This is a genomic window from Pseudomonas sp. Z2-11, assembly GCF_054161305.1.
Genome location: NZ_CP096395.1, coordinates 3,417,428 through 3,648,113 on the forward strand (window position 1 = coordinate 3,417,428; position 230,686 = coordinate 3,648,113).

At 58.4% G+C, this 230,686-nt stretch carries 199 protein-coding genes and 11 pseudogenes (2 of these 210 cut by a window edge); 141 read left to right on the forward strand and 69 right to left on the reverse strand.

The window, feature by feature from the left end:
• From M1E16_RS15040 to ydiJ, 4 genes are all read left to right on the forward strand, one after another.
• Nucleotides 1–639: the 3' end of an MFS transporter gene (locus tag M1E16_RS15040; RefSeq protein WP_458127715.1), read on the forward strand. 711 nt of this gene lie to the left of the window's left edge; 639 of the gene's 1,350 nt are visible here — the last part of the coding sequence; the start codon falls outside the window, past its left edge; the stop codon is at nucleotides 637–639.
• Nucleotides 640–649: 10 nt separating this feature from the next.
• The gene (locus M1E16_RS15045; RefSeq protein WP_458127716.1) at nucleotides 650–1,627 is read left to right on the forward strand and encodes a hydroxyacid dehydrogenase; all 978 of its coding nucleotides are present in this window, start codon (nucleotides 650–652) and stop codon (nucleotides 1,625–1,627) included.
• Nucleotides 1,628–1,657: 30 nt separating this feature from the next.
• Nucleotides 1,658–2,296: an RraA family protein gene (locus M1E16_RS15050; RefSeq protein ID WP_217856269.1), complete on the forward strand. Its 639-nt coding sequence runs from the start codon at nucleotides 1,658–1,660 to the stop codon at nucleotides 2,294–2,296.
• A 344-nt stretch (nucleotides 2,297–2,640) separates the two neighbouring features.
• Nucleotides 2,641–5,694 carry a D-2-hydroxyglutarate dehydrogenase YdiJ gene (gene ydiJ / locus M1E16_RS15055; protein WP_458127717.1) on the forward strand — a complete coding sequence of 1,018 codons (3,054 nt, stop codon included), beginning with the start codon at nucleotides 2,641–2,643 and terminating at the stop codon, nucleotides 5,692–5,694.
• 84 nt (nucleotides 5,695–5,778) lie between these two features.
• On the opposite strand, the gene M1E16_RS15060 is transcribed toward ydiJ, so the two are convergent.
• On the reverse strand, nucleotides 5,779–6,735 hold the full coding sequence (locus M1E16_RS15060) for a GlxA family transcriptional regulator (RefSeq protein ID WP_458127718.1): 957 nt from the start codon (nucleotides 6,733–6,735) through the stop codon (nucleotides 5,779–5,781).
• A 191-nt stretch (nucleotides 6,736–6,926) separates the two neighbouring features.
• Between M1E16_RS15060 and M1E16_RS15065 the strand changes: the two genes are divergently transcribed.
• On the forward strand, nucleotides 6,927–7,817 hold the full coding sequence (locus tag M1E16_RS15065; protein WP_458127719.1) for an MBL fold metallo-hydrolase: 891 nt from the start codon (nucleotides 6,927–6,929) through the stop codon (nucleotides 7,815–7,817).
• An 89-nt stretch (nucleotides 7,818–7,906) separates the two neighbouring features.
• Nucleotides 7,907–8,449, forward strand: coding sequence for a cysteine hydrolase family protein (locus M1E16_RS15070; protein WP_065878042.1), 543 nt, complete (start codon nucleotides 7,907–7,909; stop codon nucleotides 8,447–8,449).
• A gap of 197 nt (nucleotides 8,450–8,646) precedes the next feature.
• Here M1E16_RS15070 and M1E16_RS15075 read toward each other — a convergent pair whose 3' ends face one another.
• The 4 genes and pseudogenes from M1E16_RS15075 to M1E16_RS15090 all read right to left on the reverse strand — a co-directional run bounded on the left by M1E16_RS15075 (nucleotide 8,647) and on the right by M1E16_RS15090 (nucleotide 13,691).
• Nucleotides 8,647–9,525: a methyl-accepting chemotaxis protein gene (locus M1E16_RS15075; RefSeq protein WP_458130335.1), complete on the reverse strand. Its 879-nt coding sequence runs from the start codon at nucleotides 9,523–9,525 to the stop codon at nucleotides 8,647–8,649.
• A 27-nt stretch (nucleotides 9,526–9,552) separates the two neighbouring features.
• Nucleotides 9,553–10,788: pseudogene (locus tag M1E16_RS15080) on the reverse strand (cache domain-containing protein); the annotation flags it as partial.
• Between the two features lie 247 nt (nucleotides 10,789–11,035).
• Nucleotides 11,036–12,220: a 4-hydroxybenzoate 3-monooxygenase gene (gene pobA / locus M1E16_RS15085; RefSeq protein WP_458127720.1), complete on the reverse strand. Its 1,185-nt coding sequence runs from the start codon at nucleotides 12,218–12,220 to the stop codon at nucleotides 11,036–11,038.
• 130 nt (nucleotides 12,221–12,350) lie between these two features.
• The gene (locus tag M1E16_RS15090; protein WP_458127721.1) at nucleotides 12,351–13,691 is read right to left on the reverse strand and encodes a hypothetical protein; all 1,341 of its coding nucleotides are present in this window, start codon (nucleotides 13,689–13,691) and stop codon (nucleotides 12,351–12,353) included.
• A 386-nt stretch (nucleotides 13,692–14,077) separates the two neighbouring features.
• On the opposite strand from M1E16_RS15090, the gene M1E16_RS15095 reads away from it, so the two are divergent.
• A complete protein-coding gene (locus M1E16_RS15095; protein ID WP_458127722.1) occupies nucleotides 14,078–15,487 on the forward strand; it encodes an APC family permease in 1,410 nt (469 codons plus the stop codon).
• 124 nt (nucleotides 15,488–15,611) lie between these two features.
• Nucleotides 15,612–17,084 (forward strand): aldehyde dehydrogenase family protein, encoded by a 1,473-nt coding sequence (locus tag M1E16_RS15100; protein ID WP_458127723.1) that lies wholly within the window; start codon nucleotides 15,612–15,614, stop codon nucleotides 17,082–17,084.
• Nucleotides 17,085–17,146: 62 nt separating this feature from the next.
• On the opposite strand, the gene M1E16_RS15105 is transcribed toward M1E16_RS15100, so the two are convergent.
• Nucleotides 17,147–18,070 carry a LysR family transcriptional regulator gene (locus M1E16_RS15105; protein WP_025214394.1) on the reverse strand — a complete coding sequence of 308 codons (924 nt, stop codon included), beginning with the start codon at nucleotides 18,068–18,070 and terminating at the stop codon, nucleotides 17,147–17,149.
• A gap of 713 nt (nucleotides 18,071–18,783) precedes the next feature.
• On the opposite strand from M1E16_RS15105, the gene M1E16_RS15110 reads away from it, so the two are divergent.
• Nucleotides 18,784–20,124 (forward strand): aspartate aminotransferase family protein, encoded by a 1,341-nt coding sequence (locus M1E16_RS15110; RefSeq protein ID WP_458127724.1) that lies wholly within the window; start codon nucleotides 18,784–18,786, stop codon nucleotides 20,122–20,124.
• 580 nt (nucleotides 20,125–20,704) lie between these two features.
• Here M1E16_RS15110 and M1E16_RS15115 read toward each other — a convergent pair.
• From M1E16_RS15115 to M1E16_RS15130, 4 genes and pseudogenes are all read right to left on the reverse strand, one after another.
• Nucleotides 20,705–22,006, reverse strand: coding sequence for a carbohydrate porin (locus M1E16_RS15115; protein ID WP_458127725.1), 1,302 nt, complete (start codon nucleotides 22,004–22,006; stop codon nucleotides 20,705–20,707).
• Nucleotides 22,007–22,074: 68 nt separating this feature from the next.
• Complete coding sequence (gene iaaH, locus M1E16_RS15120) at nucleotides 22,075–23,586, reverse strand: indoleacetamide hydrolase (protein WP_458127726.1); 1,512 nt, start codon at nucleotides 23,584–23,586, stop codon at nucleotides 22,075–22,077.
• A gap of 99 nt (nucleotides 23,587–23,685) precedes the next feature.
• Complete coding sequence (locus tag M1E16_RS15125) at nucleotides 23,686–24,405, reverse strand: response regulator transcription factor (RefSeq protein WP_458127727.1); 720 nt, start codon at nucleotides 24,403–24,405, stop codon at nucleotides 23,686–23,688.
• Between the two features lie 823 nt (nucleotides 24,406–25,228).
• A pseudogene (locus M1E16_RS15130) lies at nucleotides 25,229–25,699 on the reverse strand (helix-turn-helix domain-containing protein); the annotation flags it as partial.
• On the opposite strand from M1E16_RS15130, the pseudogene M1E16_RS15135 reads away from it, so the two are divergent.
• The 18 genes and pseudogenes from M1E16_RS15135 to M1E16_RS15220 form a co-directional block, all read left to right on the forward strand.
• Nucleotides 25,690–25,803, forward strand: a pseudogene (locus M1E16_RS15135) (hypothetical protein); the annotation flags it as partial. The pseudogenes M1E16_RS15130 and M1E16_RS15135 overlap by 10 nt on opposite strands.
• A gap of 50 nt (nucleotides 25,804–25,853) precedes the next feature.
• Complete coding sequence (hpaD, locus tag M1E16_RS15140; protein ID WP_458127728.1) at nucleotides 25,854–26,711, forward strand: 3,4-dihydroxyphenylacetate 2,3-dioxygenase; 858 nt, start codon at nucleotides 25,854–25,856, stop codon at nucleotides 26,709–26,711.
• A gap of 85 nt (nucleotides 26,712–26,796) precedes the next feature.
• Nucleotides 26,797–27,188, forward strand: a pseudogene (locus M1E16_RS15145) (5-carboxymethyl-2-hydroxymuconate isomerase).
• Nucleotides 27,189–27,240: 52 nt separating this feature from the next.
• Nucleotides 27,241–28,545: an MFS transporter gene (locus M1E16_RS15150; protein ID WP_458127729.1), complete on the forward strand. Its 1,305-nt coding sequence runs from the start codon at nucleotides 27,241–27,243 to the stop codon at nucleotides 28,543–28,545.
• 12 nt (nucleotides 28,546–28,557) lie between these two features.
• A pseudogene (locus M1E16_RS15155) lies at nucleotides 28,558–28,680 on the forward strand (2-oxo-hept-4-ene-1,7-dioate hydratase); the annotation flags it as partial.
• A 19-nt stretch (nucleotides 28,681–28,699) separates the two neighbouring features.
• Entirely contained in the window at nucleotides 28,700–28,921 is a 222-nt protein-coding gene (locus M1E16_RS15160) for a hypothetical protein (RefSeq protein ID WP_458127730.1), read from the forward strand.
• A 678-nt stretch (nucleotides 28,922–29,599) separates the two neighbouring features.
• Nucleotides 29,600–29,772 (forward strand): annotated as a pseudogene (locus M1E16_RS15165) (PLP-dependent transferase); the annotation flags it as partial.
• Between the two features lie 590 nt (nucleotides 29,773–30,362).
• Nucleotides 30,363–31,112, forward strand: coding sequence for a hypothetical protein (locus M1E16_RS15170; RefSeq protein WP_458127731.1), 750 nt, complete (start codon nucleotides 30,363–30,365; stop codon nucleotides 31,110–31,112).
• Between the two features lie 112 nt (nucleotides 31,113–31,224).
• Nucleotides 31,225–31,455: an AlpA family transcriptional regulator gene (locus M1E16_RS15175; protein ID WP_458127732.1), complete on the forward strand. Its 231-nt coding sequence runs from the start codon at nucleotides 31,225–31,227 to the stop codon at nucleotides 31,453–31,455.
• 4 nt (nucleotides 31,456–31,459) lie between these two features.
• Nucleotides 31,460–32,299, forward strand: a complete 840-nt coding sequence (locus M1E16_RS15180; RefSeq protein WP_458127733.1) for a ParA family protein — start codon at nucleotides 31,460–31,462, stop codon at nucleotides 32,297–32,299.
• A gap of 88 nt (nucleotides 32,300–32,387) precedes the next feature.
• Complete coding sequence (locus M1E16_RS15185; protein WP_434604119.1) at nucleotides 32,388–32,597, forward strand: hypothetical protein; 210 nt, start codon at nucleotides 32,388–32,390, stop codon at nucleotides 32,595–32,597.
• Nucleotides 32,598–32,611: 14 nt separating this feature from the next.
• Nucleotides 32,612–34,195: a ParB family protein gene (locus M1E16_RS15190; RefSeq protein ID WP_458127734.1), complete on the forward strand. Its 1,584-nt coding sequence runs from the start codon at nucleotides 32,612–32,614 to the stop codon at nucleotides 34,193–34,195.
• The gene (locus M1E16_RS15195) at nucleotides 34,192–34,740 is read left to right on the forward strand and encodes a DUF2857 domain-containing protein (protein WP_458127735.1); all 549 of its coding nucleotides are present in this window, start codon (nucleotides 34,192–34,194) and stop codon (nucleotides 34,738–34,740) included. Before M1E16_RS15190 ends, M1E16_RS15195 begins: the two co-directional genes overlap by 4 nt.
• On the forward strand, nucleotides 34,737–35,924 hold the full coding sequence (locus tag M1E16_RS15200) for an STY4528 family pathogenicity island replication protein (RefSeq protein ID WP_458127736.1): 1,188 nt from the start codon (nucleotides 34,737–34,739) through the stop codon (nucleotides 35,922–35,924). The genes M1E16_RS15195 and M1E16_RS15200 overlap by 4 nt, the downstream gene beginning before the upstream one ends.
• A 143-nt stretch (nucleotides 35,925–36,067) precedes the next feature.
• A complete protein-coding gene (locus tag M1E16_RS15205) occupies nucleotides 36,068–36,823 on the forward strand; it encodes a PFL_4669 family integrating conjugative element protein (protein ID WP_458127737.1) in 756 nt (251 codons plus the stop codon).
• On the forward strand, nucleotides 36,820–37,338 hold the full coding sequence (locus tag M1E16_RS15210) for a DUF3158 family protein (RefSeq protein ID WP_458127738.1): 519 nt from the start codon (nucleotides 36,820–36,822) through the stop codon (nucleotides 37,336–37,338). The genes M1E16_RS15205 and M1E16_RS15210 overlap by 4 nt, the downstream gene beginning before the upstream one ends.
• Nucleotides 37,335–37,805, forward strand: coding sequence for a single-stranded DNA-binding protein (locus M1E16_RS15215; RefSeq protein ID WP_458127739.1), 471 nt, complete (start codon nucleotides 37,335–37,337; stop codon nucleotides 37,803–37,805). Before M1E16_RS15210 ends, M1E16_RS15215 begins: the two co-directional genes overlap by 4 nt.
• 222 nt (nucleotides 37,806–38,027) lie before the next feature.
• Nucleotides 38,028–39,995, forward strand: a complete 1,968-nt coding sequence (locus tag M1E16_RS15220) for a DNA topoisomerase III (RefSeq protein WP_458127740.1) — start codon at nucleotides 38,028–38,030, stop codon at nucleotides 39,993–39,995.
• A gap of 43 nt (nucleotides 39,996–40,038) precedes the next feature.
• Here M1E16_RS15220 and M1E16_RS15225 read toward each other — a convergent pair whose 3' ends face one another.
• A complete protein-coding gene (locus M1E16_RS15225; RefSeq protein WP_458127741.1) occupies nucleotides 40,039–40,278 on the reverse strand; it encodes a DUF4880 domain-containing protein in 240 nt (79 codons plus the stop codon).
• 233 nt (nucleotides 40,279–40,511) lie between these two features.
• On the opposite strand from M1E16_RS15225, the gene M1E16_RS15230 reads away from it, so the two are divergent.
• The 12 genes from M1E16_RS15230 (at nucleotide 40,512) to M1E16_RS15285 (ending at nucleotide 50,044) form a co-directional block, all read left to right on the forward strand.
• Nucleotides 40,512–40,853 (forward strand): helix-turn-helix domain-containing protein, encoded by a 342-nt coding sequence (locus M1E16_RS15230; protein ID WP_458127742.1) that lies wholly within the window; start codon nucleotides 40,512–40,514, stop codon nucleotides 40,851–40,853.
• An 866-nt stretch (nucleotides 40,854–41,719) separates the two neighbouring features.
• Nucleotides 41,720–42,301, forward strand: coding sequence for an STY4534 family ICE replication protein (locus M1E16_RS15235; protein ID WP_458127743.1), 582 nt, complete (start codon nucleotides 41,720–41,722; stop codon nucleotides 42,299–42,301).
• Between the two features lie 70 nt (nucleotides 42,302–42,371).
• Nucleotides 42,372–42,629 (forward strand): hypothetical protein, encoded by a 258-nt coding sequence (locus M1E16_RS15240; protein ID WP_458127744.1) that lies wholly within the window; start codon nucleotides 42,372–42,374, stop codon nucleotides 42,627–42,629.
• Nucleotides 42,630–42,728: 99 nt separating this feature from the next.
• The gene (gene radC / locus M1E16_RS15245) at nucleotides 42,729–43,223 is read left to right on the forward strand and encodes a RadC family protein (RefSeq protein WP_458127745.1); all 495 of its coding nucleotides are present in this window, start codon (nucleotides 42,729–42,731) and stop codon (nucleotides 43,221–43,223) included.
• A gap of 52 nt (nucleotides 43,224–43,275) precedes the next feature.
• Nucleotides 43,276–44,022: a DUF5983 family protein gene (locus tag M1E16_RS15250; RefSeq protein WP_458127746.1), complete on the forward strand. Its 747-nt coding sequence runs from the start codon at nucleotides 43,276–43,278 to the stop codon at nucleotides 44,020–44,022.
• A 106-nt stretch (nucleotides 44,023–44,128) separates the two neighbouring features.
• On the forward strand, nucleotides 44,129–44,671 hold the full coding sequence (pilL2, locus tag M1E16_RS15255) for a PFGI-1 class ICE element type IV pilus protein PilL2 (protein WP_458127747.1): 543 nt from the start codon (nucleotides 44,129–44,131) through the stop codon (nucleotides 44,669–44,671).
• Nucleotides 44,668–45,339 carry a chemotaxis protein gene (locus M1E16_RS15260; protein WP_458127748.1) on the forward strand — a complete coding sequence of 224 codons (672 nt, stop codon included), beginning with the start codon at nucleotides 44,668–44,670 and terminating at the stop codon, nucleotides 45,337–45,339. The genes pilL2 and M1E16_RS15260 overlap by 4 nt, the downstream gene beginning before the upstream one ends.
• 9 nt (nucleotides 45,340–45,348) lie before the next feature.
• Nucleotides 45,349–46,068 (forward strand): TIGR03759 family integrating conjugative element protein, encoded by a 720-nt coding sequence (locus M1E16_RS15265; RefSeq protein WP_458127749.1) that lies wholly within the window; start codon nucleotides 45,349–45,351, stop codon nucleotides 46,066–46,068.
• Entirely contained in the window at nucleotides 46,050–46,598 is a 549-nt protein-coding gene (locus M1E16_RS15270) for a lytic transglycosylase (protein ID WP_458127750.1), read from the forward strand. The genes M1E16_RS15265 and M1E16_RS15270 overlap by 19 nt, the downstream gene beginning before the upstream one ends.
• Nucleotides 46,595–47,110, forward strand: coding sequence for an integrating conjugative element protein (locus M1E16_RS15275; RefSeq protein WP_458127751.1), 516 nt, complete (start codon nucleotides 46,595–46,597; stop codon nucleotides 47,108–47,110). Before M1E16_RS15270 ends, M1E16_RS15275 begins: the two co-directional genes overlap by 4 nt.
• Nucleotides 47,111–47,118: 8 nt before the next feature.
• On the forward strand, nucleotides 47,119–49,230 hold the full coding sequence (traD, locus tag M1E16_RS15280; protein WP_458127752.1) for a type IV conjugative transfer system coupling protein TraD: 2,112 nt from the start codon (nucleotides 47,119–47,121) through the stop codon (nucleotides 49,228–49,230).
• Between the two features lie 82 nt (nucleotides 49,231–49,312).
• Nucleotides 49,313–50,044 (forward strand): TIGR03747 family integrating conjugative element membrane protein, encoded by a 732-nt coding sequence (locus tag M1E16_RS15285; protein WP_458127753.1) that lies wholly within the window; start codon nucleotides 49,313–49,315, stop codon nucleotides 50,042–50,044.
• 94 nt (nucleotides 50,045–50,138) lie between these two features.
• Here M1E16_RS15285 and M1E16_RS15290 read toward each other — a convergent pair whose 3' ends face one another.
• Complete coding sequence (locus M1E16_RS15290) at nucleotides 50,139–50,510, reverse strand: histone-like nucleoid-structuring protein, MvaT/MvaU family (RefSeq protein WP_027912517.1); 372 nt, start codon at nucleotides 50,508–50,510, stop codon at nucleotides 50,139–50,141.
• Between the two features lie 305 nt (nucleotides 50,511–50,815).
• On the opposite strand from M1E16_RS15290, the gene M1E16_RS15295 reads away from it, so the two are divergent.
• The 9 genes from M1E16_RS15295 to M1E16_RS15335 are packed head-to-tail and all read left to right on the forward strand — an operon-like array spanning nucleotide 50,816 to nucleotide 58,274.
• Entirely contained in the window at nucleotides 50,816–51,148 is a 333-nt protein-coding gene (locus M1E16_RS15295) for an integrative conjugative element protein, RAQPRD family (RefSeq protein ID WP_458127754.1), read from the forward strand.
• On the forward strand, nucleotides 51,145–51,384 hold the full coding sequence (locus tag M1E16_RS15300; RefSeq protein WP_458127755.1) for a TIGR03758 family integrating conjugative element protein: 240 nt from the start codon (nucleotides 51,145–51,147) through the stop codon (nucleotides 51,382–51,384). Before M1E16_RS15295 ends, M1E16_RS15300 begins: the two co-directional genes overlap by 4 nt.
• 17 nt (nucleotides 51,385–51,401) lie before the next feature.
• A complete protein-coding gene (locus M1E16_RS15305; protein ID WP_046062015.1) occupies nucleotides 51,402–51,773 on the forward strand; it encodes a TIGR03745 family integrating conjugative element membrane protein in 372 nt (123 codons plus the stop codon).
• 7 nt (nucleotides 51,774–51,780) lie between these two features.
• A complete protein-coding gene (locus M1E16_RS15310) occupies nucleotides 51,781–52,194 on the forward strand; it encodes a TIGR03750 family conjugal transfer protein (protein ID WP_458127756.1) in 414 nt (137 codons plus the stop codon).
• A complete protein-coding gene (locus M1E16_RS15315; RefSeq protein ID WP_458127757.1) occupies nucleotides 52,191–52,832 on the forward strand; it encodes a PFL_4703 family integrating conjugative element protein in 642 nt (213 codons plus the stop codon). Before M1E16_RS15310 ends, M1E16_RS15315 begins: the two co-directional genes overlap by 4 nt.
• Complete coding sequence (locus M1E16_RS15320) at nucleotides 52,829–53,641, forward strand: TIGR03749 family integrating conjugative element protein (protein WP_458127758.1); 813 nt, start codon at nucleotides 52,829–52,831, stop codon at nucleotides 53,639–53,641. The genes M1E16_RS15315 and M1E16_RS15320 overlap by 4 nt, the downstream gene beginning before the upstream one ends.
• On the forward strand, nucleotides 53,631–55,148 hold the full coding sequence (locus M1E16_RS15325; RefSeq protein ID WP_458127759.1) for a TIGR03752 family integrating conjugative element protein: 1,518 nt from the start codon (nucleotides 53,631–53,633) through the stop codon (nucleotides 55,146–55,148). Before M1E16_RS15320 ends, M1E16_RS15325 begins: the two co-directional genes overlap by 11 nt.
• The gene (locus M1E16_RS15330) at nucleotides 55,111–55,527 is read left to right on the forward strand and encodes a TIGR03751 family conjugal transfer lipoprotein (protein ID WP_458127760.1); all 417 of its coding nucleotides are present in this window, start codon (nucleotides 55,111–55,113) and stop codon (nucleotides 55,525–55,527) included. The genes M1E16_RS15325 and M1E16_RS15330 overlap by 38 nt, the downstream gene beginning before the upstream one ends.
• Nucleotides 55,527–58,274: a conjugative transfer ATPase gene (locus M1E16_RS15335; protein ID WP_458127761.1), complete on the forward strand. Its 2,748-nt coding sequence runs from the start codon at nucleotides 55,527–55,529 to the stop codon at nucleotides 58,272–58,274. Before M1E16_RS15330 ends, M1E16_RS15335 begins: the two co-directional genes overlap by 1 nt.
• Before the next feature lie 24 nt (nucleotides 58,275–58,298).
• Here the strand turns inward: M1E16_RS15335 and M1E16_RS15340 are convergent, their stop codons facing one another.
• The 3 genes from M1E16_RS15340 to M1E16_RS15350 form a co-directional block, all read right to left on the reverse strand.
• Nucleotides 58,299–59,045 (reverse strand): zeta toxin family protein, encoded by a 747-nt coding sequence (locus tag M1E16_RS15340; protein ID WP_458127762.1) that lies wholly within the window; start codon nucleotides 59,043–59,045, stop codon nucleotides 58,299–58,301.
• The gene (locus tag M1E16_RS15345; protein WP_458127763.1) at nucleotides 59,042–59,290 is read right to left on the reverse strand and encodes a hypothetical protein; all 249 of its coding nucleotides are present in this window, start codon (nucleotides 59,288–59,290) and stop codon (nucleotides 59,042–59,044) included. Before M1E16_RS15345 ends, M1E16_RS15340 begins: the two co-directional genes overlap by 4 nt.
• Before the next feature lie 185 nt (nucleotides 59,291–59,475).
• Nucleotides 59,476–59,733: a LasR-specific antiactivator QslA gene (locus M1E16_RS15350; RefSeq protein ID WP_458127764.1), complete on the reverse strand. Its 258-nt coding sequence runs from the start codon at nucleotides 59,731–59,733 to the stop codon at nucleotides 59,476–59,478.
• Between the two features lie 159 nt (nucleotides 59,734–59,892).
• Between M1E16_RS15350 and M1E16_RS15355 the strand changes: the two genes are divergently transcribed.
• The 5 genes from M1E16_RS15355 to M1E16_RS15375 all read left to right on the forward strand — a co-directional run bounded on the left by M1E16_RS15355 (nucleotide 59,893) and on the right by M1E16_RS15375 (nucleotide 64,462).
• Entirely contained in the window at nucleotides 59,893–60,147 is a 255-nt protein-coding gene (locus tag M1E16_RS15355) for a helix-turn-helix domain-containing protein (protein ID WP_027603217.1), read from the forward strand.
• 115 nt (nucleotides 60,148–60,262) lie between these two features.
• On the forward strand, nucleotides 60,263–61,219 hold the full coding sequence (locus M1E16_RS15360) for a TIGR03756 family integrating conjugative element protein (protein ID WP_458127765.1): 957 nt from the start codon (nucleotides 60,263–60,265) through the stop codon (nucleotides 61,217–61,219).
• Nucleotides 61,216–62,598 carry an integrating conjugative element protein gene (locus tag M1E16_RS15365; protein WP_192002595.1) on the forward strand — a complete coding sequence of 461 codons (1,383 nt, stop codon included), beginning with the start codon at nucleotides 61,216–61,218 and terminating at the stop codon, nucleotides 62,596–62,598. Before M1E16_RS15360 ends, M1E16_RS15365 begins: the two co-directional genes overlap by 4 nt.
• 3 nt (nucleotides 62,599–62,601) lie before the next feature.
• Entirely contained in the window at nucleotides 62,602–62,910 is a 309-nt protein-coding gene (locus M1E16_RS15370; protein WP_458127766.1) for a hypothetical protein, read from the forward strand.
• 10 nt (nucleotides 62,911–62,920) lie between these two features.
• Nucleotides 62,921–64,462 carry a conjugal transfer protein TraG N-terminal domain-containing protein gene (locus M1E16_RS15375; RefSeq protein WP_458127767.1) on the forward strand — a complete coding sequence of 514 codons (1,542 nt, stop codon included), beginning with the start codon at nucleotides 62,921–62,923 and terminating at the stop codon, nucleotides 64,460–64,462.
• Here M1E16_RS15375 and M1E16_RS15380 read toward each other — a convergent pair.
• Nucleotides 64,451–64,849: a DUF3742 family protein gene (locus tag M1E16_RS15380; RefSeq protein WP_458127768.1), complete on the reverse strand. Its 399-nt coding sequence runs from the start codon at nucleotides 64,847–64,849 to the stop codon at nucleotides 64,451–64,453. The genes M1E16_RS15375 and M1E16_RS15380 overlap by 12 nt on opposite strands.
• A gap of 453 nt (nucleotides 64,850–65,302) precedes the next feature.
• Between M1E16_RS15380 and M1E16_RS15385 the strand changes: the two genes are divergently transcribed.
• Together M1E16_RS15385 and M1E16_RS15390 are read left to right on the forward strand one after the other, a co-directional pair.
• Nucleotides 65,303–65,632, forward strand: coding sequence for a hypothetical protein (locus M1E16_RS15385; RefSeq protein WP_458127769.1), 330 nt, complete (start codon nucleotides 65,303–65,305; stop codon nucleotides 65,630–65,632).
• Nucleotides 65,633–65,762: 130 nt separating this feature from the next.
• Nucleotides 65,763–66,725, forward strand: a complete 963-nt coding sequence (locus M1E16_RS15390) for an ArdC family protein (protein ID WP_458127770.1) — start codon at nucleotides 65,763–65,765, stop codon at nucleotides 66,723–66,725.
• Between the two features lie 134 nt (nucleotides 66,726–66,859).
• On the opposite strand, the gene M1E16_RS15395 is transcribed toward M1E16_RS15390, so the two are convergent.
• A complete protein-coding gene (locus M1E16_RS15395) occupies nucleotides 66,860–67,054 on the reverse strand; it encodes a DUF7740 domain-containing protein (RefSeq protein ID WP_027912535.1) in 195 nt (64 codons plus the stop codon).
• Nucleotides 67,055–67,285: 231 nt separating this feature from the next.
• Here M1E16_RS15395 and mobH point away from each other — a divergent pair, with 231 nt between their 5' ends.
• The 4 genes from mobH (at nucleotide 67,286) to M1E16_RS15415 (ending at nucleotide 75,042) form a co-directional block, all read left to right on the forward strand.
• The gene (gene mobH, locus M1E16_RS15400) at nucleotides 67,286–69,010 is read left to right on the forward strand and encodes a MobH family relaxase (protein WP_458130336.1); all 1,725 of its coding nucleotides are present in this window, start codon (nucleotides 67,286–67,288) and stop codon (nucleotides 69,008–69,010) included.
• A gap of 722 nt (nucleotides 69,011–69,732) precedes the next feature.
• Nucleotides 69,733–69,948: a hypothetical protein gene (locus M1E16_RS15405; RefSeq protein WP_458127771.1), complete on the forward strand. Its 216-nt coding sequence runs from the start codon at nucleotides 69,733–69,735 to the stop codon at nucleotides 69,946–69,948.
• 147 nt (nucleotides 69,949–70,095) lie between these two features.
• Nucleotides 70,096–72,822, forward strand: coding sequence for an nSTAND1 domain-containing NTPase (locus M1E16_RS15410; RefSeq protein WP_458127772.1), 2,727 nt, complete (start codon nucleotides 70,096–70,098; stop codon nucleotides 72,820–72,822).
• Nucleotides 72,823–73,614: 792 nt separating this feature from the next.
• The gene (locus M1E16_RS15415; protein WP_458127773.1) at nucleotides 73,615–75,042 is read left to right on the forward strand and encodes an ApeA N-terminal domain 1-containing protein; all 1,428 of its coding nucleotides are present in this window, start codon (nucleotides 73,615–73,617) and stop codon (nucleotides 75,040–75,042) included.
• 13 nt (nucleotides 75,043–75,055) lie between these two features.
• On the opposite strand, the pseudogene M1E16_RS15420 reads toward M1E16_RS15415, so the two are convergent.
• From M1E16_RS15420 to M1E16_RS15435, 4 genes and pseudogenes are all read right to left on the reverse strand, one after another.
• Nucleotides 75,056–75,904, reverse strand: a pseudogene (locus M1E16_RS15420) (hypothetical protein); the annotation flags it as partial.
• A 632-nt stretch (nucleotides 75,905–76,536) separates the two neighbouring features.
• A pseudogene (locus M1E16_RS15425) lies at nucleotides 76,537–77,355 on the reverse strand (tyrosine-type recombinase/integrase); the annotation flags it as partial.
• A gap of 69 nt (nucleotides 77,356–77,424) precedes the next feature.
• A complete protein-coding gene (locus M1E16_RS15430; protein ID WP_458127774.1) occupies nucleotides 77,425–78,234 on the reverse strand; it encodes a hypothetical protein in 810 nt (269 codons plus the stop codon).
• A 32-nt stretch (nucleotides 78,235–78,266) separates the two neighbouring features.
• The gene (locus tag M1E16_RS15435) at nucleotides 78,267–79,595 is read right to left on the reverse strand and encodes an AAA family ATPase (RefSeq protein WP_458127775.1); all 1,329 of its coding nucleotides are present in this window, start codon (nucleotides 79,593–79,595) and stop codon (nucleotides 78,267–78,269) included.
• 224 nt (nucleotides 79,596–79,819) lie between these two features.
• Here M1E16_RS15435 and M1E16_RS15440 point away from each other — a divergent pair.
• The 6 genes and pseudogenes from M1E16_RS15440 to M1E16_RS15465 form a co-directional block, all read left to right on the forward strand.
• Nucleotides 79,820–79,954, forward strand: a pseudogene (locus tag M1E16_RS15440) (transposase); the annotation flags it as partial.
• Nucleotides 79,955–79,964: 10 nt separating this feature from the next.
• Nucleotides 79,965–80,195, forward strand: coding sequence for a DUF2026 family protein (locus tag M1E16_RS15445; protein ID WP_458127776.1), 231 nt, complete (start codon nucleotides 79,965–79,967; stop codon nucleotides 80,193–80,195).
• A 734-nt stretch (nucleotides 80,196–80,929) separates the two neighbouring features.
• Nucleotides 80,930–82,195 carry an ABC-three component system protein gene (locus tag M1E16_RS15450; protein WP_458127777.1) on the forward strand — a complete coding sequence of 422 codons (1,266 nt, stop codon included), beginning with the start codon at nucleotides 80,930–80,932 and terminating at the stop codon, nucleotides 82,193–82,195.
• Nucleotides 82,192–82,680: a three component ABC system middle component gene (locus M1E16_RS15455; protein ID WP_458127778.1), complete on the forward strand. Its 489-nt coding sequence runs from the start codon at nucleotides 82,192–82,194 to the stop codon at nucleotides 82,678–82,680. Before M1E16_RS15450 ends, M1E16_RS15455 begins: the two co-directional genes overlap by 4 nt.
• Entirely contained in the window at nucleotides 82,677–84,641 is a 1,965-nt protein-coding gene (locus M1E16_RS15460; RefSeq protein WP_458127779.1) for a DUF3732 domain-containing protein, read from the forward strand. Before M1E16_RS15455 ends, M1E16_RS15460 begins: the two co-directional genes overlap by 4 nt.
• Before the next feature lie 138 nt (nucleotides 84,642–84,779).
• Entirely contained in the window at nucleotides 84,780–85,241 is a 462-nt protein-coding gene (locus M1E16_RS15465; protein ID WP_458127780.1) for a hypothetical protein, read from the forward strand.
• A 129-nt stretch (nucleotides 85,242–85,370) separates the two neighbouring features.
• On the opposite strand, the gene M1E16_RS15470 is transcribed toward M1E16_RS15465, so the two are convergent.
• The 3 genes from M1E16_RS15470 to M1E16_RS15480 all read right to left on the reverse strand — a co-directional run bounded on the left by M1E16_RS15470 (nucleotide 85,371) and on the right by M1E16_RS15480 (nucleotide 87,796).
• Complete coding sequence (locus M1E16_RS15470) at nucleotides 85,371–85,766, reverse strand: Druantia anti-phage system protein DruA (RefSeq protein WP_458127781.1); 396 nt, start codon at nucleotides 85,764–85,766, stop codon at nucleotides 85,371–85,373.
• Between the two features lie 227 nt (nucleotides 85,767–85,993).
• Nucleotides 85,994–86,149, reverse strand: coding sequence for a hypothetical protein (locus tag M1E16_RS15475; RefSeq protein ID WP_458127782.1), 156 nt, complete (start codon nucleotides 86,147–86,149; stop codon nucleotides 85,994–85,996).
• A gap of 69 nt (nucleotides 86,150–86,218) precedes the next feature.
• Complete coding sequence (locus tag M1E16_RS15480) at nucleotides 86,219–87,796, reverse strand: hypothetical protein (protein ID WP_458127783.1); 1,578 nt, start codon at nucleotides 87,794–87,796, stop codon at nucleotides 86,219–86,221.
• A gap of 254 nt (nucleotides 87,797–88,050) precedes the next feature.
• Here M1E16_RS15480 and M1E16_RS15485 point away from each other — a divergent pair, with 254 nt between their 5' ends.
• On the forward strand, nucleotides 88,051–89,571 hold the full coding sequence (locus tag M1E16_RS15485; RefSeq protein WP_458127784.1) for a hypothetical protein: 1,521 nt from the start codon (nucleotides 88,051–88,053) through the stop codon (nucleotides 89,569–89,571).
• Nucleotides 89,572–90,849: 1,278 nt separating this feature from the next.
• Here the strand turns inward: M1E16_RS15485 and M1E16_RS15490 are convergent.
• The 4 genes from M1E16_RS15490 to M1E16_RS15505 all read right to left on the reverse strand — a co-directional run bounded on the left by M1E16_RS15490 (nucleotide 90,850) and on the right by M1E16_RS15505 (nucleotide 98,860).
• Nucleotides 90,850–93,576: a DEAD/DEAH box helicase gene (locus M1E16_RS15490; protein WP_458127785.1), complete on the reverse strand. Its 2,727-nt coding sequence runs from the start codon at nucleotides 93,574–93,576 to the stop codon at nucleotides 90,850–90,852.
• Complete coding sequence (locus M1E16_RS15495; protein ID WP_458127786.1) at nucleotides 93,569–95,470, reverse strand: hypothetical protein; 1,902 nt, start codon at nucleotides 95,468–95,470, stop codon at nucleotides 93,569–93,571. Before M1E16_RS15495 ends, M1E16_RS15490 begins: the two co-directional genes overlap by 8 nt.
• The gene (locus M1E16_RS15500; protein WP_458127787.1) at nucleotides 95,467–96,849 is read right to left on the reverse strand and encodes a hypothetical protein; all 1,383 of its coding nucleotides are present in this window, start codon (nucleotides 96,847–96,849) and stop codon (nucleotides 95,467–95,469) included. The genes M1E16_RS15495 and M1E16_RS15500 overlap by 4 nt, the downstream gene beginning before the upstream one ends.
• A 1,117-nt stretch (nucleotides 96,850–97,966) precedes the next feature.
• Nucleotides 97,967–98,860, reverse strand: a complete 894-nt coding sequence (locus M1E16_RS15505; protein WP_458127788.1) for a LysR family transcriptional regulator — start codon at nucleotides 98,858–98,860, stop codon at nucleotides 97,967–97,969.
• A 103-nt stretch (nucleotides 98,861–98,963) separates the two neighbouring features.
• On the opposite strand from M1E16_RS15505, the gene M1E16_RS15510 reads away from it, so the two are divergent.
• The 6 genes from M1E16_RS15510 (at nucleotide 98,964) to M1E16_RS15535 (ending at nucleotide 104,787) form a co-directional block, all read left to right on the forward strand.
• On the forward strand, nucleotides 98,964–99,629 hold the full coding sequence (locus M1E16_RS15510) for an RraA family protein (RefSeq protein WP_458127789.1): 666 nt from the start codon (nucleotides 98,964–98,966) through the stop codon (nucleotides 99,627–99,629).
• A gap of 26 nt (nucleotides 99,630–99,655) precedes the next feature.
• Entirely contained in the window at nucleotides 99,656–100,870 is a 1,215-nt protein-coding gene (locus M1E16_RS15515) for a pyridoxal phosphate-dependent aminotransferase (RefSeq protein ID WP_458130337.1), read from the forward strand.
• Nucleotides 100,871–100,933: 63 nt separating this feature from the next.
• Nucleotides 100,934–101,830 (forward strand): LysR family transcriptional regulator, encoded by an 897-nt coding sequence (locus M1E16_RS15520; protein ID WP_458127790.1) that lies wholly within the window; start codon nucleotides 100,934–100,936, stop codon nucleotides 101,828–101,830.
• A 123-nt stretch (nucleotides 101,831–101,953) separates the two neighbouring features.
• On the forward strand, nucleotides 101,954–102,619 hold the full coding sequence (locus M1E16_RS15525) for an RraA family protein (protein WP_458127791.1): 666 nt from the start codon (nucleotides 101,954–101,956) through the stop codon (nucleotides 102,617–102,619).
• Nucleotides 102,620–102,712: 93 nt separating this feature from the next.
• Nucleotides 102,713–104,059 carry an MFS transporter gene (locus M1E16_RS15530; protein ID WP_458130338.1) on the forward strand — a complete coding sequence of 449 codons (1,347 nt, stop codon included), beginning with the start codon at nucleotides 102,713–102,715 and terminating at the stop codon, nucleotides 104,057–104,059.
• Between the two features lie 65 nt (nucleotides 104,060–104,124).
• Nucleotides 104,125–104,787 (forward strand): RraA family protein, encoded by a 663-nt coding sequence (locus M1E16_RS15535; RefSeq protein ID WP_458127792.1) that lies wholly within the window; start codon nucleotides 104,125–104,127, stop codon nucleotides 104,785–104,787.
• A gap of 164 nt (nucleotides 104,788–104,951) precedes the next feature.
• Here the strand turns inward: M1E16_RS15535 and dctA are convergent, their stop codons facing one another.
• Genes dctA through M1E16_RS15560 form a run of 5 tightly spaced genes read right to left on the reverse strand, consistent with a single transcriptional unit; the run spans nucleotide 104,952 to nucleotide 109,781 of the window.
• Complete coding sequence (dctA, locus tag M1E16_RS15540) at nucleotides 104,952–106,250, reverse strand: C4-dicarboxylate transporter DctA (RefSeq protein WP_458127793.1); 1,299 nt, start codon at nucleotides 106,248–106,250, stop codon at nucleotides 104,952–104,954.
• A gap of 40 nt (nucleotides 106,251–106,290) precedes the next feature.
• Nucleotides 106,291–107,232 (reverse strand): D-2-hydroxyacid dehydrogenase, encoded by a 942-nt coding sequence (locus tag M1E16_RS15545; RefSeq protein ID WP_458127794.1) that lies wholly within the window; start codon nucleotides 107,230–107,232, stop codon nucleotides 106,291–106,293.
• On the reverse strand, nucleotides 107,229–107,612 hold the full coding sequence (locus M1E16_RS15550) for a VOC family protein (RefSeq protein ID WP_434630709.1): 384 nt from the start codon (nucleotides 107,610–107,612) through the stop codon (nucleotides 107,229–107,231). Before M1E16_RS15550 ends, M1E16_RS15545 begins: the two co-directional genes overlap by 4 nt.
• A complete protein-coding gene (locus M1E16_RS15555; protein WP_458127795.1) occupies nucleotides 107,609–108,574 on the reverse strand; it encodes a hydroxymethylglutaryl-CoA lyase in 966 nt (321 codons plus the stop codon). Before M1E16_RS15555 ends, M1E16_RS15550 begins: the two co-directional genes overlap by 4 nt.
• A gap of 16 nt (nucleotides 108,575–108,590) precedes the next feature.
• Nucleotides 108,591–109,781, reverse strand: coding sequence for a CaiB/BaiF CoA transferase family protein (locus tag M1E16_RS15560; protein WP_458127796.1), 1,191 nt, complete (start codon nucleotides 109,779–109,781; stop codon nucleotides 108,591–108,593).
• Between the two features lie 112 nt (nucleotides 109,782–109,893).
• Here M1E16_RS15560 and M1E16_RS15565 point away from each other — a divergent pair, with 112 nt between their 5' ends.
• The 3 genes from M1E16_RS15565 to M1E16_RS15575 all read left to right on the forward strand — a co-directional run bounded on the left by M1E16_RS15565 (nucleotide 109,894) and on the right by M1E16_RS15575 (nucleotide 111,997).
• Nucleotides 109,894–110,793, forward strand: a complete 900-nt coding sequence (locus M1E16_RS15565; RefSeq protein WP_068967762.1) for a LysR family transcriptional regulator — start codon at nucleotides 109,894–109,896, stop codon at nucleotides 110,791–110,793.
• Nucleotides 110,794–111,347: 554 nt separating this feature from the next.
• Nucleotides 111,348–111,638 carry a type II toxin-antitoxin system ParD family antitoxin gene (locus M1E16_RS15570; protein ID WP_458127797.1) on the forward strand — a complete coding sequence of 97 codons (291 nt, stop codon included), beginning with the start codon at nucleotides 111,348–111,350 and terminating at the stop codon, nucleotides 111,636–111,638.
• A gap of 2 nt (nucleotides 111,639–111,640) precedes the next feature.
• Nucleotides 111,641–111,997, forward strand: a complete 357-nt coding sequence (locus M1E16_RS15575; RefSeq protein ID WP_458127798.1) for a type II toxin-antitoxin system RelE/ParE family toxin — start codon at nucleotides 111,641–111,643, stop codon at nucleotides 111,995–111,997.
• A 62-nt stretch (nucleotides 111,998–112,059) separates the two neighbouring features.
• Here M1E16_RS15575 and M1E16_RS15580 read toward each other — a convergent pair whose 3' ends face one another.
• On the reverse strand, nucleotides 112,060–112,614 hold the full coding sequence (locus M1E16_RS15580; RefSeq protein WP_458127799.1) for a hypothetical protein: 555 nt from the start codon (nucleotides 112,612–112,614) through the stop codon (nucleotides 112,060–112,062).
• Nucleotides 112,615–112,730: 116 nt separating this feature from the next.
• Nucleotides 112,731–113,318 (reverse strand): TetR/AcrR family transcriptional regulator, encoded by a 588-nt coding sequence (locus M1E16_RS15585; RefSeq protein ID WP_458127800.1) that lies wholly within the window; start codon nucleotides 113,316–113,318, stop codon nucleotides 112,731–112,733.
• Nucleotides 113,319–113,445: 127 nt separating this feature from the next.
• Here M1E16_RS15585 and M1E16_RS15590 point away from each other — a divergent pair, with 127 nt between their 5' ends.
• Nucleotides 113,446–114,207, forward strand: coding sequence for an SDR family NAD(P)-dependent oxidoreductase (locus M1E16_RS15590; RefSeq protein WP_458127801.1), 762 nt, complete (start codon nucleotides 113,446–113,448; stop codon nucleotides 114,205–114,207).
• An 84-nt stretch (nucleotides 114,208–114,291) separates the two neighbouring features.
• Complete coding sequence (locus tag M1E16_RS15595; protein ID WP_458127802.1) at nucleotides 114,292–114,951, forward strand: NADPH-dependent F420 reductase; 660 nt, start codon at nucleotides 114,292–114,294, stop codon at nucleotides 114,949–114,951.
• A gap of 28 nt (nucleotides 114,952–114,979) precedes the next feature.
• Here the strand turns inward: M1E16_RS15595 and M1E16_RS15600 are convergent, their stop codons facing one another.
• Both M1E16_RS15600 and M1E16_RS15605 read right to left on the reverse strand, forming a co-directional pair.
• The gene (locus tag M1E16_RS15600) at nucleotides 114,980–115,180 is read right to left on the reverse strand and encodes an NAD(P)-binding domain-containing protein (RefSeq protein ID WP_458127803.1); all 201 of its coding nucleotides are present in this window, start codon (nucleotides 115,178–115,180) and stop codon (nucleotides 114,980–114,982) included.
• Nucleotides 115,181–115,250: 70 nt separating this feature from the next.
• Nucleotides 115,251–115,985 carry an SDR family NAD(P)-dependent oxidoreductase gene (locus tag M1E16_RS15605; RefSeq protein ID WP_458127804.1) on the reverse strand — a complete coding sequence of 245 codons (735 nt, stop codon included), beginning with the start codon at nucleotides 115,983–115,985 and terminating at the stop codon, nucleotides 115,251–115,253.
• A gap of 113 nt (nucleotides 115,986–116,098) precedes the next feature.
• Between M1E16_RS15605 and M1E16_RS15610 the strand changes: the two genes are divergently transcribed.
• Nucleotides 116,099–116,500 carry a winged helix-turn-helix transcriptional regulator gene (locus tag M1E16_RS15610; RefSeq protein ID WP_458127805.1) on the forward strand — a complete coding sequence of 134 codons (402 nt, stop codon included), beginning with the start codon at nucleotides 116,099–116,101 and terminating at the stop codon, nucleotides 116,498–116,500.
• A 40-nt stretch (nucleotides 116,501–116,540) separates the two neighbouring features.
• Here the strand turns inward: M1E16_RS15610 and M1E16_RS15615 are convergent, their stop codons facing one another.
• On the reverse strand, nucleotides 116,541–117,428 hold the full coding sequence (locus M1E16_RS15615) for a LysR family transcriptional regulator (protein ID WP_434657533.1): 888 nt from the start codon (nucleotides 117,426–117,428) through the stop codon (nucleotides 116,541–116,543).
• A gap of 94 nt (nucleotides 117,429–117,522) precedes the next feature.
• Here M1E16_RS15615 and M1E16_RS15620 point away from each other — a divergent pair, with 94 nt between their 5' ends.
• The 3 genes from M1E16_RS15620 to M1E16_RS15630 are packed head-to-tail and all read left to right on the forward strand — an operon-like array spanning nucleotide 117,523 to nucleotide 120,653.
• On the forward strand, nucleotides 117,523–118,569 hold the full coding sequence (locus M1E16_RS15620) for an Ldh family oxidoreductase (protein ID WP_458127806.1): 1,047 nt from the start codon (nucleotides 117,523–117,525) through the stop codon (nucleotides 118,567–118,569).
• Between the two features lies 1 nt (nucleotide 118,570).
• The gene (locus tag M1E16_RS15625; RefSeq protein WP_458127807.1) at nucleotides 118,571–119,299 is read left to right on the forward strand and encodes an ABC transporter substrate-binding protein; all 729 of its coding nucleotides are present in this window, start codon (nucleotides 118,571–118,573) and stop codon (nucleotides 119,297–119,299) included.
• 49 nt (nucleotides 119,300–119,348) lie between these two features.
• The gene (locus tag M1E16_RS15630) at nucleotides 119,349–120,653 is read left to right on the forward strand and encodes a CitMHS family transporter (RefSeq protein ID WP_434657526.1); all 1,305 of its coding nucleotides are present in this window, start codon (nucleotides 119,349–119,351) and stop codon (nucleotides 120,651–120,653) included.
• 25 nt (nucleotides 120,654–120,678) lie between these two features.
• Here M1E16_RS15630 and M1E16_RS15635 read toward each other — a convergent pair whose 3' ends face one another.
• Both M1E16_RS15635 and M1E16_RS15640 read right to left on the reverse strand, forming a co-directional pair.
• Nucleotides 120,679–121,563: an alpha/beta fold hydrolase gene (locus tag M1E16_RS15635; protein ID WP_458127808.1), complete on the reverse strand. Its 885-nt coding sequence runs from the start codon at nucleotides 121,561–121,563 to the stop codon at nucleotides 120,679–120,681.
• A gap of 150 nt (nucleotides 121,564–121,713) precedes the next feature.
• On the reverse strand, nucleotides 121,714–122,682 hold the full coding sequence (locus M1E16_RS15640) for a helix-turn-helix domain-containing protein (RefSeq protein WP_458127809.1): 969 nt from the start codon (nucleotides 122,680–122,682) through the stop codon (nucleotides 121,714–121,716).
• A 215-nt stretch (nucleotides 122,683–122,897) separates the two neighbouring features.
• On the opposite strand from M1E16_RS15640, the gene M1E16_RS15645 reads away from it, so the two are divergent.
• From M1E16_RS15645 to M1E16_RS15655, 3 genes are all read left to right on the forward strand, one after another.
• Nucleotides 122,898–124,271 (forward strand): aspartate aminotransferase family protein, encoded by a 1,374-nt coding sequence (locus M1E16_RS15645; protein ID WP_458127810.1) that lies wholly within the window; start codon nucleotides 122,898–122,900, stop codon nucleotides 124,269–124,271.
• 31 nt (nucleotides 124,272–124,302) lie between these two features.
• Nucleotides 124,303–125,757, forward strand: a complete 1,455-nt coding sequence (locus M1E16_RS15650) for an aldehyde dehydrogenase family protein (protein ID WP_458127811.1) — start codon at nucleotides 124,303–124,305, stop codon at nucleotides 125,755–125,757.
• Nucleotides 125,758–125,848: 91 nt separating this feature from the next.
• Entirely contained in the window at nucleotides 125,849–126,412 is a 564-nt protein-coding gene (locus M1E16_RS15655) for a cytochrome b (RefSeq protein ID WP_458127812.1), read from the forward strand.
• A 41-nt stretch (nucleotides 126,413–126,453) separates the two neighbouring features.
• Here M1E16_RS15655 and acuI read toward each other — a convergent pair whose 3' ends face one another.
• Nucleotides 126,454–127,440, reverse strand: coding sequence for an acrylyl-CoA reductase (NADPH) (gene acuI, locus M1E16_RS15660; RefSeq protein ID WP_434697589.1), 987 nt, complete (start codon nucleotides 127,438–127,440; stop codon nucleotides 126,454–126,456).
• Nucleotides 127,441–127,512: 72 nt separating this feature from the next.
• Nucleotides 127,513–128,325 (reverse strand): oxidoreductase, encoded by an 813-nt coding sequence (locus M1E16_RS15665; RefSeq protein WP_458127813.1) that lies wholly within the window; start codon nucleotides 128,323–128,325, stop codon nucleotides 127,513–127,515.
• 329 nt (nucleotides 128,326–128,654) lie between these two features.
• Here M1E16_RS15665 and M1E16_RS15670 point away from each other — a divergent pair, with 329 nt between their 5' ends.
• The 7 genes from M1E16_RS15670 to M1E16_RS15700 all read left to right on the forward strand — a co-directional run bounded on the left by M1E16_RS15670 (nucleotide 128,655) and on the right by M1E16_RS15700 (nucleotide 140,277).
• Nucleotides 128,655–129,419 (forward strand): substrate-binding periplasmic protein, encoded by a 765-nt coding sequence (locus M1E16_RS15670; protein WP_458127814.1) that lies wholly within the window; start codon nucleotides 128,655–128,657, stop codon nucleotides 129,417–129,419.
• 162 nt (nucleotides 129,420–129,581) lie between these two features.
• Nucleotides 129,582–130,835, forward strand: a complete 1,254-nt coding sequence (mexE, locus tag M1E16_RS15675) for a multidrug efflux RND transporter periplasmic adaptor subunit MexE (protein WP_305500743.1) — start codon at nucleotides 129,582–129,584, stop codon at nucleotides 130,833–130,835.
• 15 nt (nucleotides 130,836–130,850) lie between these two features.
• A complete protein-coding gene (locus M1E16_RS15680; protein WP_434600941.1) occupies nucleotides 130,851–134,030 on the forward strand; it encodes an efflux RND transporter permease subunit in 3,180 nt (1,059 codons plus the stop codon).
• Nucleotides 134,027–135,451: an efflux transporter outer membrane subunit gene (locus M1E16_RS15685; RefSeq protein WP_458127815.1), complete on the forward strand. Its 1,425-nt coding sequence runs from the start codon at nucleotides 134,027–134,029 to the stop codon at nucleotides 135,449–135,451. Before M1E16_RS15680 ends, M1E16_RS15685 begins: the two co-directional genes overlap by 4 nt.
• Nucleotides 135,452–135,898: 447 nt before the next feature.
• Entirely contained in the window at nucleotides 135,899–136,954 is a 1,056-nt protein-coding gene (locus M1E16_RS15690) for a tetratricopeptide repeat protein (RefSeq protein WP_458127816.1), read from the forward strand.
• A 153-nt stretch (nucleotides 136,955–137,107) separates the two neighbouring features.
• On the forward strand, nucleotides 137,108–138,610 hold the full coding sequence (locus M1E16_RS15695) for an ATPase domain-containing protein (RefSeq protein ID WP_434657483.1): 1,503 nt from the start codon (nucleotides 137,108–137,110) through the stop codon (nucleotides 138,608–138,610).
• Nucleotides 138,607–140,277, forward strand: coding sequence for a response regulator (locus tag M1E16_RS15700; RefSeq protein WP_434600945.1), 1,671 nt, complete (start codon nucleotides 138,607–138,609; stop codon nucleotides 140,275–140,277). The genes M1E16_RS15695 and M1E16_RS15700 overlap by 4 nt, the downstream gene beginning before the upstream one ends.
• Nucleotides 140,278–141,268: 991 nt before the next feature.
• Here the strand turns inward: M1E16_RS15700 and M1E16_RS15705 are convergent.
• Genes M1E16_RS15705 through M1E16_RS15725 form a run of 5 tightly spaced genes read right to left on the reverse strand, consistent with a single transcriptional unit; the run spans nucleotide 141,269 to nucleotide 147,779 of the window.
• Nucleotides 141,269–141,646, reverse strand: coding sequence for a response regulator (locus M1E16_RS15705; protein ID WP_434573902.1), 378 nt, complete (start codon nucleotides 141,644–141,646; stop codon nucleotides 141,269–141,271).
• Entirely contained in the window at nucleotides 141,639–142,904 is a 1,266-nt protein-coding gene (locus M1E16_RS15710; RefSeq protein ID WP_458127817.1) for a hybrid sensor histidine kinase/response regulator, read from the reverse strand. Before M1E16_RS15710 ends, M1E16_RS15705 begins: the two co-directional genes overlap by 8 nt.
• Nucleotides 142,905–142,909: 5 nt before the next feature.
• A complete protein-coding gene (locus tag M1E16_RS15715) occupies nucleotides 142,910–143,497 on the reverse strand; it encodes a chemotaxis protein CheB (protein WP_434697582.1) in 588 nt (195 codons plus the stop codon).
• Nucleotides 143,494–144,309 (reverse strand): CheR family methyltransferase, encoded by an 816-nt coding sequence (locus tag M1E16_RS15720; protein WP_458127818.1) that lies wholly within the window; start codon nucleotides 144,307–144,309, stop codon nucleotides 143,494–143,496. The genes M1E16_RS15715 and M1E16_RS15720 overlap by 4 nt, the downstream gene beginning before the upstream one ends.
• Complete coding sequence (locus M1E16_RS15725; protein WP_458127819.1) at nucleotides 144,309–147,779, reverse strand: response regulator; 3,471 nt, start codon at nucleotides 147,777–147,779, stop codon at nucleotides 144,309–144,311. Before M1E16_RS15725 ends, M1E16_RS15720 begins: the two co-directional genes overlap by 1 nt.
• A gap of 257 nt (nucleotides 147,780–148,036) precedes the next feature.
• Here M1E16_RS15725 and M1E16_RS15730 point away from each other — a divergent pair, with 257 nt between their 5' ends.
• From M1E16_RS15730 to M1E16_RS15775, 10 genes are all read left to right on the forward strand, one after another.
• Nucleotides 148,037–148,408, forward strand: coding sequence for a response regulator (locus M1E16_RS15730; RefSeq protein ID WP_434573892.1), 372 nt, complete (start codon nucleotides 148,037–148,039; stop codon nucleotides 148,406–148,408).
• 75 nt (nucleotides 148,409–148,483) lie between these two features.
• Complete coding sequence (locus M1E16_RS15735) at nucleotides 148,484–149,776, forward strand: glycosyltransferase family 4 protein (RefSeq protein ID WP_458127820.1); 1,293 nt, start codon at nucleotides 148,484–148,486, stop codon at nucleotides 149,774–149,776.
• A gap of 80 nt (nucleotides 149,777–149,856) precedes the next feature.
• Nucleotides 149,857–150,762: an AraC family transcriptional regulator gene (locus tag M1E16_RS15740; protein WP_458127821.1), complete on the forward strand. Its 906-nt coding sequence runs from the start codon at nucleotides 149,857–149,859 to the stop codon at nucleotides 150,760–150,762.
• Nucleotides 150,763–150,934: 172 nt separating this feature from the next.
• Nucleotides 150,935–152,245, forward strand: coding sequence for an ABC transporter substrate-binding protein (locus tag M1E16_RS15745; protein WP_434657463.1), 1,311 nt, complete (start codon nucleotides 150,935–150,937; stop codon nucleotides 152,243–152,245).
• Nucleotides 152,246–152,323: 78 nt separating this feature from the next.
• Entirely contained in the window at nucleotides 152,324–153,259 is a 936-nt protein-coding gene (locus M1E16_RS15750; RefSeq protein ID WP_434698287.1) for a carbohydrate ABC transporter permease, read from the forward strand.
• Between the two features lie 10 nt (nucleotides 153,260–153,269).
• Nucleotides 153,270–154,100: a carbohydrate ABC transporter permease gene (locus M1E16_RS15755; RefSeq protein WP_014338173.1), complete on the forward strand. Its 831-nt coding sequence runs from the start codon at nucleotides 153,270–153,272 to the stop codon at nucleotides 154,098–154,100.
• Nucleotides 154,101–154,139: 39 nt separating this feature from the next.
• Nucleotides 154,140–155,243 (forward strand): ABC transporter ATP-binding protein, encoded by a 1,104-nt coding sequence (locus M1E16_RS15760; RefSeq protein ID WP_434600949.1) that lies wholly within the window; start codon nucleotides 154,140–154,142, stop codon nucleotides 155,241–155,243.
• Nucleotides 155,244–155,258: 15 nt separating this feature from the next.
• Complete coding sequence (locus tag M1E16_RS15765) at nucleotides 155,259–156,740, forward strand: mannitol dehydrogenase family protein (protein ID WP_458127822.1); 1,482 nt, start codon at nucleotides 155,259–155,261, stop codon at nucleotides 156,738–156,740.
• A gap of 189 nt (nucleotides 156,741–156,929) precedes the next feature.
• Nucleotides 156,930–158,417: a xylulokinase gene (xylB, locus tag M1E16_RS15770; RefSeq protein WP_458127823.1), complete on the forward strand. Its 1,488-nt coding sequence runs from the start codon at nucleotides 156,930–156,932 to the stop codon at nucleotides 158,415–158,417.
• 12 nt (nucleotides 158,418–158,429) lie between these two features.
• Complete coding sequence (locus M1E16_RS15775; protein ID WP_434697576.1) at nucleotides 158,430–159,368, forward strand: carbohydrate kinase family protein; 939 nt, start codon at nucleotides 158,430–158,432, stop codon at nucleotides 159,366–159,368.
• Between the two features lie 75 nt (nucleotides 159,369–159,443).
• Here M1E16_RS15775 and M1E16_RS15780 read toward each other — a convergent pair whose 3' ends face one another.
• The 4 genes from M1E16_RS15780 to M1E16_RS15795 form a co-directional block, all read right to left on the reverse strand.
• Nucleotides 159,444–159,728, reverse strand: coding sequence for a DUF1652 domain-containing protein (locus M1E16_RS15780; protein WP_434605157.1), 285 nt, complete (start codon nucleotides 159,726–159,728; stop codon nucleotides 159,444–159,446).
• 377 nt (nucleotides 159,729–160,105) lie between these two features.
• Entirely contained in the window at nucleotides 160,106–161,113 is a 1,008-nt protein-coding gene (ilvA, locus tag M1E16_RS15785; protein WP_458127824.1) for a threonine ammonia-lyase, biosynthetic, read from the reverse strand.
• Nucleotides 161,114–161,483: 370 nt separating this feature from the next.
• Entirely contained in the window at nucleotides 161,484–162,635 is a 1,152-nt protein-coding gene (locus M1E16_RS15790; protein WP_458127825.1) for a PQQ-dependent sugar dehydrogenase, read from the reverse strand.
• Between the two features lie 40 nt (nucleotides 162,636–162,675).
• Nucleotides 162,676–163,017, reverse strand: coding sequence for a hypothetical protein (locus M1E16_RS15795; RefSeq protein ID WP_434630620.1), 342 nt, complete (start codon nucleotides 163,015–163,017; stop codon nucleotides 162,676–162,678).
• 224 nt (nucleotides 163,018–163,241) lie between these two features.
• On the opposite strand from M1E16_RS15795, the gene ku reads away from it, so the two are divergent.
• Nucleotides 163,242–164,132 (forward strand): non-homologous end joining protein Ku, encoded by an 891-nt coding sequence (gene ku, locus M1E16_RS15800; protein WP_434630617.1) that lies wholly within the window; start codon nucleotides 163,242–163,244, stop codon nucleotides 164,130–164,132.
• A gap of 33 nt (nucleotides 164,133–164,165) precedes the next feature.
• Nucleotides 164,166–166,154, forward strand: a complete 1,989-nt coding sequence (gene ligD / locus M1E16_RS15805) for a DNA ligase D (protein WP_458127826.1) — start codon at nucleotides 164,166–164,168, stop codon at nucleotides 166,152–166,154.
• A 5-nt stretch (nucleotides 166,155–166,159) separates the two neighbouring features.
• Here the strand turns inward: ligD and lpxO are convergent, their stop codons facing one another.
• Complete coding sequence (gene lpxO / locus M1E16_RS15810) at nucleotides 166,160–167,059, reverse strand: lipid A hydroxylase LpxO (protein WP_458127827.1); 900 nt, start codon at nucleotides 167,057–167,059, stop codon at nucleotides 166,160–166,162.
• A gap of 407 nt (nucleotides 167,060–167,466) precedes the next feature.
• On the opposite strand from lpxO, the gene M1E16_RS15815 reads away from it, so the two are divergent.
• Together M1E16_RS15815 and M1E16_RS15820 are read left to right on the forward strand one after the other, a co-directional pair.
• Nucleotides 167,467–169,056, forward strand: a complete 1,590-nt coding sequence (locus tag M1E16_RS15815; protein WP_215005954.1) for an ABC-F family ATPase — start codon at nucleotides 167,467–167,469, stop codon at nucleotides 169,054–169,056.
• A 265-nt stretch (nucleotides 169,057–169,321) separates the two neighbouring features.
• A complete protein-coding gene (locus M1E16_RS15820; protein ID WP_458127828.1) occupies nucleotides 169,322–170,515 on the forward strand; it encodes an MFS transporter in 1,194 nt (397 codons plus the stop codon).
• Here M1E16_RS15820 and M1E16_RS15825 read toward each other — a convergent pair.
• Together M1E16_RS15825 and M1E16_RS15830 are read right to left on the reverse strand one after the other, a co-directional pair.
• Nucleotides 170,509–171,546 (reverse strand): alpha/beta hydrolase family protein, encoded by a 1,038-nt coding sequence (locus M1E16_RS15825; RefSeq protein ID WP_434573861.1) that lies wholly within the window; start codon nucleotides 171,544–171,546, stop codon nucleotides 170,509–170,511. The two genes, M1E16_RS15820 and M1E16_RS15825, sit on opposite strands and share 7 nt — an antisense overlap.
• 183 nt (nucleotides 171,547–171,729) lie before the next feature.
• Nucleotides 171,730–172,338 carry an FMN-dependent NADH-azoreductase gene (locus M1E16_RS15830; RefSeq protein ID WP_305500692.1) on the reverse strand — a complete coding sequence of 203 codons (609 nt, stop codon included), beginning with the start codon at nucleotides 172,336–172,338 and terminating at the stop codon, nucleotides 171,730–171,732.
• 128 nt (nucleotides 172,339–172,466) lie between these two features.
• Here M1E16_RS15830 and M1E16_RS15835 point away from each other — a divergent pair, with 128 nt between their 5' ends.
• Nucleotides 172,467–173,375, forward strand: coding sequence for a LysR substrate-binding domain-containing protein (locus tag M1E16_RS15835; protein WP_458127829.1), 909 nt, complete (start codon nucleotides 172,467–172,469; stop codon nucleotides 173,373–173,375).
• Nucleotides 173,372–173,722 carry an MmcQ/YjbR family DNA-binding protein gene (locus tag M1E16_RS15840; RefSeq protein WP_458127830.1) on the forward strand — a complete coding sequence of 117 codons (351 nt, stop codon included), beginning with the start codon at nucleotides 173,372–173,374 and terminating at the stop codon, nucleotides 173,720–173,722. Before M1E16_RS15835 ends, M1E16_RS15840 begins: the two co-directional genes overlap by 4 nt.
• 138 nt (nucleotides 173,723–173,860) lie before the next feature.
• Here the strand turns inward: M1E16_RS15840 and M1E16_RS15845 are convergent, their stop codons facing one another.
• Nucleotides 173,861–174,283, reverse strand: a complete 423-nt coding sequence (locus M1E16_RS15845; protein WP_458127831.1) for a DUF1294 domain-containing protein — start codon at nucleotides 174,281–174,283, stop codon at nucleotides 173,861–173,863.
• Nucleotides 174,280–175,110 carry an undecaprenyl-diphosphate phosphatase gene (locus M1E16_RS15850; RefSeq protein WP_458127832.1) on the reverse strand — a complete coding sequence of 277 codons (831 nt, stop codon included), beginning with the start codon at nucleotides 175,108–175,110 and terminating at the stop codon, nucleotides 174,280–174,282. Before M1E16_RS15850 ends, M1E16_RS15845 begins: the two co-directional genes overlap by 4 nt.
• A 269-nt stretch (nucleotides 175,111–175,379) precedes the next feature.
• On the opposite strand from M1E16_RS15850, the gene M1E16_RS15855 reads away from it, so the two are divergent.
• The 9 genes from M1E16_RS15855 to M1E16_RS15895 all read left to right on the forward strand — a co-directional run bounded on the left by M1E16_RS15855 (nucleotide 175,380) and on the right by M1E16_RS15895 (nucleotide 183,734).
• Entirely contained in the window at nucleotides 175,380–177,014 is a 1,635-nt protein-coding gene (locus M1E16_RS15855) for a methyl-accepting chemotaxis protein (RefSeq protein ID WP_434630597.1), read from the forward strand.
• A gap of 311 nt (nucleotides 177,015–177,325) precedes the next feature.
• Complete coding sequence (gene pnuC / locus M1E16_RS15860; protein ID WP_458127833.1) at nucleotides 177,326–177,889, forward strand: nicotinamide riboside transporter PnuC; 564 nt, start codon at nucleotides 177,326–177,328, stop codon at nucleotides 177,887–177,889.
• Nucleotides 177,886–178,410: an AAA family ATPase gene (locus M1E16_RS15865; RefSeq protein ID WP_458127834.1), complete on the forward strand. Its 525-nt coding sequence runs from the start codon at nucleotides 177,886–177,888 to the stop codon at nucleotides 178,408–178,410. Before pnuC ends, M1E16_RS15865 begins: the two co-directional genes overlap by 4 nt.
• Before the next feature lie 309 nt (nucleotides 178,411–178,719).
• Entirely contained in the window at nucleotides 178,720–179,169 is a 450-nt protein-coding gene (locus tag M1E16_RS15870; RefSeq protein ID WP_434630588.1) for a hypothetical protein, read from the forward strand.
• 1 nt (nucleotide 179,170) lies between these two features.
• Nucleotides 179,171–179,749 carry an adhesin gene (locus M1E16_RS15875; protein ID WP_458127835.1) on the forward strand — a complete coding sequence of 193 codons (579 nt, stop codon included), beginning with the start codon at nucleotides 179,171–179,173 and terminating at the stop codon, nucleotides 179,747–179,749.
• Nucleotides 179,750–179,809: 60 nt separating this feature from the next.
• Nucleotides 179,810–180,781, forward strand: a complete 972-nt coding sequence (locus tag M1E16_RS15880; RefSeq protein WP_305500678.1) for a heme utilization protein — start codon at nucleotides 179,810–179,812, stop codon at nucleotides 180,779–180,781.
• A gap of 137 nt (nucleotides 180,782–180,918) precedes the next feature.
• The gene (locus tag M1E16_RS15885; RefSeq protein WP_434600967.1) at nucleotides 180,919–181,599 is read left to right on the forward strand and encodes a C39 family peptidase; all 681 of its coding nucleotides are present in this window, start codon (nucleotides 180,919–180,921) and stop codon (nucleotides 181,597–181,599) included.
• 57 nt (nucleotides 181,600–181,656) lie between these two features.
• Nucleotides 181,657–182,403: a hypothetical protein gene (locus M1E16_RS15890; protein ID WP_458127836.1), complete on the forward strand. Its 747-nt coding sequence runs from the start codon at nucleotides 181,657–181,659 to the stop codon at nucleotides 182,401–182,403.
• Nucleotides 182,404–182,450: 47 nt separating this feature from the next.
• Complete coding sequence (locus tag M1E16_RS15895; protein ID WP_434573842.1) at nucleotides 182,451–183,734, forward strand: hypothetical protein; 1,284 nt, start codon at nucleotides 182,451–182,453, stop codon at nucleotides 183,732–183,734.
• Nucleotides 183,735–183,872: 138 nt separating this feature from the next.
• Here the strand turns inward: M1E16_RS15895 and M1E16_RS15900 are convergent, their stop codons facing one another.
• Nucleotides 183,873–185,198, reverse strand: a complete 1,326-nt coding sequence (locus M1E16_RS15900) for a sigma 54-interacting transcriptional regulator (RefSeq protein ID WP_458127837.1) — start codon at nucleotides 185,196–185,198, stop codon at nucleotides 183,873–183,875.
• 341 nt (nucleotides 185,199–185,539) lie between these two features.
• On the opposite strand from M1E16_RS15900, the gene M1E16_RS15905 reads away from it, so the two are divergent.
• Nucleotides 185,540–185,806, forward strand: coding sequence for a hypothetical protein (locus M1E16_RS15905; RefSeq protein WP_030142711.1), 267 nt, complete (start codon nucleotides 185,540–185,542; stop codon nucleotides 185,804–185,806).
• 147 nt (nucleotides 185,807–185,953) lie between these two features.
• The gene (nhaB, locus tag M1E16_RS15910; RefSeq protein ID WP_434630576.1) at nucleotides 185,954–187,456 is read left to right on the forward strand and encodes a sodium/proton antiporter NhaB; all 1,503 of its coding nucleotides are present in this window, start codon (nucleotides 185,954–185,956) and stop codon (nucleotides 187,454–187,456) included.
• 70 nt (nucleotides 187,457–187,526) lie between these two features.
• Here the strand turns inward: nhaB and M1E16_RS15915 are convergent, their stop codons facing one another.
• Genes M1E16_RS15915 through gnd form a run of 3 tightly spaced genes read right to left on the reverse strand, consistent with a single transcriptional unit; the run spans nucleotide 187,527 to nucleotide 190,842 of the window.
• On the reverse strand, nucleotides 187,527–188,348 hold the full coding sequence (locus tag M1E16_RS15915; protein WP_458127838.1) for an HAD family hydrolase: 822 nt from the start codon (nucleotides 188,346–188,348) through the stop codon (nucleotides 187,527–187,529).
• Nucleotides 188,345–189,865, reverse strand: a complete 1,521-nt coding sequence (zwf, locus tag M1E16_RS15920) for a glucose-6-phosphate dehydrogenase (protein WP_458127839.1) — start codon at nucleotides 189,863–189,865, stop codon at nucleotides 188,345–188,347. Before zwf ends, M1E16_RS15915 begins: the two co-directional genes overlap by 4 nt.
• Nucleotides 189,862–190,842 carry a phosphogluconate dehydrogenase (NAD(+)-dependent, decarboxylating) gene (gnd, locus tag M1E16_RS15925; RefSeq protein WP_305500662.1) on the reverse strand — a complete coding sequence of 327 codons (981 nt, stop codon included), beginning with the start codon at nucleotides 190,840–190,842 and terminating at the stop codon, nucleotides 189,862–189,864. The genes zwf and gnd overlap by 4 nt, the downstream gene beginning before the upstream one ends.
• A gap of 273 nt (nucleotides 190,843–191,115) precedes the next feature.
• Here gnd and M1E16_RS15930 point away from each other — a divergent pair, with 273 nt between their 5' ends.
• Nucleotides 191,116–191,289: a DUF6026 family protein gene (locus tag M1E16_RS15930; protein ID WP_305500661.1), complete on the forward strand. Its 174-nt coding sequence runs from the start codon at nucleotides 191,116–191,118 to the stop codon at nucleotides 191,287–191,289.
• Nucleotides 191,290–191,611: 322 nt separating this feature from the next.
• Entirely contained in the window at nucleotides 191,612–193,351 is a 1,740-nt protein-coding gene (locus M1E16_RS15935) for a phosphoethanolamine transferase CptA (protein ID WP_434630566.1), read from the forward strand.
• A 211-nt stretch (nucleotides 193,352–193,562) separates the two neighbouring features.
• Here M1E16_RS15935 and M1E16_RS15940 read toward each other — a convergent pair whose 3' ends face one another.
• From M1E16_RS15940 to M1E16_RS15955, 4 genes are all read right to left on the reverse strand, one after another.
• The gene (locus M1E16_RS15940) at nucleotides 193,563–194,057 is read right to left on the reverse strand and encodes a GNAT family N-acetyltransferase (RefSeq protein WP_458127840.1); all 495 of its coding nucleotides are present in this window, start codon (nucleotides 194,055–194,057) and stop codon (nucleotides 193,563–193,565) included.
• Nucleotides 194,058–194,110: 53 nt separating this feature from the next.
• A complete protein-coding gene (zapE, locus tag M1E16_RS15945; RefSeq protein ID WP_434698307.1) occupies nucleotides 194,111–195,232 on the reverse strand; it encodes a cell division protein ZapE in 1,122 nt (373 codons plus the stop codon).
• 179 nt (nucleotides 195,233–195,411) lie between these two features.
• A complete protein-coding gene (locus M1E16_RS15950) occupies nucleotides 195,412–195,753 on the reverse strand; it encodes a nuclear transport factor 2 family protein (protein ID WP_434573825.1) in 342 nt (113 codons plus the stop codon).
• A gap of 52 nt (nucleotides 195,754–195,805) precedes the next feature.
• Nucleotides 195,806–196,522, reverse strand: a complete 717-nt coding sequence (locus tag M1E16_RS15955; protein ID WP_434630558.1) for a helix-turn-helix transcriptional regulator — start codon at nucleotides 196,520–196,522, stop codon at nucleotides 195,806–195,808.
• A 244-nt stretch (nucleotides 196,523–196,766) separates the two neighbouring features.
• Between M1E16_RS15955 and M1E16_RS15960 the strand changes: the two genes are divergently transcribed.
• On the forward strand, nucleotides 196,767–197,237 hold the full coding sequence (locus tag M1E16_RS15960) for an LEA type 2 family protein (protein ID WP_458127841.1): 471 nt from the start codon (nucleotides 196,767–196,769) through the stop codon (nucleotides 197,235–197,237).
• Here the strand turns inward: M1E16_RS15960 and M1E16_RS15965 are convergent, their stop codons facing one another.
• Complete coding sequence (locus M1E16_RS15965) at nucleotides 197,238–198,161, reverse strand: carbon-nitrogen hydrolase family protein (protein WP_458127842.1); 924 nt, start codon at nucleotides 198,159–198,161, stop codon at nucleotides 197,238–197,240.
• Nucleotides 198,162–198,245: 84 nt separating this feature from the next.
• On the opposite strand from M1E16_RS15965, the gene M1E16_RS15970 reads away from it, so the two are divergent.
• Nucleotides 198,246–199,154 (forward strand): LysR family transcriptional regulator, encoded by a 909-nt coding sequence (locus tag M1E16_RS15970; protein WP_458127843.1) that lies wholly within the window; start codon nucleotides 198,246–198,248, stop codon nucleotides 199,152–199,154.
• A gap of 2 nt (nucleotides 199,155–199,156) precedes the next feature.
• Here the strand turns inward: M1E16_RS15970 and M1E16_RS15975 are convergent, their stop codons facing one another.
• Nucleotides 199,157–199,411 (reverse strand): hypothetical protein, encoded by a 255-nt coding sequence (locus tag M1E16_RS15975; protein ID WP_003181187.1) that lies wholly within the window; start codon nucleotides 199,409–199,411, stop codon nucleotides 199,157–199,159.
• 161 nt (nucleotides 199,412–199,572) lie between these two features.
• Between M1E16_RS15975 and M1E16_RS15980 the strand changes: the two genes are divergently transcribed.
• Nucleotides 199,573–199,890: a DUF883 family protein gene (locus M1E16_RS15980; protein ID WP_434573816.1), complete on the forward strand. Its 318-nt coding sequence runs from the start codon at nucleotides 199,573–199,575 to the stop codon at nucleotides 199,888–199,890.
• A 17-nt stretch (nucleotides 199,891–199,907) separates the two neighbouring features.
• Here the strand turns inward: M1E16_RS15980 and M1E16_RS15985 are convergent, their stop codons facing one another.
• The gene (locus M1E16_RS15985) at nucleotides 199,908–200,939 is read right to left on the reverse strand and encodes an Ldh family oxidoreductase (RefSeq protein ID WP_458127844.1); all 1,032 of its coding nucleotides are present in this window, start codon (nucleotides 200,937–200,939) and stop codon (nucleotides 199,908–199,910) included.
• A 196-nt stretch (nucleotides 200,940–201,135) separates the two neighbouring features.
• Between M1E16_RS15985 and M1E16_RS15990 the strand changes: the two genes are divergently transcribed.
• Complete coding sequence (locus M1E16_RS15990) at nucleotides 201,136–205,962, forward strand: dermonecrotic toxin domain-containing protein (RefSeq protein WP_458127845.1); 4,827 nt, start codon at nucleotides 201,136–201,138, stop codon at nucleotides 205,960–205,962.
• Between the two features lie 193 nt (nucleotides 205,963–206,155).
• A complete protein-coding gene (locus tag M1E16_RS15995; protein WP_434698311.1) occupies nucleotides 206,156–207,157 on the forward strand; it encodes a FecR family protein in 1,002 nt (333 codons plus the stop codon).
• A gap of 49 nt (nucleotides 207,158–207,206) precedes the next feature.
• Here M1E16_RS15995 and pvdQ read toward each other — a convergent pair whose 3' ends face one another.
• On the reverse strand, nucleotides 207,207–209,555 hold the full coding sequence (pvdQ, locus tag M1E16_RS16000; protein WP_458127846.1) for a bifunctional acylase PvdQ: 2,349 nt from the start codon (nucleotides 209,553–209,555) through the stop codon (nucleotides 207,207–207,209).
• A 215-nt stretch (nucleotides 209,556–209,770) separates the two neighbouring features.
• Here pvdQ and M1E16_RS16005 point away from each other — a divergent pair, with 215 nt between their 5' ends.
• Complete coding sequence (locus M1E16_RS16005; RefSeq protein ID WP_434697551.1) at nucleotides 209,771–210,151, forward strand: fe2+ zn2+ uptake regulation protein; 381 nt, start codon at nucleotides 209,771–209,773, stop codon at nucleotides 210,149–210,151.
• A 7-nt stretch (nucleotides 210,152–210,158) separates the two neighbouring features.
• Here M1E16_RS16005 and M1E16_RS16010 read toward each other — a convergent pair whose 3' ends face one another.
• Nucleotides 210,159–210,347 (reverse strand): hypothetical protein, encoded by a 189-nt coding sequence (locus M1E16_RS16010; RefSeq protein WP_458127847.1) that lies wholly within the window; start codon nucleotides 210,345–210,347, stop codon nucleotides 210,159–210,161.
• 246 nt (nucleotides 210,348–210,593) lie between these two features.
• Between M1E16_RS16010 and M1E16_RS16015 the strand changes: the two are divergent.
• From M1E16_RS16015 to M1E16_RS16085, 15 genes and pseudogenes are all read left to right on the forward strand, one after another.
• Nucleotides 210,594–211,730, forward strand: a pseudogene (locus tag M1E16_RS16015) (cache domain-containing protein); the annotation flags it as partial.
• A gap of 330 nt (nucleotides 211,731–212,060) precedes the next feature.
• Nucleotides 212,061–212,588, forward strand: a pseudogene (locus tag M1E16_RS16020) (methyl-accepting chemotaxis protein); the annotation flags it as partial.
• A 181-nt stretch (nucleotides 212,589–212,769) separates the two neighbouring features.
• Entirely contained in the window at nucleotides 212,770–213,216 is a 447-nt protein-coding gene (locus M1E16_RS16025) for a DUF411 domain-containing protein (RefSeq protein WP_305500630.1), read from the forward strand.
• A complete protein-coding gene (locus M1E16_RS16030; protein WP_434657368.1) occupies nucleotides 213,216–213,650 on the forward strand; it encodes a YqaA family protein in 435 nt (144 codons plus the stop codon). Before M1E16_RS16025 ends, M1E16_RS16030 begins: the two co-directional genes overlap by 1 nt.
• Nucleotides 213,651–213,736: 86 nt before the next feature.
• Nucleotides 213,737–214,768, forward strand: a complete 1,032-nt coding sequence (locus M1E16_RS16035) for an alpha/beta fold hydrolase (RefSeq protein ID WP_458127848.1) — start codon at nucleotides 213,737–213,739, stop codon at nucleotides 214,766–214,768.
• Between the two features lie 12 nt (nucleotides 214,769–214,780).
• Nucleotides 214,781–215,743, forward strand: coding sequence for a D-2-hydroxyacid dehydrogenase family protein (locus tag M1E16_RS16040; RefSeq protein ID WP_458127849.1), 963 nt, complete (start codon nucleotides 214,781–214,783; stop codon nucleotides 215,741–215,743).
• Between the two features lie 620 nt (nucleotides 215,744–216,363).
• Entirely contained in the window at nucleotides 216,364–217,935 is a 1,572-nt protein-coding gene (gene glgA / locus M1E16_RS16045; protein ID WP_458127850.1) for a glycogen synthase GlgA, read from the forward strand.
• Nucleotides 217,936–217,943: 8 nt separating this feature from the next.
• Complete coding sequence (gene treZ, locus M1E16_RS16050) at nucleotides 217,944–219,746, forward strand: malto-oligosyltrehalose trehalohydrolase (RefSeq protein WP_458127851.1); 1,803 nt, start codon at nucleotides 217,944–217,946, stop codon at nucleotides 219,744–219,746.
• Nucleotides 219,743–221,821, forward strand: a complete 2,079-nt coding sequence (gene malQ / locus M1E16_RS16055; RefSeq protein ID WP_458127852.1) for a 4-alpha-glucanotransferase — start codon at nucleotides 219,743–219,745, stop codon at nucleotides 221,819–221,821. The genes treZ and malQ overlap by 4 nt, the downstream gene beginning before the upstream one ends.
• Nucleotides 221,818–224,604 (forward strand): malto-oligosyltrehalose synthase, encoded by a 2,787-nt coding sequence (locus tag M1E16_RS16060; RefSeq protein WP_458127853.1) that lies wholly within the window; start codon nucleotides 221,818–221,820, stop codon nucleotides 224,602–224,604. The genes malQ and M1E16_RS16060 overlap by 4 nt, the downstream gene beginning before the upstream one ends.
• A 19-nt stretch (nucleotides 224,605–224,623) precedes the next feature.
• On the forward strand, nucleotides 224,624–224,977 hold the full coding sequence (locus tag M1E16_RS16065; RefSeq protein WP_305500620.1) for a DUF2934 domain-containing protein: 354 nt from the start codon (nucleotides 224,624–224,626) through the stop codon (nucleotides 224,975–224,977).
• Between the two features lie 146 nt (nucleotides 224,978–225,123).
• On the forward strand, nucleotides 225,124–227,283 hold the full coding sequence (gene glgX / locus M1E16_RS16070; protein WP_434600989.1) for a glycogen debranching protein GlgX: 2,160 nt from the start codon (nucleotides 225,124–225,126) through the stop codon (nucleotides 227,281–227,283).
• 246 nt (nucleotides 227,284–227,529) lie between these two features.
• Complete coding sequence (locus M1E16_RS16075; RefSeq protein ID WP_458127854.1) at nucleotides 227,530–228,294, forward strand: PIG-L deacetylase family protein; 765 nt, start codon at nucleotides 227,530–227,532, stop codon at nucleotides 228,292–228,294.
• Between the two features lie 620 nt (nucleotides 228,295–228,914).
• Entirely contained in the window at nucleotides 228,915–229,715 is an 801-nt protein-coding gene (locus tag M1E16_RS16080) for an endonuclease/exonuclease/phosphatase family protein (RefSeq protein WP_434697542.1), read from the forward strand.
• A gap of 165 nt (nucleotides 229,716–229,880) precedes the next feature.
• Nucleotides 229,881–230,686: the 5' portion of an autotransporter family protein gene (locus M1E16_RS16085; RefSeq protein WP_458127855.1), read on the forward strand. 1,618 nt of this gene lie beyond the right edge of the window; 806 of the gene's 2,424 nt are visible here — the first part of the coding sequence; the start codon lies at nucleotides 229,881–229,883; its stop codon lies off the right edge, out of view.

Consider the following 230,686-nt stretch of genomic DNA (forward strand, 5'->3'; position numbering starts at 1 on the left):
AAGAAAGGCCAGCCTTTCGCTGAGCTGATCCGCGACTATCGCAAGCCTTTGACCAAGGTGATCATGATCTCGATGGTGCAAAACATCGGCACCTATATCGGAACTGTATTCATTGCAGCGTACTTCAGTTCAATTCTCGGATACTCCAAAAGCCAAGCGTCCACCATCGTGTTGGTTGCTGTGATCCTTGCTGCGTTTTTAATTCCCCTCGCTGGTCAGCTCGGCTCGTATCGCGGCGGAAAATCGATATTGCGCTATGCATACGTGGCCTATGCCTTGTTATCGATACCGTCCTTCATGCTGATGCAGCAAGGCTCAGTAAGCTTGGCTATGGTCGGACTTGCCCTCGGCATGATCCCTTACGCCCTCTGCCAGGCGGGCACCTACTCGGTAATGCCGGAATTCTTCCCGATGCATATCCGCCACACCGGTGTCGCATTTGGCCACAGCGTAGGCGCGGTTATCGGCGGAGGCTCAGGCCCATTCCTGGCCACATGGTTGATCGGAGCCACCGGCAACCAGTCCACGCCCGCATTCATTCTGTGCGCATCAGGTCTCTTGGGACTGATCGTTATCTCGACCGTTCGAAAAAATGCACCGGCGGCTGGCGATGACGCCAATACCCACCAATTCTCATAAGGTGATAATCATGTCTTTGATCTATGTGACAAGCCCTATCCATCCAGATGTATTGAAAGCCCTTTCTACGGTAGGTGAAGTTCGACTCGGCTATGGCCCAGATGCGGTGTCTTATGCAGATATCCAACAACGAGTAGGTGCCGTATTTTTGCGCGGTGGCCACATCTCTGCGGAGATGATCGCCGCCTCCCCTAAACTGCGGATCGTCGCTCGGCACGGAGCGGGATACGACAACGTTGACTACAAAGCAGCAGCCGAGTTGGGTGTCTGGGTAACCAACACACCAGGCGCAAACAGAAGAAGTGTTGTCGAGCATGTGTTCGCTTTACTACTGGGTATCAGCCGCAAGCTTCAGCTAGCGACTGATCAGACCCGAAATAATATTTGGGCGGCAGATCGGCTGTCTCTCACGGGCATAGAACTCGAGGGTCGCACCTTAGGTTTGATTGGATTTGGCGACATTGGTCGGCACGTTGCGCCAGTTGCTGAAGCCTTTGGTATGAAGGTTCTGGCGACTGACCCTGCTTATGATTCGAGCTTCGATAAACGCATGGTCGATCTCGATACCTTGTTAACTCAGGCAGACGTGGTGAGCCTCCATGTTCCTCTGCAAACAAACACTGAGAGTCTCATTGGTGGGGCGGAAATCGAAAAGATGAAGACCGGTGCCATCCTGATTAACACCAGCCGCGGTGGCGTGATCGATGAAGCTGCAGTTGCTGACGCCCTGCGCAGCGGCAAGCTGGGTGGCGCGGGAATTGATGTTTTGGCTGCTGAAAACATCGACATGATCACCCCGTTCAGTTGCAACCAATTCCCCATTGCCGATCTTCCAAACCTACTTGTGACGCCTCACGTCGCAGGGCAAACAAATGAGTCATTGTTGCGCGTTGGCATGAGCGCAGTTGAGGCTATTGCCGCTGTCTTGCGCGGCGAAGCTCCCCAACATCCAGTCAACAATCCTGTATTCAAGACGTTCAACTTATAGCACTCCGAACAGATTCACGCCGAGGTCACCATGTTTATCAATGTATCTGATGAAAGCATTACCGTGAGCGCAGATTGGGAACGCGCTTCCCTTAAAGAAGTTGAAGAGATATCCCATTACCCGGTTGCACTAATCGGTGACGTATTACAGCGCCTCGGAATGATGGCGTCCGCTATCCACCACGTTGCAGGTAAAGCTTCGTTCTACGGAACGGTACTGCCTATCCTCACTTGGGAAGGTGACAACCTGGCCATCCACCGGGCGTTAGACGATGCCAAACCAGGTGACGTTCTAGTGATCAACGGCAACGGTGAAACCAACCGTGCGGTCTTTGGTGATTTGCTGGGTGAAGTGTGTCTGGCTCGCAAGGTCGCAGCGGTGGTCATAGATGGCGCGGTTCGAGATGTGGAGGAGCTGACTGCTATGGGGCTTCCGACTTATGCGCGCGCCGTGAGTCCTGCTGGCCCATCAAAGTACGGCCCGGGCCAGGTCGGTGCTCCGGTTGCCTGTGGCAATGTTGTTTGCAACCCGGGCGACGCAATTTTGGGCGACAAAGACGGGATTGTCGTCATCAGCCGCCACCTCGTTCCAACGCTCGCAGACAAGCTCAAGATCCAGGATGGGATCGAAAACACCTTCAGAGAAAAGGTCCGCGCGAGCATTCGCTAAGAGCCGCCGGAGCTTACAGGGGTATTATTTAGCCACCCGTGAATAACGTTTGAGCACTGAATTCCTTTTGGAGAAATTGCTTCAGCGCTCGTGAAATTCAGAGCCGACAGGTTGAAGTAGAGAAGTCATCTCACCCGACGATAAAATCCGAATAACCCATCGGTGCCCAAGTCCTCGATCTGGCACCGGAAAATGTGATCGGCGCTTCATCCTTCGGGATAATGCGGTGAAGCTATACGATTTCGATACCTAATCTCTCAAACATCCCTAGGGGCATCGCCGTCTTTTCGGCGGCCCAAAGTTAATTAGTGCCAAAAAAGCCGCAAAGCGGTTGGAGTTCAATCATGATCGCACGGTTGCTACCGCCCAAAAATCAAAGCGTGAGCTACAACGACTTTCTGAAGCAGCTCGCTGAAACAGGCTTCCGAGGGGACATTATTCACAGCTACGGGCAGCGGATGGCGCTTGCGACGGATAACTCTATTTATCAGCAAATGCCTCAAGCAGCCGTATTCCCCGTTGACGCTCAGGACGTAGCGATCCTGGCGACTCTGGCCGCCGATCCTAAGCATAGGTCGGTAGTGCTGACACCACGAGGTGGCGGCACCGGCACCAATGGTCAGTCGTTGACTGATGGTATCGTCGTCGACCTGTCACGCCATATGAACACCGTTCTTGAAATTCACGCTGAAGAGCGGTGGGTGCGCGTTCAAAGTGGTGTGGTGAAAGATCAACTGAATGCTGCGCTTAAACCTTATGGACTTTTCTTCGCGCCGGAATTGTCCACGTCCAACCGAGCAACGATTGGCGGCATGATTAACACCGATGCCAGCGGCCAGGGCAGCTGTACCTATGGCAAAACCCGCGACCACGTTCTAGAGCTTTCCACGGTATTACTTGGAGGTGAGTTACTCCGCAGCGGGGTACTAGAGCAAGGTGCTCTGGAGCAAGAAACTGCGCGCCCGGATCGGATCGGTGAGGTTTACCGGTGTGCGGTCGACATCGCGGATAATCAGGCAGATCTGATTGAGCATACCTTTCCTAAACTCAATCGCTGCCTCACGGGCTATGACCTTGCGCACCTTCGCGAACAGGGTGATCTGTTCAATCTTAACAGTGTGCTGTGCGGCTCCGAAGGCTCCCTGGGTTTCATTATTGAGGCCAAACTCAACGTCTTGCCGATCCCTAAGTATTCCATCCTGGTTAACGTACGTTATGCCAGCTTCATGAATGCGTTGCGCGATGCGAAGGCATTAATGCTGCTCAAACCTTTGTCGATTGAGACCGTCGACTCCAAAGTCCTGATGCTGGCGATGAAGGACATCGTCTGGCATGGCGTTGCCGAATACTTTCCTGCAGACCCGGACAAACCTACCTCGGGCATCAACCTCATCGAGTTCAGCGGCGACGATGAAGCTGCTGTCCAGCAAAGCGTTCATGACTTCGTCTTGCATCTGCAGAGCGACACGTCTGTGGTGCGCTTGGGCCACACACTCGCAATAGGCGCCGATGCAGTCAAGCGTGTCTATGCGATGCGTAAACGGGCGGTTGGACTGCTGGGCAACGTCACGGGTGAAGCTAGGCCGCAGCCTTTTGTAGAAGACACCGCTGTGCCTCCAGAGAACCTCGCTGACTTCATCCAAGAGTTTCGGGCGCTGCTGGACGGCTATGAATTGCAATACGGAATGTTTGGTCATGTTGATGCCGGCGTACTGCATGTGCGCCCGATTCTGGACATGAAAGACCCGGTCCAGGCTGCATTGATCCGCCCCATTTCCGACGCCGTCGCTGCCTTGACTCAAAAGCATGGCGGCTTATTGTGGGGCGAACATGGGAAGGGATTGAGATCCCAATATGTCCCAGATTACTTCGGTGACCTTTACCCTGCGTTACAAGATTTAAAGGCGGTTTTCGATCCGTACAACCAACTTAATCCTGGAAAAATCGCAACCCCCAGAACGGTACCTGAAGCTCGGCTTACTCAGGTAGATGGCGTTGAGTTACGAGGCGACTTAGACCGCACAATCGACGAACGCGTATGGCGAAGCTACGACACCGCTGTCCACTGCAACGGGAATGGCGCCTGCTACAACTTTGATCCAGACGACGCCATGTGCCCCTCATGGAAAGGCACCCGTGACCGCATTCATTCACCCAAAGGACGTGCTTCCCTTATTCGCGAATGGTTGAGACTGCAGGGTCAGCAAGACATAGATGTGTTGGCGACAAGTGATCACATTCGGTCAATCAGCAACGTCGCCAACCTCGCAAAACGAGCAGTCAACACGGTCGCACAGAAAATGGGGCAGCAAGACTTTTCCCACGAAGTTTATGAAGCAATGGCTGGGTGCCTTGCGTGTAAATCCTGCGCTGGACAATGCCCGGTCAAAGTAAACGTGCCTGAGTTCCGCTCGCGTTTCCTAGAGCTGTATCACAGTCGTTATCTGCGCCCTTTAAAGGATTACTTGATCGGCTCGCTGGAATACACGATTCCCTACATCGCTCGCTTCCCGCGCCTGTATAACTTTGTCATGGGCTCCCGCCCGGTACGCTTCGTTCTGGAGCATATCGCCGGGATGGTCGATAGTCCATTGCTCAGCATCACGGACTTCGACGCTGTATGCCGTCGTTGGAACGTTCAGATCGCAACGCCTGAACTCCTGTCGACATTGGGTAAACAGCAGCGCGCTCGCAGCGTAATCATCGTCCAGGATGCCTTTACCCGCTACTTCGAAACCCCCGTGCTCTCGGACTGGATCGAACTGATCGCAAGGCTTGGCTATCAGATCTACCTCGCCCCGTTTGCGCCCAATGGCAAACCGCTTCAGGTGCAAGGTTTCATCAGCACTTTTGAAAAAGCTGCCCATTTCAACAGTAACGCTCTGAGTCAGCTTCAGGGCTACGAAATAGCGCTCGTAGGGCTCGATCCCGCGATGACTCTGGTGTATCGCCAGGAGTATGCGAAGACATTGGGCAGCAGCAAAGCCCCCACAGTTCTACTGCCTCAAGAGTGGCTGTCCAGAACGGTTCAACAAATTCCGAGTGCCAAAGATGCTGCGCCCTATTACTTCCTCCCACACTGCACTGAAAAAACTAATGAGCCGAGCAGTATCGGTCTTTGGCAGCAGATCTATGGGCGCATGGGACTGAGTTTACAGATTCAACCAAGCGGGTGCTGCGGCATGTCTGGTACCTATGGACATGAGGCAAAGAACGTCGGCACTTCAGAAGTGATCTACAAGCAGTCTTGGGCGCCGCTCGTGACAAAATTCAATGCTTCTGGCCGGTTATTGGCCGATGGATATTCTTGCCGTAGCCAAGTGAAACGACAGGACGGAGTAACCGTTTTACATCCACTACAAGCCTTGCTCTCTGTTGTCAGGAAAACGACAGCCTAAGCGCCGGAGCAGCATTACACCACCGCCGAAGACTGAGTCAAAGGCTCGGCTACAGGCTCCCTGCAATGCGGCTTAGCCCTAAATTCATTTCGCAGAAAACGTACGCCGATACTCAGAAGGCGATGTGCCGAGGTGAACGCTAAATTGCTGCCTAAACGATAACGGCGTTCCAAATCCTGCTTCACCCGCAATACATTCGATAGGCAGGTCAGTGGTCTCCAAAAGCTCCTGTGCTCTGGCAACCCGTTGAGCATTCAACCACTTTGAGACGGTACTGCCAGTCGTCTCTCTGAATCGCCGAGTAAATGTGCGCCTACTCATCTTCGCCATGTCGGCCAATACGTCGAGCGACAGATCGTTAGAGAGGTTCGCTCGAGCCCACGCCATTACTTCAGACAGATGAGTCTCGCTGGAGAGGTGCGGCACCGGGTGTTCAACGTACTGAGCTTGGCCTCCCTGTCTGTGCGGCGGCGTCACCAGCATCTTCGCGGTGCGATTCGCGACATCAGCACCGAGGCGCTGGCGAATCAGATGAAGGCAACAGTCAATTGCCGCCGCAGTTCCCGCAGAAGTCACGATGTTGCCATCGCTGACGTAGAGCACATCAGGCCTGAAGCGAACTTCTGGGAAACGTCGCGCAAACTCTTCTCGGGCGGCCCAGTGAGTGGTTGCTTCCTTGCCATCCAGTAATCCAGCATCTCCGAGGACGAATGAGCCTAAACATAACCCAACTATAAGCTTACCTTGAGCATTGGCCAGTTGGAGCGCTTTCACTAACTGTACAGATGCACCTACTAATTGATCGCCCCATGCCGGAATGACGATTACATCAGATTCCTCCATCAGTTCAAGACCATGAGCGACCGTTAAGTCGAGGCATTGGTCGCTAGCGACCATCCCTACCTTTTCTGCGCAATAATTGACCTCATACTGAGGTTCACCAGGTGCGGATTGAGCAGTGCCTAGCACCATTCCAGGCACAGAAAGATGGAACAGGCTGACACCTTCAAAAGCCAAAACAGCAACACGTATGGATCGCATCAATAGCCTCGCATGACAGTCGACCGCTTAAACAAGAGCGCTTTCGATGATTGAATGCTTCTCTCGTGCTGTCTCACAGTCGCGCCGATCGACTGGCCCGATTATATCGAAATATGTCCTTCAGGCCACTATTGTGATGCGACGCAGTCGGCAAGAATGCAGTTCTATACAGACTAATAGGATCAAATCCAATGATTTTCAGAAAACTGCCTCTTGCACTCAGCTTCGCTTGCGCTATTGCCAGCCCATGGGCATTCGCCAATACAGATGTATCGCCCGCACCGATCACGACCCAAAAAGTGGATTTTCAGCAAATTCGTAACGCAACAGTGAAAATTACCTACCGCGACACAACGTTCCTGATCGATCCGATGCTCGCGAAAAAGGGAACCTATCCTGGATTTGAAAATACGTACCGAAGCGATCTCCGCAACCCAATGGTCGATCTCACCGAATCACCTGCCGAAGTAATCGCCGGTGTGGATGCTGTCATCCTCACACACACGCATCTTGACCATTGGGACGATGCCGCGCAGAAAGCGCTGCCTAAGGAAATCCCTCTATTCACTCAAGATGAGGACGATGCGAAATTGGTTCGTTCCCAAGGCTTTAAAAATGTGCACGTACTGACTGGCGAAGCTGAGTTTGGCGGAGTCAAAATCACTAAGGCAGGCGGTCAGCACGGCACCGATGAGATGTATGCCGTGCCGCCCCTCGCGAAACTTCTGGGCGAGGCAATGGGCGTTGTGTTTCAAGCCCCAGGCTACAAAACTCTTTACCTTGCCGGCGACACCATCTGGCGAAAAGAAGTAGATCAGACCATTCAAAAATATCAGCCCGAAGTTATAGTACTTAATACCGGGAAGGCGAAAGTGAATGGGTTCGATGGCGCAATCATCATGGGTGAGGATGACGTCCTACACGCATCCCAAGCAGCAAAAAATGCGAAGATAGTCGCCGTGCATATGAATGCTATTAACCACACCTCGCTAACACGTGAAGCGCTGCGCATTTACGTTAAGAAGCAAGGTATCGAAAGTCGCGTCGACATTCCAGAAGACGGCGCTTCGCTGGAATTCTGATTTAAACCTACCAAGAGCGGGGTAATAGTTCTTTACTCCCGATCCCAGCTTAACCTCCAAATCATTGGATACTCAACGGGAGAACGTTCATGAAACGAGGTCTTGTAGTAGTTGACCTACAAAACGAATATCTACCCACCGGCAATTTGCCTTTGACCGGCATTGACGCTGCTGTAGAGAATGCTATCCGGGTAATCAGCCACGCGCGCGGTACCGGTTTTCCTGTTTTTCACATACGGCATGAGTCTGCTAAAGACGCTCCGATCTTTGCAAAAGGATCGACTGGTGCGGAGATTCAACCAGACGTAGCCCCGCAAGGTAACGAGCCTGTAATCGTAAAAAGACACATTAACGCCTTTAGGGAAACTGATCTGAGACAGCAACTGGAAGCCGCTGATGTGAAGGAAATCGTAGTCATAGGTGCTATGAGCCACATGTGCATTGACGCCGTAGTACGCGCTGCAGCAGACATGGGATATCCCGTGACCGTACTGCATGATGCCTGCGCCACCTTGGATCTGACATTCCACGGCGTGACTGTTCCTGCCGCCCAAGCGCATGCAACCATGATGGCCGCATTTGAATTCGGCTATGCAAACGTCATATCGGTAGACGAATATCTGGGGGCTTAAACGCTTATTTTTCGGTTGAGGAAGCGCCAATTGCCCCACTCCAGGACAGCTCCCAATTCCAGTGCGTTTGGGGACAACACAAGCAAGACGAATAGGGTATCAGGTACGCCAAGGGAGCCCGGCTTTACTAAGCCAGGCTCTCATGGACGGAAGACTCAATGCGTCTTTCCATCACAAACCAGGGAAAACAGCTACCCCTAGGTCACAAACTGGTTGGCGAGCACCTGCTGCTTGATGGCTAACGAATTAATAGATCTGCTGATTTCCTGAGACTCTTGCGCCTGCGCTGAGAGCGATTCGGTGACATCCCGAATTGTTACCACGTTTTGGCTAACCTCCCCCGCGACCCTGCTCTGCTCCTCGACCGCAGCGGCGATTTGGAAATTCATTTCGCTAATGATTCCCACAGACTCTTTGATTCGGTTAAACGCCCCTGAAGCTAGACAGACGTCCCTAACAGCGACACTGGCCTGAGCTGAACCTTTTTTCATTGCGCTAACAGTCTCAAGGGTATTTCTCTGCAGTTGCTGAATAACGTCACGAATTTCCTCAATGGAATCACTGGTGTTGCTGGCAAGATTGCGAACTTCGTCAGCCACTACTGCAAAACCCCGCCCCGCCTCCCCCGCCCTTGCAGCCTCGATTGCAGCATTGAGCGCGAGAAGATTGGTTTGCTCAGCAACTGCCTGAATCACCTCAAGGACATTGCCGATGCGCTCGCTACTGCCGGTTAGCCCTTCGATCTTGGACATCGCCAAAGAAAGATCCTTAGCCAAACTTTCGATCGTCTCGGAAGTAGACCTAATAACTCGCAAGCCATCCTGAGCGGCAATACTAGCTACTCCCGTAGCGTCAGCCGCCCTAGTTGCGCTACATGCCACTTCCTGAGCTGAGGAGCTCATCTCATTTGAGGCTATCGCCGCTTGGTCGATTTCTCGGTATTGTTGCTGCATTTCCATGTTGATCTTACTAGAGATGATTGCAGATCGATCAGCATTACTGTGCGCTTCTAAGACTAACCGCTTAAGCTCAGACATCATAGGTTGTAACTTATCGAGAAAAGCGTTAAACCACATCACCAGCACTCCCAACTCATCGTTGCGGGGATACTGCAATCGCTTCGTAAGATCACCCCCAACACCCGCGACTTCCCTAAGCATTTCAGAAATGTGGTGAATCGGAACTATTATCCTGCGAGCGATTAAACGAACCATAATCAGCCCAAATACCAAAGCCGCTAATCCAGATACTGACGACCATGCAGTATCAATAAAATTACGCTCATCCAATTTTACTTTAAGAGCATTGGCTGGCTGCATCACCACATCGCTAGGAATATCTAGAACGATGCCCCAATAAGAGGAGCCTGGAATTGGTTGTACGGCAACAGTGACCCTTTGACTGTTGTTTATGACCCCGAGAGACGTCAGACCACTTTTAATTGAACGCTCTAGCTTAAGCGCGTCACCAACACCTGCTTCAACTAATTGCAAACCTAGTTTTTTTGCATCTCCGCTATGACCCGCTAAGAGACCGCTAGGGCTGAAAATGCTGACCTGTCCTTCACCATCAAACAGTTTTTTGCTACTTCCCTCTACTAATTGTTGCACAGACTCCAAACTAACATCCATGCCGACCACTCCCAGTACCCTTCCATTTTCTATGAGAGGAAAGGATAAGGTCGTGATTAGTGTCTTCCTGCCAGATGACTCATCAAAATAAGGCGAAAGCAAACAAGGTTTACCAGTGGACTTCGGACAGGTGTACCATTTATTAAAATGGGTACCATCAAGCATAATCGTTGTATCAGCTATCAGAGCCTCAGGCGTTGGTTGCAATACAAGACGTCCATCCTGCTGCGCAGCGTAAATAGAAAAGCGACCAGCCTCATTACTACCTAGCTCTTTACGACCGATAAAATCATTATCGCGCCCATCAAGAGAATTAGGCTCAAACACGATATAGAGGCTCAGCAAATCAGAATGTAGAGCGAGATTATCTGCCACCAACTTTGTGAGCTCCCGCCTAGCTGTTACAGCCTCTAAATCACCGCCAAGTACCATTCTTCGAAATTGAACGGCACTTCCTGCTAGATCAACCCCACTCTGGTAGCCTGCTTGAAAGTATTTTTGCACTAAGCTACTTTGCAGCGCGCCTTCGGCCAGGAGCAATTTGTTAGCAGAACCTTTGAGAAGTTCCTGAGCCTCAGCACTGGCCAAATCTGTATTTTTACTGGTTCTGTATATAGATATAGAGACTAATAAAAGCACTATCAAGCCGAGACACGCACCCACCATTACAAGCATGCGAAACTTAATTGAATCCCTGAGCAAGATCATCGCATATCCTCGAAATTAGTACGGAGACCACATCAAGAGATGCAAAGTCGATCCGTGCTGATCGCTTCCATTATTTTTCAGTGAGCAATACGAAAAGACCTCATGGCCAAGAGAACAAGAGTTTGCTCCCAACGAATCATGAAGTCCTCAACGCTCTAAATCTTCCTAAACTTTATTCAGTCAAGCACATTAGCAAGCTACATGGATAGGCCCTGAGTGACTTGAAAACCCTCAAGGCCTGCGTTACCTACTCAATAGGCTCGTAAGGAAGCCCCACGTAATTTTCTGCAATCGTCCGCCGTCCAGCCTGAGAACGGACAAAGTAGTCGAGCTCGGCCTGCTTTATTCGCTGCCCAAAATCATCATTACCAGGGAAACGATGCAATATTGAAGTCATCCACCACGAGAAGCGCACCGCCTTCCAGATTCGGCGCAGACAAACTTCAGAATAGCGTTCGAGAAGATCCGTACGCCCCTCTTGGTAAACCTTAACAAGAATGCGGCTGAGTGTGCTCACATCGCTAGCCGCAAGGTTAAGGCCTTTTGCACCGGTTGGAGGCACAATATGCGCCGCATCACCCAGTAGAAAAAGGCTTCCGTACTGCATAGGCTCGACAACGAAACTCCGAAGTGGAGCAATACTCTTTTCAATGGACGGGCCAGTTATGAGCCGGTCAGCTGTTTCTGTAGGGAGCCGTTTTTTCAATTCCTGCCAAAAACGATCGTCAGACCAAGCTTCGACTTTTTCATCGGTAGATACTTGAATGTAATAGCGGGTCCGCGTAGGCGACCGCATGCTGCATAAAGCGAAACCGCGATCATGGCTGGCATAGATGAGTTCCTCACTCACAGGAGGTGTATCCGCTAACACCCCCAACCAACCGAATGGGTAGACACGCTCAAACTCCTTGAGAACCCCATCCGGGATTGTCTTGCGCGAAACCCCATGAAACCCATCACAGCCTGCGATGTAGTCACAGTCCAAGCGAACAGTCGATCCATCATGATCAAAGGTAATGTAGGGCGCCGGTGATTTTATATCTTGCGGTTGCACGCTCGTGGCGCTGTAGTAGGTAATACCTCCGCTGGAGCTTCTAGCCTCCATTAGATCGCGAGTAACCTCGGTTTGACCGTAAACCATTACCGTTTTACCGTTGGTCAAACCTTTCAAGTCTATATGCTCACAACGCCCATCGAACGCCAAGTCAAATCCGTCGTGAACAAGACCTTCGCGATCCATTCGCTCAGCAACACCCGCCTGTCGCAGCAAATCTACAGTCCCTTGCTCAAGCACGCCGGCACGGATACGCCCCAGTACATAATCAGGGCTCTGCCGTTCGATGATGACATTATCAATACCAGCTTTTAGGAGCAGTTGACCAAGCAATAGACCAGAAGGGCCAGCGCCGATAATTGCAACTTTTGTTCTCATCGTTTTCGTCCTAAAGGGTGAATGCCACCATGGCGATTCTTTGTAATTTTCAGCTAAATCGAATGCTTTATGCCGCAACCGACATAAAGCAAAACTACTAACCCATACATGCGCTTATGGGCGAAGGGATCTAGAAGGAAGTTCCTACGATGAGCTGTACGTAAGTATTGAGGTCATCACCACCTAACTGCGAACCTCCTTGGCTGGCAGGTTTCTCCGGCTTATACAAGCCCAACACCGGACTGACGAAAACATGATCAGTTACCGCTACCTCGGCATATATGTCGAACTCCCTTCCGCCGAGGTTCGCTAGGCTACGATCAACCGGATCAAAATCGAAGTAAAGCGCTCCTAACGTAAGGTTTTCACGTGGAGTGACCTTCAAACCGACGTGATGGACGCGCGTATTACTGTTGAAAGGGCCTGCATAATTAGAGGCCACTTCACCCTGAAACCATGTGCCATACCCACGGTTATTGCCATAGAACAATGGGTCGAATGATTCAGAGAAGCGACTATAACGATAAGTGGCTATGGGCGACCATGGGATAGCTGCAAAAGTCCAGCTGCCCTCAAGATACCAGGCGTTCTCTCGACCACTGTCTCGGGATTGAGTGGCATATTCGACCGCAAGATTTAAATTCTGGACTCCTAGAGAGCCTGCTCCCCGTAGACTGACGGTTTGCATACCGTCACGCTCTGATTGGAACGGGGTTGCAAAACGCTCATTGACGTCGAGACCTTTGATGTACGTGAGGCCCAAAGCTCCCTCATCGGCCACACGCTCTAAAGTAGCCACAGCTAACTTGGTTTCTGCTTGGGCTCGATTATTTGAGCCCAGCCACATGAGGTCGCCCCTCCACCCCTTTTCCCCACCCACACGAAGCACAGCTGTCTTATCAAACGCCTTACGAGCAGCTAAATAATAAGCGCCGCCCCGATCATAGTTATCACCGAGATCGACATCGCCGAGGCTAAGTGCATCACCTTTAATTAAGAATCCGTCCCCAACAATCACTTCCTGGCGACCGGTGGAAATCTCAATACCATTTTCGCCAAGGCTAGGAAAAAGGCTCCCTGAACGCCAACCAAGATAGGCATCTTCAACCGCGGTCCGCCGCTCAGTGCCTTCCGTGAAGCCTGCTGCATCGCCGTCACCCCACGTCCCTGAACTCAGAAGGCTAAAAGCGCCATACACACTTGCTTTGCCCTCAAGTTCGCTGCTTCCATTCAGCCCATACTTGACAAAGCCTTCTTGCCAGTTCGAAGAGTCAGAATCCCGCGTCCCAGTCGTGGCGTAATTTTCTTCACTGTGCATCGCGGCGAATACGGCCTCGACCTTAGCATTAAGTACCTGGCCGCCCTGATTGTAGAGTTCGTAAGCCCGGGACTCTAGCGGAAGAGCCAATACACCTACAGCTAAAGCGACCGAAGTATATCCACATTTCTTAGCTTCATATTTAAACGACATAATGAACCCATTATCTTATATTTATTATTGGATTTTACGCTAGAGAATTACTGCAACATTCACAATCAAATATTCCCACACTACGCCTCGATGCTTTTTTCGACACCGTCAGCCATAAATTCACTTTCAGGCAGGCTGATTTTTTGGGCGTAGCGGTCTTCTTGGCAATGGCGTTTTGCTGATCGAATGATCGCCAATTAAGATTAAGTCGCGCGCACGCGCAGATTACGCATACGTATCTCATGAGCTGTGCCTACTCGCAAAGATCGGTTCAATCACCGGCTATGATCGAACGATCAGCGTTTGAGGATTGCCAGCCAGAACCGCTGGGAGAAAAATCGGGGTTACCAATAACAATTCAAATCCCGTCTTCAGGGGAGGCCTGTATGCAAAGTGAGCCAACACAGCCTGGGCTCAAGCCCAAGTCTTTAGGTGTCTCCGACATCGTCTTTTTTGTAATTGCAGCTGCGGCGCCGCTCGGCGCTACGCTTGGTGCTGGCCCTGTGGTTTTCGCCATGGGAGGTACAGGCGCTCCCGGTATCTATCTGATCGCCTCGCTCGTATTGCTGCTGTTTGCAATTGGATTTGCAGCGATGAGTCGCCATGTGATCAGTGCAGGTGGCTTCGCCGAGCTAGTGACTCACGGATTAGGGCGAGCAACTGGCAACGCAGCTGGTGGAATTGCGCTGCTTGCGTATATCGCCATGTTGACTGGCATTTATGGACAATTCGCTGCCTTTGGGGCAGACCTTGCTATGTCGATTGCGGGATTGCAGGTGGACTGGCGCGTCGTAGCTCTCCTTATCATCGGACTGGTAGGAATCTTCGGCTACATGGACGTTAAGGTGTCAGCCAAGGTGTTAGGCGTGCTGATGATCTTCGAGATCCTGATCTTGCTTGTCTTTGACGTCGCGGTCATAGCCCAAACGAATGCAGAGAGCTTCACTTGGAATGGCTTCATGCCCTCTCAGATATTCACTCCTGGTTTCGGGGTGGCATTGATGTTCGCGTTTTGTTGCTTTGTAGGGTTCGAGTCCACAACCATTTACGGAGAAGAAGCTAAGAACCCAAGTCGCACCGTTCCCCTTGCTACATATGTAGCCATTGCCATTATCGGTATCTTTTACACGCTTACAACTTGGTGCCTCGGCCTGGCTTATGCAAATAGTGACGTCCAAAGTGTTGCCGGCGCTGACATGATCAATTTTGTGTTTAATGCCAACACACAGTACGTAGGCCCCCTTTCCACAGAAGTCATGAAAATTCTGGTAGTCACGAGCGTGTTTGCGGTCTTGCTCTCCTTCCACAACGCTCTCAGTCGCTACCTTTTCGCACTAGCTCGCAGCCATTTCGTACCTCGACAGCTCAGCCGAGTACATCCCAAACACGCAAGTCCGCACGTCGCTAGCGTTGTGCTTTCAATCACAACCCTTGTTGCAGTGGGATTCTTCATGGTCACCAATGCCGACCCAATCCAGCATCTCTATCTGTGGATGGTTGGGCTTGGCACCCTCGCCGTTCTCGCCCTACAAACCCTAGGTGCTGCCGCAGTCGTCGGGTTCACTCTCAAGACTCAAAAGTGCAGCAGGTGGCAAGGGATAATCGCCCCAACGCTAGGTGGATGCGGATTGGCAACTGCTGTTTTTCTCGCCGTGGCGAATTTTGACGAGCTGACTGGCGCTAAGGAAGGTATCGCAACTCTGCTGCCTTGGCTCGTTGTGATAGCGGCATTGGCAGGAGTTATTAACGGACTTAGGGCCAAAGAGAAATTTCCTGTCACACCAGTAGTTTCGTAGAACGGCAACCTTCCAACTATTTAAATTGAACAACAGTTACAGATGACTCCTTACACGCAGAGTCATCTCGTGAAGGCTGCGACGCAAAATTAATTCCACGTCGCCAATAAATTCGGAGAATAACGTGAACAATCATCAACCTTATAGCGACCTCAATCTGCAGCTGATAGGAGGAGTTTGGCGGGAAGGTCGGACAGGACGATCTATGCCTGTTAGCGATCCTTTCACCCAGCAGACTCTGCTCGAAATTCCTTTGGCCAACAAGGAAGACTTGAACGAAGCTTATGCAAGAGCTAAAACAGCCCAGCCTGCTTGGGCGGCCATGGGACCGTCCGCGCGAGCCGGAGTGCTGCTAAGAGCAGCTCAGATTTTTGATAAGCGCCACGACGAGTTGGTCGACTGGATCATTTCGGAATCAGGAAGTACGCGCATAAAAGCCGAGATTGAATGGGCGTCAGCGAAAGCTATCACTTTGGAAGCTGCTTCCTTTCCAAGCCGGGTTCATGGTCGCATCGTGGAGTCCGATGTGCCGAACAAGGAAAGCCGAGTATATCGACGCCCGCTCGGCGTAGTTGGCGTGATTAGCCCATGGAACTTTCCATTCCATCTCACCCAGCGATCGCTCGCCCCGGCATTGGCACTCGGTAACGCCGTAGTTGTGAAACCTGCCAGCGATACTCCAGTAACCGGAGGCTTGCTGCTTGCACGCATCTTTGAAGAGGCCGGGTTGCCAGAGGGTGTGCTCAGTGTAGTGGTAGGGGCAGGCTCGGAGATTGGAGACGACTTCGTGCTACATCCAATACCGAGCTTTATATCCTTCACTGGGTCCACGCCGATTGGCCAGAATATAGCCCGCCTGGCAGGCAGCGGCGACTACTTGAAACATGTCGCGTTGGAACTAGGCGGTAACAACCCCTTTGTGGTGCTCGCTGATGCGGATCTCCAGCAAGCAGTTCATGCGGCTGTTGTTGGCAAATTTCTGCATCAGGGTCAAATTTGCATGGCCATCAATAGGATTATTGTAGAGGAGCCGATTTACGACTCATTCGTTTCCCTGTTTATCCAGCGCGTGAGCCATTTGGTAATCGGTGATCCTAGAAATTCGGCAACCTCGGTTGGGCCCGTCATCAACCGGAAACAGTTTGACGGATTGGTACGCAAGATCGAACAAGCGAAGTCAGAAGGCGCAACATTGGCTTACGCTGGCGAATCTGCAGGACTGGTATTTGCGCCGCACGTTTTCACTGAGGTGACATCCGATATGGAGCTGGCCTACGAAGAAATTTTCGGGCCTATTGCAGGAATAATGCGCGCGAGGGATGCCGATCACGCATTAGAACTGGCTAACGCTACTCGTTTTGGGCTTTCCGCTGCGGTCTTCTCAGGTGACATTGACCGCGGCGTCCATTTCGCGAGGCAAATCCATTCTGGCATGGCCCATGTGAACGACATGCCTGTGGCAGATGCCCCTAACGTCCCATTTGGTGGGGAAAAGAACTCAGGCCTCGGAAGATTCAATGGCGACTGGGCAATCGATGAGTTCACCACCACTCAATGGGTGTCTGTCCAGCGGAAACCACGCCATTACCCCTTCTGAGAATCCCCTCCAGTTGATTGACTGGAGGGCCAGAACAACACACTCCTGGGGGGCGCGAGCAGCTAAGCAACTTCGAAGCGACGAGCCTCAGGAATACATGAAAGAGAGTTTTCAAGGGTTTCTGTCACACAGCGTCGCAGCGATCTAACAGCTGGCGACCTGTTACCAGCAAGTGTCGCCAAAGCCAACGAGCTCCTTGGCGCGTCAGCCAATGGCACATACCGCACGCCCGGGTGACTGAACAAGCGTGTGGCGGTAAGTGGGAAGGTATCAAACGCGCCACCATAGGCGACCGCAGCCAAACTCTCTGGAATCGATTGGACATACGCGCCAATCCGGCTAGCCTCCTGCCGCTCTGAGCCCAAACTCCAGTAAGCGGCCCATTCAGTCGGGGCTCCCTCTCCCGCTACTGCAAACGGTTGCTCAATCAGATCTGATATTGTAAGGATCGAGGCCTGCGCCATTTCGTGGCTGGCCGGTACGGCAGCCACTCGCGGCTCGTCAAACATCACATCGAGTTCAAGACGCGGGTCGCTGATTGGTAGCCTAACGAGGGCGGCATCCACTTTGCCCGAGATCAGCGCCTGCACTTGGTTTGTCATGGACAGCTCAGTAAACACTAGCCGAATGTCAGGATTACTCTGCTGGAATAACGTAAAAATAAGGTGAGTAAGTTCGCCCGCTGCATCGCCAAAGAAGCCTAACTTCAATACACCCCGGCTGTTTTCAGCAAGGGCACGGCATTCCAGGATCGTATTGTTCATGTTTCCCAAAAGCGTTCGAGCTTGCTCTACGAATCGCTGGCCTGCCTCCGTCAAAGAAACACGATGACTGGTGCGTTCAAACAATTTGAAGCCTAGCTCGCTTTCAAGTTTGGCAATTTGAGCGCTCAGGCCAGATTGAGCAATGTTCTCGATTTCGGCTGCCTTGCCGAAATGAAGGGTCTCAGCAAGCCTGGTTGCCAAGAGAAGCTGTCTAGTGTCCATTGAGGGGTACCCTCTACTCACGGAGCGTGTATGAACCTAACATCTAGCAAGATTCATGCTAATTTTTGACTTCACTGGTGAATAGCGATGGCTATCGATCTGTGGGTTAGCCGGGGGCCTTTACCTAGGCTGACACCGCTCCCCAATCGAGCAAATCGCAAAAAAAACGCACTCGCGTAGCATATCTATGACGTTTGACACTCTTGCGCAATGAGCACTAGGTTCAAAATGCCGATCAAGAACCCGTGGTACCTTCGCGCCCCCTCAGAAACGTTACTAGCCAGTACGCATCATGGGCAGGTAGGAAGCAGTCGGTAACAAAGCCTTTTCCCACGGTAACACACCGGCGCCCCAGCCTCGGCTGCGCCGAAACAGCATTACTTCCCAATTCAAGCCCTTCAGTTTGAGTCCTTTCGATTCAGGAAATTGAAGAGGCTACGCATTATTTTCAACGATATAGCTTTCAGTCCCCAGCGATCACGAAACCTGATCAAACGATCTACAAATGACCATTGCTCTGATACTAACAGGAAAAATACTATGGCCTAAGCTTTAGTCAAGTGCACAGGAACAGAAGCTGTACTAGTGATTATAATCCGGAACAACCCGGCACCTCTTGAATTTTAATTTCGGTGTCGAATCCCAAGATAGAAATATGCATAAACCATTGGCAAGTCTGAGACTTTCAAAACAATATAACTTCGGGAATAGCCATGAAGCTTAATTACCAGCAGTCGCTAAATAATTTCTCTGAAGCCTTTCACCTTTCAAAGAAAGAAACCTCGAAAGGAAAGGAATACATTCCAGGAGGTTTTAGCAGACGAACATTTGGCTATGGCCCACATGCGATTTTCATCGATAAGGGCGAGGCTCAATATCTTCATACTATCGAAGGAAAAAAGCTACTCGACCTCAATAATAATTTCGCCACTAATGTATTGGGCCACAATCATCCAGCGATCATAACGGCAATTCACGAAACGCTGCCAAATGGATTCTCATTTGGGAACCCTACGAATCACGAGCTCGATCTTGCCAAACTGATTTGCGAGCGCATTGACTCCGTTGAGCAGGTTAAATTCTTCTGCTCTGCCAGTGAGGCATGCTTGAGTGCCGTGCGGATCGCACGAGGCTATACTGCACGTAAAAAAATTGCGAAATTTGAAGGTGGTTACCACGGTTTTTCCGACGACCTAGCGATCTCGGCTCACCCTAACCCGAACAATTTCCCCGGCCCGGATACTAATCCTAAGGCACTTCCAGATTCCGATGGGATCCCTGCGTATAAAAGCGACAACGTCATCGTTTTAACTCAAAACGACTTTGAGTCTTGCGAAAAAATTCTCCGGGGCAATGCGGAAGAAATCGCGTGTCTGATCATGGAGTTACAGACCTGCGCGGGAGGTATCGTAGAGCTCGATAAAGATTTCGTGCAAAAGCTTCGAACTCTTACAAAGGAACTGGGAATCCTCTTAGTCGCTGATGAGACCATCACACTTCGAGCGAATATAAAGGGTCTGCAAAGCGAGTATCAAATCAAGCCAGATTTGACAGTCCTCGGCAAAATGATCGGTGGGGGCCTACCTATCGGGGCGGTGGGCGGTAGCAAAGAGGTTTTTCGAGTCATCGAGGAAAATCAGGTCATGATCTCGGGCACCCACCATGGCCACCCATTGGCATGCGCAGCGGGCATTGCCTGCCTTAAGGCCATGGATGAGAAGGCTTATGCACGACTCAACGAAATGGCGGCTAAGATCAAATTCGAGCTGAATACTTGGGCGAAAGAATCCAAATATCCGTTTACCGTTTTCGGCTCCTTTTCGGTATTCGCCTATGCATTCACTAGAGAGCTAGGTCAGACCATCAATACGCATCGTGACTACTGGCATAAAATCGACGAAAACAGCATGGGCATCTACGCATTGGAAATGGCGACTCGCGGCTACTATCCTGTCCACCGTGGCCAGGTAGGACTCACACTTCCGATGACTGACGAGGACGTCGACGGCTACATCGAGACCACAAAGGACATTATCCGTCTAATTTACTCCTAGCCATCAAAGGCTTGCGTATCCGTATCGGATACGCAAGCCTTTGTTATCAGCATTCAAAAAGCAAATTTCTGACTATCACTCTACAAATGTCCTTAATAGCATTTGCTCGATGATGAACTGTAAGCCCGCTCCGGATGGTCAATATCTGCTCGCTGACCAGAAGACTAACACCGTTATTGCCAAACTCTCCTCTCTCAATTATTCCGTTAGCCTGCTGGGCGTGGACAAGGTGCGACTACTGCGATTTATTTCTCGAAGCCTGGAAATAAGAAAATTTTATTTCAGGACAAAGAGTTACGGAAAAACTAGCAGCACGAAAACTTGGAATTGAAGATACCTGCGTTATTGATGAAAGCATCCACACCACCAAATTAGTTGCCCGCTATGTCAACCTACGCTATACCCGTAACTGTTCTGGCGATGTCACCATCATGTACACGAACTTTACTGCCTGGGGCATAATTTTCTTGCGGCCCGGTAATCTTTTCGGCATCTCTGCCACCTAACACAACCAGGAGAAAGATTATGTTGATATCCTACGCAGAGCGGCTGAGGTCTGATCAGTGACCAGAACTGGGATTTAAAGGCCAATTTGAGATCCCAAATTATAAACTATCTGCAATCCGACGACGGCTCCATTGCTGCTAACCTCAGCCTGCGGATTGTAGAAGTTGCTGGGGTTGAACACGTACTGCACGCTTGGCTGGAGTGCTAGATAAGGTGTCGCCTGCCACACCATGTTGAGCTCTACTCGCGACTCTCCTTTCGACACTCCTTGGTCAACACCGGTGGCTAGAAGTCGCTGGTCATGCTGATATTGAACTTGCTTGTCTCCCAAACGTAGATAGCTCGCTTTCAAGCTGACTGAATCTTGAGGGCGCCCGAATGGGCCAACACGGGTTATACCTGCCTCCACGAAGTGTTCGAAAGGCTGTAGATCGTCAGCACTCCAAGTCCATGCGCCGAATACTTGCCACGCTTTGTCTGGGTTTCCGGCAGAAGAACCGCCTTCGCGAGATAGCGTTTGCATAAAGCGGTAAATTAAGCCGCTGCTTCCACGACGGGTCGAGCCATCCAATATGTCGGTCTGTTCGGAGGTATTGTAAAAACTATTAAGCTCGTAGTGATAGGCCAAGGGAGTCTGCGCGAAGTCTTTTTGAGCACCGATGCCTGCCAACCAAGTGATACCACTCGCGTCGCCCGGGTCCCAGTTCCATCCCTTGGTGCGTTTGATGTAATGAGTAGGGTTGGACTCGAAAGCGCCAGCATGTATGTACTGACCATTGTCGAATGAGTAACGCGAGTAACCGCCCCAGCTACCGTATGGGTAAGGTAATATTCCGGTGGTGTTTTCAATGATTGGGTCATTACAAGTAACCCAGTTTTCGCAGTTTATGATGTAAAAATGCCGCTTAGGATTGCTACGACCAACGTCGATCTCAAGATGGTTATCCAATAGCATTTGTTGGTATTCAAACTTCGACAGATATCCCTTGTCGATGTCGTTACGCATAGCTGCGCCACCTAGTGCACTACCTGTGGCTCCTTGCCAAGCGTTAGCAGTCGGCTGACCTTCATTGCGCATCCACGGAAAGAATGTGTATTCAAACTGGAACGTGCCGCCTGTCAACCCCATGATTTTTGACATGTCAAAATCGGCGCCAGCGAAAACTGCACCAGCGTTGGCGAATGTATGGGGGCGAGGTCCAGTGTTAAGGTTCTCCAGCATCAGATCGATAACGATCAGGTGTGCCTTGACTGGACTACTGTCTGTGGTCGACGAAACGGCCCATGCCGAGTTCGCCATACTACCCAAAGCCAAACCAGCGGTTACACAAAATCGGCGCGCAGAAGTACCTGCGACGAGTGAGATCGCGTTCATTCATTTAATCCGAGAAAGGTTTTTGGTCGCGCAGCCAGTGCAGTTGCGCTTAAGGTAAGACCAGTCGATCAGTGTGCGATGGGCGAAAGTGGGCCAGGCCCCCAGATCGACTCAAGCGTGCGACCGATTGCCAGAAGTTGGGCATCCGTTCCAGGCAATCCGTCAATCTCCATTCCTACAGGAAGTCCGGACTCTTTCCCAACACCTACGGGAATACTAAGACCAGGCATTTTCACGTTGCTGCTCGGGTCGGTATTTCGAATAATCCGACCAAATTTTTGAGGCGTTCCGGCGTCAGGGCCGGCCTTGCTTGCCACCTCTGGAACCGTGGGGAACAGAAGAGCATCGAGTTTGTTCTCCTCGAATGTCTTTTTATAGAGAGCTAGCAAGGCTGGGATACCCGTCTTGATCGCTTGCGCATAAGCCGGGCCGCCAGGAATCATCTTTCCATCAGACCCAACGACATTACCAGGCACCACCATAGCCGAGAAAATACCTTGGACGTCGGGACTCGAAATTTTGGTGGCCAGGGTTTCGAATGACACTCCGGTGGATTGTGATTTCAGGTAGTCAGTCAGGGCCTTACGCGCTTCCATTATCGCAACTGGCGTTGCCACAGCTGATGCCAATTGCCCCATACCCGGCATGCTGACTGAGACGATCTCAACTCCCGAACTGCGGAGCTTCTCTACAGCGGCGTTAGCTTGTGCCGAGACTTCCGGTTCTAGATCAGCCCAGAAGAAATCTGGAATGCCCAGTCGAATATGATGGGCAGGTATTGGCTTCAGAAGAGAGGCACCGCTGAGAATCGAATCCAGCAGTATGATATCTCCGACGCTGTTGGCCATTGGGCCTGCGGTATCGCGACTGGTCGAAATAGGTGTGATGCCTACACTGCTGTATCGCCCAACCGTTGGGCGAAATCCAACACAGCCATTCAACGCGCAGGGCGCACGGCTTGAGCCACCTGTGTCCGTTCCCATTGCGATCGGAATCAACCGAGCCCCCAGGGCGGCGGCACTCCCAGATGACGAACCACCGGCAATGCGAGAGTTATCGAACGCATTGCGTACACCGATCAGCCGTGGAAGATGAAAGGCAGTGTTGTAACCGGTAGCGCCAAACGAGAGCTCATGCATATTGGTCTTGCCGATCACAATGGCGCCTGCGGCCTGAAGCTTATCGATAATCGGCGCATTTACCTTCGGAAAGAAATTAACGAGAGCTGGAGTACCGGCTGTGTTCGCAAAACCAATGACCTGAATGTTGTCCTTTATCGCTATAGGGACGCCACCCAAGGGAAGGCACTGCTCACCCTTAGCGAGTCGCGCATCAGCAGCACGGGCCTCGCTCAAGGCTCTCTTTGGGTTTAAAGAAATGAAAGCGTTGAGCTCGGGATGCGCGTCAATGCGGCCCAGCCAGTAGCTGACAACCGATTGACTGGAAACCTTCTTCGCGCAGATGGCTTGTGCCGTCTGCTCAGCGCTCATCAAGTAGAAGTCTTTCGGTATGTCCGACGCCGATACGCCAGCGCTTGCTGCCATAAGGCCGATCGCTAAGCAAGAGAGTCTGGTCTTCACGGATATTCCTTGCGAATCATTCGATCCCCACTGCAGGTCTCGATTATTCATTTACGCACATGGAAATATCCGTCAAACATCCTCATTAATGAGGAGGTGTCAGTGCGCGCCCATACGCATGGCAAGCTCGGTTCGATTACCAGAGTTTGTCTTGATCATCGCGTTCTTCAAATGAGTTCGAACCGTGGTGAAACCTATGGACATTATACGGGCGATCTCTTTATCGCTTCTACCTGCCGCAACGTGCTCTACAACAGCCCGTTCTCGTGGACTCAAAGCACCCTTAGGAGGCATTTCAGCTGCAAGTGCTTTCTGAAAATAGGGTGTGAGCGCGTTAAGCAGTGAAAGCTCTCTAATTCCAAACGCAGGTTGATCGACGCTACGCCATATGCGCAAATCACCCACATCCCGACCTTGGTTGAAGAAGAAAATGTTCACTCCATGGTGCATCCAGCACGGCTTGAGGAATTCGGCGTAGAGCTCACTTTGCTCTAAGCTTCGCCGACTGATCACGTCGTCGACACAGATAGCTTGGCGCTTGGATCTTAACGCCGGTGTTAAGACATCGTTCACGTGAATTCGCTTGTCATACTCCCTAAGCATTTGCGCATCAATATTGACCGCTGCGCAACGGGTTGATCGACTCAGTCCGTTATCCCAAAGGTACGAAGCTCCAAAGTCCGACCGCAGTAACAGCGTAACATCACCAAGCACCTGCTGACGCACGTCATCACCCGCGCCACCTGTGCGGAGTCGCCAGACGACTTGAGCGAATAAGTCAAGCTCATAATTCGTCATAGTCATTTGGTTGATTTGCATGGCATGCCTCTGTAATTAACCCGGGCGTCCGAGCAATTTCTGGGCCTGATTGAGTCGGTTGGTAATGCGAAGAGTCTCAAAATATCGTGGTATCGGTCGTGACTTCACTAGCGTAGGGCTCTTGCACTTATCTCGCTGCGATTTTCAGCCGGTCAGAAAATGGTTCCTATAGCACTGCTGATTGATACAGTTCCCCCCCTTTTTAGGTGAGTCGAATATTCTCGCCAAACGATATGTAGCTTCGATAAGTAACATTCTTGGCACAGCGACTTCATTTAAAGACGACGCAACATAGCCATGATCAGTAGATGTCAGACCATCTCCCGCTGAGCCACTGACGTCGAACGCTGACGCCAACAACCAGATAAAGGCCTACTGCCCAGCCTCGCCCTCGCCCTCGCCCTCGCCCTCGCCAATGGAGTCTTGGCTGTCGAGACCGTCCCTGCGAAGCTGGTCCATCAGCACATGCAGCATCTGGCCCCAGGTCTGGCTTAAAGAAATCTTGCCATTCCGCAGAACCCCGAATTGGCAGTTTAAGCCAATCTTCCCGCGGGCCAGCGTCAGGGAAAGTCTGGGGGAGCCATATCGAAATACTTGAATAAGCGATTCGGCAGCTTAGTGTAGCCAGCCTGCCGGCCCAACGCCCGCTTGCCCATCCCTCCCTCGTTCAAGATCAATGCATCTCCTGCCAAAGCGCTCTGAAAAGTGCAATTAATTCACCGTAAAAGCCATTTTTACGTACCCAATCGGCGGCCATGATCATCAGCACAAGATCAATAAGACAGCAGCCAATTCTCCTATGCTCTGTTCAACGCAACCCCGGCTACCGCTGGCGATACTCCCCCGGAATGATCTGCGCGTAGCGCTGGAAGAACGGACAGAAGTAAGCCGGATCCTTGAAGCCAAGCTGATAGCAGACTTCATTGGCGGAACTGCTTGTAAACAGCAGCAGACGTTTAGCTCCCTGCATCAGACGTTCAATCATAGACCGTTTGGGCGGCAGGTCGGCGATACTCCGACACACGTCATTGAGCCGTGCTTCCGCCCCCCCGATACCGTCAGCGTAACGCGACAAGGGTCAATGTTGCAGGGAATGAGCTTCAATCGATTCATTAAACCGGTGGAAAATTTTCAAATCCTCGTGCCAAGCCGGCCTTGCTTCCAACGAGTTGGAAAACAGGCACAACAAACTCACCATGGTCAGTCCCGTCAAGCTATCCAGCGCCGCGCTACACCCGGGACGATAACTCACCATCTCTGCGCTCAACTCCTCGAACAGATAATCAAGGTTCCGGCACCAGTCATGGAGGCGGCCAGTACAGCTTCGAGGTGTTCGCCGAAATCAAGAACGTGTGCATCTCGATGGGCAGCCATCACATTCCACGCTGGGGCGTCTGAGCAACACCAAAATCCCCTAAGACAACAACAACAATTTCAGGAGAATCATCATGGGCGAAGTCGTCCTGGCCGCGAAAATCTGCCACGTCCCCTCGATGTATTTATCGGAACTGCCCGGCAAACACCATGGCTGCCGTGAGGCGGCGATTGCCGGCCACAAGGAAATCGGCCGGCGTGCGCGTGAACTGGGCGCCGACACCGCCGTGGTGTTCGACGTGCACTGGCTGGTCAACAGCGCCTACCACGTCAATAGCGGCGAGCACTTCAAGGGCATCTACACCAGCAACGAACTGCCGCACTTCATCAAGAACATGGAGTACGAGTACCCGGGCTGTCCGGAGCTGGGCGAGCTGATCGCGCTGGAGGCCAACGCGGCCGACGTGCGCACCCTGGCCCACAACATTCCGAGCCTGGAGCTGGAATACGGCACCCTGGTGCCGATGCGCTACATGCACATGGGCGTGCCGGACGATCAAAAATTCAACGTGGTATCGATTGCCGCCTGGTGCGCCTGGCATCGTCTGCAAGACAGCTTCACCTTCGGCGCCGCTGTGCGCCGCGCCATCGAAAAGAGCGACCGCAAAGTCGTGGTGCTGGCCTCCGGGTCGCTGTCGCACCGCTTCTCGGACGATCGCAACGCCGAAGCCAATATCCACAACTGGACGCGCGAGTTCGACAAACAGGTCGACCTGCATGTGGTGGAACTGTGGCGCCAGGGTCGCTGGAAAGAGTTCTGCGCCATGCTCCCCGACTACGCCGAGCACTGCTTTGGCGAAGGCAAGATGCACGACACCGCCATGCTGTTGGGGTTGCTCGGCGGGCCGGAGTACGCCAAGCCCGCCGAGATCATCACCGACCCCTTCGGCAGCTCGGGCACCGGGCAGATCAACGCCATTTTCCCGGTTTGAACAAGAACAACTACAAGCTACAGGCCGATCACGCTCACTTGCCGCTTGAAGCTTGCCACTAAAAGCTACCGACGCAGGAGGTTCCATGCCCCACTTCATCGCTGAGTACACCGACAACATCGAACAGCAGGCAGACCTGCCCGGCCTGTTCGAAAAAGTCCACGCCACCCTGGGCGACAGCGGCGTGTTCCCGCTGGGCGGCATCCGCAGCCGCGGCGTGCGCCTGGACACCTGGCGCATGGCCGACGGCAGGCATGACTACGCCTTCGTGCACATGACCCTCAAGGTCGGCCATGGCCGCGACCTGACGACACGGCAGGTCGTCGCCGAAAAACTCTTCGAGGTGATCACCGCGCACTCGCCGAGCTGCAAGCCCATCGCCTGCTGGCCTTGTCATTTGAAATGGCCGAATTGCACGAGCAGTTCAATTTCAAGCAGAACAATGTGCACGCCTTCCTCAAGGCACAGGTGAGTTAACCCGCCCCAGCCCGTTCGTCCCATCGGCCTCTCAGACAAAAAGTATAAAACCATGAGCACAGCCAATACCGCCGACACCCTTGCAACCGTCGTCCGCGACCGCACCCACAGCGCCATCACCTGGCGGCTGATGCCGCTGTTGCTGATCTGCTACCTGTTCGCCCACCTAGACCGCATCAATATCGGCTTCGCCAAGATGCAGATGAGCGCCGACCTCAACTTCAGCGACACCGTCTACGGGTTCGGCGCCGGCCTGTTCTTCATCGCCTACGCGTTGTTCGGCGTGCCAAGCAACATGGCCCTGGACCGCGTCGGCCCACGGCGATGGATCGCCACACTGATGGTGGTGTGGGGCGCACTGTCGACCTGCATGTTCCTGGTCGAAAGCGCGACGGGCTTCTATGTGCTGCGCTTTTTGCTCGGGGTCGCCGAGGCGGGTTTCTTTCCGGGCATCCTAGTGTTCCTCAACCGCTGGTACCCGGCCGGTCGGCGCGCACAAATCACTGCCTTATTTGCGATAGCGGTGCCAATGGCCGGGGTGATCGGCGGGCCGCTCTCGGGCGGCATCCTTGAGCATTTTCATGACCTGGGCGGCCTGCGCGGCTGGCAGTGGATGTTCGTGATTGAGGGCGCGCCGGTGATTCTGCTCGGGCTGGTGGTGCTCAAATGCCTGCCGGACAATTTCGAGAGCGTCACCTGGCTGACACCTGCGCAAAAACAACACCTGCGCGAGCAACTGCACAGCGAAGAACAGCGAAAATCCATCACCTCGTTTTCCGCAATTCTGCACAACCGCCAGGTGTGGTTGCTGGTGGCGGTGTATTTCGCCGTGATGCTGGCGGTGAACACCCTGGCCTTCTGGATGCCGACCCTGATCCATGGCGCCGGCATCGGCAGCGACGGCAAGGTCGGGCTGCTCAGCGCGGTGCCCTACCTGGCCGGCTGCTTTTTCATGATCGGTTGCGGGCGCTCGTCCGACCGCCATCGCGAACGCCGCTGGCACCTGTGCGTGCCACTGTTGATGGCAGCGCTGGGCATTGCGGTCGCCGGGTTCTCACCTGGCAACCCGACCCTGGTGCTGGCAGGCCTGATCGTCGCTGGCATGGGCGCCAGTGCGGCGCTGCCGATGTTCTGGCAATTGCCGCCGGCCTTCCTGTCCAACGGCACCCAGGCCGCCGGTATCGCGCTGATCAGCTCCTTCGGCAGCATCGCCTCATTCTTCGCGCCCTACCTGATCGGCTGGATGCGCGACACCACCCAGAGCGCCAGCCTCGCCCTCTATGTGCTGGCCCTGTTCATCGCCCTTGGCGGCGTGCTGGTGCTGCGCACCCGGGCTGCCATCGTCAACCCTCACTAAGAGACCCTAGTCATACTAGATCAACAGCTTATCCAGCAAGCAGCCGCACGCCTCGACCGCACAGAGCGTTCAGGCGAGAAGGTGCGTCAGTTTTCTCTGGACCATCCAGGGATCGCCACCGAACACACTTATGCCCAAAATGCTGGAGACGGTTATGAATAGCCTACCGGTTTTAAGCTTCAGCCATGTCTCGACGATTCTTAAGGATCAATCCAACTCAACAGCCATTTCATCAGCAGCGGACAGCAATCATCGCCTTGCCCACGTCCATAAAGATGACGCCAATGCAGCACGGTATGAACAAGCAACCAATACCCAAGCAGCCTTACTAACCGGCAGCAGCCATGGCCATCGTTGCCCGGGGTCAAACCATTGAGCGAACATTAGGTGACAATCCAACACAGTTACCGGACATGCTCGCGCGATCGGTTGCCCAATACACTCATGGCTGCAACTCGTTGGGTAATCGACCTTCAGCTTCGAGGATTTGAACACTTGAGGGTCGTCGCCCCAACGAAGATGTACGCAATTTGGCTCAGAGAAACGCTATTGCTAGCACAGTGATAGAGAGTATGGACAGAGTATCTGAGGCACTGTCAGCGATGCTTGGAGTTGCCCAGTATCGGCAGAACGTCTTTATTGAAGATCCTTAATATCTGCGAGCGCGTGCCCTTCCTTCAGGCTCAGCCTGCGAAACTCCACCCACTGATTGAACACAGTAAGGGGCCGGGGGAACACACCTTCCGACCTCGGCCAATAAGGGTGATTGTGTCCGCGTAATTTAGGTGGACACCATCCCCTTAAGCGATGGCGTCAGGAAGGTGTATTGCCCGGACGGTTACGTCAACCTAACGGTCGAGGCCCGCTAGGAACGACGTCAGGCAAAGCAGCCACGACTGGCACTTGAGATCTTATGCTGGCGAGCTCTCCAAGCCGTAGCGCGATACCGAAGCTTTTCCCCAAGCTAAATGTCACGCTTCTCGCCGTAGGGCAGAAATTTTTACGTAAACTGTAGTCATGGATGGGCTTGTTTTAGCGCTCGCCACGCCACAACTATCCTGCTTCCACCACTCATCGGCAGATGAACAAGCAGGAACAAGCAGGAACAAGCAGGAACAAGCGAAGGCTGGCGTGAAACCGGGAATGATTCGTCTGTCGGTAGGATTCGAGGCGATTGAGGACCTTGTCGACGATTTGCGCCAGGCACTGGGTTCGTCTCAAACTTGAGGCTCAAAAGGCGGCTAGGTGATCCTAATATTCGCAGCTCATCTAGTAGGTAGCTATGTGTTCTGCGAGGCCTGGGGGTGCTGTGCGGTGCGGCCCTCTGCTTAACAACATTTGCGCCAAATTCACTGATTTGAAGTTTGCGCGAACGCAGCCAAGTACCGGAGAACAGTCCGGGTAAAACTGGCGCCGTCGCCCGCCTCAGGCATCAGCGACATAGTAATGGTGAGCCACCTTCAAATATGGCAGAATTAATCAATAATTTGTCCTTTTCGCGACGAAGGAATGCAGTAGATTATTCTGAATAATCATAAATTTTTACCAGCATAAAATTAGAGCTCCCTCTCGACAAGAAGGCAAACAAAAACCGACCCATATAAACACAAGACAAACAACCCAACCCCCTTCACAACAGACCAAACATGTTATTCACTACATAAACCACGCACAGCAATAACATTTCACACCCGCACTACTAAACGACAACTACACACTAACCTCATCACCCCCCCAACTCATGCGGATTCCACACCGAACAATCATACGCCAACTTGCAAAATCAGGAGCAAAACATCTCAATGGAGTGACGCTTTATGTATGCGACTCAAAGCTGCAACCTCTATGCAAAACTTTTTTATAGGCCCATTGATGCAGCCTTGCGTTGGTGCAACTTGATTACCTACGAAAAAGAAATACTCGAAGTGGCTCAGCGCTGCCCAAGCCGGCTCAAAAATAGCTTCCCGCAGTGGCCCTGCCTGCATGCAAATACGGAAATAATTATCGATGCCATTCAACACGGGGAGCTCGCTTATGGGTGTTTCGGCGTACCAGTGGCCATTGGCACTCCCGTTAATTACGATCACATAACCGTCCGCCACACTGATCTAAGATTTTGGATGTCGCGATATTACCCTGATCAACGACCAGCGTTTCTCTTTGGGGAGGGGCCCAATCAAAAAGGAGCCATTAGCATTGAAACATACTTAGCACTGCAAGGTGATCGGGATGCTTTGCAAGTGCAAATAAAGAGTTTGGACGCAGCTCATCAGCAGCTGCTAAACGACCTTGAAGCCATCGGATTGGAAAGAAAAAACATACATGACTTGCTCAAGACTAATCGTAAAATCAGCGACCGCAGCGAATCCGTCTATCTCAACATTATCGGGGCGATGGTCAATCTGTTTCTCGACAAGTCCCCGGCTGGAAAACCATTGTCGGTTTTCCAGTCCCAAGCGGCCATCGTTGACGCGCTAACCGCTCATTATAAAAACGTACCGGGCATAACCAAACGTACGCTGGACGAAAAATTTGCTGCCGGTAAGCGCAACCTCATAAATCGATGAGGCGGATTGCACTGCAATCACTCCCGTTGCGGCGCAATGACGCCACGTCTCTTCCACTATTTAATTCAGATCACTTCCCACTACGCGTCAATCGAAGCCAGGAGTGACCAGCATGCCCAACCATCCCGCCCCCATCACTAAAGCAAATCAACCATCGGTCGAACGTCACATCATGCGGCGTGAGGAGGTGGAGCGTAAAACCGGCTTCAAGCGTGCACACATCTACAGCTTGATGAAGGAAGGAAAATTCCCCCAAGCCAGACGCATTGGACTTCGCGCAGTCGGCTGGGACTCGCTGGAGATCGAACAATGGATCAATCAGCGTTTGGCGCAGCAGGCCTGATGCCATGCGTGTGGTATCAGTGGTGTCTACCAAAGGTGGAGTGGGCAAAACGACAGTAGCCGCCAATCTCGGCGGTCTGCTGGCGGATGCTGGTCTACGCGTCCTATTGCTCGATCTAGATAGCCAACCCACCCTCTCCAGCTATTACGCCTTGAGCCAGAAAGCTGTCGCTGGCGCGTACGAGCTCATTGCACTCAACTTAACAACGCCTGCACAGATTGTTTCCAAGACCGTGATTGCAGGACTCGACCTGATCATCTCCAATGACGCTCAGGGCCAGTTAAGTACATTACTGCTGCATGCTCCTGACGGGCGATTACGGCTGCGCAATTTGCTCGACGATTTTCGTCCCCGCTATGACCTGCTTTTGATCGACACCCAAGGCGCCCGCAGTGTGCTGCTGGAGATGGCCATTCTCGCGTGCGATATCGCCCTCTCCCCCATCACACCGGAAATGCTAGCCGCCCGCGAACTGCGTCGCGGCACTTTGAGACTGTTCACTGACCTGGAACCATTTCGTCACCTGGGTATTACGCTGCCACCGTTGCGACTACTGCTGAACCAGGTAAATAGCATCCGAGTAGACACGCGAATGATCATCCGTGGCCTGTACGAGGGCTTCACTGAAGCTCCCACAATCTCAGTTCTAAATACCGTAGTTCCAGACCGAGTGGCTTACCTCAATGCCGCCTCCCTTGGTCTACCAGCCCACCGTATCGAGACTCGCCAGTCACATGAACGACGCTCGCACCCAGTGCTGAAAACCATGCAAGCGCTGGCCATCGAGTTGTTTCCGGAATGGCGCGAAGCGATTTCTAGGATCAGTAGATACGCAGAGGTTTGATAAGGCGAACTCCGAAGACGGTATTTCGCGCCAAATCATTTTGTTTGTTCAACCTTGAGGCCAACAGCGTTTGGCGAGGAGTTCTTTGATGTTGGATCGTTTTCCCATCGTCGTTCAGCCATCCATTCGACAAGATCATCCACCTAGCGAGGAATACTGCACCGTGGTCTTTCGCCTGCAGCGTGGGCGCACGGCCATGGGATGGTTTCTCGCGGAACTGTCTCGGTATTTCGAAAGCTCCGGAACAGCCGAGATCGTTAAGTTCGAGGTCGGTGACCATTTACGCAACCGGCGTTAACTGGGGCTGTTCGAATGAAGAAGCTCAGTCAGGAGGAGATCACCGACAAACTGCGCCAAGACCATTTTCCTCGGGGTCCAGAACTGGAGCGACTGTCCGATCCAGTCATCGACACTCCCATGCTGGTCACGTTGGAGCAGTTGCGGCCCTACGAACACAACCCACGCTTCATCCGCAATCCGCTGTATGGCGACATAAAAGCTTCGATCCGTGAACGCGGGCTGGATCAACCGCCGCCGATTACCCGCCGCCCGGGTGAAACCTATTTCATAATCCGCAACGGCGGTAATACGCGATTGGCGATTCTCGGCGAGCTATGGCAGGAAACCCGCGACGAGCGTTTTTTTCGCCTTCATTGCCTGTTCCGCCCCTGGAGCAATGAAGTCACCACCCTGCTCGGCCATCTGGCCGAAAGCGACCTGCACGGTCAGCTCACCTTCATCGAACGAGCTCTGGCAGTGGCCAAACTCAAGACCATGCTCGAATCAGATGGAGCAACACTCTCGCAACGCGAGCTGGCGCGACGTCTTGCCGTTGGAGGCTATCCGATTTCGCAGTCGCACATCAGCCGGATGCTGGACACCCTTGAACATTTACTGCCCGCCATTCCACAAACCCTATACGCCGGGTTGGGCAAACCCAAAATAGAACGCCTGATCGGTCTGCGTAGCCAGGCTGAACGAACCTGGAATCGTTATCCAACCGACGCCATCGCTTTTCCCGAGTTTTGGCTCGACACCTTAGGGCAATTTGATGCCGACCCAGAGTCCTTCGACCTTGAGCGATTCCAGGATGAACTGCTCGAACGCATGAGTCGCTTACTCGGACAGACCTACCGCATGTTGGCCCTGGAGTTGGGCGATACCCAACGGGTTATCCAGACGCCCGGCGTGGTCGTCACGCCGCCGCAGAACAACCTTCTGCCGAGCGTCGATGAGCCCGCGGCCGAGCCTCCCCCTTCCAAGCCGCATTCCAAATCAACTGATACCAGGAAGCAGACCGGAACAGAGCGAGAGGAGCAGCTCACGCTGCCCGAAACGACCCTGGTATCAGCAGCCAGCCCTCCGTCACGTGTCCAGCAGATCCGCGAACAGATTGATCGCGCCACTGCATCCGAACCAGGACAGACCGTCGCAACCTGCCCGATCGACGACATCTGGATCATCGCACCAACTCTGGATACCCCCGAAAAACTGCGTTTAGCCATTGCCGGCTTGGCTCGGGAAATGGCGGCCTATGCCGGACATCCCGAGAGCATCATCGACCAAAAGCACGGCCTGGGTTTCGCCCTCAGCATCGAGCAGCTTGATCTTGCAGCCCCTCGTGCGGCCGGCGTTCACCTGTTGCTCTTGGCCCTGCTGCGTGCCCAAGACGAAGTGAACTGGGAGGATCGCAAGCAATTGCCCTCAGCTCTGTTCGGGCAGCTGTTGTTGGGGGTCTATCAACTCCCGCTGACAGATCGTCCCGCCGTGGACGTAGGGCTGGAGCGACTGCCCGACAGCTTGTTAATTAAACTGTATCGCCTGATCCGTCTGGCCCGTCGTCTGATTGACCTAACGCTTACTCATGAAGACGATTCAATGAAGGAGTTGCCATGAACCTGTCCTTCAATGTGCTCAACCAGGCCATGCTGACTCAAGTCCTTCACGAGTTGCGCCTGGGTAATCTGCAACGCTGCAAAGCACTCGGACTGGGTGAAGAGGACATCTACCTGTTGCAATCATTACCGCCGACCACACTGTCACGCCTGGCCCATGCCACCGTCCCCTGGGTTGAGGTCAAGATTGATTCGCCGGTGCTGCATCGGTTGATCGACCAGGCCGAACGCGACGAACAAAACGAGCGCCTGATCAACCGAGCGCTCAAGCTCGGTGCCAGCAGTACCATCATGTATCAGTACTTCGGTTTGGCGCATTCGGAAACCGCCCTGCGCCGACGTCTGCTCAAGATAGAAACCCGTAAGGGCCGCCCCCAGAACTTGAGCGAAGCGCAGGAACATGCACTCTGGCAGCGTTGGTGCCAGCTACGCGATCAGGACGGTGCTGAGAATAAGCTCGACGCCATGATGATGTTGGCGGAGGAGCAACAGATCAGCTTGACCATCGTTTGGCAGCAGATCGATCATTACAGCAACGGAACATGAACACTGCCCCTTCCAGTCGCTGGCAGCGTGTTCTGCAGCAATGCACCCAGCAATTAAGTGAACGTTGGCCCTCACGCCCCACCACTGAACCTCCTTCCAACCAGGCCCTGCAGGCGGGCTTTTTGTTCAGTGGCCAATCTCACGAAGTCGTGCCGCGTCGACTGCTGCTGGATAGTCGGCTGACGCCATTGGAGCGTAATGCATGGCAAGTATTTCGACTCATGCTGCAGGGCCAGGGTGTGGTCACACCGCGCTATGAAGATCTGCAGCCTTACCTGTCGAGCGTACCCTACGGTGCGTCAGCCTCCCGTGAAACCATCGCTCGCGTCTTGACGATGCTCAGGCTGACCCGCTGGCTCAGTTTGGTGAGTCGTGGCCGCGATCAGTTCAGCGGGCGCCTGCAAGGTTCTCTGTACGTCCTGCACGATGAGCCGTTAACCCCCGCCGAAGCCATGGAGCTGGATCAGGATTACCTGGAGCTGGTCGGACATGCCCTCTCTCATGCGACCAAGGCTGTGCGAATTGTCGCTCAGCATGTTTTGAAAGAAATTCGTCAGGACACCGATATCGATTTGGGTCGACTCCCCACCCGGCTCGACAGTTGGAGCGACCATTGGACACAACAAGGATTGGGTCAGGCGACCGATAAAGCATTACACGATTCCGAACTGGGTGGCGATCACCGCGTTCGGAATCGTGCGGAACCTCGTTCGGATTCCGAACCGGGTCTGAACGCCCATGTTTCCGGCACCGTTCGGAATCCGAATGCCGCCTGTACTGTATTAAAAGAAAGTATTTGTACGGTACCGCGCGCGCCCCCTGCAGTGGATAACCTGCACTGGCCCGATCCACTACACCTGAGTCCGAGCGAACGTCAGGCCGTCACCGTGACGCTGACCAAGCTGAAACCAGCAGATCGGCAGGCGGTGCTCAACGAAGCGGGCGCGCGATGTGCGGCAGGAAGCGTCCGCAAACCCGCGGCGTATCTGATGGGCCTGATCCAGCGGGCGCTCAGAGGCGATTTCCACCCATGGGCGGGTCAGGCTGAATCATTACCCATGACAGAACCGCGACCCACTCCTTCACGCCCACCTAGGAAAAAGGGTGAACCCGCCTCTGCCCTCGCCCAAGCCTGCCTGGATGAACTGCGCCAGCTACGTGGCAAACGCCCTGGACGTCAGTAGATTTGATGCCACTGGCATCATTGTCGAGCGCCTCTAAATCAACCATTTCGAACCAAACCGAACAGACCGCATTCAGCTTTTCGGCTGTCCTTGATCATCATCTGTCGCAACGTTTCCGTCCAAGCCTATGCGAGGACAACACCGTGGCCGATCACTATCAGCTCAACCTGGGTTCATTGCGCAGCAGCATCACCCTGACCCTGCACACGCACCACGCCGCCCGAATTTGGCAAGGTCGAACCGCACGCGAAGGCGTCCACTCGATCATGGGTATGGCGGGCTACATCAGCGTCACTAACCTGATCAAACAGGCCGCAGCGCAGGACGATCCTTATGCCGACTGGGCGATCGTGCAGCTCGAAGAAAAATTGATGCAGGCCAAGGCTGGGATGCTGGAACTGACCCGTCAGTTGGACCGGATCAGACAAGAGCTGCCGACGCAGATCGACATGAGCGATAACCTCAACATCCACCCCGTCACTTTACCCTTGTACATCGGCAGCCAGATGGGCTTCCTCGCCGTCTACCTGCTGACAGACTACGACACCTTGGTGCGCCATACCTTGTTGGCCCATCACACCGCCTTGATCGGCCGCCGAGACATGGAAGCCTGGATCGACGACGGCGCCCATCTGCTGCGCAGCCTGTTCGGTCAGGCGCAGCGCTATCGGCATGCTGGCGTTACCCGTGATGACATGGCGGCGAACAACGCTCGTGCTCTGGCGGCAATCGAGAGAATGGGTTTACCCCCTACGGACATCCTTGAGGGGCATCGCCGCTCCCAGTTCGCGCCGCCCATCGTTCGTCGTGGTGCTGTGGCAGTGGATGACGCTGACGCGTTGGCGGAGAACGCGGCAGAGCCATCTGCGACAGTAGATGAGTCGGAGGACGAAGCATGAAGCCCATTATCTCGACTCAGCCAATCCCCCTCGAAACACTCACGCCGGATGCCTATCGACACCTCGAACACGCTACTTCCCTAAAAGGCCTTTTAAAACCTTTTAAGGGTAAGGGGGAGCTGGAATACCTGGCGCAGGTGGCGAGGGAAACCGAGGCGCAGTTATGTCGCCTCATGGAGGCTGTGGCGCATCAGGCCGGACAACCGCCTTACTCGTTGCTGGATATTCGATTGGTGCTGCAAAACACCAGTGCGCGCAGCACCTTTTTGCGATGGCGCACCCGCGATTTCGCCCGTATGGGCGTTGCGGTCTGGGAACGCCAGGTCTCCAACAAAGCCCTGCCGCAGTCCGTACGCGAGGGACTGCATCGTTTCGAATGCGAGCGTATTGCGCTGAACCTACAAATGAGTGTGGTGCATTCGCTCTACCGTCAGGCTTCAACCTGCGCGATCAAAATGGCCAGCGCCGAACGGCTGCTGCGCCAGTTCACACCAGCAGCGGAGATATCACGATGAGTACTTTTTTCGTCGGCGAAGGCAACATCGGTAGTGCGCCAGAGTTCCAGGAGTTCCAGTCAGGCAATGACGAGCCACGGCGTTTGCTGCGCCTGAATGTGTACTTCGACAACCCCGTGCCACGCGATGGCAGCTATGAGGATCGAGGCGGCTATTGGGCGCCGGTCGAGCTCTGGCACCGCGAGGCTGAACACTGGAGCACGCTGTACCAGAAAGGCATGCGCGTGTTGGTCGAAGGTCGCACCGTGCGCGATGAGTGGGAGGACAGTGAAGACAATGCGCGGGTCACCTTCAAGATCGAGGCGCGTCGTGTCGGCATCCTGCCTCATCGCGTGCAGAACGCGGTCATGCGGGAGCGCTCAAGTGAATCAGCCTCGTCTGCGGCTCCCGTCGGGCAGGCTACAGACCAGGCCAGCTCGCCTGCGCCGAAGTCCAAAAAGCGCAGAGGGCAGCCACCATCGGCATGACTGACTTGAGGCATAAAAATTGCGCCTTTGCGCGAAGTTCTTAGCCTGTTATTACTCACTGCTCGTGAAGCACTGTCGTCCACGCGACTACAACGTAGCAGCCTCGCCCCCAATCGAGACTGCGCTCACCGACAAATATGAGGAATCTGCCATTCAGGTTTCTCATAGCTCGCCACTGCTGTTTCCAACAACGCTGCTCCGAACTCAACCCGGAGCAGTTCTATGCGTCTTTTTCTCTGCGAGAAACCCTCCCAAGGTCGTGACATTGCCAAGGTTCTCGGAGCCAGCCGACGTGGCGATGGTTGCTTGATCGGACCCGAGACAACCGTCACCTGGTGTATCGGTCACCTGCTGGAAACGGCCCCACCTGAAGCCTATGGCGATCAGTACAAAACCTGGTCGTTGGATCATCTGCCGATCATTCCCGCGCAGTGGAGGGTTGAGGTCAAACCCAAGACTGTCGCGCAGTTCAAAGTCATCAAACAGCTGCTCAGCGAAGCTACCACCGTCGTCATCGCCACCGACGCCGATCGCGAAGGTGAAATGATTGCCCGCGAGTTACTAGAGCTCTGCAACTATCGTGGTTCTGTTGAGCGCCTCTGGTTATCCGCACTCAACGAGGCGTCGATTCGCAAAGCACTGTCCTCGCTGAAGTCCGGTCAGGAGACCTTCCCGCTCTATCACTCAGCCCTCGCCCGCAGCCGCGCCGATTGGCTGATTGGTATGAATCTCAGTCGTTTGTTTACCCTCCTAGGACGGCGGGCGGGCTATGCCGGCGTGCTGTCGGTTGGACGCGTCCAAACGCCCACTTTGCGCTTAGTGGTTGAACGAGACCGCGCGATTGCCAGCTTCGTCTCTGTGCCGTACTGGGTGGTGGATGTGCACCTGTCTTCAATGGGGCAACCCTTCAACGCGTCGTGGATACCGCCAAGCTCAGGACGTGACGAAGCCGGGCGCTGCCTGCAGCAGGCCCTTGCCAGCCAGACCGTCCAAGCGATTTCCAGCAGCAAGACCGCCACCGTAGTCTCGCTGCAGACTGAGCACTTGCGCGAAGCGCCACCCCTGCCCTTCGACCTAAGCACACTGCAAGAAATCTGTTCACGCAAGTTGGGACTCGGCGCTCAGGAAACCCTGAACATCGCCCAAGCCTTGTATGAAACCCACAAAGCCACCAGCTATCCGCGCAGCGATTGCCGCTATTTGCCAGAGAGCATGTTCAACGAGGTAGCCGCGGTATTCGACGCCCTGCTCAGAATGGATCCCGCGTTACGCCCAGCGCTCGGAAGCATCGATCAATCATTGCGCTCACGAGCATGGAACGATGCCAAGATCACCGCGCACCACGCCATCATCCCCACCACCGAGCCGGCGAACCTTGCGCGGATGTCTGAACAAGAGCGCCAAGTCTACGAACTGATTCGTAGCCACTACCTCGCGCAATTTCTGCCGCCTCACGAGTTTGATCGAACCGAGGTCGAACTGGAGTGCGGCGCCGAGCGTTTGTCTGCTGTTGGCAAACAGATCCTCGTCCAAGGCTGGAAAGGCTTACTCTCCGACAACGCCGAAGACGATGAACCCGGTCAAAAGACCCAGGTGTTGCCCGCCCTTCAACAGGGTAGCCAGTGCGCAGTGGACGACGTCGAACTCAAGTCCATGCGCACCGCTGCGCCCAAACCGCTCACCGAGGGCGATCTGATTAAGGCGATGAAAAACGTCGCCAAGCTGGTCAACGACCCACGCCTGAAACAGAAACTTCGGGACACCACCGGTATCGGCACCGAAGCCACGCGAGCCGGCATTATCAAGGGGTTGATTGATCGCGGTTACTTGCTGAAGAAAAAACGTGCATTAACGGCCGCCGCAGCGGCCCATACCCTGATCGAAGCGGTACCCGCAGCAGTCGCCGATCCGGGTATGACAGCGATCTGGGAGCAAGCGCTGGATGAAATCGAAGCGGGACGTCTGACCTTGGATGCATTCGTTGCCAAGCAGGCGCACTGGATTACGCAACTGATCGCAAACTGCGGAGCACTCACCTTGTCGGTACCGGTCGAAGCCGGGTCGACTTGCCCCAATTGCAATGCCTCAATGCTCAGGCGCAAGGGAAAATCAGGACCATTCTGGTCATGTTCCCAGTACCCGGACTGCAAAGGCACTTTGCCGATCAGCAAAGGTATACGTCGTCCATAAGGCACCAGGGATGTTCACATGATTCTTGGGGTTGATGTACGGGTCAGTGCATCATCAACGGCACCTGCTCCTGCTCCTTCTCCAAGTCGCTTAGCGGTCGTCCGATTTCACGGGCCAAGGCGATGCCTGTCGCTATCCATATCTGCCCCAGCTCGTTGAACGCTTTCAGGTGAGCAGGATCTTCGTTAAGCCAGTGAACAAGGCTGTCGCGGTGTTCGGGGTTATCAGGGCAGTCATGAATCTTGATGAACAGCTCCAGTGTTCGATCCCAGATCAGGTCCATGTCGTGCTCTCGCTGCTCATCCATGCTCAACCTTTCCCCCCTATGGCCCTATCAGAGCGCTCACTCTCGCTGGTCACTTCGGCCTCTGATTCCTGGAGGAATAGATGTCACGTCGCGACAAACAGCTATTTCAGTCAATATAACAACCCTTTAAGTCGATACTCAACCGTTAAGGATGTTCATGTCAATGGGTCTTTGCTCAACCATTCGGGTTGAATTGGAGAACTCATCACTTGGCACATAAACATCCAACCCAAGCCCAAATTGGACGCATGATCGCGAAGCACCGCACTCAGCGTAATCTGACCCAGGAAGAGGTGGCTGAACGGCTGGGGATCGGCAGCGAAGCCATTTCGCGCCTTGAGCGGGGTGTGGTGGAGCTTTCCGTGGTCAAGCTGATGCAACTGGCGGACATCTTCGACTGCCGGATGGATGAACTGCTGACGGAGTCGAGCAGTCGCCCCAACGACCAGGGCCAGATGATCGCAGGCCTGCTGAGCGGCCTTCAAGAAAGCGACCGTGCCTTTATCCTGACGACCGTCGAACAGCTGGCCGCTCATCTCAGTGGCAAATAACCTCTTCACCCACTGGCTTGACGTCGTCACACCCATTCTGCTGTAGTGCTTCGGGATCATCGCTACGGCGACCCAAGACCGATTCGCTCCGGGTAGCTCGGTCGGACTCTTAGAGTTCGGAGCCTTCTCTTCTGCGAAATTTCATTCCCGCTTTGTGCTCGACCGGATCAATGTGGCGGATGACCACTGTTGCCTCTGCCAGGCATCAGCGGTCATCCGCTACGGCGATCGCATTCAGTCCCGGAGCCCGCCGGGGAAACATTGGGCACCCTTTGTGCGCGGATGCGTGCCAGCGTATTCCGACCCAGGCCACGATAAGGGTCGGTTGGCGTATCATGGCGCAGTTAAATCAAGTTTTGCGAGGAGCTTGTCGACTGCGTCAGACCGCCTAAGGTGGCTTTTTTTATTCCTCGCCTGGCACCCTGCCAGGCCTACTCTTCACTTTCTTCCGTCCAGTGATTGCCACTGAATTCCGGCCATAAAAATCGGGTTGCGGCGCCTTGACGCTCCCCTGTGACAGGCTTATATAAAGGGTGTGGTTCGCTGTCGTTGACAGCCCAGCCCAGGTAGCTTGAACCTTCAAGGCTACGCCACGCTGGTGGTGGTTTACTCAAGTGCGATCAGCATTCGGAGGCTCGCACGATTGCCGCTTCAGCGGTGATGAATGCCCACTACCCTAGGTCCGCAGATATGCTGCGGATTTCTCCTCTGCTGCCCCCTATTCTCCAGGCGCATCGATCTGATAGTCATCGGCTTGCCGGTGACGAGTCGTTCATCGTTCGCCTTCATTTTACCCACCCTGACGGGACTCACTTCCCCGTCAGGGGCTGTGCGTCGCCGTTTTCCCTTGAAACAGGAGAACCACCATGGCCCACGCCAACCAATCCCAAGAAGCGACCACTTACTTCAATCTGCACACCGTCGGCATCGGCTACCTCAACCGTGTCCGTGAAGTACAAGTCCGCCGCGGCCAGCCGTTCATGGCCTGCGATATCGCCGCTCTGCATGGTGCCACCGATGCGGTCGAGTACACCCGCTTCGACTGCAAAGTCGCAGGGGGCGAAGCTGAACGTTTGATTCGCCTCTATATGGACGCCGTCAAAGCCGAGAAAAAGGTCTTGCTGTCGTTCCGTATCGGCGACCTGTGGATTGACCCATTTCTCTATGAGAAAGGCGATAAACAAGGCCAACCGGGCGCCAGCCTGAAAGGTCGTCTGCTGTACATCGACTGGATCAAGGTCAACGGCACGTTCGAGTACAAAGCGCCTGCCAGGCAGGAGGCAACAGCACCTGCTGAGCAAACGCCAAACAGTGAGCCATCCCCAACGTCGGCTGATGCCGAAGCTGAGGATACCCACAACCCAACAGAATCCAGGACAGAACCTGAATCTGCACCCACTCCCCGCACGGCCCGCCGTGTCGCTACACGTACTGTTCAGTCCGCCTGAACAATTCACGATGTTTACATCAAGGCGCTCAATCGAGCGCCTTTTCTTCAATCAGCACAGGAGAAGCGATATGGAATCCTTCTGGCTTTGCGACGATTGCCTGTTCGCTGCGGCTTACGAGGACTACAGCACGTTATCGCTCTACTACACGACAGATGAGATCGAGAAACGCATCGTCGGCCTCCATCTTGGGCTGGTTCGGCTAATGCCCATCAGTGCCGACTTCGACCCCGAAACTGGCCAGGGTATAAGAACTGCCTCTCCATTGCCCTGCGACGGTTGCGATTCACACCTGCACGGACAACGCCACCGATTCACTCGGCTGTAAACAGCGCGTCATCGGGCAATGCCCGTGACTCTATATCCACCTCGGGGACACCACTCCCCTCGGGTGTGTACCCCCGGATTGTTCCCTTCGGAGTTCCCCATGAGCACCCAACTCACCCTGATTGAAACCTCGGATATCGAAGCTGATCGTATCGCCCAGGAAAACCAGCTGATCGACGAGGCGCTGCACATTCTGGATCGCCGGCTATTCACCCGCGGCCCGAACCTGACGTCACCTGACGCCGTGGCCTCATATCTGAAACTTCATCTTGCGCAACAAGAGCATGAAGTTTTCGGTGTGATTTTTCTCGATGCCCGCCATCGCGTTCTGGCATTCGAAATCCTCTTTCACGGGAGCATCGATGGCGCCAGCGTTTATCCCCGCCAGGTCGTCAAGCGCTCCCTCGCACATAACGCAGCAGCCGCCATTGTTGTTCACAACCACCCCTCCGGTTGCACGGAACCCAGCCTGGCGGATCGCGCCTTGACCGCACGGTTGAAAGCGGCGTTGGACTTGATCGAAGTTCGTGTACTGGATCACTTCATCGTGGGTGAAGGTCGCCCACTTTCTCTTGCCGAATACGGTTGGCTTTAACCCTTACAGGCGCCTTCGGGCGCCTTGTTCATTTTCATCCTGGAGAATACTCATGAATTTCACTACCCAAACCCCAGCGATGCTAGGGGCCTCAAACCCATTCGTTCGCGGCTATGACAATCTATCTATCGAACGGCTGCTACTGATCACCTACGCAAACGACTGCCCTCCCTGCTTTCGCTCCATACACGAGTCACAAGCTCATCTACTCGACGATGCGTTAGAACTGTTTCCCTGCGTGTTCAATGACGACGCCGCCTTGATCAGCGAAGGCCAATCCATTCCGGATGAATTGGAAGAATGTTTCCAGTCCACCGGACTGGTGCGGCAAGTCATCTATGCCGTGACGGGCGAAATGCTCAACGAGCGACATCATGTCGGTGACCTGTACTCCCAGGAAGAAGCCCAAGCCATGGCCCATCGTTTGAACTTCGACACAGGACACTACAGTCGAGCCTGGGAGATCAGTACCGCACACCTCACTGACGAAGCACTGCGCCACTTGGAAAGCCGGGTTGGCGGTTTCGACTCCAAGCCAACCGGACTGCTGTTTGAACCCTTTGCCCTGCCAGACTGCAATGGCGTCGGATGTAAGCTGATCGGCACGCCCTGGACCGACGATAACTTGGTGCAGATCGAGGGCAATCCTTACTCGTCGCTGAGGCAAGAGCAGCTCGACGCCGGTACGCCGGAGGCCTTGGTCAACGTACTGTATCTGGCGGCATTGGCGGATGTGAGGTTGTTGATCTTCGACCCCGACGCTGCCGTCTTGGATGGGCTAGCCATTTTTGATGAATAGCAACGAGTTCAGTGTTAACACGATCCACCTTGAATCAACTTCCTCACTGAATCGCTCCTTCACCTCATGTCAGGTTCTGCACTGAATCTGACATGAGGTTTTTTCCATGGAGCGTTTTTTCACGCCTGTCTGCCTGCTGGGTTTGTTGAGTGCCTGCACCGCGCAAATCCCAAACCCATTACCGACTAATCCAGAGATTGACGGTAGTTACAATCGGCCCCAGTTATCGATGAGCCCGGCCGACGAAAGCCATCCGTCAGAACTCCGCTATGGCCGCTATACACTGGTCAGCACCGAGCCCACCACGGAACAACGTGATCTTCTCGCTCAAATCGTTGACGTGAGCATTCCGTCCAACCTGAATCCTTCGGTACAGGAAGCGATGCACTACGTGCTGCAGCGCTCGGGTTATTCGCTCTGCCCTGCCGCCGAACCAGTAAAAATGCTGTTTACCCGGCCTCTGCCCGCCGCCCATTACCGGCTCGGCCCGATCTCACTGCGCAACGCGCTACAAGCGCTGGCTGGCCCCGCATGGCAACTCACGACCGATGAGGTCAGCCGTTCGGTCTGCTTCGAACGGGAGAAAAATGATGCTGGCACGGTGAGGGTCACACCAACCTCGTCCCATCAGTCGGAGGCACGCCCATGAAAGCCTCGACATTTCAAACTCTCATTGTCGGCTCCCTTTGTCTGGCGGTCTCCGGGCTGAGTGGTGGCTGGTATAACCAGTATCAACGTGTGACCGAGCTGGAGAATGCGAACACCCAACGCTTGCAGACTCTGGACGCCCTGCAACGTGACTCAAACACGCTCATGGACGCACAGGAAAACCTGCAGTACGCACTGAAAGACCTGAAGCAAATGGTCGATACCGGTGAGCAACAGGCCAATACCCTCGATCCGATGTTGGATCAATGGGCGCAAGAGATACAGGAGCTACGCGACGGTATGGCAGACCGTGCCACCGCAGCCGACATGATCACGCTACGCGCACGACTTGAGCACGTCGAACAACAACTCCTGGACCTCAAGAGCCAGCCACCACCCCCACCACCGACGCCTTCCACGGCCAAGCCGAAAAAAACCGCTCAGCCCAAGCCTGCCCCGCTCCTGCCGCCATTTTCGGTGCTGAGCGTCGAGTACCGCGGTGGCGAGCGCTTTCTGGCCGTCTCACCTCCTGATAGTCGCTCGCTCGACGATATCCGGTTGCTGCACAACGGCGAGCAGCTCGGCACATGGCAGTTGAAAGTGCTGGAGCCGAACGCGGCCGTCTTCGCTGTGGCCGCTCAGCCATACCAGACCGTACAACTCCCTTGAGACGCGATCATGAACAGAGCGCTACTCCCCGCCGTCGTCTGTCTCGTTTCTCTATTGACCACAATCGCAGCGATGGCCAATCCCGTCCCGACACAGTCACGGGCTCAGAACACACAGTCCGCGCCCCTGGGACGTTCTAACTCCGAACAGGCGACAAATTGGGGTCTGACGGAGCAAGAGTGGACGCGCTTCGAAAAGATTCAAGCCGGCCCGCGCGGTTTCTGGAGTCCGAACCTCGATCCGCTGACTGCGCTCGGCGTCGAGGCGGAGACCGACCAAGAGCGTCAACGCTATGCGGAGTTGCAGGTAGCGCTGGAAGCCAAACGCGCCGAACGCGAGTTGGCCTACCAAAACGCTTACACCGCGGCCTGGGCCAAGCTGTTCCCCGGGCTGCTGCCGATCCAGGGTATGGCATCCCCGCCCCCTGCCAACTCATCGGTCGCACCGCGACAGGCCCTGTTTGTAGAGGACAACTGCGCGGCGTGCAACGCCCAAGCGAAACTTCTGCAAAGCAGCGACATGGCTTTCGATATCTACCTAGTGGGCAGCCAGGGCGAGGATGAACGCGTCCGTAGCTGGGCTCGGCAAGCAGGCATCGATCCAGCCAACGTTCAGCGTCGGCAGATTACCTTGAACCATGACCGTGGTCGCTGGTTCAGCCTGGGTGCCCCAGGACCACTGCCCGCCACGCTTCAGCAGGTGAATGGACAATGGCAACGCCTCGATTGAGCGGTATTGCACTCATGCTGACGGTGCTCGCCGTCCAGGCTGATGAACTTCCGCCCCCTGCTTACCAATTGGCAGCGCATAACGCGGACATTCCTTCCATGGTGTTATTCGCAATTGCTCTGCAGGAGAGTGGGATCCACGTCCGCGGTCGGCTGCTGCCCTGGCCCTGGACACTGAATATCGCAGGAACACCCTACCGCTTCGCCACTCGGCAGACAGCCTGTCACGCTTTACTTCAGGCGCTCGCCCGGCAGGAGGCCAAGCGGGTGGATGTCGGACTTGGGCAAACCAACCTGGGTTATCACGGACAACATTTTTCCAGTCCCTGCGAAGCCCTAGATCCCTACCGAAATCTCGCCGTGACTGCCGCGCTGTTGCAGGAGCATCACGCCGCTACCGGTGATTGGGTGTCAGCTGCCGGCCGCTATCACCGCCCGGCAGGAGGAACGCCGGCCGCGCGTTACCGCGCCGGCTTTTCCCGACAACTCAAACGATTGCAGGTTTCTTTCAAGCAGGGCACACCACCATGAAGCGAATACGCCTTATCTGCTATTTCATTCTGCTCTTGGCTCCTTTCGCCCAGCCGGAACTGACCGTAGCCGGGGATCAGCCTAGCGACTTCACCCGCCTCCATTTTCAGGTCGCCAGGCCGCCAATAAACAACGAGATCCAGCCTAATCGGACCATGCATGCGGACCTGTCCACTTTTGCCGATGAAGCATGGATACTACCCGTCCGCAGCTCTCACTTGAGCCCCGGCCAAATCACGTCTCGCGCCCTGAACATGCCGGGCTTACGGCCATTTTTCCTGGTGGGTGAGGATCTCCAGTCACTGACTTGGTTGCGTCAACGCGCGACTGAACTACAGGAAATGGGCGCGGCCGGTCTAGCCGTTGAAGTAACCGATACCGAAGCTTTGGCCCGAATTCGAGCAGCCGCTCCGGACATCACCATCCTGCCGGTCAACGGCAACGACATCGCCACACGCCTGCAGATTGAGCACTACCCCGTCCTAATCACCGCCACCTCATTGGAACAGTGAGTCAGGTCATGGCCGAGCATGCGATGGAGTCCAAGCTCCGGCCAGCAGTGGAGCTGTACACCGTAGCGATCTGCATCGCCGCCGCGGTGTTGTGCGTGTACTCGCCCTGGGCTGTGGCCCTCTCACCCGAGATCGGGCTGGCTGCGGCGCTGGCCTATACCCTGTTCGGCCTTATCCGCCTGCGACAAGCCTGGGAGGTGCTGCGCTATCGGCGCAATATCCGCCGGCTGCCTCGCTATGAACTGACCAGCCGACAGATTCCAGTTAGCCGTAAACGTTTGTTTATGGGCCGTGGCTTTCGCTGGACCCGCCTGCACACCCAACGCTTGGTCGAGGCACAGGATCCAGCTGTCGCGCACTATGTCGACCAACCTCCCCGTTACCGTCTGGCCCGTGGTCTCGATCATCGCTTGGAACATGCACCGTTTCCACTCTCTACATTAGCGCGTGTCACAGCCTGGGACAGCGTCTTTAATCCGATGCGGCCTTTACCACCGGTTGGGGGCTCGCCGCTGTTACATGGGGTTGAGCCCGACGAAACAGAAGTCAGTCTTCCGCTGGGTGAACGGGTCGGACATACCCTCGTGCTGGGCACTACCCGTGTGGGCAAGACTCGACTCGCCGAGGTGTACATCACTCAGGACATTCACCGTGTCGACCATGAGGTGGTCATCGTCTTCGACCCGAAGGGCGATGCCGACCTGCTCAAACGGATGTACGTCGAAGCCAAACGCGCTGGTCGGGGAAAGGAGTTTTATGTTTTCCATCTGGGCTGGCCGGAGATCTCCGCACGCTACAACGCCGTGGGACGTTTCGGACGCATTTCGGAAGTGGCCTCACGCATCGCCGGGCAGCTCAGCGGTGAAGGCAACTCGGCGGCCTTCCGCGAGTTCGCCTGGCGTTTCGTCAACATCATCGCCCGCGCCCTGATCGAATTGGGCCGGCGTCCGGACTACCTGCAGATCCAGCGACACGTGGTCAACATCGACGCGCTGTTCGTCGAATACGCCCAGCAGTTTTTCGCCAAGACCGATCTGAGGGCGTGGGAAGTGATCGTCCAGCTTGAAGGCAAACTCACCGAAAAGAACATTCCCCGGCATATGATCGGGCGCGAAAAGCGCGTGGTGGCCATCGAACAATACCTGGCGGCGAAACGGGTGTTTGATCCGGTAATGGACGGACTGCGTTCGGCGGTACGATATGACCGTACTTACTTCGACAAAATCGTTGCCTCGCTACTGCCACTGTTGGAGAAACTCACCACCGGCAAGACCGCCCAACTACTGGCGCCCAACTACACCGATTTAGATGACCCGCGGCCAATTTTCGACTGGATGCAAATCATCCGAAAACGCGGCATCGTTTATGTCGGTCTGGATGCACTGACCGACGCCGAGGTGGCCGCCGCGGTGGGCAACTCCATGTTCGCCGACTTGGTTTCGGTTGCGGGCCACATCTACAAACATGGCATTGACCACGGCCTGCCCGCATCACGCAGCGGCAGTGACAGTGACAAGCTCCCGATTAACCTGCATGCCGATGAGTTCAACGAGTTGATGGGTGATGAGTTCATTCCGCTAATCAACAAAGGCGGTGGCGCCGGCATCCAGGTGACGGCCTACACTCAAACCCTCAGTGATATCGAAGCACGCATTGGTAACCGCGCCAAAGCCGGCCAGGTGATTGGTAACTTCAATACCTTGCAGATGCTCCGCGTACGCGAAACCGCCACCGCGGAGCTGCTCACCCAGCAGTTGCCCAAGGTCAACGTGCTAACCAGAACCCTGGTATCGGGTGCAACCGACACCTCCGATCCAGAAGCCAATACCGACTTCACGTCCTCCTCGCAGGACCGCGTCAGTAGCGCCAGCGTGCCGTTGATCGAACCGGCTCACATCGTCAGTTTGCCCAAGGGCCAAATGTTCTCCTTTCAGGCCGGTGGCCAGCTCTGGAAAGTCCGCATGCCGTTGCCAAAATCCTCCAACGACGACGCAATGCCCAAGGACCTGCAGGAGCTTACTCAACGGATGCGGGCGGTTTACAACGAGCAGGCGGGGCAATGGTGGAGCGCAAGCGGTGGTGGGCCAACAATTGACTTCGATTTAGACCAGGTGGGGTAATCCTGACTTAGGTTCAAATTCAGCAACCACACCGGAAAGCGCCATGACGGCGTTAACTCGGCGGCATGCAATGGAGTGAACGATGGCGACTTCCGCCCAGAACATGCCACCACAACCGATCCAGCGTACCGGACTGATCATCTCGACGATCAGCCTGGTATTGCGCGTCATCGGTTTGCTAATCGCCTCTTTGCTATTCTCGATCCTGATCGAGTTCGCTGGTTTGCTGCTGTTCTGGGGTGATCAAGGCTGGCGGCATAGTCAGGCCATGCTAAACAGTGAGTTAGGCTGGCTCAGCGAGCACTTCAAATGTTCACTGCTCATCCAACAGCCCGGGCCAACGATTATCCAGTGGCTGGATTTAATCAATCAGTGGCTACTGGTCAAAACTGGCTTTGCAGATTTTGCCCAGCAGGCGCGGGTATCGAGCATGGGTAACAGCTTCTGGGGGTGGATCAACCAGCTATACGTGAGCATTGAAGATTTAGTGCTGGCGGCGGTGTATGTGACCTTTACCTTCGTGGTGCGCCTGACCATTCTGGTTCTGGCCACACCCTTGTTTCTGCTGGCCTCTCTCACCGGTTTTATCGATGGTCTGATGCGTCGCGACCTGCGCAAATTTGGTGCTGGACGAGAGAGTAGCTTCGTCTATCACCGCGCTAAACGAGGAGTGATACCGCTATTGCTTGTGCCCTGGATTATCTACCTATCCCTGCCCTTTTCGCTCAATCCTATGGTTGTATTTTTGCCTTGTGCCGTAATGCTTGGCATTACAGTAGCAATCACGGCAACGACATTTAAGAAGTATCTCTGAAAATGGGTGCAGAAGTGGGACCAAGATTCGCACTGAGGATTCAGCATCCTCAGTAGCAAAAAAGGGCCCTTGCAAAGCCCTGATCAAGCCGATCTTACTGAGTACGCCACGACTCTACGACGTCCGCGCCAAACTCGACTTTCCATTCTTTCAACTGGCGATGGTTACCTCCCTTGGTTTGGATCAGCTCACCAGAGTTCGGATTTTTGTAAATTTTTACATCGCGAGCTTTACGAGCTGGCTTTACAGGGGCTGCTATCGGTGCCGAGGAACGACGGCCAGCCTCTGGGTCCAGGATGCTGATGATGTTCTTCAAGCTGAAGCCGTACTCGCCAAGCAATGCCCGCAATTTACTCTCAAACTCCATTTCTTTTTTCAAGCCGGAATCACTTTTCATCGACTCAAGCTCTGCGAGCTGTTCGGCGAGTTGTTGCTCAAGCTTACGAAATTCAGCCAAACGAGACATATGAAAACTTCCTTCAGGTGAGAGTAATGAGAAACGAACACTCCAATGCTAAGCGATGATTCGCTCTTCGTCACCCATACTGCCTTATGCATGAGCCGACCCACTCATTGCCTCATGAAAAACACATCTTTTTCGGACTGAGAGCTGTCTGAGCCCTCTTTTGCGCCGAATTGATTGCCGATGTATGTGCGTGTAAACCTATTCGGTTCTCCCCCCAAAAAAGCGATACATCCTACCTCGCGTTTAATGCTGAATAATTCGCCCCCTGACTTGATTCTGCTCCCAGCTCCATTCGGGACAGGATCATGTCGACTACCATCTTTCGCTGCTTATTACTCTCGCTAGCTATCGTTCACGGCAGTAGCTATGCCAACTCGGCTCTTGAGCAGGATCAACTCAGCCTTATCCAGCGGCAACTCGACACGCTCGAACATCTTGCAACGCGAGCGGAGGTAGCCAGCACGGCTGAACCCGACGATCGCTATCGCTTCGACTATCCCCGCCTAATTCATGACATCCAGCACATCCGCCAAGGTGTTCGGAATTACCTATCCCCGTCCCGTGCTCAGCCCCGCGAGCCCGATGAGCTGGTCGGCGATTACCGCCTCGACACTCCGATTGCGGAGCCCTCGCCATGAGCATGACTGACGCTCAGATCGCAGCATTCCAAAACGCCGCGGGCTTCGCACCGCAGAGCAGTTCGACGCTGTGGCTGTCCATGGTTCTGGTTCTGGCTTTGCTGTGGTGCGCCTGGGTGATGTGGACGGCCTACCGGGGTTGGGCGGCTGGCAGTGTGCGTTTCGGAGCCTTCGGCGGTAGCACCGTCCGCGTTTTGCTCGCCCTACTCGTTCTGATGTTCTTCATCCTGTCCTAATCCAGGAGATCGCCGCCATGCTCAAGTGCTTTGCCCCTCTGAAAAACAACCTGCGTGATCGTGCGACCCAACGCTTGATCGGACTGCTGCTGGTGCTCGGTCCAAGCCTGGCTTTCGCCGAACTCCCCACCATGGAAGCGCCTTCGCGCGGGGAAGGATCCGGGTTGATCGAGACGATCAAAAACTACGCCTACGATGGCGGCATCCTGCTCGGTCTGCTGATCGCCCTACTCGCTTTCTTGGGGGTTGCCTGGCACTCGTTGACCGTGTACGCCGACGTGCAAAATCAGCGTAAGACCTGGAAGGACTTGGGTGCAGTGGTCGGCATCGGTGCCTTGTTGGTGGTGATCATCATCTGGTTCCTGACCAAGGCTGCCGCGATTCTGTGAGGTCGCCATGAACGACACTATCGAACGCCTTGCCGACGGCACCTTGGTCTTTTTGCCGGAGCGACTCAATCGTGATCCTGCCGTACTACGCGGTTTGACCAATGATGAGATGTGGGTTGCGCTCGGTCTCGGCGCAATCGTCGGCTTGGTGCTGGGCGTTCCTCTGACGATCGCCACCGCTTCCATCGCCGTGGCGCCCACCAGCATGATCGCGACCATGGCGGTGGTGTTATTTGTCGGTGGCACGCTACTGCGTCGGGCAAAACGGGCTCGCCCCGAGACTTGGTTGTACCGCAAACTCGAATGGATACTCGCCAGCCGTTGGCGCCTGGGCCGCGGAAGTTTAATTCTATATTCCGGCGCCTGGACGGTTCGCCGTTCGCGTCGACTGCGCCCTGCCCTGTCCCGGTGGCAACCATGAGTCGCTTTCGAAACAAGGTGGATGCCCAGCAGGCCCACATTTTCAGCCTACGTCTGGCGCTAATGGCCCTTGTCCTGCTCTGTGCCGGACTCTGGTATGGCTGGCGCTCGGCACCGACCGATCTGACTGTGCATGTCCCCCCGGATCTGCGCTCGGGCAGCACGCGCAAGTGGTGGGATATCCCCTCAGAGAATGTGTATGCCTTCGCCCTGTACATCTTTGGGCAACTCAACCGCTGGCCTTCGGATGGCGAACAGGACTACCGCCGCGCTATCTACAGCTTGCAGTCCTACCTGACACCCGCCTGCAAGGCGTTCCTCGACGGCGACTATGAGTACCGCAAGGCCGCTGGCGAACTGCGTCAGCGGGTGCGTGGTGTCTACGAAATTCTGGGCCGAGGCTACAGCGAAGATCCGGAGCTCAGGGTAAAACAACTCGATCAGGACAGCTGGCTGGTCACCCTCGACCTCAACGCCGACGAGTATTACGCCGCCGAACCGGTAAAGCGGGTGGTAGTGCGTTATCCATTGCGCGTAGTGCGTTTTGATCTGGATCCCGAGCGTAATAAATGGGGGATGGCGCTGGACTGTTATCAGGGCACTCCGCAAAAAATCTCCCTGCCTGGAGGTGAGCCATGAAGCGGATGTCTACCCTCGGACTCACCGCCGCACTGATGTCATGGGGAGCAGCAGTGCAGGCCGTCGAGTTGATGCGTTGGGAACGCCTTCCCCTCGCGGTGCCACTGGTGATCGATCAGGAGCGGGTGGTCTTTGTCGATGAGGCTGTTCGAGTCGGTATGCCCTCCACCCTGATGGGCAAACTGCGTGTGCAATCAACCGGTGGCACACTGTACCTGCGCGCGTCGGAAGCCATTGCCCCGACCCGCCTGCAATTGCAGTCGGTCACAACGGGCGAGATCATCCTGCTGGATATCGCGGCCACGCCTGGTGATCAACCGCTGGAGCCCGTGCGCATTCTAAAGAATGCTCAGGTGCAGGCTACCGAGACGGAATCCAGCAGCGTTCCTATTCCAGAACATACGCCAATCCCGGTCGCGTTGACGCGCTACGCTGCACAGAGCCTGTATGCGCCGCTGCGCACCGTGGAGTCCCTGCCCGGCGTACGCCGCGTACCGCTCAAGCTGCGCACCGAATTGCCGAGCCTGCTGCCGACCGAAAACGTCTCCAGCACACCCATCGCCGCCTGGCGAGTCGGTGATTACTGGGTGACGGCGGTGAAGTTGCGCAACCGTAGTTCAGCGAAGGTGCAACTCGATCCGCGTCAACTTCAGGCCAATTTGTTCGCCGCGTCCTTCCAGCATACTTGCCTTGGGCCTCTCGGCAGCCCTGAAGACACCACGGTTGCCTACCTCGTCACGCAGGGTGCCGGCCTCGAACGCGCCGTGCTGCTTCCGCCCATTACGCGAGGTGCTGACGATGAAAGCTAACGCCTTGCTCAAATGGCTGGTACCAGCTGTGCTGCTAGGCGTGGTGTTCATCATCCTGAAAACTTCGGTTACGGGTGGTCCCTCGCCTTCGTCAGACAGTCCGCCTGCTCAGGACAACCTCCAATTATCCGCCGAGCAGGCCAAGTCGCTCGGTATTGCGGGTGATACCCCACGCGACACGGTTGCCACCCTGGTCGGCCAGGTGAAGGCCATGCGCAGCGACATGCTCGGCCTGAAAAAACATAACGATTCGCTGCAGACGGAGAACAACCGCCTTCGTGAGCGGGAAAATAGTGTCGATTCGCGCATCCAGACCGCGCTTGGCAGCGTAACCCAGCAGGTCGACGAAGGCCGCCGACAAGCCAACGAAGCCCGACTCAAAGCAGAACAAGACAGTCGTCAGGCTCGCGGTCTGCTGACGCAATTGCAGGAACAGTTGTCGGGGCTGACCGGCAAAGGCAAGGATATGCCGATCGGACTGGGGCTTGAGCCGGGCGACGGTGCTCAGTTCGAAGAGCAGCATTCTGCCAATGATGCACTGCAGTGGATTGAGCCCTCGGATGCTCTGCCCACCGACGCCCGGAGCAAAACCACGACCGCCTCCGCTCTGAGTCTTCCTACTGCCTTCAGCTCATTGAAGGGTTTGAAGGACAATGCCATCGACCGCAGCCAGAAGCAGTTACGCGAGGTCACCAAGGGTGAACGTGACCTGACACGCTCCGCTGATCGTACCAAAGGCGCGAAGCCGGTCTACACCATTCCCGAAAACGCAACATTGATGGGTTCGGTAGCCATGACCGCGCTGATCGGCCGAATCCCAGTGGACGGCACCGTGAATGATCCCTATCCCTTCAAGGTGCTGGTTGGTCCGGAGAACCTGACCGCCAACGGCGTCGATCTACCGGACGTTGCGGGCGCTGTAATGAGCGGCACGGCGTCCGGTGACTGGAGTCTGTCTTGCGTACGCGGACAAGTCGAGTCAATTACCTTTGTGTTTACCGATGGCACCATCCGCACGGTGCCTCAGCCGAAGGCAGTAGCCAGTCGCAATGCCTCCACCTCCGAGAGCTCAAACACCGACAAGATTCGTGGCGGACTCGGTTACCTGTCCGATCCGTATGGCATTCCTTGCATTGCCGGTGAGCGCCGCTCAAACGCTCAACAGTACCTCGGCAGCCAGAGCTTGATCACTGCCGCCGGCGCCGGTGTCGCCGCCTTGCTCGGGGATGAGCAGAACAACAGCAGCGTGATCGGTTCGGGCGGCAGTACGCTCGGGGTCACCAGCAGCAGTGGCAATAGCGCACTGAATTCAATTCTCAGTGGTGGGGTCAGCGACATCCGTGAGTGGATCAACAAGCTCTATGGCGAAGCCTTTGCTGCCGTGTACGTGCCACCGGCCGCCCAAGTCGCTCTTCACCTCGACCATGAGATCACCATCGACTACGAGCCCAAGGGCCGGAGCGTTCGCCATGAAAAAAACCACGTTTCGCCGCCTGACCTGGATTAGCGTGTTTTCCTTGGTCCTGACAGGGTGTTCCACCGACAAAGACACGCTGCTGCCCCATGGCGAGCAAACCATGATGGATATCTGGAACGGCGCCGGTTCGCAAGGTACTCAGCAGCAACTGCTGGATGCTCGACAGCAGTTACGCCGCCCGCTGGCTCAGGCAGATGTCTCCGCGGCTCTCCAGGAACCGTACACGCGCACAGCGGCGAACGAGATCCGTAACCTGTTCCCGCGCCTGCCCAATCCCGATCTGGTGCTGTACGTGTATCCGCATTTGAGTGGTACCGAGCAGGCACCGGTTCCTGGTTACTCGACCGTCTTTCCGTTCTACCAACGTGTGCAGTACGCATTACCCGGTGAACGTCAGGAAGACTTGTAGTGCGTACCAGCGATGCGGGCAACCGCACTTCTGCATGGAAAGCCTGGCGCCACCCATTGCGCCCGCGCGCCACCTTGGCCGATGAAGCTGCACTCTATGCGCACAACCCCAGCTTCACTGACCACTTGCCTTGGGTCGAATACCTCGATACAGAACAATGCTTTCTACTGGACGACAATCACTCGGTGGGTGCGGTGTTCGAGTTGCTGCCCGTCGGCACCGAAGGGCGCGAACCCGACTGGCTGATGGCCGCCCGCGATGCCCTCGAAGACGCCCTGCAGGATAGCTTTGACGAACTGGATCAAGCGCCCTGGGTGGCGCAGTTTTTCTGCCAGGACGACAACGACTTCGCCCCCTACCTGACGCGGCTCACCGATTATATTCAAGACAGCGCGCGAGGCACGGTCTTCACCGAGGCGTATTTAGAGCTCAGCCGCCGTCATCTGAAAGCCATCGCCAAGCCCGGTGGTCTGTTTGAGGATAAGGTGGTGACGCGCCTGCCCTGGCGCGGCAATAACCGTCGGGTGCGACTGGTGGTCTATCGCTGGCTTGAGTCTGACGCTGAGGAGATGGGACTCGCCCCGGTGCAATCCCTGCAACAGGCTTGCGAACGAATCGGTGCCTCGTTGCAGGCATGCGGGGTGCAATCGACGCGAGTCGACGGTCGAGGTCTGTATGCCTGGTTATTGCCCTGGTTCAATCCGGTACCCAGACTCACCGACGAAGACCCCGAGGAATTCTACCGCCGCGCGGCCTATCCGGAGTGTGGCGACGGTGAGTCGCTGGCACTGCCCTTCGATCACGACTTCGCCGAGCGGCTGTTTTTCAATGAGCCGCGTTCGGATGTGCAGGGCGGACTCTGGTACTTCGATGGCGAGCCCCACCGGGTGATGGTGGTGGACAGACTACGGCGGGCGCCACTGATTGGCCAACTCACTGGCGAAACCCGTAAGGGCGATGCAGTCAATGCGCTGTTCGACCAGTTACCCGAAGGCACGGTGATGAGCCTGACCCTGGTGGTCAAGCCGCAGGATGTGCTCGAGGAGCAGTTGAACCGCCTGGCCCGCAAAGCCATCGGTGAAAACCTGGCCTCGACCCAAACCCGTCAGGATGTCGAAGAGGCTCGTGCGATCATCGGTCGCCAGCACAAGCTGTACCGCGGCACCCTGGCATTTTACTTGCGAGGTCACGACGAACAGCAACTGCACCGGCACTCGGTCAGCCTGGCCAACGCGCTGTTGGGCGCGGGGCTGCAACCGGTACGCGAAGGTGATGAAGTCGCCGCCTGCAACAGCTACCTGCGTTGGTTACCGATGGCTTACAACCCGGCCCGCGACACGCGCAACTGGTACACACGCCTGATGTTCGCCCAGCACCTGGCAAACCTGGTTCCGGTGTGGGGCCGCAGCACCGGCACCGGCCACCCGGGCATCACCCTGTTCAATCGTGGTGGCTCGCCGTTGAGCTTTGATCCGTTGTCACGACTAGATCGGGCCATGAACGGCCATTTGCTGTTGTTCGGCCCGACCGGCGCCGGTAAGTCGGCCACCCTCGTCACCCTGCTGATGCAGGTCATGGCGGTGTACCGCCCTCGCCTGTTTATCGTTGAGGCCGGCAACTCATTCGGCCTGCAGGGCGACTACTTCGCAACGCAAGGACTGTCGGTCAACAAGGTCCAATTGAAACCTGGTACCGCGATCAGCCTCGCCCCGTTCGCAGATGCCTGGCGCCTGGTCGAGCAGCCAGATCAGGTGGCGAGTCTGTCGATCGATGAGCTGGACGATGAGGCGGTAGCCAGTCGCGAAGACCAGCGCGATGTTCTCGGCGAACTGGAAATTACCGCCCGCTTGATGATCACCGGCGGCGAGGCCAAGGAAGAGGCGCGCCTGAGTCGAGCCGATCGCAGCTTGATCCGCGAGTGCATCCTGGATGCGGCACAGACCTGTGTCGCAGCGGAGCGCCAGGTACTGAGCCGCGACGTGCGCGACGCGTTGCTGCGCGTCGCCGCCGACACGCACTTGCCGGAGAAGCGTCGTGAGCGCGCCCAGGAAATGGGCGAGTCCATGGACCTGTTTTGCCAGGGTTTCGAGGGTGAACTGTTCGATCGCGAAGGCACACCTTGGCCCGAGAGCGATGTGACCATTGTCGATCTGGCCACGTACGCTCGCGAAGGCTACGAGGCGCAGATGTCCATCAGCTACATCAGCCTGATGAACACCGTGAACAATCTTGCCGAGCGCGACCAGTACCTGGGCCGACCGATCATCATGGTCACCGACGAGGGCCATATCATCACCAAGAACCCGCTGTTGGCGCCATTCGTGGTCAAGGGGACAAAGATGTGGCGCAAGCTCGGCGCGTGGTTCTGGCTGGCGACGCAAAACCTTGCCGATTTCCCCTCTGCCGCGCAGACCATGCTCAACATGATTGAGTGGTGGATTTGCTTGAATATGCCGCCCGCGGAGATTGAGGAGATCGCAAGATTCAAAAAACTCACGCCGGCGCAGAAAGCCTTGCTGCTCTCCGCCAGTAAGGAGCCTGGGAAATACACTGAAGGAGTGGTGCTGTCGAAGAAGCTCGAAACGCTGTTTAGGGCCGTGCCGCCCAGCCTTTATCTCGCCCTGGCCATGACGGAGCCCGAGGAAAAAGCCGAACGCTGGACACTGATGCAGAGCACCGGCTGCTCGGAACTGGAGGCGGCTTACCGGGTAGCTGAGCGGATCGATAGGATGCGAGGAATTAAGTGAAACAGAGCTGATCCTAGTTTTCGATCAACCCGGCAGCAAATCCTTGAACACCTTCTCCACGTAGGCTTGCATGAACCAGTCAGGGATCTCATCAGCCCTGAATTCAAGGTCAGTCCCGTCTGTTACTTCAGCGAGCAGCACCAGATCAGCGCCGGAGTTATCAAAGATATAAGCCCGGTTCGAGGCTGCGATGGCTGTTGGCAATAGGTTCAGGCAACGACCGTAGCGCTGCACAATTTTTTCCGTGGGGACTGGGTGCCCACCTGCCGCGACACGGTTCTTAACCCTATTGATATTGATGTCAGGATCTTCAGTGGCGACAAAGTAGAGGTAGGTTCGATATCCCGACGCTTTTGCCTTAAGCATAAAAGCGACTTTGTCCTCGCTAGACATCACCGTTTCGAAGGTGAAAGACAACTGGGCTTCAAGGAGCTTGTGCCGCATGAAATCAGAGAGCACGGAAGCAAAATAGGAATTCATCGCGACGGACTGGAAATTCAGGCCGTTATTGCTGAAGTCTATATTGGATGCCTCTTCAACGAGCTGGGTCGACCGAATCAGTCGGTGCGCCTTGATAAAGCCGAGAACCTCGTCGCCTTCGACTTCCAGTTGAAAATCGCTGAATTCCAGGCGTCCGCCCTCTTTGGCAGCCTTTTCGATTTCATCCGGGTTGATGTAGATCCCGATCAGGTGGGAAGGGACGGCACTTTTCATTGTGCTTTTACCGGAACCATTAGGGCCGGCAAACACCCTCAGCCGAGGGACGGTCATGAGCAGCGGTGCACCTTGATAATCCCGCCCAAGGTCACTTTATGCTTGGGCTTGGCCACTCGAATAACCTTGTGCTTACCGTCAGCAGTCGTCTCAACGAGCATGCCGTCCATGACTTCCATCACGCTGCGTCCGGCCGCCAGCGCATTGATATAGGCCGTATTGATCGCCCCTTCAGCCATGGCTGGGATTTTACCCTCCAGCCGGCTCACCAGATCATCACTCAACACTTGGTCGCCTTTCATATCGCGCTCCACGTTCTCAGAGCGTGCAGAATCTGCACTTATCAGAATCCTAGCCACGTAAATCTGTTTGTCACAGACCAACGCCACGTCTGTCAGGTCTCCATTCTAGAGGAATGGGGCCTGGAACCATACCTTCCAGTAAATTTTCCCGTGTAAGCCATATCGTCAGGGTTGGAGCCGCACGGCTACGGTGAAACGCGTTGAAGCCGTTGCTGAATTCTCAATAAAAATCCTGCTTCGAAAGCATCCTGAGATTCTCCTGCCTGACAAGTCTTACGTGCCTGCGCCAGTTCCCACCACAGCGGTACGTCACCAGGTGTATTAAGCCAGGCCTGGGCGCATTGCACGCCACGTTCGATCATAGGCGCAAATTCGCTGCCCCACGGTGTCAGAAGGCTCGGGCAGCCGTCCGCCGCCGGAATTGAAACGTAATTTTCGTCCATAGACACCTTAGCTTTCGATTATTTATTAATGCTCGGTCTGTTCTAAGCAGCATAGAAACAAAATTGACACTCGGCACAAGCATCAAAAAAGCTCGAACCAGAACCAAATGTAGACTATATCCCGTGGATTGAGAGTCCCTCAAGGCGCAGTTTGCGCGCATGACTCAAGACTTCGAACAACTCCGCCTGCAACTGGCGGAAAACATCCGCTCGATGCGACGCGTGAAGAACCTTACCCAGGAGCAATTGGCGCTCATGGCCGAGGTGGATCGTACCTACGTGAGTCAAATCGAACGAGGGGTAGGCAACCCGTCGTTATTGGTCCTCTGCAAACTCGCCAACATTTTCGAGATCAAAACGGATCAGTTGCTCATCGAGTCTGACGCGCTTGCTCGTACGCTGAGCGCTGAATGACCATCTGCTGATCTAGAAGGTCGCTGTAAACCGACAATCCTGCGTTCGGCTTTCTCAGTGACACCCTTCTTTCTATCATTGAACCTGTCCAGGCCATACACCCAGAGCCTGGATCATGCCTGCTGCCTGCCCGCACATTTTGCCCCAGAAATTACATCCGTTGGTGCTGAGCATTCTGCTGGCATCCGGGCCAAGCGTAGCGTTGGATACCGGCAGCATTACCGCCTCCGTACTTTCTCCAGACTGCCTCGAGTACAAAGTCGTCGGCATCTGCTTCTGGTTACTCTGTACCCCCTTCGGCTGCACGGTTAAAACCTCGACCAAGGTTCGTCATTTCATTCCTGAACTGGTGGTCTCGAGCTATGCCACCACCGGTGCCAATCCTTGGACCGAGATGGCCGCACTCACCTCTCCCATCAGCGGTGCGGAAGGTGGTGGTAACCTGATCACGCCGAACACGCAACGCGACAACCTGCCTCGTTTCAAAAACGTTGATGGCATCGGCCATCCCGGTGGCTGGGCCGCCACGCAACTTGCCTCGCAATCCGGCTACGCCTGCGCCAGCGGCGCCACTGCGTTCATGCCCTATTACCTGAGCACTTTGGACTCACTGGCCTGGCGTCATGGCATCCCGGAAAGCCTCTACCCCGAGTCGCTTGTGCCTGGGATCCGTGAAATCGGTCGTCAGCTCGCGGGAAACATGTGGGGCAACGTCTATCCCCGGCAAGGATTTTTGGTGCAACCCGACGATTTCAAAGCCGCTGCGGTGATGGCGCAGCGGGCGGGTGATGTCATTACCCGCAACTGGCAACCGCACGTGTATGTCCCGCTCACACCCGTACCACGCGAGGCTTATTGGCCGCCTGGCCCAATCGTTGAAAACGACGCTTCGACCCATAAATGGCAATTGCTCTCCCCCCTGGTTCAACCCACATGTGCCATCTTCCCCAGCGATCCGGTGCAGAGCGCGGATGGCGGCTACGCCTGGTCGCTGTGGCGTCCTTATAGCTGCTGCAAGCGTGAGGGACAGACCTTCTTGTTCAGCATCGACTTCGAAGGTGGTGCTTCATGAGTAGGCATATTGCAAAACCCTGGTTGGGCCCGATGGGTTTGTTGCTCTGCGGACTGCTCGCCGTGGCCACGCATGCCGACGCCGCCGAGGACGATTACCGTCTAGGCACTCAAGGTGAAGTGCTCGACGACAGGGTGATGTACACCATAGGTGGTGGCTCGGCAGCGGGCTCGCCGAGCTCGCTCTATCGCCCCAACGGGCTCGGTGTCGGCGGATCCTGGCAGGCGAACATGATGTGCGGAAACATGAGCCTCACCAACACCTTGCAAAACCAGTTGAACGGCGTCACCGAAGGGTTCCAGCAGATCATGGGCAGCATTGTGCATAACGCGACCCAAGCGGTGATGTCGCTGCCGGCGTTGATCATCCAGCGCGCCAATCCCGGTCTCTATGAGTTGCTCAGTAACGGCGTGATGCAGGGGCGTATTGACTTCGACCGCTCCAAACTGACCTGCCAGGCCATGGCCGAGAAGATGGCTGACAAGGTCGGCCAAGCCGGCTGGGGCGCATTGGCCAAGAACCAGGAGATGCAGGGCAACCTCGAAAAAACCGGCGGTGATGCGGTGGCCGCGGTGAAAAACACCGAGGCCCGTAACGGCAATAATGGGGTGTCATGGGTCGGCGGGCAGAAGGCTGGAGGTAGCGGACAAACACTCATCCGGGCAACCTCCGATGTGGTGCGCGCGGGCTACAACCTGCTGCATAACCGGTCCGTGGATGACAGCGCCTCGATCAGTAGCAGTGATTGCCTGGGCGGCGCTATTTGCCAGGCATGGACCTCACCCCAAGAGGAATCCGAATGGGCTGTTCGAGTGTTGGGCGAGATCGAAGTCGCAACCTGCGACACCTGCGAGACTCTGCGGGCTACCGCTGGCAGCGGACTGACGCCGCTGATCCAGGAGGCCTACGGTGAACATCTCAAGACCCTGCAAGGATTGCTGTCCGGTTCTCTGCCGCCTACCCCTGACAATCTGAGCAAAGCCTCCAGCCCGATGCTGCCAGTGACCCGTGGTGTGATCGAAGCCCTGCGCGACGATCCTGATCAGGAACTCCTGGCGCGGCGCCTGGCCAGTGAGACGGCCCTGTCCAGCGTGCTCGACAAAGCGCTCCTGCTATTGCGCACGCTGCTGGCAGGCAGCCACGAACCTAACATCGCTTCCGCCGAACCGGCCCAAATGGCCTTGACGAAAAACATCGACACTCTGGAGCGTGAAATACGCCTGCTGCAGACTGAGCTGCAGGTCCGGCAAATGTTGGCTACCAATACCGCCAGCCTGGTACTCGATCGACATGCCGGAGGTGCCGATGCTTCGCGTACCGTCGAACAAGGCGACCCCGAGCCTGGCCGACTCAATGATGCTGACGCCAGGAACAAGTGAGCCATGAAACGCTCACCGCTATTCACTTTGCATTCAAGTCTAGGGATCGCCGCAGGGATGATTCTGACCGCCGCACTGATCGCCTGGATCGGCTGCACTGCGCTGGGTAGTTTCGGGGGCTGGCAGCAAGCCTTGGAATCGATACGGCCTTATTTGCGGTGGTGGCGTGTCCTGCTTTACAGCGTTCTCTTTGCACTCTGGTGGGACCTGCTGAGGCGCCACCGACATCGACCACAGGACCGACTGCGCGTGAAACGCGCCGGGACATTAGGGTTCTTGATCTTTACCTGCGTCGAGCTCACTCGATTGTGAGGTCACCACCATGCTCATGAGCACTAACAGCTACCTGGAGTTTTACCTTTCCCTGCTGGCATGGATCATCAACAACGGTATCTGGAACGTCCTGTCCGATACTGGCCTGTTCGCCGCCCCCTTTGGTGCAATCATCTTGCAAGAATGGTTGTCGGCCCGTCAGCAAGGCGCGGATGAAGGCAACAAAGGATTGCTCTCGGTACCTCGAATCGAGAACCGGCTTTGGCTGGCCTACATTGTCGTATTGTTCGGCTGCGCGCCGGTCTTTCCGCTAAACCTCGCTTCAATGGCGTTCGACGATGCAGCGAGCCAACGCTGCGGTGTCAGCATGGCCAAGCCAGCGGAAACCGTCTGGGGTACCACTTTCAACACCATCGGAGAACGCTCTGCCAACGTGCCAATCTGGTGGTTTCTGGTGCACGCCTTGAGCAAAGGAGTGACCGCTGCGGCCACCGCCTCCATCCCATGCGCACCGGATATCCGGCAGATGCGCATGGAGATCGACAGCTCGCGCATTGACAGTCAGGTACTGCTGCAGGAGGTCGCTGATTTCACCCGCGACTGCTACGGCTATTCGCGTTCTCGGCTGTTCACCAACCGCCCGCAGTTGGACAAGGCACAAAGTCACGACGCGTCCTGGATCGGCTCAAGCTATTTTCTCGACACGCCCGGCTACTACGACACCGATCGCTCGCGTACACCGCGAGCCAGTTGGCCGTATGACGACAGCCGCGATGTTTCCTTGCCGCGGCTGGAGAATGGCGCAGGCTACCCCACTTGCAAACAGTGGTGGAATGACAGCAGTGTCGGGTTGCGAGAGCGCTTGATCGAGCAAGTCGATCCTTCGCTGCTGACTCAGCTGAAAGGCTGGTTGACTGGCCGCTCAAGCAACGAAATCGAGGATGCCACCCTGCGCGAACTGGTCAGCCCGCGCCAACAATCGATGTCCATGTCGCCCGGACAGGTGTACCAGGACTATGGCTCCAGTGCTCGCGGTGGGTCGATCAATCAGGGGCTCAACAACCTGGCCACCAACACTGGGCTGGCCCTTGGCTCGTTCAGCAACTTCCCAGCAATGAATGCACTACGTGCCGCACTGCCCATGGTGCAGGCTTTCTTGATCATGGGCGTTATCATCAGCTTGCCGCTGATCCTGCTGGTCAGTACTTACCAGCTAAAGACCGTCATGACGGTGACGTTCGCGCTGTTCACGCTGCACATGCTGACCTTCTGGTGGGAGTTGGCCCGTTGGGTCGACTCCAGCATGCTCGATACCTTGTATAACCAAGTGTCGGCGTCTAATCAGGTGCTGCTGTCGCTGCCCACATCCGGTTTTATGGACGGGACCGTCACGGCACAGGTGATTGAGTATGTGATGGGGGCGATGTTCATCGTACTGCCGATGCTGTTCCTCGGAGCCATGAGCTGGACGGGATATGCAGTAGGAAATGGGATTCAAGGCATGTTGGCCAATGGCAGCAAAGCCGCAAGTGATTCAGCAAGCAAAGGTACGGATCAAATAATGGGGGCTGCTAAGCGTTCAGTTAGATGACTTGCTGTCGCCGATATAGTGCCCGTTGTCGTCGAAGTCACCGATGTAGAGGTCAGCACCGAGATAGTCTGGCCCTGTTTCCGCCTCTTTAAGATCCGCATCAACAGCAGCCTTGGAAAAAAGGAGACCAATCACAGCAATCATCGTTACTACAGAAGCGACCAACCAGAAACCGATAAAGAGCAACCCAAGGATGAGTGCCAGCTTCGTAACCAGAAAGCTCCCACGAACCAATAGCCCACCCGCAGGTATACCTGTCGCCACCGCACGTTTAGCTACGCGGGACTCAAACCCTCTTAACTTGCGATAACCACGTTTTGCGAACATACCGCATGCATATGCCCAGCGGTGTGCGCGGGAGATTTGAAGTGGCTGCTGAACCGGCATGATTGCGCCCTCTTCTGAGCGTGTTCCTGTGCAAATCGAGCTTACAGCCTACTACTGAAAATCGCCCATGCTTAACCGTTTATCAGCTTGCTCGGTCGAAAAAAACTTCACTGGAAGACAGAAGACGCAGCTCGTGCACCAGCGGCTCTATGGCCGTTGACCCATGCATATCATCCAGCTACATAGAGGATACGGATCGCTGTTATCGACAGCACCAGCCCAGGTAGCCAGAACCTTCAAGGCTACGTCACTCCGGTGAGGGTTCTCCCCAAGTGCGATTAGCGTTCGGTGGCTCGCACGGTCACGTTTCACGGGTGATGAACGCCTACTGCTCTCCCGAGCGTCTTTCGAGCTCGGCTCGTCCCAAACCCTCTTGCTTTTCTTCAACCCACCGCGGGGAAATTCCTTTCCCCCAGGGGACAGGTTTCTTCGCGCTATCAACGGAGGCACACCATGTCCGACTCACTCACAAGCGAAGCGCTGAACACTCTGCGCTTGCCCGTTGTGTTCACTCCAGAGGCGTGGCAACACGCAGTATTGATCGATGGTTCAAATCATCCTGAAAAACTGCAGCTCGATAGGCTGAGCAACGTGGTATGCGCAGCCTTCAAAGCGCACCTGGCCGATCCAAACGCACCCTACGTGGTGTTCGAGATAGCCAAGTTCGGCTCAGCGAGTGATGCAGAACATAAACCATTGCTGCGACTGAGCCTCAGTCTGCTTCAGGTATCAGACCAACCTAACGCCCTACTGATAGCGCTTGCGAAAGAGCAGCAACGCTGACCGCAAATGGCCATACCCGGCCACTGATCCAACTCAGGCTATACGCAGTCCTGCACCAATCCAACCAATACCCACCGGGGAACCCTCCCCGACGGGCAAGGCGTTCCTCCGGTTTTTCGAGGGAAATGCCATGCGCAATATCTACCAAGACGTGACAAACAAGATCGTTACCGCGTTAGACCAAGGCGTAGCGCCCTGGATCAAGCCCTGGTCCTCAAGTGGCTCAGCCGACGTCGGTCATCACCAACCCTATCCCATCAACGCCATCACCCAGCGTCCCTATTCGGGCATCAATTTACCGCTGCTCTGGACCGAGGCTAGGTTGCAGGGGTTCACTCAAGATCGTTGGCTCACCTTCAACCAAGCCAAAAAAGCCGGCGGACACATCCGTAAGGGTGAACACAGCACCCTGGCCGTGCTCTACAAACCGATGGAGCGCGAGGAACAGACCGAATCAGGCCAACCCGTACTTGATGAGAACGGTCAGCCCAAGGTCGCTCACTTTGGCATTCTCAGGACGCATTTTCTGTTCAACATCGAGCAAACGGAGGGGCTCGAAACACTCAACGAAACGGTGCTCGAGATGGAGTCGAACGATCCCTTCTTCCCCAACAGTGCTGCCGAAAGCCTGTTGCTGAGTTCGGGCGCGAATATCATTCATCGATTTGCCGACGAAGCCTTTTACCACCCGATCAGGGATCTCATCCAACTGCCAACAAAAGCGCAATTCCGCGATCAAGGTGGATACTACGCCACGGCGCTTCACGAGCTGACGCACTGGACCGGACACCACTCTCGATTGCAGCGCGAAGGCGTGACCTCTCCGTGTCCCTTTGGCTCGCCAGCCTATGCATTTGAAGAGTTGATCGCCGAAATAGGCGCCGCTTTTTTATGTGCCTACGCCGGTATACGGGGAGAGCTTCGGCACGAGGGCTATATCGACTCCTGGCTCGGCCTGCTCAAGGCTGACAACAGCGCGATTTTCCGCGCCAGTGGCCAGGCCCGATGCGCTTCGGAGTATGTGCTCAACCTGGAGCAGCAACGGAAGCAGACGGTAATGGATGAATCACGATGCATGAATGATGGAGCTTGATCGTCACCTCACCGCTGCAAACGCTTCATAGGGTCCAACACGAGTTGGACCCTTTTTCTATGCCCAGAAAAATCTCCGCACTGCGGAGCTCTGACGCAAAGAACATGAGGTAATCCCGTAACTGCAGTACGCCGCTACGTATCCAGATTCTCCGCCAGGTAATCCACCAGCTCGAGTGGACTTCGGCTGTCGATTACCTTGTAGATCAGATCACGTTTGCTACGTGGTAGCTTCTTGACCACGCTCTTCGCCGAAGCCCTGACGGCTTCGTCTGTTCCATGGATACGTGCCGCGAGCAGCAGTATGAGCGTGGCGTCAGTGAGGTTCATGGCAAGCCCCGATAAAATTCGCACCGCAGTGTACCGACACTTTCCTTTTTCGTACCAGCATGCGCTTCCAACAAAACGGCGCCAGGACAAATCGATATTCCGATTGCCGCACAAAGGGAAACGCGTCAAAAGGACCGGTAAGGGTTGGAAGGGAATGGGGAGTCAAGGGTAAGAGCCCTATCCGAAAAGGCTAAAAGGCCACTGACTCTGCCAGTTCCCGGGAGGACCATGATGCTCAGTCTGTTTCGGCACAAAAGGCAAAAGCCTCCTCCGCCACCAACCGTAAACGTTGCCGATGGGTACCTGCCCGTCGAGTCGTCCCAAAGCTTGTTAGCCGCGGGGCATCGCCGCCAGTTGCTTGATCGCATTTGGCAGTACACCGCCCTCTCCCATCCGCAATTCAGCCAGCTCTATTTAAATCCGATCCATCGCTACGCCGAACTGGTCCAACAACTCCCGGCCAGCGAGACGCACCATCATGCTTATCTCGGCGGCATGCTCGACCATGGCCTCGAGCTGGTTGCTTGTAGTTTGAAACTGCGTCAGTCGTATCTGCTTCCCACCGGTGCCGCGCCCGAAGAACAAGCCGCCCAGACAGATGCCTGGTCCGCCGGCATCGCTTATGGAGCCCTGCTGCATGACATCGGCAAAATCGCCGTGGACCTGCTGGTCGAACGCCAGGATGGCCATGTCTGGCATCCTTGGCAGGGATCCCTGGATCAGCCCTACCGTTTTCGCTACCTCAAGGGTCGCGATTACCACCTGCATGGCGCGGCCGCAGGCTTGCTCTACACCCAGATTCTCGACTGCTCAATCCTCGATTGGCTCAGTGGATTTCCATCGCTCTGGGCCAACCTCCTGTACGTCCTAGCGGGCCAGTATGAACGTGCCGGCGTGATCGGTGAGTTGGTGATGCAGGCCGACCGTGTTTCCACCGCACAGAACATCGGTGGTAACCCGACCAAGGCACTGCAAGCGCCGACTCATTCGCTGCAACACCATTTGATCAGCGGGCTGCGTCATCTGGTTCAACACGAACTGAAACTCAACCAACCAGGTGCCTCGGGATGGCTGACCCAGGATTCACTGTGGCTGGTCAGCAAGACGGTCACGGACAAGCTACGAGCCTATCTGTTGTCGCAATCGATTGAGGGCATTCCCTCGTCCAACCTCGCGGTGTTCGATGAGCTGCAGTCACATGGATTGGTTGAGTCCACGCCGGAAGGCAAAGCCATCTGGACCGCGCTTGTGGCACAAGGAAACTGGCAGCAGAGTTTCACCTTTCTGCGCCTTCAACCGGCACTGATTTGGGGGAACGAAGACCGGCCCGAGGCTTTCAGCGGAACGGTGAGTATTGCAGTCCATGACCATTTAACTGACACCCCGTTACCAACACCAACGCCCGAGACAGCTAGTACAAGGTCATGTCAAAACCAACCGCAGCCGGATTTCATGGCGCTAGAGGATGCCGATCACGTCGGCACGCTACTGGACATGTTCAAGTTGGAGGAGCCTGAGGCCAGTGACGCACTGTCAGAAAGTGCTGTCGAAACTTCAACGCTTCAATCGGATAGCCCAGGCCAGGCATTCCTGAATTGGGTCAAGGAAGGCATTCTGAGCCACAAGCTGATCATCAATGACAGCAAGGCCAAAATCCATACAGTGGATGGCAGCGTATTTTTGGTCACGCCGGGCCTTTTTCAACGCTATGCGCAGGAGTTCCCTGGTATCTCACAGGGTACCGATCAAGGGATTGAAGAATGGCGTTGGGTGCAGAAGCAGTTCGAGAAACTGAAAGTCCACAGCAAGCGTGAAAATGGCTTGAACATCTGGACGTGCCAAATCGAAGGTCCTCGGAAGAGAGCGACACTCAAAGGCTATTTACTTGAAGAATCAAAACTGCTGTTCGAATCGATACCATCCGATAATCCCTTTCTTAAAATCGAAAAAACTTGAATTTTGGTAGCGGACCATTTGGTTGGGATCGAAACGCAGTTGCTTCCCACTCAGCTACCCATCCCTGGGGAAGCATCGTCACCAATGATGGATCGGACTGACACTTCTTTTACCTCCCGCAAATAAAGGGACGAACACCTCGCCGCCAGCCCGTGTACCAGTTGCGTACCAGTTCTGGTTTCCTCCCTCCTCCTCCCATCCCTTCTGCCGACTGCGTTAGCAACTTTTAAGCAGCGGTTCTCGGCTCCAATCCTGGCACTGTCTATCGTCGGCAAAGGCGAGCCTTTGTGAGAGTTAAACCGCGTGCATGAAAGGCCAGCAAACCTCCCCGTCTTCGCTTCGCCCCGTTTTCAGGTTGACCCCTGGGAAAAAGGTAATATTGGCAATTTCATTTTTTACCGGCGATAAAACTCAATAGAATCAATAGGTTATACGAATTATTCAAAGTTAATAAAAGGGTAATAGAGGAGTTAGAAAAATTACCCTTAGTCGTAGTAATTTCAGCCACCTATAAAACTTAACAAAATCAGCTACTTGGAGAACTATTACCATAGCCTTACCAAATATTACCTTCAAAGGTAATACATCAAAGCCACGGTCTATAAGGGCTGCGGCCAATTTTTAACACCGGCTTACCAAAATTACCTTTTTCCCAGCCTCGAACTGAAAATCAGCCCCCCACGCCCTGCTATGCTTCCAGTTTCCTGCCCGGAGTCGAATGCATGGACAACGAATATTCCCTCCCAACAGTTCTCGAGAAAATCTACGAAAATCAGATCGCGATTGAAGCTGCGCTAATGGAACTGGTGCTGTTGGTAGAGCGCCAGGGGAGCGAAGCGATCGGCGAAAACGCCCGCGTTGCTTTAGAGCGCATCGGGGAGAACGCAGGCTTCATCAAACAGGGGATAGCTCGCTTGCATGGCTTGGGAAAAGATTAGGTTCGACTGTGATACGCGTCGTTCAGTAATTGGCCGGTGTTCTAGTTAAAAATCCGGATACTGCTCAAAACAGTGGCGCAGAGCCACTATCTGAGCCTACTATGCGCGACATTCCAATAATACAAGATCAGCCAAGAGATTCTTTAAATGGATATTAAAATAGAGGTAGCCGTCCCGGGCACTGCATCTACAAAAGAAAAAGGCGATCTTTTAGAGGACTTAACGGCAAAGCTTTTAGCTGCCCAGTCTTATGAAGTAATAAACGAAATACGGTTTACAGCTGTAGAACTTGACCTACTTTGCAAACACAAGATCAGCGGCAAAGAAATTTATGTAGAGTGCAAGGCATATCGCGACAAACCCATTGATGCAAACATATTAAAAAATCTCGCCGGCACTAGAGATTTTATGGAATACCCGGAAGCCTGGTTAATCAGCACCGCCGAGTATGGAAAAGAAGCCAAAGGCTTTATGGAAACATGGCAACAGAAGCCGATCGAGAAGGCGATGATGTTGAGTTTCTACGAACCCAAAGATGTAATTAACGCACTAATCTCAGCAAATGTTATAAAAAGCCCACCTCAGGAAAAAGCAACGGATTATTGTAAAAGCCAGAATTTGTTGGGTGGCTGGGTTCTTCTAGTAACGCCTTTTGGAAATCTATGGGCCGTAACAATTTTAGCCGGCGGGATTCCCAACAAGGTTATTTTTTACCACGCTTCAAATAATGATCCTGTAACAGACTCCAAGTTGATAGCAAATCTACTCAACACAGATACATCTTTAGCAACATTGGAGTTTGAGGCTCAAACTGCCAGCACAGTAAAACCTATATCTCCTGCAGCTGAAGATATTGGAGAAGTTGCTCAGGTACAAACAGGCTTGGAGTGGAGCGACTACCGACCTGCAAGACCTCAAGACTTTGTAGGCCGAGCAAAAGACATCACATTCGTATTTGATTTTTTCAAACAAGCTTTAGCACAATCAACGAACACTCGAATATTTGCCCTTACCGGAGACTCCGGCATGGGGAAAAGCTCACTGATAGCAAAGCTAAAAGACAAATCTAAAAATGTACAAAACAAGAACAAGTACTTCATCTTTCCAGTGGACGTGCGCGCTGCTACAAGCCCCTCATATATATACTCCGCGCTGCTCAACTGCTTAAGCGCTGCTCAGTTACAGGGTTTCGGTGACGCCAATATAGATCTTGTCGTTTCCGATGTAAGCAATCCTCTAAACTCTTCATCATTAAAGAGTTACTTGGCAAGCGTCGCCACTCAGAAAAAACTAATAATATTAATATTCGATCAATTTGAAGAACTTTACTCAAAACCTGAACTTTTTGAAGTTTTTAATCGAGCCAAAGCGCTCTTACTTAACGCCGCAAGCGCCTGCGGCTGCCTATGTTTGGGCTTCGCCTGGAAAAGCGATAGTACAACACAGGGAGATCATCCAGCTTACTTTTTCTGGCACCAGTTATCTGACTATCGCATTACTCGAAAGCTTTCTCCCTTTTCGGATAGTGAATCAAATACGGCAATAAATATCTTCGAGAAAGAGCTGGGGCAAAAACTTCAAAGCGATCTCAGGCACAATTTAATCGTAAGCAGTCAAGGATATCCTTGGCTGCTTAAAAAGCTATGTATCCATATTTACGAAAAAATAAAATCGGGGGTTGATCAAGAAAACCTTTTAGCGAACAAACTGGACATCGCAAGCTTGTTCGACACAGATCTGAATCAGCTCAGCAAAGCTGACAGAGCATGTCTGCAGATAGTAGCACAGCGTGCACCAGTGGACTGGTTTGAAGTCACCGAATCGTCAAGTTCCGAAGCTCTGGATTCTTTAATGCATCGTAGACTTGTTATCAAAAGTGGTGACAGGCTAAACGTATACTGGGATATTTTTAGAGAGTACCTACTCACCAAAAAGGTTCCTGTAATTCCTTTGCGCTATCTCCCATCGACTGAACCTGCCTCGGTAATTAAAATTGCGAAGATGCTTAAACTGGGAAAACTTGTATCCACTCAGGAGCTTGTCGCCAATACCGGTTTAACGGAAGGGTCGATTCAAAATACCGGCACAGATATAAACATGTTCGGCGTTGCGACTAGGGACGGTGGTGCCTATCAACTCAACCCAGGTCTCATTGAAGGCGATGAGACAGCCATCCTTCAAGCGGTCCGGGAAAAATTCAAGAAACACGCATTCACATTAGCCATCCAAGATCGCACATCAAGTTCGATTATGACTTTGAGCGATGCGATAATGATCCTACAAGAGATATTCCCAAACAGCACATACGCTGAGAAAACCTGGCACATTTACACTCTTCGCATTTGTAAATGGCTCGAGCTATGTGGTTTCTTAGTCAGTTCAATGAACGGATGGGTTTACAGAGATCAGGGTGTTGTTTTGACAGATGGACTCAAATCATCCCGACGCCGTCGCTCTTTGAAAGTCTTCTCCCCGCTCGCGTCTCCTTCGCTTACAATTGAAGGTTTGAAATGGCTCGAAAAAATCAACAGCATAGGAAAAAAGGAAAAACTTCCAACAGGATATATAAACGCTTTAAGAATTCTGGTGCGCTTTGAGCTTGCTACACAAGACCAGACACGTTATTTCATTAACAAGTCAAAACTAAAAAAATATGGATCGCACTTTGACGCGATTTTCTCGATGGCTGCTGCTGAGCCTATAATTTTAGAGAATGAAAAGATCTTAAAAAACAACCCAACAATTAAAAGCAAGGAGTTAGGCGAGTTGCTCACGGATAAATACGCTTTGGGTTGGAGTCAAGCATCGATGCTGCGCAATGGACGTGAATTGCTGGCTTGGACGAAATGGGTCGCGGAAAAGAAAAAATTATAGGGCTTCCTTAAGCTCATGGACCGATGTAGGGGATTGATCGTTTCTGAAACGCGGTCGTTCCTCGAAGCATGCCAATATCGCGGCTTTCAGCAGGGGCACGTCTAAGCAGAAGCCCGCTTGCAAACTGTCTTCCGCGTACCGGCAAAATTCGAAAACTTCGTTAATAGTCCTTTTTTTCAAACCTCAAACGCCCGGAAACTGGGCGCTTACAGACCTTTCACCTGAATAGCCTCTCCCTAATCACGATGCAACCTTTCTGCATTCGTTTGCAAAATTTTGCAATCAATGAAACGTATCGACTCTTCATAGCGCCCAGAGCAGACGACCCCGTAGTCGTGGCTTTCGAAACCCTCTTCTTTGCAAAAAAAGAGAGACGTAGGCTCCGCCGGCGGGAGGGGGATAAGTGTTTTTTCCACCTTTTTTTTTGCAGTTCTAAATTTTATTGATGCCTAGGGTTAGGACCGCTGCACATCCCTGGACGCGTTGCACGCTGATCCCTCAGCGATACGCGCCCGCCTGCTTTAAAACTATCCCATCGCTACCGTCCGCGGCCTAGACGCGCAAGACATGCCAAATGATCTCAAGGAACGGCGAGGATGAGTTCTACTCTGAAGCAGGTACGTGAGTCGATGACACTGGTGATGGTCGCATTGAATGAGGTACAACGATCTAACTCAACGACGCTAGCAATGATGGCTGCAAAGCTAGAATCAATGAGTGAGAGGCCAGGCCTGCATCGGAGGTAACTCCAGCAAGAGGGCAAGCGCGGCGCTTCCGAAGGTAGACTGTGCGATGTCGGATCTTGAAAGGCGCAATAGTGATTTGATAAAGGGAAATATCATGCGTAAAAAAACAAATAAATGGAGCGGGTATTTTTGGCTCCCGAACGATACTAAGAAAAAGATTCCTGGAACTCTCACGATCGAGGATGACGGCAGTATACAATTGGAGTTAATTGGGCACTTTCAGGATCTTGGTGAAGATATAGATGAAAGTCGAATAAACGGGGAAGTGGAGGAGCTCGGCCTAGTTACACTGGATCAGTGTTTCTACACTTCCAAACCTATACTTTTAAGCGAAGTACAAAAAGCATACCTAATTTCCAATCAAGCGATCATCGGGGCTGCTTACGATCGTGGCGAGCCACTGGAATTCAATGCGGCCACATTCGAAATCGACAACCTAGACGAATGGGTTGGTATCACAGGACTGGTTTATTCCAGACAAGATACGGCGCACTCCCACAGAATTGAATTTTCATTGCCAGATAAAATTGAATATAATTTATCAAATGGAATGACACTTAAAATTGGTTTCGGTTATAAAATTCCAAGCCCCAGCGTAAGCAAAGTCTCCATTCAGCAGAATACATATCTCAGGCTTTCCTCTACGGAACCGAGGCCGTTAGAAGATTTCATGGCGTGCGCATTTAAGCTGAACAATCTTCTGTCTCTGGCCATGAATCAATCAATGACAATGCGGAGCTTTATACTTAATCACGACGACTTGAATTACGACTACGGTAACGAAACTATAGTCCCGATAGCCCTGAAGCTAATCTATCGTGCGGCAAACTACAAAAAAAAATCTTCAAAATTGCATTGGCGAGAAATGTTATTCAACCACAGAAAAATTGAAGAAAGTGCTGAAGGCTACTTGAATAACTGGCTAAATTTATATGATGTGTGCGAGCCTGCATTAAATTTATTTTTCTCGACGCTTAACGAGCCAAACACTTTTTCTGAAAGTAAATTCCTTGCTTTGGCGCAGAGCTTGGAAACCTTGCACAGAAGAACAAGCGACAAGACACTGATGCCAGCCGATCAGTACGCGAAATTTAGCGATAATTTATTGGAAGTTACTCCTGAGACGGCTCGCGAGTGGCTGAAAAATAAAATTAAATTTGGAAACGAAATAACATTTAAACAGAGACTGTTGGATTTGACAGAGCCATTCCAGTCATTATTGGGAGGAGCGAAGAGAAGGAAAAGCATAAGCCATAAAATAGTAACATCGCGCAACTATTACACGCACTACAACCCTGACTTGGAAAAAGACGCTCAAAAAGATGTGAATCTGTTAAATCTTACCTATACCATGGAAGCTTTATGCAAGCTCATATACTTGCAGAAACTTGGATTCAGTGTTGAAAATATTGAAAAGATGATTACCTATAGCCTCAAACAAGCGCTCCAAGCTGAGAGCCGAAGCAACCTCTAACGGTGTCAAGTTGTTAGGATGTCACGGCTTTCAGGGAAATCGAAAATAATGCGGCTTTTGCAGCACCAGTTGTGAATGCCGCAGAATTCGTCGGCACCGGACTTGAGCCATGAGCATGGCTTGAGATCTGGGTTGCCATTTGCTCAATTAAATCTAGCGTGTCGCAAAGCACCTGAAAGATGTTCACCGTCTCAGACCCGATCCAGTTTTTTGGCGCCTGCAAGCGCTGACTGACTCCCGCCACGCTCCGGCGCAGCCCCTGGATCTGTTCCTGCATATCACCGCCCACCATGGCATTGTGCTTCTGCCCCACAACCAGATTCAGATCCCGCCCAGTCGCCTGGTGCAAATCATCCACCGCCGCCAGGCTCGCGGACCCACCCGACAGCAGCTTGAGCGCGCCCAGCGCCTCGATCGTCTTCACACCGCCCACGGACTCGCTTGAGTGGTCATCGACCGCCCGCGTGTGCCTCTGGAACCGCTCGCGGTTATCCAAGGCTTCGACTTCCCGCTCAATCGCTTTGTCCTGGATCTTGCCATCAGTCTGGCGCAGCCAGTTGCCGTCTGCGCCCACGCACTGCTGGGCTGCATCGCTCTGCTGCCGGACCTGATCCCCCTTCGGCGCCTTGGGCATGCTTAGTCCGTGCGGGAGGATGGTTTGAATGTAGGGTTTGTTCGGCAGGCCATAGGCGAAACACACCGCCACCTTGGTGCCTTCCTCCGGAAACGCATAGATCCCCATTTCCTCGCCACCGGTGGGCAGCGGCAACGGAACGCCAATGAGCTCAGGCAACAGTGGATCCGGCTCCCCGTCCGGGCCCAGAACTTCAACATCCACGGCATAGCGCGGCCGGAAGTCGTCGTAAACAAGTCTGGCATACGTCGAGCGAGGGTCACTGGTCGAGACATCCTGCTATGTCGTCGACGCCATATTGAAGGCGCAAAGCTTCGACAAACTTCAGCATGATGGCGCCCTGAAGGGAAAAGAAAAATAAAACAAGTTTGGTGCCAAAGTCAGCGCGAGAAGGGCCAAAACGGCGCGAACTCACAGCTGCCTAGATCCAAGACATCCACGGGAGTAAATGTGGGAGTAATTTTTTAGACATGAAAAAACCGAACTGGCTATGGTTCGGCCAAATCATTGAAAATATGGTCGGGACGGAGTGATTCGAACACTAGACCCCTAGCACCCCATACGAGGGGTAGCTGAATTCCATGTTTATCCGCCAGCCGTATCTGCTGAACGCATAAAAAACCCGGCACGAGGCCGTGTGATTACCCGCCCCTCAAAAACACAGCCCCCAAATGAGAGGGATGGAGAGCTGACAAGAGAGTGCGGGAGCGGGATATTGCCAAATGGCGTCTTCCTGCGCAATAGAATCCTCTAGCCAGCTCCGAAACATCAGGCGACTTGCGTAGCCCACACATTCAGGAGTAGCTCTAGATGGGCCCAAGAAAGCAGCGACATTCGTTATCACCGCACGAGACAGCACCTCAGCTTGAGCCCAGCGCGCTACAAACGATTCGCACAGTCACGTCGAAACTCTCCAGAGTGAGTACATCGATTGGCGAACGCCCCTTCAGTTGCTCATGGGGTTCACAGACCGTCCGATAAAGCCTCCACGCATCGACATCCGGAAACCGCGCTAACGCAGCAAGTACCAACTTGTGCCGTAGTGGATCAAGCTGCCAATCGGGAATGCGCTGACCGCGATTTCCCAGACTCAGGGATAGCAGGCGCCGAGCCTTGATATCGCGGTTGATCTGATCGCGGGATTTGCCTGCCAGTTTGGCGAAGACAAGCAGCGGCAAATTATTCGAAGCTTTATAGGTGGCTAGCATCTCGGCGCGCTGACGTTGTATGTCAGATACTTCGGATTCGCGCAGCTGTTCAGTCTTCGTTGGAGCGGGTAGGACCGGTGAATCCTGAGCCGCGTTAAGGAGCGGCTCGTTGCTGACGGACATTTTGGAGGCTGGAACCGTCGTCGCTGGGAAGCCACCGCTGTACAGAACGGCGTTTGCGTTCGCGCTTTCCAACGAAGGTAACGAAGCTGCACCTTCTAAACGAATAGTAAGCGGAGAGCTTGCCGCTTTCAGCTGGCCCTGCCCCCACAGATCCAGACGGCTCGCCCTATCCTGCATCATGGTCCGGCGCTGCTCCACGTATTCCGCGTGATTGTAGGCTGCACTCACCTTGTCCGGGTCGGCATGAGAAAGCTGGGCATCCACCCACACCTTCGGGTATCCGATCTCGTTCAGCGCAGTCGAGATCGTCGCCCTCATGCCATGACCGGTGAGTTGATCGGCATAACCGCAACAGATCAGCAACCTATCGGCAATTACTAGCCCGAGTATCTATCATATGATGGCATGCTCGCCTTGTTATGCAATCAGCCCCCAAGAACGGAGGTAGAATCGCCTCATACCTGCAAAAGGCCGGTCGCTTTTCGCATGGCGGAGAATACGAAGTAAAAATTCCCTCCTTTTTTCGTCGGTGAAGTTTCCTTCTTGCAGCGCGAAAGCAAGAGTTTCTAACTCTTCGTAGGCAATCCAACGTAGACGCAACAACTCTTCGCGGTTGAGCCCAAGGATATCTTCAGCCGCTTTCACAGCTCGTTTTGAACGCACTGTATTGGACTTTGGAATGAGCCATACCTCTTCTGTATTCGGAATTGCTTTCCAAGCGAAATAACGCTCGGGGTCGACTACATATGGATTAATTAAGTCTGCGTTTTCTGATGCGTAAAAGGCTGCAACGGCTGCGTCTGTAGTAATGACGGGATCGGGGCACAGCCTCGCCAAAAGTGTCGTCAACTGTTGCGGATTCGTAGGTAATAACTGCGGAATGATAGGCGGAGTTAGCCTCGCCCCCTTAACAGTAAAGGTGTCCCCCTTATAGCTCTGATTGCAAATTTGACAACTGAAGGTGTAGTTGTCATAGCAGTATGCAAGCCACCAATACTCGCTTTTAGGGCGGAAATGCTCCACATCACCATGCGCAACCACAGCGGTATCAGCCTCACAGTAGGCACACTTACTATGAGACTCGGTCTTTAGCTGTACCTTTGCCTTACTCCAAGCTTGACGTTTTTTTGGCTTAAAATCCACTTTGCCTGTAGCGCCATCGCCGTAGTAAAACTGCAGCAGCTTTGCAAGTTTTTTTTGGAGCATGGCGCCAGTAAAACCTTTCAAGTGCCGCCCGCTCCGCGTCCGCAACAGTTGTATCATTTAACGCCCCCTAGCTCCTTGACCACGGCAGTCAGCTTCTTGGCGGAAATAGTCCGACGCTTACCATCCTTGGTCATGGAGGCATTTATGTCTTTAAGCAGTTCGATCTGCTCTTTCGCATACTCGGGAATGGCATCCCAGTTTGGAGCGTCTCTGAGTACCTTCTGCATGTGCTGCAGCTGCTGAAGCTCGTCGGTGTTGAGAGCCGTCTTCTTGATGCTGAGATTTCGCACGACGTTGCGTGCGTTCTCCACGGAGACTGAGTCCATCGTCGTCAAGCCAAACATCGGGCTCATCAGCAACTGATGCAGCATCATATTGCGGGGTTCCCCAACAAACGGCATCAATGTGGGCAAGTGATTTTCGCCCTCCCGACGAATGACATAAAGCTCGCCCTCTCCACTCTGTTGAGCGGTCAATGCAGAGTGCGTGGTTGCGATGAACTGAAATTTGGGCAATGTAATTGATAGAAACTCAACTAGCTGACGCCTCCAAGTAGGGTGTAGATGCAAATCGATTTCGTCGATGAGCAAAACGCCTCTCGTAGAAAGAGGATCCTTCCGATCCGGGAAAGCTTCGGTGATTCGATATAGAAGGTCACCGCACCAGGCGGCCATATTCTGGTAACCGTCAGAAAGCTGGCTAAGGGGAACATCTCCGTCTACGGTTTTGAAAATAATTTGCCGTAATTCTCGGTCAATATGGGAGAACTGCATGTCTGGCAGCAGTTGGTTCAAGGCTCGGCGCACAGCGTCCATCGAACTCTGCCCCTTGCGGTACTCAAGATCCATCGCCCACTGCTCCAAAGAAATCAGGACTGCATCCGACGAGAACATTGTTGCGACCCCCTGCGCACGTGGCACGCGTGAGCGCTCGTCAGGGAATGTAGACCTGGACTTTGCTGCGGTTGGACGTCGTGAGACTCCATAACCTAGTACAAAATAGTTACGCTCCGCCTTCGAAAGGGCAGCGTCCAAGGCTTCTAAAGAAGAGTGATTTCGCGTGAAAATTTGCCGGAGACCGTCGCCACGATTGATTTCCAACGCGATCTCGCGGGTTTCCCCCTTGGCCGTGACTAACGTCCCTTTGATCACGCATTTGTTAGCCCCGTTGCGTATCCAAGCATCGGGCTCACCCAGAAGGTCAGGCAGAGCCTCACTGCCGGCGAGCAATAGCGCAATGGCGCGCAGTGCAGAACTTTTGCCGCAGCCGTTTTCACCCAACAGCAGCGTCCATCGGCGGGCGTCAGCACCCTTAGACCGGAAATCAAGGTCCAGAGACTTTATTGAACGCACATTGCTTAACGAGACTTGTAACAGAAACATTGTAGCCCCCTCCCACTTTGGGATCGTTGTAATCCCTTAGCGACCGACTTGCTCGTTGGGCGTGCAGAATTCAAAAAAGCATAGTGAATTCGAACGCCAACGGCCAAACACAGAGTTTCTCACATCTTAGCAGTCCGCTGTTGTAACAGCGCGATGAACGAGCCCCATGAAAGACAGGACACCGTTTCCCCCTTACGATAAGGGATAGGCAAACGGTTATGTTTATGACTAACAGCGACGATAAGAGTGGAGAGCTTTTCGGCCAGGAGCGGCGACGCCGCTGGAGCCCAGAGCAAAAACTGGCCATGATTCGCGAGAGTCTTGAGCCTGGGCAAAGCGTTTCGGTGGTGGCTCGGCGCACCATCGCCTATGGAACTCGAACAGGCTGGTGATTTTTTCTTCGATCCGAATCCAGTGCTGACCGACAAACTTGTGCGGGAAGTCCTGGAAAGCCGATTTCTCAGTGACGTGATAAATGGATGCTGTGACTGGTACAGGCGGCCCCCGAAAACAATCCCTCCGACCATCACGGTGGGTGATGAAGAAGGCCGGATGACCACCGTGAAGCTCAAGGATGTGTCAGTAGTCGGTTCTTGGTAAGCAAAACAGGGTTGGGGCCATTCGCAAGGTGGTCCCCGCTGAGATGATCCCCACTCCTCCCACACTGCCCTGGCGACTTTCCGCGTAGCGAGCTACGCGCTCTGCCTGATTGAACAGCAAGGGCGAACAAGATCTCTACACCAGCTTCAAGACGGGGCTAGACGAATCACAGTTACGGAAGAAGGCAGACGGTAGGACGTCATGGCACCTGGCGCAAGTGGTTGCCATGTGCCACCACTCAAGTCAGAATGTGCTCAATGGAGTTTCGGTTAGGTCAGATTGAACATGGAAAGGCTGCCAGCACGAGCGCAAAGTACAAGGGTGATCTTCGCCCTAGGTGTATCCGTCGCAGCGCCGCTCATCTCGCGCCTCCCCACTGACATCAAACATCGCACCACAACTCCCCACTGCAGAAGCACCAACAACCGAGCTCCTTTCACTCCAGCGCGGCCCATGCCCTCATGCGAGAAAGCGGTCGAATCCCACGCGAATCTGTTCCTGTGCCGGCGGCGTTCCCACACGCTCACCCTGCACCATCAAGCTTTCACTCGCAAGACATGATGGCTCCGCAGGCAAGGGCTCGCAGCCACTCAGACGGCAATAGCCAACCACTACACATCAGGCGTTGCTTGTGGCGTATACGACCGCATCAGAAGGCGTTCGATAAACTCGGCTCGCCCCCATCCCAGGCACAGCAGACCTGGGATGAACAACCTTGGAACATGGGCTGAATTATGACCTCTGTAGCAAGCAACGACTCCGCAGACCAAAAGAAAGATAGCGATCCCTACAGCGCTGGAGAACAGGGGCTGGGCTACATCTTCCAACCTCGCTTTGCGCTGTACCAGGCATTAGAGCTTCCAGAGGACACCGCGATCCTCATCGAGAAGGAAGATGACCTCGATTTCCTGGAGTCCTCCGGAAAGAAGACACTGGCCTCTCTCAAGCACAAGGCTGTCGGTGAACGCCTGACTGACCTGTCTGTCGACTTCTGGAAGTCGGTCAATATCTGGCTAACTCGTTACCAGGCCAATGGGAGGGTTGAGTCTGACTATCAGTTTTTCCTGTTCACCACCTCGTCCGTCGCGCCGGATTCATTCTTGAAATTCTTTCTGTACGGCGCTGATACAACGGAGGCTCAGCCCAGCCTTTGGCAACTGACAGAGAACACACTCGCTACCAGTAAGGCGAAATCGTTCACCAAGATCAAGGAGTTGCTCTCGAAGCTGACAGCGCTGGAGAAAGAAGACTTCGTATCGAGAATCACGATTATTGACAGCACGCCTCGGATTGGCGATCTCCCAGCACTCATCAAGGCCCAGAAAATGCGGCCAATCCGTGCTGAGCACAGAGATGCAGTCTTTGAGCGCCTGGAGGGATGGTGGAATGACCTGATCATCCAGATGCTCTGCGAGCCGCAGAGCGAGCCCGCATATGCCCGGGACGTTTCGGAGAAGCTGTTCAACTTCAGCGAGGAGTACAAGGATGACAATCTTCCGATCACCTTCGAGGACGCGACACCCACATCCCCCATTGATATAAGCATCGATAACCGGCTGTTCGTAAGTCAACTCCGTGAGTTGAAACTGAGCCCCAGCCGCATTCGAAATGCCATCTTGGACTACTACCGAGCATTTGAGCAGCGCTCAGCCTGGGCAAGGCAGCGCTTGGTGGGCTCTGAAGAAATCATGAAGTATGAACGCCGGCTGACCAATGAGTGGGAGCGCACCAAAGACGTCCTATTCGACGATGATGCACTCGGTGCGTCAATCGAGGACTGCTCTGACCCGGAACTGATTGCCGTTGCCAAGAAGCTGTATACCTGGGCTGAGACAGAAGCCCAGAAGCTTGATCACCTGAAAATCCGGGCACGTGTGACAGAGCCATACGTACTTCGCGGCAGCTTTCAGATTCTCGCTAACAAGCGCCCCTATCCGACCGTTTACTGGCATCCACAGCTTCTGGATCGCCTATCCAAGGCTGCTGGAGAGACCGAATGATTCGCTGGGACGACCGTCCGTTTGAGACCAAAAATCTGTTCAACCCTGCCTTCTGCGCGATTGTCTTGATCCGTGCACTCAAGACCTATGCGGTGATAGATCCCAAGGGGATGCCCTTTTCGATGTCACTGCTTGTACTGCCGCTGAGCCTCCACCACGAATCTCGAAACGCACTGCTCAAGCACTACAAGGGCTACTTGCTCAAAACGGTAGAAACCTACCCCCAGATGCAAATCGGACTGGCAGAGAGGGTAACTGAAATGCTGCCGTTCACTTTCGAGGCATTTGCGTTGGCGCACTACACCGATTGCTTCGAGGTCACCCCGCAGGGACGACTCCTCCCGAAAGCCAGGAGGGTTAAAGCAGACATCGAGGGCACCGAGGAAACAGTGGCGTGCCAACGTGCAGCGGCTCTGTTGGGGAGAGAGTTCGCCAAGATTGCAGACAGGGTTACGGTGTACACCGCTTTTGGAATTCGACCATGAAAATCAGCTCCATCCATGTATACAGCCACGATGGCCAGCGCCGCGATGTCAACTTCGAAGTTGACGGACTCAACATCATTACGGGCCGCTCGTCGACAGGTAAATCCGCCCTTTCGGACATCATCGAATACTGCATGGGCCAATCCAACTTCAACGTTTCGGATGGTGTTATCCAAGACAAGGTATCCTGGTTCGCAGTGATCTATCAATTTCCGGACGTGCAGGTCATGGTGGCGAAGCCGGCCCCACGGTCAGGCGGCGCGAGCTGTAGCTTGGCCATGACGCGTACCGGGGAGTTCGTGCAGCCCCTTGAGTTTTCCGAGCTTGTGGTCAACACGGACGACGTCGCCGTCACCTCGTTGCTGTCACGCCAACTTGGCATTCCGGAAAACCGCACAGAGGTTGCGGAGGAGCACACGCGTAACAGCTACGAAGCCTCCATCAAGCATTCGTACTACTACCTCTTCCAAAGGCAGGGCCTAGTCACCAACAAGGATCAGCTTTTCTATCGCCAGAACGAGCCGTTCCAACCCCAGGCGATCAGAGATACGCTTCCCATCCTGCTGGGCGCGTCAACCAATGAGCGATACGAGTTGCAGACTAGGCTGCGGACAGCTCAACGAGACCTGAGAGCCCAGACAAAGCTGCTGGAGCAGGCGAAGCAAGCCGTGGGCAACAACCGAAACCAGGCCATCGCACTGCTGACTGAAGCCAAGTCCGTAGGAATACTCCCTCCAGAGTCCCCCATTGGGGAGGTCGAGGAGATCATTACCGCGCTCAAAACAGCAGCACAATGGACTCCCGCCAAACCACACTCCCAGCCTGACGACAAGGTACCCAAGTTGGAAGCTGAGCTGGCCAAGCTGAGGAAAACCAAGCGCGAGATCAAATCCAAAATTGAGGCCGGCCAAGTGTTCGAGCGGCGTGCCGGCGGCTTCCAGAGCGAGGCATCGGAACATATCGACCGCCTCTTATCCATCAAGTCGCTTCCGAAGAATGCAACAACAGGCGAATGGCAGTGGCCTTTTGCAGAAAAGAACTTGGCGATGGACACCCCCATAGCCCAGGCGCTCATCGGCGAACTGGCGTCTCTGGAGGCAGAAATGCAGACAGTGATGGGGCAACGTCCGCAGATTCAGGGCTACCTAGCGGAGGAAAACCAACGCCTTCAGGACACGACCAAGTCGATTGTCGAGAAGGAAGCGGAGCTTACAGCCGCCATCGCCGCCAATACGGTGCTGGCGAACGCACAGAAGCAAAGCGACGCCGCCAAGCATGTCGTGGGGCGCATCAGCTTTTTCCTTGAAGGCTTCGTCCCTGACAGTTCGCTGAAACAGCAAGAGGCTGACTATCGCCGTCGGGAAATGCGCGTTCAGGAGCTAGAAAAGGCGCTGGCAGATGTCGATCTGGACGACCGCCTGGCGTCGATCATGAACAGCATCTCGGCACAGTTCAATCTGTACAACAAACGCTTCGAATCTGAATTCAGTGCCTACCCTGCCCGATTCGACCTGAAAAAGCTGACCATCATTTTCGACCGCCCTGAGCGCTCTGTGCCCATGGCTCGGACAGGCGGCGGCGAAAACTATCTGGCCTATCATCTCTCAGCGCTGCTCGCTTTGCATTGGTACTGCGCCAAGAGCAATCGACCCATGCCGCGCTTCTTGTTGATCGATCAGCCGACCCAAGTGTATTTCCCCTCAGAGGAATCCTACAAAGCGGTCGACGGTACGGTATTGAACACTGAGCAATCCGATGCCGATATGGACTCGGTACGCAAGCTGTTCAACTTGCTATACCAGTTCACGGTCGAAGACGTACCAGGCTTCCAGATCATCATCACCGAGCACGCCAATCTACGTGATGACTGGTTCCAGAAGTCTCTGGTCGAGGCACCTTGGAGCAAACCTCCGGCGTTGGTGCCTGAGGGCTGGCCACTCAAGGGTGAAGTGACGTTCTGACGAGCTGTTGAATGCGCCGATGTTCTTAGCGATGGGTACCAAATGCATCCACTTGAGTTGCATCGAACCTAGGCAAAACCGGAAGCTTGCGTGAGTCCTGGCCCCTCGTGCCAGGACAGCCTTCCACTAGGAGTTACCATGACCCGTCTCCGCTTCATCCCCGATCAACTGACACGCTACCCACAAACGAACGAAGCACTGTTCGCCATTGCCCTATGGCCCCTATTGTTCGCGATCGGCTGCTGGCGAACGCCACAAGTCGCCCAATTTCTGAACGTTCAACGGTGTGAGATCAGCATGCTGCAGGTCTTTCTGGCGGGCTTTGGCGCCTATCTGTTTCTGCTCGGTAAGCACCGCGTGTTCAACCACCGCTATTTCGAGCACCACGCAGTCGATATTACCTGGTACCGTCGACTGCGCAAGCTTGATCAGGACATGGTTGCAGCAGGCCTGGCTGGCACTGATGCGCATAGGGCCGTGACGAGCGAGATGGCCCAGCTCCGCGAGCAATTGGGCTTCTTGGTCGATGCGGATAACTTCTATCGCAAGCTGAAAGCCTTGATCCGGGTAATGAGCTGGCTGCGCGGTAAGCTCAAGTAACTCAGTAATTTTTCCCCTATAAAGTACAGTCCGGGTTCGCAGCACAGAGCCCGGCCTCTGCGGCACACGATAAGGATGTTGGAGTACACATCATGATCATCGAACTAAACACCAATGCCATCAGAGGGTTCAACCGCCGGTGTAGCCGATCGACTTAAGGTACTGCATGCCATCGAGTTTCAAGCGATTGTACACCGAGGAACGGCCCATCGAAGACGTGGTGATGACGGCCATCAGGCGCGCCCGCTTATCCTCCTGAGAGATTATGCCCGTGGTGGCCCCGTAGGCAGTGGCGAAGTCGTTGTACAAGTCGCGACTGCGGCGCAGGCAAGCAATCAGTTTGCCGCAGAGCAAAGTGCTATAAGGCGGGAGCGCACCGAGGACGTAGGTAACCATGATGTTGACCAGGCGCGCGCCTCGATCCTGCGAATTCCAGCCGATGAGCTTGTCACGCTCGCCGAGGTTGAACACCGGATCACCCACGGCAATGATGCCCATCAGCTTGCCATTGGATTGGTCCCGCATCAGGTAGCGTAACCGCCAGCCAAAGCCGCTGGACACCGGGACTGACCAGAAAGCGATGCCAGCCGAAATAAGTCGCTCTGCCAGATGCCGAATGAAACCCGCTCCAACGCAGGAGAAATCTTCTTGGGAATCACCTCAGCGCCTGAGGGGCGAAATATTGCATCAGCTTCACACCCGCGCGGGCAACGAAGTTGCCGCTGGCGATGAGGCGTTCTTCGCGTTGAGCTCTATGCAACACCCGGATCCTTGTCACTGCCAGGCGCGCGCAAGGCACCCTCATCGGTTCTGGTAAAGCCCAGCGTATGCAGGTGTTCGCGAAGTTTTTGCTTGAGGTTGCCTTCCCTCGGATTGACACCCGCAATAATGATGTTGCCTTGAGACATCTACGGCTTCCTGCTCAGTGTCATGCTGCATTCAATTTGCGAAATTCATACACTGCCGCAGGCGATAGTTCATACGCTGTGCACCTGGAACGGGATGTCAGTGCACGCCTGGGAAAGCTGCGAAAACAGCGTGTCGTGCGGGCTGAGGTCCGTAATGATATGGGCAACCGTTAGCGAACCCAGTCGCTTTGCCGTCTGCAACCCCTGCATGAAAAGCGCTACGCTTTCACTACCGGCAAAGGAGTGCGTGGCGAGGGCATCCACGTCCAGCACTACCGGCGCGTTGCCGGCCAACCAGATCACATGTGGGGCAGTGCCCAGTTGTTGATGCATTTGCGCAATTTTTGCATGCAGTTGGGCCTGTACACTCGCCATACTGGCCGAACCATCAATAACCAGTACTGGCAGGGGTTGCACCTCAGAGGCTGAAAACGAGGTTAGCACCATCTCGAGCGCCACTTCGAGCTGGTGGCGAGTGTCGGGCTTGAAGTCATCAATCAAGGTATGGGCATGCTCGAAATCGACGTGGTCATAGTTGAGCAGCACCAGTTCACCATCTTCCGCGACGGCGTCACGATATGAGGCGGCCACGCCATCGAAGTAGCGTTTCTTGAGCACCTTTAACCTAACGTCGTCCGGCATGCTGTGCTGCTTGCACTCAATAATTGCAGCTACGTCATCCGGATCAATCGCGGCCGAGGTTCCCCGCACCACGACGATGTCAGGGTGCACCATCTGGCCGGCTCGACGCTGGTAGGTCGGTTGATACACTATCTGGCCCAGCGGCTCGCTTTTGCGTTCGGCAATCACCACCCTGCTCCCGAGCTCCAGAAGCGACGCGCCGGTCGGCGAACGGGTCAGTTCGAAACCGCGGCGCTCAAACAAACCCAGCGTGGTAACCAAGCACCAGAGTTCGTAGATTTGCCAGCGTTGGCGCCAGAACGGCAAGCTAAGGATATCTTCCGGGGTGAGTGCTGGAGCGCATTGATCCAACTGCTGCCGCAAATCGGAGAACGCATTGGCATGCCATAGCCGCTGGTCACGGATGGCCCACAGCTTGGCGATGACATCTTTTGTTCCCCGGTAACCGCAATCATTCAACCCCTGTGCTAAGACCAACTCACATAAGTCGTATATTCTTGAAGCGACACTTGTGCTGAGTGCCCCGCGCGGTTTGCCAGGAAGCTGGGAAGGCCATTCGGGTAACTGATAGTTTCTGCACGCATTGGCGAAAGCGTTGCACAAGGCATTGAACGCTTCTGCGGGCGGCAACTGTGTTAGCAACTGACGGTAGCGCCGGAAGGCCTCAAAGTTGATCGTGATGCGCTCACCGTGGAGATTGAAGTTCCAACTGATATCGAGTGCATTCCTCGACGTCTTTGTCAAGGTGCGTTCGCAATAACGCCAGATGTCTTCAAACATAACCGAGAGCGGCTCAAGTATTTCCAGCATCGCCATCAGGTACTGTTGGGCAGTGATGCCCTTGCTTTCCGCGGAGCGGATAAAGCTTTCATCGGGAATACCCAATTTTTCCGCTAAGCGCTGCAGCAGTGTTTCATCGCGTGGATGTTTCCCGTAACCCTGCCCCACCGCGAGGTTCTCCGGGTACCAGAGCTGCCGATGAATCTCGGCGCAAGTTTGTATCATACCTGTCCTCCCTGAACGTTCGTCCGGGCGCCAGCCTAAAGCTTAGGAGTGGCACTACGCCAGCTGTTTGCGCCTTCAACTCCTGCCACAGCCTGCCGCTTAAGCGCCAACCTCCTTCAATGCCACGGGCGCCAGTTGGAGCGGGCGACCCGGTGCCAGGTCGGGCGCGCGGGAAAGCAGCCAATTAGGCCGCCGCCCGTCTGGGTAGTTGCTTTAGAACCTCTATTCGACCATCCTCGCAGGCACCTAGAGCGATGAATGACACCGTGAACACAACGCAAGCCGCTGCCAAAAACTGCCGCGCCGAGTTCGCCCAGGGCACTAAAGCAGCGCTGGCCGCCGCAGCCGGCTACCTCTGCTGCATCTGTTTGAATTCCACCACGTTGGCCGTGGCTAAAAAAGGCAAAAAGGCGAAGAACTCCGCGGTACTCAGGAGAGCCGGCGGCGATGGCGTGGCTTCACACATCTACGGTGCCACGGGCTCCGGGTGCCCTCGCCCTTCGCAAATGAGCGCTAACGAGCTTAAACACGAGTCCAATGGCATCTGGACCTGCGCAACGCATGGCCGGCTCATTGATGACCATGAAGAGCACTACCCTGTCGACAAACTCCAGCGCCTGAAGCGAATCCGGGAGTTTGGTCACGGACTCACCCACACGTCGCTGACAGTGAAACGCTACTTCACTGTGATCCCACTTGAGATCTTCAACGATATTGTCACTGCCTTCGCGCACGACCTGGACCATTCCGTCTCGGCAATCGAAGCGAGAGTTGAACGTGCGGCGATCCATTACCTACAGAGCAAACTGAAGCTTGAGCGCCCTGCGACACTGACGATGGAGGCGCAAGGTTTCCCTGCCGCCGCGTTGCCCAAGGCCATCAAGCATGAAATCGAGGGCAGCGATAACGATTCTCAAAAGATTCCCTGCAATGCGCGCGCGTCGACCAAGAGAAAAACGACTATCCAGTTGATCGACGGCGGCGCTTTGCAGGAAATCGCTGATTCGTGGTTTGAAGAGCATGACTACACACCCAATCGGGTCAACCATCTTCATCTGCAGGACACCCTCTTGTCTCTCATGGCCGTCAACCTTGAAACTCATGAGACATCAAAGGAGCGGTTGGACACTTATGGCTTCGCGGCTGTCTATGTCTCCGTAGGTAAGAACCCACAGACAGATAGGCGTTATCAGTTATTCGCGCGCGGACACGGCCATGACGAACTCGAGATCTGCTACCGGTATAGTTATAATATACCGAACTTTAAAGATTCATTTTCCCGCCTAAAAAGCGCCAGGATATCACTCTACTATTCTGAAGCATTTATTCAGCAACTAAGAGCGTACGAGGCGATATTGGAAAAAATTGTCTCCGGCTGGAAACCAGCGATACAGATTGGTCTCAAAACTCCTAAGCACGGTACGCTTCACCCGGCGGTTGGCGTTATCACCGATTTACCGCCGGGTGACGAACTAGTCGAAATGCACCGCCGCGCCAAAGTAATAAACCTTGTCATAGACTTGGGTATACAGTACCAACTTCCCCTATCGCTGTCGGACGCCGCATTTGACAAAGCGCTCACTGCCGAAGCGATCGAGTCTGCCTGTGCCGAGCTGGCTCAAAAATCATCACCCGTTGCCCCCCGCCCTTACCGCTCGGCGCCTTGTGCAGTGGGAGAAAACTGGGAAATCTGTTTGATCGCAGACTACCGATCCATATGTTTCAAACAATTCATCCTCCAGACCAATGCAAGCCCCGGCTATTTCAACCGCTAGCACAGCATCAGGCCGAGCGCGCTCGGGCCTGTACTGGCTCCGTTCAGATTCGCGCCTCACGCAGTGACGAGGCTTTCTCCTGTCCAACTCATGTTCATCAGCGCATAACATCACCCCAAAGCCGACACGGCTGGCGGCCATCCATACTGCCGACCAGCATCATGAGAGCGGCGTGACCAACGATTTCGTATCCACCTTCGCCAATACGCCCGCCGCCCACGAACACTTCGCTCGCTGGCTGGACGCGCAGTGCCGAGCTCGGCAGGCACGCGCGCATTTCGCTGAAGACTGAAACGCTCCGCGAACTGAACGATTCCGAAGGCATGTATGCATGAACCATCGCGCCCTTGATTTCGTAGCCAAGGCCGCCAGCAAGAAACCCGTCACGCTGTACCTGAGCCCTGGCATACCGGTCATGGCGTTCATGTAGGCGCTGGCGGCCCTGGCCCATCCTCACCTGAAGAAACGCCTCATCGTCTCACCCGTTGTCGGTAGGCCTCCCTAAGCCGTTGCCCTGCCCACCGAATGGCTGGAGCTCCACGGTGCCAGCCAGACGGCGATGCGAAAAATCACGGAAAACGTCCTGCGCACCCTTGCTCGTGCGCCCGGCACTTCGTTGAGCAGTTTTATGCGACCTAAAAAATCACAATGGTGTTGACGTCTCTCGACTTAGCGTTGGGTCAAATCAATCCATGTCCTAGGAAGAAAAGTGCCAATGACGACAGAGCTGCTGTTAACTGGGTGCGCGCAACACTGGGTGTGCTTCGCGCCCGTGATGCCGCGGATGTGCAATTGAGGAAGCTACTCCAGCCTCATCAGCAGATAACCAAAGCCTTGGCCCACAGCGTCAAATGGGTGAGCAAACTCGTTGCACAGTCGACTGTCGTATTGTCTTGCAGAGTACAGATCAATTGAAAAACCCGACGGTGATCACACCCCGGGCCTGCTTTTTTATCCTACGCCTGTATCTGACTGGTAACGATGGCTCGAGCGCAATCCACATCACCAGAATTTCATACAGCCAGGACGAATGAGCAGCGGAAACCCAAGCTCATCATGCATAGTAGTTTCACTGATTATTGAGGAGTTGATGCCTGGAAAGAGTTACACCATAACGTTTCATTAGTTTGTGGTTGCCTTGGGCGGTTCTAACATCAAGCAAATACCACCTTAGCCCACCTCGTCCGATTCAAGCTCTCTGCTGAGGCCTCGCTGACGAATCTAAAAATCCAATCCTGTGTATCCACCGCTCTGGCTCAACAACTGGCTTCCCAAAGCTCACACACTCGGATCATAGGTCTCCAATGGAACGGACCCTGCTCCGAAACGCGCAGGAAACGGGTCCGACGAATCCATCCCCTTCACCGGCTTTCGCAAGTATCGTTCCCAGCCATCTGCGACATGGCGCAGGTCGATTTCATCATTGAACAACGTGTGTCGACAGGCATCCATCCGCGCCTCGACCGCATGCTTGAGAATTACGAATGAAGCCAGTTGCTCCTGGTCGAACGACTTGGCGAGGTACGGATAATGAATCGTTAGCTCGGCCTCGCCCTTCTCCTGCAATTGACGGTTCACCCGACCGAAGAGCCTATCCACACGTCCCACACGCTGCTCGTTGTCACCGGGTGTCCAGGCAATTCCGTAGTGGTGCACCTTGCTGCATTGAAGATGCAGGTTTACACCTTCCTGGAAGACCGAAGTCGCCACCAGCACGTTAGGGTAGAACGGACTGTTGAAACCGAGAATCAACCGTCGGCGATCGCCGGAGTGACTACTGGCGTACCACGCAGGGCTTTGCAGGCTGGTCAGGATGCGCCAATCCTTCTTCCAGTCGGCTAGCCCATGGGCCGTAATCTTTCCACAAATCTGCTCGAAGGAATCCAGCGCCGCAATGAAGTACTGGCGAGCCAGCGAATTGTGAAGCCGCGGCTTCAGCCAATCGATAAAGGCCAGATATCGACGTTGCACATCGCCCTGTTCATCAGCCCAACGAAATTCGGTGAACCAACTATAGAGTTCGATGATGACCGGGCTGGCAAACAGGAAACCGGCCTTCACATAATTACCAAAATTCTCCGCGATACCCCGGCCCCGCGGGCCAAGACCCAGCCAGGTTTCCAGCCGAAAGCGTGTAGTTTCGGGCAGCCCTTCAAACAAGAGACCCCACAAGGTCGGTATCGCTTTTTCGTACAGCTCACCGGCTTGCGGCGTGCGCTCATCGTGGAGTGCAAGACGCGCCCGCAGTGCTGCACCGCCATAATCGTCTCGATCACGCTCGCCCACACGCTTACGGTCATACCCGGTGTATGCGCCCTGGCGGTAGTCACTTGCAGGCTCCAGCAGTAATGAAAACAGGCTCTCCGGTTTGCGCAAGCGCAAGCTGAAGTTCGAGCAGTCCGTACTCCGTTCCTTCCCCTGTTTCTTGACCACGAACAAGTCAGCAATATGCGAGGCCAGCTTCTCATCGCCACCCAAACCATCACTGACTTCTGCTTCGTCGTCATCTTGAAGGAGATTCTGGTCGCCCGATTCCTCGGCCGTCTGCTCGCAGACATACCGGCTGAAGAACGCGCGCGACCATTTCTTTTTCCGCCATCGCTCCAACAACCGCTCCGAATCTTTCGGCTGCCAGGCCTGAACGATACGCCGCGCCAGCATCAGGTCACTGGCGGCATTCATGCGCTGGGTAATCTCGCGCACCGAAGCGATCCGTCGCACAAATATCAGATGCTTGTGCTCGTGCAACTGTATGCGACTGTCGAAGACGTCTACAGGCTGGCATTCGAGCATCAGCGTGTCGTACTTTGGGTGCTCTGGATGACGCTGGAAATACTCACGGTACAACTCGGTGAGCTGCGTCAGAATGCGGGTATCCGGGGCACCAGAAAATGCCTGCGCGGAGTGTTCCTGCTCCAGCTGCGCAGTCATGCCGACCTCGGTACCCTGCTGCGTGCCAACGGATTCGAACCCTTCGAGATAGCCGTACAGGAACCTGCGGCCGCTGCCCTTCTGCCCTTGTTGCTGCACCAACTTCTTCTGGTACAACGCGAAAAACATCTCAGCCTCAGGATTGCCCTCGAACTTTGCCGGAAGCGATTTCTCATGACGGTAGTTATATTTGTTGCGGTAACCTTCAGCGCCCTGCATCAAGCGTAAACGGCGCAATGCATATTTGGAGAGCAACTCATCCGGAGGCGCGGGCTGTAACCCTTCAGCCGGAGGGTCGATGAAATACCCAAGAATGGAAGCTATATCTCGTAGCGAAGAATGGCTGGGCGTGGCGGTCAGCAGCAAGACTTTCTGCCCGAGTCGGTCGCCCACTTCCCCGAAGAACTTTCGTGCCGCCTTGGCGCGTTGAGAGCCGCCGTCGGCTTTACGGAAATAATGAGCTTCATCCACCACGACAAGGTCAAAGCCCATGCTTCCCAACGATGACTTGAGCGCACGGTGAATCCTGGCAGCCGCTTCCTGGGCTTTAACTGACACATCTCCCGATTGCTTTTCTTCCCGCTGAACCAGGTTGCTGAGCGAATGGATAGTAGTGAAGTAAAACTGTCCGCACTCCGCTTTCACCGCATCACTCAGTTCATCGAGCCGCTTGTGAATCTGCGCTTCGTGCCGCGGCGCTTTTTCAGGCCCATCGCTGGTCAGGTGCCCACCGCCCCGATAGTGATCGCGCAGGAACGCGGCATACTCACGGCCCCACTGATGGCAGATGTCTTCTCGGGGCGCCATGACCAGCACCTTGGCATCGGGCTTCAGCTTCCACAGCAACGCGATGACGCCCAAAGCCTGGAACGTCTTGCCCATGCCGACCTCGTCGGCCAGCAATGCCACATTGTGCATAGACAACTTGTTCCACAAACCAGCTACACCCTCGATTTGCCGGGCGGGCATGGAAATGTCATTGCTCGAGTATTGCCACGCTTCGTTGCCAGCGTCGAAGTTGATCCAGTTCGCGACCTGTTCCGGCTTCAAGCCACCCCAGCCAATATCACGCATAGCCACACTCCTTCTGAACACGGCGGATATACGCCAGCCGTTTTTGTAGCGTCTTCGGCAAACGTGGCGTCAACACCTGGAGCGTTGACCATAATTCGTCTCTAGGCGTGCGATGTCCGAACTTACGATAAAAATCGGCTGCCAACTTGTGAAGCGAATTAACTTCCTGGGCGAGGAACCAGTTGAAAACACTGGGCGAGCTGTCCTTAATTTGCTGCCGGGCCTTGGCCGCCAGCTCCTGCAGGCAGCCCGGATAACCGAACGCCCATAGCTCAAGCTGGGCTGAATCAGTAGTTGCGCGCAAACGCTCGCGATACTGTTCGATTGCCTGGAACAACCTAAAGTAAGACAACGCGTCCTGTTCGATTACGAGTGAAGGCACTGTCAGCTTTTCATCCGGCTCACCGCCATTGCGCAGGCAAGGACGCAACACGGTCGTGGTATCGCTGTTCGGGTCGACCCCTGCCACCAGGCTGTCGAGCAGGTCCTTGAGCGACTCGAAACCCTGTGCTCTCCGGAAAGACTGGCCGCTTTCAACAATCATGCCCTTGAACACTGCCGGGGACTTTTTGCGCAGGAGAATGCTATAGCTATGGTCGGCAAGTATGGCTTCGTTATCTGGTGTCACACACTCGATCGGTATCAGCAACAACCTGCCCTGCTGTCGCCGTGTGCGCCACAGCAGGGGCATCGGTTCGCTTACACCCGGCAACTTCAACCAGTAATCATCGCAGGGTTTGCCGACGCACCAGTTGCCTGAAACCGAAAAGCAGGCTCGCTTCCAGTCATAGAGTACCTGCAGGTCGAAAGGCAGCTCTTCCGGAATCTCCAGGCAGTCTTTAGACAGCAACTGGGCGCTGGCAAAGTCTGCTTCGGTAACTTCGATGCATGCTCCCAGCATATCTGCATTGCGCTTGCAGTTCAGCATGATGCCGGCTTCGATATTGCGTTGCTCGAAGCTGCTGGTACCGGCATGGGTAAAGTTCCACGACCCGATCGCCAGGCGACTCCCCTGGGATGAGCGACACAGCCATGCCTTGGCATGGGTGATTTCGGTGAGGAGGTGAGGCGAAGATGGGTTGCGATGGAACGCCAGCGCATCAGCCTTGATGCAACCCGCCAGGGCCTCACTCCAGGGCGTACGGAAATACCGGCCCTCGAGCCGGTCCGCAACCAATGCCACCTGCAAATCCGGGTTACCTGATTGCGCCTGTAGCCGCGCCAGCAAGTCGGGAACGTTGGCCGCCAGGTACGGAGACCAGACTTGCAACGCAGTGATCGTGCCCTGTGTCATGAGGTGCTGAAGAAAGGTGTATTTGTCGAAGCTGTGTACGAATTGCCAATCAGAGTCGTTGGCTTCAAAACGCCTTCCGGGCCACTCGAATTCCAGCTCGAGGGGCCCGGCCAATGCATTGAAAAACGTCTTGATCTGCCTGTACTGATCGTTATTGCAGACGCGCTGGAAGGTAAACACCTCCTGATTGCGTCCCCAGCCACCGATAGTCAGGTTCGCACTGCCTGCGCCCAGCACCATCTTCCCCTTCTTGCTCTCCAGGAGTATGAGCTTGGGATGAAACAACGTCTCACTGGTCATGCCACGGTAAGCGCTAAAGGCACGCGCAGACACGCAGTGAACCTTGATGGCCGTGCGCTTGTACTGGTCTGCCCCCAGCAAGCGCTTGTCACAGAACACCCGGAAGTCGATGCCTTTTTCCACCAGGTGCGCCTGATAGGCTTCGAAATCCAGGCGATTGCGCGGCGGGTCCATGTTCAGCACTGCCGGAAGCAGCTGAGATTCGACGAAACCGAGGTTGAGGTTGAATGTGGTCAGCCAGACCCGATGAAGCTCATCCATCTCCCCCAACTGTTGCTTGAAAGCCTCGAGCAGCTTCATGTGGCCACCCCGTGCAAGCCTGCGAGCAAATGCCGGAACTGGGGAATGTAGTACTGGTGTACCCAGCTTCCCAGTGGCCGGTCGGCGAGGGTCGGCTCACTGCGCGGCCGCACATGGATCTTGAGCTGCGAGCCACTGACTCGGGTAACCCACGGCGATTGACCACGGCTTTCCATGATAAGCGCGTGATAACTCAGCAACGCGTCCATTTGTGCGTCGGCATCGCCCTGCCCCGCCACGCTCAACAAACCTCTGAGCCTTGCTTGCCCGGTGGCGGAAAGCACCGTCGCCATGGAGGCGTCGGCTTCGATGGCAGTTGCACAGGCGGCGAGGGTCGAGGTATCACGACCCAGTGTTTTCCAGCGCTGCCGAACCGTCTCGACGGGCTGGGATTTCTCGGCCAGCATTAGCTGGAACAACAGATCCAGTTCACTCAGCAGGGGCTCCAATAAGCGCACGTGCTCGAGTTTTCGTTGCGCATCCTTTGACAGCGGCTGTTTCATTGCCTCATCGAATACAACCGCAGCAGCCGCTTTGCTGATTTCCTCGTTGTGCCTGGACGATGACAACACGCTGTAAAGCGCTCCCGGAGCGCCCTGATCCAGGCCGGTAGTGGACAACCAGAAATCGCATGTTCTGGCACCTACTACCGCCGATGACGGAAAGGCTTCGACCAGAGCCTTGGGAAGCGCTGCTGGTATATCCCGGAAGTTCGTTTTCGACTGGCTGCGGCTGCTTGCCAACAGGTCTTTGAGGTGAGGACGCAAGAGGTGGTAGAGCCGGGATAGCGCCGGGGTCTTGCTGATCAACGCTTCCGCGTTCTTCCACAATGTTGTGGCTGTGGGCAGGTTGTAACGATAGTGGCGATCGAAAAAGCCTATTTCAACCAGCGGCGTCTTGTACCGGCCACTGACGCCTAGCAGGGTTTGGCGAACCAGTACCTGCGCTTCTTTGGCATGGCTTAAGGTGAGCGAAGGGTTCCCTGTGCTGTCGAGCCATCCTCTTCGTGCCTTGCTGATCCCCAGCACGCCGGTACTTTCCAGACCGGCAGTATTTTCACGGGCAATGACGCTATAGACGAAGAGGTTTTCCAAATACACCAGGCAGGCATGCTTGAAACTGAGGTCGTGTTTGCCGTCGTAGACTTTCTTCAACCCGCTGCCCAGCACGATCGAGTCATCCTCCACCAGGCTCTTGATCAGGAAGTGGTTGAACAGATTCAGGGTGAAGTTACGGATGTCGTCAGAAATGGAGCTGATCCGGTTCTGGAAAATCTGCTGGCCGAACCCGGACCAGATCACCTGCAACCCCAAGGGGTCGATATTCAGTTCGTTACCGAGGCTTTCGTCATACTTGGTCAGAAAAGCGTTCAACAACACAGCTGGATACCTCTAAAACGGACAGCTCCTTTGCATCCGCCTTTGATGCCGGCTGGATCCAACCCGGTGCGGAAAATTGCATTCCGCCACTATCACTGTCAAGGCCGGTGCAACTGCCAGTGCCGTAAAAGGTTTTTTCAAGCTAGCAAGTCCCGCTCTGGAACATTGCCTTAAGAGGCTGAATACGCTTAAATTTCTGTGTAAGAGAGGGAGATTCAGGCCCACCATCCACCCATATGCATTAGTGAGCCGCACTTCCATCTGCTGGATCTGCAGCGCTAAGCCCACCTCTATTCCTATTCGATGTGCTCAGGTCCATTTTCACACAGCCTGAACCCCAAGCGGCCGAGGTTAATGCCACCGGCCTTGCTGGCGTTCGCGGGTAAATCTACTCCCTCAAAGTTCGCGTCAGCCTTGGACAAAAGAGGAAGACCACTGTTCTCAAAAGGCCGGTAGCGCCCGCTCGTTATAAACGGCCCCTATGAGCGCAATGCCGGGGACTTTTGGCCACCTCGCGGCCAAGATACACTGAAGCCCAGCGCGTACCACCCCGAAGACCGTTGGAATCTTCATTCACAATGGCTAGCACAGCCGATATAGATGGGGGCAAAATTGGGGGCATATATAAAATTGTTCCGCCTGAAAATATTGCTCTAGAGCCAAGTCAAAATGTTTTTTGGGGACCCTGAGAGTCTTTAGGCATCGTCTGGCAGGCTGTTCGGCTGATCATTTCTGCCTTTCCACAAACCATGGAGCTCCATTCACTTCCAGTGGATTGCTACATTGGGGGCATATCTGAGGGCATGCTTTGAATGGTTTGAATGGTTTGAATGGTTTGAATGGTTTGAATGGTTTGAAAAGGATGCCCCCAGCCTGAGGTTGAGTCTCACCTAAATCAATGCACCGCCGGCTGAGGTTTTGGCTCAACGGGCGTGGCACCATTGCGGCCCCCACCATGGATAATCGCAGGTGTGAATGCGTCCGATGGGGCGCGCTGACGTTCCTTTGAACGAAAGGCTGGCGAACAAGTAGGCATGGCTGCTAGCAAGCGCGCAGCGCCAGAGTTAGCAGCACGCTTGATTTCCTTACCCAGGAGAGCTTCCATAGGCCAAACGTATCACCCCCTGGCTCTCAACTGGTTGACCAACGCTTCCACCAGCGGATTCGGACGCAGCGTATTCCAGGCCACGGCAGTCGTGACGACATTGAGTTTCTGGCTCAGCGGGCGCAATACCACGTTGCTGGGCGCCAGTTTCTTCAGCGACGCCGGTACCAACGCAATACCCTGGCCACAACTGACGAACGCGATTTGCGATGCCACCGAACGGACTTCGTGCAGGACCCGCGGAGAAAATCCGCTGGCGCGGCAGGTGGCAATCAGACTGTCGAAATACACCGGGCTGACCTTGCGAGAAAACATCACTAACGGTTCGGTAGCCAGGCTGGCCAGGCTGATTCGCTTGCGTGATGCCAATGGATGATCGAGGGGCAGCGCGACCATCAGGCGATCTTCCGTTAATGGAAATGATTGGATCGACGCGCCAAAGTCACCGTCGAGGCGAGCAAAGGCCAGATCGATGTCTCCCGCTTCCAGCGCCGGAATCGCCTCGACGCTGTCAATTTCCCGAACGGATACGGTGAGCTGCGGATACTGGGTTTTCAGTTGCTCGATCACGCCAGGCAGAACATCGAACATGGCCGTGGAAATCGCGCCGATGGTCAGCATTCCGGACTGCCCCGCCACCGCCTCTTCCACCGCGAGCTCCAAACGCTGCAGTTGGTCGGCAAATTTGCGCACGGCTGGCAGAATCGCAGCGCCGACCGGGGTCAACCTGGCACCACGGCGCGAACGTTCGAACAGCGTGACTTTGAGTGCTTGTTCAAGGATCTGGATTTGCTCGCTCAACGGTGGCTGCGACATGCCAAGGCGTTTGGCGGCGCGGCCGAAATTCTGTTCCTCGGCCACCGCCAGAAACAACCACAGATGACGAATCAGGCGAAAGTTGATCATGGGATTCCATAGGTTCAACGTATGTAATACATCCGTGATTCGTAATATACCTATCAAATCCTCTCGCTGACACTGGGCTCCTCCGCTATCAAGGGGCTCCTCCATGAATCAAGCTCATTTACTCCAACGCCTGGCATTGCTGGACACCAACACCGTGTCCGATGCACTCGATTTCCTCGGTTTGCCCGGCGCCACCGTCGGGCTGCGCCCGCTCTGGAGCTGCCCGAAGATCGTCGGCCGCGCCAGCACCGTGCTGCTGGCGGCAAAGACCGACAACGCCCCGACGGTGCACCTGATCACCCCGGTTATCGAACGGATCGACAGCGAAGACCGGATTTTGGTGATCGCCGGCGGGCTTGACGGTGTGTCCTGCTGGGGCGACATCCTCGCCAACGCGGCGGTGGGCAAGCAGATACGCGGCACGGTGATCGATGGCTACAGCCGTGACATCGACGGCAGCGCGACGATTGGGTACCCGGTGTATGGCCGGGGCGTGACCATGGTCAGCGCGCGCAATCGGGTCATCCAGATCGATTCGGCCGTGACCCTAGACATCGCCGGCGTGTCTGTCAGCGAGGACGACTTTGTCATCGCCGACAGTTGCGGGACCGTCTTCGTGCCCCAGGCCCATATCGAAAAAGTGCTCGACCTGGGCGAACGCATCGCCCGCCGGCAGGACGGTATGGTCGAGGCCGTCCGCGGCGGCCGCTCGGTCGCCGAGGTCATGCATGACCGCCAGTTCGAAGCCATCCAGGTGGAGCACGCATGATGAATGTCACAAACGAGGCAGTCGACGTGAACATCGATATCCAACGCTTGAATCCACGTCTGGCGAGTGCCCAGCCTTCAGCGACCTACCGCATCATGGATCGGGTGGCGGAACGCCGGGCGCAAGGCGCGAACATTATCTCCCTGTGCGCCGGCGAGCCGGATTTCGATACGCCAGAGCACATTCGCCAAGCGGCGATCAAGGCAATTGAGCAAGGCCACACTCGCTACACCCAGGTGGCCGGCGTGCGCTCATTGCGCGAAGCGGTGGCCGCCAAGTTTCGCCGCGAAAATGGCTTGGACGTTGACTGGCAAGACACCCTGGTCTGCAACGGCGGCAAGCAGGTGATCTACAACGCGCTGGCCGCAACGCTGGACGAGGGCGATCAAGTCATCGTGCCGGCGCCCTATTGGGTCAGTTATCCCGAAATGGTTCAGTTGTGCGGTGGCGAGCCGCGGATCGTGACGTGCCACGCCGACAGCGGCTTCAAGCTGACGCCTGCGGCATTGGCCGAGGCGATCACGCCAAAGACGCGATGGCTGCTCCTCAATTCACCGTCCAACCCGACCGGGGCCGTGTACAGCCGCGACGAGTTGCTCGCCTTGGCGCAAGTGCTACTGGCCCATCCCCACGTACTGATACTTGCGGATGACATCTATGAGCACCTGATCTTCGACGATCAGGTCTTCCATACGCTGGCAGCGGTGGAACCGCGACTGGCCCCGCGAACCCTGACCATGAACGGCGTTTCCAAAGCCTACGCCATGACCGGCTGGCGCATCGGTTTTGCCACCGGGCCGCGCTGGCTGCTGCAAGCCATGGAGAAGCTCCAGGGCCAGCAAACCTCGGGGGCCTGCTCCATTTCCCAGCAAGCGGCACTGGCCGCGCTGAGCGGCCCGAAGGATTTCATCCACCTAAGCCGCGCCGCGTTCCAGGGACGTCGCGACATGATGGTCGCGCTGCTCGATGCCACGCCGGGCCTGGAATGCGCCAGCCCTGGCGGCGCGTTTTATGCGTTCGCCTCCTGCGCCGGCCTGATTGGTCGCAGCACGCCTGCAGGGCGGCGGTTGGTCACGGATGAGGACGTCGCCCACGCCTTGCTCGATGAAGCGAACGTGGCGGTGGTCCATGGCAGCGCGTTCGGCCTCGGCCCCTACCTTCGCATCGCCTACGCCCTGGATGATGCGTCCTTGCGCCGGGCCTGCGAGGCGATCCGGCGCTTTTGCGAGGCCTTGCGCTGACAGGGCCGGACGAACAGACTCGGCGGATCGGCATCGAATCACTTCCAACGGGTCTGACTGCGCATGATTACCTTCAAACAACTGGAAGCGATCTATTGGATCGTCGAGCTGGGCAATTTCGAGTCGGCGGCCATGAAGCTGAACATGTCCCAGTCGGCCATCTCCAAGCGTATCCAGGAACTGGAGGAGGTTTTCGACATGCCCATCTTCGACCGTTCCAGGCGCAGCGCCCGGCTCACCGAGAAAGGCGCCGAGCTGTTCGAGGAAGCGTCGCAGATCCTGCGCCAGCGCGACTTTCTGCTTGAGCGCATCAGCGCCAAGGAAGTGCTGGTCAGGCGCTTTCGTATTGGCGTGACCGAATTGACCGCCATCACTTGGTTGCCGGCGCTGATCGAAGCCATTCGCAGCGCCTACCCGAAAGTGGTGCTGGAACCTTCGGTGGAGCTCAGCACTGAACTGGTGGCCAAGCTGGAGAACGATCAGCTCGACCTGATTATCGTGCCTGACGTTTTCGCCGACGCTCGTTTTGTCAGCACCGCCCTCAGCTCGGTGGAGAACGCCTGGATGTGCGCGCCCTCGCTGCATCAGGGCAACGCAAGTGTGAGCATGCAGACCCTGTCGTCGTACACCGTGCTCACACAGGGCGGCAGCTCCGGCACGGGATTGATTTACGATCGTTGGCTCGCCCAGAACGACGTGCGCCTGAACCGCACCCTCAAGAGCAACTACCTGATCGCCCAGTTGGGCCTGACCCTCTCCGGCGTCGGCATCAGCTATTTGCCGCGCCAATGCCTCTCGCCGTTGGTCGATCAGGGACGGTTGCAGGTGATCGAAACCGAGCCCGGGTTGCCGCCGATCCACTACATCGCCGCACACCGTGCCGACCGGCTCCAGGGCCTGAGCGTCGAAGTCGCGCGCCTGGCCGCCGAGCTCTGTGATTTCAGCAAGATGGTCTGGTGATCCCACACCCGAAAGGAGAAAAAAAGTGATGGGGTTGCATAGATAAATATCGCTAATCCTGGCCAACGACCTTTCTTAAGATGCGCTTATCGCCCGCCAGGGGTATCCGTAAGTGAGGTCGCCATGTCATTGCCCGGTTCACGCATCCACCCTTCTCCACCCCAGGCCCCGGACTCGTTACTGGATGCCTTCCGGTCCGTTGTCACGCCCCATATCAGCGACAACCTGGGACGCCACATCGGCGCTCGGGGCCTGACGCGCTACAACCTCACCGGCAAGCTGGTGGGCACCGCGCTCACGGTGAAAACCCGCCCTGGCGACAACCTGTACATCTACAAGGCATTAACCCTGATCGAACCGGGCCATGTGCTGGTGATCGACGCCCAGGGAGACGACACCAACGCCGTGATCGGTGAGCTGATCAAGCTCTACGCGCAGCAGCGCGGCTGTGTCGGCTTCGTCGTCGATGGCGCCATTCGCGACGTCGCCAGCTTCCAGGACACCCCTTGCTATGCGCGCAGCGTGGTGCATTGCGGCCCTTACAAAAGCGGCCCCGGCGAGATCAATGTGCCGGTCTCGATCGGCGGGATGATCGTCAACCCCGGCGACATCCTGGTCGGCGACGAAGACGGCCTGGTGGCGTTTTCTCCAGACGTCGCCGAGGAGCTCCTGCGCAAGGCCCATAAACACGACGCCCATGAACAGGAAGTCAAAGCCGAAATCGCCACCGGGGCGATCGATCAGTCCTGGCTGGACAAGGTGCTGGAAAAAGCCGGGCTGGCGAACTGACGCCCGGTTTACCGGTGCGCTGGCGATGACCCCAGCCGCACCACGAACCGCTTGACCAGACAACCGATAAAAACAAGGTCCGCTTCCATGTCCATGTCCATGCCCGAAGTCTTGAAGCCTGCGGTGCGCAGCAGATACCGCTGGGTCGTTGCCACGCTGATTTTCCTGATCTACACCATTGCCGCCGCCGACCGCGCCAACCTCGGCGTGGCGCTGCCTTTCATCCGTAAAGAATTCGAGATGAGCAACGCCGAAGCGGGTGGCTTGATGAGCCTGTTCCTGCTGGCTTATGCCATGGCGCAGATTCCCTCCGGTTTCGCCTTCGGACGGTTTGGCGTCAGCAAGATTCTCCCAGGCGCGATGATCCTGACCTCCGCGATGACCGGACTGGTCGGCACCGCCGGCTCGTTGCTGGCGTTGAAACTGTATCGCCTGGGCCTCGGCCTCGCCGAAGGTCCGTTGCCGATCAGCATGACGACCACCATCAACAACTGGTTCCCACCACGGGAAAAAGGCACGGCGTCGGGCATCTTCCTGTCTGCCGTCAAATTCGGCCCGGTGATCGTGCCGCCACTTTGCGCAGTGATCATCTCCGTCTGGGGCTGGCGAGAGATTTTCTACTTCTTCGCCATACCGGGCATCGTCCTCGCCGTGGTCTGGTATTTCATGGTGGCGGACCATCCGTCCCGCAGTCGCTTCGTCAACGAAGCCGAACTCAACTACATCGCCGACGACAAACCCGTTGCTCAAGCCGCCGAGGCCGTGCGGCCACCGGAACCGCCGGCGTGGGTCAAGAAACTCGATCGGTTCATTCGCACCCGTGAAGTGGTTGCCCTTGAAACCAACCGGCAGGTGTTCAAGTCGTGGAATATCTGGGGCTGCGCCACCAGCTATTGTTTCCAGCTCGGTGTCTCGAGCGTGCTGCTGGCCTGGATTCCGACCTATCTGATGACCGTCAAACAGTTCTCGATCATGAACATGGGACTGGTATCGGCCGCGCCTTGGGTGGGCGCCGTACTGGGCAACCTGCTCGGCGGCCTCTGCTCGGACCGGCTGATGGGCGGTCGGCGCAAACCCGGCATGCTCCTGTCAGCGCTGGGCACCTCGGTGATGATGTACCTGCTGATCAACTCTCCCGCCGAGCCCCTGCCCTATGGGCTGCTGCTGATGCTGACCGGCGTGGTCCTCAGCCTCGGGTTTTCCTCCTACATGGTTTACCCGATGGGGCTTACCACCAAGAAAACGTTCCCCATTTCCAACGCCGTGGTGAACATGATCGGGCAACTGGGCGCGGCCGCGACGCCGTTCATTACCGGCCTGTTGCTGGACAACTATGGTTGGAACTATGTGTTCGCCTGGTTGGCGATCGGCTCGTTCATCAGCTTCATCATCCTGCTGACCATCGCCGAGCCAAGGCCCGCCGCCGCCCGTGCCGATTGACGCATCCAACCACCCGTGCGCAGCGCCTTGAGCTGCGCTGATTTGAAGAACAAGAGGAATTATTTATGTCTCCCGAAGACCAGGAACTGGTTGCCCTGTTTGAAGGCCTGGATACGCCCGGTGTGTCCGACGCCCTGGATAAACTCGATCTGCCCGGACAATGTCTCGGGGTCATGCCGCTGAATAACTACCGTCAGGTGGTGATCGGCCCGGCATTCACCGTGCGCTACGTCAGCGCCAGTAGCCCGCCGGGAACGGTCGGCGACTTCATCGATGATGTTGCCGAAGGCGATGTCGTGGTCATCGACAATGACGGGCGCACCGACTGCACAGTCTGGGGCGACATCATGACCCAATATGCCGGCAGCAAACGCATCGCCGCGACGGTGATCGATGGTGTGTGCCGGGACGTCAGCAAGGCATTGGGCGACGGGTATCCGGTCTTCAGCAAAGGCCGGTTCATGCGCACAGGCAAGGATCGGGTCGAAGTCGCCTCGGTCAATCAGCCGGTCTCCATCGGCCAGGCCCGGGTCTGCGCCAGGGACATCGTAGTCGCCGACGCCAACGGCGTGGTGGTCGTTCCTCGAGAAAGGGCCCGTGAAGTGGCCGCCTGCGCCCGCTCGATCGAAGAAGTGGAATCGCGTATTCGTGCCTTGCTCGCTGAAGGCAAATCTCTTAAGGACGCCAGAACAGCACTGAATTACCACACCTTGCAGCGCAAATCCTGACCCTGCCCGGACGTCTTCCCCTTTGCCCTCACGGCCTGCCCACGACAGTGCAGTGTGAGGGCTTTTTATATTGCCGCCATATGACTCAATCTCGGAAAAAACGCAGAGCCTCCAGGGCATCAGCCAGGCGTGGTGGCCAACAACAAAGAGTCTCTGCGTTAAACCTAACCTAGTTCACGGCTGAGTTGGTCACGATCCAGAGCCCCATCCCAGCGGGCAATGAACAGCGTGGCGACACCGTTACCGATCACATTGATCAGCGCGCCGCCTTCGGAGATAAACCGGTAAACGCCTAGCACCAGTACCAGGCCTGCCGCCGGTATTACATCGATCGAACCGAGGGTTGCCGCCAGGGTGATGAACGCGCCTCCGGTCACACTCGCGGCGCCCTTGGACGTCAGCAACAGGATCAGTAACAGCGTTACTTGATGATAAAGAGACACGTCGATGTCCAGGGCCTGGGCAATGAAGATCGCCAGCACCGTCATGTTGATGCAACTGCCGTCAAGATTGAAGCAGTAGCCGGAAGGTACCACGAGGCCGACGGTGGACTTCTCGCAGCCGAGCTTCTCCAGCTTGCCCATCAGGCGCGGCAACGCCGACTCCGACGAGGAAGTGCCGAGCACCAGTACCAGTTCTTCGCGGATGTACTTGAGGAACTTCCACAGGCTGAAACCAGCCAGCCGCGCCACCAGATTCAGCACCACGAATACGAATACCAGTCCGGTAAGGTAGTAACACACCAGCAGGTTCACATAGGCCCCGAGCGACTGCACGCCGTACTTGCCCACAGTGAAAGCCATGCCGCCGAAGGCTCCCAGGGGAGCCAAGTACATGACGATCTTGAGCATGCGAAAGAATGCCTTGGCCACCAGGTCGATGGTATTGAGCAGCGGCTTGCCAGTCTCGCCCAACAATTGCAGGCCGAAGGCGAACAGCACCGAGATGAATAGCACTTGGAGGATATCGCCCTCAGTAAACGCGCCGAACACCGTGGTCGGCACAATGTGCGTGAGGAACCCGACCACGCTCTGATCATGGGCGGCCTTGGTGTAGCCCGCGATAGCCGAAGCGTCGAGGCTGGCCGGGTCGATGTGCATGCCGACACCTGGCTTGAGCAGGTTCACCCCGATCAAGCCGATCACCAGGGCTATGGTGGTCAGCACCTCAAAGTAAATCAGAGACTTGAAACCGATACGCCCGATGCGCTTAAGGTCCTGCATGCCGGCGATACCGCTGACCACCGTGCAAAATATGATCGGTGCTATCAGCATCTTGATCAGCTTGATGAACGTATCGCCCAAGGGTTTCATCTGCTCACCCAGACCGGGGCTGAAGTGACCGAGGATCACCCCCAGCACGATCGCTGCGAGGACTTGCACGTAGAGGTGCTGGTAAAACGCTTTGCGCCGTGGAAGCGGTTCATCCACGGATTCGACTGACGAGCTGATTATTTTTGTCATGGCTCTGCCTTATGGGGTTGTGATTGGGGGAGCTGAGGGTTCAAGTCACCACGTTGATCGGTTGATGGGCGGCGAACGCCGCTATATTGGCTGCCAGCACGGCTTTGAGCCGCTCGACACTGCTTTGGCTGGCCCAAGCGACGTGGGGCGTAACCAGCAAATTGGGATGTTCGCAGTGCAGCAAGGGATGGTCGGATTGGGGCGGTTCCACCTGAAGTACATCCAGTGCAGCCCCCCCCAATCGGCCGCGGGCGAGCCCGTCGAGCACGGCGTTTTCATCTACCAGTGCACCGCGTGCGGTGTTGATGAGCAAGGCACCGGATTTCATCCGTGCGATCTCGGCGGAACCGATCAAGTTACGGGTCTGCGGCGTCAATGGACAATGCAAGGTCAGCGCATCGGCCTTGGCCAATACCGTGTCGAACGCCGTGTAGCCTTCCCTCACCCGCGACGCGCCACGGTGTTCGGCAAACAGCACGGTGATGTCCAAGGCCTTGGCCAGGCGCGCCACGCGGCTGCCGATATCACCACGGCCGATGATACCCAGGGTCGAGCCTTGCAGGTCTTGGACCGGCGCTGCATGCACGCAGAAGTGGGACGACTGTGGCCACAACGTGGTCGACGCCGCACGATACGCCATGAGGTGACGACGTAGCGCAAACAGCGAACCGATCACCGCTTCAGCCACGCTGACCGCGCTGTACGCCGGCACGTTGCACACCGTCACGCCTTGATCACGGCAAGCGGCAATATCGATGCAGTCGTAGCCAGTCGCAGCCACACAGATCAGCTTCAAGCGTGGCAGTTGCCCCAGGGTAGCTCGGTCGATGCGTACCTTGTTGGTAATGGCCACATCGGCTTCGGCCAACGCCTGCACGACCTGGTCGGGAGTGGTTTTTTCTCGTTCAGTCCACGCGCTGGCCTGGGCCGGGCGCGCCAATGGCGACGGCAAGCTTGCACCGTCGAGAAACACGATATTCATACGAGCACCTGTTCAGAAATTTCGATGAGGTTCAGGTCCGGGTCGCGCACATATACCGAACGAATCGGCCCAGTGGCGCCTGTACGCGGCACCGGGCCTTCGATGATCGGCCAGGCCTGGGCCTGCAGATGGGCGATCACTTCCTCCAGCGAGGTGCTGGTGATAAAGCACAGGTCCAGCGCACCGGGCACGGGCAGATGGGCCTTGGGCTCGAACTCTTTCCCACGCTGATGCACATTGATTTTCTGGTTGCCGAAGCGGAACGCGAGTCGGCCGTTGCCAAAGCTCTCCAGGTGCATGCCCATGACGCGAATGTAAAAGTCTTTGCAGGCTGCTACGTCGATAGTGGTAAGAACCAGATGGTCTAGATGATCAATCATGGGGTGCGCTCCAGTTCAGCGTTGGCCACTTGCTTGCTTAGGCTGTGTACGTGATCGGGGATGGGATGCAGGTCCAGGCGTTTGCCGGCTTTGAGGATCTGGCTGGGGATGTCGTGACCAATCAGACCGGGCAACTGGGCGGACGCCGCCAGTACGCGGTCCAGGTTCATGCCGGTGTCGTAGCCCATCAGGTCCAGCATGTGCACCAGGTCCTCCATGCACACATTACCGCTGGCACCAGGGGCATACGGGCAACCGCCCAAGCCGCCCAGGGACGCATCAAAGCGGTCGATACCGGCCTGCAGCGCCGCCAGGGTATTGGCCAGGGCCATGCCACGCGTGTTATGAAAATGCAAAGTCAGTTGCAACTCAGGAAAGCGCTCGCAGACCTGGCGCGACAACGCCTCCACTTGCGAGGGATAGGCCATGCCGGTGGTGTCACACAGGGTGACGCCACGCACGCCCAATTCGGCGAAACGCCCGACCCAACCCAATACATCGTCGGCCGACACGTCGCCCTGCATCGGGCAGCCAAATACCGTGGACAGCGACACGTTGACCGCCACCGGCCCGCGCCCAATTACCCCCACCACATCTCTGAGCTGGGCGAACGACTGTTCACGCGTCATGCGCAGGTTGGAGCGGTTATGCGGTTCGCTCACCGACATCACCAGGTTGGCTTCGTCGATTCCACACCCCAGCGCTCTTTCTGCCCCCCGAATGTTGGGCACTAGCACCGTGTATTCCACATCTTTATGCCGCTGAATCGCGGCCATCACGGCCTCGGCGTCGCGCAACGCGGGAATGGCCTTGGGCGAAGTGAAGGAAGTCACTTCGATCTTGGCGTAGCCGCACTGGCTCAGCGCATCGATCAAGGCGATTTTCTTTTCGGTGTCGATAAAGGTCTTTTCGTTCTGGAAGCCGTCACGGGTCGCGACTTCCTGCAGGTATAAGCGTTTCATTGAGGTACTCCTGGTTTCAGATGAGGCCGCGAGCACGCCAGGCTCTACGGGTCGGCGCATCGATACCGATGCTCTCAAGCACCGCATCTGTGTGTTGTCCAAGACTCGGCGCACGCGAACGCACACGGCCGGGTGTGGCCGTCAACTTGGGAACGATGCCGGGCAAGGTGACGGCAGTGCCGTCGTCCAACTGGCTGGCAAGTAGCATGTCGCGTGCCTGGTAATGGGAGTCGCAGGCAATGTCGGCGGCGTCATAGATCTTGCCGGAGGGGATGTTGGCGTCCTTCAACGCGGCGAGCACATCCTCAAGGTTCCGCTCGGCCGTCCACGTGGAAATTGCCGCATCAATGCGCGCCACATGGCGCACACGGCCATCGTTCTGCGCCAGTTCCGGGTCCTCGGCCAAGTCCGGGCGTTTGATCTTTTCCATCAGGCGGCGGTAGATGCTGTCGCCGTTGCCCGCGATCAATGCGTACTTTCCATCCTTGCAACGGTAGGCATTGGTCGGCGCAATACCCGGAAGGCTGCTACCGGCCGGCTCGCGCACCGTGCCAAACACCGAATACTCGGGAATCAGGCTTTCCATCATGTTGAAAACCGATTCATACAAAGCCACATCTACCTGCTGGCCGACACCGCGATTTTGTTCGCGATGGCGTAGTGCAAGCAGCACTCCGATCACACCATGGAGTGCGGACAACGAGTCGCCTATCGACACCCCCACCCGCACCGGTGTGCGCCCTGGCTCGCCGGATAGATGACGCAAACCGCCCATGGCTTCTCCGATAACGCCGAAGCCTGGCAAGTCGCGATAAGGCCCGGTCTGGCCGTAGCCGGACACCCGCAGCATCACCAGGCCAGGGTTGATAGCGAACAGCTCATCCCAGCCCAACCCCCATTTTTCCAGTGTTCCAGGACGGAAGTTCTCGATCAGGATGTCGGCGTCCTTGACCAGCCGCTTGACCACTTCCCGGGCTTCGGCCTGACGAAGATCGAGGGTGACCGATTGCTTGTTGCGTGACTGGGCCGCCCACCAAACTGAGGTGCCGTTGTGCAGCAAGCGCCATTTGCGCAGGGGGTCGCCGGTGACCGGCGGTTCGATCTTGATAACTTCAGCGCCGAACTCGGCGAGGATCTTGGCCGCGAAAGGCCCAGCAATCAGCTGGCCCATTTCGACCACCTTGATGCCTTCTAGCGGTAGGCTCATGACGTCTTCCGTTCTTGTTGGAGGCGATGGTCAGATAATCCACTCAAACGCACGGTGTGAGAATTTCAAAGATTTCCACTACTCTTTCCAAACTGGAAACACAGAGGTGGATATGTTCAATTTGTTGCAACTCGATTTGGTGTCGCTACGCCTGTTGGTATTGACCGCCAAGACGGAAAACCTGACCCAGGCCGCAAACAGTGCGCACATGACCGTTTCCGCAGCGAGCAAGCGGTTAGCTGAACTTGAAAGGGTGACCCACTGCACCTTGTTCACCCGTGTGCCCCGAGGACTGCAGCTCACTCCCGCTGGGCGCGGCCTGGCAGAACATGCGCGGACCATCCTTGACGTCGCACAGCAAATGGCCCACGACGCCACCGACTACGCGAATGGTGTTCGCGGCCATGTGCGGTTGTTTGCCAATACCTCGGCAGTGATCCAATTCCTGCCGCATGACCTGGCGATATTTCTGGCGGCCAACCCCCACGTACGTATCGAGCTTGCGGAAGCGCTCAGCGACAGCACCATCCACGCGGTGGAAAGCGGCCAGGCCGAGATAGGAATCTTTGCCGACAATGCGCCTGCTCCCGGGCTGCAAATGCAGCCCTATCGACGCGACCGCCTCGTGGTGCTGGTGCCCCAAGCCCACGAGTTGGCGCAGCGTGCCGCCGTGACCCTGGCTGACACGCTGGATTTTGATTACGTGGCTTTGAATCAGGGGAGCTCACTGCTGCGTCGCATCAACGACGCCGCTGCCAGCACTGGGAGGCTGCTGAAAGTACGGATTCAAGTCAGCAGCTTTGACGGTATCTGCCGCATGATCGAGGCTGGATTGGGCATTGGCATTCTGCCGCTCGGGTCGGTCCATCCCGAACTGCTCGAATCGAAGCTACGAGCGATACCGCTGGAGGGGGCCTGGGCGACGCGTACGTTGTATGTCGGCGTGGCTGACGCCTCACGTCTGTCACCGGAAGCAATGAATTTATATAACTATCTCGGGAGTCTGGAGTAGGAAATAGAGTTGACCGAGACCGGAGTTTAACGCTATCCCTTCTGGCGCCGTCTTGATTGATCATGCAGTGAGCTTGTGTCAGTTGCTCTTTCCATAACGGTCTGCGCAGTCGGTAGCTGGCGTCTGGTTTGCGTGGTGTCAATCATTGTCAGCGGCTTCATGCGCAATACGATCTGGTTACTCAGGGCCTCAGCGGCAGGAATCGTCACTCGCAATCGCTCGCACACTCGGTTCGAATTGGGGCAAAACTGGGGGCATGCCTTGGATGGTTTGAAAAGGATGCCCCCAGCCTAAGGCCAAGTCGGCTATTGATGAGGATACCTCCCACCGGACACTCTGCGATTCGATAGGCCGGCTTGAAGCTTTCAGCGGAACGGCGGGCACTGATCTGCAGGTCGCTTTGTTATGGGCGGATGACTTTGAACCTTGCTGATTGGCGCCGAGTCAGCCATCACCTGATCGCTGGATATCGGCCCCAAGCTATTCTCCTAAGCGAAGATGGCATAATATGCCAACAATCAAAAGTACCTGTTTGCATAGAACTGGAGCTAGTTATGGCGACGCGAAACGTTGTGCTCACCCCTCACCAGGAACAGGTTATCCATGACTTGGTGCAGTCCGGCCGTTATCAGAATGCCAGCGAAGTGATGCGAGAAGGTTTACGTTTATTGGAGCAGCGCGTCGCCGAAGACACCGCCAAAATTGAGGCCCTGCGTCAGGCGACCTCAATCGGCATCATGGATCTTGAGCACGGGCGCTTTACTCAGGTGAACGAAGGGGATCTGGAGCACTACCTCGAGGACTTGAGCCTGGAGGCAACCCTCCCTGCGCGCGAGAAACACTGAGCATGCCGCAGTTTCGGATTTCCAACCCGGCGCGCGCCGACATTGTCGACATTCTCAGGCTCTCGCAGACGCAGTTCGGCGATCAAGCTCGTCAGCGCTACCAAGCGCTGATCCTCGCGGCGCTGCAAGCGCTTGCCGACACGCCTTATCGCATCGGCAGCCACGACCGCGATGAACTTGCACCGGGCCTTCGCAGCTATCACCTCATCTATTCACGCCTGCAGGCCAAACAAACCCATGGAACGGTCAAAAGCCCACGCCATATCGTGTTCTATCGTGTGGCAAACGACGACGTGATCGAGGTCGTCAGGCTCCTTCATGACGTCATGGAAGTGCAGTTGCACTTGCCTAACGATTGATCAGCAACCTGGCCCAACGGCTTAACTGGCCAGGAATAGCGAACTATCCGGAAACCAGCGGTTTACTTGCCCAGAATATTCTCCAACGCAGCGGTGTGGCCGGCCGGGTCGTTTACGCTGGACATCACTTCGATGATGGTGATGTTCTGATCGTTCATCGTCATCAACGAGGCCATCAGTAGTTTCAGTCCGTTGAAATCGTCGGTGCCGTCCAGGCGGTACATCTTCAAGCCGTTCACCTGAATGGTCTTCTCGCCAGACATGCGAAAGTTGGCTGACGCGGCCTGCTGCTTTTCCTTCACGGTATCCACGGCAAGGCGAAACGCAGCGTCCGGGGTGGTGCCCGCAGTCGGCGCCGGACCTTCGGTAACGATGATGGCCCGCTCGCTTTTCGGATCGAAATACATCGTGCCACCGTTGTCGCTGTTCAAGGTACGGGCCTCGACGCCGTTCAGCACGAACTTCAGCTTGCCGCCTGCCAGGGACACCGCTTGCGTATCCGATGCCGTCGTAGCGGTTTTTTCAGGCGAGGCAGCAACTACCATGGTGGCCGCGCTGCTCAAGGCAGCAAGCACGCACAAGGAACGGGTCCAGCCCAACAGCAAATGCTTCGACATTGATAGCGCCTTTGTTTTCACGCCGTCGAATACCGACGACCTGTCGTGCGAACAGCCTAACTTACTTGCCTGCTCATTTGCCCAGGATGTCGCTCTCAGCCCTGGCTCATATCGCTTTACTGATCCGAGGGCCAACTCGACATCGCCTGATCGACCACCATTTCCAGCATGCCGCGATCGAAACCCGCCTTGGCCTGTATCGCCATGCCATGAAGCACGGCGCATACGTAAGCGGCCAGTACCGAACAATTGGCAGTTGCGGGCAAATCCCCCTCCCGTTGTGCCCGTTCAAAGCGTTCCCGTAGCGCAGCCTCGCCAGAGGCGCGAGCGGCTATAAGCGCTTGCCGAATCGGCTCCACATCATCTGATCCGGCAATTGCCCCGTGGATTCCCAGACAGCCAGTGTGTTCTGGATAACGAGTATTCAACTCGACGGCGCTACGCAGAATATGCAACGCCACCTGGCGCGACGTTGGCAGCTCCAGCGCAGCAGGAAAGAACGAGAGGTGATGATCGTAGTAACGCTCGAGCGCCCGCAAAAAGAGCGTTTCTTTATTGCCGAAAGCCGAATAGAGGGCTGGACGCTCGACCCCTGTCGCCTGCGTCAAATCGGTATATGACGCGCCTTCATAGCCCTTGCGCCAGAACACAGCAAGCGCCGCGTCCAGCGCCTGATTTACGTCGAACTCCCGACGGCGTCCCATTACGTTATCTCCAGCCATTTCATAACGACCGATATTAAATATCTTGACGCATCAAGTCCAAAACAATAACGTTCGTTACGTTAACAACCATTACGAAATTTTTTTCGCTCATATGAAGAGGTTTCAAATGCAAAAGCCATTGTTGGGTAAGGTTGCACTGGTAACTGGCGGCTCTCGCGGCCTTGGCGCCGTCACAGCGCAAGCGCTTGCTGATCAGGGTGCGGACGTTGCGATCAGTTACGTGGCATCTGCCGAAAAAGCGGAGGCCGTCGTCGCGAAGTTAAAGGCCAAGGGCGTTCGTGCTCTGGCAATCAGTAGTGATCAAGCAGATATGTCCGCTGCGAAGCCGCTGATCGATGAGGTGGTTGCCTACTTCGGCAAGCTCGACATTCTCGTCAACAACGCCGCTATCGCCGTGCAGGGCCAGACGGTGGACGATCCCAATCTGGATGTCGAAAACCTCGACCGACAATGGCAGACCAACGTCATGGGGCCGGTGAGCGTGACGCGCGCCGCAGCTCCTGTTCTGTCGAATGGTGGTCGGATCGTCTTCATCGGCTCGTTGTTGGGTACCCATGTCCCTTTTCAAGGGGCAGCTGATTACGCAGGTTCCAAAGCTGCCCTCATTGGCTATGCCAAAGGCTTGGCGCGCGACCTGGGCCGCCGCGATATCACAGTGAATGTCGTCCAACCCGGCGTCATGCCCACCGACATGGCTTCGCATGTGCTAGGCGATGACGGAGCTCCCGACGCACTGCTCGACCTGCACCCGATCCGCCGCATCGCCACGCTGGAAGAGGTGTCAGCCCTTATCGGCTTCCTTGCGGGGCCCAACGGCGGTTACATGACTGGCGGTGTACACGATGTAGCGGGCGGGTTAAGTATCTAACTCGAACGCATTCTGGATCTTCAGATAAACCTGCAAGACAGCGGTCTTCTCTGTCGCCGCTGTCTTCATATGTGGATTGAGCATATGACTACCATAGGCATCATCGGTGCCGGCGAAGTCGGCAGCCAGATTGCACGCGCCGCCATCGCGAACGGCTACAACGTTGTGATCTCCAACTCTCGTGGCCCCGAAACGCTCAAGGGCCTGGTCGACGAACTGGGCCCCTTCGCGCGCGCCGCTACGGCCCGTGAAGCTGCTGCCCAAGGCGACTTGATCGTCATTGCGGTACCGCTGAAATTGGTAAACGATATGCCCGCGACAGAGCTTGCCGGCAAAGTCGTAATCGATACCAATAACTACATGATCTGGCGAGACGGTCATAATCCGATGATCGATTCGGGCGAGAAGACGGCTCACGAGCTGCGTCAGGAGCAGCTTCCAAGCTCTAGGGTGGTGAAGGCTTTCACGCACATTCAGGCTGCTCGCATAACGCGCTGGAACCGCGCCAAGGGTTCACCGGAGCGTCTTGCCCTGGCGCTATCCAGTGATTTCCCAGAAGCTGTGGAGTCGGTGGCGCAGCTATATGATCAGTTTGGTTTCGACGCCGTTGATCACAGCCCTCTGAGCGATTCCTGGCGTAATGCGCCCGGTCAACCGGCGTGGCGGCAAGAGCGGCAGACCCAGGCCGAACTGACAGCCAATCTCGCCAAGGCAGTCCCTGCGCTTACTACCAATGGCGGTTGACCTCCGCCTCAATGTCTTTTCGTGCTAGTCAGGGCTCGCCGGAGGCGCCAAGCGGCAGCCCTTGATTTACCAAGCGTTGAATGGGTGTACCAAATAATGATGGAAGACGCTGGTCCGCAACGGCGGATGCGTCGCGTGTCGTGGCAACGCTCACGTCGATGCCGCTTCGGGCGAATGCCTTGGCAAGCGCCTGGCCGATCTTGCCGAAGCCGATAATTGCGTAGCTCATGGTTTTTCCTCAATTGACTGCGCCCTGCGGGCTCCGAATCTGAAATGGAGCGACTGGCCGGCGCGAAAAATCAGATTTGCGCCAAGCCGCCGTCAACGGCAACTTCGCTGGCGGTCATGAAACTGCTGTCTGCTGATGCCAGGAACGCAGCGGCTGCGCCGATTTCTGCTGGATCGGCCATGCGCTGGAGCGGATTCATCGAGGCGAAGACATTCATGCCCTCCTCGCCCAACGCTTCCTTCGCCAGTTCGGTCGCCGTCGGCCCAGGCGACAGCACGTTGACCCGGATGCCAGTGCCCTTGAGGTCCTCCGCCCAGGTCCGAGCGAGGTTGCGCACGGCCGCCTTGCTCGCGCTGTAAACGCTGAATGCCGGAGCCCCGGTGGTGCCGGCGCTCGAGCCGGTCAGGATGATCGAGCCACCCTCGCCCATCAATGGCAGCGCCTTCTGGACCGTGAAGATCGCTCCCTTGACGTTGGTTTCGAAGATTTCGTCAATGTGCTCGGCGGTGATCTCGCCGAGAGCCTTTGGGCTTCCAGCCCCGGCATTGGCGAAGACGATGTCGAGGGTCCCGCGTTCGGCCTTCACTGTCGCGTAGAGTTGGTCGAGATCGGTCGGATCGGAAACCGACCCCTTGACTGCCCGGGCATTCGGGCCAAGCTCGGCCACGGCGGCGTCGAGCGCTGACTGGCGGCGGCCAAAGATGAAGACAAAGGCGCCCTCCTCGATGAAGCGCTTGGCGGCAGCTCGGCCGATGCCGGTAGCGCCGCCGGTGATCACTGCGGTCTTTCCATTCAGTCTGGTCATGTCGTGTCTCCTCGTAGGCGTTGTACGCAAGCAGGAAAACTGATTGCTTGAGAACGAGGATGAAGCCCTGATAACCTAAGGACAAGTATGCACCTTTTGGTAAGTATCAAAAAATGACGACGTCTCCTGAAATCTGCGACACCGGATGCGGGCTCAATGCCACGCTACGCATCATCTCGGGCAAGTGGAAACCGCTGGTCCTGTTTTTTCTGCGCAACGGCCCGAAGCGCTACGGCGAACTCAAGCGCCTGATCCCAGGCGTCAGCGACAAAGTGCTGATCCAGCAATTGAAAGACCTGGAAGCCGACCGCGTCCTGGCACGGACCGACTACAAGGAAGTGCCGCCACGGGTGGACTACGCACTGACTCCGCTGGGTTGCAGCCTGGCCGAAGCAATCATCCCTCTGTGCACATGGGGAACCGAACATGCGGCGGAAATGGCAAGCATCTTCGCCGAACGCGACGCGCTACCTTCGCAAGAACCTCAGGAATCGCCAGATCGAAAAACTGCCTGACAGCCGTCATCTGCGGCTGTTCCAGGAGACGTGGCGGTCGTTACTTCCCGATCCCCATCAACAGGTCGAAAAGCAATTGCGCCACCGGAGACAACGTTCGTCCACGACGCGATATCAGCCCCAGGGTTCGGCTGATCGCCGGATTCGTCAGCGGGCGCGTGACCAGGGTCGCATGCCCTTCCGCCGGCATGGCCAGCTTGGGCACCACACCCACGCCCAGCCCCGCCTCTACCAGGCTGACAAGCGCCGGAACGTGCTTCACCTCACAAAACGACCGGGGCCGGATATCGCGGTTGGCGAGCGCCTGGTCGATGAGGAAACGGTTGCCGCTGCCCTGCGCCAGGCTGATGTAGTCCACCGTTGTCAGGTCGTCCCAAGTCAGTGATTCGCGTTCGGTCAGCGGATGGCCGACTTGCAAGGCAACGACAAACGATTCCTCCAGCAACGGCTGGAACACCACGTCGGCATCCTGGGTACCTATGTAGGTCAGGCCAAAATCCGCCTCTCCCCTGGCCACCACCGTCAGGATCGCAGACGACGACTCATCGATGACCCGCACCCGGATTCCCGGGTATTTGGCGTGATATTGCCGAATGACATCCGGCAGGAAATACGCCACCGCCGAGGGTACGCAGGCGATGGTGACTTCTCCGGAAAGTCGGTAGGCCAGGTCGTGAAAACCGATCAGCGCATTTTCCAGTTCGTTCAGCACATTCCGCGCGCGGGGCAGAAAACCACGGCCGATGGTAGAAAGTTCCACTCGACGGGTGGTGCGCTCGAACAACTGCACCCCCAGAGCCAATTCAAGTTTGTCGACCCGACGCGACAGTGCGGATTGCGACAAATGCAGTGCCTGGGCAGCCGCGCTGAAACTGCCCAGATCCGCTACAGCGAGAAAACCGCGCAGATCCGCGAGATCAAAATTCATGCGTTTCCCTCATAGATCGAACTTTTATTTGCATTTCTCTTTTTAATCAGCGACCGGCAACCTGTCAACTCAGTCGAATCCATGAGCCATTTCCATGCACAACAAAAACGAATCCACTGATGTTGCCCTTGCAGATCTCCGCCAATTGGGGCGCCTTGCCTTCCAAGGACTGGGGCTTACGCCAGAAGCCGCCGAACAGGTCTGTGAAGTGTTGGTGCTTGCCGACTTGTTCGGTTTGACCACCCACGGCCTGAGCCGCATCGAGTCCTATGGCGAGCGCCTCGAGTCCGGCGGCATCAGCGCCGCAGCCGAGCCGACCGTGGAAGCGCTTGCCTCTGCCATCGCACGGGTTGACGGGCGCAATGCCGTCGGCCCATTGGTCGGCATGACAGCGCTGGAGGCAGGAATGAAGATCGCCCGGCAGTTCGGCATTGGCCTGGTCCTGGCGCGAGGCAGCAATCATTTCGGCCCGGTCTCGCCCTACTCCTACATCGCGGCCGAGCAAGGCTTCGTCAGCATCATCGGCAGCAATGCGACCACCACGATCGCGCCTTCGGGCGGCAGCGATGCACGCCTGGGCAACAGTCCTCTGGGGTTCGGCGTACCAAATCCGGATGGCAATCATTTCATGCTGGACATGGCCATGAGCGTGGTCGCGCGGGCCAAGATCCGCAACGCCCTCACCCGCCAGGAAAGCATTCCGGACAACTGGGCTACGGACGTCAACGGCAGGCCCACCACTGACCCCCGCGCAGCCTTGGAAGGCTTCCTGTTACCCATCGGCGGCCACAAGGGCTACGGGCTCGCGTTGGTGGTTGACCTGCTGGCGGGGCTGCTCTCGAACGCGGCCTATCTGACCCATGTGAAATCCTGGGTCGATGCGCCGGATGAGCCACAGAACCTGGGGCACTTCTTCATCCTCATCGATACGGCACGCCTTGGCTCCGCTGACTGGCTGCAGGAGCGCATGAGCGACTTTGCATCGATCCTTCATCAAAGCCCCCCCATCGAACCCGCGTCGCCGGTCATCGTTCCCGGGGAGATCGAACTGAAGAAGATGCGGCGCCATTTGCAGGAGGGCGTCCCGGTGGATGCCGTCACCCGGCGGCTGTTGGATCAATACGCAAGTCGGGTGGCCTGAGATGACTTCATCAACGGACAACCTTGCGGCCCTCTTCAGCCCCACTGGCGTGCTGCGCGCATCGATCAACGTGGGCAACCCCATCCTCGCGCGGCTGGACGAAGCCGGGAACGCGGTCGGTGTTTCGGTCGATCTGGCCGCTGCCTTCGCCGACGAGCTCGGGCTGCCGCTTGAGCTGCGCGTATTCAAAAGCGCGGGGGAATCCGTCGCGGCGGTTTCCGAGGGCCGAGCCGACTTCGGCTTCTTCGCGATTGACCCGCTTCGCGCCGAACAACTGGCCTTTACCGAACCCTATGTGCTGATCGAGGGCTGCTACCTGGTCAGGGAAGACTCGCCTTTGAGCGACATCAACCAAGTGGACCAGCCAGGCCTGGCGCTGGTCGTCGGCAAAGGCAGCGCCTATGACCTGCACCTGACGCGGGAGCTCAAGCACGCCACGATTATCCGCTCACCGACCTCACCGACCGTGGTCGATATCTTCCTCGCCGAGCACGCCGATGTGGCGGCAGGCGTGAAGCAACAGCTTGAGTTCGATACCACACGCTTCCCCGGCCTGCGCCTGTTGTCGGGGCGTTTCATGGAGATTCGCCAGGCCATGGGCGTTCCCCATGCCTATGGCAAGGACGCCGCCGAATGCTTGCGACGATTTGTCGAGCGGGCCAAGGCCAGCGGCTTCGTGGCCGAGGCCATCAAGCGCCACGGCATCGTTGGCGCCACGGTCCCCGGCTGACTACCCCAAACGTCCTGCGTCCTATCCAATAAAAACAAGAGTAACTGACATGTTGGCATTCCTTGGCTTATCGATGGTCGTGGTATTTACCTACCTGATCATGGCGAAGCGACTTTCGCCCATCGTTGCGCTGATTGTCGTACCGGTGGTCTTTTCGATCCTCGCGGGCTTCGCGCTCACCACCGACAAGATGATGCTCGACGGCATCAAGATGGTTGCCCCATCGGCAGCGCTGTTGCTGTTCGCGATCCTGTTCTTCGGCGTGTTGTTCGATGCCGGACTGTTCGACCCGATGATCAAGACGATCCTGCGTGTTGTGAATGGCAATCCGGTCAAGATTGCCGTCGGTACGGCCATTCTCTCGTTGACCACCGCACTGGATGGCGACGGCACGACCACCTACATGATCACTTGTGCAGCGATGCTGCCGTTGTACAAACGCATCCAGATGAACCCGATGATTCTCGCCAGTATCTGCGTGCTTTCGCTGAGCGTGATGGGCGGGATGACACCGTGGGGCGGGCCGGCGACTCGGGTCATCGCGGTGCTCGGGCTGGACGCCGCGGAGTTCTTCATTCCGCTGTTGCCGACCATGGCCATCGGCGCCGCCGGGGTGCTTTACATCGCGTATGTACTGGGACGGCGCGAGGTTCGGCGGATCGGTGTGGTGACGCTGGCCAGCGGTGGAGATGACTGTTACATAGATTCCATCGTCGGCCAGGGTGAGCATAAAAAACCGAAGAACGTGGTGCCCAACCTGATACTGGTATCGATGGTGATGGTCTGCCTGGTCACCGGACTGCTGAATTCGGTGATCAGTTTCCTGCTGGGATTCGTGATCGCCCTAGTCATGAATTACCCGAATCTGAACCTGCAAAAAGAGCGGATGCTCGCCCATGCTGGCAATGCCATGGTCGTTGTCTTGCTTGTATTCGCAGCGGGGGTGTTCGCGGGCATTTTCTCGGGCACAAAGATGGTCGATGCGATCGCACAGTTGATGGTGAACACCATCCCGGCTTCCTGGGCGCATCTGTTCCCGCTCGTGGTGGCGATTACCAGTATGCCGCTGACCTTTTTATTGTCCAACGACGCGTATTACTTTGGTGTCGTGCCCATTCTGGCCAACGCCGCAGCGGCATACGGCATCAGCCCCATGGAAATCGCCCGTGCTTCGGTACTGGGCCAACCTGTGCATCAGATCAGTCCGCTGGTGGCATCGACTTTATTGCTGGTCGGCATGATTGATCGGGACCTTGGAGACTTCCAAAAGAGCACCATCAAATGGGCGGTATTACTCTCGCTCCTGATGACATTCGCCTCATTACTGACGGGAGCGATCACGCTGTTTACTTGAGAGCAAGGGCAGCCTGCCAAGGAAGTCAACCACCGACGCTCAAGATCCCGTCAGCAAATTTTCCTGGCGCCTCTTGAGGCACGTTGTGGCCAATGTTTTCCAGGATTTCCCGGCGATACGACCCGGTAAAATGACGGGCGAATGGGTCCTCCTCGGCAGGCGGATCAACCGCATCAGCGCCACCCTCCAGAACCAATGAAGGCACCGCGATCCTCGGTTGTGCGGCAAGCCGCGATTCTATGTTCCGATAGGCTGGATCTCCCTCGACCAATCCGAAACGGTGACGGTACGAGTGTGTTACCACGTCAACAAAGTCGTCGTTCTCAAACGCTGCAGCGGTCGTTTCGAACGCCTCCTGCGTGAACCCCCAGGTTGGCGACCACATGCGCCATAACAAGCGGCAGAAATCCCTTCTGTTCGAGGTCAATCCAGCGCGACCACGGCTACCGTGAAGATAGTATTGATACCAGAGCAGGTGCTCCGCCTCGGGAGAAACAGGCCGGTGCGCTTCAGCGATATTCTGAATACTGTAGCCACCACAGCTGACCAAACCGCTTACCCTTTCCGGCCATAGCGCGGCGACGATGCAAGCCGCTCTTCCGCCCCAGTCATAACCCGCAAGTACAGCTTTTTCGATTTTCAGTGCGTCGAGAAAAGCCAACAGGTCGGCTCCTATTGCCGCCTGCTCTCCAGAGCGCATTGTCTGCTCATCCAGAAATCGGGTGGGGCCGTAGCCACGAAGATAAGGCGTCAAGCATCGCTTTCCAGCTGAAGCCAGGATCCTGGCGACTTCATCGTAGGCATGCACGTCATAGGGGAAGCCGTGGAGCAACACCACGGGGGGCCCGTCGACCGGACCGACCTCCAGATAGGCGATTTCCAGAACACCGGCTTTAACAGTTTTCATCATTGCCTCCTGCGTAGCACCTGCGATCGAAAAATCGGACAAGGAAAAACAAGCCCATGCTCAATGAATCGATAACCTCGCGTTCCATCAGAAGCGACAAGCGTCCCGCCCGGAATCGACGCCAGCGAACCGCCGATTGCGCCAGGAAAATCTTCAGGCATGGGCGCAATCGGGAATGGCGGCGCGGGTCGTATGGGAGGGCAATTCCGCGAACAGCTCCTGATACTCCGCGGCAAAATGGCTGAGGTGATAAAAACCCCATTGGGCGGCGGCGTCGCCGATCGACAGATGGGACGCCCGGGTAGACATCAAGGTCCGACGCACACCGTTGAGCCTGACGGAGCGCAGATAGTTGATTGGCGTGGTCTCGGCAACCGAGCGGAAGCTGTTCTGCACGGTACGCCGGCTCACCTGGAGGCGCTGGCAGAGGTCGTCCACGCTGGGCACGTTGTTCAGTTCCGCGGTCGCCAGGCGGTGGCATTTTTCGACAATGTAACTGCGCGTCGAGCTTGGCGTGCGCTGCTGCTTGTCGCAGGCCGGATCGATCATCAGTTGCAGCAACTCGCCGAGCATGGCCTGTTCCAGCGCCAGCTCGCGATCTTGCGTCGGGTCGAGCTCTTCGCTTGAGAGAGCCAGGGAAAATGCCGCCAGCATGCGACGGCGGGCGTCGGCATAACGTTGAGTGGGCAGCCTGATGACCGGCTGCCGCAGCAATTGACCGATTTCCTTTGCCGAGGTGGTTTGTGCCAGCGCCTGCTCGAACCATTCGCGCTCGAAGGTAATGGCCAGCAGCTCCATGCCCATCGGCATATGGAACATGAACTCCTCGCCCCCGTGCAGGAAGAACAGGCTGCTGTCGTCGACCTCCCGCCCTTGCATCCGGATCGAACCCGGAACCGTGATGGGCACGGCGAAACACATCTTGCCCCGGGGCGCGACGCCGTGCTGCACGACACGCTGGTTGATCTTCTCGCGAAATACGTGGCAGCGCGCGGTGCTCAGCTGTATGAGCGAGCTCTCGGCCGAGCCGGCGGTCAGTTGGTTGTAATCCTGATTCCACTCCTGGACGGTAGCGGCGTGGACATGAATATCGCGGAAATGGCTGATGTTGTGGTTTTTCATGATGACAAAAGCCTCTGCCGATATTCTTGTTTTTGGGATCGTCTTTGTGCGCAATATTCTCACGATAGGAGAATTCTGCAAATTTATTTGATTAGCTGTCAGCACTCATGCCGGAACGCTTGTGGCGGCCAGCCAATGTGCCGATTCGGGCTACCGGCCGCGCACGGGCGACGGGGATGATCGGGACACTGAAACCGACATCCTGAGAGACCGTCATGAGTGAAGCCAAACTTGAATCCCTGCATTTTGCGGATGCCCCGCGGATCACCTCCGCCATTCCCGGCCCCCGGACCATCGAGGCCCTGGCGTTATCGGCGCGTACCGAGTCGATGGCGCGCGGCGGCGGACGCATGCCCGTGGCCATGGACAGGGCTTTTGGCGCGACCTTCAAGGACCCCGATGGCAACACCTATATCGACCTGTCCGCCGGCGTGGGCGTCAGCAGCGTAGGCCGCTGCCATCCGGAGGTAGTGCAAGCGATCCGTGAACAGTCCGAAGTGCTGATGCACGCCCTGGAAGTGAACAGTACCCGGCGCACCGAACTGGCGGCGAAGATTGCCGAAATCGCCCCCGACGGCTTGCGCGGCGATTGCATAACGTTCTTCACGCAAAGCGGCAGCGACGCGCTGGAGGCCGCGGTCAAGTTCGCCAAGCGCATTACCGGGCGGCATCAGATCATCGCTTTCCACGGTGGCTACCACGGCGTCTGGAACGCCTCGGGCGCGCTGACCACCGGCACGGCCTACCGCAAGGGCTACGGCGCCCAGATGGGCGGGGTCATTCATGCGCCCTACCCTTACGCCTATCGTTTTCCCTTCGACACCACGCACAAAAGCGCCGAGCAGATCGCCGGCGAATACGTGGATTACTTGCTGAACACCCCTTACACAGCGGCCGATGACGTGGCCGCGGTGATCGTCGAACCGGTCCAGGGCGAAGGCGGCTACGTGCCCCCGTCGCCAGAGTTCCTGCAATTGTTGCGCAAGGCCTGCGACCGCAGTGGCGCGTTGCTGATCGTCGATGAAGTGCAGTCCGGCGCGGGACGCACCGGCAAGATGTGGGCGGTCGAACATTCAAGCGTCAAGCCCGACATGCTCACCTTCGGCAAGGGCATCGGCAGCGACCTGCCGATGGCGGGCCTGATCATGCGCTCGGACCTGGCGGCGGCGATTCCTGACGGCTCGGTGCCCAATACCTTTGCCGCCAACTCACTCTCGGCGGCAGTGGCGCTGACCAATATCAGCATCCTCCAGGACCCCGAACTCGACCTGCTCAACCGCGCCCACACGCTCGGGCTGGATGCGCAGGAACGCATCCGCGGTTTCGACAGCCCGTTCATCGGCGAGGTACGCGGTCGCGGCCTGATGATCGGCATCGAGCTGGTCGAGGACCCGGTCACCAAAGCGCCGCTGGCGCCGGCCAGGATCGGCCAACTGATGGGTTACCTGCTGAACCACGGCGTACTGATGATTCCCTGCGGTCGCTACAGCAACGTGATGCGGGTGATGCCTTCGCTGACGATCCCACGCTCGATGTTCTTCAAGGCCCTGGACATTTTTGGCGACGCCCTGGCCACCCTCAAGGCATGACCGTCCACTTCACCTTATTACGGATCGCAAAATGACCCAGCACTTCAAGCACTTCATCGAAGGCGCGGCCGTCGAAGCCTCCGACGGCCGCCGCATCCCCCTCGTCGACCCAGTGACGGAACAGGCCTACGGCAGCTCCGCACGCGGCACCGCCGAAGACGTCGACCGTGCGGTGAACGCTGCACTCGACCAACTCGAGCGTGGCGCCTGGAGTCGGCTTGACGGCGCCCAGCGCGCGCGACTGCTGTCGAAACTGGCTGACCTGGTCGAGCGCGACATCGAACAGCTCGCCGACCTCGACGCCAATGCCATCGGCCGCTCCCCCCTCGAACCCCGCCGGATGGACATCCCAAACGCCGTTGCGAACCTGCGCGCCGCCGCCGGCTGGGCCAATCAGCTGGAGGGCCGGACCATCCCCTCCGGCGGCTATTTCGGCACCAGGACCCTGTCGTATACGGTGCGCGAACCGGTGGGCGTGGTCGGCGCCATCGTGCCCTGGAACTCACCGCTGATGATCACCGTCTGGAAGCTCGCCGCGTTACTCGCGGCAGGCTGCACGGTGGTCATCAAGCCTTCGGAAGAAACCCCGCAATCGGCCCTCCATCTGGCGGCGCTGGCCCAGGAAGCGGGCTTCCCCGACGGGGTGATCAACGTGGTCACCGGTTACGGCGATGAAGTTGGCCGTGCCCTGTGCGAACACCCGCACGTCGCCAAGATCAGCTTCACCGGCAGCCCCGAAGCGGGTCGCGAAATCCAGCGCACCGCCGGTGTGCTGTTCAAGCGCGTCGCCCTGGAGCTGGGCGGCAAGAGTCCGCAGATTGTCTTCGACGACGCACCCTTCGACGATGCGCTGCATGGCTGCTCGCTCGGCCTGTTCGTCAACCAGGGACAGATCTGCGCGGCCGGCTCGCGCATCCTGGTCCAGCGCGGCATCGCCGAGCGCTTCGCCGCGGCGCTTGCCGATGCCGCACGGGCGGTCAAGGTCGGCGATCCTCGGCAAGCTGACATACAGATGGGCCCCGTGGCCAAAAAGGCCCAGTTCGAGCGCGTCAACCGGTACATCCAATTGGGCATCGAGCAAGGTGCCACGCTGTTGGCTGGCGGCGTATCGACGCCAGAACGGGGCTGGTTTGTCCAACCGACCATCTTTGCCAACGCACGCAATGACATGGCGATCGCCCGGGACGAGATCTTCGGCCCGGTCGGCACCGTGATCACTTTCGACAGCGAAGACGAGGCTCTTGCCTTGGCCAACGATTCTGCTTACGGCCTCGCGGCGACGGTCTGGACCAACGACCTGGCAAAAGCGCATCGCGTGGCTGGGGCGGTGAAGGCCGGCGCCGTGGGCGTCAACTGCTGGAGCCCGCTGGACGCCAACCTGCCTTGGGGCGGGGTGAAAGCCAGCGGCATTGGCCGTGAGGGCGGATTTGCCGGCGCGTTGGCCTACACCGAAGAAAAAGTCATCACCGTATTGCTGCCCACCTGATAGCCATCCCTGCACTGACCGAGCGACCCTCGATGCGCTGCTTACCTGAAGGTCGCTCAGGTGCATTTTTGTTACCGATGGAGAGACCGCGATGAATCCGGCAAATCAAACACCTGTTGATCGGTATCCTACGTCCCTGCGACTCCTGCATTGGGCGCGCGCCGTGCTCATCGCAGGCCTGCTCTGGGCAGGCTGGCACATGACCGGGCTGGATGACGAAGTGGCGAGCAAATACGAGCTTTATTATCCGTGGCACAAATCGTTCGGGGTGTTGGCATTCTTGCTGGTCCTGGTCCAGATCGTCTTGCGCGTGCGAACCCCCAGGCTGCCGCAGCCGCCGGAATCATTGGCGCGCTATGAACGGGTTTCGTCAAGACTCGCCCACCGTACCTTGTATGCGCTGCTGGTGATCGTGCCGTTAATGGGCTATTCGATGTCGAGCACCTACACGATGAGCGATGGGGTGTTCTTCTTTGGCGTGAACCTCCCGGAGCTGCTTGGCAAAAATGACGATTGGTTTGTCGTCTTCCAATGGCTGCACAAGGTGCTCGCCTACACGCTGCTCGGCCTGATCCTGCTGCACGTTGCCGGCGCGCTCAAGCACCGGTTCCTCGACCGCGATCCCCGAAGCGACGTGCTGCGCCGCATGCTCTGACGGCTTTGCAAACCCTCGTCGGACACCGCGGGAGGCCTTGATTATGCGTTCACATCCACGACCGTACGCCCGCGCACCTTTCCTTCCAGCACCTGAGCGGCGACCTGCGGAACCTGCGCCAGGCCGACGACCTGGGTGGTCCGGGCGAGCTTGTTCACGTCGAGATCCCGGGCCAGTCGCGCCCATGCCTGCAGGCGAACATCTTGCGGAGCGTTCACCGAGTCGATACCGGCGAGGGTCACGTTGCGCAGGATGAAGGGCAGCACCGAGCCGGGCAGATCCGCCCCCTGGGCCAGGCCGAAAGCGGCGACAACGCCACGATATCGAGTCTGTGCCAAGGCGTTGACCAAGGTATGGCTACCGACCGAATCGATGACGCCGGCCCAACGCTCCTTGGCAACCGGAGCACCCGGCTCGGACAAGGTGTGGCGATCGATAATCTCGCAGGCACCTAGATCGCGCAGATAATCGGCTTCTTCCGGGCGGCCGGTCGAGGCAATCACCCGATAGCCCAGGCCGGACAACAGTGCGATTGCAACCGAGCCCGCGCCGCCATTGGCGCCGGTCACCAGGATGTCGCCACGCTCAGGCGTCAGGCCGCCATGCTCCAGGGCCAATACACTGAGCATCGCGGTATAGCCGGCGGTGCCGATGGCCATGGCCTGGCGGGTCGAAAAAACCTCCGGAACCTTCACCAGCCAGTCGCCGCTCACGCGCGCCTTCTGGGCAAAGCCGCCGTGGTGGGTCTGGCTCAGCCCCCAGCCGTTGAGCAGCACCCGATCGCCAGCCCGGAAAGCGGCATGACTTGAGCTTTCGACAACGCCGGCAAAGTCGATGCCGGGAATCAGCGGAAATTGGCGGATCACTGGTGTGCGACCGCTGAGCGCCAAGGCGTCCTTGTAATTGACGGTGGAGTACTCGATCACGACGGTGACGTCGCCGGCCATCAGGTCCTCATCCTTGAAGTCGACCAGGCTGGTGGAAATCACCTCAGCGGTTTGGGTGCAAAGCAGCGCTTTGAAGGTCATTGTTGGTTTCCTCTTCATTCTGAGCGGGTCGGGGCCAACGCAGCGAATGCAGGCGCTGGCCCGGCTGGCAATTCACGCGAGCTGCAGGGCCTTGCGGATGCCCGTGTCCAGCACGCCAGCCGGCGCGAAGCGACGCATGAACTGCAACTGCGCGGCTGTCTTGCCGGCGGTGTAACGCAGCTTCGGCCGCTCGGCGCGAGCAGCCTTGAGCACCACGTCAGCCACCACGTCGGGGCCCTCCGCGGTCGCCATTGCCTGGTTGACGACCTTCGTTACCTTAACCCGAATGTCCTCATACACGTCCAGCTTGGCGTCGGCCTGCAGGCTGTTGCTTTCGAATGCCGTGCGCGTATAGCCGGGCTCGATGACGACCACCCGGATGCCATGGGTGCGCAACTCGTGATCCAGCGCTTGGGAATAGCCATCCACCGCATGTTTGCTGGCCACGTAGAGCGCCACATAAGGTACGGATACGACACCAAGAATGGAGCCGATGTTGATGATTCGACCGCTGCCCTGACGTCGCATGTGGGGCACAACGGCGCGGGTCATGCGCACGACACCGAGGAAATTGGTATCGAAGACGGCCTTGGCCTGCTCGATCGAGCTTTCTTCCGCCGCGGCCGGAGCAAGCCCGAAGCCGGCATTGTTGACCAGCAAATCGATACGCCCTTCCCGGCGCAGCAGCTCGGCGACAGCGGCTTCGACGCTGGCGTCGTCGGTCACGTCCAGCGCCAGCATCGCATAGGGCTGATGCTCAGCGCGGGTTCCGCGGCGACTGGTGCCATAGACGGTGTAGCCGGCGGATGCCAGTTTGTTGGCGATAGCCTCACCGATGCCGGACGAAGCGCCAGTCACCAACGCTACGGGTTTAGTGGTGGTCATGAAGTTTTCCTCGGCTGCCTGGTTGGCCCGGCATCGGTGCGTGTCGGGCGAACCTATGATGATGACCATAATCATAGACGTCAAGATTTTTGATTTTGATCGACATCAAAACAGACTGACCTGTTTGCGTCCCCCATGAACCCACCGATACCGGCAGGATGATCTATACCTACAGGAACACGCGCCCAGGCCAGACGACAATAAGAGACGCCCGGGCAAGACGATTGACCAGTCAGGGAAACGCGGCCTCCGTGCATTGGCCTGCGACATGTTCCCGGCGCCGGACAGGTAGGATGGCGCCCCCCCTTTTAATGCCTGAAGTATCGATCATGAGCCGGACCCCACGCGAATTGAATGGCCGTCCCAAAGTGTTTGCCCGGCTCTGCCTGTTACTGCTGGCATTGGTTATCCATCCAGCGCACGGTGAGCCACAAGTCATCGAGCTGCACATCCCGGACGCACCTCCGCTGACGTTCATCAACGACCCCAGGGGGTACGGCATCGTCGGTGACGTCGCGGTGCAGGCGATTACCCGGGCCGGGTATACGCCAAAAATCCACCTGCTGCCTTGGGCAAGGGCACAAAAACATGTCAGCGAAGAACACGACTATTTGATAGCTCCCTTGTCGCGCATTCCTGTGCGCGAGGATCGCTTCACCTGGATCGCTTCGATCATGCCCATGGAGCGCGCCTTCTTCAGCCTCGACCGGCAGGTCACCAGTTTCGCCCAGGCGAAAGCAACCTACCGCAAGATCGGCGTCGGCCTGGGCAGTGCACAAGAGGACATCCTGCGCGCCGAAGGCTTCAGCGACGAACAGATCTATCCGCTGGCCATCGGTGACAACCCTGCCCAGATGCTGCTGATGGGGCGTATCGATGCCTGGTTCAACGGTGTTCCGGAGAGTCGCTACATCTGGCCGAAGGTGTCCAGGCGCAAACTGCTGATGAGCCCGGTTGGCAGCAGCGCCGATCTCTATCTGGCGTGTTCCAGGCGCTGCTCCGAAAAAATCGTCGAAGACTTGCGTGGGGCCGTCGAGGCGCTGCGCAAGGACGGCACGATCAAGCGGATACGTGAGGTATATCTGCCTGACTAAGTAGCCGGCTGGCACCGATCCACTGCACAGTTGCCGTATGCCATGGCTCATCAATGGCTTATATCATTCCGAATGATAGTTACCTTTGCTTCATTCGATTCGTTCCTTTCAGCCTTGCCACGCATCATCCGCCCATCTCAATACACTTGGCGGATGCTATCCATGGAACATTCACTTTCTAAATTGCGCTTTCCCCTGGCACTGTTGGCAGTGCTGGTGATCAGCGCGTGCGGCAAGACCCCCGACACGGCAGCTTCGATGCCGGCGGCCAAAGTCAGTGTGGCCAAGGTACTGGAGCAACCCGTCAACGAATGGGACGAGTTCACCGGGCGCCTCGAAGCGCCGGAAACCGTCGAGATCCGCCCGCGGGTTTCCGGGCAGATCGATGAAGTGGCCTTCACCGAAGGCGCGCTGGTCAAGAAAGGCGACCTGCTGTTCCAGATCGACCCGCGCCCGTTCCAGGCTGAAGTGCGTCGTCTCGAAGCCCAACTGGCCCAGGCTCGGGCCACCGCGACGCGCAGCGAGAACGAGGCCCAGCGTGGCGAACGCCTGCGCTTGAGCAATGCGATTTCAGCTGAACTGGCGGATTCGCGCACCACCGCAGCCCAAGAAGCCCGCGCCGCCGTGGCCGGCATCCAGGCGCAACTGGACCTGGCCAAGCTGAACCTCAGCTTCACCCGGGTCACCTCGCCCATCAACGGCCGTGTCAGCCGGGCGGAAATCACCGCCGGCAACCTGGTGACCGCCGACGTCACGCCGCTGACCAGCGTGGTCTCCACCGACAAGGTCTACGCCTATTTCGACGCCGACGAGCGCGTCTTCCTCAAGTACACCCAACTCGCCCGCCAGGGCCAGCGCGGCCAGGCCACGCCGGTCTACATGGGCCTGTCCAACGAGGAAGGCAACCCGCACCTGGGCCAGATGAACTTCGTCGACAACCAGGTCAACCCGCAGACCGGTACCATCCGTGGCCGCGCGGTGTTCGACAACAAGGACGGCGCCTACACCCCTGGCCTGTACGCCCGACTGAAACTGGTGGGCAGCGGCACCTACTCCGCCGTGCTGATCAACGACGAAGCCGTCGGCACCGACCTGGGCAAGAAATTCGTGCTGGTGATGGACGCCGACAACAAGCCGGCGTACCGCGCCGTCGAGCTGGGGCCGAAGATCGAAGGCCTGCGTATCGTGCGCAACGGCCTGAGCAAGGACGACACCATTATCGTCAAGGGACTGCAACGGGCCCGTCCGGGTTCGCCGGTCACGCCTGAAACCGTGCCGATGGCCAGCGAGCAGACACTCGCCGCCCTGGCACAACAACGTAAAGCGCTCGAAGCCAGCAACCTGCCCCAGGTCGCGCCCAACAAGGCAGCGTCCGGCTCGGCAGGCAAACTGGCCTCTGCGTCCCCACGCGGCTAAGGGACTGAACTCAAGATGAAATTTTCCCAGTTCTTCATTTCGCGGCCGATCTTCGCAGCGGTGCTCTCGCTGCTGATCCTGATCGCCGGTGCGATCTCGCTGTTCCAGCTGCCGATCAGCGAATACCCCGAAGTCGTGCCGCCGACCGTGGTCGTGCGCGCCAACTTCCCCGGTGCCAACCCCAAGGTCATCGGTGAAACCGTAGCCGCGCCTCTGGAACAAGCCATCACCGGTGTCGAGAACATGCTCTACATGTCCTCGCAGTCCACCGCCGACGGCAAGATCACCCTGACCATCACCTTCGCCCTGGGCACCGACCTGGACAACGCCCAGGTGCAGGTGCAGAACCGCGTCACCCGCACCGAGCCCAAGTTGCCGGAGGAAGTGACCCGGATCGGCATCACGGTGGACAAGGCGTCGCCCGACCTGACGATGGTCGTGCACTTGACCTCGCCGGACAAACGCTACGACATGCTTTATCTGTCCAACTACGCCTTGCTCAACATCAAGGATGAGCTGGCGCGCCTCGGCGGCGTCGGTGATGTGCAGTTGTTCGGCATGGGCGACTATTCGCTGCGGGTCTGGCTGGATCCGAACAAGACTGCGTCGCGCAACCTGACCGCTACCGACGTTGTCACGGCGATCCGCGAGCAGAACCGCCAGGTTGCCGCCGGTGCCCTGGGCGCGCCTCCAGCGCCGAATGCCCAGGCGTTCCAACTCTCGGTCAACACCCAGGGTCGCCTGGTCAGTGAAGAAGAGTTCGAGAACATCATCATCCGTTCCGGCGCCAATGGTGAAATCACTCGCCTGAAAGACATCGCCCGGGTGGAGCTGGGTTCCAGCCAATACGCCCTGCGCTCGCTGCTCGACAACCAGCCGGCGGTGGCGATCCCGATCTTCCAGCGCCCGGGTTCCAACGCCATCCAGATTTCCAACGATGTGCGCGAGAAAATGGATGAGCTGAAAAAAGGCTTCCCGGCCGGCATGGACTACAGCATCGTCTATGACCCGACGATCTTCGTGCGCGGCTCTATCGAAGCGGTGGTGCATACCCTGTTCGAAGCGCTGATCCTCGTGGTGCTGGTGGTGATCCTGTTCCTGCAGACCTGGCGCGCCTCGATCATCCCGCTGGTGGCAGTGCCGGTGTCGCTGATCGGTACATTCGCGGTCATGCACCTGTTCGGCTTCTCACTCAATGCGCTGTCGCTGTTCGGGCTGGTACTGGCCATCGGTATCGTCGTGGATGACGCCATCGTGGTGGTGGAGAACGTCGAACGAAACATCGGCCTCGGGCTTACGCCGGTGGAAGCCACCAAGCGCGCCATGGGCGAAGTGACCGGGCCGATCATCGCCACGGCGCTGGTGCTCTGCGCGGTGTTCGTTCCCGCCGCCTTCATCAGCGGCTTGACCGGGCAGTTCTACAAACAGTTTGCCTTGACCATTGCCATCTCGACGGTGATCTCGGCGTTCAACTCGCTGACCCTGTCGCCGGCGCTGGCCGCGGTATTGCTCAAGAGCCATGACGCGCCCAAGGACCGTTTCTCGCGGCTCCTCGACAAGATCTTCGGCGGCTGGCTGTTCCGTCCGTTCAACCGCTTCTTCGACCGCGCCAGCCACGGTTACGTGGGCACCGTCGGCCGCGTGATCCGCAGCAGCGGCATTGCCCTGATCGTTTACGCAGGCTTGATGGTGCTGACCTTCTTCGGTTTCTCCAACACGCCAACCGGTTTCGTGCCTGGCCAGGACAAGCAATACCTGGTGGCCTTCGCGCAACTGCCGGACGCCGCGAGCCTGGACCGCACCGAGGATGTGATCAAGCGCATGTCCGAGATGGCCCTCAAGCAGCCGGGCGTTGAAAGCGCGGTGGCCTTCCCGGGCCTGTCGATCAACGGCTTCACCAACAGCCCGAACGCCGGCATCGTCTTCGTGACCCTCAAGCCTTTTGATGAGCGCAAGGACGCGAGTATGTCGGCCGGTGCCATCGCCGGTGCGTTGAACGGCCAGTATTCGGAGATCCAGGAAGCCTACATGGCGATCTTCCCGCCGCCGCCGGTACAGGGCCTGGGCACGATCGGTGGTTTCCGCCTGCAAATCGAAGACCGGGGCAACCTGGGCTACGACGAGCTGTACAAAGAAACCATGAACATCATCACCAAGAGCCACAACGTGCCGGAACTGGCCGGGTTGTTCACCAGCTACACGGTGAACGTGCCTCAGGTCGATGCCGCCATCGACCGTGAAAAAGCCAAGACCCACGGCGTAGCCGTCAGCGACATCTTCGACACCCTGCAGATCTACCTGGGCTCGCTGTATGCCAACGACTTCAACCGCTTCGGCCGTACCTACCAGGTCAACGTCCAGGCCGAGCAGCAGTTCCGCCTCGAGTCGGACCAGATTGGCCAGCTCAAGGTGCGCAACAACCGTGGCGAGATGATCCCGCTGGCGACCTTCATCAAGGTCAGCGACACCTCGGGGCCGGACCGCGTGATGCACTACAACGGCTTCATCACCGCTGAAATCAACGGTGCCGCCGCCCCGGGCTACAGCTCCGGCCAGGCTGAAAAAGCCATCGAGAAACTGCTCAAGGACGAATTGCCCAACGGCATGACCTACGAGTGGACCGACCTGACGTACCAGCAGATTCTTTCGGGCAACACCGCGTTGTTCGTGTTCCCGCTCTGCGTATTGCTGGCGTTCCTGGTGCTCGCCGCTCAATACGAAAGCTGGAGCCTGCCTCTGGCGGTGATCCTGATCGTACCGATGACGCTGCTGTCGGCGATTACCGGGGTGATTCTCTCCGGTGGCGACAACAACATCTTCACCCAGATCGGCTTGATCGTACTGGTCGGACTGGCCTGTAAGAACGCGATTCTGATCGTCGAGTTCGCCAAGGATAAACAGCTCGAAGGCATGACCCCGCTGGCTGCGGTACTGGAAGCTTGCCGCCTGCGTCTGCGGCCGATCCTGATGACCTCCTTCGCCTTCATCATGGGCGTGGTGCCCCTGGTGCTCTCCAGCGGCGCCGGTGCGGAAATGCGCCACGCCATGGGTGTCGCGGTGTTCTCGGGCATGCTGGGGGTGACCTTCTTCGGCCTGCTGCTGACCCCGGTGTTCTACGTATTGATCCGTAACTTCGTCGAGCGCAGCGAGGCCCGCAAAGCGGCCCGGGCCTTGAAACTGGAGGCGCAACAATGAGTTTGAAAGCGTTCGTGCCGAGCCTGCTGGTCCTGGCGTTAAGCGCCTGCGCCGTGGGCCCGGACTACCAGGCACCGAAAACGGAGGCGGCCAACATCATCGCCGCCACCGACGGCGCCGCCGGTCAGAAGAACTTCGACCGCGCGCGGTTCGAAGGTATCTGGTGGCAGCAGTTCGACGACCCGACCCTCAACGCGTTGGTGACTCGCTCCCTGGACGGCAACCGCGAGTTGCGCGTGGCCTTCGCCCGCCTGCGGGCCGCCCGGGCGATTCGCGACGACGCCAGCAATGACGCCATGCCGACCATCACCAGCCGCGCCAGCAGCGAGCTGGGCAAAGGCCAGAACCCGATGGGGCAGACCGACGACCGGGTCAACTCCGAGCGTTATGACCTGGGCCTGGACATGGCCTGGGAACTGGACCTGTTCGGCCGCATCCAGCGCAACCTGGAAGCGACCGATGCCGACCAGCAGGCCGCCGAGGCCGATCTCTATCAGTTGCAGGTGAGCATGATCGCCGAACTGGTGGACGCCTACGGCCAGCTGCGCGGCGCCCAACTGCGTGAAAAAATCGCCCTGGCCAACCTGCAGAACCAGCAGGAGTCGCGCAAGATCACCGAAAGCCTGCGTGATGCCGGCGTCGGCGATCAGCTCGACGTGGTGCGTGCCGATGCGCGCCTGGCCGCGGTGGAAGCCAGCGTGCCGCAACTGCAAGCCGAACAGGCGCGCCAGCGCAACCGCATCGCGACATTGCTGGGCGAGCGTCCGGACAAGCTGAGCGTGGACCTGAGCCCTAAACAGCTGCCGGCGATTGCCAAGGCCCTGCCGATTGGCGACCCCGGGCAACTGCTGCAACGCCGTCCGGATGTCCTGAGTGCCGAACGTCAACTTGCGGCAGCCACGGCGCGCATCGGCGTGGCCAAGGCCGACCTGTTCCCAAGGGTCAGCCTCAGCGGCTTCCTCGGCTTCACCGCCGGGCGTGGCTCGCAGATCGGTTCCTCGGCGGCCAATGCCTGGGCGCTGGGTCCAAGCATTACCTGGGCCGCGTTTGACCTGGGCAGTGTGCGAGCGCGCTTGCGCGGTGCCAGCGCCGAGGCTGATGGCGCCCTGGCGAACTATGAACAGCAGGTGCTGCTGGCCCTGGAAGAGTCGGAAAACGCCTTCAGCGATTACGGCAAACGCCAACAGCGGCTGATCTCGCTGATCCGCCAGAGCGAATCGAGCCGCGCGGCCGCCGACCTGGCCGAGATTCGCTACCGTGAAGGCACCGAGGACTTCCTCGTGCTGCTCGACGCCCAGCGTGAACGCCTCGCTGCCGAGGACAGCCAGGCCCAGGCCGAAGTGGACCTGTATCGCGGCATCGTCGCGATCTACAAGGCCCTGGGCGGCGGCTGGCAACCGGAAACCGTCGCCAGCAACTGAGCCCTCCCCAACCGAGCTCCTTTGGTTGGCCGCAACCAACCAATCCCTTTGCCCCGCGTCTCATTCGGTCGCGGGGCTTTTTTGTTTATCGACCAGCGCTTTTGGAAAAGCCTGTTGTGGGAGCGAGCCTGCTCGCGATGAGGCCAGCCCAGATACCCCGTGGCGAGGGGGCTCGCTCCCGCTCGGCTGCGCAGCAGTCGCAAAACCGGCTGACGCGGTCTGCCTGAAGACAGCCAGGGCCGGCTTTGCCGGCCAGCGGGAGCAAGCTCCCTCGCCACAGGGTTGTCTGGTATATCGGGTTCCTGGCGATGAAATGTCATTGCCTGTCCCACCGTCATCGCGAGCAGGCTCGCTCCCACAGATCCCCCACCGCTATTCAGGTTTGACTCAAGCCCGGACCTGACCGAAGCTTGCGACACTTCACGCTTCTGGTTACGGATTACCTGAATGTCCTCGTCTCGTCGCTACCTCCTTCTCAGCCTTGCCGTCGTCCTGGCAATCGGTCTCGTCGCGATATGGCTACGCAGCACCACGCCGCAAATCCCCGAAGCGATCAAGCGTGGCTACAGTGAAGCTCTGGACAACGCCCGCAACGGCCAGCCCGGCGCGGCGCGGATGCTTTACCAGCAACTCGGACGCCCGGACCTCTCGCCCAAGCGCCGCGTACGCTTGCACGCCGAGCTGCCCAACTACCCGAGCCCCCAGGCACTGAAACTGGCACAAGCGGACTTGCAGAGCGAATCGCCGCAGGTGCGCCGCGCGGCCATCGACAGCATCGTCGGGCTGGTACCGAACGCCCAGCGCAGCCTGTTGCTCGGCCCGCTCCTGGAGGACAACGAGCCGGACGTCCGGTTTGCCGCCGTGAATGCCCTGCTGGGTCTTTCGCCAGATGAACTGGGCCTGTATTTCGGCGCGATGCAGATCGCCGCCGACACCTGGAAGCAGGTACTCAACGACGCTCCGCCCACCACCGAGTCGCTCTATCAGCTCGCCCGGCTGTACCTGCATAACGCTGATCTGAAAAAAGCCCAGCAGGCGCTGGAGCAGGCCCTGCGCCTGCAGCCGGACAACCTGCCGGCGCTGGTCATGCAGGTCGATGTGCTGGACCGACAAGGCCAGGCCGAAGCTGCACGACAACTGCTCGCCCGGCAGTTGCAAACCCAGCCGGCATCGGCTTATCTGCAACATGCGCTGGGCATGTGGCTGCTCCAGCACGGGCAGACCGAATACGCCGTGCTTGGCCTGGCCAAGGCGGTGGAGCTTGAGCCTGAGAACCGGCACTACCGCTATGACCTGGCGACCACTTTGCACGCCGAGCAGGAGGTGGAAGCCGCGCAGAAACAGCTACAGGAAATCGTCCAGCGCTACCCCGCCGATCGCAAGGCGCGGGTATTGCTGATCAATTATTGGAAGGAGACCGGTCAGTTGCAGCATGTCCAGGTTTTATTGGCCCAACTGGAACAACTGAACCCCGACGACCCAGCGATACAACAAGGCCTGTAGGCCCATTTGCGCGGGTGGAAAGTTGTGCAGCAGTGCGCGTTTTGTCAAAGGAAGCGGAACCGCCATCACTGCCAAAGGTCAAGTGTTCAGGCAGTTCATTTTCAGGCGATACCCCGCCTGCTGCCCACTTCCCTAGTCATGAGAGGGTTATTTTTGATTACATCTAACGAGTCGATCAGCGCAAAAGCCGCCACCGGGATCGAAGGGCTGGACGATGTCCTTTCCGGTGGTTTGTCCCGGGGTCACGTGTTTCTCCTGGAGGGAGAGCCGGGCACCGGTAAAACCACGGTCGCGTTGCATTTCCTGATGGCCGGCGCCAAGGCCGGCGAACGCTCGTTGTATATCACGCTGTCGGAAACCGAGCGTGAATTGCGTCAGGGCGCGGCCTCCCACGGATGGACGCTGGATGAGAGCATCCACATCTTCGAGCTGACCCCGCCCGAGAGCCTGCTCAACGCCGATCAGCAGCAGAGCCTGCTGTATTCCTCCGACCTGGAACTGGGGGAAGCGACCCGGCAGATCTTCGAAGTGGTGGAGCGCATCAAGCCGACCCGGGTCGTGCTGGATAGTCTTTCGGAGATCCGCCTGCTGGCGCAAAGCTCCCTGCGCTACCGTCGGCAGATCCTCGCGATCAAACACTACTTCGTGCGTTATGACGCCACGGTCCTGCTCCTGGATGACCTGACCACTGAATCCCTGGACAAGACCGTGCACAGCGTGGCCCACGGCGTCATTCGCCTCGAGGAACTGACCCCCAACTACGGTGCCGAACGGCGCCGGCTGCGGGTGGTCAAGTATCGCGGGCAGAAATACCGTGGCGGCTACCACGATTTCACCATCATGAGCGACGGCCTGCACGTCTTCCCTCGCCTGGTGGCCGCCGAGCATCGTGGCCAGTACCTGCGTCAGCAGCTGTCCAGCGGCATCGGCGAAATGGACGCCCTGTTGGGCGGTGGCATCGAGACCGGCTCCAGCACGCTGATTCTCGGTCCGGCCGGTACCGGGAAATCGCTGATCTCGTTGATCTTTGCTGCAGCTGCCGTACGCCGCGGAGAAAAAGCCGCGCTGTTCATCTTCGACGAAGAGCTGGGGCTGCTGTTCGAGCGCATGAAAAACATCGGCATCGATCTGCACGAATTGCAAAAAACCGGCAACCTGCTGATCGAGCAGGTCGATGCCGCGGAGCTGTCTCCGGGTGAGTTTTCCCATCGTGTGCGGCGTTGCGTCAGTGACGGCAACATCAAGACCGTGGTGATCGACAGCATCAACGGCTACCAGGCCGCCATGCCGGAAGAAAACGCCCTGGTTCTGCATATGCATGAGCTGTTGCTCTACCTCAACCGCAAAGGCGCGGCGACCTTCATGACCGTCGCGCAACATGGTCTGGTGGGCGACATGCAGGCGCCAGTGGACATTACCTACCTCGCCGACACCGTCATCCTGCTGCGTTACTTCGAAGCGCTGGGCAAGGTTCGCCGGGCGGTTTCCGTTATCAAGAAGCGCACCGGCGCCCATGAGTCGACTATCCGTGAATATCGCATCAGCAAGCTGGGCATGACCATCGGCCAACCGCTGGAAGCATTCCAGGGCGTGTTGCGTGGCGTACCGACCTATATGGGTGCGGACAACCCGTTGCTTGAGGATGGCACTCCGTGACGTCGGCCGAGCCACTGTCCGAGCGGGCGCTGATTCTCGCGCCGCTCGGACGGGACAGCCAGATTGCCCTGATGATTCTCAAGGAAGCCGGTTTCAACGGCCTCGTTTGCAGTCATCTGGGCCATTTATGCGAAGAATTGGGGCAAGGCGCAGGCCTTTTGGTGATTTCATCGGAAGCCCTGGTCGGGCCGGATCTGGAAACCCTGTTCCAGCACATCGAACAGCAGCCGGCCTGGTCCGACTTGCCGATTGTCCTGCTGACTCATCACGGCGGCCCGGAGCAGAACCCGGTGGCACGCATCGGCGTGCAGCTGGGCAACGTGACGTTCCTGGAGCGTCCGTTCCATCCGGTCACGCTCGTCAGCCTGGTGACCACCGCGCTGCGCGGACGCCGCAGGCAATACGAAGCGCGGGACCGGCTGATCGACCTGAGCAACAGCGAGCTGCGCCTGCAGACAACCCTCGAAACCCTGGAACAACAGGTCGAGGAGCGCACCGCCCAGCTGCGACATAACGAAGAAGCCCTGCGCCAGTCGCAGAAAATGGAAGCAGTCGGCCAATTGACCGGCGGCATCGCCCATGACTTCAACAACATGCTCACCGGCATCATCGGCAGCCTCGAACTGCTGCGCCGACGCCTGGCGCGCGGCCGCACCGAAGACCTGGACAGCCTGATCGACCTGGGCGTGACCTCGGCCAACCGGGCGGCAGGACTGACGCATCGGCTGCTGGCCTTTTCCCGGCGGCAATCGCTGGACTCCAAGGCTGTGCAAATGAACACGCTCGTATTGTCCATGGGCGAGCTGCTGCAGCGTAGCCTCAACGAGAGCATCCGCCTGGAAATGCAACTGGACGAGCAACTGTGGATCGCCGAAGCCGACCCCAATCAACTGGAAAGCGCCCTGCTCAACCTGGTACTCAACGCCCGCGATGCCATGCCTGGGGGCGGCAAACTGCTGGTGCAGACGTTCAATCGTTACCTGGACACCGGCTTCACCGACGCCTACACCAACCTCGAACCTGGGGACTACGTGGTATTAAGCGTGCAGGATAGCGGATGCGGCATGCCGGAATCGGTGATGCACCGTGCGTTCGATCCTTTCTTCACGACCAAGCCGATCGGCCAGGGCACCGGCCTCGGCCTTTCGATGATCTATGGCTTCAGCAAGCAGTCCCGTGGCCACGTGACCATCGACAGCGAGGTCGACAAAGGCACCACTGTGAACCTTTATCTGCCGCGCTTTGTGGGCGAGGAGATACACGAACCAGCCGCCGTCACCCAGCAGGCGCCTTATGCGCAGGATGGCGAAACCGTGCTCATCGTCGAAGATGACGCGGCGGTGCGGGTGTTGGTCAGCGCAGTGCTGAGCGAGTTGGGCTACGCCTTCGTCGAGGCCGGCGATGCAAACGCGGCGATGCCGATCCTGCAATCGAACCAGCGCATTGACCTGTTGATCAGCGATGTGGGCCTGCCCGGCATGAATGGGCGGCAACTGGCCGAAATCGGCCGGCAGATCCGCCCCGATCTGAAAGTGCTGTTCATCACCGGTTACGCCGAACACGCGGCGGTGCGCGGTGGCTTCCTCGACCCAGGCATGCAGATGATCACCAAGCCGTTCACGTTTGACCTGTTGACGGCAAAGGTGCGGGAGATGATCAAGGTTTGACCCCTTCGCGAGCAGGCTCGGTCCCACAGGGATTGCTGTGTGCCGTGAGGCCTGTGTCTGCCCAAAATCCAATGTGGGAGCGAGCCTGCTCGCGATGGCGGTATGTCAGGCAATGAAGATGTTGGATGTGCTGGCCTCTTCGCGGGCAAGCCCGCTCCCACAGGATTCTATGTGTGCCGTTAGATCTATATCCGCCGAAAATCCAGTGTGGGAGCGAGCCTGCTCGCGAAGACTGGGTGTCAGTCAATACAGATGTTGGATGGACTGGACCCTTCGCGAGCAAGCTCGCTCCCACAGGGATTAGAGTGTGCCGTGAGGCCTGTGTCTGCTCAAAATCCAATGTGGGAGCGAGCTTGCTCGCGATAGCGGTGGGTCAGTCAATGATGATGTTGGATGGGCTGGACCCTTCGCGAGCAGGCTCGCTCCCACAGGGATTAGAGTGTGCCGTGCCTGTGTCTGCCCAAAATCCAATGTGGGAGCGAGCCTGCTCGCGAAGACTGAGTGTCAGTCGATGCAGATGTTGGAGGGGCTGGCCCCTTCGCGAGCAGGCTCGCTCCCACAGGGATTAGAGTGTGCCGTGAGGCCTGTGTCTATCGAAGGTTCAATGTGGGAGCGAGCTTGCTCGCGATAGCGGTGGGTCAGCTACGCAAATGCTGGCATGCACCACGCTCTTGCTCTTGCTGTGCTTTTGATCTTGATCTCAGCGCCCCGTTAACCACGCTGGCCGAACGCAGGCATTGTGCAGTGGGCATCCCGGCATGGATGCCGGGATAGCCGCGCTGGGCCAGGGACGGCCCTTCGCGGCGGGCCCACGGAGCAATGCCGGAGTGAGGGCATGCCGAGCCTTGGCGAGGCACCGAGTGGTGGGGCAAAGCCTTTTTGGTTACTTTTTTGGCGTCTGAAAAAAGTGACCCGCCGTAAGGGCGGAACCCTAAGTAGCCGTTACCGCAGAAACGGATATACACCCATTGAAGCCCAAACAACCGGCTGACTACGACAACATCCCCTGCATGATCTTCTGCAACACATCCAGATCAAACGGCTTGTCCAGAATCGGCGCCTTACGCGTGATAGGGCTGTCAGTCTCGCGCACTTCCTGAGCATACCCACTGATAAAGATGACCTTCAGGTCCGGACGCAACCTCACCGCAGGCTCAGCGATCTGCACCCCGGAAATCCCCCCCGGCAGACGGAAGTCGGTAATCATCATGTCCAGGTGAGGCTTGCTCGCCAGAATCTCGAACGCCTGCTCGCCGTTTTCAGCCTGGAGCACCCGGTACCCTTCGCCAGACAGGTAGGCCGACAGCACCATCAGGATCGACGGATCATCCTCGACAATCAGTACAACGTCTTGCGCATCTTCACTCATGAGAAGCCTTTGTTGGATCAATAGCTGCTGATACGACCTTGGGGCCACTCAGAGGTTGCGTCCGTTCGCCAGTTTTCTGAAAAGGCAGACAAACGCGAAACAACGCCCCTTCGTTGAGGCGGCTATTGACCGTGATGATACCGCCATGGGCGGTGACAATCTGCTCGGAGATGAACAAGCCCAGCCCCAGGCCAGCGGTGGCGGCCTTGGACGATACCCGCTCGAACTGCTGGAAGATGCGCTTCTGGTTCTCTTCGCTGATGCCGATACCGTGATCCTGCACTTCGATGCAGGCGTGGTCGGGCGTCTGGTAGACGCGCACCTCGATCGAGCTCTTGCTGCCATAACGCAACGCGTTGGTCAGCAGGTTCGAGACCACCTGCTCGATGCGAAACTCATCCCAGTGCCCTTCCACCATAGGCTCGGCGGTACAATTCACCGAGCATTCGGCAGCGGCGATCTGCGGCTGGAAGTTGCGCAGCAGGTTCTCCACCAGCGCCGTCAGGTTGAAGCGGGTCGGACGGATGGACAACTTCCCGGTGCGAATCCGGGACACGTCCAGCATGTCCTCGATCAAGCGGATCAGGCTCTTGATCTGGCGCTCATCGCGTTCAACCATCGCCTTGATCTTGTCCAGGGTGAACGCCGAGGCGTTGTCGCGCGCCAAGTGCATCTTGCGCAACTGCGTTTCCAGGATCAGGCCGTTAAGCGGCGTACGAACCTCATGGGCGACGATCGACATGAAATCGTCCCGCATGCGCACCGCCTGCTCGAGCTCGCCACGGGTGGCTTGCAACTGCTGGAGCAATTGCTCCTGCTCCCGGCGACTCTGCTCGAGAGCGAGCACCTGTTCCTTCATCGCCTTGCGCTGGCGATAGAGCTCGACGAACACGCTGACCTTGCTTTTGACCGCGTGGGTGTCCAGCGGCTTGTGCAGGAAATCCACCGCGCCGCTTTCATAGCCGGTGAATGCATAGTTGCGCTCGCGGCCGGCGGCGCTGACAAAAATGATCGGGATGCTGCGGGTCTTTTCCGTGCCGCGCATCAGCTCGGCCAGTTCAAAACCGTTCATGCCCGGCATCTGCACATCAATGATCGCCAGGGCAAAGTCGTGTTGCAAAAGCAGCGAGAGCGCTTCATCAGCCGACAAGGCCTTGAAGACCTCGCGGTCTTCGCGCTTGATCAGCGCTTCCAGGGCCAACAGATTCTCAGGCAGATCGTCGACGATCAGCAGTTTGGCTTGAATATCTCTTGGCATGTGGTTCATTCCAGCCCGGCCAGCAACTGGCCGATGCCCTGTAAAGTTAGGATATGGTCGGGCTCATGCAACGTAAGCGCCGCTTCGGGCATGGTGGAAACCTGTGCCTCCTTCGGGTCCTGGACGACGGTGATGCCGCCCAGCTCTTTCACCCTGGCCAGCCCCCTGGCGCCGTCACTGTTGGCACCGGTCAGGACCACTGCCAGCAGACGAGGACCATAGACATCGGCGGCCGACTCGAACAACACGTCGATCGATGGCCGCGAATGGTGCACCGGCGCTTCAAGGCTCAGTGACAGGCTGCGATCAGCCTCGATCGACAGGTGATAACCGGGCGTTGCGACATACAACGTGCCCGGGCGTATGTCCTGCTTGTCCTGGACTTCTTCGACGGGTATCGCCAGGCGATGACGAAACACCTGGGCCAACTGGCTGTTACGTTCGTCGGGCAAATGCAGCACCACGAGGACAGGCAGGCTGAAGCCCTTGCGCAGAGGCGTGAAGATGTTGAGCAGCGCCTCGACGCCTCCGGCGGAAGCGCCGACTACGATGGCCTCGATCAGGGGCCTGGATCTGTCCGTCATTGGGCTCATAACTTGCGATAGATCCGTTCCTGTTTGACCAACGGCTCGAACTGCTTGCCGAAAGCCGAAAAATCCAGTGTTTCCTTACTGCCCAGCACCAGGAAACCTCGATGGCAGAGGGACTCATGAAACAATCCAAATGCGCGATCTTGCAGCTTTTTATTAAAATAAATCAATACGTTACGACAGGAAATCAACTGAGTTTCGGAAAACACACTGTCCGTCGCCAGGCTGTGATCGGCAAAGGTCACGTTTTGACGCAGGGTTTTGTCGAACATGGCGTAATCGTAGGCGGCCGTGTAGTAGTCGGCAAACGAACGCCGGCCTCCGGCGAGCTGGTAATTCTGGGTGTAGGCCCGGACATTCTCCAGGGAAAAAATGCCTTGCTTGGCTTTCTCCAGTGAACGCGGATTGATGTCCGTGGCGTAGATCAACGTGCGGTCCAACAGCCCTTCTTCCTGCAGCAGGATCGCCATGGAGTAGACCTCTTCACCGGTGCTGCAGCCGGCGATCCAGATCTTGATCGAAGGATACGTCTTGAGCAGCGGCACCACTTCCTCGCGAATGGCCAGGAAGTGCGCAGGGTCGCGAAACATCTCGCTGACCGGAATCGTCAGCAGTTGGAGCAATTGCATGAACGCGCTCGGGTCGTGCAGTACGCGCTCTTGCAAGGCCGAGATGGTCTTGCATTCGAACTGATTCAACGCATGCAGGACCCGGCGCTTGATGGAGGCGCCGGAATAGTCACGAAAGTCGTAGCTGTACTTCAAATAGATCGCTTCGATCAACAAACGAAGTTCGATGTCAGTGTTTCGTTCCACTAGATTCTTTCCATATTCGGCAACCACACGCGAATCAGTGAGAACAGGCGATCCAGGTCGATCGGCTTGGCCAGGTAATCGTTGGAGCCCGCCGCCAGGCAACGCTCCTGGTCATCCTTCATGGCCTTGGCGGTCACGGCGATGATCGGCAACTTGCGCCAGCGCGGGTCCTTGCGGATCAGCGCGGTGGCTTCAAAGCCGTCCATCTCGGGCATCATCACGTCCATCAGCACCAGATCGATATCCTCGACTTCGTTCAGGCGTTCGATCGCTTCGTAACCGTTACGGCCGATGACCACGACGGCGCCTTTCGCCTCCAGGGCGCTGGTCAGGGCGAAAATGTTGCGCACATCGTCGTCCACCAGCAGCACCTTGCGGCCTTCGAAAACCTTGTCGCGGCTGCGGGCGGTCTGCAGCATCCGCTGTCGTTCATGGGACAACCGCGATTCGACTTTGTGCAGAAAGAGTGTGACTTCGTCCAGCAGGCGTTCCGGCGAACGCGCGCCCTTGATGATGATCGAGCGCGAGTATTTGCGCAGTTCGGCTTCTTCATCACGGGTCAGGTTGCGCCCGGTGTAGACGATCACTGGCGGAAACGAGCAGATCTCCTCGCTGGACATGCGCTTGAGCAAGTCATTGCCGAGCATATCCGGCAGCTTGAGGTCGATGATCATGCAGTCATAGACATGCGTGCGCAGCAGGTCCAGGGCCTGCTGGGCCAGGCCGACCGCGGTGATTTCGATGTCATCGTCGCCGATCAGCCGGGTAATGCTGTCGCGCTGCAAGTCATCGTCTTCCACCAGCAGCACGCGCTTGACCTTCTGGGTCAGCTTGGCTTCCAGGCGCGCGAAAACGTCCTTGAGCTCTTCTCGGGTCGTCGGTTTGACGGCATAACCGATCGCGCCCATGTGCATCGCCGCTTCGACGCGGTCCTCGACGGAAATGACGTGCACCGGGATGTGCCGGGTCTGGGCCTGCTCCTTGAGCCGCTGCAACACGGTCAGCCCGGAATGGTCCGGCAAACGCATGTCTAGCAGGATCGCGTCCGGGCTCAGTTGCAAGGCCAGGTCAAAGCCTTCGTCAGCGCCATGGGCGACCAGGCACTGATAGCCCAGTTCATGGGCCAGATCGAACAGGATACGGGCGAACTTCGGTTCGTCTTCGATAACCAGAATGCAACGGGTAGCGAAAGGCGCCTTGTCCCGGTCATCGGCAAATTGCGGGACGGGGGTTTCCACCTCGGCGACCAGTGTCGGAGGCGGCACATGGGCCGGGGCAGTGGTCGTCGGGGTGAACGCCATCGGTTCGACAGGCGCCTCCCCTGGCTCGACATAACGCCCAGGCATCACCAGCGTGAACACACTGCCCTGCCCCGGCTCGCTGGAGACCGAGATCGAGCCGCCGAGCAACGTCGCCAGGTCGCGGGAAATCGACAGCCCCAGGCCGGTGCCGCCGTAACGCCGATTGGTGGTGCCGTCGGCCTGGCGGAACGCCTCGAAAATACTCTGCTGCTGGTCGGCGGCGATGCCGATCCCCGAGTCGCGCACCATGAACGCGATACCCGAGCCGGGCTGGCCGGTGATGGTCAGGCAGACGGAACCCTGCTCGGTGAACTTCACCGAATTGGACAAAAGATTCTTGAGTACCTGCTCCAGGCGCTGGCGATCGGTATACAGCATCGACGGCGCGTCAGGCTGCAACTGCACCTCGAAACTCAGGCCCTTGTCCGCCGCCAGCGGCTTGAACATGTCCCGCAGCCCTTCGACCAGGCGAGGCACGCTGGTGTTTTCCGGGCGCACCTCGAGTTTTCCGGCCTCGACCTTGGAAATGTCCAGGATGTCGTTGATCAGGTTCAGCAAGTCATTGCCGGCGGAGTAGATCGACTCGGCAAACTTGACCTGTTCGTCGCTGAGGTTCCTCTGCGGGTTTTCCGCCAGCAGCTTGGACAGGATCAACGAACTGTTCAACGGCGTGCGCAGCTCATGGGACATATTGGCGAGAAATTCGGACTTGTACTTGCTCGAACGCTGCAGCTCTTCGGCGCGCTCCTGCAATTGGATCTGGGCCAGGTTCAACTCGCTGTTCTTCTGGTCCATGGCGTCGCGCTGCTCGGCCAACTGCTCGTTGGTCTGCTCCAGCTCCTGCTGCTGGGCTTCCAGGTGGGCCTGGGATTCCTTGAGAATGCGCGACTGTTCCTCGAGTTCTTCGTTGGCTGTCTTGAGTTCTTCCTGCTGCACCTGCAACTCTTCGTTGAGCTGCTGGGTTTCGGCCAGTACTTCCTGCAGACGCTGACGGTAACGGGCCGCTTCGATGGAGGTGCCGATATTGCCGGCCACCAGTTCCAGCAACTCGATGTCCCGCCCGGCCAGGGGGCGCAGGAAGCCCAACTCGATGACACCATTAATGCGGTCGTCGTCGCGGGTCGGCACCACCATCACGCAATTGGGCAACCCTTGGCCCAGCCCTGAGCTGACCTTGAGGTAATCGCGTGGCACGTCATCCAGGCGGATGAGCCGCCCTTGGCGCACGGCCTGCCCGACGATGCCTTCGCCATCCATGACCATCTGGTGCTGTTCGTCGTCTTCCCGGGACATGCCATAGGTGGCGATGCGCTTGAGCACGCCGTTTTCTTCCCGCGCATACAGTGCGGCAACAACGCTGCCCAGGTACTGGGCGCAGAACTGGAGGATGTTGCGCCCCAACAGATTCAGCGTCAGTTGGCCGAGCACCTGCTCGGCCAGTTGAGTCTGGCCGTTGCGCAACCATGCCTGCTTTTCCAGATGCAGGGCGCTTTGTTGCTGGACTTTCAGGCTCGCGCTGTAGTTGCTCGACAGGGCCAACAGATCGCGCCGCCCCACGTAGGCCAGCAACCCGCTGATGGCCGCGACGAAGAGCAAATACAGGGCAATGCTCCAAAGCGTGGTGGTACGCACCTGCTCGTTGCGCTCGGCGCGCAACTGCTGCTCGGTTTCGACGATGTCTTCGAAGGTCGTGCGGATCTCGTCTGTCAACCGTTTGCCACGCCCCTTCTTCACCGCGCCGCGGTAATCACCGCTGCTGCGCTGCAGGTCGATCATGCTCTGGGCATAGTTGGCCCATTCCGTCTGCAGTGCCTGGACCTTACGCAGGCGATCGGTCTGGACGGGATTGTCGGCTGTCAGTTCCAACAATGTATCCAGGGCCACGGCGATGCGCGGCTTGGCCACCTCGTAAGGGTCGAGGAAATGCTCGTCGCCGCTCAGCAGGTAACCGCGCATGCCGGTTTCCAGATCGACGCTCAGCTTCAGCGCTTCATTGGCATTGTTGATGACGCGATCGGTGTGCCCGACCCACTGGATCACCGACAGCAGATAAGTGATCAACACGATGAAAAACACCGCGCTGAGTGCACCCATGCCCAGCGGCAGGCTGATATTGCGGCTCAGGAGCTTGCGAAAACTTTGTTCGTCGACCGAAGACGAAGGAGTCATGGAAAAGGCCTTGGTGGACAGTTGAAGACGATGGAGTTTGCCCAAAAATATGGGTTGGATCCACACATCTGACAAGGCAATGCCACAATTTCCTGACGGTACGACCGGGTCATAAGGATGCGACTATCCTTGTCAGCTCTTGTACTATAGATCCTTTCTTGTACAACCTCGGGAACTTGTACCGCTTCGCTACTTACTCATGCATACGGCTACTTTTTGCCGCGCCCCTACCGATTCCATCTTCCGAGAAGTCTATTATGTCCGTCCCCGCTTCTGACACCCCCTCCACCATCCTGGTAGTCGAAGACGACAACATCGTGCGCATGTTGATTGTCGATGTGCTGGAAGAACTGGAGTACAAGGTTTTGGAAGCTGACGGCTGCGAGCAGGCACTTGAGTTTCTGAACGATGACGCTCAGCCCATCGCCCTGATGATGACGGACGTCGGCCTGCCGGTCATGGACGGCCGCGAACTGGCGAAACGGGCCCAACTGGCCAGGCCCGGGCTGCCGATCCTGTTCGCCAGCGGTTATGCCGAGAGCATCGATGTGCCCGAAGGCATGAACGTGATCGGCAAACCCTTCTCCATCGACCAACTACGCGACAAGGTCAAAAAGATTCTTTCTTGAGCCCAGGCGCATTCTTGGTCACTATCGGCGCCCCGCGCGCCGACCGCGCCTGACCCGCCTCAAGGAATGTCCCTCATGTCTCATCCCACCGCCACCAAAGTCCTGGTGATCGGCTATGTCTGGCCCGAGCCACGCTCATCGGCGGCCGGTGGGCATGTCATGCAGTTATTGGAGGCTTTTCTCGGGCAAGGCTGGGACATCACTTTCAGCAGCCCCGCCAGGCCCGGGGAAAACCGCGCCGACCTGATCGCCCTGGGCATCCGCGAGGTACCGATCGAGCTCAATAGCAGCAGTTTTGACGCATTCATCAGCGAACTCGCGCCCGATGTCGTCCTGTTCGACCAGTACATGATGGAAGAACAGTTTGGCTGGCGAGTCGAGAAGCACTGCCCCGACGCCCTGCGCGTGCTGGAAACCTCCGACCTGCAAAGCCTGCGCCACGCGCGGCAGCAGCGCTTGAAGGTTCGCTTGAAAGCCGATGAAACCTGTGAGGATTTCAGCGACCTGTTCGCCCCCGCCCTGCGCGAAGAATTCGAGCTGATGGCCGACACCGACCTGGCCAAGCGCGAGATTGCCGCTCTGTATCGATGCGATCTGAACCTGATGGTGTCCGAAGTCGAGATCGAACTGTTGGTGGAGCACTTCAAGGTGCCCCGTGAGCTGTTGCTCTGGTGCCCATTGATGCTCGACCTGCCTGAGCAAGCCTTCGTACCTTTCGAAGAACGGGCGCACTTCCTCAGCATCGGCAATTTCCGCCATGCACCGAACTGGGACGCCGTACTCTGGATGAAAAATGCCGTGTGGCCGCTGATTCGCCAGCGACTGCCCGGTGCACAGCTGCACCTGTATGGCGCCTATACCCCGCCCAAGGCCGCAGCGCTGCATAACCCGGCCCAGGGCTTCCATATCATGAACTGGGCAGAGGATGCCTTGCAGGTCATGTCCGCGGCGCGCATCTGCCTGGCCCCCCTGCGTTTCGGCGCCGGTATCAAGGGCAAACTGATCGAAGCCATGCTCTGCGGCACGCCGAGCGTCACCACGCCCATCGGTGCCGAAGCCATGCACGCCGGCATGCCCTGGCCCGGTGTCATCGCGCAGAGCGCCGAGGATATTGCCAGCGCCGCCGTGCAGTTGTATAGCGATCAGGCACGCTGGGCCGATGCCCAAAACGCCGGGCTGGCTTTGCTGGCGGCGCGCTTTCGCCGGCAGGTGCACGGCCCGGCGCTGATCGACAGCATCAATGCCTGTCGTGCCGATCTGGCGCGCCGACGCCGGGACAACTTCACCGGCAGCATGCTGCGCCATCACCAGCACAAGAGCACCCAGTACATGTCCCAGTGGATCGAAGAGAAGAACCGCAACAGCTGACCGGCCTTTGTCCCGGGGCTGGAACCTGCGCGGCGAAGGGGGCATTATCCAGCGGCGATAACAATAAAAGCGCCAGGCCCATGACCCGAACAGCCAGAGTCACCGACCCTTCCTACGAGTTGATGGACGACCACAACGGGCTGTCCATCATCTATCGCCAGCACGGCTTTCCTTGCCCGCTGGTACGCTGGCATTTCCACAAGGAATACGAGCTGCACCTGATTGTCGCCAGTTCGGGCAAGGTCTTCATCGGCGACTACATCGGCAATTTTTCTCCGCAGTCGCTGTTCCTTACCGGCCCCAACCTGCCCCACAACTGGATCAGCCAGGTGGCCGAGGACGAAGTGGTGCCCAAGCGCGACATGCTGGTGAACTTCACCGATGAGCTGTTTGAAAGCGGCAACCAGGTGTTCGCCGAGCTCAAGACCCTCGCTCCGCTGCTGGAGCGTGCCCAGCACGGCATCGAATTTCGCTGCAAGCGCACCATCCGCCAGGCCATGACGTTGATGCAACGCATCTCCGACGCCCAGGGCATGAGCCGGCTGGGCTACTTTTTTATCCTGATGGAGCTGCTGGCGGCCTGCGACGACTTCCAGCTGCTTTCGGGCGCCACCACACCACACGCGGCGGACGAGCACAGCATCGACCGCACCAACCGCGCGGTGGATTACATCTTTGCCCACTATGCCCGGGAGTTGCCCCTGGAAGAAGTCGCCGAGCACCTGGGCATGAAACCCACCTATTTCAGCCGGGTTTTCAAGCAAGCCACGGGGCGTTGCTTCATCGAATTCGTCAATCGCCTGCGCATCAGCAAATCTTGCGAGCTACTGGCCGATGGCGACAAACCAGTGACCGATGTGTGCTTCGAGTCGGGCTTCAACAATATTTCCAACTTCAACCGACGCTTCCAGCAACTCAAGGGCATGACCCCGTCGCACTACCGGCGGCTGGCGGTGCAGCGGTTGACCGAGCAGAACCAGGCCTGATCTCTACCTTGCCTGCTCTTGAGTGCAAAAAAGTATCAGTAAAAGTGCGACGAATGATTTGTCATGCAATCCATTGAGGGCTGTAATCAGCGCACATTCTTCCTCTCATCCGGAAGACACAAAAACAATAACTGTCCTTCTGCAGCCCGTGGGCGCGGAAAAGGAGTGCGCGATGAAACCTTCGGTAAAAGCTCTGCTTGTCTCCACCTGCATGACCCTCAGCAGCGTCAGTTTCGGCGCGCAAACCCTGACCATTGCCACCGTCAACAACAGCGACATGATCCGCATGCAAAAGCTTTCGAAGACTTTCGAGGCCGAGCACCCGGACATCACGCTGAACTGGGTGGTGCTCGAAGAAAACGTCCTGCGCCAGCGCCTGACCACGGACATCGCCACCCAGGGTGGACAGTTCGATGTGTTGACCATTGGCATGTACGAAGCCGCACTGTGGGGAGCCAAGGGCTGGCTGGAGCCGATGAAGGACCTGCCGGCGTCCTACGACCTGGAAGACGTCTTCCCTTCCGTGCGCGATGGCTTGTCGGTCAAGGGCTCGTTGTACGCCCTGCCGTTCTATGCCGAAAGCTCGATCACCTATTACCGCACGGACCTGTTCAAGAACGCCGGGCTGAGCATGCCTGAGCACCCGACCTGGACCCAGATCGGTGAATTCGCGCAAAAGCTCACCGACAAGTCCAAGGAACAGTATGGCCTGTGCCTGCGGGGCAAGGCCGGTTGGGGCGAGAACATGGCGCTGATCACGACCCTGGCCAACGGTTTTGGCGCGCGCTGGTTCGATGAGAAGTGGCAGCCGGAGTTCAATGGGCCTGAGTGGAAGGATGCCCTGAACTTCTACGTCGACAACATGAAGAAATCCGGCCCGCCGGGCGCGTCCAGCAACGGCTTCAACGAGAACCTGGCCCTGTTCAACAGCGGCAAGTGCGCGATTTGGGTCGATGCCAGCGTCGCCGGCTCGTTCGTGACCGACAAGACCCAGAGCAAGGTGGCCGATCACGTCGGGTTCACCTTCGCCCCCCACGAAAAAACCGACAAGGGCACTTCGTGGATGTACTCCTGGTCGCTGGCCATCCCGACCAGTTCCAAAGCCAAGGACGCCGCCAAAGTCTTCACCACTTGGGCAACGTCCAAGGAATACGGCCAACTGGTCGCCAAGACCGACGGCATTGCCAACGTACCGCCAGGCACCCGCGCCTCGACCTACAGCGACGAGTACATGAAGGCCGCGCCGTTTGCCAAGGTGACGCTGGAGTCGTTGAAAGTCGCCGACCCGAAAGCACCGACGCTCAAGCCCGTGCCTTACATCGGCATCCAACTGGTGACCATTCCTGAATTCCAGGCCATCGGCACCCAGGTCGGCAAGTTCTTCTCCGGCGCGCTGACCGGCCAGCAGAGCGTGGACCAGGCATTGACCGCCGCGCAGTCCACCACCGAGCGCGAGATGAAACGCGCCGGGTATCCAAAGTAAAGACTTGTAAATATCCATTTGTGGCGAGGGAGCTTGCTCCCTCGCCACAGGGAATGTGTCGCATAAGAGTAAGCGCTCATGAATAGCTCAACGACAACCGCCAAAGCCCCCATCGTGATTGCTCCGCCGCCAGCCCGCAAGATCCGCCTGGCCAACCCCGGCTGGTTCCTGGTCAGCCCGTCGGTCGCCTTGTTACTGCTGTGGATGATCGTGCCGCTGGGCATGACCGTCTATTTCTCGATGATCCGTTACAACCTGCTCTATCCCGGCGAAAACGAATTCGTCGGGCTGGAGAACTTCACTTACTTCCTGACCGATTCGGGCTTCATGCCCGGCGCCACCAATACCCTGCTGCTGGTAGGCAGCGTGCTGCTGATCAGCATCGTGCTCGGCGTGTTGATCAGCGCGTTGCTGGAGGCCAGCGAATTTTTCGGTCGCGGCATCGTGCGGGTGTTGCTGATCTCGCCGTTTTTCATCATGCCCACCGTCGGTGCGCTGATCTGGAAGAACCTGATCTTCCATCCGGTCTCCGGCATCCTCGCCTCGGTGTGGAAGCTCTTCGGTGCGCAGCCGGTGGACTGGCTGGCGCATTACCCGTTGCTGTCGATCATCATCATCGTGTCGTGGCAATGGCTGCCCTTCGCGATCCTGATCCTGATGACCGCCATGCAGTCCCTCGACCAGGAACAGAAAGAAGCCGCGCGCCTGGACGGTGCCGGACCGATCGCGATTTTCTGGCACCTGACCCTGCCGCACCTGGCGCGTCCGATTGCCGTGGTGCTGATGATCGAGACGATTTTCCTGCTGTCGGTGTTCGCCGAGATCTTCACCACCACCAACGGTGGCCCTGGCTACGCCTCCACCAACCTCGCCTACCTGATCTACAACCAGGCGCTGGTGCAGTTCGACGTCGGCATGGCGTCAGCCGGTGGCCTGATCGCCGTGGTGATCGCCAACATCGCCGCCATCATCCTGGTCCGGATGATCGGCAAAAACCTCACCGACAAGCATTGAGGCCGTCGCCATGACTCTTCAACAATCCCGTCGCCTGCAAAGCCTGCTGCTGGGCACGTTGGCCTGGGCCATCGCGATCCTGATCTTCTTTCCGATCTTCTGGATGGTGCTGACCAGCTTCAAGACTGAAATCGACGCCTTCGCCACGCCGCCGCAGTTCATCTTCGCGCCGACACTGGAGAACTACCTGCACATCAACGAGCGCAGCAACTACTTCAGCTTCGCCTGGAACTCGGTGGTGATTTCCTTCAGCGCCACCGCCCTGTGCCTGCTGATCGCGGTGCCGGCGGCCTACTCCATGGCGTTCTACGAAACCCAGCGCACCAAAGGCACGCTGCTGTGGATGCTCTCCACCAAAATGCTGCCACCGGTGGGCGTGCTGATGCCGATCTATCTGCTGGCCAAGCAGTTCGGCCTGCTGGACACGCGCCTCGCGCTGATCATCATCTACACCCTGATCAACCTGCCCATCGTGGTCTGGATGATTTACACCTACTTCAAGGACATCCCGCGCGACATCCTCGAAGCCGCGCGCCTGGACGGTGCCACCCTGTGGCAGGAAATGGTCCGCGTGCTGCTGCCGATCGCCAAGGGCGGCCTGGCGTCCACGGTGCTGCTGTCGCTGATCTTGTGCTGGAACGAGGCGTTCTGGTCGCTCAACCTGACCTCATCCAAAGCCGCGCCGCTGACAGCACTGATCGCCTCGTATTCCAGCCCCGAGGGCCTGTTCTGGGCCAAGTTGTCCGCCGTCTCGACCCTGGCCTGCGCGCCGATCCTGATTTTCGGCTGGATCAGCCAGAAACAGCTGGTGCGCGGTTTGTCCTTCGGCGCGGTGAAGTAACGCGCCCTACACAGTCATCAGAAGTGGAGGCCCATCATCATGGCCAACCTGAAAATCAAGAATCTGCAAAAAGGCTTCGAAGGCTTCTCCATCATCAAGGGCATCGACCTTGAAGTGAACGACCGCGAGTTCGTGGTCTTCGTCGGCCCCTCGGGCTGCGGCAAGTCCACGCTGCTGCGGCTGATCGCCGGCCTGGAAGAAGTCAGCGACGGCACCATCGAGCTGGACGGCCGTGACATCACCGAAGTCAGCCCGGCCAAGCGCGACCTGGCGATGGTGTTCCAGACCTATGCCCTGTACCCGCACATGAGCGTGCGCAAGAACATGTCCTTTGCCCTCGACCTCGCCGGTGTGCCCAAGGCCGAGGTGGAAAAAAAAGTCAACGAAGCGGCGCGCATCCTCGAACTGGGGCCGATGCTGGAGCGCAAGCCCAAGCAGCTGTCCGGCGGCCAGCGCCAGCGCGTGGCGATCGGCCGGGCCATCGTGCGCAACCCGAAAATCTTCCTGTTCGACGAGCCCCTGTCGAACCTCGACGCCGCCCTGCGCGTGCAGATGCGCCTGGAACTGGCGCGCCTGCATAAAGAGTTGCAGGCAACCATGATCTACGTGACCCACGACCAGGTCGAAGCCATGACCCTGGCCGACAAGGTGGTGGTGCTCAACGGCGGTCGCATCGAGCAGGTCGGCTCGCCGCTGGAGCTGTATCACCAACCGGCCAACCTGTTCGTCGCCGGGTTCCTCGGCACGCCGAAGATGGGTTTTCTCAAGGGCAAGGTCACCGGCCTGGACGGCCAGGGTTGTGAAGTGCTGCTGGACGCCGGCACCCGCATCAGCCTGCCGCGCAGCGGTGCCAACCTGAGCGTCGGCGGCGCGGTAACCCTGGGGATTCGTCCGGAACACCTGAACCTGGCGCAACCGGGTGATTGCACGCTGCGGGTCACCGCCGATGTCAGCGAACGCCTGGGCAGCGACACCTTCTGCCACGTCGTCACCGCCTCCGGCGAAGCCCTGACCATGCGCGTGCGTGGTGACCTGGCGAGCCGTTTCGGCGAGCAACTGGAGCTGCACCTGGACGCCGAACACTGCCACCTATTCGATGCCGAAGGCGTTGCGGTTTCCCGCGCGCTGCGCGCTGCCGCCTGATTGCCGAGATTTGCGATGAAACTCAACCGACAGAACCTGCACAACCTCAACGCCGAGGTCGCCCTGCCCGCTTACAACCTGGGCGACCGCCGCCAGGGCATCGCCCACATCGGCGTCGGCGGTTTCCACCGTGCGCACCAGGCGTATTACACCGATGCGTTGATGAACACCGGCGAAGGCCTCGACTGGGCGATCTGCGGCGTCGGCCTGCGGGCCGAAGATCGCCGGGCCCGGGATGATCTGGCTGGCCAGGACTACCTGTTCACCCTCTATGAACTGGGCGACACCGATGACACCGAAGTCCGGGTCATCGGCGCGATCGACGACATGCTGTTGGCCGAGGATGGCGCCCAGGCGTTGATCGACAAACTGGCCGACCCGCAGATCCGCATCGTCTCGCTGACGATCACCGAGGGTGGTTATTGCATTGACGACAGCAACGGCGAGTTCATGGCCCATCTGCCGCAGATCCAGCACGACCTGGCCCATCCGGACGAACCGCAGACCGTGTTCGGCTTCCTCTGCGCCGCGCTGGCCAAACGCCGGGCTACGGGGACGCCGGCGTTCACCCTGATGTCCTGCGATAACCTGCCCCACAACGGCGCCGTCACGCGCAAGGCGCTGCTGGCGTTTGCCACGTTGCGAGACCCCGGACTGAAACAATGGATCGAGCAGAACGTGAGCTTCCCCAACGCCATGGTCGATCGCATCACCCCAATGACCAGCAGCGCCCACCGCTTGCAGCTGCACGACGAGCATGGCATCGACGACGCTTGGCCAGTGGTGTGCGAACCCTTTGTGCAATGGGTGCTGGAGGACAAGTTCGTCAATGGTCGCCCAGCCTGGGAGAAGGTCGGCGTGCAGTTCACCGATGACGTTTCGCCCTATGAAGAGATGAAGATCAAGCTGCTCAACGGCAGCCATCTCGCGTTGACGTACCTGGGTTTCCTCAAGGGGTATCGTTTCGTCCACGAAACCATGAACGACCCGTTGTTCGTGCGTTACATCCGCGCCTACATGGACCTGGACGTGACGCCACAACTGGCGCCCGTGCCGGGCATCGACCTGACGGAATACAAGGACACCCTGGTGGAGCGCTTTTCCAACCAGGCCATCGCCGACCAGTTGGAACGGGTGTGTTCGGATGGCTCGTCGAAATTTCCCAAATTCACCGTACCGACCATCAACCGCCTGATCGCCGACGGCGGCCAGACCCGCCGCGCGGCGCTGGTGGTGGCAGCCTGGGCTGTTTACCTCAAAGGGGTAGATGAAAATGGCGCGACCTATTCGATCCCCGACCCACGCGCGGCGTTCTGCCAGGCGCTGGTGGCCGACAACGCGCTGGTGACCCAGAGAATGCTTGCAGTGGAAGAAATTTTTGGCACGGCCATCCCCCGTTCGCCCGAGTTCGTGGCAGCATTCGAATGGTGCTGCAACAGCTTGCGCGAGCAAGGGGTGACCAAGACGCTTGAGCGGGTGCTGGCTGATCAAGGCTAGATACGATCCGCTTTTCGTGGCGAGGGAGCTTGCTCCCGCTGGGTTGCGAAGCGACCCCCTGGGTTTGTCAGGTTCACCGCGTTGCCTGGGTGGGGCTGCTGCGCAGCCCAGCGGGAGCAAGCTCCCTCGCCACAGGTAAGCCGTTAACCGCAGGTATTGTATCGACTGCTCTTTGATCCGAGGATTTCCATGGCAAACCAACAACTGTTCCTGGGCATCGACTGCGGCACCCAAGGCACCAAGGCGCTGATCCTCGATTCGATCAGCGGCCAGGTACTTGGCCAGGGCGCCGCCGCCCACGACATGATCAGCGGTGCCAACGGCCGCCGGGAACAAGACACCCGGCAATGGCTCGACGCGTTCACCCAGGCCACTCGGCAAGCGCTGGCGGATGCAAAGGTCGATGGCCAGTCGATTCTCGGCATCGGCGTCTCCGGCCAGCAGCACGGCCTGGTATTGCTCGATGAGCAGGGCCAGGTCCTGCGCCCGGCAAAACTGTGGTGCGATACCGAGACGACCGCGGAAAACGATCGTCTCCTGGCGCATCTCGGCGGTGAAGAAGGCAGCCTGGAACTCCTCGGCGTGGTGATTGCGCCGGGCTACACGGTGTCCAAACTGCTCTGGACCCGGGAACAGCACCCGCAGGTTTTCGAGCGGACCGCCAGCATCCTGCTGCCCCATGACTTCCTCAATTACTGGCTTACCGGGCGCCATTGCAGCGAGTATGGCGATGCCTCGGGCACCGGTTACTTCAACGTCCGTACCCGCCAGTGGGATCGCGCGCTGCTGCGCCATATCGACCCCAGCGGCCGGCTGGAATCGGCCTTGCCCGAGCTGATCGAGGCCCATCAGCCAGTCGGCAGGATCCTGCCCGAGATCGCCGCACACCTGGGCGTCAACCCCGACGCGGTGGTCGCCAGTGGCGGCGGCGACAACATGATGGGCGCCATCGGCACCGGCAACATCCAGCCCGGCGTGATCACCATGAGCCTCGGTTCCTCCGGCACGGTGTATGCGTATGCCGCCGAGCCCGTGGTCAGCCCGCAAGCATCCGTGGCGACGTTCTGTTCGTCGAGCGGCGGCTGGCTGCCGTTGATCTGCACCATGAACCTGACCAACGCCACCGGAGCGCTGCGCGAGCTGCTGGAACTGGACATCGATACGTTCAACACCCTCGTGACCCAGGCGCCGATCGGTGCCGAGGGCGTGTGCATGTTGCCGTTCCTCAATGGCGAACGCGTCCCCGCCCTGCCCCATGCCACCGGCAGCCTGCTGGGCCTGACGACCACCAACCTGACCCGGGCCAACCTCTGCCGCGCGGTGGTCGAAGGCACGACCTTCGGCCTGCGCTATGGCCTCGACCTGCTCCGTGCCAACGGGCTCAAGGCCCAGAGCATTCGCCTGATCGGCGGCGGCTCGAAGAGCCCGGTCTGGCGACAGATCGTCGCCGACATCATGGACACTACCGTCATTTGCACCGAACAGAGCGAAGCCGCTGCCCTGGGCGGGGCGATCCAGGCGGCGTGGTGTCATGGCGCCGGGCAAACATCCCTGGCCGACCTGTGCGAGCGCTGCGTCAAACTCGACCCGGCCAGCGAAACCCGGCCCGTCGCCGCGCACGTCGCGGCGTCACAACAAGCCTACGAACGTTACCGGCAACACGTCGCAACCCTTTGAGAGCAGGCAATTATGTATCTGGTATGTGGTGAAGCGCTGTTTGATTTCTTCAGCGCAAACGAAGCGCAGACTCCGGCTTCGCAAGTGAATTTCAAGGCGCTCGCCGGCGGTTCACCGTTCAACGTGGCGGTGGGATTGCGTCGACTGGGGATCGAGTCGGCGCTGTTTACCGGGCTGTCCACCGACTATCTGGGCCGGCGCTTGAAACAGGTACTGGTGGACGAAGGCGTCAGCACTCAATTTGCCCAGGACTTCGAGGCCCCCACCACCCTGGCCATGGTCGCTGTCGGCGCCAACGGCTCGCCCCACTACAGCTTCCGTGGCGAAGGCTGCGCAGACCGGCAATTGCGCGCGGAGCATTTGCCGACGCTGGGCCCGCAAGTGCGCGGCCTGCATGTGGGTTCGTTCTCATTGGTGGTGCAACCGGTGGGCGATACGCTGCTGGCACTGGTACAACGCGAAAGCGGCCGACGCCTGATCAGCCTCGACCCGAACGTGCGGCTCAATCCGCAGCCAGACATCGAGTTGTGGCGTTCACGGATCGCGACGCTGGTGAAATATGCCGACCTGATCAAGGTCAGCGATGAGGACCTGAGCCTGCTCTACCCTGACCGGGACCCACATGAAGTAATTGGGGGCTGGCTGGAGCACCGCTGTCAGTTGGCCTTCCTCACCCGTGGCGGCCAGGGCGCAACGGTGTTCAGCCGTCAGCATGGCGTATGGTCGCTTCCCGCCTGCCCGGTCCAGATTGCCGATACGGTGGGCGCGGGCGACACGTTCCAGGCTGCGCTGATCGCTTGGCTGACAGAGCAGCAGTTGGACGATGTGCAGGGTTTGCATTCGCTGAGCGCGGAGCAGATCGGGGAGATGCTCCATTTCGCCATGCGCGCCGCGGCACTGACGTGCGGTAAAGTCGGGCCAGACCTGCCCTATCGGCAGCAATTGGTCTGAGAAAAATCGAAAGCTGGACGCCGGGTTCGAACAACATCGGACCCGGTCGTCAGGTTTGCAAAGGTCGGGCGGTGCTTAACGCCCGCTCATCCGGTGTTGCTGGTGGAAATAGTTCCCGTGGCCGTGACCCTGGCCACGGTCGAGTTCGGTACGCAGTTCCGCAATCAGATCGTTGATGGCGCGGCAGCCGGTGAGCTTGGTGGCGTCAATATCGCTCTTGACCAACGCCACGCGGTCGGTCTGGTGGTCGTCGTAGATTTTAACGGTCATGGACAGATCAGGTGACAAGGTGCATTGCGAGCGTTTGGGCAGCAGGCTGCTTTCAATGATGTTTCGCATTTCGAGGGCAGATAAAAACATGGCAACTCTCTCCTTTTGAGGCAGCCAATTTATGTTCACGACGGCGGTATTTTCGTCCGATTCTTCCCTGCGGACAGGACTTCGAATGCCGTGCCGTTCGTTCATTTTGGCGTTTTCTGGTGTTGGAGCCCGTCATCGGACTCGGGTATCAACTCGCAAAAAATATGCCCGTAAATCAGTACAGCGACATTGTTACAAATCAATTACTTAGCAGTCAGGTCCAACGCAACGGCCATGCAAAATGCAAGGAAACGGTGTTTTATCCATGCAAACTGCATCGCGCCGCTCAACTTGCCAGGCTGGAGATTAGCCACTATTTCGACTTCACGGGCGGGCACCCGTCGGCTACTTCAAAAAACATGATGCGCGGGAGCACCTCAAGACGCAGCCACTGCCGCGCGCTCTGCCACGTGGCCCAAGCTGTCGAAGTTGATGTTTGCGCCAGAGTTGATCGCCACCAGTGTCTGGCCCTGCGCTCCGCTGTCCGTCACGTAGCGCTTGATCCCCGCCACCGCCAGGGCGCCGGACGGCTCGGTGATCGAGCGGGTGTCGTCATAGATATCCCGGATCGCGGCGCAGAGCTGGTCGTTGCTGATGGTGATCACTTCATCGACGCAGAAACGACAGATATCGAAGCCATGGGCGCCGATCTGCGCGACGGCCACGCCGTCGGCAAACGTGCCGACGCTCGCTAGCGTCACCCGCTCCCCTGCTGTCAGTGCGGCCTGGAGGCATGCGGAGTGTTCAGACTCGACGCCAATGATGCGCACCTCCGGACGCAGGTATTTGACATAAGCCGCCACCCCGGCAATCAAGCCGCCACCGCCGACCGGAACAAAGATGGCATCCAGCTGACCTGGATGCTGGCGCAGGATCTCCATCGCGACGGTTCCCTGCCCGGCGATGACTTGCGGGTCATCGAACGGCGAGACGAATTCCCGCCCGGTCTGCCGAGCCAGGTCCAGGGCGAATTCCAGGGCGAATGGAAAACTCTCACCGTGCAGCAACGCTTCGGCCCCGCGACTGCGCACGCCCAGTACTTTCAGTTGGGGCGTCGTGCGCGGCATGACGATGCACGCCGAGATACCCAACGCTTGAGCCGCCAGCGCCACGCCTTGGGCGTGGTTGCCCGCCGATGCGGTGATCACGCCACGGCTGCGTTGCTCGGGGGTCAGTTGCACGAGCTTGTTATAAGCGCCGCGGATCTTGAACGAGAACGTCGGTTGCAGGTCCTCGCGCTTGAGCAGAATTCGATTGCCCAAGGCCTGGGACAGCGCCGCAGCCGCTTGCAGCGGCGTGGGCACCGCCAGTTCGTACACCGCAGCGGCAAGGATCTTCTTGACGTAGTGCTCCAGCAGCGTCTGCTCGGGGCTGGTTGGGGTCATGGCTGTCTCCTGGTCGGGTAAAACCCTGGAGACAGAAAGAAAAAACCCGCCTCTAGGGCGGGTTGGGTGCAGTCGTCAGCTAGCCCGCCAGATAAGGATTGGCGGTAATAATGCTTGGCTGGCTGCGCAGTACGGTGGAAGTCATGGCTGAAAACTAGCCGCGAGGGGCCGGGAAGTCAATGGAAATCCCCGGCCTCCGTGATCCTTTGACGCTTTTGATCCTGTGGCGAGGGAGCTTGCTCCCGCTGGGTTGCGAAGCAACCCCAAGATCGGACACTCGGTGTGTCAGGCTCATCGCGTTGCCTGCATGGGGCTGCCACGCAGCCCAGCGGGAGCAAGCTCCCTCGCCACAAAAAGCTTCATAACATGCTTATTGCTTCAGCCCGACCTTGTACAGCGCACCGTCATCGTCGTCTGTCAGCACATAGAGGAAACCATCCGGCCCCTGGCGAACATCGCGGATCCGCTCCTTGAGCTCGCCGAGCAAGCGTTCTTCATGGACAACCTTGTCGCCGTCGAACTCCAGGCGAATCAGGTCCCTGGAAACCAGCGCCCCGACAAACGCGTTGCGTTGCCAGGCCTTGAACCGGTCATTGTCGTAGAACGCCATGCCGCTGAGCCCTGGCGATACCTGCCAGACGTGATGGGGACCGACGGTACCCTTCGCGGTCTTGCCTTGGGCCTCGGGAATCGGCGCGCCGGAATAGTTGTCGCCATGAGTCGCCAACGGCCAGCCATAGTTCTTGCCGCGCTCGACGATGTTCAGCTCGTCACCGCCCTTGGGGCCATGCTCATTCTCCCATAGCGTGCCATTCCACGGATTGAGCGCGGCGCCTTGGGGATTGCGCAAGCCGTAGGACCAAATCTCGGGACGGACGTTTTTCTGCCCCACGAAAGGGTTGTCGTCCGGCACCTTGCCGTCGGGATAGATCCGCACGATCTTGCCTTGCAGCTTGTCCAGGTCCTGTGCGGTCGGACGGTCGTTGTTTTCGCCCAGGGTGATGAACAGATAGCCGTCCCGGTCGAATACCAGGCGCGAACCGAAATGGTTGCCCGTCGAGAGCTTGGGTTGCTGGCGGAAAATTACATCGAAGTTGTCCAGGCGCGTCATGTCGCTGGACAACTGCCCACGGCCCACCGCCGTGCCGGCCTTGCCATCCTCGCCCGCCTCGGCATACGACAGGTAGACGGTGCGATCCTGTTTGAAGTCCGGAGACAGCACAACATCCAGCAAACCACCCTGCCCCTTGGCCCAGACCTCGGGAACACCGCTCAACGGCGCAGACAATTTCCCGTCGGCCTTCACCCATCGCAGGTTACCGGGACGCTCCGTGACCAGCATGCCCTGCTGCTCCGGCAGGAACGCCACGGACCAGGGCCGCTCCAGCCCCCGGGTGACCGTGGTGACTTCGACGGTGCCGTCCTCGGCCTTGAATTGCTGGACTGGCGCGGCAGAGGCCGGCGCTGAAAGGGCCAGGACAGCGCTGGCGCAAAGTGTTGCCAGGAATGTTTTACGCAACATGCACACTTCCTTCTGTGGTGGTGTTGATCGGCACGGTGTCTCAACGATTGCCGTTATTGGTGTGCCGGGGAGGCGTCGGCGACTCGATGGTGGGGCGTGGCGACCCCGATGGCGGTCCGGAACGCGGGTAGCCGTTGCCGATGCCGCCATTCTCCAGGGTCGGCGGTCGGGGAACCGGAACCGTCGGGTTGTTCCGTATGCCTGGCACGTTGGGCTGGGTGCCCTGCATGCTGTTCGGGTTGGCCCGGCGAATCGGACTGTTGTAGGGATTGTTGTTGCCCGGCAGGTTCTGCGCCACGAGTACTGGATCGGCGCCGGGCGTAGCCGCCTGGGCAGTGGCTGCCGTCAGCAGCACCAGGGTGGCGAGTATCAGTCTGTTCATCGAGACCTTCCTGATTTCATGGGTACGGCACTCGCATTTCGAAAACACGCTACGCCGCAGGTTCGCCGTTGTTAAGCAAAATATCCTCATGAAGATGTAACCAGGCTTCTCCAACTCAGCGCCCCTGGAGCACCCCAACCGCAGCCAGCCGGCGCCTGGTGGAAACTTTTCCAGAGACCCAAGGGTCACCAGAGAGACTATTCACCGGCAAGGAAAACTCCACCATGGCACGGGCTATCTGGAAAGGCGCAATCAGTTTCGGGCTGGTCCACATTCCCGTGGCCCTGGTGTCAGCCACCGCGTCCCAAGGCGTGGATTTCGACTGGCTGGACAAACGCAGCATGGACCCGGTGGGCTACAAGCGGGTCAACAAGGTTACCGGCAAGGAGGTGACCAAGGACGACATCGTCAAAGGCGTGGAATACCAGAAAGGCCAATACGTGCTGATCAGCGAAGAGGAGATTCGCGCCGCCCACCCCAAGTCCACCCAGACCATCGACATCTTTTCCTTCGTCGACAGCGAGAAGATCCCGCTGCAGAACATCGAAAAGCCGTATTTCCTCGCGCCTGACAAACGTGGTGGCAAGGTCTACGCCCTGCTGCGCGAAACCCTGCTCAAGACCAACAAGGTCGCGCTGGCGAATGTGGTGATGCATACCCGCCAGCACCTGGCCGCGCTGATGCCCCTGGAATCGGCCCTGGTGCTGGTGCTGCTGCGCTGGCCCGCCGAAGTCCGCGAACTCGACGTCCTGGAACTGGGCGACGAAGTCACAAACCCGACGCTGGCGAAGGGCGAACTGGACATGGCCAAACGGCTGGTGGAAGACATGAGTGGCGACTGGGAACCCCAGGACTATCGCGACAGCTTCCAGGAAAAGATCATGGAACTGGTGGAGAAAAAAGCCACCGAAGGCCGGCTCGAAGCGGTGGAAACCGACCCCGGCGAAGAACAGCGCAAAACCGCCGACGTTATCGACCTCACCGAACTGCTCAAGCGCAGCCTCGGCGGCAAAGGCAAGACGGCGGAAAAGCCTGCCGAAAAGCCTGCGGCAAAATCGACCAAGACGCGCAAATCCGCTCCTGCTAAAAAAGCCACCAAGGCCTCCCGGGGCTAACCCCCGGGCGCCTGTAATACAAGGGAATCTGTCATGGCCAAGGCCGAGAGTGAATATGCCCGCCTGTCCGCCGTGGAGGCGGATGAACCAACGACTCGTAGCCGCACCCGCCGGAATGCGCAGACCGACACGGGGCGAATCCCCGAACGTCTGTCGCCGCAATTGGCGACACCGGTGGAGCAACCGCCGGCCGGTGAGTGGCGCTATGAAGTGCAGTTTCATGGCTACCGGTTGATGGCGCGCATCCAGAACGGCGAGGTCCGGCTGTTCAATCGCCACCATGCGGACTGGACCGATCGCCTCACGCTGCACGCCGACGCCCTGGCCCAGTTGAATCTGGGCGACAGCTGGCTCGACGGCGAACTGGTGCTGCTCGATGAGACCGGGCATTCCGACTTCCCTGCCCTGCGCCAGGCCTTCGAGATCGGCCGCAGCGTCGACATGCTGTATTTCCTTTTCGACGCGCCGTTTCTCAATGGCGTCGACCTGCGCGACAAACCGGTTGAAGAACGCCGCGCCGCCTTGAAAAATGCGCTCAAGAGCAACGCCAGCAAGCGCCTGCGGTTCTCCGAGGCGTTTTCCGCCAGCCAGCATGACATCTTCGAAAGCGCCAGCGCCCTGTCACTAGACAGCGTGGTTGGCAAGCGCCTGGGCAGCCCTTATGCCTCGGGACGGAACGCCGATTGGGTCAAACTCAAATGTCGGCTGCGCCAATGCTTCGTCATCGTCGGGTTCACCCGCCCGCAAGGCACGCGCAACGGCTTCGGCGCACTGTTGCTAGCGGTCAACGGGCCGTCGGGGCTGGTCTATGCCGGCCGGGTCGGCACGGGCTTCAGCCAATCCCAACTCAAACAACTGCATGAACAGCTATGTGCCTTGGAACGTGAAACGTCGCCACTCGACCAGCTGCTCAAAGGCGCACCGGCGCGCGGCGTGCATTGGGTCGAGCCGACGCAGGTCTGCGAAATCGAATTTGCCGAATGGACCCGCGACGGGCTGGTGCGTCAGGCGGTGTTCCTCGATCTGCCCGGCGACCGGCACGTCAGTCGGGTGACGCGTGAACAACCCATGCCCATCAAAGCCACGCCCGCCAAGCCCAAACGCCGCGGCAAGGCCGACACCGCGAAAGTCGACGGCGTGGTCATCACCCACCCGGACCGCGTCGTCGACAGCGTCAGCGGTGTGCAGAAAGCCGAACTGGCCCAGTATTACCTGGACATCGCCCCCTGGATCCTGCCGCATCTCAAGTTGCGGCCGGTCTCCCTTGTACGGGCGCCGGAAGGGATTGGCGAGGAGCTGTTTTTTCAGAAGCACGCCGATCGCCTGGAAATCCCCCATATCAGGCAACTCGATCCGGCGCTGGACCCGGGCCATGCGGCTTTGATGGAAATCGACAGCATCCATGCCCTGGTCGGCGCGGCGCAGATGGGCGCGGTGGAACTGCACACCTGGACGGCGACCCATGACCGGATCGAGACGCCGGATCTGTTTGTGCTGGACCTGGACCCGGATCCGTCGTTGCCCTGGAACGCCATGCTCGACGCGACGCGCATGACCCTGTCAGTACTCGACGAACTCGGTTTGCAGGGTTTTCTCAAGACCAGCGGCGGCAAAGGCATGCACGTCATCGTGCCACTGGCGCGAAGCGAGGGGTGGGACGTCACCAAGGCCTTTGCCAAGGCCATATCGCAGTTCCTGACCCGGCAGATGCCGCAACGGATCACCGCGACAATGGGCCCGAAAAACCGCGTGGGCAAGGTCTTTATCGACTACCTGCGCAACGCCCGCGGTGCCAGCACCGTCGCCGCTTATTCGGTGCGTGCCCGGCCGGGCCTGCCGGTTTCGGTACCGATCGCCCGGGACGAACTCGCCGGCCTGCGCAACGCGCAGCAATGGGATATCCATACCGCGCTGGAACGGGCCAAGGCCCTGGGCGCCGATCCGTGGGAAGGCTACAACCATCGCCAACGGATCACGGCGAAGATGTGGGAACAGTTGGAGGCTGAAAAACCGGGCGGCTGAACCGTTCAGATCCAGATGAAGATCGCCAGCAGGCCGCCAAAGAACGCCCATTTCTGCAGGTAATACAGCTTGCGATTGCGCTTTTTCAGCGCTTTGCCTTGCAGGCGGATCTTGTACAGCCGGGAAAACGCTCGGTTCAGGCCTCCGGTCCGGTCCCCGGCGTCATTCGGCGCGCCCGCAGCGGCCATCACGGTACGGCTGAACCAGCGATTGAAGGCGGTGGCCCAACGAAATCTCATCGGCCGCTCCACGTCGCAGAACAGGATGATGCGGTTCTGCGCCGTGGTGTTCTCGGCGTAATGAATGAATGTTTCGTCGAACACCACCGCCTCGCCGTCGCGCCAGTGATAGGCCTCACCATCGACATTGATGTAGCAGCCCGCGTCGTTGGGTGTCTGCAGCCCCAAGTGGTAGCGATAAGACCCGGCATACGGATCGCGATGACGCACCAGCTTCGAACCCGGCGGCAGCTCGGCGAACATCGCGGCCTTGATCGAGCCGATGCTCTGCACCAGTTCGGTGGTGCGCGGGCACAGCTTCATCGCCGAGGGATGGCTGTCGCCATACCACTTCAGGTAGAAGCGCTTCCAGCCAGTCTTGAAAAACGAGTTGAAGCCCACGTCGTCATATTGATCGGAACGCTTGATCTCCCCCGCTTGCAGCAGGCTCTGGCCTTCGGCGCGGATCTCTTCCCAATGGGCCTGCAAGGGGCTCAGGTCGGGAAACTGGGCCGGGCTCAGGAAAGGCCTGTTGGGCAGTTTCGAACACAGGTAGAGCAGGCAATTGATCGGCGCAAGGAAGGATGAGTGATCGCTCAACTGGCGCCCGAGTTTATGCCGCACGCGCCCGCGCAGGTGCACATAGCCAATGGAAAGTACGTAGATTGCGACAATAATGAGCTTCACGGATTCGGTCAGGGTCCAGAAGTGAACAGGCTGCTTCTCCGGGGCCAGCCAAGCGGCAAGGGAGATGGCGTCGAGTGAGATGGCATTTTAGCCACAGTTGCCGATTTAAAGTTATCCCTGCGTTGTGAAAAACTGTCTTGCCTGGGTTACACCCTATCGTTAACGCGGCCAGATCAGTACAATCGCCGCCAACTATCAAGCGCCCCCTCTGGCTGACACCGGCAATCCCGGCTTCGGCGCATATCCACTCGGGCCAGGCGCTCCGTATGCAGCTGTCCTCTATATGCCGGATGGACCCTTGCGCCAGTGACCGCCAAGCTGCTTGCGCGGTCGGGACTTGCGCAAACAGGTACTGAACAGGTACTGCCGCACCCTTAGCTACTCTGAATGTTCCGCAGGATAAACCTTTGATCTCTACAGCTAACATCACGATGCAGTTCGGCGCCAAGCCACTGTTCGAAAACGTCTCTGTCAAATTTGGCGCGGGTAACCGCTACGGCCTGATCGGCGCCAACGGTTGCGGCAAGTCGACCTTCATGAAAATCCTCGGCGGCGACCTCGAGCCGTCCGGCGGCCAGGTGATGCTCGAGCCGAACGTGCGCCTGGGTAAACTTCGCCAGGATCAGTTCGCCTACGAAGAATTCACCGTGATCGACACCGTGATCATGGGTCACGAAGAGCTGTGGAAGGTCAAGGCCGAGCGCGACCGCATCTATTCGCTGCCGGAAATGACCGAAGAAGACGGCATGGCCGTGGCTGAGCTGGAAACCGAATTTGCCGAGATGGACGGCTACACCGCCGAATCTCGCGCCGGTGAACTGCTGTTGGGCCTGGGGATTGGCATCGAGCAGCATTTCGGTCCGATGAGCGAAGTGTCGCCAGGCTGGAAACTGCGTGTGCTGCTGGCCCAGGCGCTGTTCTCCGACCCGGAAGTGCTGCTGCTCGACGAGCCGACCAACCACCTGGATATCAACACCATCCGCTGGCTGGAAAACGTACTGACCCAGCGTTCGAGCCTGATGATCATCATCTCCCACGACCGTCACTTCCTGAACAGTGTCTGCACCCACATGGCGGACCTGGACTACGGCGAGCTGCGCCTGTTCCCGGGCAACTACGACGAATACATGACCGTGGCGACCCAGTCCCGCGAGCAGCTGCTGTCGGACAACGCCAAGAAGAAAGCACAGATTTCCGAACTGCAGTCGTTCGTCAGCCGTTTCTCGGCCAACGCCTCGAAAGCCAAGCAGGCCACCTCCCGCGCCAAGCAGATCGACAAGATCCAGCTGGCCGAGGTCAAGCCATCGAGCCGCGTCAGTCCGTTCATCCGTTTCGAGCAGACCAAGAAGCTGCACCGCCAGGCGGTCATCGTCGAACGCATGGCCAAGGGCTTCGACGGCAAGCCGCTGTTCAAGGATTTCAGCTTCACCGTCGAAGCCGGTGAGCGCGTGGCGATCATTGGCCCGAACGGCATCGGCAAGACCACCTTGCTGCGCACCCTGGTCAATGAACTGGAACCGGATGCCGGTACCGTGAAATGGACCGACGCCGCGGAACTGGGCTACTACGCCCAGGACCACGCCCATGACTTCGAAGATGACGTCAACCTGTTCGACTGGATGGGCCAGTGGACCCAGGGTGGCGAGCAGTTGGTTCGTGGCACCTTGGGCCGCATGCTGTTTTCCAACGACGAGATCCTCAAGTCGGTCAAGGTCATCTCCGGTGGTGAACAAGGCCGCATGCTGTTCGGCAAGCTGATCCTGCAAAAGCCGAACGTGCTGGTGATGGACGAACCGACCAACCACTTGGACATGGAATCCATCGAAGCGCTGAACCTGGCGCTGGAAAACTATCCGGGCACGTTGATCTTCGTTAGCCACGACCGTGAGTTCGTATCGTCCCTGGCAACCCGCATCATCGAGCTCAGCGCCGACGGCGTGGTCGACTTCAGCGGCACCTATGACGACTACCTGCGCAGCCAGGGCGTGTTGTTCTAAAACAACTGCAAGCTGAAAGTAAAAGCCCTGTCCATGTGATGGGGCTTTTTCATTCCAACGGCACAGAACCGGATGCCCCTGTGGCGAGGGAGCTTGCTCCCGCTTGAGTGCGAAGCGCTCACCAAAAGGGCCGCTACGCAGCCCAGCGGGAGCAAGCTCCCTCGCCACGGGAACCACAACACACGAAAACCGTTAGCCTGCTTCCTTTTCTCCCCCGTACGCGCCATGATGAAGCACTCTTACCGCTGCCCGCGAACGAGCCGCCATGCCAACGCCCCAGCCCGCTTCCAGTTCCCTGTCGATCACCTTGCAGATCGTCTCCATCGTTTTTTATACCTTCATCGCCTTCCTCTGCATCGGCCTGCCGATTGCCGTGTTGCCTGGGTATGTCCATGAGCAACTGGGCTTCAGCGCGGTGGTGGCCGGGCTGACCATTGGCTCGCAGTATCTGGCGACCTTGCTCAGCCGGCCCATGGCCGGGCGACTGTCGGACAATGTCGGCACCAAGCGGGCGATCGTCTACGGCCTGGTGGGCATCCTGCTCAGTGGCGCGCTCACGCTGTTGTCGACGCTGCTGCAAAGCTTTCCGTTGCCCAGCCTGTTGATCCTGATTGCCGGGCGCTTGCTGCTCGGGGTCGCCCAAGGCCTGATCGGGGTCGGCACCATCAGTTGGTGCATGGGACAGGTCGGCGTGGAGCACACCGCCCGTTCGATCTCCTGGAACGGCATCGCTTCCTATGGCGCCATCGCCATCGGCGCACCGCTGGGCGTGGTCATGGTCGGCGGCCTGGGCTTCGCCAGCCTGGGCATCGCCTTGTCGTTATTGGCCGGCGGCGCATTGCTGCTGATTCGCAACAAACCCTCGGTGCCGGTCGTTCGCGGCGAGCGCCTGCCCTTCCGGGCCGTGTTCGGACGCATTGCACCGTTCGGGACAAGCCTGTGCCTGGCCTCGATCGGCTATGGCACCCTGACCACCTTCATCACCCTGTTCTACCTCAGCCGAGGCTGGACCGGCGCCGCCTGGTGCCTGACCGTTTTCGGCATCTGCTTCATCCTGTCACGGTTGCTGTTCATCTCCAGCATTGCCCGTTTCGGTGGCTTCAACTCGGCCATTGTCTGCATGAGCATCGAGACCCTGGGCCTGGTGCTGCTGTGGCTGGCGCCTACCACCGCATTCGCCTTGGTCGGCGCGGGGCTGGCGGGCTTCGGGTTGTCCCTGGTGTACCCGGCGCTGGGCGTGGAGGCCATCAAGCAGGTGCCCAACAGCAGCCGCGGCGCCGGCTTGAGTGCCTATGCGGTGTTCTTTGACCTGGCACTGGCGATTGCCGGACCGTTGATGGGCGCGGTGGCATTGAACCTGGGCTACTCGTCGATATTTTTCTTCGCCGCCTTACTGTCGATCATCGGCCTGGGCCTGACGCTCGTGTTGCGTCGGCGAGCCGAAAGCCCGCATCACTGATCGGCAGTCCGCAGGCCCGCACGGGTCGGCTTTCCCAGTGCCTGGCTGAAGAAGCGACTGGCTTCGGTGATCATCGTGCGGTGGATGTCCTTGCGATCAACGCCGTCGGCATCGGTACACAGCGCCGGCATCGCCGCGATCTGCTCGTCCGTGCAGGGCGCCATGAAAACAAAGTGCCCGGCCCCGGCCAACGTCTTGAAATCCGGCGCGGTAGGCAGCTTGCGCGCCAGGGCCGCGGCGTTCTTGTCGAAAGCCACCAGTTTGTCGCCGTCGCCGCTGTAGAGCAGCACCGGCACATGGACATCGGCCAGCGTGTGCCGACCGAACTTCAAACTCAACGGCGCCATCAGCAACAGCGCGCGGACCCTGGGATCGGCCACCGGATACAGGTCATCGCGGTCGGCAATCAGCTCACCCTGGGTATTACAGGCGTCACGGTCATCCGGTCGCTCCTGGCAATAACGGCGCAGGCGATTGAGGTCCGGCGTGGCGCCAGACAGGATCAGCGCGGTTTCGCCACCGGCCGAATAGCCGATCACCCCCACCTGCCCGGCGTTGACGAAGGGCGCCAGCATCGGGTCGTTCAGCGTCGCGGTGATGGCTTCGGAGATCTGGATCGGCCGCCCGTACAAGTTACTCAGCGTACCGAGCCGGCTGTGATCCTGGGCGTTATCGCCGGGATGAATCACCGCCACCACGACGAAGCCCTTGCGGGCCAGCGACGTGGCCAGATCATGCAGGGCCAGCGGCGTACCGGTATTGCCGTGGGACAGCATCAGCAGCGGAAACCGCCCGATGGCGATCTGTGCATCCGCCGCCGCATCGATCTGGTAGCCGCCCAACAGACTGGATTGCTCCTTCGCGGTGGAGGGGTAAAACGCGATGGCATGCATCGGCTGGTGGTCCAGCGGATCAGGAAAATCCAGCTCATGAAAGCCCGCGCTCCAATGCGGATGTGGCGCCGGCGCGGCCTGCACCGAACCGAGACCGCTCACCCAGCAAAACAGCAGCAGCGCACCAAGACGCATCATCGAATAGTCCACCTTCACCCACCCACCAGGAGCCACGTCGCTCGCCGCTCCGGCCATGCACGACCTGCGCCATGTTTCCCAGCGCCAAACGCAGGAAAACCCTGCACCCCAGCCATCCGATGACGACGAGAATACAGGGTTTTCCGGAGGTTGCCCGTAGAGCTTGATGCCTCGATGCAAGCCTTACGCAGCGGCAAACTGCTGGCTGATCTGCAGCTTGGCCTCGCTGATGGCCTTGGTGCGCATGTCGTCACCGTAAGCCAGGCCTTCGGCGCGAACAAATTCGATGTCGGTGATGCCGAGGAAACCGAACATCAACCTCAGGTATTGTTCATGCCCCACGCTGCTCGGTTGACCGGCGTGCAGGCCGCCCGAGGTGGAAACGATGACCAGCTTCTTGTCTCCACACAGGCCTTCCGGGCCGGCTTCGGTGTAGCGGAAGGTCTGGCCGGCCACGGCGATACGGTCGATCCAGGCTTTGAGTTGGGTCGGGATGCTGAAGTTGTACATCGGTGCTGCGATCACCACCGCGTCGGCGGCGAGGAACTCGGCCAGGGTCGACGCGCTGAGGTCAGCTTCGTGTTGTTGAGCGGCATCGCGCAATTCGGCGCTGGTGCCGGCAGCGACCAGGGTTTGCGCGGAAAAGTGGCTGATGGCGTCAGCGGCCAGGTCACGATAGGTGACGTTGATAGCTGGCTCGGCGGCTTTCCAGGCTTGCACCAGTTCACGGCTCAGTTGGCGCGAAGCGGAGTTGTCGCCGAGGATGCTCGAATCGATGTGCAACAGTTTCATGTGAATGCTCTCCAAGTGAGGATCGCAACCAGGCGATCAATTGAGAACAATCCTATCGATGAAGCCAATCCGAGATAAGTCTGCAAGAATGTGATGGTTCGTTCCACTGACAGGACAATCGATTCGACATGCAAGACCTTAATGACCTGTATTACTTTGCCAAGGTGGTTGAAGCCGGTGGCTTCGCGGCCGCCGGGCGCTTGCTGGGCATCCCCAAGTCACGCTTGTCACGGCGAATCGCCGAGCTCGAAGAGCGCCTTGACGCCCGACTCCTGCAACGCACCACCCGCCAGTTGAAGCTGACCGCCGTGGGTGAACGTTACCTGCGTCATTGCCAGGCCATGTTGCTGGAAGCGGAGATGGCCGACGAAGCGGTGGCGAGCATGTCCAGCGAGCCCCGTGGGCGTTTGCGGGTGTCGAGCCCGGTGGGCCTGGCGCACCAGTTCCTGCCGCTGATCATCGAAAGCTTCCTGGCGAAATACCCCCAGGTGCAGTTGGAAATGATCCTGCTCAACCGGCGCGTGGATCTGATCAGCGAGGGCATCGACGTGGCGTTGCGCGTCCGTGACCTGGGCGACGAAGACCCGCTGCTGATGACCCGGCGCTTGCGCCAGGCCCGCCTGACCCTGGTTGCCAGCCCGGTGCTCATTGAAGGGCGGCAGATCGAGACTCCGGACGACCTCAGGCAATTGCCGGTGCTGGGAGCGCTGGAGGCGGACCGTCTGGTGCATGTGCGCTTGCTCAGTACCGCAGGGCAAAGCGTCGAGCTGGCCCTGGAGGCGCGCCTGGGCATCGACGACTTTATCGTGCGGCGCGCCTGCACCCTGACGGGGCTGGGGTTTACCCTGTTGCCGAGCATGTATTGCGAAGAAGAACTGCGCGACGGTCGACTGGTGGAGCTATTGCCTGGATGGTCATCACCGGATGGCTGGCTCCAGGCGGTCTATCCTCACCGGCGCGGCATGCTGCCGGCGGTGCGCGCGTGGATCGATCATCTGGTGGAAGCTTTTGCACAATGTGGAGACAGGACGATATGAGCTTGAGCGAAGAGGACGTCGCGCAATTCTGCCTGGGCTTGCCGGGCGCCCGGGAAGACTATAAATGGGGCGGCGTGCGGGTATTCTCGATCGCCGGCAACAAGATGTTCGCCTTGCAGAACCTGCGGGGGAATTCGTTGGCGTTCAAGGTCGACAAGGACCTGTTTCTCGGCCATTGCGACCGCCCCGGCATTCATCCGGCGCCGTACCTGGCCAGGGCCCAATGGGTCATCATGCAAGTGCCCTACCCGCTGGGCGATGAGGAGCTGCGCAGTTTGTTGCGACGTTCCCATCAGTTGGTGGTCAGCAAGTTGCCCAAGCGCACGCAGGTTGGGTTGTTGCTGTAGCGGCTCAGCCGGGTTGCAGCCGCTGCATACCAATGTGGGAGCGAGCTTGCTCGCGATAGCGGTGCCACAGCCAGTGAAGATGTTGGATGTACCGGCGTCATCGCGAGCAAGCTCGCTCCCACAGGGAACGCATACCGATCAGAACAACGCCAACAGATGGCCGCCCAGGAACAACTGGTCGACCCAGAATCCCTGGTGCAACACCACGATGAACCAGAACACCACTTGAAACGACACTTTGCGGGTCTTGTGGCGAAACACCTGCTGGGCCAGCAATGCGCCCGGCCAGCCACCGGCGAGTTCGACCGCGTGCAGAACGTTCTCCGGCGTGCGCCAGGCATCGGCGCGTGCCTTGCGCTTGTCGCTCCAGTAAAGCAGGAACGCCACGGCACTGACGACTCCGTAAGCCGTTATGGGCACCCACGACTCGCCCCGCAATCCGAGCAGCAGCGAGCCAAAAAGCGGCAACGCGCAAAGAATCGCAAATACCGTCAACTTGAGGCGCAGGTTCTGCACCGCCCCGCCGGTGTTACGTGCGACTCGCCTGGCCGATTCGTTCAAGGCTGGGCAGCCGTCCAGTCGACCCAGCCGAATTGCCAGGTCGCCAGGATCAACAGGCCGAACGCAATCCGGTACCAGGCGAACACCGCATAACTGTGGCTGGCGATGAAGCGCAGCAGGCCCTTGACCGCGATCATGGCGAAGATGAACGCGGTGATGAAACCGATGGCAAACACCGGGAAATCCGCCGGGACAAACAGCTCGCGGTATTTATAACCCGAGTAGACCGCCGCGCCGACCATGGTTGGCATGGCCAGGAAGAACGAGAATTCGGTGGCGGTCTTGCGCGACAGGCCGAACAGCAGGCCGCCAATGATGGTTGCGCCGGAGCGAGAGGTGCCGGGAATCATCGCGATGCACTGGGCCAGGCCGACTTTCAGCGCATCCTTCCAGGTCATGTCATCCACGGTTTCGGCGTGCACCGTGTGCTGGCGCCTCTCGGCCCAGAGCATCACCAGACCACCCAATACCAGTGCCGTGGCGACCGTGATCGGGTTGAACAGGTAATGGTGGATCCAGTCGGCCAGCAGTACGCCCAGTATCACCGCAGGAAAAAACGCGATCAGCAGATTGGCGGTGAAGTGGCGAGCGCCGGGCTGGGTCGGCAGGCCCAGCACCACGTCGAAGATCTTGCGCCGAAACTCCCAGACCACCGCCAGGATCGCACCGAGCTGGATGATGATGTTGAACGCCATCGAGCGTTCCCCACCGAATTCGAGCAAGTCGGCGACGACGATCTGGTGCCCCGTACTGGAAATCGGCAGGAACTCCGTCAGCCCTTCTACCACGCCAAGAATCAATGCCGAAAAGGCCGTCCACAAATCCATTCATCCCCCAAAAAAGCCTGTCGTTTCAGGCCTTGTCGCTATTCAAATGTTACGCAGGTGCACGCAGCGGCTGCACGATAACCGCGACCTTGCAAAAAAAACCAATGAAAAATCAGAAGCGACTCAGGTTTTGCGCTGCGGGGCCGAAATCCTATCAGACAAGCCCTGATAACGCTGCCGCGTTATGACCCAGGTCAATCGCGCGTAGACGTCGAGCGTTAAAGTGCCGCCGTCGTTAATGACAAGAATAAAAACCGGAGTGACAGCGTATGAATAGCTTGCGCAGTGTATCGATCAGCCGACGCCTGTGGCTCATCCTGGTCGTGGCCATCGTGATGTTGTTCACGCTGGGCGCGTTCATGCTAAAGCAGATCCACATCGACCTGTATCAGGCCAAGGTGCAGAAAACCCAACATGTAGTGCAGACCGCCAGCGGCGTACTGAGCTATTACCATGGCCTGGAGACCGCCGGCACCCTGACGCGCGAGGCGGCGCAGAAGCAGGCGCTCAGCGCGGTGCGCGGCCTGCGTTATGACCACAATGACTACTTCTGGATCAATGACCTGGCGCCGGTCATGGTCATGCACCCGACCAACCCGAAACTTGAAGGGCAGAATCTTTCGGCCATCCGCGATCCGAACGGTTTTGCCCTGTTCAACGAAATGGTCGCCATCGCCAAGGCCAAGGGCGCCGGCATGGTCGATTACCTTTGGCCCAAGCCGGGCGCCGAGGCACCGGTGGGGAAAACGTCCTATGTGAAGCTGTTCGAGCCTTGGGGTTGGATCATCGGTTCGGGCGTGTACGTGGATGATGTACAGGCGGAATTCCAGTCCCAGTTGATCAAGGCTTCCTTGATCGGCTTGGCGATCACCTTGTTCATGGGCCTGCTGTTGACCCTGATCGTACGCAGCATCGTCCGGCCCTTGCAGGAGACAGTCAATGCCATGGCCAACATCGCCAGCGGCGAGAGCGACCTGACTCGCACCCTCGATACCCATGGCCAGGACGAAGTCACGCAATTGGCCAGGCACTTCAATGCCTTCACCGCCAAGCTGCGCCAGGTGGTGGGTCAGTTGCAGGTCTCAGCCAGCGAGTTGGGGCAATCGTCCAGCGACCTGGGCAACGACGCCGCCCAGGCCCAGCAGCGCAGCCAGCAGCAATCGCAACAGATGGAGCTGGTGGCGACCGCCATCAACGAAGTGACTTATGGCGTGCAGGATGTGGCGAAGAATGCCGAACACGCCGCCAGCGAAATGCGCGACGCCGAATCCCAGGCCCAGCAGGGCCAGGTGAACATCGACGGCAGCCTGCAGCAGATCGACCGGCTCTCCCAGACCATCGACCAGGCCGTGGAAGTGATCCGCACCCTGGCCAGCGAAAGCACCCAGATCGGCAGCGTGCTGGAAGTGATCCGCTCGATTGCCGAGCAGACCAACCTGCTGGCGCTCAACGCCGCCATTGAAGCCGCCCGCGCCGGCGAGCAAGGTCGCGGTTTTGCCGTTGTGGCTGATGAAGTGCGCTTGCTGGCCCAGCGCACCCAGAAGTCCACCGCTGAAATCCAGGCGATGATCGAACGCCTGCAAAATCATTCCGAAGCCGCGGTGAAAGTCATCAGCGACAGCAGCCGTGCCTCGCAGCTGACCATCGAGCAGGCCGGACTGGCCGGCGCCAGCCTCAATGCCATCGGCCAGGCCCTGCGCAATCTCAACAGCCTGAACGCCTCCATCGCCAGCGCCACCCTGCAACAGGCGCATGTGGTGGAAGACATCAACCAGAACGTCACCCAGGCCGCCGGCCTGTCCCACAGCACCGCCATGGCCGCGGAACAGTCCAGCGTGGCAAGCGCCCGCCTCAAAGGCCTGAGCGAACAACTGAACGGCCTGCTCAAGCAGTTTCGAGTCTGAGGCTGGTGGTCCCACAGTGGTTTTGTGTTGGCCCCAGATTTGGTGCCCACCACAAAACTCCCTGTGGGAGCGAGCCTGCTCGCGAATGCAATAGCACATTCAGCACTGATGCAAGCTGACCCGCCGCCTTCGCGAGCAGGCTCGCTCCCACATTGGTTTTTGTGTTGGCCCTGGATTTAGTGCCCACCGCAAATCCCCTGTGGGAGCGAGCCTGCTCGCGAATGCGGTAGCACAGCCAGCACCAGGATTGGAGCTCCGCCCGCCATAACGTTTACAATCCCCGCCCTCTTCGTCTTCCCCAAGGAACCGCCATGTCCGGGCTTGAACTGTTTGCCGCAGCCCTCGGCGTGATCGCTGTCTGGTTGACCGTCAAGCAGAATCCCTGGTGCTGGCCGATCGGCCTGGTCATGGTGCTGCTGTACAGTTGGTTCTTCTTCGACGTGAAGTTGTACTCCGACATGCTCTTGCAGATGGTCTACGCCGTCCTGCAACTGTATGGCTGGTGGCAGTGGACCCGCGCCGGACACAATCACCATGGTCGGCAGGTGACGTATCTGGGTACCCCGTCAGTGCTGCTCAGCCTCGCCCTCGGTGCGACGGGCAGCCTGATGCTCGGGACGGCCATGGCGCATTGGACCGACGCCGCCCAACCCTGGCTCGACGCGGCGCTGACCGGTTTCAGCCTGGTGGCCCAGTGGTGGATGGCGCAAAAGCGCGTGCAGTGCTGGCCGCTGTGGATCGTCCTGGATGTGATTTTCGTCGGCCTGTTCGTCTACAAGGGCCTGTACCTGACCGCCGTGCTCTACGCGCTGTTCACCCTGCTGGCGGTGCAAGGCTGGCGGGAATGGCGCGCTGACCCGGCCCTGCGCACATGAAAGTAGTCGTACTGACCGGCCCGGAATCCAGCGGCAAGAGCTGGCTGGCCGGGCAACTGCAGACGCATTTCGGTGGTTTGCGGGTGGACGAATACGTGCGCCACTTCATGGAGCAAACCCAGCGTGATACCTGCCTGGCCGACATCACAGATATCGCCACCGGGCAACTCGCCTGGGAAGACGCGGCACGCGCCCGGCAGCCGGCGCTGCTGATCCTCGATACCCATCTGTTGAGCAATATCCTCTGGAGCCAGACCCTGTTCGGTGGTTGCCCGGATTGGCTCGAACCCGCCTTGCTGGCGCGCCATTACGATTTGCATCTGCTGCTCAGCCCCGAGCAGGTCGAATGGGTCGGAGACGGTTTGCGCTGCCAGCCGGAGCTGGCAGAACGGGTGAGGTTTTTCGAGACCATCAGGGACTGGCTGGTTCGCCACCAACAACCGTTCCTGTTGATTGAAGGCGACTGGGAGCAACGGCGCGAGCAAGCGTTCGCGGCCGTTGCGCGGCTCCTCCAGGCCTGAGGTTGTTTCATCGTTGAAACATCATTGATGCGCCGAGCCCGGATTCAAAGCCACTCCGATCCGTTGCGACCCTGACTGTAAAGTCACTGATACACCGCCCCCCGAACGCCTGGATCCAGAGCCCAGCGGCAGCGGCGGGCCGTTGCGGGCCGCGAGCCTGTCTCAGCGATGAAACAGGTCCCGCCAACGGATCTGCGCCCTTCTCACAAGCCATTGAATCCGAAGTCTTTTCCAAACACGGCACAACACCTGCTCTTCCCTTCGCAGCGCTGACTAGGGCCAGCGTCCAGCGAAGAAGGAATCGATGTCATGGGGACTTCCAACAGAAATCTGACCTGTCTGTTGTTGATCGGCTGCGCCGTCGGTGCGACGACGCTCAGCCTGCCGGCCCAGGCCGAGGGTAACGGTGTCATCGTACTCGACCGTGACGTGCAACCGGTTCATTTCGGTCGAAATGGCGGCAAAGACCCCTACCCGACCACCGTCAATGCCAATCCGTCCGTCCGGATCAACCAGGCGACCGCCAGTACCGAGCTCAGCGACGGCGAATTTGCCGGTGTCGCCAGCGGCTCGACAATCCGCAACACCATCACTGCGAACACCGGCGTGCAGGGCGTCAATGTCGTGACAAACCCCAACGGGATGCCGGGCATGAGTGCCGGCCACGGTGGCGGCAGCGGTGGCGCCATCTCGGGCACCATCAACCGCTCGCTGAGTTCCGGCCTGGCCCCTCTGGGTCGGTTGGCGGGAGGCCAGTGAGATGAATCCAACCTGGCTCATGGTTGCCCTGCTCGGCAGCTCCACCGTGCTCGCCGCCCCGGGCGTGGCGGTGGTCAACCAGGCCGACCTGGAAAATTCCGGCGGTCGCTACACCGGTAATTTCAACGTCAACCAGGCGGCTGGCGACCAGACCCAGCAGACCAACACCCGTGCCATCGCCATCGGCACCGATGCCCACGCAAGCACCGTCGTGCACCAGCGCCTCGATACGCCGGCCAACCCGGCGATGAACGCGAGCGCGCGTATCGGCGGCAATTCTTTCACCAACGGCAACGGCGTGCTGGGCGTCAACCAGTCCGCCGGGGCCAACAACCAGATGGCCAATGTCATGCGAGTGGGCATCAGTGCCCACCCGCAGAGCATGGACGACAGTGCCCTTTCCCAACAGAACGTGGCGCTGGTACCGAACTCGGGAGCAACTGACACCCCAACCGGCAGTCGCCAGGTCGCCATCAGCGACCAGGCCTTCACCGGCAGCCGAGGGGTGATCCAGGTGAACCAGAGTGCCGGGGTGGGGAACCGCATGGCCAACACCCTGAGCATCCGGGTCGCAGACTGACCCGGCGCAGTGGATAAGAACGTACCGACACTTAACCAACGACACGCAAGGAGAAACACCATGAAACCTACAATGGCGCTCAAACCATTGGTTTTCGCTCTCGCCGCTGTCATGGCAATGGCTGCGCAGGCCGGCGGAAACGGTAACGGCCACGGCAACGGTCATGGCAACCACGGCCCTCAAGGGCCAACGCTGGATCAGTTGCTTTCCATCAGCGCCGGCGCAGGGGCCACGGTGCTGGACGAGCAGAACAGCGATGGCAACGTGGTGACCAACCAGGCCACCCGCAACACCGCTGAAGCCACTGATTCGCTCAACGGCAGCAACGGCAACATGGGCGCCAACATCGCCGCCGGCGACGGCAACCAGCAAGACAATGCCGCCGCCCTGGCCACCGCCGACGAAAGCTTCATCTTCGGTTCGGCTGTCGCAGCGTCCAGCGCCACACAAGTCAATAACAACAACTATGTGAAGAACAACTCGACGCAGAACAACGCCTCGCTCACCAGCGCGGGCAACAACGGCTCCGGCAACATCGGCATCAACGTGACCGCCGGCAACTTCAACCAGCAGAAAAACAACCTGGCCATCGCCGTATCGGGCGGCCGCGTCGCCCAGGCTTCCGCCGCGGCCGACCAGTCCTCCACCGGCCTTGTCGTCGACAACAAAGGCGTGCGGACCTACAAGACCGACACCCTCACCAGCACCTCCGAGGCTTCCGGCACCTTCAAGGCCAAAGGCACCGGTACCGTCGAGGATGACGGCGGCTGGGGCAACAAGGGCGGCTACGGTGGTGGTCACGATGACGACAAGTTCAAGTTCTCCGCCGTGGGCACTTTCGAACTGGCCGGCAGCAATACCCAACAGGTGCTGACTCGCGACGGTTGGAAAAACCCGGTCTACAACAACGCCACCATGACCAACTCCATGAACGGCTTCTCCGGTAACGGCGGCGCCAACGTGTCGGCGGGCGTGGGCAACCAGCAAAGCAACTCGCTGTCGATTGCTGCCGGCTGCAAGGCTTGCATGTAAAAAAGTACCCCCGTGGGAGCGAGCCCTGCTCGCGAAGGCATTGGATCAGTGACCTTGGTGTTGCCTGACACACTGCTATCGCGAGCAGGCTCGCTCCCACAGGGGCTTTTCCCCGGGTATCACTAGGCGTATCGACCATGCGTGCGACTGCCCTTTGCCTGTTGGTTTTGCTTGCCGGCTTGACCGAAGCCGCGCAGATGCCGGTCGCCGCCCTGCCTGGCGGCATGCTGGTCTACAAACCCGTGCAAAGCGTACGCGAGCGCAAGTTCAGCGACATCGTCGAGCAGAAGACCGATTTCAGTTGTGGCGCCGCGGCGCTGGCCACTGTGTTGCGCCAGGCCTATTGGCTGGACGTCGACGAAGAGCATGTCATCAAGGGCATGCTGGTCAATGCCGACCAGGATCTGGTCCGCACCCAGGGTTTCTCCATGCTGGACATGAAGCGCTACGTGGAAACCATCGGCATGCGCGCCCGCGGCTATCGGATACCACCGGAAAAACTCGCCGCGGTGACGATCCCGGTCGTGGTCCTGATGGAAATTCGCGGCTACAAGCACTTCGTGGTATTGCAGCGGGCGGACAAGCGATGGGTATATATCGCCGACCCGGTGCTTGGTCACAAACGCTACGCCCATGACGAATTCGTAAAAGGCTGGAACGGCATTGTCTTCGCCATCGTCGGCCCCGGCTATGACAAGACCAACGCCTTGCGCAGCCCTCCGCAACCTCTGACAGCGCGCAACAAGCTGGACGGTTTTAATCCGGTCAAGGACGCGGAACTGATGGATTTCGGCTTCATCCAGAGCGACTTTTTCTAATCGCCGAACAACTGCCAATAAAAATACAAAAGGAGCAGGACGCTCCGGGAGCAACAGATGAAACGCTCATACTGGCTCACGCTGGCCTGCCTGGCCGCAACGACGTCGGGTCTTGCCCACGCCGGTTTCAAACCGATCGAAGTCCAGGACCAGGAGCTCGCCGAGCTGCGTGGTCGCTACGTCATGCCCGGACGAGTCATCAGTTTTGGCATCGTCATGAGCAGCACCTGGCGCAACGCCAGTGGCGACCTGATCGGCGCTTCCAGTTCCATGCAGATCCAGGCTGCAACGGTCAAACCGCAGTTCTACGTCTCCACGATCAAGCAGACCGGCAACGGCAGCGCCCCGGAACAGGGTGGCGGCACGATCACCGGCGGCGCCGGTCTCGGCTCGGGCCAGGGCGTAACCCAGAGCGTGCGCGCCGCGGGCGACAGCAACAGCGCGTACAACAATGTCAGCATCAACGTGAAAGAAAGCAGCCAGGCATCTGCCCTGGCGCCCGCCCAAGGCCAATTGCTCGACAAGGGCCAGACCATCAGCGGCAGCAACGCCGCCGGCAGCGTGGCGGTCACCGCCACCGGCAGCGGCGTGCAGATGGCAATCCAGGCCAACCACAACCAGGGCAGCACCCTGCAACAGGTTGCCCAGGGCGGCTTGCTGCAAAACACCCGCCTGCTGGGCAACGGCAACCTGGTCAACAACATGACCCAGCTCAACGTGGTGCTGAACAGCAACGGCCCCAGCGCCGGGGCATTGGACTGCAACCTGACGCAGCTGCGTGGCCTTCGAAACCTCGGATATTGAACTACGCTGATCTCCGATCATTGGGCTAACTAGGGACGGCATATTTCATGTATCGATCCGTATCGTTGCGCGCTGTGATGTGTTTAAGCACGATGTTTCCGGCGACCGTGCTGCAAGCGGCACCGGACGCGGACATCGAGGCCCTGAAGCAAGAACTTCTCGAGCTCAAGCAACGCTACGAGGTCCAGCAAAAAGCCCTGGCGGTACTCGAACAGCGAGTCCGCCAGGTCGAGGATCAACCCGCCGCCCCGCCGCCCAAGCGCCTGGCCAAGTCTCCCGCCGACATGAAAGGCAACCAAGGCGTGGCCGGCAGCGGCGCGGCAACGGCGGGTGGCAGTGGTTACGGGCAATCCCTGGCCGACGACTCGCAACCGGCCCAGAGCGTCTCCAACCTGTATGACGAAGCCAGCGGCTTTTTCGGCGGCGGCAAATTCAGCTTCGAAACCGGCGTGACCTACTCGCGGTACGACACCCGGCAACTGATCCTCAACGGCTTCCTGGCCCTGGATTCGATTTTCCTTGGCAACATCAACCTGGACCGGATCAAGGCGGACACCTGGACCCTGGACCTTACCGGTCGCTACAACTTCGACAATCGCTGGCAGTTCGACCTCAACGTGCCGGTGATCTACCGCGAGTCCACTTACCAGTCCGGTGGCGCCAACCAGGGCGCGGCCGGCGTCACCAGCGAAGAAACGGTGACCCGCGACCCCACCATCGGCGACGTCAATTTCGGCATTGCGTACAAGTTCATGGATGAATCGGTCAACAGCCCGGACGCGGTGGTGACCCTGCGCGTCAAGGCACCCACCGGCAAGGATCCGTTCGGCATCAAGCTGCGCCAGTCCCAGGCCAACACCAACCTGTTCGTGCCGGAAGACCTGCCCACCGGTAACGGCGTGTGGTCGATCACGCCCGGGATATCCCTGGTCAAGACCTTCGACCCGGCAGTACTGTTCGGCAGCCTGTCCTACACCCACAACTTCGAAGAGTCGTTCGACGACATCAGTTCCACCGTCAACCAGGAAGTGCCAGGCAAGGTGCGCATCGGCGACAGCTTCCAGATCGGCGCGGGCATCGCCTTTGCCTTGAACGAGAAGATGAGCATGTCGTTCTCGGTCTCGGACCTGATCCAGAAGAAAAGCAAGCTCAAGCAGGACGGCGGGGACTGGGAATCGGTGGTCTCCAGCGACGCCAACGCCGGATACTTCAACATCGGCATGACGGTGGCCGCCAGCGACAACCTGACCATCGTGCCCAACCTGTCCATCGGGCTGACCGACGATGCGCCGGATTTCACCTTCAGCCTGAAATTGCCGTATTACTTCTAAGGCCGGTGACGCCCCACGACATTCCGCTGTGGGAGCGAGCCTGCTCGCGAAGACGGTGTGTCAGTCGACATGATTGTGGCTGATCCGCCGCCTTCGCGAGCAGGCTCGCTCCCACTTTTTGACTGGTCGTTGGGCTGCTCAGCGAATCTGATGCTTGTGCAACAGCCGATAGAACGTCGGCCGCGAAACGCCCAGCACGCGGGCCGCCACGCTGAGGTTATCGCTGTGGCGGTTGAGCACATCGCTCAACGCCTGGCGCTCGGCGCGGGTCTTGTAGTCTTCCAGGGTACCCATCGGTGCGGCGACGCCCTGCTGGCCGACAAGGCCAAGGTCGCGAGCCTCGATCTGCCGTCCTTCGGCCAGCACCAGGCCGCGACGGACGCGGTTGGCCAGCTCCCGCACATTGCCGGGCCAGTCGTGCATGCCCATCGCCGCTAGCGCGTCCTCGCTGAAACTGCGCGGCCGGCGACCGGTTTCGTGGCTGTAGAAATGGGCAAAGTGGCTGGCCAGCATCGACAGGTCGCCATGGCGTTCGCGCAGCGGTGCCATGACCACTTGCAAGACGTTGAGGCGGTAATACAGGTCCTCACGAAAACGCCGATGCTCGATGGCCGCCTCCAGGTCGACATGCGTCGCCGCCAGCACCCTCACATCGACGGCAATCGGTTGGCTGCCGCCTACACGCTCGATGTGCTTTTCCTGCAAAAAGCGCAGCAGGTTGGCCTGCAGCTCCAACGGCAGATCGCCGATCTCATCGAGAAACAACGTGCCGCCATGAGCGGCTTCGATCCGTCCGATCTTGCGTTGATGAGCGCCGGTGAAAGCGCCCTTCTCGTGGCCGAACAGCTCGGACTGGATCAGGTGCTCGGGGATCGCGCCACAATTTATGGCAATGAACGGCTTGTTACGCCGGTGCGATTGGCAATGCAGGGTGCGCGCGACCAGCTCCTTGCCCGTGCCGCTTTCACCACGAATCAATACCGGCGACTCGGCGGGGGCCAGCTTGCCCAATAATTTGCGCAGCTCGCGAATCGGCTTGCTGTCGCCCAGCAGCTCATGTTCAGGCTGATTGATGTGAACCGCGCCCCGCCCCCTCAACCGCGCCATGCCGAACGCCCGGCCCAATGTCACCTGGACGCGGGAGACATCGAACGGCAAGGTATGGAAGTCAAAAAACCATTCGCAGACAAAATCGCCGACGTTTTGCAGGCGCAGCACTTCCTGACTGAGCACGGCGATCCACTCGGCGCCGCTGCGGCGAATCAATTCCTTGACGGCCTCGGGACGCTCCAGGTGAAAAGGCTGCAGGCGCAACAAGCCGACGTCACACGTCCGGTCGCTGGCGTGTTCCAGGGAGCAGCTGTCGACGTCCCAACCGATGTCGCGCAGGCCCGGTAACAGGCGATAGCAATCATCGCAAGGATCGACCACGAGCAGACGACGCAACGCACTGGTTTCAATCACGACTGATCCTTGGCGCCAAAATAAGGAAATATGATTAGAAACAGGCGTTTGGCGAACCTGCATGTAACAGTAGCAAGAACTTGACACTTGCTTGTATCGATTAGTTATCAGGACATCAGAGAACCGGTTATAAGCGGGCGTTTCGTTAGTTCACCTCGCTGCGAATCTTTCATCCCCCTTTCAAACAAAAGTCCGAAAGCCTGGTCTGAAAGAAAATCGAAATTTATTCATCGATTGTGTGACCTGCTCCCGGGTTCGGGACATCAGTACAAGTAACCAGCCGCACGGTACGCCCAACCGACGGCAGATCATTTGATTGGGCACTATTGAGAGATAACGCCATGAACGCCCCGCTCCGTATCAACGAAGCTCTTTTGATTGCCGACCGCGCATTCCGTCCTTTCCAATGCGTGGCCTGGGCCCCACAAGACGGTAACGGCGAACTCAGCCTGACCGTCATCGACCGCACCAACACCCACATCGGCCGGACCCAGATCCCCAGCAGTGCCTATACGGACCCAGCGCAACTTGCCGACCTGTTGAAGCAGGCCCGTGCCGAGTTGAGCCAGGAAGGTTACAAACTGCAATCGTGGTCCATGCCTGAATAAATCCATGACCAGCCGGTGGTTGTTTGCCGGGCCTGGCATCGGATCGAAAGCCTTAATCGGCACTGAGGCCGGATTTATCCGGCCCCACGCTTGATATTCCTCTTTTGTTACGGCAATTTGCGCGCTTCTAATTAAAAGGAGCAGCCAATGTCCGGCCCAATGGCTCAAGCGTTCGCGCACAACTTTCTGGGGCATTCTCCGCGCTGGTACAAGGCGTGCATCATCACCTTCCTGATTCTCAACGCCGTGGTGCTATTCACACTCGGCCCGGTCGTTACCGGCTGGCTGTTGGTTGTGGAGTTCATCTTCACCCTCGCCATGGCGCTGAAATGCTACCCGCTGATGCCGGGCGGACTGTTGATGATCGAAGCCCTGGCCATGGGCATGACCACGCCCAAGGCCCTGTATGACGAACTGCTTCACAACTTCCCGGTCATCCTGCTGCTGATGTTCATGGTGGCGGGCATCTATTTCATGAAGGATCTGCTGCTGTTTCTGTTCTCGCGCCTGCTGTTGGGCGTGCGCTCCAAGGCGCTGCTTTCCTTGATGTTCTGCTTTCTCTCGGCGTTTCTCTCGGCGTTTCTCGATGCACTGACGGTCACCGCGGTGATCATCAGTGCCGCCGTCGGGTTCTATTCGGTGTATCACCGCGTTGCGTCCGGCAATGACCCGCGCCAGGACAGCAGCGTTGATGAAGACCATGACCTGCCTTCCCTGCACCATGAAGACCTGGACCAGTTCCGCGCGTTCCTGCGCAGCCTGCTGATGCATGGCGCCGTGGGCACCGCGTTGGGTGGTGTCTGTACTTTGGTGGGCGAACCGCAGAACCTGCTGATCGGCCATGAGATGGGTTGGCATTTCGCGGAATTCTTCCTCAAGGTCGCGCCGGTGTCGCTGCCGGTTCTGGTAGCCGGACTGGTGACCTGCGTGGCGCTGGAGAAGCTGCGCTGGTTCGGCTATGGCACGCTGCTGCCGGAGAATGTGCGAGCGGTTCTGGCCGATTACGCCGAACAGGACAATCTCGATCGCACCGCACGCCAACGCGCGGCACTCATCGTCCAGGGTCTCGCGGCGCTGCTCCTGATCGTCGCCCTGGCCCTGCACATTGCCGAGGTCGGCCTGATCGGCCTGGCAGTGATCGTCCTGATCACCGCCTTTACCGGAATCACTGACGAGCACCGACTCGGCAGCGCATTCAAGGACGCCATGCCGTTCACTGCGCTGCTGGTGGTGTTCTTTGCGGTGGTCGCGGTCATTCATGACCAGCAGCTGTTTACACCGCTGATCCAATGGGTCCTGGCCCTGCCGGCCGATCAACAGCCCGGCATGCTGTTCATCGCCAATGGCCTGTTGTCGGCCATCAGCGACAACGTCTTCGTCGCCACCATCTATATCACCGAAGTGAAACAGGCCTTTGTGGCCGGCCACATGAGCCGCGAGCAGTTCGAGACCCTGGCGGTCGCCATCAACACCGGCACCAACCTGCCCAGCGTCGCCACGCCCAACGGCCAGGCAGCGTTCCTGTTTCTGCTGACGTCGGCGATCGCTCCGCTGATCCGCCTGTCCTACGGTCGGATGGTCTGGATGGCCGTGCCGTATACGGTGGTGATGGGCGGCCTTGGCTGGTATGCGGTGACCTATTGGCTATAGAGCTATCGCTCGATACCTGTGTTTTTTGTGGCGAGGGAGCTTGCTCCCTCCCACAAGAGCGCATGGCAGCCTAGCCCGGCAGGATGTACCGCTCGATCGCCAGCGCCGCGCCGTCCTCGGTATTGGCGGCGGTGATCACGTCAGCCTGACGCTTGATCGCCTCTTCCGCCTGCCCCATGGCAATCGACAGCCCCGCGCGATGGAACATCGCCGGGTCGTTGCCACCGTCCCCCATGGCGGCGGTCTGCTCCAGCGGCACGCCGAGGTAGTCCGCCAGCGTTGACAGCGCCTCCCCTTTGTTCGCCTTCATCGCCGTCACGTCCAGGTAGATCGGTTGCGAACGCGACACCTGGGCCTGGCCCTTGAGCAGCGGATGCAAGCGAGCCTCCAGTTCGACCAGCAGATCGGTATTGGCACTGGTCGCAACGATCTTGTCGATGCGTTCAAGGTAAGGCTCGAAGCTTTCTACCTCCAAGGGCGGATAACCCAGGCCACGGGTTTCAACCGGCACCATCGGCCCATGGGCATCGCGCACCAGCCACTCGCCATCGGCGAACACCCAGACCTCGATGCCCGGTTGGTCGGCGTACAGGGCCAGGGTGCTCAACGCCGCTTCAGGCGGCAAGTAATGAACGGCGAGAAAACTGCCATCGGGGTGCACCAGCGTACCGCCGTTGAACGCCGCCGTGGGCAGGTCGACACCCAGGGCTTCGATCTGCTGCAACATCGCCCGGGGCGGACGCCCGGTGGCGAGACTGAACAGCACGCCGGCCTCACGCAAGGAGCGGACGGCTTCGATGGTGCGCTGGTTGAGGCTGTGGTCAGGAAGCAACAAAGTGCCGTCCATGTCACTGAGCAGGAAGCGGATAGGACGTTTCAACTGATCAGTCATCCGAGGCCATGCCAGACGCGATCATCGCGAGTCAACAGATCGTGCGCCGCCGCCGGGCCATCCTCGCCAGCCTGGTAAGGCTGGACGCTTGCATCCTCGCGCCAGGCATCGAGGAAGGGTTGCACCGCGCGCCAGCCGTTTTCAATGTTGTCGGCGCGCTGGAACAGCGTCTGGTCGCCCGTCAGGCAATCATAGATCAGGGTCTCGTAACCCGTTGATGGCTGCATTTCAAAGAAGTCCTTGTAGGCAAAGCCCAGCTCGATATTCGCCATGTCGAGTGCCGGCCCGGGCCGCTTGGCCAGCAGGTCGAACCACATGCCTTCGTTGGGCTGAATCTGGATTCTCAGGTACGTAGGTTGCAGTTCGTCGACCTCGGTGTCACGAAACTGCGCATACGGTGCCGGCTTGAAGCAAATGACGATTTCCGTGTCGCGCACGCTCATGCGCTTGCCGGTGCGCAGGTAGAACGGCACGCCTACCCACCGCCAGTTATCGATCATGACCTTGAGCGCAACGTAGGTTTCGGTGCTGCTGCCGGGCGCGACATTGGTTTCCTCGCGGTAACCGCTGACAGGGTTGCCGTTGATCTCACCCGCCGTGTACTGGCCGCGCACCGAGTTGGCTCGAGCCTGCTCGACCGACCAGGGCCGGATTGCGCCCACCACCTTGGCCTTTTCGCCTCGCACCGCGTCGGCGCCGAACGCGGCCGGCGGCTCCATGGCAACCATCGCCAGCAACTGGAACAGGTGATTGGGCACCATGTCCCGCAGGGCACCGGTATGTTCATAAAAGCTGCCACGGGTTTCCACGCCGACAGTTTCGGCGGCGGTAATCTGTACGTGGTCGATGTAGTGATTGTTCCAGAACGCCTCGAACAGGCTGTTGGAGAAACGGCTGACAAGAATGTTCTGCACCGTTTCCTTGCCCAGGTAATGGTCGATCCGGTAGATCTGCTTTTCACTCATCACCTTGAGCAGGCAGGCATTGAGCGCCTCGGCGGTTTGCAGGTCGGAGCCGAACGGCTTCTCGATCACCACGCGCCGGAAGGCGTCATCCTGCTCTTGAAGCAGCCCGGCCGCGCCAAGGCGGCGGACCACTTCACTGAAAAAGCGTGGCGCGGTCGCCAGGTAGAAGACCGCATTGCCGGTGCCGCTGGCGGCGATCTTCGCCGCCAGCGCTTCGTAGGTACTGTCATCGAGAAAATCACCCTGGACGTAACTGATGCCCTGGGCCAGGCTGGCCCAAAGCACCGGATCGAGCGCCTGGTCGGGGTCGCCGCCCTTGCTCGCCGCTTCGTTACGGATGAAATCCTCGAGTTTCTTTGCAAAATCCACATCGCTGATAGCGTTGTGGTCGACACCAATGATCTGCAGGCCATCCCCCAACAACCCGTCACGACTCAGGTGGTAGAGCGCCGGCATGAGCAAACGCTTGACCAGGTCTCCATGAGCACCGAACAGGAACAACGTGCTCGGTGGTGCCGGTTCTGCCTTGGATTTCCTGCCGATCGAGGTCATTTTTTCGGCGTCTCCACATGGCCGCCAAAGCCGAAGCGCATGGCCGAGAGCATCTTGTCGCCATAGGTGGCTTGCTGGCGGGAACGGAAACGGGCGAACAGCGAACTGGACAGCACCGGTACCGGCACCGCTTGCTCGATGGCCGCTTCGATGGTCCAACGGCCTTCCCCGCTGTCGGCGACCTCGCCGGAGAAGCCATCGAGCTTCGGATCGCTGGCCAACGCATCAGCGGTCAGGTCCAGCAGCCAGGACGAAACCACGCTGCCACGCCGCCAGACCTCGGCGATATCGGCCAGGTTGAGGTCGAAACGCTGCTCCGGTGGCAGGCTTTCGCTGGATTTGGTCTTGAGGATGTCGAAGCCCTCGGCGAAGGCCTGCATCATTCCGTATTCGATGCCGTTGTGGATCATCTTGACGAAATGACCGGAACCGGCCGGGCCCGCATGGATGTAGCCACGCTCGGCGCGGTCGTCGTCAGACTTGCGGTCACGGGTACGCGGGATATCGCCGATGCCCGGCGCGAGGCTTTCGAACAACGGGTCCAGGCGCCGCACGACTTCAGTGTCGCCGCCGATCATCATGCAATAGCCGCGCTCAAGCCCCCAGACGCCGCCGGAGGTACCGACGTCGATGTAGTTCAAGCCTTTTTCCGACAGCGCCTGGGCGCGCCGGATGTCGTCCTTGTAGTACGTGTTGCCGCCATCAATGATGACGTCCCCCGGCTCGAGCAGGTCGCTGAGCACGTTGATGGTGTCTTCGGTGGGTGCGCCGGCCGGCAGCATGACCCAGACAGCCCGAGGCTTCTCCAGGCCGGCGACCAGCGCCGGCAGGTCCGCGACGCCCGTCGCGCCTTCCTGGCTCAGGTTTTCGACAAAAGCGGCATTGCGGTCATAGACGACGGTGGTGTGCCCATTGAGCATCAGGCGCCGCGCAATATTGCCGCCCATGCGGCCCAGTCCAATGATCCCGAGTTGCATGTGCTGATGCTCCCTACTACAAATAAAGGTGTGTCAAAGGTTTAGCTCAAGGTGACTTGTGGAGGTTAGTCCAGAGCATTGCCGCATAGTTTCCGGGTAAATCGCCCGATCACAAAGGATAACGTTCAAAAACCGGCCGAAGACACGCGGACCATGAAAAATAAAAAAGTTCCATCAACGGGCAAAAGTATTCAGAATTGGTGCCGATAAAGAATTGTCGCCAAGAAACTGACGACATCTCTCTAGTTGATGTAGCCATTTGCGAGGTGAGCAATGGGCCCTGTCGTTACCGCACGTCCTCCACAAACCCTTTATGTGACCATTCGTCGCGACGAATTACGCCTGCTGAAGGAAGAGCGTGATCTGCTGCTTGATGAAGTGACGCAGTTGCGCATGCAGTTGCAACACGCACAGCTCTCACACCAGGGCCAGGCTTTGGCTCGCTGATCCTGTCCTCCGGGCAAGACACTTTGGTGACGCCGGGCAAACCGGTGTCACGACGAAAGAACACCGCAGACCCTGTGGCGAGGGAGCTTGCTCCCGCTGGGGTGCGCAGCGCCCCCTAAAAATTGCGGTCGCTGCGCAACCGAACGGGAGCAAGCTCCCTCGCCACCAGGCCTCCAGCAGTTCCGGATGCACGGATCGCGAAAAACTCACGAAGTTTTCACACCTGGTCCGTAATAATCCTGCAATCACAAATAGTTACGGCGATGGCCCGTGCGCACCAGTCCGGTGCCAGCAGTCTCGTCGGTGAACGCTGGAGCGCTTGATGAGTGTGTTCAAACGCAGCAAAACGACTGCGAAAGGTTTCGATTGGGCCGGGTTCGGCTGGCTGTTTCTGTTCTTCTGGTATTTTTCCGGCATCACCCAACTGCTGATCCTGTCGAGCGGCACCGCCGGGTTCGCCGGGTTTCGCCAGGCCTTCGTGATGAGTGCGTTGTGGTTGGCACCGCTGCTGCTCTTCCCCGCCCGCACCCGCCTGCTTGCCGCGATCATCGGGATCGTGCTCTGGGCTTGCTCCATGGCCAGCCTGGGCTATTTCTTCATCTACCAGCAGGAATTTTCCCAAAGCGTCATCTTCATCATGTTCGAGTCGAACGTGTCCGAAGCTGGCGAATACATGACCCAGTATTTCGCCTGGTGGATGGTGCCGGCGTTCCTGGCGCATACCCTGGTCGGTTACTTCCTCTGGACGCGCCTGCGCCCGGTCTACCTGCCACGCAGCCAGGCCTGGGCGGCAGCGCTGGTCATCATGGTGGCCGTGGTCGGCTACCCGCTGACCAAGCAGACCCTGCGCACTGGCAGCCTGGCCAAGGGCTTCGAGAAGTTCGAGAGCCGCGTCGAGCCGGCGGTGCCCTGGCAGATGCTGGTAGCGTACCGCCGCTACACCGAACAGCTGGAAAACATGCAGGGCATGCTCCACAGCACCAGCAAGATTGCGCCCCTGCGCAACCTTCAGGACACCATGGCCAATGAGCCGGCCACCCTGGTGCTGGTCATCGGCGAATCGACCAACCGCCAGCGCATGAGCCTGTACGGCTATCCGAGAGAAACCACGCCGGAGCTGGACAAGCTCAAGGACCAGCTCTCGGTCTTTGACAATGTCATTACCCCGCGCCCCTATACCATCGAGGCCCTGCAGCAGGTACTGACTTTCGCCGACGAGGAGAATCCGGACCTTTATCTCAGCACGCCATCGCTGGTGAGCATGATGAAACAGGCCGGCTACAAGACGTTCTGGATCACCAACCAGCAGACCATGACCAAGCGCAACACCATGCTCACGACGTTTTCGCAACAGGCCGATGAGCAGGTCTACCTGAACAACAACCGCAACCAGAACGCCGCACAGTACGACGGCGACGTGATCGAGCCCTTCAACAAAGCCTTGGCCGACACCGCGCCGCGCAAGCTGATCGTGGTGCACCTGCTCGGCACCCACATGAGTTATCAGTATCGGTATCCGCCGACCTTCAACAAATTCACCGACCGCCAAGGCGTGCCTGCCGGGGTGCGTGACGATCAGGTGCCGACCTACAACAGCTACGACAACGCGGTGCTGTACAACGACTTCGTGGTGTCCAGCCTGATCAAGGACTACGCCAAGAGCGACCCCAACGGCTTCCTGCTGTATCTGTCGGACCACGGCGAAGACGTCTTCGATTCACCGGGCCATGGCACCCTGGGCCGCAACGAGGCCAAGCCGACAGCGCCGATGTACACCATCCCGTTCATGGCGTGGGCCTCGCCGAAGTGGCGCGAAACCCATGACTGGAATTTCGCTGGCGACCTGTCGCGGCCCTACAGCAGCTCGCACCTGATTCACACCTGGGCGGACATGGCGGGCTTGAGCTTTGATGAGCTCGATCGCAGCAAGAGCCTGGTCAGCGATGACTTCAAGTCACGGCCGCTGTTGATCGGCAACCCCTACCAGGACCAGCGCAAGGGGCTGATCGATTTCAGCCTGATGCAGCCCAAGGGCCCTGCTGGCCAGGTCGTGCAGAAGTAGTCGAAAAGCCACAGCCCGCATCTGGAGTAATGCGGTTCACTTGAGGCAATCCCGTGGCGAGGGAGCTTGCTCCCGCTCGGCTGCGAAGCAGCCGTAAACCTGCGGGTGCGGTGTGTCTGATGCTCTGCATTTGGCTGGTTTTGGGGCCGCTTCGCGGCCCAGCGGGAGCAAGCTCCCTCGCCACGGGTTCTAAGTGAACCTCATGACGCCCTTAGAGGGGCTTGATCCAGAACAGCATGCGCCCGTGGGCCGGGTCGAACATGCCGGCGGCAAAGCCGAACTTGGCATAACTGGCCTGGGCCACGGCGTTGCCTTCCAGCACTTCCAGGGTGATCTTGCAGCACCCGCGCTGGCGGGCGATGTCTTCGACTTTCTGCAGCATCTTCTGGCTCAGGCCAAGCCCACGAAACGCCGGCATCACGGCTACATCGTGGACATTCACCAAAGGCCGGCAAGCGAAGGTCGAAAAACCCTCGAAACAGTTGACCAACCCCGCCGGTTCGCCATTGACGAACGCCAGCACACTGAAGGCGTGGGGGCGCTTGGCCAGCTCTTCAGGCAGATGGGCCAACACCTCGGTCGGCAGCGAGTGCCCACCGCCCATCGGATCCTCGGCATACCCGTTGAGCACATGGCAGATCGCTTCGGCGTGGACCGGGTTGGTGTAGCTGGCTTGCAGTACAAGGATATCCTTGGCTTCTTCCATGATCTTCCATCTCGTTTCGATAAGGCCGACGGCTTGGCGTCGGCAGGGTCGGGTCAGGCGGGCTGACCAAAACGTTGCAGTTGCATTTCCTGAAGGCGACTGAGAGTACGGCGAAACGGGAATTGCAGATAGCCCTGCGTGTACAACTGGTCCATCGGCACCTGGGCCGACAGGTACAACGGCACTTTGCGGTCATAACATTCGTCGACCAAAGCAATGAAACGCCGTACGCCGTCGTCATGAATCGACAGCTGCGGCAGCTCGCGATCACCGGCCTCGACCCGCTCGACCCCGTCTTCGGTGCCGCGGGCAATGCGTCCTTCACGTTGTTCGGCGCTCAGACAGGGCACGTCACTGAGCAGAATGGCCTTGAAACGATCGCACAGCGCCATGAAATCCAGCGCCGAGAACGGTTGCTCGCAAAGATCGGGGTAACGGCTCCACAGCACTGTATCGCTGGCCTGGACCGGAACGATCTGGCGATGGCCGACCTCAAGCGCCTGGTTGCGGGTTTTCTGCCCGGCGCTCAACTGGGCGAAAACCTCCGCCAACGGATCAGGCTGGGCCGGGTCACGCAGCCAATAACGCTGCTGCAAGGCGCCCGGGTGCTGGCGATGATCCTGCCAGCCATTCACCGGCACGACCTGCATGTACTGCTTGATGGCCGTTATGGTCGGCAGGAAGCGCTCACGGTTGTGACCGCTGGCGTACAGCTCATCCGGCGGCAGGTTGGACGTGCTGACCACCACCATGCCCAGCTCGAACATCACCTGGAACAGGCGGCCGAGGATGATCGCATCGCCGATGTCGGTCACGAACAACTCGTCGAAGCACAACACCCGCACCTCTCGGCTCAGCTCCCGAGCCAGGGCCTGCAACGGATCGGGCGTGCCGGTGAGCTGGAACGAGCGCTGATGCACCCAGGCCATGAAATGATGAAAATGCTGGCGACGGGCCGGAACCTCGAGGCTTTCATAAAAGCGATCCATGAGCCATGTCTTGCCCCGCCCGACCGGTCCCCACAGGTAAACACCCTTGATTGCCTTGCGGCCTTCGTGCAGCGCCTGATGGCACTGCTCCAATGCCATGATTGCCAGCTCCTGGGCTTCGTCCTGGACGAAGCCGTGGTGTTCGATGGCATGCTGCCAGGCGCTCAAGGGGGAAGTGAAAGTCATGCGACCCGGGTCCGGAAGGAGAAGGTCTGGAGTATGCCATGCAGCAGGATCCGAGAAGTATTTCATGATTCACCACAAATCCCGTGGCGAGGGAGCTTGCTCCCGCTGGGTTGCGTAGCAGCCCCAAGCTTTGCGGTCGCTGCGCAACCGAGCGGGAGCAAGCTCCCTCGCCACAAAAATCAGGCGGAAATATCCAGCCGACTGATCTTCCCCTGCTCATCGAGCCGGAAGGTGTAGCGCAACTCCAGTGGACTGCCGGGAAAGGTTCCGGAGATCAGGTTATGGACCAGCACCTTTCCGGTGCGTTGCTGCACGTTGAGGACTTCGACCCGCGGTTGGTAACGGCGCGCGGTATCTTCCATCCATTGGGCGATGGCCTGGGTACCGACCCGGTGGTTGCCTTCATCGAACACATTGGCATCCTCGGCGAAGAAACGCGTCACCGCCGAGCTGTCGCGAGCATTCGCGGCAGCGATGTAGCCGGCGATGGCCGGGGCCAGGGAAGAGACGGGATTGGACATGTCAGGGGCTCCTTGTTGTATCGATCCGGAGTCATCCTAGAACAGCGCTGTGTCAGTTTTTGTCAGGAGTAAAACGCCCCGCCTCATCAAGATTCATCAGCGCCAACCAGGCTCGCAGCAAGTCGCTGCGCCTGCCGGGGTAGCGCTCGCCCTGGACGCTGGCTGAGGCAATCCGGTCGGTACGAAACGTCCGATAGGCACCGCGTAGTTCGCACCAGGCCACCACCACCCGCGCCTCATTGAAAAAGCCCAGGGCCAACGGCCAGATCAACCGCTGGCTGGGGGTCTTGTTGACGTCGGCGTAATCGATGTGCAATTTGGCTTGAGTGCGAATGGCCTGGCGGTAGACATTCAGCTCGACGGCGTTCTGCGGATAACCGTAACCCGGTGGGCCGGGCAATACCGTGGGGTTGTGCAGGGCATCGCGCAAACCAGGGGCCAACACCGCCTCGACCTTTGCCAAAGCGTCGGCGGCGGCCTTGCCCAGTACCTCATCGCCACGCTGGTCGACGTAGCGCAAGCCCAGCACGATGGCCTCGATTTCATCGGCGGTGAACATCAGCGGCGGGAGGAACAGGCCGCTGCGCAGCACATAACCTATGCCCGCCTCGCCCTGGATCGGCGCGCCCAGGGCAGTCAGTTCGGCTATATCGCGATAAAGCGTGCGCTCGGACACCCTCAGTTCGGCCGCCAGCGTCGCGGCGGTAACCGGGCAGCGCTTGCCCCGCAAGACTTGCAACAAGGTCAGCAGCCGAGTGGTTCGCGACACGATGGCGGATCCAGGGAAAAGATGAAGCAGATTAGCAGAGGCTGGTGTCAGAAACTGTCAGCAGCCGTACCGCCATGACATCAATCCCTGTGGCGAGGGAGCTTGCTCCCGCTCGGTTGCGTAGCAGCCGCAAAAAAAAACGGGGCCGCTGCGCAGCCCAGCGGGAGCAAGCTCCCTCGCCACAAGGATTCATGCGTCGCCGGGTGATAGGGTTGTAACCAATAATCCACATACGAGAACGTCCATGCGCAGAATCCTCGGCTTGCCCCTCATCCTGATACTGCTCAGCCTGAGCGCCTGCGCCCTCTTCCCGCACCGCGACCCGCTGAATATCAACGTGGTCGGTATCGAGCCACTGCCCAGCGAGGGTCTGGAGATGCGCTTCGCGGTGAAACTGCGCTTGCAGAATCCCAACGAAACCGCCATCGACTACAGCGGTGCGGCATTGGATCTGGAAGTCAACGGCCGCACATTGGCGACCGGCGTCAGTGACCAGAGCGGCTCGATCCCACGCTTTTCCGAAGGAATCCTGAGCATACCGGTGAGCATCTCGGCGTTTTCAGTGATCCGCCAGACCCTGGGCCTGAGCCAGACCCAGAGCCTGGACAACCTGCCCTACGTGCTCAAGGGCAAACTCGCCGGCGGCTTGTTCGGCACCCTGCGCTTCGTCGATCGCGGAACCCTTGATCTACCGAATTCCGCGGCCACCTGGTGATCATGCAATGAAACGCACGCCCGGCTTGGCGCGCTCATCCACCACCAGCTCGAATACATCGGGCCGGGCGTAGTGCCCGACCACGTCATAGTCGTAACGCGCCCGCACCAGCTCATCGGTATCGATTTCAGCGGTCAGCAATCCGACGGAGCCCTTCAACGGCCCGGCCAGCACGTCGCCCATGGGCCCGACAATCACGCTCCCGCCCGCGATCAAAGGCCGCTCCGCCGGCCAGTTCACCACCTCGATACCCAGCTCTACCGGCGAGGCCTGGACCTGGCAGGCACTGACCACAAAGCAACGCCCTTCATGAGCGATATGCCGCATGCTCACCTGCCACATTTCCCGCTCGTCCACGGTCGGCGCGCACCAGACGTCCACGCCCTTGGCATACATCGCGGTGCGCAGCAGCGGCATCATGTTTTCCCAGCACACCGCCGCGCCCACGCGCCCAACCTGGCTGTCGATCACCGGTAAGGTCGAACCGTCGCCCTTGCCCCAGATCAGCCGCTCAGTGCCGGTGGGCATCAGTTTGCGATGCCTGGCGACGAGGCCGGCGTCCGGTTCAAAGTACAGCGCGGTGCAGTAGAGCGTATTGCCGGCGCGCTCGATGACACCCAGCACCAGGCTTGCCCCGGTTCGCGCCGAAAGCCCCGCCAGCGCCTCGGTTTCCGCACCGGGCACGTCGATGGCGTTGGCAAAGTAGCGGGCAAACGCTTCGCGCCCTTCCGGTAGCCGATAGCCTAGCTGGGTGCCAAAAGTCTCGCCCTTGGGATAGCCGCCCAACAGCGCCTCGGGCATGACCACCAGGCGTGCACCGGCCTCACGAATGGCATCTTCGTAGGAAAGAATCTGCGCGAGGGTTTCGCCTTTGCCGCCTGGCAGCGAGCCGATCTGCAAGGCAGCTACAATGGATTTGGGCATGGTCTTCAACTCCGTGATTTCAAGTGTTGCTGATTCTCAGGCGCCGACGGATCATGAATAAAGCCCTGCCCGCTGCTAAAAGATATGAAGCAAATGAATATCGCCGATGTAGACCTGAACCTGCTGAAGACCTTCGAAGCCCTGCACGACGAATCCAGTGCAAGCCGCGCCGCCCTGCGCCTGGGCGTCACTCAATCGGCGATCAGCGCCGCGCTGCGCAGGCTGCGAAGCGTGTACGACGATCAATTGTTCGTGCGCACCGGCCGCGGCCTGGCGCCGACATTGCGGGCCAACCAACTGAAACCGGTGATCAGCGAAGCGTTGGACAAATGCCGCCAGAGCCTGGCGATGATCGATCCGGGCGCCAGCCACTACGAGGGCCGCTCAGTCATCGTCGGGTTGTCGGATGATTTTGAAATTGCCTATGGCCGGCGATTGATCGAGGAAGTTGCGCGACGAGCGCCGGGGCTGCGCTTGATCTTTCGCCAGACCCACAGCCAGATCGTCGGTCGCGCCTTGATGGAGCGCAGCCTGGACCTGGCGATCACAGCGGGGGGATTTGCCGAACGGCTATTGAGTCGCCAGGTCCTCGGCGAAGGCGGCTACGCCTGCCTGGTGGACCCTGCCAGCCTGACGGAGGACCAGCAGCGCCTGAGCCTGGAAGCGTTCGTGACGCGGGAGCATCTGCTGGTTTCATCGGGCGGTTTCATCGGCATCACTGATGAAGGACTGGCCGCACTCGGCCTGCGCCGACGGGTGAGCGCCTCGACCACTCACTTCGCCGCGCTGCCGTTCCTGCTCAAGGGCAGCCAGGCCGTGGCGACCATTCCGGACCATGCCGCCAAGGCCATCGCGGCGCTCAGCGGCCTGTCGTTGCTGCCCTGCCCGCTGGCGTTGCCGCGCTACCCGATCGAGTTGGGCTGGCGGACCCATGCGCAGCGGGATCCGGCCGTGGAGAAAGTGCGCGAGGCCATTGTCGCGACCTTCAGCTGAGGTTATTTGTTCGCGGCCATCAGCCGATTGACCTCGCTGCGTACCATGTTGGCGTACTCCGGAGGCGACATGCCGTCCAGCTCGGCGCGCACCCACTCGGCCCATTTGCCCTTGCGCTTGGAGCGTTCGCCAAACAACCGCGCAGCGTCACCCTTGGCCTTGCCCAGGTTGTTTTGCCACAGCTCGAAAAGTCGGGATTTTTCATCTTCCAGCGCCGCGCGCTCGGCCAGCGGCTTGTCAGCCAGATTGAAACTCATGGGGAATTTCCTGTTGCGTAAATAGGCGCCATCTTACACCTTGCACAGAAACGTCTTAACCATGATTTTTGCCAGCGGCCTTGGGCCATGCCAACTGCTGCAACTTTTGCCCAAGCGCAACACTCCATTGTTCACTGCCATCAACCTCAAGGAGTACTTCAATGGCTCGCACAAGCGCCGCGCAAGCGAACGGAGAGCAAATCAAGGATCAAGCCTTCAGCGAACTGAAAGCGTTGATTGAAGAGTCGGAGAAGCTGCTCAAGAGCGGTGCCGCCCTGGTTGGCGAGGACGCGGAGAACCTGCGCGAGCAGATTTCACAGAAATTGCGTCAGGCCCTGGATTCGGTCGCCAGCGCTCGGGAACGCACGCGCCCGATGGTTGATGCCACGCAGGCTTACATCGGCGGCCATCCCTGGCAGACCGTAGCGATTTCGGCAGGTTTCGGGCTCGTGGTGGGCTTGTTGCTGGGACGCCGTTAAGCCCCAGCCAAAAAAGCCTATAGCCCCGCCAACTCGCGCAGTTGGCCCAGTGTCTGCTCGTCCAGCACAATTCCTTGTTCGCTGGACTTGCTGCGCTCACGGTGTCGGCGATCCCCTGGCAACCGACGCAATCCGACACCGTGCATCTGCCTGACCAATTCTTCACTGCGTGAAGCGAAATCCTGGCCGGCGGCCTTGCTCGGATCAATCACGATCAACAACTGTCCGGTCCAGGGAGTCTTGGCTCCGGGATGGTTGTGCCAGTCGAACTCGAACGAAAAGTTGCCCCCCGTCAGCGCGGCCGCCAGCAGTTCCACCATCATCGACAAGGCCGACCCCTTGTGACCGCCAAACGGCAGTAGCGCGCCGCCCTCCAGAATCGCCTTCGGATCACAGGTCGGCTGACCGAGGCTGTCCACCCCCATGCCGGGAGGTAATCGCTCACCTTCGCGCGCGGCAATCTGCACGTCGCCATGGGCGATGGCGCTTGTAGCGAGGTCGAAAACAATCGGCTCGCCGCCGTTGCGTGGGGCGGCGAAAGCAATGGGATTGGTACCGAACAACGGCCGATCCGCGCCATGGGGCACCACACAGGTCATGCTGTTGACCACGCTCAAGGCCACCAGGCCTTCATAGGCGAACGGCTCGACATCCGGCCACAGCGCGGCGAAGTGGTGAGAGTTGCGTATCGCCAGCACCGCAATACCGGCGCTACGAGCCTTGTCCACCAGCAATGGGCGGGCGGCGGCCAGGGCGGGCTGGGCAAAGCCGTTGCAGGCATCGACCCGGACGAACCCGGACGCAACATCCTCGACGATCGGCACGGCCTGGCCGTTGACCCAGCCGCTGTTCAACGTCGAAACATACCCGGGCATGCGAAACACCCCATGGCTGTGGGCGCCATCGCGTTCGGCGCCGGCGCAGTTCTCGGCCAGGCTGCGGGCGACATCGGTCGAGGTGCCATGGCGGAGGAAAATCTGCTCCAGCAAGCTCACCAGAGCGTCAAAGGACAAGCTGCCAGAACCGGCATGATTGGATGGTGCGGACATCTGAAGCTCCATAGTGATTGTTGGAGGTAGCAACAGCGTAGCGGGAACTGCCCCGTGGATCAGATACCGCGTTCGGGGGGGCACGATCAACCTTGAGTGCGGTAACTATGTACCACCTTCGTTGATCGGGCGCTGGCTAGTCTAGCCGCTTCAACCACCGACGCGCCGCCTTGCGGTGCCTTGATCGAGAAGCAACATGGCCACTGAGACTACCCCGCTATTATTTCCTGAGGTACTGAATGCCAGCCGCCTGGATCAACTGAGTCACAACCACGGGCTGACGCAGGCAGACCTTGAGTGGCTGCATCACGTGTCCTTGGCAAGCCACACACTACGCGAGGCGCAGCAGCCACCGATGCTGGCGGAAACGATTTTATGCGCAGGCGAAGGGCAACCCCCGATAGCGCTGGCGGGTTGTTTTACGCTCAGTGCCTGGCCAAGCGTCGACTCGCCGACTATCAGACCTGCTTTTCTCTATACACCGTATGGCGGGATCAAGAAATTCAGCAATCGGGAAAGCCTCACAAGCGCAATCGAGCAGATGCTGAAAAGCCCAGCGGACCGTGACGATCTGTTTCATTTCCTATCGATTTCCCAACGCAACAAACTCAACGCTGCAACTCATCTCAGAACGGCAAGGCTGCCCATCGACGGGGATGTTTTCACAACTCAGCTGGAATCCATCGAAGGTGCGCAAAAGGCGAATGACCTGGCGATGGTGGACGAACTGACGAGACTACCCTCGCTTACTTCCATGTTCGACCGTGTTCTGAAGGAGGTGCTGCCGGATATCGATCATAGACAGGTGCGCGTGACCCTTGGCGCGGCTAGTGCCCTGGAGGATCCGAAAGCCAGCCAGGTGACCAGGAACATGTCGTTGAGTCATGCGATCCTGTTCTACTTCCATCATCAGGGCTGGCCTTCAGGGCATACCGTTGATTTTTTCCACCACAAGATACATCCCACGCCGGACAATGCGCGGAATTGGGAAACGGCGGTAAAAATCGTCGCCCGCGAACTGATTCCCCAAATGACCGACGAAATTGACGCCTATTGGAATGCCCTGGGTCCGGACCATATTTCACGCCGCAGCTTTTTGTCCCAGGTTATTAACGCGGCTTTGCGGGCGAATATCCTGGTCATGCGGGAAAAAAAGCAGCTGACTGCGGCGCAGAGCCAAGAGCTGCTTCGACTGTTCCGGCCATCACGCCCGGAAGAACGGCTGCTGTTTATCGAAACCATCCGGCTTTGGGAATATGAGCCGCACTACGTGGAGCTCGCGGGCTCCTTGATGGTCAGCTGTGATGGGCACTATCTGTATACCCCGGGTCAGGGTTTTCAGACAGTGGTCAACCATCAGGGTTTTGAAGAGGCACTGCTCAATACGTCCGCGCCTGCCGAGCGAAAGGAAGAACTGTATAGCCTCCTGAGCCTGGAAGAGCGTAATCGCTTCCTGCGCTTTGACGAGCTGCATGTATCGGGCAAGGAAATTGCGCTGCCCATGTCCGAATTTCTGGCTGAAGCAATTATCGACAAACAGCTGGATAACCTGCATTACGCGCTGGAGATGTCCCGCCAAAGCGACGTGGATGTTAAGGCATTGCTCGATAAAGCCCTGGATATACGCAGCTTTATCAACCCGGACCTGTTGAGGCAAAAAACCGATGGCCGATGGGGCACGCGCCCGTCTTTCTATGGAAACCTTCGACCGTCGAACCTGTTAGCCGATAAGGTCCAGCGAAAGATCCAGACGTATGCCAGTGTTGAACAGGCTACCAACGAGCTGTTTTCCCACTTACCGGTGTCCAACAAAACCTCGTTGAGCACAGCGCTGCAGGACCTGCCAGAAAAGCTGGCGAGTGCTTTCTCCCTGGGGATACAGGCCGAGGCCGAACTCAGGGACCTCAACGGAACACTGCCGCTTGCGGCGCGCAACCTCATCGACGCAGTTTTTGCTCACGACTCCAATTACCCGGACCGCAAGCAACGTACCGTGGTCAGAGGCTTCCGGCCAGATGTTTACTCGTTGAAACTGGCCTGCACCACGGGAAATGAAACTGACGTCGTATCGCTGGCCAATTGTTTCTTGTTGACCGAGCGCGGCGGCCTGGATACGCCTCACTCAGGCATGGCTATCTTTTGGACGCCCGCCGAAGGCTTACATGTTTTTTCGTCCGTCAAACTGGCGACGGAGCAACTGAACCTACGCTTGCTCGATCCCCGAAAGCGCTTTGATTTACTGCAAAACCTCACTACGGCCCAGCGCCTCCCTCATCGGCAGTATCAAATCGAAGCGTTTGAACTGGTTGAAGACAATGTGCCGGTCAATCGGATGAGATCGTTCGTCAAGCAGCTTGAGGCTGAACATGATTACTTGAGCGCGTTGGAAACTGGAAGTTGGCGCCCGACCGGGCCTGCATTGGAAAAAAGCCTTGCTGCGCTCCTGAAGAAAGACACACCCACCAATCTGACCCGTGCCACACGGATCGCCCAGACCATCCGCTGGCAACAGAAGCTTCCCGCCTGGCTCGGCACGGCCTCCCTTGACGATCAACGTCTGCATGTCGAGTTGCTTGAGCAATATAAAAACAGCGTGGACGATGACCAGGATTACCTGGACGGTATCGAACCCTTGCATGCTTATGTCGGGAAACAACTGAAGGGATTACTGGAAACACGCTTCGGCAAAAACGACCTTGATCCCGACACGATTCAAATCACACCGAACCTTGCCTTGTTGGGGCCTGTTGGCACATTGACCGACTTCGCCCTGCGTCATGTCAACCTTATCCAAGGCACGGGATTTCAAGTGTCTTTAATGTCCACGCAGCAACTCCCCCTGGGTTTGAACGAGGCAACCATCAAGCAAATGTTGTTGTCATTGGATATCGCCACCACCTATGCAACTCATGTCCAGGGTGAACTTGACGGGCGTTCCGCCAACGTCCAGCAGCGCAAGCAGCGGTTCTGCCGACAATTACCCTGGCAACTTCTGCAGTACGCGCATGCGTTGCATCTACAGCAGCATCTTTCCAGCAGCGCTTTCGACTTGATCCGCCAGGTGCTGGACATGCCGGACGCCGTCGCCCGCCAGGCGGTGGAAGGCGCCGGCGCGTTTATCCGTCCGCTTGAACTGATCAAGACCGGGGGGGCCACGGCGGTCCAGGCGCTGGGCCTTTATCTGATCGGGTCCAATACCGACGCAAGTCCCCACGTCTTGTATGCGCCCTATCATGAAGGACACAACTTCATGGAGTTCAAGGACAACGCGAGCATCGTAGCTGCTTTCACCAAGCCAGGGGCACTTCAGGACTTGCTGATTCGCCGGCTCCCCGAGAACCAGCAAGCCAGTTTCAAAAACCTCTTCGCGGAGACGATTGGAAAGCTATCCGAGATCACCCTGGCCTCGAACCCGATCCAGACAAACGTGCTGCATACCCTGTTCAGCGACAATACAAAGCTGCTACCGGCGATGCTCGCGACCCAAAGAGATAAGGAACGGCAGTTTGACTGGGAAACGGTCACGCATCTGCTCAGCTCCGGCGTCAAGGCCCTGGGCAGGATGTTGTCCGGCAAGTTGGCTTTTGTCGAGACGCTCTGGGACAGCTACAAAGACTTCTACGGCTCCTCCGAAGCCTTTCGGCAGGGTCGCTGGAAAGACGGCTTACGCGACTTTATCGCCGGCGCGGCGGAAATGGTTTCACTTGGCCTGATCAATCGCGACGACACCGGCGGACTTCTCGATCCCGCAACACCCGTTCCGCAGGACGCCCCGACCGTGGTTCCACCGAAATGGGGCGAAATCAGTTCCACAGCGGCAGCGCGCACCGACCTGCAGGCATTCGAAGCGGCTGATGTCAGTCTCAAGGACCTCCAAGCGAATACCGCCGACGGCACCTACAAAGCGCTAGCATCCGGCAAGCTCTACGCTCCTGTCGCCGGCAAGGTTTTTCAGATAGCAAAAGCCCACGACCTCTGGCGCATCATCCATCCAGACGGTGAAGGCCCCCTTTTGCAGAACCCGGCTGATAGCCGGAAATGGGTGATTGACCCGCAACTGCAGAACATTCGCTATGGCAAGGCGATGTCGACATTGAGCAATAGCTACAGCGATTACAGGGCCGCCAAATCCCTTAACATCGAAGCCCGGGGTATGACGGAAATACGTCGTAAATACCCGCACCACGCCTATGTGATTGTGCAAGCGCTCGCGACGGCGAGGGGTTACTGCGCCAACACGCTTCATAACCTCAATCTGGTCAGACACAACGTAATCCCAGGCTCTCGGGTGGACAAATTTCTCAGAGTGTTTTTAGGAGTCAACACGGTTGACAGCAGCCATGTGCAGAAGATACTCGCGGCGGTCTCGCCGGTTTGCCAGGCATTGGCTGATCCAGCCTGGGAGTTACTGAATGGAGAGCGCATCGTTATTGGCTCCCTTAAACACATACACGAAGGAGCGTCCGCCTTTGTGTTTGGGTCCAGAAAGACCGGAAAAATCTATCTTACCCAACATTTTTTCGCGATGAACGTGGGTTGGTACAGAACCTTCGTGCCGAGCTCCTTTAATCTCGATGCTCATGCCCAGGCGGCGACATTCATCCACGAGCTGTCACATCAACTCTTCGATACGCTCGACATCGCTTATCTGGATATAGCCCGGCCATTTCCGGACCTGATATCTACGGTGACTCACTTCGCAAAAAAGGAACATGACAAGCAAGTGGCGCTGCAACGCGATGGGTTTTCGCTGACCACTCCCCGGACGCGGCTGTTCATGGAGCTGGACAAAACCACAAACAGGCTCAAGAGCCTGGAGCTGTTTCCAGAATTTGATGACCGGGCACAGGAAATCCTTGAAATAACAGGCGCCAGCACCATGGACCAGGCGCGTGATGCATTCCTGGATCCGGTTCGGGCAGACAAACGCATCGATGTCCTGATGCGAAATGCTGACTCCATGACTCTGCTCATCTGTGAACTGGGGCGACAAATCGACCCGGGCCCGATCGTCATGCCATAGCTGGGCTATCCGGTGCCCGAAAGACAGGTGGATTTGATCTTTTTTTCACGCCGCTTGTGGGACGGTATGGCTCCAGGGGGCAGCAGCGGGCTTTATCACATGAAAAACAAGGGTATTTGATGCTTAATCGCCATGTCGGTTGTTCTCGGCAGCTGCCGTCGAAGGTTAGAATGCGGCAAACCAGGAACAGCCAATGACCGAACGAATACTCTCGGAAGCCGAATACGACGCCATCAGCGATGCGGCCGCGCATTGGTGCATGCGTTTGCACGCTGATGACTGCACCGATGCCGACCGATTGGCGTTCAAGCAATGGCATGACGCCGACCCTCTGCACGCTTTCGAATACCAGGCCATGCTGGAAATCTGGGGCGTGGCCGAGCATCTGCCGCGTGTCGAATCCGCGCCGACCCTGCCAGCCCGGCGGCCACGGCCGCGCTGGAGCCGTCTGGCTGTCGCCGCCGCGGTGATCGCGCTGGGCTTGCCCTTGGCCGCGATTACCGGTTGGAACATGGGGTGGCTACCTGACTCGTACCAGCGCCTGGAAGCCGGCGCGAGCGTACGTCATGTCACGCTGGGCGATGGCAGCCAGGTGGAGCTCAACCTTGGCAGCGAACTGGTGTTCGCCAACTACAAGCATGAGCGTCGGGTCACGCTGAAAAAAGGCGAGGCGTTCTTCGATGTCAGTCACGACACCCGGCATCCTTTCGTCGTTCGGGCGGGCCAGGGCCAGGTGCGTGTGACAGGCACCCGTTTCAACGTGTGGATGTATCAGGACCAGGTTCGGGTCACATTGGTGGAAGGCTCGGTATGGGTGACCAGCAACATGAACGCCACTGCGGGCGGCTCGCAACTGTCACCGGGAATGCAGGCAAGCTACAAGGCGGGCGACTACCAGCCGCAGGTACGCGAGATCGAACCCGGCGACAGCTCCCTGGCCTGGCGCAACGGCAAGCTGGTGCTGAATGACCTGGCCCTTTCCGACGCACTGCCATTGATCAATCGCTACCTCGAACGTCCCGTCATGCTCGCCGACCATGCTACCGGCACCCTGCGTGTCGGCGGCATCTACAACCTCAACGAAGTGAAGAACCTCGTGCCCTCGCTGCCCAAGGTCCTGCCGATCTATCTGACCCAGAACCAGGACGGCAACCTGGTCCTCAATTCCATCGGTCATCATCCGGCCAAACATTAAAAAAGCCGCGCCCATTCGGGTCGCGGCTTTTCTTCACGACAAAGCTGCCTTACTGCGTCGCGACCCTGCCCGCCTCATCACGCTCGCGGATGACCTTGGCCTGGTAGTTCGGATCGGCCTTGATCTGCTGCTCGGTAAAGGGCAGCGTGCTCCACTGCCGCTTCGAGAATGCCTGGGTCTGGTCCGCCGAGTAAGGCGAGGCCGGGTCACTGGAAATGGAAAACGCCAGCAGTCCCTGGGCCTGCGGGCCGCTGCCATCGAATGTCACCACTTGCAGATAGCTGGTGCCGCTGACCACTTCCCGCTTGCCGTTCGCCCCCGGCACACTCTGGATCGCGTTATAGATTCCCAGCTCCGCCGGGCCGCCGTGGATCGGCGTCTGCCGACCGCCCTGGCTGGCAACCTGGATGTCCCGCCAGCGGCTGTCCGCTGCCAGCCCTGCCGATTTCACCGACTCCCGTGAAGCCAGCATGGCCTGGCGCAGCGCCTCGGCCACCGCAGGCCGCTCGATTGCCAGGCCCCGCGGAGTGTGTTGCGGATCTTTCGGATCGAACGCGACGCGCCAGGTATCAGGCACTGCTTGCAGCGCCTTAATGATCTGCTGGAAATGCACGAAGCCGACGCCGCTGTCCAGGCTCGCCGTGCGATCCCAGGCCTTCAGGCGGGTGCATACTTCAGTCAGAGCTGCGGCATCAGCCTTCAGGTCCCCGGCGCAGAAGGCCAACAGGTCCGGCATCAACTGGTCCGCCAGGTAAACCTGGTCATCCATGACCATGCGCTGCAGTTCATCCACTTGCACCGGCCCGTCTTTGCCCAACTGGCCCAGTCGATCCAGCGCGAAACGTGCGCGCAACCCTAGCGGTTGGTCCTGCTGGCTGATCAGTGGCGAATAACCGGACAAGGGCTGAGCGGGATTGACCATCCAGGCCGAATCGTTGGAGTTCTGCACGTAATCACGACGCGACAACTGCGGCAGTTTGTCGGCGGCATAGATGCCCTTCTGCGCGGCCTTGGGGTCCACGCTCCAGTTGCATTCGCTGCGCGAGCCATCCAGCACGATCAGTTTCAGCCCGGCCCTCGGATCACTGCACCGCGCCAGCTTGGCCGCGTCAACGTTGGGCACCACCGAAACGTTCATGTAGAGACTTTGTCCCTGGTCGTCCACCGCCAGGGTATTGACCCAGGGAATTCCGTGGATCCGCTGGACCGACGCCTGCAGATCCTTGAGCGTGACGGCCTGATTCATGGCGTACCACTGCGCCAGCACCCGATCGTTCTCCAGGTTCGCGTCCCGCAGGCTGTAGGCGAAGCGGTTGTCCCAGTCCAGCTTGCCAGGCCATTGCACCACCGGCCCGAATTGCGAGCCGTACACCACCCGTGAAACCGGCTTGACCTGCCCGTCGGCCTGCTTGACGTCCACCGTGACCACCTGTTGGCTCATCGGCACTGACTTGCCATCCAGCAGATAGCGGGTCGGGTCCTTCGGGTCGAGCTGCAGGCGGTACAGGGTGAAATGCTTGGAGGTGTCGACGGTGTGGGTCCAGGCCAGGTGCTGGCTGAAACCGATATTGATCATCGGCAAGCCGGGCAACGCGGCGCCCATGACATCCAGCTTGCCGGGAATGGTCAGGTGCATCTGATAAAAGCGCATGCCGCCCACCCAGGGGAAATGGGGATTGGCGAGTAACATGCCGCGACCGTTGAACGAACGTTCGCTGCCGATTGCCACGGCGTTGCTGCCGCGGTCGAGGGCGAAGCGCTGCTGGCGGGTCGCGGCGACTTCGAAGCCGGACATCGAGGTGTCGGCCTGTGTGGTCGCCTTGGGCGGCTGCGCACCCGCCACGGCCTCGGCGAACTGGCCGACGCCACCTTCCACCAACAGGCGCCGGGTCAGTTTGACCAGGTCCAGCGCCGTGATTGGCCGCACCCATTCGCTGGCGCACTGTGCGGGCAAGCCCTGCGCCTTGCGCTCGGCCAGTGCGCGGTTGTAACCGGCCACGTAGCCTTCGACCAGTTGCTGCACTTGGGGCGTCTGGGCCTGCCAGAAACCGGATACGGCCTGAGGCGTGTTGAGCCAGCTGAAGAACAGGTCGCTGGCCCGGTTGGACCGCTGCTCCAGGGTGACCTGTTCGGGGCCGAAGTAACGCGAGCGCTGGCCGTTGACCGTCACGATCTCATTGGCCAGCAGGCAAAGATTATCCTGGGCATACGCGTACCCGATGCCGTAGCCCAATCCACGCTCATCCTGGGCGCGTATGTGCGGCACGCCAAAACTGGTGCGGCGAATCTCGGCGGTGGCCTGCTCCACCTCTCCTCGCGCGCTGACAACGGTACTGACACCCAGGGCCATCCCCAGCAACGCACCCGCAAGGCAAAACCTCGATAACTGCCCGGACATTCTCACGCTCACTCCTGATCGAAAACCAATACGCCTCCCTTGGGAACGAACCGGATGAAAAAAATTTAACCGCAGACAGCCGCCTGGCTGCGGGGCTTTGCTGATTTCCAGGCATTTTTTTCACATCGCCCCCTTCATGATTCGCCCTCCTCGTTCGTCTTATAGAGGAGAGCATTTCATGACCTTTTCTGATCAGGCTGTTAAGGAGTCTTTACATGCATAACGCACCAATGCCCATGGAGGGCAAGCCAGGATCGGCACGTGTGTCAATGAGCACCACCAACAACGTCTTCGCCAAACCAACGGAACGCGGCGGCAATGAGCACATCAGGCGCCTGCTCAAGAGCTACGGGCTGCGAACGAGCCTGATCCGCCTGAAGGTGATCGATGCGCTGCTCAAGGCCGCCGAAGAGAATCGGCAACTGGGGGTGCGGGGCGTGCATAGCCAGTTGCTGGGGCTGGACATTCCGTTGTCCTTCCTAAGTGTGCGCGAGGTGCTCAAGCGCCTGTGCAGCGAGGGGGTCGTCAGCCTCCATCCGGATAAAAGCTACAGCTTGCATCCGAGTGCGGTGGCCGTGCTCAACGCCAAGCAGTAGCCGGGGCTCAAGGCTTGACCTTGCGCCTCATCACCCCGTTGATCACCACCACGATGACCGCCACGGCAATAGCAATGTATTGAAACAGCTGCTCGCTGATCATGCCTTTACCTTGCATCCATGACAGCCCGAGCATGATTGCCAGGACAACGATGACCACTATGATCGAGTATTTCAAACGTTGCGAATGAGTCATTTGCCAATTTCCTGAATGTATTCGTGCTGTTTCCGCGCGCCTGCCAGGCTCGTGCCCGGTGCGATGACGAGGCCGCAAACGGATGCCCATGGTACAGCCGTCGGAGCGTTTTTGGCGCAGTTACGACGGGTCCTGAACCAACAAAGTGCGCCATGGAGTTCAAGACCGCTGGCGATAGGCCGATAAAGACAAGTACGTCCGTTCCACTTGTCTCTAGAAAGCCGCCATCGTGCAAGGAATCTCTACATGCCCGCATTCCGCACCATTCAAGCCCGCTATACGCTGTTCCTGGTTCTGTTCATCCTGGTGCTGTCCATCCTGACGGTGGTCGGTATCAGCTATCTGGTCGCGCCAAAGCTGCGCCAGACCGAGGAACAAGTGGCGCTGAACCGCATCGAAGAGGTCGCGGAACAGATCCAGGGCGAGCTGAACAAGGTGCAGGCGCAGCAGCGGAGCATCACCCAGACCATCCCGCTGCTCGACAGCGATGCCATCGACAAGGTATTGCCGGGCCTGGTGGATCAATACGGTGAACTGAAGGTGTTCGGCGGCGGGATCTGGCCACTGCCCAACCAGCGCGCCGAGGGTCGCAGCAAGTTCAGCACGTTCTGGCACCGCGACGCATCCGGCAAACTGGCGGTCAATACCTTCTGGAACAGCGACGCTGCGCCGAACTATTTCGAACAGCCGTGGCACAAGGGCGGCATGGCCACCCCTCCCGGCAAATGTGCCTGGGCCGCCGCCTACAAGGACGACGCCAGCGCCGAGCCACGGACCAACTGCGCCATGGCGATCCAGAAGAACGGCGCGCCTTACGGCGTTTCCACCATTGACGTGACCCTGGGCTTTTTCAACGATCTGATCGCGCGCAAGGAAGCGGAACTGAGCGCCGAGATGCTGATCGTCGAAGCCGACGGCAAGATCATCAGCAACAGCTCGCGTATCAGCGGGCCGATCGTGCTGAAGAACATCAGCGAGCTGGCGGCTACCTCGCCGTTCGCCGCTCAGGTCAAGGCAGGCCTGGCCAACCGTGACCAGCCGTTGCAACGGCTCGAGTTCGACAACAAGGGTGAGGCCAGCACGTTTTTCATGCGCCCCATCGAAGGCTCCCCATGGTTCCTCGCCACTGCCCTGCCGACCCGCCTGATCACCGCCCAGCGTGACGACGTGTTGAGCACGCTGAGCCTGCTGCAGATTCCGCTGGTGATCCTGTTGGTGCTGATGCAGTTGTACGCCATCCGCCAACTGACCCACCGCATGAAGGTCCTCAAAGGCAATATTGACGCGCTGTCCACTGGCGATGCCGACCTGACCCGACGCATCACCATCCGTGCCGAAGACGAACTGGGCGCCATTGGCCATTCGGTCAACCGGTTCATCGCCTATCTGCAAGACATGATCGGCGAAGTCACCCAGGCCACCGGCGCCATGGCCTCGGGCCTGGACAGCCTGCAGCGGAGTTCGGCCCATACTAGCGAAATCCTGATGCGCCACGCCTCGGAAACCGACCAGACCGTGACAGCCATCACCGAGATGAGCTCCACCGCTGAAAGCGTGGCGCAAAACGCCGCCGAGACGGCAGCATTCACCCAGCGCGCCAATGAGCATGCCGATCGTTCGCGGGTCGTGGTCGGTGAAGCGTCCAACAGCGTCGTGGCGCTGATCGATGAAGTCGCCAGCGCCACGCGCAAAGTCGAAGACATGCAGCAAGACGCGCAACGCATCACCGAGATTCTCGGCGTGATCGGCGCCATCGCCGGGCAGACCAATCTGTTGGCCCTCAATGCCGCCATCGAAGCGGCCCGGGCCGGCGAGCAGGGCCGTGGCTTCGCGGTAGTCGCCGACGAAGTCCGCGCCCTCGCCGCCCGCACCCAGGCCAGCACCTCGGAAATCAATGAAATGCTGACCCGCCTGACCCAGGGCGTAACCTCGTCGGTCGCGGCCATGGAAAACACCCAGGCCAGTTGCCAATCGGCGGCCGACGCCACGTCCCGGGTCAACTCGGGCCTGGATGAAATGGCCGGCTCCGTCAGTCAGATCAACAGCCTGAGCACCCAGATCGCCACCGCCGCCGAACAGCAGAGCGCAGTGACCGAGGAAATCAACCGCAGCATGGTGCAGATCCGCCATATGGTCGAGGAACTGGTGGAAAGCGGCCTGGCCAGCCAGAACAACACCCGCCAGCTGCTGGAAGCCAACAGCCGGGTGAATGCGATCATGGGGCGGTTCAAGGTTCGCTAAGAGGTATTCACCAATAACTGTGGGAGCGAGCTTGCTCGCTCCCACAAAAGGCACCGGCATCCCCCCGGCCACCCGCTTTCGCGAAGCTGACAATTCTGTAATCCGCGCCTCAGCCTCGTGTCAGCCGCTCGCCGCTAGTCTGTTATCCTCCTTCCAAACTGTTCGCTACGAGACCATTTCCATGGCCCATCCCCTGCACCTGCTCGCCTTGAGTACCTTGCTCATTTCCGCCCTGGCCCAGGCCGCCGAACCGGCGACCATCGATGTGCACCGCGATGCCAATTGCGGTTGCTGCAAGAAGTGGATATCCCACTTGCAGGAGAACGGTTTCAAGGTCAACGACCATGTCGAGGCCGACATGAGCGCGGTCAAGCAACGCCTTGGCGTCGCGCCCAACTTGCGTTCCTGCCACACCGCCGAAATCAACGGTAAATTCGTCGAGGGCCACGTTCCGGCCGAACAGGTGCTGGCATTGAGCAAACGCGACGACCTGCTTGGCGTGGCCGCGCCCGGCATGCCGATGGGCTCGCCGGGCATGGAAATGGATGGCATGAGCGATGCCTACCAAGTGATCGGGCTGAAAAAAGACGGGACGCAAACCGTTGTGGCGGACTATCCGGCCCATTGATGGGCGAAGCGTATATCGGGCTGTTCTTTGCAGCGTTTGGCGCGGCGACCCTGCTGCCGTTGCAATCCGAGGCCCTGCTGGTGGGCCTGTTACTCAGCGAACGTTACGCCATCTGGCTGCTGCTGGCGGTGGCAACCCTGGGCAACGTCCTCGGTTCGCTGGTGAACTGGTGGCTGGGCACACGCCTGGAACAGTTCAAGGATCGCCGCTGGTTTCCGGTCAGCCCGTCCCTTCTGGACAAGGCCCGTCGGCACTACCAGCGCTATGGCTACTGGTCGCTGCTGCTCAGTTGGCTGCCCATCATCGGCGATCCGCTGACTTTGGTCGCCGGCGTGATGGGTGAACCCTGGCGGCGCTTCCTGTTGATCGTGACGCTCGCCAAAGGCCTGCGTTATGGCGTGCTCACCTGGGCGACCCTCGGCTGGATGGGTTGAACGTTCCTGCGCTTGGGTTGCCTGTGGTTAATGTCGCCATAATCGAGCCGTTCCAGGATCGGCCGGTTGCCTCAAGGAGATTGCTCATGTCGCGTTTGACCGCCCGCTGGCTGCCCAGCCTCTTCCTCACCGCTGCCTTGCCAATGCTCGCCCAGGCCGCGAACCCACCTGAAGGCCCGGCCTATGGCCCGCAGCTTGAGGGTTTCGAGTATCCCTATACGCTCAAGCATTTTGCCTTGCAGTCCCAAGGCAAATCGCTGCAGATGGGCTATATAGACGTGCCCGCCCAAGGCAAGGCCAACGGCCGGACGGTGGTGCTGATGCATGGCAAGAATTTCTGCGCCGCCACCTGGGGCGATTCGATCAAGGCGCTCAGTGACGCCGGTTACCGGGTCATCGCCCCGGACCAGATCGGTTTTTGCACGTCGAGCAAGCCGGACCATTACCAGTACAGTTTCCAGCAGTTGGCGATCAACACCCAGGCCCTGCTCAAGGCGCTCGGCGTACAGAAGGCCATCGTGCTGGGCCACTCCACTGGTGGCATGCTTGCCACCCGCTATGCCTTGCAGTTCCCCGACCAGGTCGAACGCCTGGCGATGGTCAACCCCATCGGTCTGGAGGACTGGAAAGCCCTTGGCGTGCCTTACCGCACCGTGGACCAATGGTACGAGCGCGAGCTGAAACTTAGCGCCGAGGGCATTCGCAACTACGAGCGCAACACCTATTACGGCGGACGCTGGAAACCGGAGTTCGAGCGTTGGGTCGACATGCTCGCCGGCTTGAACAAGGGCCCGGGGCATACACAAGTGGCGTGGAATTCGGCGCTGATCTACGACATGATCTTCACCCAGCCGGTCTATTACGAGTTCAAGGACCTGAAGGTCCCCACGCTGCTGTTGATCGGGACCTCCGACACCACCGCCATCGGCAGTGACATTGCCCCGCCGGCCGTGAAAGCCCGGCTGGGCCGTTACGAGGTGCTAGGCAAACAGGTTGCCGGACTGATCCCGCAGTCGACCCTGGTGGAATTCCCCAACCTGGGGCACGCGCCGCAAATGGAAGAGCCGGCGCGGTTCCACCAGGCGCTGCTCGGCTGGCTGGACAAACCCATTCCCTGATAGAGGTGTTCCATGGCGGTGCAAATAGCAGTCATCGACGATTGGCAAGACGTCGCCAGGGACGTGGTGGACTGGTCGGTGCTCGATAGCATTGGTGAAGTGACCTTCCTGCACGATTACCCCGCCGACCGCGACACCCTCGCCGAGCGCCTGCAACGCTTCGACGTCATCTGCGTGATGCGCGAGCGCACCCGCTTCGACGACGAACTGCTGCGCCGCCTGCCCAACCTGAACCTGCTGCTGACCGGCGGCATGCGCAACGCCGCCCTCGACCTCAAGGCTGCCGCGACACTGGGCATCCAGGTCTGCGGCACCGAGAGCTACAAGCACGCTGCGCCGGAACTGACCTGGGCGCTGGTCATGGCCCTGAGCCGCAATCTTGTACCGGAAGCCAACGCCCTGCGCGCCGGGCTGTGGCAACAGGGCCTGGGCGGTGATTTGCACGGCAAGACCCTGGCGATCCTGGGCCTGGGCAGCATCGGCACGCGCGTGGCGCAGTTCGGCCAGGTGTTCGGCATGCGTGTGATCGCCTGGAGCGAGAACCTGACCGCCGAGCGAGCCGCCGCAGCCGGCGTGCAATACGTGAGCAAACAAGCGCTGTTCGAGCAGGCCGATATCCTCTCGATCCACCTGGTGCTCAGCGAGCGCAGCCGGGGCCTGGTGGACGCCCAGGCCCTGGGCTGGATGAAACCCGAGGCGCTGCTGGTCAATACCGCGCGCGGGCCGATTGTCGACGAGGCGGCCCTCATCGACGCACTCCGGCACAAACGCCTGGCAGGCGCCGCGCTGGACGTATTCGCCGAGGAACCGTTGCCGCCCGAGCACCCGTTCCGAACCCTCGACAACGTGTTGGCCACACCTCACGTGGGTTATGTGAGCCGGCAGAATTATCAGCAGTTCTACGGCCAGATGATCGAGGACCTGCAGGCCTGGGAGGCTGGCAAGCCGATCCGGGTGCTGACCGCGGCTTCGTGAAATTTTCCTGGTAGCCCCATGTGGGAGCGAGCTTGCTCGCGAAAGCGGTGTGTCAGTCGCGGATTCTGAGTCTGATCCACCGCTTTCGCGAGCAGGCTCGCTCCCACATTTGAGGCCGTCACCGCCATACTGAAGCCATCAAAACGCCTCCATCCAGACCGCCCCCTTATGGTGCGAAGCGCTGTTGAACCGCGCACGCGATTGAACCATCGCACCCTTCCTACACCCTGAATGTTTCAAACAACCTGCACTTCGTCGGTTCGTATTCCCCTGCTTCGTGTAAGACATTGCCGACAATCGACGTGATTGTCGGACAATTCGACGAACCGAACCGCAGCGCTCTAGCTTCTGACCTAGACTGCCTTTCCGTGGGGAAAACCGACCGGTCATCCGAAGGAAAAAAAGTCGAAACTTTTCACAACGGCGACAGGTCAGGTTAGAGGAAGGGCAACAACTGCTGGAGCATTCCTTGCAACGGCCCCCTCACCTGATTCGCTTCGCCGCATTGGGCAGCGCTTTGCTCTCCTTGCGTAGCGCTCGTGCGCCTGGCCGCAGGATTCGGCCAATGAAACAACAGCTCTGGCGCTTGCCGGAAACAGATCGAGAAATAGGAGTTATTTATGATCAGTGCTGCCTTGGAACCACAGCAAGTCCGCTCTCAATTACCGCCGGCGGCTGAATCGCCGACGGCACCGGTGCTGGCCACCGGAGGCAAGGCACTGCTCCCTGTCGTTCGACAGAACCCCAACCGCAAGAAGATCCTGTTCGTGACCTCGGAAATCGCCGACCTGGTCAAGACCGGTGGCCTGGGCGACGTTTCTTCCGCCCTGCCGCGGGCCATGGCCGGCCTGCATGATGTCCGGGTGCTGATCCCCGGGTATCCGCAAGTCATGAACAGCGGCAATCCGATCCATATCATCGGTGAACTGGGCGGCCACGCAGCGCTGCCGCCTTGCAAGATCGGCCGCATGGACATGGCCGACGGTCTGGTGATCTACGTCCTGATCTGTCCCGAACTGTATGCCCGCGAAGGCTCGCCCTACGGCGCCAACAATGGCCGCGACTGGCCGGACAACCACATCCGCTTCGCCCGCCTGGGCCTGGCCGCAGCCGACATCGCCGCCAACCTGGCGCAGATCCACTGGTGCCCCGACCTGGTCCATGCCCACGACTGGCCGGCCGGCCTGGCCCCCGCCTATATGCACTGGCGCGGCCAACGTACCCCGACCCTGTTCACCATCCACAACCTGGCGTACCAGGGCGTGGTCAGCCTGGCTTCCTGCCCGGAGCTGGGCATCCCGGAGCACGCGCTGCAACAGGAAGGCATGGAGTTCTACGGCAAGCTGTCGTTCCTCAAGGCCGGCATGGCCTATTCCAGCCACATCACCACGGTCAGCGCTACCTACGCCCAGGAAATAACTACCCCGGCGTTCGGCTGCGGGCTTGACGGGTTCCTCGCCGCCAAAACCCAACAAGGCCTGCTCAGCGGGATCCCCAACGGCATTGACGAGAGCTGGGATTCGGCGACCGACTCACATCTCCAGCGCCAGTTCTCAATTGGCGATTGGGAAGGCAAGGCTGCCAACGCCGCCCACGTCCGTGACCTGTTCGGCCTCGACCATACCAGTGGCCCGCTGTTCGCCGTGGTATCGCGCCTGGTGTATCAGAAAGGCCTGGACCTGACCGAGGCCGTCGCCGAATTCATCGTCGAGTCCGGCGGGCAGATCGCGATCATTGGCCGCGGCGAACCGGAAGAAGAACAGGCCATGCGTGAACTGGCGCTGCGCTTCCCCGGCAAGATCGGCGTGCGCATCGGCTTCAACGAAACCGATGCCCGGCGGATGTTCGCTGGCAGCGATTTCCTGCTGATGCCATCGCGCTACGAGCCGTGCGGCTTGAGCCAGATGTACGCCCAGCGCTTCGGCTCGCTGCCGGTGGCGCGCAATACCGGCGGCCTGGCGGACACCATCGAGGACGGCATCACCGGGTTCCTGTTCGACGAATCCACCGTGGAAAGCTACCAGCAGGCCCTGAGCCGGGCTTTCAAGGTATTCGAGTTTCCCGAGCTGCTCAATGCCATGCGTTGCCGGGCGATGTCAGCCCCCTTCAATTGGTCCAAGGCCGTAGAGCCCTATGCCGAACTTTATGAACAACTGGTAGCTAAATCGCTGGGAAAATCGGCCAGACAATGAGGTAACCGATGCCGTCAAGGACGCCTGAAACCTGGACCCATGGCGCGGTCTTGCTCGATTCCGAGCACACCCGCTTCGCGCTATGGGCCCCGGATGCCTTTTACGTCAGTGTCGAACTCGACACTGGAGAATCCATACCGATGCTGCCCCAGGCCAACGGCTGGTTCATGATCCAGGCCCGTTGCCCCGCTGGCACTCGTTACCGCTTCAACATCGACGGCGAGCTGGAGGTGCCCGATCCAGCCTCCCGCGCCCAGGACGGTGATATCGATCGCCACAGCGTGGTGGTCGACCCCCACGCCTACCAATGGCGACACACCAACTGGTCCGGTCGCCCCTGGTACGACGCCGTCATCTACGAACTGCACGTTGGCGCCCTCGGTGGTTTCGAAGGCGTCGAACAACAATTGGCACGCCTGGCCGGGCTTGGCGTGACCGCCATCGAACTGATGCCCCTGGCGCAGTTTCCCGGCGATCGCAACTGGGGCTACGACGGTGTATTGCCCTACGCTCCCCAGGCCTCCTATGGCACGCCGGACCAGCTCAAGCATCTGATCGACAGCGCCCACGGCCATGGCTTGGCGGTCATTATCGACGTGGTCTACAACCACTTCGGCCCCGATGGCAACTACCTGCACCGCTACGCCAAGGGCTTCTTTCGCGAAGACAAGCACACACCCTGGGGCGCGGCGATCGACTTCCGGCGCCGCGAGGTCCGCGACTTCTTCATCGAAAACGCGCTGATGTGGTTGCTCGAATACCGTTTCGACGGCCTGCGCCTGGACGCCGTGCATGCGATCGAAGACCCGGACTTCCTCCAGGAGCTCGCCACCACGGTGCGCCAACAGGTCGACCCGACGCGCTACGTCTGGTTGACCGTCGAGAACGAACACAACCAGGCCAGCCTGCTGGAGCACGGCTACGACGCCCAGTGGAACGATGACGGGCACAATGCCTTGCACGTGCTGCTGACCGGCGAGACCGATGCCTATTACGCCGACTATGCCGAGCAGACCACGGAAAAGCTCGCGCGCTGCCTGAGCCAGGGGTTTGTTTTCCAGGGCCATACCAACCGCCACGGTGAATCCCGCGGCGAGGCCAGCGGTCACCTGCCGCCCAGCGCTTTCGTCTTGTTCCTGCAAAACCACGACCAGATCGGCAACCGGGCCTTGGGCGAGCGCCTGCACCAGTTGGCCCCGCCTCAGGCGCTGCAAGCCGCGACCGCCTTATTGCTGCTGTCACCGATGATCCCGCTGTTGTTCATGGGCGATGAAGTGGTAGCCGAACAACCGTTCCTGTTCTTCACCAGCCACCATGGCGAACTGGCGGAGTTGGTGCGCGAAGGTCGACGCAACGAGTTCAAGGCCTTTGCAGCCTTTGCCGACCCCGAGAAACGCGAGCGGATTCCCGACCCGAACGCGGCCGGCACGTTCGACGCTTCACGGCCCAACCTGGAAGCCCATCAACCGGAACAACTGGCCAGCGAAACCCTGTATCGCCAGTTATTGAAGATCCGCCGTGAGGAAATCGTCCCGCGCCTGCCCGCCGCCCATGCCCTGGGCGCGGATGTGCTGGGCCATGGCGCCGTCAGCGCGCGCTGGCAGATGGGCGACGGCAGCGTGTTGCGCATCGACCTGAACCTCAGCGACAAGCCGGTCGAACACAGCGCACCGCAAGATGCGCAGATTCTTTTCGAACATCCACCGCAGGCCATGGGTCTGTTGCAACAAGGGGTGCTCACGCCCCACAGCGCGCTGGTCAGTCTGACGCAAGCGACAACCTTGCCCAATATTACTGGAGAGCGCCTATGAGCGATGCGCAACTGGAAATCCTCGCTGGCCGAGCGGGCCTGGCGGTGGACTGGATCGATGCCAATGGCCGTGCCCAGAAAGTTACACCCGCGGTGTTGCGCTCGGTCCTCACCGGCCTGGGGCATCCCGCCGGCACTGCCCAGGAAATCGACGCCAGCCTGTTGCAGTTGCAGGAAGACCAACAGAACCACCGCCTGCCGCCGCTGCTTACCGCAGACGCAGGCGTGAATGTCGACCTGAGCCGCTATTTCGAACCCGCGACCCCGTGCGAGATCCGGCTTGAAGATGGCGCGACGCTGAATCTGAAACTTGACGCCGACGCGACGCTCCCGGGGATCGTCCCGGTGGGCTATCAGCAGGTCAGCATCCAGGGCCAGCATTTCACCCTGGCGGTGGCGCCCGCCCGTTGCTACAGCGTGGCGGATGCGGTGGACGACCCTATCCCCAGGGTCTGGGGCCTGAGCGCGCAGCTCTATTCCCTGCGCCGCCCTGGCGATGGTGGCTTCGGCGACACCCAGGCCCTGGAAGAACTGGCCCGGGTGGCCGGCGAACGTGGTGCCGACGCCCTGGCCATCAGCCCGATGCATGCGATGTTCAGCAGCGATACCGGGCGCTACAGCCCTTATTCGCCCTCCAGCCGGCTTTTTCTCAACAGCCTGTACGCCGCGCCCGGCACCATCCTTGGCGAGCGTGCGTTGCGCACGGCCATCGACGCCACCGGCTTGACCAACCAGTTGCGCAGCCTCGAAGAGCAGCCGCTGATCGACTGGCCGGTGGCTGCCGAAGCCAAGCAGCGGGTTCTTCGCGCGCTGTACGACGGCTTCAGCCAGGGCGAACATCCGCTGCATGAGGATTTCAGCAGTTTCCGCCACAGCAGCGGCGAGGCCCTGGAAAACCATTGCCGCTTCGAAGCCCTCCAGGCCGATCGCGCCGCTCGGGGCGAAAGCCTCGACTGGCGCCAGTGGCCGCAAGAATGGCGCGATCCGCGCAGCGCCGCGCTGGCCCGTTTCGCCGAAGAGAACGCAGATGAAATCGGCTTCTACGCCTTCTGCCAATGGTTGATTGCCCGCTGCCTGGAGCGCGCCCAGAGCGCGGCGAAGTCCAGTGGCATGGGCATCGGCCTGATTGCCGATCTCGCCGTGGGCGCTGACGGCGCCGGCAGTCAGGCCTGGAGCCGCCAGGATGAGTTGCTCGCCTCGCTCACCGTCGGCGCACCGCCGGACATTCTCAACCGCTCCGGCCAGGGCTGGGGTATCTCGGCGTTCTCGCCAGAAGGGCTGGTACGCAACGGTTTCCGCGCGTTCATAGAAATGTTGCGGGCCAATTTCGCCCACGCCGGCGGCTTGCGCATCGACCACATCATGGGTCTGCAACGATTGTGGGTGATCCCCAACGACGCCCCGCCCACCGATGGCGCCTACCTCTATTACCCGATTGATGATCTGCTGCGGCTGCTGGCCCTGGAATCCCATCGCCACCGGGCCATCGTGCTCGGCGAGGACCTCGGCACCGTGCCCGAAGGCCTGCGGGAAAAACTTGCGGCCCGCGCCATTCTCGGCATGCGCGTGCTGTTGTTCGAACAGGACAATACCCACTTCAAGCCGATCCTCGATTGGCCGGATGACGCCCTGGCCACCACCAGCACCCATGACCTGCCGACCCTGAACGGTTGGTGGCACGGTCACGACATCGACTGGAACGCCCGGCTGGACCTGATCGACTCCCACACCGAGATGGACTGGCGCCGGCACCGCCAACGCGAGCGTGACGGGTTACGCAATGCATTGAACCAGGACCCGCAGAATTTTCGCGAAGAACACCGCGAAACCGACCAGGTGCTGGACGCCAGCGTGCGCTTCCTCGGTCATACCCGCGCGCCGCTGGTGCTGCTGCCCCTGGAAGATGCCCTGGGTATCGACGAACAGGCCAACCTGCCCGGCACCACCGACACTCACCCCAACTGGCGGCGGCGCCTGGCTTTGGAAAGCCGCGCGCTGCTGGATGACCCGGACGCCGCACGGCGTCTGGAAATACTCGCCTGCGCGAGACTTCAGGCGAACGAGCGTGACCGATGAACCAGACACTGATCCAACCGCTGCAGGCCACCTTGCGCCTGCAATTTCATAAAGGCTTCACCCTCGACGATGCCGTAGCGCAAGTGCCCTACTTCGCAGCGCTGGGCATCAGCCACATCTATGCCTCTCCCCTGCTTAAGGCTCGTGCCGGGTCCATGCACGGCTACGACGTGGTCGACCCGACCCAGGTCAACCCGGAGCTTGGCGGAGAGGCTGCGCTAAAGCGCCTGGTCGCTACTTTGCGCGAGCACCGGATGGGCCTGATTCTCGACATCGTGTCCAACCACATGGCCGTTGGCGGCAACGACAACCCCTGGTGGCTGGACCTGCTGGAGTGGGGACGCTTGAGCCCCTATGGCGAATTCTTCGATATCCAGTGGCATTCCCCCGACCCGCTGATGGAAGGCCAGCTGCTGTTGCCATTCCTGGGCAGCGACTATGGCGTGGCGCTGCAGGAAGGCACCTTGAAACTGCGCTTCGATGCCGCGCAAGGCAGCTTCCATGTCGAGCATTACGAGCACCGCTTCCCCATCTGCCCGATGCAATACGGTGAGCTGCTCAAGCCGGCCGACGCTCTGGAGCCCGAGCAGGTCGACGCGCTCAAGGCGCTGGCCGAGCGTTTCACCACGCTGAACTACCAGACCGACGCCCACTCCCTCGCCCGCCCGCTCCAGCAAGAGCTGCGCGACCTTGCCAAACAAACGAACATCCTCAGCGCCATCGAAGACAACCTGCGCGGCTACGATTCCACCGAGCCCGCGGGTTTCGAGCGCCTGCACCAACTGCTCGAGCGCCAGAGCTACCGGCTCGCCAGCTGGCGCACGGCGGCGGACGATATCAACTGGCGACGCTTCTTTGATGTCAACGAACTGGGCGGCCTGCGGGTCGAGCGTCCGGCGGTGTTCGAGGCGACCCACGCCAAGATCTTCGAGCTGATCGCCGCGGGGCTGGTGGACGGCCTGCGGATCGACCACATCGATGGCCTGGCCGATCCTCGCGGTTACTGCCGCAAGCTGCGCCGTCGTGTCGACTCGCTCTCGCCCTCGCGGCACCTGCCGATTTTCGTCGAGAAAATCCTCGGCGACGGCGAAACCCTGCGCCGCGACTGGACCATCGATGGCAGCACCGGTTACGAGTTCATGAACCAGATTTCGCTGCTGCAGCACGACCCGGCCGGCGCCGAGCCCCTCGCCGAGTTCTGGAGCCGGCACAGCGAGCGCCCGGCGCACTTCATCGAAGAGGCCCGCCTGGCCCGCCAGCAGATTCTCAACGGCTCTCTTGCCGGAGATTTCGAAAGCGTCGCACAGGCCCTGTTGCAAGTCGCCCGGGACGACGTGATGACCCGCGATCTGACCTTGGGCGCGATTCGTCGGGCGTTGCAGGAGTTGATCGTGCATTTCCCGGTGTATCGCACGTACATCAACCCGCTGGGACGCTCCGCCGAGGACGAGGTGTTTTTCCAGAAAGCCCTGGAAGGCGCCCGGCAAACCCTGAGCGAAGCCGATTGGCCGGTGCTCGACTGCCTGGCCGACTGGCTCGGTGGCATGCCATGGCGCAAGCGGCCTCGCGGCAGTGAGCGCAAACGCCTGCGCCACGCCTGCGTGCGCTTCCAGCAACTGACCTCGCCGGCAGCGGCCAAGGCTGTCGAGGACACTGCACTGTATCGCTCGGCGGTACTGCTTTCGCGCAATGACGTGGGCTACAACACCGAGCGCTTCAGTGCCCCGGCCGAGGAATTCCATGAAGCGTGCCGGGAACGGCTCGAACACTTTCCCGACAACCTCGTCACCACCGCGACCCACGACCACAAGCGCGGCGAAGACACCCGAGCCCGGCTGGCAGTGATCAGCGAACGCCCGGACTGGTACACCGCGTGCGTGGAGCAATGGCGCATCCTCTCGCCGTCGCTGCACAGCGACCCAGCAGCCCCATCGGCCGGTGATGAACTGATCCTTTACCAGGCCCTGCTCGGCAGCTGGCCGCTGGACCTCGACCTGCAGGACCCCAAAGCCTTGGCCGAATACAGCGAACGCCTCTGGCAATGGCAACGCAAGGCCCTGCGCGAAGCCAAGCTGCAAAGCAGCTGGGCGGCGGTCAACGATGCCTATGAGCAAGCCACCCAGATGTTCCTTGAGCGGTTGCTGCTGTGCGACGAGGGCCTGCCGTTGCGCAGCGCCATCGCCGAGGCGGTCCAGGCCATCGCTCCGGCGGGCGCCCTCAACAGTCTGGCGCAAACCTTGCTGCGCATGACCGTACCCGGCGTCCCGGACCTCTACCAGGGCAACGAATTCTGGGATTTCAGTCTGGTGGATCCGGATAACCGTCGCCCGGTGGATTTCAATGCTCGCCGTGAGGCGGTACAGGGCGACAGCTCACCGGCGACGCTGGTACGCGACTGGCGCGACGGTCGGGTCAAGCAGGCACTGATAGCGCGGACGCTGGCCTTGCGCGCCGAATACCCGCAGCTGTTTCGCCAAGGCAGCTATCAACCGCTGCCGGTGCTTGGCGAACACGCCGGGCGGGTGCTGGCGTTCATGCGCGAATACCAGCAGCAGCGGGCTATTGTAGTGGTCCCGGTGCACGCCGCCCGCCTGCTGGAAAACGGTGCCTTGCCCCACGTGGCTGCATCGGACTGGGGCGATACCCGGGTGTCGTTACCGTTCGCCGCCGAGGATGGAAAACTGAAGGGACTTTTTGCAAGCGCAGCAGTCACACCCCAAAGGGAGCTGATGGTCAGCGCCGCGCTGGGGGATTTCCCGGTCAATATCTTTATTGAATCTTGAGTTAGTCAGGAGCACTGCGATGAGTACCGACGATAAACGCATTCGTGAATTTGCCTATCAGATCTGGGAGTCGGAGGGTAAGCCCGCCGGGCAGGAAAAACGTCACTGGGAAATGGCGCGCAAACTGGCTGAAGCCGAGGCACTGGCGCCTAGCAAGCCGCCAAAAGCAGCGAGCAAGACCGCCGCCAGCAAGACTGACGGCACCAAGCCGGCACCCGCCAAGAGCGCTGCGACCAAGACCGCTGCGAAGAACACCACGCCCAAGGCCAAGCCTGCGGCCAAACCCTCCGCGGCGACTGCCGCAGTGGTCCCGCCCGCCGACAAGGCGGCCGCGAAGAAGCCACGAGCGGTGCGCAAACCACCGGCGGTCTGATCCAGCGAACTCATCGTTCTCAAGCCCGTGCTCCTTCCAATGAAGGGGCCTGCTTGTGGCGTGGCGCTTTATCGTCTCGCCATAAGCGCAAGGCACGCAGTCCTGCGTGCGTCGCATCACCGAATCTGTCTTTTGCAGGAGCAACTATGACCCGTCCAAAAAAAACCACGCCGCCGCCGGTTATCGAGGCTTCGCGGATTCGTGAAGGGCTGCCGTTTCCGCTTGGCGCGACCTGGGATGGCCTGGGGGTCAATTTCGCGTTGTTCTCAGCCAACGCCACCAAGGTTGAACTGTGTATTTTTGATGACACCGGCGAAGTCGAACTCGAACGCATCGAGTTGCCGGAGTACACCGACGAGATTTACCACGGCTATCTGCCCGATGCCCATCCGGGGCTGATCTACGGCTACCGTGTCTATGGCCCTTACGATCCGGAGAATGGCCACCGCTTCAACCCCAACAAGCTGCTCATCGATCCCTACGCGAAACAGCTGGTGGGAGAACTGAAATGGTCCGAGGCCTTGTTCGGCTACACCATCGGTCACCCCGACGGCGACCTCAGTTTCGATGAACGCGACAGCGCCCCTTTCGTGCCCAAGTGCAAGGTCATCGACCCGGCCCACACCTGGGGCAACGACCATCGCGTCAGCGTGCCGTGGGACAAGACCATCCTCTACGAGACCCATGTACGCGGCATCACCATGCGCCATCCCGCGGTGCCTGAGAACCTGCGTGGCACCTTCGGCGGCCTGATGGTCGACGATGTGCTCGAACATATCCGCAAGCTGGGGGTTTCTTCGGTCGAACTGATGCCCGTCCATGCGTTCGTCAATGACCAGCACCTGCTGCACAAAGGGATGACCAATTACTGGGGCTACAACAGCATCGCCTTTTTCGCCCCGGACCCGCGTTACCTGGCCAGCGGCAAGATCGCCGAGTTCAAGGAAATGGTCGCGCACATGCACGAGGCCAATCTTGAAGTGATTCTCGACGTGGTCTACAACCACACTGCCGAGGGCAACGAACAGGGCCCGACCCTGTCCATGCGCGGGATCGACAATGCCTCGTACTACCGGCTCATGCCCGACGACAAGCGCTATTACATCAACGACTCGGGCACCGGCAACACCCTCGACCTGAGCCACCCGTGTGTGCTGCAGATGGTCACCGACTCCCTGCGCTACTGGGCCACCGAAATGCACGTCGATGGCTTCCGCTTCGACCTGGCGACTATTCTGGGTCGCTACCATGACGGTTTCGATGAGCGCCACAGCTTCCTCGTCGCCTGTCGCCAGGATCCGGTGCTGCGCCAGGTGAAACTTATCGCCGAACCTTGGGATTGCGGGCCTGGAGGTTACCAGGTCGGAGGGTTCCCGCCGGGCTGGGTCGAATGGAACGACAAGTTCCGCGATACCGTGCGCGCCTTCTGGAAAGGCGACGACGGCCAACTCGCCGACTTCGCCAGCCGTATGACCGCTTCGGGCGAAATGTTCAACCAGCGCGGTCGCCGCCCTTATGCCTCGGTGAACTTCGTCACTGCCCACGACGGTTTTACCTTGCACGACCTGGTGTCGTACAACGACAAGCACAACGAAGCCAACGACGAAAACAACCAGGACGGCAGCAACAACAACCTGTCCTGGAACCATGGCGTCGAAGGTCCGACGGATGACCCCGAGATCAACGCGCTGCGCCACCGGCAGATGCGTAACTTCTTCGCAACGCTGTTGCTCGCCCAAGGCACGCCGATGATCGTCGCGGGCGACGAGTTCGCCCGCACCCAGCATGGCAACAACAATGCCTACTGCCAGGACAGCGAGATCGGCTGGGTCAACTGGGACCTGAGCGAGGATGGCGCGGCGCTGCTCAAGTTCGTCAAGCGTCTGATCAAGCTGCGCCTGACTTACCCGATCCTGCGGCGCGGACGCTTCCTGGTGGGCAATTACAACGAGGACATCGGCGTCAAGGATGTCACCTGGTTGGCCCCGGATGGCAACGAGATGACCGTTGAACACTGGCAGGACGGCCAGAACCGCTGCCTGGGGATGCTGATGGACGGGCGAGCCCAGGAAACCGGTATCCGCCGCAAAGGGGGCGACGCTACCTTGTTGCTGGTCGTCAACGCACACCATGACATCGTCAACTTCCGCTTGCCGGAAGTGCCGGAAGGCAGTTTCTGGACATGCATGGTGGACACCAATCAGCCGACGGTGCGCGGCCAGGAGCGCTTCGATTTTGATGCCGAATACTCCGTGACCGGCCGCTCGTTGCTGTTGTTCGAGCTGCAACGCGACGAAGAGGAATAAGACGGCAAATCGACAAAACCGCAGGGACGCGGTTTTTCTGGTCGCTCACGCGACGCAGTTCGAACAAAAAAAAGCGGTTCAGATACGCAATCTGACGCGACGAAACCGCCAGCATAGTCAATACTTCCCGTACGGCGGTTCCAGGACTCGGAGCGCCGCGAATCACAGTCAGCCCTGCGGGGCGACGCCGGGCAGTCGGTCCGGTGCATGACTGAACGATTGAACAGCACAAGGACGTAGCCTCATATGAAACCCGCCTCCCGCTTGCAAGGCCGGCAGCATCCCCAGATATGGAACAGCGCGCCGCAACTGGCCGACATTCCCATCATCAGCACCCAGACACTCATACCCGCCGGCTCCCGCGCGGTCATCCTTGCCCCGCACCCGGGCGACGAGGTCGGTGCCTGCGGCGGACTGCTCCAGTTGTTGAGCAACCTGGACCATCCCATGCTACTGATCTCCGTCACTGACGGCAGCCTCGGCCACCCGGGTTCGCCATTATGGAATGATGAGCGGCTGCGCACGTTCCGCCCCCACCCCCAGGAAAGCGTCGACGCCCTGCATCGCCTGGGTGTGCCGCCCAATGGCCTGCAATGGGTGCGCGGCGGCTTCCCAGAAAAGAGCCTGGCCGAGCACGAGGAGCCACTGGCTGCGTTCATCGGTCATCATCTTCGCCCCGGTGACGTGGTATTCAGCACCTGGCGCCAGGACGGCGACAGCGACCACGACACTGTCGGACGCGCCGGGGCCCAGGCAGCCGAAGCGATCGGCGCGGTGTTCAACGAACTGCCGGTATGGGCGTGGCATTGGCCCGTCCGCGAACAGAAGAGGATCCCCTGGCATCGAGCTCGCAAACTGCGTCTGGATGTCTGGACCACCGCTCGCAAGCGCCACGCCATGCATGCTTACTCCAGCCAGCTCAACGGTGAACCGGCCAACGGTATCGCACCGCTGGTACCGCGGGTGATTCTCGACCGCATGGGCATGCCGTACGAAATCGTTTTCATCTGATCAGCCCCCTGTCCTGTGGCTAGGGCCTGTTTATCCCGGGCACCACAACCTTGTGGGAGCGAGCCTGCTCGCGAAGGCGGTTTGATTGGGTACATATCCATTTTTTTGGTAACGGCCGCTTATGGTTCCGCTCTTACAGCGGGTCACTTTTGGAAAAGCGGCCAAAAGTAACCAAAAACGCTTTGCCCCACCACTCGGCACCTCGCCTGGGCTCGGTGTGCCCTCACTCCGGCATTGCTCCGTGGGCCCGCCGCGAAGGGCCATCCATGGCCCAGCGCGGCTAACCCGGCATCCATGCCGGGTTGCCCACTGCGCAATGCCTGCGTTCGGCCAGCGTGGTTAACGGGGCGCCCCAGATCAAGATCAAGATCAAGATCAAGGTCTAAAGCGGTGCTCCGGATGGCGCAGCTCCACTGTGGGAGCGGGCCTGCCCGCGAAGAGGCCGGCCCATTCAGCATCCGTGTCGCCTGAAACACCGCCATCGCGCGCAGGCTCGCTCCTACAGGATTTTGTGTTGTGCCTGGGTGCTCCGGATGGCCCGGACTCGACATTCAACAATTCCGGAACTGCCGCAGCCGCGGTCAGTCGCATGAACACATACGTCTGATTCAGGAGCGAACGTGACTGGCGATTCCAACTGGCAGGCCGAGCAACCCGCGGCGGCGGATGCATCTGCGGCGGTTCATCGGCTGCGGGTCCTGACGGTCAATACGCATAAGGGGTTTACCGCCCTCAACCGCCGCTTCATCCTGCCCGAACTGCGCGAAGCGGTACGCAGCACGGGGGCCGACCTGGTATTTCTCCAGGAAGTGCTGGGTGAACACGACCGCCACGCGTCACGCTATGACAATTGGCCCCAGACCTCGCAGTACGAGTTCCTCGCCGACAGCATGTGGAGCGATTTCGCCTATGGCCGGAACGCGGTCTACCCCGACGGCCACCATGGCAATGCCCTGCTTTCAAAATATCCGATCCGCCAGTTCCGCAATCTCGACGTGTCCATCACCGGCCCGGAGCGGCGCGGGTTGCTGCACTGTGTGCTGGACGTGCCAGGGCACGCCGAAGTCCATGGGATCTGCGTTCACCTGAGCCTGCTCGAAAGCCATCGCCAACTGCAGCTTCAATTGCTCTGCAAACTACTCGATTCGCTGCCCGAAAACGCGCCCGTCATCATTGCGGGGGATTTCAATGACTGGCAGCTGCGCGGCAACACCACCCTCGCCCGCCGCCGCTACCTGCACGAAGCCTTCGAACACCACCATGGCCGCCCGGCCAGGACCTATCCGGCGCGTTTTCCCCTGCTGCGCCTGGACCGCATCTATCTGCGCAACGCCACCAGCCATGCGCCGCAGATTCTCGGCAACCGACCTTGGACACATCTGAGTGACCACTTGCCGCTGTCGGTGGAGGTGCACCTGTAGCCGCGGTCACCGACGCTAACCTGTAAGATCTGACAGTAGCGACCCTCATCATCCGTTGTTAGCGTGCCCCACATACAGCAAGCGTTGCCAGGCCCGTGAGCCTTCTGTAGAGCAACCGAGGCTGGATTGCGGCATGCCACGGATGCCGATGCTGAGGGAAAGCAGATGAGCTTGCGCAATCATGGCGTCAACCGGCTGTTCAATGCCTTGTGGCTGACTACACCGCTGTTGCTGGACGCATCGCCCGCCATGGCGGCATGCACCCTGACGCCGACGACAGGCAATGACAGTTATGTCTGCGACAGCGGCACCAGCCCCGGATTGAGCGACCTGTCGGGAGATAACCGCCTGACGATGCCGGCCCATGGCAGCGGTGTGATCCAGGGAGACATCACCTTCGGCGCCGGAGCCGATTACGTCGAGATCAATCCCGACGGCATCGTGGCAGGCGACGTGCAACAAGGCTCGGGCACCGATGATTTTGTCATGCGCGGCGGCAGCATCCAGTCACTGGCCCAGGGCGATGGGCTCGATACGTTCCTGATGACCGGCGGCACCATCGTCGGCGCGTTCGAAGACGGAGACCAAGCGACGATGACCGGCGGCACCATCGGCCGGGTCGACATGAAACTCGACGATAATATTTTCGACATGTCAGGTGGGCAGATTCTTGGCAATCTGGTGACCGGCTTTGGTCGGGACACCATTATCGTTAGTGCGGGACGCATCGGCGGAAACGTCAGTGTCAGTGGCGGTGACGACCGGATCGCCGTGAGCGGGGGCGAGATCGTCGGCGAGGTTCGAGCCAGTTTCGGTAATGACCAGTTGCAGTGGAGCGGCGGCCTCATCCGCTCCGCCATCCTGATGGGCGAAGGCAACGACACGGCGCTGTTGAGCAACCTGGATAAAACCCTGCTCGCCACCACACCCAGCCTGGATGGGGGGTTGGGCCAGGACACACTGGCTTTTGT

Coding starts and splice junctions, on each gene's coding strand:
- M1E16_RS15895 (WP_434573842.1), top strand. CDS start 182,451: ATGTATCGATCCGTATCGTTGCGCGCTGTGATGTGTTTAAGCACGATG.
- M1E16_RS15410 (WP_458127772.1), top strand. CDS start 70,096: ATGGATATTAAAATAGAGGTAGCCGTCCCGGGCACTGCATCTACAAAA.
- M1E16_RS15550 (WP_434630709.1), bottom strand. CDS start 107,612: ATGATTGATCATCTAGACCATCTGGTTCTTACCACTATCGACGTAGCA.
- M1E16_RS15640 (WP_458127809.1), bottom strand. CDS start 122,682: ATGAAAAACCACAACATCAGCCATTTCCGCGATATTCATGTCCACGCC.
- M1E16_RS15290 (WP_027912517.1), bottom strand. CDS start 50,510: ATGTCTCGTTTGGCTGAATTTCGTAAGCTTGAGCAACAACTCGCCGAA.
- M1E16_RS15595 (WP_458127802.1), top strand. CDS start 114,292: ATGACTACCATAGGCATCATCGGTGCCGGCGAAGTCGGCAGCCAGATT.
- M1E16_RS15525 (WP_458127791.1), top strand. CDS start 101,954: ATGTCATTGCCCGGTTCACGCATCCACCCTTCTCCACCCCAGGCCCCG.
- M1E16_RS15600 (WP_458127803.1), bottom strand. CDS start 115,180: ATGAGCTACGCAATTATCGGCTTCGGCAAGATCGGCCAGGCGCTTGCC.
- M1E16_RS16040 (WP_458127849.1), top strand. CDS start 214,781: ATGGCGGTGCAAATAGCAGTCATCGACGATTGGCAAGACGTCGCCAGG.
- M1E16_RS15340 (WP_458127762.1), bottom strand. CDS start 59,045: ATGACCGTCCCTCGGCTGAGGGTGTTTGCCGGCCCTAATGGTTCCGGT.
- M1E16_RS15270 (WP_458127750.1), top strand. CDS start 46,050: ATGGCAACGCCTCGATTGAGCGGTATTGCACTCATGCTGACGGTGCTC.
- M1E16_RS15225 (WP_458127741.1), bottom strand. CDS start 40,278: ATGGACCTGATCTGGGATCGAACACTGGAGCTGTTCATCAAGATTCAT.
- M1E16_RS15210 (WP_458127738.1), top strand. CDS start 36,820: ATGAAGCCCATTATCTCGACTCAGCCAATCCCCCTCGAAACACTCACG.
- M1E16_RS15195 (WP_458127735.1), top strand. CDS start 34,192: ATGAACCTGTCCTTCAATGTGCTCAACCAGGCCATGCTGACTCAAGTC.
- M1E16_RS15780 (WP_434605157.1), bottom strand. CDS start 159,728: ATGTTTTTATCTGCCCTCGAAATGCGAAACATCATTGAAAGCAGCCTG.
- M1E16_RS15850 (WP_458127832.1), bottom strand. CDS start 175,110: ATGGATTTGTGGACGGCCTTTTCGGCATTGATTCTTGGCGTGGTAGAA.
- xylB (WP_458127823.1), top strand. CDS start 156,930: ATGGCAAACCAACAACTGTTCCTGGGCATCGACTGCGGCACCCAAGGC.
- zwf (WP_458127839.1), bottom strand. CDS start 189,865: ATGACCTCGATCGGCAGGAAATCCAAGGCAGAACCGGCACCACCGAGC.
- M1E16_RS15065 (WP_458127719.1), top strand. CDS start 6,927: ATGATTTTCAGAAAACTGCCTCTTGCACTCAGCTTCGCTTGCGCTATT.
- M1E16_RS15985 (WP_458127844.1), bottom strand. CDS start 200,939: ATGTCCGCACCATCCAATCATGCCGGTTCTGGCAGCTTGTCCTTTGAC.
- ligD (WP_458127826.1), top strand. CDS start 164,166: ATGGCCAAGGCCGAGAGTGAATATGCCCGCCTGTCCGCCGTGGAGGCG.
- traD (WP_458127752.1), top strand. CDS start 47,119: ATGGCCGAGCATGCGATGGAGTCCAAGCTCCGGCCAGCAGTGGAGCTG.
- M1E16_RS15310 (WP_458127756.1), top strand. CDS start 51,781: ATGAACGACACTATCGAACGCCTTGCCGACGGCACCTTGGTCTTTTTG.
- M1E16_RS15755 (WP_014338173.1), top strand. CDS start 153,270: ATGACTCTTCAACAATCCCGTCGCCTGCAAAGCCTGCTGCTGGGCACG.
- M1E16_RS15835 (WP_458127829.1), top strand. CDS start 172,467: ATGCAAGACCTTAATGACCTGTATTACTTTGCCAAGGTGGTTGAAGCC.
- M1E16_RS15060 (WP_458127718.1), bottom strand. CDS start 6,735: ATGCGATCCATACGTGTTGCTGTTTTGGCTTTTGAAGGTGTCAGCCTG.
- M1E16_RS15615 (WP_434657533.1), bottom strand. CDS start 117,428: ATGAATTTTGATCTCGCGGATCTGCGCGGTTTTCTCGCTGTAGCGGAT.
- M1E16_RS15890 (WP_458127836.1), top strand. CDS start 181,657: ATGAAACGCTCATACTGGCTCACGCTGGCCTGCCTGGCCGCAACGACG.
- M1E16_RS15125 (WP_458127727.1), bottom strand. CDS start 24,405: ATGCAAATCAACCAAATGACTATGACGAATTATGAGCTTGACTTATTC.
- glgA (WP_458127850.1), top strand. CDS start 216,364: ATGATCAGTGCTGCCTTGGAACCACAGCAAGTCCGCTCTCAATTACCG.
- M1E16_RS16060 (WP_458127853.1), top strand. CDS start 221,818: ATGAACCAGACACTGATCCAACCGCTGCAGGCCACCTTGCGCCTGCAA.
- M1E16_RS15355 (WP_027603217.1), top strand. CDS start 59,893: ATGACTCAAGACTTCGAACAACTCCGCCTGCAACTGGCGGAAAACATC.
- M1E16_RS15375 (WP_458127767.1), top strand. CDS start 62,921: ATGCTCATGAGCACTAACAGCTACCTGGAGTTTTACCTTTCCCTGCTG.
- M1E16_RS15655 (WP_458127812.1), top strand. CDS start 125,849: ATGAATCCGGCAAATCAAACACCTGTTGATCGGTATCCTACGTCCCTG.
- M1E16_RS15545 (WP_458127794.1), bottom strand. CDS start 107,232: ATGAATATCGTGTTTCTCGACGGTGCAAGCTTGCCGTCGCCATTGGCG.
- M1E16_RS15690 (WP_458127816.1), top strand. CDS start 135,899: ATGTCCTCGTCTCGTCGCTACCTCCTTCTCAGCCTTGCCGTCGTCCTG.
- M1E16_RS15510 (WP_458127789.1), top strand. CDS start 98,964: ATGAATCAAGCTCATTTACTCCAACGCCTGGCATTGCTGGACACCAAC.
- M1E16_RS15170 (WP_458127731.1), top strand. CDS start 30,363: ATGTATGCGACTCAAAGCTGCAACCTCTATGCAAAACTTTTTTATAGG.
- M1E16_RS15715 (WP_434697582.1), bottom strand. CDS start 143,497: ATGAGCCCAATGACGGACAGATCCAGGCCCCTGATCGAGGCCATCGTA.
- M1E16_RS15390 (WP_458127770.1), top strand. CDS start 65,763: ATGCGCAATATCTACCAAGACGTGACAAACAAGATCGTTACCGCGTTA.
- M1E16_RS15360 (WP_458127765.1), top strand. CDS start 60,263: ATGCCTGCTGCCTGCCCGCACATTTTGCCCCAGAAATTACATCCGTTG.
- M1E16_RS15965 (WP_458127842.1), bottom strand. CDS start 198,161: ATGCCCAAATCCATTGTAGCTGCCTTGCAGATCGGCTCGCTGCCAGGC.
- M1E16_RS15960 (WP_458127841.1), top strand. CDS start 196,767: ATGCGCAGAATCCTCGGCTTGCCCCTCATCCTGATACTGCTCAGCCTG.
- M1E16_RS15325 (WP_458127759.1), top strand. CDS start 53,631: ATGAAAGCTAACGCCTTGCTCAAATGGCTGGTACCAGCTGTGCTGCTA.
- M1E16_RS15300 (WP_458127755.1), top strand. CDS start 51,145: ATGAGCATGACTGACGCTCAGATCGCAGCATTCCAAAACGCCGCGGGC.
- M1E16_RS15345 (WP_458127763.1), bottom strand. CDS start 59,290: ATGAAAGGCGACCAAGTGTTGAGTGATGATCTGGTGAGCCGGCTGGAG.
- M1E16_RS15385 (WP_458127769.1), top strand. CDS start 65,303: ATGTCCGACTCACTCACAAGCGAAGCGCTGAACACTCTGCGCTTGCCC.
- M1E16_RS15975 (WP_003181187.1), bottom strand. CDS start 199,411: ATGAGTTTCAATCTGGCTGACAAGCCGCTGGCCGAGCGCGCGGCGCTG.
- M1E16_RS15070 (WP_065878042.1), top strand. CDS start 7,907: ATGAAACGAGGTCTTGTAGTAGTTGACCTACAAAACGAATATCTACCC.
- radC (WP_458127745.1), top strand. CDS start 42,729: ATGAGCACCCAACTCACCCTGATTGAAACCTCGGATATCGAAGCTGAT.
- M1E16_RS15470 (WP_458127781.1), bottom strand. CDS start 85,766: ATGCGGGACCAATCCAATGGCAAGCTGATGGGCATCATTGCCGTGGGT.
- M1E16_RS15905 (WP_030142711.1), top strand. CDS start 185,540: ATGAACGCCCCGCTCCGTATCAACGAAGCTCTTTTGATTGCCGACCGC.
- M1E16_RS15825 (WP_434573861.1), bottom strand. CDS start 171,546: ATGATGCGTCTTGGTGCGCTGCTGCTGTTTTGCTGGGTGAGCGGTCTC.
- M1E16_RS15790 (WP_458127825.1), bottom strand. CDS start 162,635: ATGTTGCGTAAAACATTCCTGGCAACACTTTGCGCCAGCGCTGTCCTG.
- M1E16_RS15395 (WP_027912535.1), bottom strand. CDS start 67,054: ATGAACCTCACTGACGCCACGCTCATACTGCTGCTCGCGGCACGTATC.
- M1E16_RS15915 (WP_458127838.1), bottom strand. CDS start 188,348: ATGACTGATCAGTTGAAACGTCCTATCCGCTTCCTGCTCAGTGACATG.
- M1E16_RS15840 (WP_458127830.1), top strand. CDS start 173,372: ATGAGCTTGAGCGAAGAGGACGTCGCGCAATTCTGCCTGGGCTTGCCG.
- M1E16_RS16030 (WP_434657368.1), top strand. CDS start 213,216: ATGGGCGAAGCGTATATCGGGCTGTTCTTTGCAGCGTTTGGCGCGGCG.
- M1E16_RS15635 (WP_458127808.1), bottom strand. CDS start 121,563: ATGATGAAAACTGTTAAAGCCGGTGTTCTGGAAATCGCCTATCTGGAG.
- mobH (WP_458130336.1), top strand. CDS start 67,286: ATGCTCAGTCTGTTTCGGCACAAAAGGCAAAAGCCTCCTCCGCCACCA.
- malQ (WP_458127852.1), top strand. CDS start 219,743: ATGAGCGATGCGCAACTGGAAATCCTCGCTGGCCGAGCGGGCCTGGCG.
- gnd (WP_305500662.1), bottom strand. CDS start 190,842: ATGCAACTCGGGATCATTGGACTGGGCCGCATGGGCGGCAATATTGCG.
- M1E16_RS15620 (WP_458127806.1), top strand. CDS start 117,523: ATGCACAACAAAAACGAATCCACTGATGTTGCCCTTGCAGATCTCCGC.
- M1E16_RS15415 (WP_458127773.1), top strand. CDS start 73,615: ATGTCGGATCTTGAAAGGCGCAATAGTGATTTGATAAAGGGAAATATC.
- M1E16_RS15885 (WP_434600967.1), top strand. CDS start 180,919: ATGCGTGCGACTGCCCTTTGCCTGTTGGTTTTGCTTGCCGGCTTGACC.
- M1E16_RS15445 (WP_458127776.1), top strand. CDS start 79,965: ATGGAACTCGAACAGGCTGGTGATTTTTTCTTCGATCCGAATCCAGTG.
- M1E16_RS15190 (WP_458127734.1), top strand. CDS start 32,612: ATGAAGAAGCTCAGTCAGGAGGAGATCACCGACAAACTGCGCCAAGAC.
- M1E16_RS15535 (WP_458127792.1), top strand. CDS start 104,125: ATGTCTCCCGAAGACCAGGAACTGGTTGCCCTGTTTGAAGGCCTGGAT.
- pvdQ (WP_458127846.1), bottom strand. CDS start 209,555: ATGTCCGGGCAGTTATCGAGGTTTTGCCTTGCGGGTGCGTTGCTGGGG.
- ydiJ (WP_458127717.1), top strand. CDS start 2,641: ATGATCGCACGGTTGCTACCGCCCAAAAATCAAAGCGTGAGCTACAAC.
- M1E16_RS15865 (WP_458127834.1), top strand. CDS start 177,886: ATGAAAGTAGTCGTACTGACCGGCCCGGAATCCAGCGGCAAGAGCTGG.
- M1E16_RS15775 (WP_434697576.1), top strand. CDS start 158,430: ATGTATCTGGTATGTGGTGAAGCGCTGTTTGATTTCTTCAGCGCAAAC.
- M1E16_RS15485 (WP_458127784.1), top strand. CDS start 88,051: ATGAATGACACCGTGAACACAACGCAAGCCGCTGCCAAAAACTGCCGC.
- glgX (WP_434600989.1), top strand. CDS start 225,124: ATGACCCGTCCAAAAAAAACCACGCCGCCGCCGGTTATCGAGGCTTCG.
- M1E16_RS15315 (WP_458127757.1), top strand. CDS start 52,191: ATGAGTCGCTTTCGAAACAAGGTGGATGCCCAGCAGGCCCACATTTTC.
- M1E16_RS15435 (WP_458127775.1), bottom strand. CDS start 79,595: ATGTTTCTGTTACAAGTCTCGTTAAGCAATGTGCGTTCAATAAAGTCT.
- M1E16_RS15200 (WP_458127736.1), top strand. CDS start 34,737: ATGAACACTGCCCCTTCCAGTCGCTGGCAGCGTGTTCTGCAGCAATGC.
- M1E16_RS15455 (WP_458127778.1), top strand. CDS start 82,192: ATGATTCGCTGGGACGACCGTCCGTTTGAGACCAAAAATCTGTTCAAC.
- M1E16_RS15090 (WP_458127721.1), bottom strand. CDS start 13,691: ATGTCGTTTAAATATGAAGCTAAGAAATGTGGATATACTTCGGTCGCT.
- M1E16_RS15405 (WP_458127771.1), top strand. CDS start 69,733: ATGGACAACGAATATTCCCTCCCAACAGTTCTCGAGAAAATCTACGAA.
- M1E16_RS15110 (WP_458127724.1), top strand. CDS start 18,784: ATGAAGCTTAATTACCAGCAGTCGCTAAATAATTTCTCTGAAGCCTTT.
- M1E16_RS15050 (WP_217856269.1), top strand. CDS start 1,658: ATGTTTATCAATGTATCTGATGAAAGCATTACCGTGAGCGCAGATTGG.
- M1E16_RS15160 (WP_458127730.1), top strand. CDS start 28,700: ATGAATAGCCTACCGGTTTTAAGCTTCAGCCATGTCTCGACGATTCTT.
- M1E16_RS15220 (WP_458127740.1), top strand. CDS start 38,028: ATGCGTCTTTTTCTCTGCGAGAAACCCTCCCAAGGTCGTGACATTGCC.
- M1E16_RS15530 (WP_458130338.1), top strand. CDS start 102,713: ATGTCCATGCCCGAAGTCTTGAAGCCTGCGGTGCGCAGCAGATACCGC.
- M1E16_RS15625 (WP_458127807.1), top strand. CDS start 118,571: ATGACTTCATCAACGGACAACCTTGCGGCCCTCTTCAGCCCCACTGGC.
- M1E16_RS15820 (WP_458127828.1), top strand. CDS start 169,322: ATGCCAACGCCCCAGCCCGCTTCCAGTTCCCTGTCGATCACCTTGCAG.
- M1E16_RS15475 (WP_458127782.1), bottom strand. CDS start 86,149: ATGTCTCAAGGCAACATCATTATTGCGGGTGTCAATCCGAGGGAAGGC.
- ilvA (WP_458127824.1), bottom strand. CDS start 161,113: ATGACCCCAACCAGCCCCGAGCAGACGCTGCTGGAGCACTACGTCAAG.
- M1E16_RS15590 (WP_458127801.1), top strand. CDS start 113,446: ATGCAAAAGCCATTGTTGGGTAAGGTTGCACTGGTAACTGGCGGCTCT.
- M1E16_RS15580 (WP_458127799.1), bottom strand. CDS start 112,614: ATGTCGAAGCATTTGCTGTTGGGCTGGACCCGTTCCTTGTGCGTGCTT.
- M1E16_RS15750 (WP_434698287.1), top strand. CDS start 152,324: ATGAATAGCTCAACGACAACCGCCAAAGCCCCCATCGTGATTGCTCCG.
- M1E16_RS15215 (WP_458127739.1), top strand. CDS start 37,335: ATGAGTACTTTTTTCGTCGGCGAAGGCAACATCGGTAGTGCGCCAGAG.
- M1E16_RS15520 (WP_458127790.1), top strand. CDS start 100,934: ATGATTACCTTCAAACAACTGGAAGCGATCTATTGGATCGTCGAGCTG.
- hpaD (WP_458127728.1), top strand. CDS start 25,854: ATGGGCGAAGTCGTCCTGGCCGCGAAAATCTGCCACGTCCCCTCGATG.
- M1E16_RS15150 (WP_458127729.1), top strand. CDS start 27,241: ATGAGCACAGCCAATACCGCCGACACCCTTGCAACCGTCGTCCGCGAC.
- ku (WP_434630617.1), top strand. CDS start 163,242: ATGGCACGGGCTATCTGGAAAGGCGCAATCAGTTTCGGGCTGGTCCAC.
- M1E16_RS15665 (WP_458127813.1), bottom strand. CDS start 128,325: ATGACCACCACTAAACCCGTAGCGTTGGTGACTGGCGCTTCGTCCGGC.
- M1E16_RS15605 (WP_458127804.1), bottom strand. CDS start 115,985: ATGACCAGACTGAATGGAAAGACCGCAGTGATCACCGGCGGCGCTACC.
- M1E16_RS15045 (WP_458127716.1), top strand. CDS start 650: ATGTCTTTGATCTATGTGACAAGCCCTATCCATCCAGATGTATTGAAA.
- M1E16_RS15670 (WP_458127814.1), top strand. CDS start 128,655: ATGAGCCGGACCCCACGCGAATTGAATGGCCGTCCCAAAGTGTTTGCC.
- M1E16_RS15175 (WP_458127732.1), top strand. CDS start 31,225: ATGCCCAACCATCCCGCCCCCATCACTAAAGCAAATCAACCATCGGTC.
- M1E16_RS15685 (WP_458127815.1), top strand. CDS start 134,027: ATGAGTTTGAAAGCGTTCGTGCCGAGCCTGCTGGTCCTGGCGTTAAGC.
- M1E16_RS15935 (WP_434630566.1), top strand. CDS start 191,612: ATGAGTGTGTTCAAACGCAGCAAAACGACTGCGAAAGGTTTCGATTGG.
- M1E16_RS15575 (WP_458127798.1), top strand. CDS start 111,641: ATGCCGCAGTTTCGGATTTCCAACCCGGCGCGCGCCGACATTGTCGAC.
- M1E16_RS15480 (WP_458127783.1), bottom strand. CDS start 87,796: ATGATACAAACTTGCGCCGAGATTCATCGGCAGCTCTGGTACCCGGAG.
- M1E16_RS16065 (WP_305500620.1), top strand. CDS start 224,624: ATGAGTACCGACGATAAACGCATTCGTGAATTTGCCTATCAGATCTGG.
- M1E16_RS15645 (WP_458127810.1), top strand. CDS start 122,898: ATGAGTGAAGCCAAACTTGAATCCCTGCATTTTGCGGATGCCCCGCGG.
- M1E16_RS15450 (WP_458127777.1), top strand. CDS start 80,930: ATGACCTCTGTAGCAAGCAACGACTCCGCAGACCAAAAGAAAGATAGC.
- M1E16_RS15765 (WP_458127822.1), top strand. CDS start 155,259: ATGAAACTCAACCGACAGAACCTGCACAACCTCAACGCCGAGGTCGCC.
- M1E16_RS15880 (WP_305500678.1), top strand. CDS start 179,810: ATGAAACCTACAATGGCGCTCAAACCATTGGTTTTCGCTCTCGCCGCT.
- M1E16_RS15585 (WP_458127800.1), bottom strand. CDS start 113,318: ATGGGACGCCGTCGGGAGTTCGACGTAAATCAGGCGCTGGACGCGGCG.
- M1E16_RS15285 (WP_458127753.1), top strand. CDS start 49,313: ATGGCGACTTCCGCCCAGAACATGCCACCACAACCGATCCAGCGTACC.
- M1E16_RS15565 (WP_068967762.1), top strand. CDS start 109,894: ATGTTCAATTTGTTGCAACTCGATTTGGTGTCGCTACGCCTGTTGGTA.
- M1E16_RS15870 (WP_434630588.1), top strand. CDS start 178,720: ATGGGGACTTCCAACAGAAATCTGACCTGTCTGTTGTTGATCGGCTGC.
- M1E16_RS15115 (WP_458127725.1), bottom strand. CDS start 22,006: ATGAACGCGATCTCACTCGTCGCAGGTACTTCTGCGCGCCGATTTTGT.
- zapE (WP_434698307.1), bottom strand. CDS start 195,232: ATGACTTTCACTTCCCCCTTGAGCGCCTGGCAGCATGCCATCGAACAC.
- M1E16_RS15995 (WP_434698311.1), top strand. CDS start 206,156: ATGACCGAACGAATACTCTCGGAAGCCGAATACGACGCCATCAGCGAT.
- M1E16_RS15760 (WP_434600949.1), top strand. CDS start 154,140: ATGGCCAACCTGAAAATCAAGAATCTGCAAAAAGGCTTCGAAGGCTTC.
- M1E16_RS15745 (WP_434657463.1), top strand. CDS start 150,935: ATGAAACCTTCGGTAAAAGCTCTGCTTGTCTCCACCTGCATGACCCTC.
- M1E16_RS15725 (WP_458127819.1), bottom strand. CDS start 147,779: ATGACTCCTTCGTCTTCGGTCGACGAACAAAGTTTTCGCAAGCTCCTG.
- pobA (WP_458127720.1), bottom strand. CDS start 12,220: ATGAGAACAAAAGTTGCAATTATCGGCGCTGGCCCTTCTGGTCTATTG.
- M1E16_RS15555 (WP_458127795.1), bottom strand. CDS start 108,574: ATGAAACGCTTATACCTGCAGGAAGTCGCGACCCGTGACGGCTTCCAG.
- M1E16_RS15730 (WP_434573892.1), top strand. CDS start 148,037: ATGTCCGTCCCCGCTTCTGACACCCCCTCCACCATCCTGGTAGTCGAA.
- pnuC (WP_458127833.1), top strand. CDS start 177,326: ATGTCCGGGCTTGAACTGTTTGCCGCAGCCCTCGGCGTGATCGCTGTC.
- M1E16_RS15630 (WP_434657526.1), top strand. CDS start 119,349: ATGTTGGCATTCCTTGGCTTATCGATGGTCGTGGTATTTACCTACCTG.
- M1E16_RS15180 (WP_458127733.1), top strand. CDS start 31,460: ATGCGTGTGGTATCAGTGGTGTCTACCAAAGGTGGAGTGGGCAAAACG.
- M1E16_RS16010 (WP_458127847.1), bottom strand. CDS start 210,347: ATGACTCATTCGCAACGTTTGAAATACTCGATCATAGTGGTCATCGTT.
- M1E16_RS16035 (WP_458127848.1), top strand. CDS start 213,737: ATGTCGCGTTTGACCGCCCGCTGGCTGCCCAGCCTCTTCCTCACCGCT.
- M1E16_RS15465 (WP_458127780.1), top strand. CDS start 84,780: ATGACCCGTCTCCGCTTCATCCCCGATCAACTGACACGCTACCCACAA.
- M1E16_RS15365 (WP_192002595.1), top strand. CDS start 61,216: ATGAGTAGGCATATTGCAAAACCCTGGTTGGGCCCGATGGGTTTGTTG.
- nhaB (WP_434630576.1), top strand. CDS start 185,954: ATGTCCGGCCCAATGGCTCAAGCGTTCGCGCACAACTTTCTGGGGCAT.
- M1E16_RS15505 (WP_458127788.1), bottom strand. CDS start 98,860: ATGATCAACTTTCGCCTGATTCGTCATCTGTGGTTGTTTCTGGCGGTG.
- M1E16_RS15980 (WP_434573816.1), top strand. CDS start 199,573: ATGGCTCGCACAAGCGCCGCGCAAGCGAACGGAGAGCAAATCAAGGAT.
- M1E16_RS15275 (WP_458127751.1), top strand. CDS start 46,595: ATGAAGCGAATACGCCTTATCTGCTATTTCATTCTGCTCTTGGCTCCT.
- M1E16_RS15295 (WP_458127754.1), top strand. CDS start 50,816: ATGTCGACTACCATCTTTCGCTGCTTATTACTCTCGCTAGCTATCGTT.
- M1E16_RS15330 (WP_458127760.1), top strand. CDS start 55,111: ATGAAAAAAACCACGTTTCGCCGCCTGACCTGGATTAGCGTGTTTTCC.
- M1E16_RS15795 (WP_434630620.1), bottom strand. CDS start 163,017: ATGAACAGACTGATACTCGCCACCCTGGTGCTGCTGACGGCAGCCACT.
- M1E16_RS15380 (WP_458127768.1), bottom strand. CDS start 64,849: ATGCCGGTTCAGCAGCCACTTCAAATCTCCCGCGCACACCGCTGGGCA.
- M1E16_RS15610 (WP_458127805.1), top strand. CDS start 116,099: ATGACGACGTCTCCTGAAATCTGCGACACCGGATGCGGGCTCAATGCC.
- M1E16_RS15705 (WP_434573902.1), bottom strand. CDS start 141,646: ATGAGTGAAGATGCGCAAGACGTTGTACTGATTGTCGAGGATGATCCG.
- M1E16_RS15095 (WP_458127722.1), top strand. CDS start 14,078: ATGCAAAGTGAGCCAACACAGCCTGGGCTCAAGCCCAAGTCTTTAGGT.
- M1E16_RS15235 (WP_458127743.1), top strand. CDS start 41,720: ATGGCCCACGCCAACCAATCCCAAGAAGCGACCACTTACTTCAATCTG.
- M1E16_RS15970 (WP_458127843.1), top strand. CDS start 198,246: ATGAAGCAAATGAATATCGCCGATGTAGACCTGAACCTGCTGAAGACC.
- pilL2 (WP_458127747.1), top strand. CDS start 44,129: ATGGAGCGTTTTTTCACGCCTGTCTGCCTGCTGGGTTTGTTGAGTGCC.
- M1E16_RS15735 (WP_458127820.1), top strand. CDS start 148,484: ATGTCTCATCCCACCGCCACCAAAGTCCTGGTGATCGGCTATGTCTGG.
- M1E16_RS15185 (WP_434604119.1), top strand. CDS start 32,388: ATGTTGGATCGTTTTCCCATCGTCGTTCAGCCATCCATTCGACAAGAT.
- acuI (WP_434697589.1), bottom strand. CDS start 127,440: ATGACCTTCAAAGCGCTGCTTTGCACCCAAACCGCTGAGGTGATTTCC.
- M1E16_RS16005 (WP_434697551.1), top strand. CDS start 209,771: ATGCATAACGCACCAATGCCCATGGAGGGCAAGCCAGGATCGGCACGT.
- M1E16_RS15710 (WP_458127817.1), bottom strand. CDS start 142,904: ATGCCAAGAGATATTCAAGCCAAACTGCTGATCGTCGACGATCTGCCT.
- M1E16_RS15855 (WP_434630597.1), top strand. CDS start 175,380: ATGAATAGCTTGCGCAGTGTATCGATCAGCCGACGCCTGTGGCTCATC.
- M1E16_RS15105 (WP_025214394.1), bottom strand. CDS start 18,070: ATGGACACTAGACAGCTTCTCTTGGCAACCAGGCTTGCTGAGACCCTT.
- M1E16_RS15075 (WP_458130335.1), bottom strand. CDS start 9,525: ATGTGGTTTAACGCTTTTCTCGATAAGTTACAACCTATGATGTCTGAG.
- M1E16_RS15950 (WP_434573825.1), bottom strand. CDS start 195,753: ATGTCCAATCCCGTCTCTTCCCTGGCCCCGGCCATCGCCGGCTACATC.
- M1E16_RS15560 (WP_458127796.1), bottom strand. CDS start 109,781: ATGAGCCTACCGCTAGAAGGCATCAAGGTGGTCGAAATGGGCCAGCTG.
- M1E16_RS15875 (WP_458127835.1), top strand. CDS start 179,171: ATGAATCCAACCTGGCTCATGGTTGCCCTGCTCGGCAGCTCCACCGTG.
- M1E16_RS15250 (WP_458127746.1), top strand. CDS start 43,276: ATGAATTTCACTACCCAAACCCCAGCGATGCTAGGGGCCTCAAACCCA.
- M1E16_RS15990 (WP_458127845.1), top strand. CDS start 201,136: ATGGCCACTGAGACTACCCCGCTATTATTTCCTGAGGTACTGAATGCC.
- M1E16_RS15650 (WP_458127811.1), top strand. CDS start 124,303: ATGACCCAGCACTTCAAGCACTTCATCGAAGGCGCGGCCGTCGAAGCC.
- M1E16_RS15930 (WP_305500661.1), top strand. CDS start 191,116: ATGGGCCCTGTCGTTACCGCACGTCCTCCACAAACCCTTTATGTGACC.
- mexE (WP_305500743.1), top strand. CDS start 129,582: ATGGAACATTCACTTTCTAAATTGCGCTTTCCCCTGGCACTGTTGGCA.
- M1E16_RS16075 (WP_458127854.1), top strand. CDS start 227,530: ATGAAACCCGCCTCCCGCTTGCAAGGCCGGCAGCATCCCCAGATATGG.
- M1E16_RS15265 (WP_458127749.1), top strand. CDS start 45,349: ATGAACAGAGCGCTACTCCCCGCCGTCGTCTGTCTCGTTTCTCTATTG.
- M1E16_RS15370 (WP_458127766.1), top strand. CDS start 62,602: ATGAAACGCTCACCGCTATTCACTTTGCATTCAAGTCTAGGGATCGCC.
- M1E16_RS15320 (WP_458127758.1), top strand. CDS start 52,829: ATGAAGCGGATGTCTACCCTCGGACTCACCGCCGCACTGATGTCATGG.
- dctA (WP_458127793.1), bottom strand. CDS start 106,250: ATGACAAAAATAATCAGCTCGTCAGTCGAATCCGTGGATGAACCGCTT.
- M1E16_RS15490 (WP_458127785.1), bottom strand. CDS start 93,576: ATGCGTGATATTGGCTGGGGTGGCTTGAAGCCGGAACAGGTCGCGAAC.
- M1E16_RS15460 (WP_458127779.1), top strand. CDS start 82,677: ATGAAAATCAGCTCCATCCATGTATACAGCCACGATGGCCAGCGCCGC.
- M1E16_RS15495 (WP_458127786.1), bottom strand. CDS start 95,470: ATGAAGCTGCTCGAGGCTTTCAAGCAACAGTTGGGGGAGATGGATGAG.
- M1E16_RS16025 (WP_305500630.1), top strand. CDS start 212,770: ATGGCCCATCCCCTGCACCTGCTCGCCTTGAGTACCTTGCTCATTTCC.
- M1E16_RS15830 (WP_305500692.1), bottom strand. CDS start 172,338: ATGAAACTGTTGCACATCGATTCGAGCATCCTCGGCGACAACTCCGCT.
- M1E16_RS15260 (WP_458127748.1), top strand. CDS start 44,668: ATGAAAGCCTCGACATTTCAAACTCTCATTGTCGGCTCCCTTTGTCTG.
- M1E16_RS15740 (WP_458127821.1), top strand. CDS start 149,857: ATGACCCGAACAGCCAGAGTCACCGACCCTTCCTACGAGTTGATGGAC.
- M1E16_RS15305 (WP_046062015.1), top strand. CDS start 51,402: ATGCTCAAGTGCTTTGCCCCTCTGAAAAACAACCTGCGTGATCGTGCG.
- M1E16_RS15350 (WP_458127764.1), bottom strand. CDS start 59,733: ATGGACGAAAATTACGTTTCAATTCCGGCGGCGGACGGCTGCCCGAGC.
- M1E16_RS15680 (WP_434600941.1), top strand. CDS start 130,851: ATGAAATTTTCCCAGTTCTTCATTTCGCGGCCGATCTTCGCAGCGGTG.
- treZ (WP_458127851.1), top strand. CDS start 217,944: ATGCCGTCAAGGACGCCTGAAACCTGGACCCATGGCGCGGTCTTGCTC.
- M1E16_RS15240 (WP_458127744.1), top strand. CDS start 42,372: ATGGAATCCTTCTGGCTTTGCGACGATTGCCTGTTCGCTGCGGCTTAC.
- M1E16_RS15570 (WP_458127797.1), top strand. CDS start 111,348: ATGGCGACGCGAAACGTTGTGCTCACCCCTCACCAGGAACAGGTTATC.
- M1E16_RS15940 (WP_458127840.1), bottom strand. CDS start 194,057: ATGGAAGAAGCCAAGGATATCCTTGTACTGCAAGCCAGCTACACCAAC.